Annotated in this window: 217 protein-coding genes, 1 tRNA gene, 2 pseudogenes and 1 riboswitch (2 of these 221 running past the window's edge); of the genes and pseudogenes, 127 read left to right on the top strand and 93 right to left on the bottom strand. The window is 64.0% G+C overall.

Annotated elements, in window-relative coordinates:
* The 12 genes from PSEMAI1_RS0109610 to PSEMAI1_RS0109555 form a co-directional block, all read left to right on the top strand.
* On the top strand, positions 1 to 111 hold the final stretch of the coding sequence (locus PSEMAI1_RS0109610; protein ID WP_024302669.1) for a sodium:calcium antiporter. It extends 942 nt beyond the left edge of the window; 111 of the gene's 1,053 nt are visible here — the last part of the coding sequence; its start codon lies off the left edge, out of view; its stop codon occupies positions 109 to 111.
* A gap of 172 nt (positions 112 to 283) precedes the next feature.
* The gene (locus PSEMAI1_RS0109605) at positions 284 to 655 is read left to right on the top strand and encodes a helix-turn-helix transcriptional regulator (RefSeq protein WP_024302668.1); all 372 of its coding nucleotides are present in this window, start codon (positions 284 to 286) and stop codon (positions 653 to 655) included.
* A gap of 4 nt (positions 656 to 659) precedes the next feature.
* On the top strand, positions 660 to 1,157 hold the full coding sequence (locus PSEMAI1_RS0109600) for an arsenate reductase ArsC (RefSeq protein WP_024302667.1): 498 nt from the start codon (positions 660 to 662) through the stop codon (positions 1,155 to 1,157).
* Between the two features lie 3 nt (positions 1,158 to 1,160).
* Positions 1,161 to 1,883, top strand: a complete 723-nt coding sequence (locus tag PSEMAI1_RS0109595) for an MIP/aquaporin family protein (RefSeq protein ID WP_024302666.1) — start codon at positions 1,161 to 1,163, stop codon at positions 1,881 to 1,883.
* A 236-nt stretch (positions 1,884 to 2,119) separates the two neighbouring features.
* Positions 2,120 to 2,383, top strand: a complete 264-nt coding sequence (locus PSEMAI1_RS0109590) for a thioredoxin family protein (RefSeq protein ID WP_024302665.1) — start codon at positions 2,120 to 2,122, stop codon at positions 2,381 to 2,383.
* Between the two features lie 10 nt (positions 2,384 to 2,393).
* On the top strand, positions 2,394 to 2,816 hold the full coding sequence (locus PSEMAI1_RS0109585; RefSeq protein ID WP_024302664.1) for a heavy metal-responsive transcriptional regulator: 423 nt from the start codon (positions 2,394 to 2,396) through the stop codon (positions 2,814 to 2,816).
* Positions 2,813 to 3,082, top strand: a complete 270-nt coding sequence (locus tag PSEMAI1_RS0109580; RefSeq protein WP_024302663.1) for a thioredoxin family protein — start codon at positions 2,813 to 2,815, stop codon at positions 3,080 to 3,082. Before PSEMAI1_RS0109585 ends, PSEMAI1_RS0109580 begins: the two co-directional genes overlap by 4 nt.
* Entirely contained in the window at positions 3,072 to 3,779 is a 708-nt protein-coding gene (locus PSEMAI1_RS0109575) for a cytochrome c biogenesis CcdA family protein (RefSeq protein WP_024302662.1), read from the top strand. The genes PSEMAI1_RS0109580 and PSEMAI1_RS0109575 overlap by 11 nt, the downstream gene beginning before the upstream one ends.
* Positions 3,780 to 3,956: 177 nt before the next feature.
* Positions 3,957 to 4,181, top strand: coding sequence for a heavy-metal-associated domain-containing protein (locus tag PSEMAI1_RS21215; protein ID WP_024302661.1), 225 nt, complete (start codon positions 3,957 to 3,959; stop codon positions 4,179 to 4,181).
* Positions 4,182 to 4,508: 327 nt separating this feature from the next.
* Positions 4,509 to 4,778, top strand: coding sequence for a CopG family ribbon-helix-helix protein (locus PSEMAI1_RS0109565; protein ID WP_024302660.1), 270 nt, complete (start codon positions 4,509 to 4,511; stop codon positions 4,776 to 4,778).
* The gene (locus PSEMAI1_RS0109560) at positions 4,778 to 5,056 is read left to right on the top strand and encodes a type II toxin-antitoxin system RelE/ParE family toxin (protein WP_024302659.1); all 279 of its coding nucleotides are present in this window, start codon (positions 4,778 to 4,780) and stop codon (positions 5,054 to 5,056) included. The genes PSEMAI1_RS0109565 and PSEMAI1_RS0109560 overlap by 1 nt, the downstream gene beginning before the upstream one ends.
* Before the next feature lie 31 nt (positions 5,057 to 5,087).
* Complete coding sequence (locus tag PSEMAI1_RS0109555) at positions 5,088 to 5,294, top strand: hypothetical protein (RefSeq protein ID WP_024302658.1); 207 nt, start codon at positions 5,088 to 5,090, stop codon at positions 5,292 to 5,294.
* Positions 5,295 to 5,391: 97 nt separating this feature from the next.
* Here PSEMAI1_RS0109555 and PSEMAI1_RS0109550 read toward each other — a convergent pair whose 3' ends face one another.
* Positions 5,392 to 6,504 carry a substrate-binding domain-containing protein gene (locus PSEMAI1_RS0109550; protein ID WP_029770600.1) on the bottom strand — a complete coding sequence of 371 codons (1,113 nt, stop codon included), beginning with the start codon at positions 6,502 to 6,504 and terminating at the stop codon, positions 5,392 to 5,394.
* Positions 6,505 to 6,779: 275 nt separating this feature from the next.
* On the opposite strand from PSEMAI1_RS0109550, the gene PSEMAI1_RS0109545 reads away from it, so the two are divergent.
* Genes PSEMAI1_RS0109545 through PSEMAI1_RS0109525 form a run of 5 tightly spaced genes read left to right on the top strand, consistent with a single transcriptional unit; the run spans position 6,780 to position 12,767 of the window.
* Positions 6,780 to 7,259 (top strand): formate dehydrogenase subunit gamma, encoded by a 480-nt coding sequence (locus PSEMAI1_RS0109545; protein WP_024302656.1) that lies wholly within the window; start codon positions 6,780 to 6,782, stop codon positions 7,257 to 7,259.
* Positions 7,256 to 8,809 (top strand): NADH-quinone oxidoreductase subunit NuoF, encoded by a 1,554-nt coding sequence (locus PSEMAI1_RS0109540; protein WP_024302655.1) that lies wholly within the window; start codon positions 7,256 to 7,258, stop codon positions 8,807 to 8,809. Before PSEMAI1_RS0109545 ends, PSEMAI1_RS0109540 begins: the two co-directional genes overlap by 4 nt.
* 11 nt (positions 8,810 to 8,820) lie before the next feature.
* A complete protein-coding gene (fdhF, locus tag PSEMAI1_RS0109535; protein ID WP_024302654.1) occupies positions 8,821 to 11,673 on the top strand; it encodes a formate dehydrogenase subunit alpha in 2,853 nt (950 codons plus the stop codon).
* Positions 11,670 to 12,527: a formate dehydrogenase accessory sulfurtransferase FdhD gene (gene fdhD, locus PSEMAI1_RS0109530; protein ID WP_024302653.1), complete on the top strand. Its 858-nt coding sequence runs from the start codon at positions 11,670 to 11,672 to the stop codon at positions 12,525 to 12,527. The genes fdhF and fdhD overlap by 4 nt, the downstream gene beginning before the upstream one ends.
* Before the next feature lie 15 nt (positions 12,528 to 12,542).
* A complete protein-coding gene (locus PSEMAI1_RS0109525) occupies positions 12,543 to 12,767 on the top strand; it encodes a formate dehydrogenase subunit delta (protein WP_024302652.1) in 225 nt (74 codons plus the stop codon).
* Between the two features lie 49 nt (positions 12,768 to 12,816).
* Here PSEMAI1_RS0109525 and PSEMAI1_RS0109520 read toward each other — a convergent pair whose 3' ends face one another.
* From PSEMAI1_RS0109520 to PSEMAI1_RS20880, 5 genes are read right to left on the bottom strand one after another with little or no spacing between them, the layout of a single operon-like run.
* The gene (locus PSEMAI1_RS0109520; protein ID WP_024302651.1) at positions 12,817 to 13,413 is read right to left on the bottom strand and encodes a phosphatase PAP2 family protein; all 597 of its coding nucleotides are present in this window, start codon (positions 13,411 to 13,413) and stop codon (positions 12,817 to 12,819) included.
* Positions 13,414 to 13,431: 18 nt separating this feature from the next.
* Positions 13,432 to 15,234 carry a TRAP transporter large permease subunit gene (locus PSEMAI1_RS0109515; protein WP_084612656.1) on the bottom strand — a complete coding sequence of 601 codons (1,803 nt, stop codon included), beginning with the start codon at positions 15,232 to 15,234 and terminating at the stop codon, positions 13,432 to 13,434.
* Between the two features lie 10 nt (positions 15,235 to 15,244).
* Complete coding sequence (gene dctP, locus PSEMAI1_RS0109510; protein WP_024302649.1) at positions 15,245 to 16,264, bottom strand: TRAP transporter substrate-binding protein DctP; 1,020 nt, start codon at positions 16,262 to 16,264, stop codon at positions 15,245 to 15,247.
* A gap of 19 nt (positions 16,265 to 16,283) precedes the next feature.
* Positions 16,284 to 17,192 (bottom strand): TRAP transporter TatT component family protein, encoded by a 909-nt coding sequence (locus tag PSEMAI1_RS0109505; RefSeq protein WP_024302648.1) that lies wholly within the window; start codon positions 17,190 to 17,192, stop codon positions 16,284 to 16,286.
* A 27-nt stretch (positions 17,193 to 17,219) separates the two neighbouring features.
* Positions 17,220 to 18,323 (bottom strand): SGNH/GDSL hydrolase family protein, encoded by a 1,104-nt coding sequence (locus PSEMAI1_RS20880; RefSeq protein WP_024302647.1) that lies wholly within the window; start codon positions 18,321 to 18,323, stop codon positions 17,220 to 17,222.
* Between the two features lie 285 nt (positions 18,324 to 18,608).
* Here PSEMAI1_RS20880 and PSEMAI1_RS20875 point away from each other — a divergent pair, with 285 nt between their 5' ends.
* Both PSEMAI1_RS20875 and PSEMAI1_RS0109490 read left to right on the top strand, forming a co-directional pair.
* Entirely contained in the window at positions 18,609 to 20,327 is a 1,719-nt protein-coding gene (locus tag PSEMAI1_RS20875) for a serine/threonine-protein kinase (RefSeq protein ID WP_024302646.1), read from the top strand.
* A 20-nt stretch (positions 20,328 to 20,347) separates the two neighbouring features.
* Complete coding sequence (locus PSEMAI1_RS0109490; protein WP_024302645.1) at positions 20,348 to 20,959, top strand: hypothetical protein; 612 nt, start codon at positions 20,348 to 20,350, stop codon at positions 20,957 to 20,959.
* Here the strand turns inward: PSEMAI1_RS0109490 and PSEMAI1_RS0109485 are convergent.
* Both PSEMAI1_RS0109485 and PSEMAI1_RS0109480 read right to left on the bottom strand, forming a co-directional pair.
* On the bottom strand, positions 20,956 to 24,114 hold the full coding sequence (locus PSEMAI1_RS0109485) for a BTAD domain-containing putative transcriptional regulator (protein ID WP_024302644.1): 3,159 nt from the start codon (positions 24,112 to 24,114) through the stop codon (positions 20,956 to 20,958). The genes PSEMAI1_RS0109490 and PSEMAI1_RS0109485 overlap by 4 nt on opposite strands.
* A 109-nt stretch (positions 24,115 to 24,223) precedes the next feature.
* The gene (locus PSEMAI1_RS0109480; RefSeq protein WP_024302643.1) at positions 24,224 to 25,156 is read right to left on the bottom strand and encodes a LysR substrate-binding domain-containing protein; all 933 of its coding nucleotides are present in this window, start codon (positions 25,154 to 25,156) and stop codon (positions 24,224 to 24,226) included.
* A 105-nt stretch (positions 25,157 to 25,261) separates the two neighbouring features.
* Here PSEMAI1_RS0109480 and betC point away from each other — a divergent pair, with 105 nt between their 5' ends.
* Genes betC through PSEMAI1_RS0109465 form a run of 3 tightly spaced genes read left to right on the top strand, consistent with a single transcriptional unit; the run spans position 25,262 to position 29,443 of the window.
* Entirely contained in the window at positions 25,262 to 26,791 is a 1,530-nt protein-coding gene (gene betC, locus PSEMAI1_RS0109475; RefSeq protein ID WP_024302642.1) for a choline-sulfatase, read from the top strand.
* 30 nt (positions 26,792 to 26,821) lie between these two features.
* A complete protein-coding gene (choX, locus tag PSEMAI1_RS0109470) occupies positions 26,822 to 27,772 on the top strand; it encodes a choline ABC transporter substrate-binding protein (RefSeq protein ID WP_024302641.1) in 951 nt (316 codons plus the stop codon).
* A gap of 6 nt (positions 27,773 to 27,778) precedes the next feature.
* Positions 27,779 to 29,443 carry a ClcB-like voltage-gated chloride channel protein gene (locus tag PSEMAI1_RS0109465; protein ID WP_024302640.1) on the top strand — a complete coding sequence of 555 codons (1,665 nt, stop codon included), beginning with the start codon at positions 27,779 to 27,781 and terminating at the stop codon, positions 29,441 to 29,443.
* A 20-nt stretch (positions 29,444 to 29,463) separates the two neighbouring features.
* Here PSEMAI1_RS0109465 and murI read toward each other — a convergent pair whose 3' ends face one another.
* From murI to PSEMAI1_RS0109450, 3 genes are read right to left on the bottom strand one after another with little or no spacing between them, the layout of a single operon-like run.
* A complete protein-coding gene (gene murI, locus PSEMAI1_RS0109460) occupies positions 29,464 to 30,252 on the bottom strand; it encodes a glutamate racemase (protein WP_232219879.1) in 789 nt (262 codons plus the stop codon).
* A 5-nt stretch (positions 30,253 to 30,257) separates the two neighbouring features.
* Positions 30,258 to 30,464, bottom strand: a complete 207-nt coding sequence (locus PSEMAI1_RS0109455) for a hypothetical protein (RefSeq protein ID WP_024302638.1) — start codon at positions 30,462 to 30,464, stop codon at positions 30,258 to 30,260.
* A gap of 30 nt (positions 30,465 to 30,494) precedes the next feature.
* Entirely contained in the window at positions 30,495 to 31,529 is a 1,035-nt protein-coding gene (locus PSEMAI1_RS0109450; RefSeq protein WP_024302637.1) for a Glu/Leu/Phe/Val dehydrogenase, read from the bottom strand.
* Between the two features lie 342 nt (positions 31,530 to 31,871).
* On the opposite strand from PSEMAI1_RS0109450, the gene PSEMAI1_RS0109445 reads away from it, so the two are divergent.
* From PSEMAI1_RS0109445 to PSEMAI1_RS0109435, 3 genes are all read left to right on the top strand, one after another.
* On the top strand, positions 31,872 to 32,999 hold the full coding sequence (locus tag PSEMAI1_RS0109445) for a patatin-like phospholipase family protein (RefSeq protein WP_024302636.1): 1,128 nt from the start codon (positions 31,872 to 31,874) through the stop codon (positions 32,997 to 32,999).
* Between the two features lie 173 nt (positions 33,000 to 33,172).
* Positions 33,173 to 34,846, top strand: a complete 1,674-nt coding sequence (locus PSEMAI1_RS0109440; RefSeq protein ID WP_024302635.1) for a methyl-accepting chemotaxis protein — start codon at positions 33,173 to 33,175, stop codon at positions 34,844 to 34,846.
* A 145-nt stretch (positions 34,847 to 34,991) separates the two neighbouring features.
* Positions 34,992 to 36,407: an FAD-binding oxidoreductase gene (locus tag PSEMAI1_RS0109435; RefSeq protein ID WP_198019599.1), complete on the top strand. Its 1,416-nt coding sequence runs from the start codon at positions 34,992 to 34,994 to the stop codon at positions 36,405 to 36,407.
* A gap of 136 nt (positions 36,408 to 36,543) precedes the next feature.
* On the opposite strand, the gene PSEMAI1_RS0109425 is transcribed toward PSEMAI1_RS0109435, so the two are convergent.
* Positions 36,544 to 37,575 carry a histone deacetylase family protein gene (locus tag PSEMAI1_RS0109425; RefSeq protein ID WP_024302634.1) on the bottom strand — a complete coding sequence of 344 codons (1,032 nt, stop codon included), beginning with the start codon at positions 37,573 to 37,575 and terminating at the stop codon, positions 36,544 to 36,546.
* Positions 37,576 to 37,700: 125 nt separating this feature from the next.
* On the opposite strand from PSEMAI1_RS0109425, the gene PSEMAI1_RS0109420 reads away from it, so the two are divergent.
* A complete protein-coding gene (locus tag PSEMAI1_RS0109420; protein ID WP_024302633.1) occupies positions 37,701 to 38,186 on the top strand; it encodes an Lrp/AsnC family transcriptional regulator in 486 nt (161 codons plus the stop codon).
* A gap of 141 nt (positions 38,187 to 38,327) precedes the next feature.
* Here PSEMAI1_RS0109420 and PSEMAI1_RS0109415 read toward each other — a convergent pair whose 3' ends face one another.
* Together PSEMAI1_RS0109415 and PSEMAI1_RS0109410 are read right to left on the bottom strand one after the other, a co-directional pair.
* A complete protein-coding gene (locus PSEMAI1_RS0109415) occupies positions 38,328 to 39,410 on the bottom strand; it encodes an alkene reductase (RefSeq protein WP_024302632.1) in 1,083 nt (360 codons plus the stop codon).
* Positions 39,411 to 39,469: 59 nt separating this feature from the next.
* Positions 39,470 to 40,441, bottom strand: coding sequence for a zinc-binding dehydrogenase (locus PSEMAI1_RS0109410; RefSeq protein ID WP_029770592.1), 972 nt, complete (start codon positions 40,439 to 40,441; stop codon positions 39,470 to 39,472).
* Between the two features lie 135 nt (positions 40,442 to 40,576).
* Here PSEMAI1_RS0109410 and PSEMAI1_RS0109405 point away from each other — a divergent pair, with 135 nt between their 5' ends.
* Positions 40,577 to 41,482, top strand: coding sequence for a LysR family transcriptional regulator (locus tag PSEMAI1_RS0109405; protein ID WP_024302630.1), 906 nt, complete (start codon positions 40,577 to 40,579; stop codon positions 41,480 to 41,482).
* Between the two features lie 70 nt (positions 41,483 to 41,552).
* On the opposite strand, the gene PSEMAI1_RS0109400 is transcribed toward PSEMAI1_RS0109405, so the two are convergent.
* The 3 genes from PSEMAI1_RS0109400 to PSEMAI1_RS0109390 are packed head-to-tail and all read right to left on the bottom strand — an operon-like array spanning position 41,553 to position 43,346.
* A complete protein-coding gene (locus tag PSEMAI1_RS0109400) occupies positions 41,553 to 41,873 on the bottom strand; it encodes an AzlD domain-containing protein (RefSeq protein ID WP_198019598.1) in 321 nt (106 codons plus the stop codon).
* Positions 41,863 to 42,609 carry an AzlC family ABC transporter permease gene (locus PSEMAI1_RS0109395; RefSeq protein WP_198019597.1) on the bottom strand — a complete coding sequence of 249 codons (747 nt, stop codon included), beginning with the start codon at positions 42,607 to 42,609 and terminating at the stop codon, positions 41,863 to 41,865. Before PSEMAI1_RS0109395 ends, PSEMAI1_RS0109400 begins: the two co-directional genes overlap by 11 nt.
* Entirely contained in the window at positions 42,606 to 43,346 is a 741-nt protein-coding gene (locus PSEMAI1_RS0109390) for a GntR family transcriptional regulator (protein ID WP_024302627.1), read from the bottom strand. Before PSEMAI1_RS0109390 ends, PSEMAI1_RS0109395 begins: the two co-directional genes overlap by 4 nt.
* A gap of 232 nt (positions 43,347 to 43,578) precedes the next feature.
* Between PSEMAI1_RS0109390 and PSEMAI1_RS0109385 the strand changes: the two genes are divergently transcribed.
* From PSEMAI1_RS0109385 to PSEMAI1_RS22490, 11 genes are all read left to right on the top strand, one after another.
* Positions 43,579 to 44,427, top strand: coding sequence for an ABC transporter substrate-binding protein (locus PSEMAI1_RS0109385; protein WP_024302626.1), 849 nt, complete (start codon positions 43,579 to 43,581; stop codon positions 44,425 to 44,427).
* A gap of 68 nt (positions 44,428 to 44,495) precedes the next feature.
* Positions 44,496 to 45,347, top strand: coding sequence for an amino acid ABC transporter ATP-binding protein (locus PSEMAI1_RS0109380; RefSeq protein WP_024302625.1), 852 nt, complete (start codon positions 44,496 to 44,498; stop codon positions 45,345 to 45,347).
* Between the two features lie 18 nt (positions 45,348 to 45,365).
* On the top strand, positions 45,366 to 46,034 hold the full coding sequence (locus tag PSEMAI1_RS0109375) for an amino acid ABC transporter permease (protein WP_024302624.1): 669 nt from the start codon (positions 45,366 to 45,368) through the stop codon (positions 46,032 to 46,034).
* Positions 46,035 to 46,047: 13 nt separating this feature from the next.
* A complete protein-coding gene (locus PSEMAI1_RS0109370; RefSeq protein ID WP_024302623.1) occupies positions 46,048 to 46,713 on the top strand; it encodes an amino acid ABC transporter permease in 666 nt (221 codons plus the stop codon).
* 60 nt (positions 46,714 to 46,773) lie between these two features.
* Complete coding sequence (gene dapA, locus PSEMAI1_RS0109365; protein WP_024302622.1) at positions 46,774 to 47,649, top strand: 4-hydroxy-tetrahydrodipicolinate synthase; 876 nt, start codon at positions 46,774 to 46,776, stop codon at positions 47,647 to 47,649.
* A gap of 163 nt (positions 47,650 to 47,812) precedes the next feature.
* The gene (locus tag PSEMAI1_RS0109360) at positions 47,813 to 49,051 is read left to right on the top strand and encodes an FAD-binding oxidoreductase (protein WP_024302621.1); all 1,239 of its coding nucleotides are present in this window, start codon (positions 47,813 to 47,815) and stop codon (positions 49,049 to 49,051) included.
* 19 nt (positions 49,052 to 49,070) lie between these two features.
* On the top strand, positions 49,071 to 49,802 hold the full coding sequence (locus PSEMAI1_RS0109355) for an SDR family oxidoreductase (protein ID WP_024302620.1): 732 nt from the start codon (positions 49,071 to 49,073) through the stop codon (positions 49,800 to 49,802).
* A 37-nt stretch (positions 49,803 to 49,839) separates the two neighbouring features.
* The gene (locus PSEMAI1_RS0109350) at positions 49,840 to 51,330 is read left to right on the top strand and encodes an aldehyde dehydrogenase family protein (RefSeq protein WP_024302619.1); all 1,491 of its coding nucleotides are present in this window, start codon (positions 49,840 to 49,842) and stop codon (positions 51,328 to 51,330) included.
* Positions 51,327 to 52,376 (top strand): proline racemase family protein, encoded by a 1,050-nt coding sequence (locus PSEMAI1_RS0109345; RefSeq protein ID WP_024302618.1) that lies wholly within the window; start codon positions 51,327 to 51,329, stop codon positions 52,374 to 52,376. Before PSEMAI1_RS0109350 ends, PSEMAI1_RS0109345 begins: the two co-directional genes overlap by 4 nt.
* 168 nt (positions 52,377 to 52,544) lie before the next feature.
* Complete coding sequence (locus PSEMAI1_RS0109340) at positions 52,545 to 54,155, top strand: methyl-accepting chemotaxis protein (RefSeq protein ID WP_024302617.1); 1,611 nt, start codon at positions 52,545 to 52,547, stop codon at positions 54,153 to 54,155.
* Between the two features lie 87 nt (positions 54,156 to 54,242).
* Positions 54,243 to 54,428: a DUF1289 domain-containing protein gene (locus PSEMAI1_RS22490; RefSeq protein WP_084612653.1), complete on the top strand. Its 186-nt coding sequence runs from the start codon at positions 54,243 to 54,245 to the stop codon at positions 54,426 to 54,428.
* A gap of 117 nt (positions 54,429 to 54,545) precedes the next feature.
* Here the strand turns inward: PSEMAI1_RS22490 and PSEMAI1_RS0109335 are convergent, their stop codons facing one another.
* Together PSEMAI1_RS0109335 and PSEMAI1_RS0109330 are read right to left on the bottom strand one after the other, a co-directional pair.
* A complete protein-coding gene (locus tag PSEMAI1_RS0109335; RefSeq protein ID WP_024302616.1) occupies positions 54,546 to 55,157 on the bottom strand; it encodes an NAD(P)-dependent oxidoreductase in 612 nt (203 codons plus the stop codon).
* 151 nt (positions 55,158 to 55,308) lie between these two features.
* Entirely contained in the window at positions 55,309 to 56,016 is a 708-nt protein-coding gene (locus PSEMAI1_RS0109330) for a DsbA family protein (protein ID WP_024302615.1), read from the bottom strand.
* 107 nt (positions 56,017 to 56,123) lie between these two features.
* Between PSEMAI1_RS0109330 and PSEMAI1_RS0109325 the strand changes: the two genes are divergently transcribed.
* Entirely contained in the window at positions 56,124 to 57,026 is a 903-nt protein-coding gene (locus PSEMAI1_RS0109325) for a LysR family transcriptional regulator (protein ID WP_024302614.1), read from the top strand.
* Positions 57,027 to 57,049: 23 nt separating this feature from the next.
* Here PSEMAI1_RS0109325 and PSEMAI1_RS0109320 read toward each other — a convergent pair whose 3' ends face one another.
* Together PSEMAI1_RS0109320 and PSEMAI1_RS0109315 are read right to left on the bottom strand one after the other, a co-directional pair.
* On the bottom strand, positions 57,050 to 59,137 hold the full coding sequence (locus tag PSEMAI1_RS0109320) for an EAL domain-containing protein (protein ID WP_024302613.1): 2,088 nt from the start codon (positions 59,135 to 59,137) through the stop codon (positions 57,050 to 57,052).
* Positions 59,138 to 59,219: 82 nt separating this feature from the next.
* Positions 59,220 to 61,364, bottom strand: a complete 2,145-nt coding sequence (locus PSEMAI1_RS0109315; protein WP_232219878.1) for an HDOD domain-containing protein — start codon at positions 61,362 to 61,364, stop codon at positions 59,220 to 59,222.
* 470 nt (positions 61,365 to 61,834) lie between these two features.
* On the opposite strand from PSEMAI1_RS0109315, the gene PSEMAI1_RS0109310 reads away from it, so the two are divergent.
* Positions 61,835 to 63,067: an FAD-binding oxidoreductase gene (locus PSEMAI1_RS0109310; protein ID WP_024302611.1), complete on the top strand. Its 1,233-nt coding sequence runs from the start codon at positions 61,835 to 61,837 to the stop codon at positions 63,065 to 63,067.
* Positions 63,068 to 63,164: 97 nt separating this feature from the next.
* Here PSEMAI1_RS0109310 and PSEMAI1_RS0109305 read toward each other — a convergent pair whose 3' ends face one another.
* The 11 genes from PSEMAI1_RS0109305 to PSEMAI1_RS0109255 form a co-directional block, all read right to left on the bottom strand.
* Positions 63,165 to 64,469 (bottom strand): type II toxin-antitoxin system HipA family toxin, encoded by a 1,305-nt coding sequence (locus tag PSEMAI1_RS0109305; protein WP_024302610.1) that lies wholly within the window; start codon positions 64,467 to 64,469, stop codon positions 63,165 to 63,167.
* On the bottom strand, positions 64,466 to 64,756 hold the full coding sequence (locus tag PSEMAI1_RS0109300; RefSeq protein WP_024302609.1) for a helix-turn-helix domain-containing protein: 291 nt from the start codon (positions 64,754 to 64,756) through the stop codon (positions 64,466 to 64,468). Before PSEMAI1_RS0109300 ends, PSEMAI1_RS0109305 begins: the two co-directional genes overlap by 4 nt.
* A 240-nt stretch (positions 64,757 to 64,996) precedes the next feature.
* A complete protein-coding gene (locus PSEMAI1_RS0109295; RefSeq protein ID WP_024302608.1) occupies positions 64,997 to 65,581 on the bottom strand; it encodes a HupE/UreJ family protein in 585 nt (194 codons plus the stop codon).
* Entirely contained in the window at positions 65,574 to 66,209 is a 636-nt protein-coding gene (gene ureG / locus PSEMAI1_RS0109290) for an urease accessory protein UreG (protein WP_024302607.1), read from the bottom strand. Before ureG ends, PSEMAI1_RS0109295 begins: the two co-directional genes overlap by 8 nt.
* Before the next feature lie 85 nt (positions 66,210 to 66,294).
* The gene (locus PSEMAI1_RS0109285; protein ID WP_232219877.1) at positions 66,295 to 66,966 is read right to left on the bottom strand and encodes an urease accessory protein UreF; all 672 of its coding nucleotides are present in this window, start codon (positions 66,964 to 66,966) and stop codon (positions 66,295 to 66,297) included.
* An 8-nt stretch (positions 66,967 to 66,974) separates the two neighbouring features.
* Complete coding sequence (ureE, locus tag PSEMAI1_RS0109280) at positions 66,975 to 67,472, bottom strand: urease accessory protein UreE (RefSeq protein WP_024302605.1); 498 nt, start codon at positions 67,470 to 67,472, stop codon at positions 66,975 to 66,977.
* A 17-nt stretch (positions 67,473 to 67,489) separates the two neighbouring features.
* Positions 67,490 to 69,190 carry an urease subunit alpha gene (gene ureC, locus PSEMAI1_RS0109275; protein WP_024302604.1) on the bottom strand — a complete coding sequence of 567 codons (1,701 nt, stop codon included), beginning with the start codon at positions 69,188 to 69,190 and terminating at the stop codon, positions 67,490 to 67,492.
* Positions 69,187 to 69,492: an urease subunit beta gene (locus PSEMAI1_RS0109270; RefSeq protein ID WP_024302603.1), complete on the bottom strand. Its 306-nt coding sequence runs from the start codon at positions 69,490 to 69,492 to the stop codon at positions 69,187 to 69,189. The genes ureC and PSEMAI1_RS0109270 overlap by 4 nt, the downstream gene beginning before the upstream one ends.
* Positions 69,489 to 70,019, bottom strand: a complete 531-nt coding sequence (locus PSEMAI1_RS0109265; protein ID WP_024302602.1) for a GNAT family N-acetyltransferase — start codon at positions 70,017 to 70,019, stop codon at positions 69,489 to 69,491. Before PSEMAI1_RS0109265 ends, PSEMAI1_RS0109270 begins: the two co-directional genes overlap by 4 nt.
* A 7-nt stretch (positions 70,020 to 70,026) precedes the next feature.
* Positions 70,027 to 70,329, bottom strand: coding sequence for an urease subunit gamma (gene ureA, locus PSEMAI1_RS0109260; RefSeq protein WP_024302601.1), 303 nt, complete (start codon positions 70,327 to 70,329; stop codon positions 70,027 to 70,029).
* An 18-nt stretch (positions 70,330 to 70,347) separates the two neighbouring features.
* Positions 70,348 to 71,208 (bottom strand): urease accessory protein UreD, encoded by an 861-nt coding sequence (locus tag PSEMAI1_RS0109255; protein WP_051460206.1) that lies wholly within the window; start codon positions 71,206 to 71,208, stop codon positions 70,348 to 70,350.
* A gap of 297 nt (positions 71,209 to 71,505) precedes the next feature.
* On the opposite strand from PSEMAI1_RS0109255, the gene PSEMAI1_RS0109245 reads away from it, so the two are divergent.
* Positions 71,506 to 72,546 carry an IS630 family transposase gene (locus tag PSEMAI1_RS0109245; RefSeq protein ID WP_024301107.1) on the top strand — a complete coding sequence of 347 codons (1,041 nt, stop codon included), beginning with the start codon at positions 71,506 to 71,508 and terminating at the stop codon, positions 72,544 to 72,546.
* An 18-nt stretch (positions 72,547 to 72,564) separates the two neighbouring features.
* Here PSEMAI1_RS0109245 and urtE read toward each other — a convergent pair whose 3' ends face one another.
* From urtE to PSEMAI1_RS0109210, 7 genes are all read right to left on the bottom strand, one after another.
* Positions 72,565 to 73,266, bottom strand: a complete 702-nt coding sequence (gene urtE / locus PSEMAI1_RS0109240; RefSeq protein WP_024302599.1) for an urea ABC transporter ATP-binding subunit UrtE — start codon at positions 73,264 to 73,266, stop codon at positions 72,565 to 72,567.
* 3 nt (positions 73,267 to 73,269) lie between these two features.
* A complete protein-coding gene (gene urtD / locus PSEMAI1_RS0109235; protein WP_051460205.1) occupies positions 73,270 to 74,115 on the bottom strand; it encodes an urea ABC transporter ATP-binding protein UrtD in 846 nt (281 codons plus the stop codon).
* Positions 74,115 to 75,215: an urea ABC transporter permease subunit UrtC gene (gene urtC / locus PSEMAI1_RS0109230; protein ID WP_024302597.1), complete on the bottom strand. Its 1,101-nt coding sequence runs from the start codon at positions 75,213 to 75,215 to the stop codon at positions 74,115 to 74,117. Before urtC ends, urtD begins: the two co-directional genes overlap by 1 nt.
* 118 nt (positions 75,216 to 75,333) lie before the next feature.
* Entirely contained in the window at positions 75,334 to 76,920 is a 1,587-nt protein-coding gene (gene urtB / locus PSEMAI1_RS0109225) for an urea ABC transporter permease subunit UrtB (RefSeq protein ID WP_024302596.1), read from the bottom strand.
* A 145-nt stretch (positions 76,921 to 77,065) separates the two neighbouring features.
* Positions 77,066 to 78,340, bottom strand: a complete 1,275-nt coding sequence (urtA, locus tag PSEMAI1_RS0109220) for an urea ABC transporter substrate-binding protein (RefSeq protein WP_024302595.1) — start codon at positions 78,338 to 78,340, stop codon at positions 77,066 to 77,068.
* A gap of 208 nt (positions 78,341 to 78,548) precedes the next feature.
* Positions 78,549 to 79,952, bottom strand: a complete 1,404-nt coding sequence (locus tag PSEMAI1_RS0109215) for an aspartate aminotransferase family protein (RefSeq protein ID WP_024302594.1) — start codon at positions 79,950 to 79,952, stop codon at positions 78,549 to 78,551.
* Positions 79,953 to 79,977: 25 nt separating this feature from the next.
* On the bottom strand, positions 79,978 to 81,450 hold the full coding sequence (locus PSEMAI1_RS0109210; protein WP_024302593.1) for an NAD-dependent succinate-semialdehyde dehydrogenase: 1,473 nt from the start codon (positions 81,448 to 81,450) through the stop codon (positions 79,978 to 79,980).
* Between the two features lie 138 nt (positions 81,451 to 81,588).
* On the opposite strand from PSEMAI1_RS0109210, the gene PSEMAI1_RS0109205 reads away from it, so the two are divergent.
* A complete protein-coding gene (locus tag PSEMAI1_RS0109205; RefSeq protein WP_024302592.1) occupies positions 81,589 to 82,062 on the top strand; it encodes an Lrp/AsnC family transcriptional regulator in 474 nt (157 codons plus the stop codon).
* 72 nt (positions 82,063 to 82,134) lie between these two features.
* Here the strand turns inward: PSEMAI1_RS0109205 and ehuA are convergent, their stop codons facing one another.
* The 4 genes from ehuA to ehuB all read right to left on the bottom strand — a co-directional run bounded on the left by ehuA (position 82,135) and on the right by ehuB (position 85,226).
* Positions 82,135 to 82,911, bottom strand: a complete 777-nt coding sequence (gene ehuA / locus PSEMAI1_RS0109200; RefSeq protein ID WP_024302591.1) for an ectoine/hydroxyectoine ABC transporter ATP-binding protein EhuA — start codon at positions 82,909 to 82,911, stop codon at positions 82,135 to 82,137.
* 59 nt (positions 82,912 to 82,970) lie between these two features.
* The gene (gene ehuD / locus PSEMAI1_RS0109195; RefSeq protein WP_024302590.1) at positions 82,971 to 83,630 is read right to left on the bottom strand and encodes an ectoine/hydroxyectoine ABC transporter permease subunit EhuD; all 660 of its coding nucleotides are present in this window, start codon (positions 83,628 to 83,630) and stop codon (positions 82,971 to 82,973) included.
* The gene (gene ehuC / locus PSEMAI1_RS0109190; RefSeq protein WP_024302589.1) at positions 83,627 to 84,286 is read right to left on the bottom strand and encodes an ectoine/hydroxyectoine ABC transporter permease subunit EhuC; all 660 of its coding nucleotides are present in this window, start codon (positions 84,284 to 84,286) and stop codon (positions 83,627 to 83,629) included. Before ehuC ends, ehuD begins: the two co-directional genes overlap by 4 nt.
* 76 nt (positions 84,287 to 84,362) lie before the next feature.
* On the bottom strand, positions 84,363 to 85,226 hold the full coding sequence (gene ehuB / locus PSEMAI1_RS0109185; protein ID WP_024302588.1) for an ectoine/hydroxyectoine ABC transporter substrate-binding protein EhuB: 864 nt from the start codon (positions 85,224 to 85,226) through the stop codon (positions 84,363 to 84,365).
* 414 nt (positions 85,227 to 85,640) lie between these two features.
* Between ehuB and PSEMAI1_RS0109180 the strand changes: the two genes are divergently transcribed.
* From PSEMAI1_RS0109180 to doeB, 5 genes are all read left to right on the top strand, one after another.
* A complete protein-coding gene (locus PSEMAI1_RS0109180) occupies positions 85,641 to 87,032 on the top strand; it encodes a PLP-dependent aminotransferase family protein (protein WP_024302587.1) in 1,392 nt (463 codons plus the stop codon).
* Positions 87,033 to 87,288: 256 nt separating this feature from the next.
* Positions 87,289 to 88,263 carry a hydroxyectoine utilization dehydratase EutB gene (gene eutB, locus PSEMAI1_RS0109175; protein ID WP_024302586.1) on the top strand — a complete coding sequence of 325 codons (975 nt, stop codon included), beginning with the start codon at positions 87,289 to 87,291 and terminating at the stop codon, positions 88,261 to 88,263.
* Positions 88,264 to 88,282: 19 nt separating this feature from the next.
* Entirely contained in the window at positions 88,283 to 89,272 is a 990-nt protein-coding gene (locus PSEMAI1_RS0109170) for a cyclodeaminase (protein ID WP_024302585.1), read from the top strand.
* A 19-nt stretch (positions 89,273 to 89,291) separates the two neighbouring features.
* Positions 89,292 to 90,479 (top strand): ectoine hydrolase DoeA, encoded by a 1,188-nt coding sequence (gene doeA, locus PSEMAI1_RS0109165; protein WP_024302584.1) that lies wholly within the window; start codon positions 89,292 to 89,294, stop codon positions 90,477 to 90,479.
* Positions 90,480 to 90,482: 3 nt separating this feature from the next.
* Positions 90,483 to 91,478, top strand: coding sequence for a N(2)-acetyl-L-2,4-diaminobutanoate deacetylase DoeB (gene doeB / locus PSEMAI1_RS0109160; RefSeq protein WP_024302583.1), 996 nt, complete (start codon positions 90,483 to 90,485; stop codon positions 91,476 to 91,478).
* A gap of 18 nt (positions 91,479 to 91,496) precedes the next feature.
* Here the strand turns inward: doeB and PSEMAI1_RS0109155 are convergent, their stop codons facing one another.
* On the bottom strand, positions 91,497 to 92,423 hold the full coding sequence (locus tag PSEMAI1_RS0109155) for a response regulator transcription factor (protein ID WP_024302582.1): 927 nt from the start codon (positions 92,421 to 92,423) through the stop codon (positions 91,497 to 91,499).
* Positions 92,407 to 95,811 carry an ATP-binding protein gene (locus tag PSEMAI1_RS0109150; protein WP_024302581.1) on the bottom strand — a complete coding sequence of 1,135 codons (3,405 nt, stop codon included), beginning with the start codon at positions 95,809 to 95,811 and terminating at the stop codon, positions 92,407 to 92,409. Before PSEMAI1_RS0109150 ends, PSEMAI1_RS0109155 begins: the two co-directional genes overlap by 17 nt.
* 338 nt (positions 95,812 to 96,149) lie before the next feature.
* Here PSEMAI1_RS0109150 and PSEMAI1_RS0109145 point away from each other — a divergent pair, with 338 nt between their 5' ends.
* From PSEMAI1_RS0109145 to PSEMAI1_RS0109100, 9 genes are all read left to right on the top strand, one after another.
* Positions 96,150 to 96,509, top strand: coding sequence for a hypothetical protein (locus tag PSEMAI1_RS0109145; protein WP_024302580.1), 360 nt, complete (start codon positions 96,150 to 96,152; stop codon positions 96,507 to 96,509).
* Between the two features lie 38 nt (positions 96,510 to 96,547).
* Positions 96,548 to 97,078, top strand: coding sequence for a sigma-70 family RNA polymerase sigma factor (locus PSEMAI1_RS0109140; RefSeq protein ID WP_024302579.1), 531 nt, complete (start codon positions 96,548 to 96,550; stop codon positions 97,076 to 97,078).
* Positions 97,075 to 97,854, top strand: a complete 780-nt coding sequence (locus PSEMAI1_RS0109135) for an anti-sigma factor (RefSeq protein WP_024302578.1) — start codon at positions 97,075 to 97,077, stop codon at positions 97,852 to 97,854. Before PSEMAI1_RS0109140 ends, PSEMAI1_RS0109135 begins: the two co-directional genes overlap by 4 nt.
* A 30-nt stretch (positions 97,855 to 97,884) precedes the next feature.
* Entirely contained in the window at positions 97,885 to 98,025 is a 141-nt protein-coding gene (locus tag PSEMAI1_RS21740) for a hypothetical protein (RefSeq protein WP_156943108.1), read from the top strand.
* Between the two features lie 36 nt (positions 98,026 to 98,061).
* A complete protein-coding gene (locus tag PSEMAI1_RS0109125; RefSeq protein WP_024302577.1) occupies positions 98,062 to 98,481 on the top strand; it encodes a hypothetical protein in 420 nt (139 codons plus the stop codon).
* 3 nt (positions 98,482 to 98,484) lie between these two features.
* Positions 98,485 to 99,117 carry a hypothetical protein gene (locus PSEMAI1_RS0109120; RefSeq protein WP_024302576.1) on the top strand — a complete coding sequence of 211 codons (633 nt, stop codon included), beginning with the start codon at positions 98,485 to 98,487 and terminating at the stop codon, positions 99,115 to 99,117.
* Between the two features lie 74 nt (positions 99,118 to 99,191).
* Positions 99,192 to 99,650: an SRPBCC family protein gene (locus PSEMAI1_RS0109115; RefSeq protein WP_232219876.1), complete on the top strand. Its 459-nt coding sequence runs from the start codon at positions 99,192 to 99,194 to the stop codon at positions 99,648 to 99,650.
* 97 nt (positions 99,651 to 99,747) lie between these two features.
* Positions 99,748 to 101,394 carry a DUF3300 domain-containing protein gene (locus tag PSEMAI1_RS0109110; RefSeq protein WP_024302574.1) on the top strand — a complete coding sequence of 549 codons (1,647 nt, stop codon included), beginning with the start codon at positions 99,748 to 99,750 and terminating at the stop codon, positions 101,392 to 101,394.
* Between the two features lie 290 nt (positions 101,395 to 101,684).
* Positions 101,685 to 102,074, top strand: coding sequence for a hypothetical protein (locus tag PSEMAI1_RS0109100; RefSeq protein WP_024302573.1), 390 nt, complete (start codon positions 101,685 to 101,687; stop codon positions 102,072 to 102,074).
* A gap of 193 nt (positions 102,075 to 102,267) precedes the next feature.
* On the opposite strand, the gene PSEMAI1_RS0109095 is transcribed toward PSEMAI1_RS0109100, so the two are convergent.
* On the bottom strand, positions 102,268 to 102,471 hold the full coding sequence (locus PSEMAI1_RS0109095; RefSeq protein ID WP_024302572.1) for a hypothetical protein: 204 nt from the start codon (positions 102,469 to 102,471) through the stop codon (positions 102,268 to 102,270).
* A 208-nt stretch (positions 102,472 to 102,679) separates the two neighbouring features.
* Positions 102,680 to 103,585 carry a LysR family transcriptional regulator gene (locus PSEMAI1_RS0109090; RefSeq protein WP_024302571.1) on the bottom strand — a complete coding sequence of 302 codons (906 nt, stop codon included), beginning with the start codon at positions 103,583 to 103,585 and terminating at the stop codon, positions 102,680 to 102,682.
* A 129-nt stretch (positions 103,586 to 103,714) separates the two neighbouring features.
* Here PSEMAI1_RS0109090 and PSEMAI1_RS0109085 point away from each other — a divergent pair, with 129 nt between their 5' ends.
* From PSEMAI1_RS0109085 to PSEMAI1_RS0109065, 5 genes are all read left to right on the top strand, one after another.
* Positions 103,715 to 104,473 (top strand): SDR family NAD(P)-dependent oxidoreductase, encoded by a 759-nt coding sequence (locus PSEMAI1_RS0109085; RefSeq protein ID WP_024302570.1) that lies wholly within the window; start codon positions 103,715 to 103,717, stop codon positions 104,471 to 104,473.
* 119 nt (positions 104,474 to 104,592) lie between these two features.
* Positions 104,593 to 105,243 carry a HugZ family protein gene (locus PSEMAI1_RS0109080; protein WP_024302569.1) on the top strand — a complete coding sequence of 217 codons (651 nt, stop codon included), beginning with the start codon at positions 104,593 to 104,595 and terminating at the stop codon, positions 105,241 to 105,243.
* Between the two features lie 220 nt (positions 105,244 to 105,463).
* On the top strand, positions 105,464 to 105,709 hold the full coding sequence (locus PSEMAI1_RS0109075) for a type II toxin-antitoxin system Phd/YefM family antitoxin (RefSeq protein ID WP_024302568.1): 246 nt from the start codon (positions 105,464 to 105,466) through the stop codon (positions 105,707 to 105,709).
* On the top strand, positions 105,699 to 105,986 hold the full coding sequence (locus tag PSEMAI1_RS0109070) for a type II toxin-antitoxin system RelE/ParE family toxin (RefSeq protein WP_024302567.1): 288 nt from the start codon (positions 105,699 to 105,701) through the stop codon (positions 105,984 to 105,986). The genes PSEMAI1_RS0109075 and PSEMAI1_RS0109070 overlap by 11 nt, the downstream gene beginning before the upstream one ends.
* Before the next feature lie 147 nt (positions 105,987 to 106,133).
* Positions 106,134 to 106,478, top strand: a complete 345-nt coding sequence (locus PSEMAI1_RS0109065; protein WP_024302566.1) for a cupin domain-containing protein — start codon at positions 106,134 to 106,136, stop codon at positions 106,476 to 106,478.
* 212 nt (positions 106,479 to 106,690) lie between these two features.
* On the opposite strand, the gene PSEMAI1_RS22485 is transcribed toward PSEMAI1_RS0109065, so the two are convergent.
* A complete protein-coding gene (locus tag PSEMAI1_RS22485) occupies positions 106,691 to 106,933 on the bottom strand; it encodes a YdaS family helix-turn-helix protein (protein WP_369793195.1) in 243 nt (80 codons plus the stop codon).
* A 74-nt stretch (positions 106,934 to 107,007) separates the two neighbouring features.
* On the opposite strand from PSEMAI1_RS22485, the gene PSEMAI1_RS0109055 reads away from it, so the two are divergent.
* The 3 genes from PSEMAI1_RS0109055 (at position 107,008) to PSEMAI1_RS0109050 (ending at position 110,255) form a co-directional block, all read left to right on the top strand.
* A complete protein-coding gene (locus tag PSEMAI1_RS0109055) occupies positions 107,008 to 107,697 on the top strand; it encodes a LexA family transcriptional regulator (protein ID WP_198019596.1) in 690 nt (229 codons plus the stop codon).
* 177 nt (positions 107,698 to 107,874) lie between these two features.
* Entirely contained in the window at positions 107,875 to 108,009 is a 135-nt protein-coding gene (locus PSEMAI1_RS22305; protein ID WP_255327048.1) for a hypothetical protein, read from the top strand.
* 560 nt (positions 108,010 to 108,569) lie between these two features.
* Positions 108,570 to 110,255, top strand: coding sequence for an IS1634 family transposase (locus PSEMAI1_RS0109050; protein WP_024301533.1), 1,686 nt, complete (start codon positions 108,570 to 108,572; stop codon positions 110,253 to 110,255).
* Between the two features lie 82 nt (positions 110,256 to 110,337).
* Here the strand turns inward: PSEMAI1_RS0109050 and PSEMAI1_RS0109045 are convergent, their stop codons facing one another.
* Positions 110,338 to 110,529, bottom strand: a complete 192-nt coding sequence (locus tag PSEMAI1_RS0109045) for a hypothetical protein (protein WP_024302563.1) — start codon at positions 110,527 to 110,529, stop codon at positions 110,338 to 110,340.
* 42 nt (positions 110,530 to 110,571) lie between these two features.
* Positions 110,572 to 110,673 (bottom strand): Rha family transcriptional regulator, encoded by a 102-nt coding sequence (locus PSEMAI1_RS22175; protein WP_232219874.1) that lies wholly within the window; start codon positions 110,671 to 110,673, stop codon positions 110,572 to 110,574.
* A gap of 122 nt (positions 110,674 to 110,795) precedes the next feature.
* On the opposite strand from PSEMAI1_RS22175, the gene PSEMAI1_RS0109035 reads away from it, so the two are divergent.
* Both PSEMAI1_RS0109035 and PSEMAI1_RS0109030 read left to right on the top strand, forming a co-directional pair.
* Entirely contained in the window at positions 110,796 to 111,293 is a 498-nt protein-coding gene (locus tag PSEMAI1_RS0109035) for a DUF488 family protein (protein WP_024302562.1), read from the top strand.
* A complete protein-coding gene (locus PSEMAI1_RS0109030) occupies positions 111,268 to 112,035 on the top strand; it encodes a hypothetical protein (protein ID WP_156943106.1) in 768 nt (255 codons plus the stop codon). Before PSEMAI1_RS0109035 ends, PSEMAI1_RS0109030 begins: the two co-directional genes overlap by 26 nt.
* A gap of 66 nt (positions 112,036 to 112,101) precedes the next feature.
* Here the strand turns inward: PSEMAI1_RS0109030 and PSEMAI1_RS0109025 are convergent, their stop codons facing one another.
* Positions 112,102 to 112,356 carry a RebB family R body protein gene (locus PSEMAI1_RS0109025; protein ID WP_024302560.1) on the bottom strand — a complete coding sequence of 85 codons (255 nt, stop codon included), beginning with the start codon at positions 112,354 to 112,356 and terminating at the stop codon, positions 112,102 to 112,104.
* A gap of 183 nt (positions 112,357 to 112,539) precedes the next feature.
* Here PSEMAI1_RS0109025 and PSEMAI1_RS22300 point away from each other — a divergent pair, with 183 nt between their 5' ends.
* From PSEMAI1_RS22300 to prmB, 5 genes are all read left to right on the top strand, one after another.
* Complete coding sequence (locus PSEMAI1_RS22300) at positions 112,540 to 112,668, top strand: hypothetical protein (RefSeq protein ID WP_255327047.1); 129 nt, start codon at positions 112,540 to 112,542, stop codon at positions 112,666 to 112,668.
* A gap of 47 nt (positions 112,669 to 112,715) precedes the next feature.
* Positions 112,716 to 113,285 carry an aminodeoxychorismate/anthranilate synthase component II gene (locus tag PSEMAI1_RS0109015; protein WP_024302559.1) on the top strand — a complete coding sequence of 190 codons (570 nt, stop codon included), beginning with the start codon at positions 112,716 to 112,718 and terminating at the stop codon, positions 113,283 to 113,285.
* Positions 113,285 to 114,313 carry an anthranilate phosphoribosyltransferase gene (gene trpD / locus PSEMAI1_RS0109010; RefSeq protein WP_024302558.1) on the top strand — a complete coding sequence of 343 codons (1,029 nt, stop codon included), beginning with the start codon at positions 113,285 to 113,287 and terminating at the stop codon, positions 114,311 to 114,313. The genes PSEMAI1_RS0109015 and trpD overlap by 1 nt, the downstream gene beginning before the upstream one ends.
* Positions 114,314 to 114,377: 64 nt before the next feature.
* Positions 114,378 to 115,754 (top strand): phosphomannomutase/phosphoglucomutase, encoded by a 1,377-nt coding sequence (locus tag PSEMAI1_RS0109005; RefSeq protein ID WP_024302557.1) that lies wholly within the window; start codon positions 114,378 to 114,380, stop codon positions 115,752 to 115,754.
* Between the two features lie 127 nt (positions 115,755 to 115,881).
* Complete coding sequence (gene prmB / locus PSEMAI1_RS0109000) at positions 115,882 to 116,784, top strand: 50S ribosomal protein L3 N(5)-glutamine methyltransferase (protein ID WP_024302556.1); 903 nt, start codon at positions 115,882 to 115,884, stop codon at positions 116,782 to 116,784.
* 83 nt (positions 116,785 to 116,867) lie between these two features.
* Here prmB and PSEMAI1_RS0108995 read toward each other — a convergent pair whose 3' ends face one another.
* Both PSEMAI1_RS0108995 and PSEMAI1_RS0108990 read right to left on the bottom strand, forming a co-directional pair.
* A complete protein-coding gene (locus PSEMAI1_RS0108995) occupies positions 116,868 to 117,494 on the bottom strand; it encodes a LysE/ArgO family amino acid transporter (RefSeq protein WP_024302555.1) in 627 nt (208 codons plus the stop codon).
* Between the two features lie 70 nt (positions 117,495 to 117,564).
* Entirely contained in the window at positions 117,565 to 119,946 is a 2,382-nt protein-coding gene (locus tag PSEMAI1_RS0108990; protein WP_024302554.1) for an EAL domain-containing protein, read from the bottom strand.
* A 172-nt stretch (positions 119,947 to 120,118) separates the two neighbouring features.
* On the opposite strand from PSEMAI1_RS0108990, the gene PSEMAI1_RS0108985 reads away from it, so the two are divergent.
* Positions 120,119 to 121,030, top strand: coding sequence for a LysR family transcriptional regulator ArgP (locus PSEMAI1_RS0108985; RefSeq protein ID WP_024302553.1), 912 nt, complete (start codon positions 120,119 to 120,121; stop codon positions 121,028 to 121,030).
* A 59-nt stretch (positions 121,031 to 121,089) separates the two neighbouring features.
* On the opposite strand, the gene purL is transcribed toward PSEMAI1_RS0108985, so the two are convergent.
* A complete protein-coding gene (gene purL / locus PSEMAI1_RS0108980) occupies positions 121,090 to 125,046 on the bottom strand; it encodes a phosphoribosylformylglycinamidine synthase (RefSeq protein ID WP_024302552.1) in 3,957 nt (1,318 codons plus the stop codon).
* A 143-nt stretch (positions 125,047 to 125,189) separates the two neighbouring features.
* Between purL and PSEMAI1_RS0108975 the strand changes: the two genes are divergently transcribed.
* From PSEMAI1_RS0108975 to pgaD, 4 genes are all read left to right on the top strand, one after another.
* A complete protein-coding gene (locus PSEMAI1_RS0108975; RefSeq protein WP_024302551.1) occupies positions 125,190 to 125,528 on the top strand; it encodes a P-II family nitrogen regulator in 339 nt (112 codons plus the stop codon).
* A gap of 296 nt (positions 125,529 to 125,824) precedes the next feature.
* Entirely contained in the window at positions 125,825 to 127,795 is a 1,971-nt protein-coding gene (gene pgaB, locus PSEMAI1_RS0108970; RefSeq protein WP_024302550.1) for a poly-beta-1,6-N-acetyl-D-glucosamine N-deacetylase PgaB, read from the top strand.
* A gap of 8 nt (positions 127,796 to 127,803) precedes the next feature.
* On the top strand, positions 127,804 to 129,072 hold the full coding sequence (gene pgaC, locus PSEMAI1_RS0108965; protein WP_029770582.1) for a poly-beta-1,6-N-acetyl-D-glucosamine synthase: 1,269 nt from the start codon (positions 127,804 to 127,806) through the stop codon (positions 129,070 to 129,072).
* 18 nt (positions 129,073 to 129,090) lie between these two features.
* A complete protein-coding gene (gene pgaD, locus PSEMAI1_RS0108960; protein ID WP_024302548.1) occupies positions 129,091 to 129,525 on the top strand; it encodes a poly-beta-1,6-N-acetyl-D-glucosamine biosynthesis protein PgaD in 435 nt (144 codons plus the stop codon).
* Between the two features lie 76 nt (positions 129,526 to 129,601).
* Here pgaD and PSEMAI1_RS0108955 read toward each other — a convergent pair whose 3' ends face one another.
* Entirely contained in the window at positions 129,602 to 130,393 is a 792-nt protein-coding gene (locus PSEMAI1_RS0108955) for an outer membrane protein assembly factor BamD (protein ID WP_024302547.1), read from the bottom strand.
* Between PSEMAI1_RS0108955 and rluD the strand changes: the two genes are divergently transcribed.
* The 5 genes from rluD (at position 130,392) to PSEMAI1_RS0108930 (ending at position 137,698) form a co-directional block, all read left to right on the top strand.
* Complete coding sequence (gene rluD, locus PSEMAI1_RS0108950; protein WP_024302546.1) at positions 130,392 to 131,480, top strand: 23S rRNA pseudouridine(1911/1915/1917) synthase RluD; 1,089 nt, start codon at positions 130,392 to 130,394, stop codon at positions 131,478 to 131,480. The two genes, PSEMAI1_RS0108955 and rluD, sit on opposite strands and share 2 nt — an antisense overlap.
* Complete coding sequence (gene pgeF, locus PSEMAI1_RS0108945; RefSeq protein WP_024302545.1) at positions 131,467 to 132,213, top strand: peptidoglycan editing factor PgeF; 747 nt, start codon at positions 131,467 to 131,469, stop codon at positions 132,211 to 132,213. The genes rluD and pgeF overlap by 14 nt, the downstream gene beginning before the upstream one ends.
* 401 nt (positions 132,214 to 132,614) lie before the next feature.
* A complete protein-coding gene (locus PSEMAI1_RS0108940) occupies positions 132,615 to 135,464 on the top strand; it encodes a ribonucleoside-diphosphate reductase subunit alpha (RefSeq protein ID WP_024302544.1) in 2,850 nt (949 codons plus the stop codon).
* 322 nt (positions 135,465 to 135,786) lie between these two features.
* A complete protein-coding gene (locus PSEMAI1_RS0108935; protein WP_024302543.1) occupies positions 135,787 to 136,359 on the top strand; it encodes a hypothetical protein in 573 nt (190 codons plus the stop codon).
* A 307-nt stretch (positions 136,360 to 136,666) separates the two neighbouring features.
* Entirely contained in the window at positions 136,667 to 137,698 is a 1,032-nt protein-coding gene (locus PSEMAI1_RS0108930; RefSeq protein WP_232219971.1) for a ribonucleotide-diphosphate reductase subunit beta, read from the top strand.
* A 744-nt stretch (positions 137,699 to 138,442) separates the two neighbouring features.
* On the opposite strand, the gene PSEMAI1_RS0108925 is transcribed toward PSEMAI1_RS0108930, so the two are convergent.
* From PSEMAI1_RS0108925 to fae, 8 genes are all read right to left on the bottom strand, one after another.
* Positions 138,443 to 139,603 (bottom strand): MFS transporter, encoded by a 1,161-nt coding sequence (locus tag PSEMAI1_RS0108925; RefSeq protein WP_024302541.1) that lies wholly within the window; start codon positions 139,601 to 139,603, stop codon positions 138,443 to 138,445.
* 64 nt (positions 139,604 to 139,667) lie between these two features.
* A complete protein-coding gene (locus PSEMAI1_RS0108920) occupies positions 139,668 to 140,003 on the bottom strand; it encodes a hypothetical protein (RefSeq protein ID WP_024302540.1) in 336 nt (111 codons plus the stop codon).
* Between the two features lie 207 nt (positions 140,004 to 140,210).
* Entirely contained in the window at positions 140,211 to 141,035 is an 825-nt protein-coding gene (locus tag PSEMAI1_RS0108915) for a glycine betaine/L-proline ABC transporter ATP-binding protein (protein WP_024302539.1), read from the bottom strand.
* Between the two features lie 6 nt (positions 141,036 to 141,041).
* A complete protein-coding gene (locus PSEMAI1_RS0108910) occupies positions 141,042 to 141,923 on the bottom strand; it encodes a proline/glycine betaine ABC transporter permease (RefSeq protein ID WP_024302538.1) in 882 nt (293 codons plus the stop codon).
* A 66-nt stretch (positions 141,924 to 141,989) separates the two neighbouring features.
* On the bottom strand, positions 141,990 to 143,012 hold the full coding sequence (locus PSEMAI1_RS0108905; RefSeq protein ID WP_024302537.1) for an ABC transporter substrate-binding protein: 1,023 nt from the start codon (positions 143,010 to 143,012) through the stop codon (positions 141,990 to 141,992).
* Positions 143,013 to 143,056: 44 nt separating this feature from the next.
* Positions 143,057 to 144,517: an NAD-dependent succinate-semialdehyde dehydrogenase gene (locus PSEMAI1_RS0108900; RefSeq protein WP_024302536.1), complete on the bottom strand. Its 1,461-nt coding sequence runs from the start codon at positions 144,515 to 144,517 to the stop codon at positions 143,057 to 143,059.
* Between the two features lie 9 nt (positions 144,518 to 144,526).
* A complete protein-coding gene (locus tag PSEMAI1_RS0108895) occupies positions 144,527 to 145,522 on the bottom strand; it encodes an aldo/keto reductase (RefSeq protein WP_024302535.1) in 996 nt (331 codons plus the stop codon).
* Positions 145,523 to 145,532: 10 nt separating this feature from the next.
* A complete protein-coding gene (gene fae, locus PSEMAI1_RS0108890) occupies positions 145,533 to 146,030 on the bottom strand; it encodes a formaldehyde-activating enzyme (protein ID WP_029770579.1) in 498 nt (165 codons plus the stop codon).
* Positions 146,031 to 146,495: 465 nt separating this feature from the next.
* Between fae and PSEMAI1_RS0108885 the strand changes: the two genes are divergently transcribed.
* Entirely contained in the window at positions 146,496 to 147,917 is a 1,422-nt protein-coding gene (locus PSEMAI1_RS0108885; protein ID WP_024302533.1) for a PLP-dependent aminotransferase family protein, read from the top strand.
* A gap of 197 nt (positions 147,918 to 148,114) precedes the next feature.
* A pseudogene (locus PSEMAI1_RS0108880) lies at positions 148,115 to 148,783 on the top strand (IS5 family transposase); the annotation flags it as partial.
* Between the two features lie 230 nt (positions 148,784 to 149,013).
* Here the strand turns inward: PSEMAI1_RS0108880 and PSEMAI1_RS0108875 are convergent.
* The 5 genes from PSEMAI1_RS0108875 to PSEMAI1_RS0108855 all read right to left on the bottom strand — a co-directional run bounded on the left by PSEMAI1_RS0108875 (position 149,014) and on the right by PSEMAI1_RS0108855 (position 155,980).
* Positions 149,014 to 150,657, bottom strand: coding sequence for a GMC family oxidoreductase (locus PSEMAI1_RS0108875; protein ID WP_024302531.1), 1,644 nt, complete (start codon positions 150,655 to 150,657; stop codon positions 149,014 to 149,016).
* Complete coding sequence (locus PSEMAI1_RS0108870; RefSeq protein ID WP_024302530.1) at positions 150,654 to 151,901, bottom strand: mandelate racemase/muconate lactonizing enzyme family protein; 1,248 nt, start codon at positions 151,899 to 151,901, stop codon at positions 150,654 to 150,656. The genes PSEMAI1_RS0108875 and PSEMAI1_RS0108870 overlap by 4 nt, the downstream gene beginning before the upstream one ends.
* A complete protein-coding gene (locus PSEMAI1_RS0108865) occupies positions 151,901 to 153,196 on the bottom strand; it encodes a nitrate/nitrite transporter (RefSeq protein WP_024302529.1) in 1,296 nt (431 codons plus the stop codon). Before PSEMAI1_RS0108865 ends, PSEMAI1_RS0108870 begins: the two co-directional genes overlap by 1 nt.
* Positions 153,197 to 153,291: 95 nt before the next feature.
* Positions 153,292 to 154,749, bottom strand: a complete 1,458-nt coding sequence (gene aldA / locus PSEMAI1_RS0108860) for an aldehyde dehydrogenase (protein WP_198019595.1) — start codon at positions 154,747 to 154,749, stop codon at positions 153,292 to 153,294.
* 313 nt (positions 154,750 to 155,062) lie between these two features.
* The gene (locus tag PSEMAI1_RS0108855) at positions 155,063 to 155,980 is read right to left on the bottom strand and encodes an ABC transporter substrate-binding protein (protein ID WP_024302527.1); all 918 of its coding nucleotides are present in this window, start codon (positions 155,978 to 155,980) and stop codon (positions 155,063 to 155,065) included.
* A 317-nt stretch (positions 155,981 to 156,297) separates the two neighbouring features.
* Here PSEMAI1_RS0108855 and PSEMAI1_RS0108850 point away from each other — a divergent pair, with 317 nt between their 5' ends.
* Positions 156,298 to 156,633: a hypothetical protein gene (locus tag PSEMAI1_RS0108850; RefSeq protein WP_024302526.1), complete on the top strand. Its 336-nt coding sequence runs from the start codon at positions 156,298 to 156,300 to the stop codon at positions 156,631 to 156,633.
* Between the two features lie 23 nt (positions 156,634 to 156,656).
* Entirely contained in the window at positions 156,657 to 157,730 is a 1,074-nt protein-coding gene (locus PSEMAI1_RS0108845) for an RNA methyltransferase (RefSeq protein WP_024302525.1), read from the top strand.
* Positions 157,731 to 157,833: 103 nt separating this feature from the next.
* Here the strand turns inward: PSEMAI1_RS0108845 and PSEMAI1_RS0108840 are convergent, their stop codons facing one another.
* Positions 157,834 to 158,454: a hypothetical protein gene (locus tag PSEMAI1_RS0108840; RefSeq protein WP_024302524.1), complete on the bottom strand. Its 621-nt coding sequence runs from the start codon at positions 158,452 to 158,454 to the stop codon at positions 157,834 to 157,836.
* A 392-nt stretch (positions 158,455 to 158,846) separates the two neighbouring features.
* On the opposite strand from PSEMAI1_RS0108840, the gene PSEMAI1_RS0108835 reads away from it, so the two are divergent.
* Positions 158,847 to 159,647: an ABC transporter substrate-binding protein gene (locus PSEMAI1_RS0108835; RefSeq protein ID WP_024302523.1), complete on the top strand. Its 801-nt coding sequence runs from the start codon at positions 158,847 to 158,849 to the stop codon at positions 159,645 to 159,647.
* Between the two features lie 75 nt (positions 159,648 to 159,722).
* Here the strand turns inward: PSEMAI1_RS0108835 and PSEMAI1_RS0108830 are convergent, their stop codons facing one another.
* Complete coding sequence (locus tag PSEMAI1_RS0108830) at positions 159,723 to 161,357, bottom strand: APC family permease (RefSeq protein WP_029770574.1); 1,635 nt, start codon at positions 161,355 to 161,357, stop codon at positions 159,723 to 159,725.
* Between the two features lie 657 nt (positions 161,358 to 162,014).
* Between PSEMAI1_RS0108830 and nosP the strand changes: the two genes are divergently transcribed.
* The 6 genes from nosP (at position 162,015) to PSEMAI1_RS0108800 (ending at position 168,211) form a co-directional block, all read left to right on the top strand.
* Complete coding sequence (nosP, locus tag PSEMAI1_RS0108825; protein WP_369793187.1) at positions 162,015 to 163,232, top strand: nitric oxide-sensing protein NosP; 1,218 nt, start codon at positions 162,015 to 162,017, stop codon at positions 163,230 to 163,232.
* Between the two features lie 109 nt (positions 163,233 to 163,341).
* A complete protein-coding gene (locus PSEMAI1_RS0108820; RefSeq protein ID WP_232219872.1) occupies positions 163,342 to 164,349 on the top strand; it encodes a sensor histidine kinase in 1,008 nt (335 codons plus the stop codon).
* 267 nt (positions 164,350 to 164,616) lie between these two features.
* Complete coding sequence (locus PSEMAI1_RS0108815) at positions 164,617 to 165,156, top strand: hypothetical protein (protein ID WP_036986249.1); 540 nt, start codon at positions 164,617 to 164,619, stop codon at positions 165,154 to 165,156.
* Between the two features lie 57 nt (positions 165,157 to 165,213).
* Positions 165,214 to 165,747 carry an HPF/RaiA family ribosome-associated protein gene (locus PSEMAI1_RS0108810; protein WP_232219871.1) on the top strand — a complete coding sequence of 178 codons (534 nt, stop codon included), beginning with the start codon at positions 165,214 to 165,216 and terminating at the stop codon, positions 165,745 to 165,747.
* 13 nt (positions 165,748 to 165,760) lie between these two features.
* Positions 165,761 to 167,482 carry a DNA polymerase/3'-5' exonuclease PolX gene (polX, locus tag PSEMAI1_RS0108805; RefSeq protein ID WP_024302517.1) on the top strand — a complete coding sequence of 574 codons (1,722 nt, stop codon included), beginning with the start codon at positions 165,761 to 165,763 and terminating at the stop codon, positions 167,480 to 167,482.
* A 390-nt stretch (positions 167,483 to 167,872) separates the two neighbouring features.
* Complete coding sequence (locus PSEMAI1_RS0108800; protein ID WP_024302516.1) at positions 167,873 to 168,211, top strand: Lpp/OprI family alanine-zipper lipoprotein; 339 nt, start codon at positions 167,873 to 167,875, stop codon at positions 168,209 to 168,211.
* 28 nt (positions 168,212 to 168,239) lie between these two features.
* On the opposite strand, the gene PSEMAI1_RS0108795 is transcribed toward PSEMAI1_RS0108800, so the two are convergent.
* Entirely contained in the window at positions 168,240 to 168,797 is a 558-nt protein-coding gene (locus tag PSEMAI1_RS0108795; RefSeq protein ID WP_024302515.1) for a L,D-transpeptidase, read from the bottom strand.
* Here PSEMAI1_RS0108795 and PSEMAI1_RS0108790 point away from each other — a divergent pair.
* A complete protein-coding gene (locus tag PSEMAI1_RS0108790; protein WP_024302514.1) occupies positions 168,792 to 169,853 on the top strand; it encodes a L,D-transpeptidase family protein in 1,062 nt (353 codons plus the stop codon). The two genes, PSEMAI1_RS0108795 and PSEMAI1_RS0108790, sit on opposite strands and share 6 nt — an antisense overlap.
* A 44-nt stretch (positions 169,854 to 169,897) precedes the next feature.
* Here the strand turns inward: PSEMAI1_RS0108790 and PSEMAI1_RS0108785 are convergent, their stop codons facing one another.
* The 8 genes and pseudogenes from PSEMAI1_RS0108785 to PSEMAI1_RS0108755 form a co-directional block, all read right to left on the bottom strand.
* Entirely contained in the window at positions 169,898 to 171,286 is a 1,389-nt protein-coding gene (locus tag PSEMAI1_RS0108785) for a sodium-dependent transporter (protein ID WP_024302513.1), read from the bottom strand.
* A gap of 225 nt (positions 171,287 to 171,511) precedes the next feature.
* Positions 171,512 to 172,009 (bottom strand): TPM domain-containing protein, encoded by a 498-nt coding sequence (locus PSEMAI1_RS0108780; RefSeq protein WP_024302512.1) that lies wholly within the window; start codon positions 172,007 to 172,009, stop codon positions 171,512 to 171,514.
* Between the two features lie 2 nt (positions 172,010 to 172,011).
* On the bottom strand, positions 172,012 to 172,875 hold the full coding sequence (locus PSEMAI1_RS0108775; protein ID WP_024302511.1) for a YgcG family protein: 864 nt from the start codon (positions 172,873 to 172,875) through the stop codon (positions 172,012 to 172,014).
* A complete protein-coding gene (locus PSEMAI1_RS0108770; RefSeq protein WP_024302510.1) occupies positions 172,875 to 173,501 on the bottom strand; it encodes a LemA family protein in 627 nt (208 codons plus the stop codon). The genes PSEMAI1_RS0108775 and PSEMAI1_RS0108770 overlap by 1 nt, the downstream gene beginning before the upstream one ends.
* Positions 173,502 to 173,652: 151 nt before the next feature.
* A pseudogene (locus tag PSEMAI1_RS22480) lies at positions 173,653 to 173,796 on the bottom strand (isoprenylcysteine carboxylmethyltransferase family protein); the annotation flags it as partial.
* Positions 173,793 to 174,038, bottom strand: a complete 246-nt coding sequence (locus tag PSEMAI1_RS0108765) for a DUF2933 domain-containing protein (protein ID WP_024302509.1) — start codon at positions 174,036 to 174,038, stop codon at positions 173,793 to 173,795. The gene PSEMAI1_RS0108765 and the pseudogene PSEMAI1_RS22480, both read right to left, overlap by 4 nt.
* Before the next feature lie 22 nt (positions 174,039 to 174,060).
* Positions 174,061 to 174,279, bottom strand: a complete 219-nt coding sequence (locus PSEMAI1_RS0108760; RefSeq protein WP_036986246.1) for a hypothetical protein — start codon at positions 174,277 to 174,279, stop codon at positions 174,061 to 174,063.
* A gap of 15 nt (positions 174,280 to 174,294) precedes the next feature.
* A complete protein-coding gene (locus PSEMAI1_RS0108755) occupies positions 174,295 to 174,504 on the bottom strand; it encodes a hypothetical protein (RefSeq protein ID WP_024302507.1) in 210 nt (69 codons plus the stop codon).
* A gap of 225 nt (positions 174,505 to 174,729) precedes the next feature.
* On the opposite strand from PSEMAI1_RS0108755, the gene PSEMAI1_RS0108750 reads away from it, so the two are divergent.
* On the top strand, positions 174,730 to 175,047 hold the full coding sequence (locus PSEMAI1_RS0108750) for a zf-TFIIB domain-containing protein (protein WP_024302506.1): 318 nt from the start codon (positions 174,730 to 174,732) through the stop codon (positions 175,045 to 175,047).
* An 85-nt stretch (positions 175,048 to 175,132) separates the two neighbouring features.
* Here the strand turns inward: PSEMAI1_RS0108750 and PSEMAI1_RS0108745 are convergent, their stop codons facing one another.
* A complete protein-coding gene (locus PSEMAI1_RS0108745; RefSeq protein WP_024302505.1) occupies positions 175,133 to 175,729 on the bottom strand; it encodes a YSC84-related protein in 597 nt (198 codons plus the stop codon).
* A 226-nt stretch (positions 175,730 to 175,955) separates the two neighbouring features.
* Between PSEMAI1_RS0108745 and PSEMAI1_RS0108740 the strand changes: the two genes are divergently transcribed.
* Positions 175,956 to 176,040: transfer RNA gene (locus PSEMAI1_RS0108740), tRNA-Tyr, on the top strand.
* Between the two features lie 41 nt (positions 176,041 to 176,081).
* On the opposite strand, the gene PSEMAI1_RS0108735 is transcribed toward PSEMAI1_RS0108740, so the two are convergent.
* From PSEMAI1_RS0108735 to PSEMAI1_RS0108725, 3 genes are read right to left on the bottom strand one after another with little or no spacing between them, the layout of a single operon-like run.
* Positions 176,082 to 177,290 carry an efflux RND transporter periplasmic adaptor subunit gene (locus PSEMAI1_RS0108735; RefSeq protein ID WP_024302504.1) on the bottom strand — a complete coding sequence of 403 codons (1,209 nt, stop codon included), beginning with the start codon at positions 177,288 to 177,290 and terminating at the stop codon, positions 176,082 to 176,084.
* 19 nt (positions 177,291 to 177,309) lie between these two features.
* On the bottom strand, positions 177,310 to 179,679 hold the full coding sequence (locus tag PSEMAI1_RS0108730) for an ABC transporter permease (protein WP_024302503.1): 2,370 nt from the start codon (positions 179,677 to 179,679) through the stop codon (positions 177,310 to 177,312).
* A gap of 59 nt (positions 179,680 to 179,738) precedes the next feature.
* Positions 179,739 to 180,455 carry an ABC transporter ATP-binding protein gene (locus PSEMAI1_RS0108725; protein ID WP_029770573.1) on the bottom strand — a complete coding sequence of 239 codons (717 nt, stop codon included), beginning with the start codon at positions 180,453 to 180,455 and terminating at the stop codon, positions 179,739 to 179,741.
* A 146-nt stretch (positions 180,456 to 180,601) separates the two neighbouring features.
* Here PSEMAI1_RS0108725 and PSEMAI1_RS0108720 point away from each other — a divergent pair, with 146 nt between their 5' ends.
* The 4 genes from PSEMAI1_RS0108720 to PSEMAI1_RS0108705 all read left to right on the top strand — a co-directional run bounded on the left by PSEMAI1_RS0108720 (position 180,602) and on the right by PSEMAI1_RS0108705 (position 183,671).
* Positions 180,602 to 181,255 (top strand): MarR family winged helix-turn-helix transcriptional regulator, encoded by a 654-nt coding sequence (locus PSEMAI1_RS0108720; protein ID WP_024302501.1) that lies wholly within the window; start codon positions 180,602 to 180,604, stop codon positions 181,253 to 181,255.
* 128 nt (positions 181,256 to 181,383) lie between these two features.
* On the top strand, positions 181,384 to 182,136 hold the full coding sequence (locus PSEMAI1_RS0108715; protein ID WP_024302500.1) for a hypothetical protein: 753 nt from the start codon (positions 181,384 to 181,386) through the stop codon (positions 182,134 to 182,136).
* A gap of 153 nt (positions 182,137 to 182,289) precedes the next feature.
* Positions 182,290 to 182,991 carry a glutamine amidotransferase gene (locus tag PSEMAI1_RS0108710; RefSeq protein WP_024302499.1) on the top strand — a complete coding sequence of 234 codons (702 nt, stop codon included), beginning with the start codon at positions 182,290 to 182,292 and terminating at the stop codon, positions 182,989 to 182,991.
* Entirely contained in the window at positions 182,988 to 183,671 is a 684-nt protein-coding gene (locus PSEMAI1_RS0108705) for an MOSC domain-containing protein (protein ID WP_024302498.1), read from the top strand. Before PSEMAI1_RS0108710 ends, PSEMAI1_RS0108705 begins: the two co-directional genes overlap by 4 nt.
* Positions 183,672 to 183,741: 70 nt before the next feature.
* On the opposite strand, the gene PSEMAI1_RS0108700 is transcribed toward PSEMAI1_RS0108705, so the two are convergent.
* The gene (locus PSEMAI1_RS0108700) at positions 183,742 to 185,400 is read right to left on the bottom strand and encodes a thiamine pyrophosphate-binding protein (RefSeq protein WP_024302497.1); all 1,659 of its coding nucleotides are present in this window, start codon (positions 185,398 to 185,400) and stop codon (positions 183,742 to 183,744) included.
* Between the two features lie 259 nt (positions 185,401 to 185,659).
* Between PSEMAI1_RS0108700 and PSEMAI1_RS0108695 the strand changes: the two genes are divergently transcribed.
* Positions 185,660 to 186,391, top strand: coding sequence for an SDR family NAD(P)-dependent oxidoreductase (locus PSEMAI1_RS0108695; RefSeq protein WP_024302496.1), 732 nt, complete (start codon positions 185,660 to 185,662; stop codon positions 186,389 to 186,391).
* A gap of 277 nt (positions 186,392 to 186,668) precedes the next feature.
* Here the strand turns inward: PSEMAI1_RS0108695 and PSEMAI1_RS0108690 are convergent, their stop codons facing one another.
* A complete protein-coding gene (locus tag PSEMAI1_RS0108690; protein ID WP_024302495.1) occupies positions 186,669 to 186,881 on the bottom strand; it encodes a DUF3460 family protein in 213 nt (70 codons plus the stop codon).
* 256 nt (positions 186,882 to 187,137) lie between these two features.
* Between PSEMAI1_RS0108690 and PSEMAI1_RS0108685 the strand changes: the two genes are divergently transcribed.
* Positions 187,138 to 187,650, top strand: coding sequence for a hypothetical protein (locus PSEMAI1_RS0108685; RefSeq protein ID WP_232219870.1), 513 nt, complete (start codon positions 187,138 to 187,140; stop codon positions 187,648 to 187,650).
* Positions 187,651 to 187,728: 78 nt separating this feature from the next.
* Here PSEMAI1_RS0108685 and PSEMAI1_RS0108680 read toward each other — a convergent pair whose 3' ends face one another.
* Positions 187,729 to 189,201: a cobyric acid synthase gene (locus PSEMAI1_RS0108680; RefSeq protein ID WP_024302493.1), complete on the bottom strand. Its 1,473-nt coding sequence runs from the start codon at positions 189,199 to 189,201 to the stop codon at positions 187,729 to 187,731.
* A 135-nt stretch (positions 189,202 to 189,336) separates the two neighbouring features.
* Here PSEMAI1_RS0108680 and cbiB point away from each other — a divergent pair, with 135 nt between their 5' ends.
* The 21 genes from cbiB (at position 189,337) to PSEMAI1_RS0108570 (ending at position 214,071) form a co-directional block, all read left to right on the top strand.
* A complete protein-coding gene (cbiB, locus tag PSEMAI1_RS0108675) occupies positions 189,337 to 190,275 on the top strand; it encodes an adenosylcobinamide-phosphate synthase CbiB (protein ID WP_024302492.1) in 939 nt (312 codons plus the stop codon).
* A complete protein-coding gene (cobD, locus tag PSEMAI1_RS0108670; RefSeq protein ID WP_024302491.1) occupies positions 190,268 to 191,257 on the top strand; it encodes a threonine-phosphate decarboxylase CobD in 990 nt (329 codons plus the stop codon). Before cbiB ends, cobD begins: the two co-directional genes overlap by 8 nt.
* Positions 191,258 to 191,273: 16 nt before the next feature.
* Positions 191,274 to 192,539 (top strand): MFS transporter, encoded by a 1,266-nt coding sequence (locus tag PSEMAI1_RS0108665; protein WP_024302490.1) that lies wholly within the window; start codon positions 191,274 to 191,276, stop codon positions 192,537 to 192,539.
* A gap of 84 nt (positions 192,540 to 192,623) precedes the next feature.
* On the top strand, positions 192,624 to 193,505 hold the full coding sequence (locus PSEMAI1_RS0108660) for an ABC transporter substrate-binding protein (protein WP_024302489.1): 882 nt from the start codon (positions 192,624 to 192,626) through the stop codon (positions 193,503 to 193,505).
* Between the two features lie 317 nt (positions 193,506 to 193,822).
* Positions 193,823 to 193,989, top strand: a riboswitch (cobalamin riboswitch).
* Between the two features lie 195 nt (positions 193,990 to 194,184).
* On the top strand, positions 194,185 to 194,514 hold the full coding sequence (locus PSEMAI1_RS0108655; protein WP_024302488.1) for a ferredoxin: 330 nt from the start codon (positions 194,185 to 194,187) through the stop codon (positions 194,512 to 194,514).
* Positions 194,511 to 198,701: a cobaltochelatase subunit CobN gene (locus PSEMAI1_RS0108650; RefSeq protein ID WP_024302487.1), complete on the top strand. Its 4,191-nt coding sequence runs from the start codon at positions 194,511 to 194,513 to the stop codon at positions 198,699 to 198,701. Before PSEMAI1_RS0108655 ends, PSEMAI1_RS0108650 begins: the two co-directional genes overlap by 4 nt.
* Positions 198,698 to 200,659, top strand: a complete 1,962-nt coding sequence (locus tag PSEMAI1_RS0108645) for a putative cobaltochelatase (RefSeq protein ID WP_024302486.1) — start codon at positions 198,698 to 198,700, stop codon at positions 200,657 to 200,659. The genes PSEMAI1_RS0108650 and PSEMAI1_RS0108645 overlap by 4 nt, the downstream gene beginning before the upstream one ends.
* Before the next feature lie 7 nt (positions 200,660 to 200,666).
* Positions 200,667 to 201,392, top strand: coding sequence for a cobalt-precorrin-7 (C(5))-methyltransferase (locus PSEMAI1_RS0108640; RefSeq protein ID WP_369793194.1), 726 nt, complete (start codon positions 200,667 to 200,669; stop codon positions 201,390 to 201,392).
* Complete coding sequence (locus tag PSEMAI1_RS0108635; protein WP_024302484.1) at positions 201,389 to 202,960, top strand: precorrin-8X methylmutase; 1,572 nt, start codon at positions 201,389 to 201,391, stop codon at positions 202,958 to 202,960. Before PSEMAI1_RS0108640 ends, PSEMAI1_RS0108635 begins: the two co-directional genes overlap by 4 nt.
* 2 nt (positions 202,961 to 202,962) lie before the next feature.
* Positions 202,963 to 204,117 (top strand): cobalt-precorrin-5B (C(1))-methyltransferase CbiD, encoded by a 1,155-nt coding sequence (gene cbiD / locus PSEMAI1_RS0108630; protein WP_024302483.1) that lies wholly within the window; start codon positions 202,963 to 202,965, stop codon positions 204,115 to 204,117.
* Positions 204,114 to 204,845: a precorrin-2 C(20)-methyltransferase gene (gene cobI, locus PSEMAI1_RS0108625; protein WP_024302482.1), complete on the top strand. Its 732-nt coding sequence runs from the start codon at positions 204,114 to 204,116 to the stop codon at positions 204,843 to 204,845. The genes cbiD and cobI overlap by 4 nt, the downstream gene beginning before the upstream one ends.
* Complete coding sequence (gene cobM / locus PSEMAI1_RS0108620) at positions 204,842 to 205,648, top strand: precorrin-4 C(11)-methyltransferase (protein ID WP_024302481.1); 807 nt, start codon at positions 204,842 to 204,844, stop codon at positions 205,646 to 205,648. Before cobI ends, cobM begins: the two co-directional genes overlap by 4 nt.
* Complete coding sequence (locus PSEMAI1_RS0108615; protein ID WP_024302480.1) at positions 205,645 to 206,418, top strand: cobalamin biosynthesis protein; 774 nt, start codon at positions 205,645 to 205,647, stop codon at positions 206,416 to 206,418. The genes cobM and PSEMAI1_RS0108615 overlap by 4 nt, the downstream gene beginning before the upstream one ends.
* 25 nt (positions 206,419 to 206,443) lie before the next feature.
* Positions 206,444 to 207,997 (top strand): precorrin-3B C(17)-methyltransferase, encoded by a 1,554-nt coding sequence (gene cobJ, locus PSEMAI1_RS0108610; protein ID WP_024302479.1) that lies wholly within the window; start codon positions 206,444 to 206,446, stop codon positions 207,995 to 207,997.
* Complete coding sequence (locus PSEMAI1_RS0108605; protein WP_024302478.1) at positions 207,994 to 209,121, top strand: GTP-binding protein; 1,128 nt, start codon at positions 207,994 to 207,996, stop codon at positions 209,119 to 209,121. Before cobJ ends, PSEMAI1_RS0108605 begins: the two co-directional genes overlap by 4 nt.
* A 31-nt stretch (positions 209,122 to 209,152) precedes the next feature.
* Positions 209,153 to 209,755 (top strand): cob(I)yrinic acid a,c-diamide adenosyltransferase, encoded by a 603-nt coding sequence (gene cobO, locus PSEMAI1_RS0108600; RefSeq protein WP_024302477.1) that lies wholly within the window; start codon positions 209,153 to 209,155, stop codon positions 209,753 to 209,755.
* A 3-nt stretch (positions 209,756 to 209,758) separates the two neighbouring features.
* Positions 209,759 to 211,063 carry a cobyrinate a,c-diamide synthase gene (locus PSEMAI1_RS0108595; protein WP_024302476.1) on the top strand — a complete coding sequence of 435 codons (1,305 nt, stop codon included), beginning with the start codon at positions 209,759 to 209,761 and terminating at the stop codon, positions 211,061 to 211,063.
* Positions 211,060 to 211,743, top strand: coding sequence for a 5,6-dimethylbenzimidazole synthase (gene bluB / locus PSEMAI1_RS0108590; protein ID WP_024302475.1), 684 nt, complete (start codon positions 211,060 to 211,062; stop codon positions 211,741 to 211,743). The genes PSEMAI1_RS0108595 and bluB overlap by 4 nt, the downstream gene beginning before the upstream one ends.
* 144 nt (positions 211,744 to 211,887) lie before the next feature.
* Positions 211,888 to 213,053 (top strand): IS3 family transposase gene (locus PSEMAI1_RS21200; RefSeq protein ID WP_156943104.1). Its coding sequence is split into 2 segments (ribosomal slippage): positions 211,888 to 212,152 and positions 212,152 to 213,053, totalling 1,167 coding nucleotides; the frame shifts between segments, so codons are not numbered across the junction.
* 148 nt (positions 213,054 to 213,201) lie between these two features.
* Entirely contained in the window at positions 213,202 to 213,609 is a 408-nt protein-coding gene (locus PSEMAI1_RS0108575; protein ID WP_024302473.1) for a hypothetical protein, read from the top strand.
* Between the two features lie 48 nt (positions 213,610 to 213,657).
* Positions 213,658 to 214,071: a PaaI family thioesterase gene (locus PSEMAI1_RS0108570; RefSeq protein ID WP_024302472.1), complete on the top strand. Its 414-nt coding sequence runs from the start codon at positions 213,658 to 213,660 to the stop codon at positions 214,069 to 214,071.
* Between the two features lie 27 nt (positions 214,072 to 214,098).
* On the opposite strand, the gene PSEMAI1_RS0108565 is transcribed toward PSEMAI1_RS0108570, so the two are convergent.
* Together PSEMAI1_RS0108565 and PSEMAI1_RS0108560 are read right to left on the bottom strand one after the other, a co-directional pair.
* Positions 214,099 to 214,782, bottom strand: a complete 684-nt coding sequence (locus PSEMAI1_RS0108565) for a ceramidase domain-containing protein (RefSeq protein WP_024302471.1) — start codon at positions 214,780 to 214,782, stop codon at positions 214,099 to 214,101.
* A 105-nt stretch (positions 214,783 to 214,887) separates the two neighbouring features.
* The gene (locus PSEMAI1_RS0108560) at positions 214,888 to 215,526 is read right to left on the bottom strand and encodes a cysteine hydrolase family protein (protein ID WP_024302470.1); all 639 of its coding nucleotides are present in this window, start codon (positions 215,524 to 215,526) and stop codon (positions 214,888 to 214,890) included.
* Between the two features lie 147 nt (positions 215,527 to 215,673).
* On the opposite strand from PSEMAI1_RS0108560, the gene PSEMAI1_RS0108555 reads away from it, so the two are divergent.
* Positions 215,674 to 216,633, top strand: a complete 960-nt coding sequence (locus PSEMAI1_RS0108555; protein ID WP_024302469.1) for a helix-turn-helix domain-containing protein — start codon at positions 215,674 to 215,676, stop codon at positions 216,631 to 216,633.
* On the opposite strand, the gene PSEMAI1_RS0108550 is transcribed toward PSEMAI1_RS0108555, so the two are convergent.
* A complete protein-coding gene (locus PSEMAI1_RS0108550; RefSeq protein WP_024302468.1) occupies positions 216,559 to 217,509 on the bottom strand; it encodes an AraC family transcriptional regulator in 951 nt (316 codons plus the stop codon). The genes PSEMAI1_RS0108555 and PSEMAI1_RS0108550 overlap by 75 nt on opposite strands.
* A 141-nt stretch (positions 217,510 to 217,650) precedes the next feature.
* On the opposite strand from PSEMAI1_RS0108550, the gene PSEMAI1_RS0108545 reads away from it, so the two are divergent.
* Positions 217,651 to 218,556, top strand: a complete 906-nt coding sequence (locus tag PSEMAI1_RS0108545; protein ID WP_024302467.1) for a DMT family transporter — start codon at positions 217,651 to 217,653, stop codon at positions 218,554 to 218,556.
* A gap of 45 nt (positions 218,557 to 218,601) precedes the next feature.
* On the opposite strand, the gene PSEMAI1_RS0108540 is transcribed toward PSEMAI1_RS0108545, so the two are convergent.
* From PSEMAI1_RS0108540 to PSEMAI1_RS0108530, 3 genes are all read right to left on the bottom strand, one after another.
* Positions 218,602 to 218,964 carry a PA2779 family protein gene (locus PSEMAI1_RS0108540; RefSeq protein WP_024302466.1) on the bottom strand — a complete coding sequence of 121 codons (363 nt, stop codon included), beginning with the start codon at positions 218,962 to 218,964 and terminating at the stop codon, positions 218,602 to 218,604.
* A 335-nt stretch (positions 218,965 to 219,299) separates the two neighbouring features.
* The gene (gene fucP / locus PSEMAI1_RS0108535; RefSeq protein ID WP_024302465.1) at positions 219,300 to 220,607 is read right to left on the bottom strand and encodes an L-fucose:H+ symporter permease; all 1,308 of its coding nucleotides are present in this window, start codon (positions 220,605 to 220,607) and stop codon (positions 219,300 to 219,302) included.
* A gap of 406 nt (positions 220,608 to 221,013) precedes the next feature.
* Complete coding sequence (locus PSEMAI1_RS0108530) at positions 221,014 to 221,325, bottom strand: pyrimidine/purine nucleoside phosphorylase (RefSeq protein ID WP_024302464.1); 312 nt, start codon at positions 221,323 to 221,325, stop codon at positions 221,014 to 221,016.
* A 216-nt stretch (positions 221,326 to 221,541) separates the two neighbouring features.
* Here PSEMAI1_RS0108530 and PSEMAI1_RS0108525 point away from each other — a divergent pair, with 216 nt between their 5' ends.
* Positions 221,542 to 221,823 (top strand): DUF1003 domain-containing protein, encoded by a 282-nt coding sequence (locus tag PSEMAI1_RS0108525; RefSeq protein WP_024302463.1) that lies wholly within the window; start codon positions 221,542 to 221,544, stop codon positions 221,821 to 221,823.
* 34 nt (positions 221,824 to 221,857) lie between these two features.
* Here PSEMAI1_RS0108525 and PSEMAI1_RS0108515 read toward each other — a convergent pair whose 3' ends face one another.
* Positions 221,858 to 222,112, bottom strand: a complete 255-nt coding sequence (locus PSEMAI1_RS0108515) for a hypothetical protein (protein ID WP_029770569.1) — start codon at positions 222,110 to 222,112, stop codon at positions 221,858 to 221,860.
* Between the two features lie 288 nt (positions 222,113 to 222,400).
* Between PSEMAI1_RS0108515 and PSEMAI1_RS0108510 the strand changes: the two genes are divergently transcribed.
* Positions 222,401 to 224,215 carry an alpha/beta hydrolase gene (locus tag PSEMAI1_RS0108510; protein ID WP_024302461.1) on the top strand — a complete coding sequence of 605 codons (1,815 nt, stop codon included), beginning with the start codon at positions 222,401 to 222,403 and terminating at the stop codon, positions 224,213 to 224,215.
* 75 nt (positions 224,216 to 224,290) lie between these two features.
* Positions 224,291 to 224,374: the beginning of a substrate-binding periplasmic protein gene (locus PSEMAI1_RS20550; RefSeq protein WP_369793186.1), read on the top strand. It continues 795 nt past the right edge of the window; only the first 84 of its 879 coding nucleotides appear in the window; its start codon is at positions 224,291 to 224,293; the stop codon falls past the right edge of the window.

Raw genomic sequence — 224,374 nt, 5'->3', positions numbered from 1 at the left:
CGGGCTCAATCCCGGCTTAAAGGGGTGATCGGCTGGGTGAGCCTTGTTCTTATCGCCATTTACCTGGCCAACACGTTCCTACTGTCCCAAGTGGATCAAGCAAGCCATTAAATCAAACCGGCATGCAGGCTAACGGGCTGTGATTCGGGTTTGTTGAGATTGCCACCATCTACCAATGCGCCAGTCCGGCATTAATGCGTCGGTTATGATTTGTTCGGGAGGCCGACTTCACCGCAGTTGGCCAAGGTAGACAACACTTCAACGATTCTTGTATTGTTGAATTATGGAAAAGCACACCGCCACCCAACTCTTCGAATCGCTGTCTTCGGGCAGCCGGCTCGACATCTATCGCCTGCTGGTCAAGCTCGGCCTGGACGGGATGGTGGCCGGCGAGATCGCCGCCACCCTCGACATGCCCGCCAATGCCGCGTCCTTTCACCTGAAGGACATGACCCATGCCGGCTTGCTGACCGTTCAGAAGGAAGGCCGCTTCCAGCGCTACCGCGCCAACCTGCCGTTGATGCTGGAACTGATCGCCTACCTGACCGAAGAATGCTGCGCCGGCCACCCGGAACAGTGCGGCGACCTGCTGAGCGCCTCATGCTGCCCTGATGCCGCCCGGCCCCCGTTCTCCACCACACAAACCGAAAATTGAAACGATGAATGTCCTGTTCCTGTGCACCGGCAACTCCTGCCGCTCCATTCTGGGCGAAGCCACCTTCAACCACCTGGCCCCGGAGGGCTGGCACGCGATGAGCGCCGGCAGCAAGCCGACCGGCCAGGTCCACCCGCGTTCGTTGGCGCTGCTGGCTCGTGAAGGGATATCGACCGAGGGTTACTACAGCAAGTCTTGGGACAACCTGCCGGCCACGCCCGACATCGTGATCACCGTCTGCGCCAGCGCCGCCGGCGAAACCTGCCCGGCCTACCTCGGCCCGGTACTGCGTACCCACTGGGGTGTGGAAGACCCGGCCCATGCCACCGGCACCGACGAAGAAATCGATGCCGCATTCATGACGGCCTACCGCATCCTGCGTGCCCGTATCGAGGCGTTCCTGGCCCTGCCGTTGGACACCCTGCGGCACGACAAGGCCGCGTTGAAGGCCGCGATGGACAAGATCGCCACCCTGAACGACGCAAACAGGGGGGAGAAGTAAGTCATGGATCTACAACGTCGTTTAGTGGCCGAGTGGCTGGGAACTGCCTTGCTGCTGGCCACCGTGGTCGGCTCCGGCATCATGGCCGAGCGCCTGGCGGGCGGGAATGTCGGCGTCGCCTTGCTGGCCAACGCCCTCGCCACCGGAGGCGGCCTGGTCGCGCTGATCCTGACCTTCGGCGGCATCTCGGGCGCCCACTTCAACCCGGTCGTGTCGCTCGCGGCGGCGCTACGCCGTGAGCTGTCCGGCCGTGAAGCGGGGCTGTACATGCTGGCGCAAATCCTGGGCGCGTTCTGCGGCGTGGCGGCGGCCCACGGCATGTTCGGCGAGCCGCTGTTCTTCGCCTCGCAGCATATCCGCACCGGCCCGTCGCAATGGTGGAGCGAGTTCGTCGCGACCTTCGGTCTGCTGGCGGTGATCTTCGGCTGTTCGCGCAGCCGGCCGGATGCGGTGCCCTACGCGGTGGCCTCCTACATCGTCGGCGCCTACTGGTTTACCTCGTCCACCTCGTTCGCCAATCCGGCCGTCACGCTGGCGCGTGCTGCCACCAACACGTTCTCCGGCATCCGCCCGGCCGATGCGCCGGGTTTCATCGTGGCGCAACTGGCCGGCGCAGTGGTGGCCACCGTGTTCTTCGGCTGGCTGCTGCGCGACAAGGCACCACTGGCGCTGGACCTGATGGCCAACGCCGGCGAGGACCGCGCGGTCAAGCCGCTGCACGACTGACCATTCCTGAATAGGACGGGGTGTATTACCCAAAGCACCCCTGCACGACTGAAAAAGTAGTGGGCTCAACGCGGTGCGGCCAACTCCGGAAACGCCTCGTCCACGGTCAGAATGGACAAGGAAAATCCGCAGCAAAAATCCACTTGACCCTGGCGTTTACTCCAGGGTTTATCCTTCAAGCGTGGGGAACGTGGCATCTCCGCGTGGCCCTGCCCCATGATTGAAGGAGCCTGAAAATGTCGATGAAACACAGGGTGGAAGTGTTCAGCGCCGGTTGCCCGGCCTGCACGGATGTCGTGTCTCTGGTGCAGGGGCTGGCCTGCCCGTCGTGTGAGGTCGATGTGCTCGACATGCACGACATGGAAGTGGCCAAGCGCGCCAAGTCACTCGGCGTACGCTCGGTGCCGGCCGTGGCGATTAATGGTCAACTGGCCAGCTGTTGCGCCGGACGCGGCATAGACGAAGCGAGTCTGCGCGCTGCCGGTCTGGGTCAGTCTTGAGCGCTGCGTTATGTTGACCATTGGCAAGCTGGCCCAGGCGGGCGACATCAGCGTGGACGCACTGCGCTACTACGAGCGCGAGGGGTTGATCGCTCCCACCGCCAAGACCGACAGCGGGTACCGACTGTATGGGGAGGACGCGGTGCGCCGCGTCCGCTTCATCCAGCACGCCCAGGCCTGCGGTTTTACGCTGGCGGAAATCCGCGAGTTGCTGCATCTACGCCAGAGCGACAGTGCCTGTTGCAACGATGTGCGGCAGCGCGCCATCGAGAAGAAGCTTCAACTTTCAGCCAAGATTCGCGCCATGCAGGTGATGTCAGCCGCGCTCGACCGGCTGCTCGCCGAATGTGCCGACGGCGAGCAGTCAGTCGATGACTGCCCGATCCTGGCCGCCTTGGAGCAGGTCGATGACGACAGGGAGCGTGCATCGTGAAAGTCGAACTGTTCTATGCGCCGGGTTGCACCAAGTGCACCGCCGCGAAGGCCGATCTCCAGGCTGCCGCCGATATGGCCGAGACAGGCGTGGAGTGGTGTGAAATCAACGTGCTCGACTCGATCGACCGCGCGGTCGAACTGGGAGTGCTGACGCTGCCGGCACTCGCCATCGACGGCCAACTGGTGTTCACCACACTGCCCACTCCCACACAGCTCGCAACCGAATTACGGCGTCGCCGGGGAGCGCATGGTCATGGAGCTTGAAGCCCTGCGGCAGGCCGTGGCACAGGGCGTCTGGGGCGCAAGCGGCGTCAGCCTGCTGGCGGGCCTGTTCTTCAGTCTCAACCCCTTGGTGCTCGCGGCGCTTCCGGTGCCGCTCGCCTATGTGATCCGTGCCAGGTCACCGAAGGATGCTGCCCGCTACGGCCTGATGTTCCTCGCCGGCATGATCGGCGCGCACACGCTGCTCGGTCTGCTGGCCGGTTTTGGCGGTCAGTGGGTGCAGACGCTGGTGGGCCGTTACTGGGGGCTCGTTCTCGGACCGTGGCTGATCGGGCTGGGTCTGCTGTGGACCGGATGGATCAAGCTTTCCCTGCCTGCCTTCGGATTCAAAGCCGTGCGTGCCAAAACGGCATGGGGAGCGTTCGCCTTGGGTGTGCCGTTCTCGGTTGCCGTCTGCCCAGCGTGCACGCCGGCGCTGGTCGTGCTGTTGGGCGCTTCGGCCGCTGGGGGCTCACCCGTTCTGGGGATGGCAATGCTGGCGAGCTTTGCCGTGGGCCGCGCCATTCCGCTTGCGCTCGCGGCCTCGGCGGTGGGATGGGTGGAACAGCTGAAACCGCTGGGGCGTTTCCGGCGAGCTTTCGAGCTGGCAGGGGGCGTCCTGCTGATGTTTACCGGCCTCTACTTGCTCAACGCCTATTTTGTTCTTGTGCCGGCGCTGGCGGGATGGAGCGGATCATGAAATCTGGCCGGGCGCACGCATCCAGCTCCTCCTCCTCCTCCTCCTCCTCCTCGGAATCCACTGCGCGGGGCACGACGCTGCACTGGTTTGCGCTGCTGTTGTCGTCGGGAACATTGGTCTGCTGTGCACTGCCGATCCTGCTGGTTTCCATCGGGCTCGGCCACGCCGATACAGGTCGTGGACATCGACGTGCAGGGCCTGACCTGCCCGTTCTGTGTTTACGGCTTGTCAAAGAACCTCGGTAAGACGGCGGGGGTCGCCAAGGCGGAGGTCAGTCTCGATGCACACCGCGCCCGGATCGAACTCAACCCCGGCCAGCAGCCCGACATCGAGCAGTACAAGAAGATCATCCGCGAGGCCGGCTTTACGCCAGGCGACGCTCGCGTGCACGGTGACGAATGACACACCGCTTGACCGATTCAATCTTAATCACTACGATTAAGTTAAAATCGGATCGCCTAGAAAGAGCTTCTGATAGACATCTTTCGCCCGCCCGTCACAAACGACCGCTGCTTCACCTCAATGAATGTGGTGCCATCATCACGATGAACGGCTGCTACCCGCATCAGCTTAGCGTACGATTTTTCCGTTTAGTGAGCTGACCCCATCTATGACGGGGAAGACCGCTATTTTGTATTGACCGACATTGACTACGTGCTCCCTGGCCTTATTGGGGTTTCGTCGGTCCAGTCGCAATCCCCGCCGCCTAACCAGGAAGGAAAACTGAATATGGCTCAGACCGAAACCAAAGTCATCACGGCCCATGTGCCGCTCCCGCTGGCCGAAAAGGTCGATCAGATCGCCAACCGGCTGGAACGGTCGCGCGGCTGGATCATTAAGCAGGCGCTGTCGGCCTGGATTGACCAGGAAGAGGAGCGCAACCGCCTGACCCGCGAGGCCCTGGCTGATGTGGATGCCGGCAGTGTGATCGATCACCAGGCCGTGCAGGCCTGGGCGGATAGCCTCGGCACCGACAACCCGTTGCCGGTGCCGCGCTGATGGAATTGAGGTGGACCAGCAAAGCGCTTTCCGACCTGGTGCGGTTGTACGAATTTCTTGCGCCAGTGAATAAGCAAGCTGCCGCCCGTACCGTACAAGCGCTGACGACAGCACCGAATGATACCCTGCTGAGAAATCCGCGCTTGGGTGAGCAGCTGTTCGAGTTCGATCCGCGCGAGGTGCGCCGCATTCTCGTGGGGCAGTACGAAATGCGCTATGAGATTCAGGGTGAGACCATTTACGTGTTACGCCTATGGCACACTCGGGAAGAGCGGTAATGGTTTTTTTTATTTGGACGGGAGTTGCCAAATGGGGGAAGCAAAGCGGCGTGGCTCTACCGCAGAACGAGCAAAACAAGCCAGACAGCGCAGGGAGATTCCGGTCGCCAACCTGATCCAGGAACTGGGCTTGCCGCCGGACAGTAAGTATATGGGCTACGTCATCCACAACCCGGATCAGGACGACTACTCGCTCATCTCCGGGTTGAACACTGCGCCACCAGCTGTGGTCGGCTGACACCAATGTCGGCACCGCGCGCTGGTTCTTGCGTGGATAGGGTCCGTATGCGGCACCGTAGCCGGGAGAACACCTGACTGTGCCCCGCTTCGTGCGGCTACGGCACATGGCCGGGGAGAGAGCCGAACGCCTCCCCCACCATCAAGATCTGACCTGACTGTGCCGCATCATAGCCCGGCAGCTTGCCGATCTCGGCGCGGAATTCGGCCGAACCCAACGTCGCAATCATCGCCTGAACCGCCGGATGCTCCAGCGTAGCGCGGCGCACCAGGAAGAAATAGCGCTCGGTCTGCTGTGGTAGGAAATCCAGGTCGAAGCGGCGCGCCGCCGTCTCGATGCCCAGGCCCACGTCCGCCATGCCGCTGGCGATGTAGGCCGCCACCGCGGCGTGGGTCAGTTCCGCCTGCTCGTAGCCATGGACCTGGGCCGGCGTCACTCCGGCCTTCTGCAGCAGCTTGTCGAGCAAGAGCCGCGTCCCCGAGCCGGGTTGACGGTTGACGAAGCGCACCTCGGGGCGGGCCAGGTCGGCAATCTCGTAGATCTTGCGCGGATTGCCGCGCACCACCATCAGCCCCTGGCGGCGTGTCACGATATGGATGACACGGTGCTCCTGGCGGTCGAAATGCTCGGCGTAGCTTGCCGTGATCGTGTTCTGGAACTCGCCCAGCGGCACGTGGAAGCCGGCCACGTCGCACTCGCCCGCGTGCAGCGCCGCCACCGCGTCCTGGCTGCTGCGGTACTTGAGATCGATCGCCATGCCCGCCTCGCTCAGGGTCTTCACCAGCATCTCCACCGCGAAACCGTGACTGGCATGCAGCCGCAGCGGCGCGCTGGCCGCCTGCAAGGCGTGGCGCAACTCGGTTTCGATCTCCGAGGCCAGCGTCTCCAGCAGCGGGCCGATACGTGCCCGGATACGGCGGTTGGCCCACACCAGTTTTTCCGCCAGCGGCGTCAGCTTCGCCCCTTTGCCGCGTGCCATCTCGAGCAGCGGCACGCCGAGCGCATCCTGTGCCTGCTGCACTAGCCCCCAGGCGTGCCGGTACGAGGTGTCGCTGGCCTTGGCGGCGGTCAGCAGGCTGCCATGCGTCTGCACCGCGGTCAGCAGTTCGATCAGCCGGAACGGGATCTCGTCCCCGTCATCGGCGGCCAGCCCCCACACCAACTGGCTTTGCACGCGTAGTCGTGGTGTCGATTTATGTTTTTGTTGCATATGTATCCGGCAATTCGGTTCATATTGAAAAGCTCCCAATAACCTAGCACACTGCGGCCAATCGCGGCTTTCATTATGTTTTTGGAAGCATATGAGGCGGTGTGTTCTCAACTATTTATGGTCGGATTAAGACAGATTGGCGGTGCCGGGCTGTCCGACAATAGACCCGCAGGCCGGGCTGCCAAGCCCAATACCCGCACGATCGGATCGTGTCGGGCTTGGCAGCCCCACCTCCATGAATGCTTGAGGACAGGCTCTCGACAGGGGATTAAGCAATGACGACTCAGCAAGACCTGGAGCGCACGCAGCTCCAAGGCATTCTTCAAGCGCACCACGACCAGCCCGGTGCCCTGCTGCCCATCCTGCACGACGTACAGGACGCGCTGGGCTTCATTCCCGATTGGGCGGTGGCCGACATCGCCAAGGCGCTCAACCAGTCGCGCGCCGAAGTGCACGGCGTGATCACCTTCTACCACCATTTCCGCACCACGCCGCCGGCCAGGCACACCCTGCAGATTTGCCAGGCCGAGGCCTGTCAGTCGCGCGGCAGCCGTGAGCTGACCGCGCACGCCAAACAGGTATTGGGCTGTAGCCTGCACGGCCGCAGCGCCGATCAACGCATCGGGCTCGAGCCGGTGTACTGCCTGGGCCTGTGCTCCACCGGCCCGAACATCCAGTTGAACGACAAGATGGTCTCGCGCGTCGACGCCGCCAAGCTCGACCGCCTCCTGGCCAGCGTGAAGGAGGCCCAATGAGCATCCGCCTGTTTGTCCCGAGAGACTCCGCCGCCCTCGCTCTGGGCGCTGACGACACCGCCGTCGCCCTCCTCGCCGAGGCTGCGCGTCGCGGCGTCGACATCGAACTGATCCGCAACGGCTCGCGCGGGCTGTTCTGGCTCGAGCCGCTGGTCGAGGTGCAGACCGAGCGTGGCCGCGTGGCCTACGGCCCGGTCGAGGCCGACGACGTGGCGGAGCTGTTCGACGCGCTGATCCAGGGCGCGTACCATCCGCTCGGCCACGGCCTGACCGAGGAAATCCCCTATCTGAAGAACCAGGAACGCCTGACCTTCGCCCGTGTCGGCATCACCGACCCGCTGTCGCTGGCCGACTACCAGGCGTACGAGGGCTTCGACGGCCTCAAGCGCGCCCTGGCCATGAGTGGCGCCGAGATCGTGCAGGAAGTGCTCGACTCCGGCCTGCGCGGACGCGGCGGCGCGGCCTTCCCTGCCGGCATCAAGTGGCGCACCGTGGCGCAGGCGCAAGCCAGCCAGAAATACGTTGTGTGCAATGCCGACGAGGGCGACTCCGGGACCTATTCGGACCGGATGGTGATGGAAGACGACCCCTTCATGCTGATCGAGGGCATGACCATCGCCGGTATCGCGGTGGGTGCGACGCAGGGCTACATCTACGTGCGCTCCGAGTACCCGCACGCCTTCGACGTTCTGAACGAGGCGATCCGCCTCGCCGAAGACGCCGGCTTCCTCGGTGACGACATCCTGGGTTCCGGCAAGACCTTCCGCCTCGAAGTGCGCAAGGCCGCCGGCGCCTACGTCTGCGGCGAAGAAACCGCAATGCTGGAGAGCATCGAAGGCAAGCGCGGCGTGGTCCGTGCCAAGCCGCCGCTGCCGGCGCTGTCCGGCCTGTTCGGTCAACCCACCGTGATCAACAACGTGATCTCGCTCGCCAGCGTACCGGTGGTCCTGGCGCGCGGTGCCCAGTACTATGCCAACTACGGCATGGGCCGCTCCAAAGGGACGCTGCCGTTCCAGCTGGCCGGCAACCTGAAGTACGGCGGGTTGGTGGAAAAAGCCTTCGGCCTGACCCTGCGTGAACTGCTGCACGATTTCGGCGGCGGCAGCGCTTCTGGTCGTCCGATCCGTGCGGTGCAGGTCGGCGGGCCGCTCGGCGCCTACCTGCCCGAGTCGCAGTTCGACACCCCGCTGGATTACGAAGCCTTTGCGGCGCTCGGTGCTGTGGTCGGTCACGGCGGCATCGTGGCGTTCGACGACACCGTCGACATGGCCGAGCAGGCACGCTACGCCATGGAATTCTGCGCCATCGAATCCTGTGGCAAGTGCACGCCCTGTCGCATCGGCTCGACGCGCGGCGTCGAGGTGATCGAGCGCATCCAGAAAGATGAAAACCGCCCGCAGCAGATCGCCCTGCTGCGCGACCTGTGCGACACCATGCTGCACGGCTCGCTGTGCGCGATGGGGGGTATGACGCCCTACCCGGTGTTGTCCGCGCTCAATCATTTCCCGGAAGATTTCGACGCCATCGGCGCTGCGGACCAGACGGCTTGAGGACACTCACGATGAATACCCAGATCCACGACACCGACTTCGGCACCCCGGCCCGCGTTTCCGACAAGCTGGTCACGCTGGAAATCGACGGCCAGGAGATCACCGTGCCGGAAGGCACCTCGATCATGCGCGCCGCCGCCGAAATGGGCTCGATGGTGCCCAAGCTGTGCGCCACCGACAGCCTCGAGCCGTTCGGCTCATGCCGCCTGTGCCTGGTCGAGATCGAAGGCCGGCGCGGTTTCCCGGCCTCCTGTACCACCCCGGTCGAAGCCGGCATGAAGGTGCGCACCCAGAGCGACAAGCTGCAAGACCTGCGCCGTGGCGTGATGGAACTCTACATCTCCGACCACCCGCTCGATTGCCTGACCTGCTCCGCCAACGGCAACTGCGAGCTGCAGACGCAAGCCGGCGTGGTCGGCCTGCGCGAGGTGCGCTACGGTTTTGCCGGCGAAAACCACCTCGACAGCCAGAAGGACGAGTCCAACCCCTACTTCAGCTACGACCCGTCCAAGTGCATCGTCTGCAACCGCTGCGTGCGCGCCTGTGAAGAGACTCAGGGCACCTTCGCGCTGACCATCTCCGGCCGCGGCTTCGAATCCCGCGTCTCGCCGGGCCAGAGCGAAGCCTTCATGGACTCCGAATGCGTCTCCTGCGGCGCCTGCGTCGAGGCCTGCCCGACCGCCACCCTGCAGGAAAAGTCGGTCATCCAGTTCGGTCAGCCCGAGCACAGCAAGATCACCACCTGCGCCTACTGCGGCGTCGGCTGCGGCTTCAAGGCCGAGATGAAGGGCAACCAGGTCATCCGCATGACGCCGTGGAAGGACGGCAAGGCCAACGAAGGCCACGCCTGCGTCAAGGGCCGCTTCGCCTGGGGCTACGCCACCCACCCGGACCGCATCACCAAGCCGATGATCCGCAAGCGCATCACCGACCCGTGGCGCGAAGTGAGCTGGGAAGAAGCCATCGCCTACGCGGCCGGCGAGTTCAAGCGCCTCCAGGCCAAGTACGGCAAGGATTCGGTCGGCGGCATCACCTCCAGCCGCTGCACCAACGAAGAAACCTATCTGGTGCAGAAGCTGATCCGCGCCGGTTTCGGCAACAACAACGTCGACACCTGCGCCCGCGTCTGCCACTCGCCCACCGGCTACGGCCTGGGCCAGACCTACGGCACCTCCGCAGGCACCCAGACCTTCAAGTCAGTGGAGCAATCCGACGTGATCATGGTGATCGGCGCCAACCCGACCGACGGCCACCCGGTGTTCGCCTCGCGCATGAAAAAGCGCCTGCGCGAGGGCGCCAAGCTGATCGTGGTCGACCCGCGCAAGATCGACCTGGTCGATAGCCCGCACATCAAGGCCGACTACCACCTGCCGCTCAAGCCCGGCACCAACGTGGCGATGATCACCGCGCTGGCGCACGTCATCGTCACCGAGGGCCTGCTGGCCGACGACTTCATCGCCGAGCGCTGCGAAGAGAAATCCTTCCACGACTGGAAGTCCTTCGTCGCCAAGCCGGAAAACTCGCCGGAAGCCACCGCCGACATCACCGGCGTGCCGGCCGAACTGGTGCGTGGCGCTGCCCGCCTCTACGCCACCGGCGGCAACGCGGCGATCTACTACGGTCTCGGCGTCACCGAGCACAGCCAGGGCTCGACCATGGTGATGGGCATCGCCAACCTCGCCATGGCCACCGGCAACATCGGCCGCGAAGGCGTCGGCGTCAACCCGCTGCGCGGCCAGAACAACGTGCAGGGCTCTTGCGACATGGGTTCGTTCCCGCACGAACTGCCGGGCTACCGCCACATCTCCGACGCGGCGGTGCGCAGCCTGTTCGAAGCCGACTGGGGCGTCAAGCTCTCGCCGGAGCCGGGCCTGCGCATCCCCAACATGTTCGATGCCGCCCTGTCCGGCAGCTTCAAGGGCCTCTATTGCCAGGGCGAGGACATCGTGCAGTCCGACCCCAACACCCAGCACGTCACCGCCGCCCTCTCGGCGATGGAATGCATCGTGGTGCAGGACATCTTCCTCAACGAAACCGCCAAATACGCGCACGTGTTCCTGCCTGGCTCCTCGTTCCTCGAGAAGGACGGCACCTTTACCAACGCCGAGCGCCGCATCTCGCGCGTGCGCCAGGTGATGAAGCCGCTGGCGGGCTATGCCGACTGGCAGGTGACGCTGATGCTGGCCGATGCGCTCGGCCTGAAGATGAGCTACAAGCATCCGGCCGAGATCATGGACGAGATCGCCCGTTTGACCCCGAGCTTCGCCGGCGTCAGCTACGACAAGATCGAGCGCCTGGGCAGCGTGCAGTGGCCGTGCAACGATGAGGCGCCGGAAGGCACGCCGACCATGCACATCGACGGCTTCGTGCGCGGCAAGGGCAAGTTCTTCGTGACCCAGTACGTCGCCACCGACGAAAAGGTCACACGGCGCTTCCCTCTGATCCTGACCACCGGCCGTATCCTGTCGCAGTACAACGTCGGGGCGCAGACGCGCCGTACCGCCAACAGCCTGTGGCACGAGGAAGACCGGCTGGAAATCCACCCGCACGATGCCGAAGAGCGCGGCATCAAGGACGGCGACTGGGTCGGCATCCAGAGCCGCGCCGGCGAGACCGTACTGCGCGCCGAAATCAGCGAGCGGATGCAGCCGGGCGTGGTGTACACCACCTTCCACTTCCCGGAATCCGGCGCCAACGTCATCACCACCGACAATTCCGACTGGGCCACCAACTGTCCGGAATACAAGGTCACGGCGGTGCAGGTGCTGCCGGTGACGCAACCGTCGGAATGGCAGCAGAACTACCGGCGCTTCAACGAAACCCAGCTCGAACTGCTCGAGCAGGCCGGCCGCGGCGAAGCATGATGGGCGCCCCCGAGTCCCCGCCCTGCCCGAGCGGTGGCGCCTCGACCCGCCGGGTGCAAACCTGGCAGGACGGAGCCGCCGCCGACGGCCTCGACACCCTGGCCGAAGAGGTGCCGGTGGCGCTGGAATTCAATGGCATCTCGCACGCGGTGATGCTGGCCACCCCGCTTGACCTGGAAGACTTCGCGCTCGGCTTCGCCCTCAGCGAAGGCATCGTCGACACGCCGAAAGAAGTGTTCGACATCCAGGTCGAAACCGGCTGCAACGGCATCACGGTCAGGCTCGAGATCGCGGCGGGCTGCTTCGCCCGGCTCAAGGAAATGCGCCGCAATCTCACCGGCCGCACCGGCTGCGGCCTGTGCGGTACCGAGAGCCTGGCGCACGCCATCCGCCCCCTGCGCCCGTTGGCGCAACCCTGCCCGCTGCAGGCCGACGCCATCGGGCGGGCCCTGGCCGGGCTGCGGCAGCACCAGCTGCTGCAGCAGGCGACCGGCGCGACCCACGCCGCTGCCTGGTGCAGCGACGACGGCACGCTACGGCTGCTGCGCGAAGACGTCGGCCGCCACAACGCGCTCGACAAGCTGATCGGCGCCGCACTGGCCTCCCGCCCGACGGAGCTCGACGGCTTCGTCGTGGTCACCAGCCGCGCCAGCATGGAAATGGTGCAGAAGACCGTCACCGCCGGCTTCTCCAGCTTGGTGGCGATCTCCGCCCCGACCCGGCTGGCGGTCGATCTGGCCGAACAGGCCGGGCTCTGTCTGGTAGGATTCGCCCGTCCCGAACGCTGGGTCGCCTACAGCCACGCCGAGCGCATCGACCGCCCGGCCGGCAACCCTACTCCGAACCCCGATTGAACCCGAGAACGAATCATGGATACACATCACCTCGCCCGCATGGCCAACCAGATCGGCGGCTTCTTCGAGGCCATGCCGGACCGTGAAGAGGCGCTGGCCGGCATCGTGCAGCACATCAAACGCTACTGGGAGCCGCGCATGCGCCGCGAGCTGCAGCTATGCCTGCAACAAGGCGGCGAGGCGGAACTGAAGGAGATCGTCACCGAAGCGCTGGCCAAGGACGAGGGCTGGAAGGTCTGACTTGTGTATTGAGTAGCAGATGCCGAGCCTGCCTGCCCAGGGTTCAGGCTCAGCCGGCAAGCAAGTGGGCGTAGAGCGCATAGGAAAACCAGCCAAGGGCGGCGCCAGCCGGGATGTCCACCAGGTAATGCTGCTTGGTGAACAGGCAGCTCAATCCGATCAGCGCCGGGAAAGCGAAGGCCGTCAGGCCGAGTTCGGGCACGAGATGCAGCGCGGTCAACATCGCCACCGAGGTGTGCATGCTCGGAAAACTGTTGCTCTCCGCGTCGTAGCGTTGAACCAGCGCGAGGAAGCGCTCGGACCAAGAGCCGGCCGCGTTCGCCATCCGCCAATGCGGCGGCGTGCGCACCGGCAGCAGGACGAAGAACGTCATCTGCAGCGCCAAGAGCGCCAGATAGCTGAAGGCGACCCGGGTAAACTGCTCGGCGGACTGCAGCACGACGTTCACGTAGAGGATCGCCGGGTAATAGAGCAGACTGTAGATCCAGACCCACTGCGGCAGGTATGGAATCCGCTCGTCGAGCGGCGAAGCAAGCTGGCGCGGTTCGAACAGCGGATTGCGCTGGCACCAGAAATAGAACTGGTAGGCACCGACGATCAACACGCCGCTGAGGATCAGGTGGATGGTGAGGGTCGAGAGGTTCATGACAGTCTCCATGGATGATCAGCGCAAGAGGCCTGGCAGCGCGAGCGACAGCCACGGCAGGTAGGTGATTGCGACGAGGCCGGCAAGCAGGAGCGGCAAGAGCGAGACGACCGAGCGGTGCACCTCGAACAGAGGCTTGCCGAAGCGCGACGAGGCGAAGAACAGGTTGATACCGACCGGCGGCGTCAGATAGCCGATTTCCAGATTGGCCAGGAAGACGACGCCGAGATGTACGGGATCGAGGCCGAAGGCGTGGCCGATCGGCACCAGGAGCGGCGCCAGCACGACCGTCGCCGAGAAGATGTCGACGAGGCAGCCGGCGACGAGCAACACGACGTTCAGCGCGAGCAGGAAGGCCAGCGGGCCGCCGACCGTTGCCTGGATCCAGGTGGCGAGCCGTTCGGGAATGCCGGCGTCGACGAGGTAGCCGGTCAGCCCGAGGGCGACGCCGAGTATCAGCAAAAGACCGCCGACCAACAGACCGCATTCGCTAAAGACGCGCGGCAGATCGGTGAGGCGCAGGTCGCGGTGGATTACCACCTCGACGACGAAGGCATAGACGGCGGTGATCGCCGCCGCCTCGACCGGCGTCGCCAAACCGGAAAACAGCGGTCCGATGGCGATGAGCGGCAACGCCAGTTCCCATTTGGCGCCGACGAGTGCGGCGCGCAGCGGCACCGGCTCGCATGCGACCGCCGGCAACGAGCGCTGCCGCGCTCCCCACACGAGCGTCAGCGCCGCCATCAGCAAAGCCGGCAGCAAGGTGCCGAGAAACATCTCGCGGATGTCGACCTCGGCGACGATCGCATACAGGATGACCGGCAGGCTCGGCGCGAACAGCACGCCGGGTAGTCCGGCCGCGGTGACGAGCCCCAGCGCACCGCGCTCGGGAAAACCGGAACGGAGCAAGAGCGGCAGCAGCAAGCCGCCGAGCGCCAATATCGTCACCCCTGACGCACCGGTCAGACAGGTCATCAGGCTGCTGGCGGTGATGGCAGCCAGTGCCGGGCCGTAACGAAAGCCGCCGAGGCAGGCACTGCAGGCCGTCAGCAGCCGCTCAGGTGCGCGGCTTTCGGCAAGCAGGTACCCCGCCAGCGTGAACAGCGGCAGCGCCGGTAGCGTCGGATTCACGACCGTCCGGTAATGATCGATGGCCAGGCTGGCGAGTGGTTCGCCGGCCTGCCAGAAGAGCAACAGTGCCACACCACCGACGACGGCAAACAGCGGGGCGCCGAGGAGCGCGGCAACAGCGATTCCCGTTGCGGTGACGGCAAAAGCCGCCCTTGGCAACACTCCGTTGAAGCTGGCGATGACGGCGAGCAGCCCGCCGCAGGCCAACGCCACGACACGGCTGCCGGTGCCAGGAGCCGCGGCGCCGATGAGGCGCCAGCCGATCCAGGCGAAGCCCGCCGGCATGGCCAGTTCGATGACCCAGACCGGCACACCGTAGGCGAGCGTCTTGGCGGCAAGACGTTCGGCAAAGACGAACTCGGCGCCAGCGACGGCGAGGACGGTACAGACGGCAGCGGCCACGAGCCCGGCAAAACGATGTGCGCCGGCCTGCAGGCGGGGCGGCAACAGGAAGAGCAGCGTGCTCGCGGCGAGTAACTGCCCCTGCCGCGCCGCGACAGCGCCGCCGAGCATGCCGACGACGAGGCCGAGGTGCTGGGTGATCGCCGCCACCCCGAAAACACCGGTATCGAACGTAGCGCGCAACAGCAGCTCGGCGGCCGGCAGCAGCGCCATCATGCCGAGAACCAAGGCGAGCATCCAGTCTTCCGGATGCCGGCCCGCGGAGGGTGAAGCAAAAGAGGTATGCATCGCTCTCACCTCACGGGCGAGCACCGCCACGCCGGTATTCGGCAATGCGGCGCAAGGCTTCGTCGAACATCGGCGCCGGCACGGTGCGCCCACGGATCAACGGGTAGGCCTGCTCGGCAAGCCGCTGCCAGGCGGCCTCCTCAGCCGGTGTTGGCCGCTGTACATGCAGGCCGCGTCGAACCATGGCCGCCACCGCCTCGGCGTCGGCCCGGTCCGTCTGGCTGACGAGCTCGCCTCGTGCCGCCTCGGCGGCACGGCGCAGCGCTGTGCGCGCGGCGGGTTGCATCCCCTCCCAGGCGCTTCGCGTGACGACCAGGGCGCCGACGATCGGAGCCCATTTGACATCGATCATGTACGGTGCCTGGCGATCGACCTGGGTAGCCAGCGCCCACACCGGCATCACCGGCACGGTGTCGATCAGTCCGGTCTGCAGCCCCGGGATGATGTCGGCGGTTTCGAGCACGACGGGTCGATAGCCGAGACCCTTCATCATCTCGACCTGATCGGCATCGCCGGCCCAGGCGAAAATCCGCCGTGCCTTCAGCGCCTCAGGCGAGGCGCCGGGCTGACGCGAGAAGAAGCGCACCCAGCCGATCTCGGCCCACATCAGCGCGATGAAACCCTGCTCGGCGAAACGCCGCTCGATCTCCGGACGCAGTGCCCGCCCGACGTAACCGACCTCATCGACCGAGCGGAACAGCATGGGGATTTTCTGCAGGGCCGCCGCCGAGGCATCGATTTCGGTCAGCCCGACGACCGACAGCATCGCCGCGTTGAGCTGGCCGACGCGCATGCGCCGAACAATGTCGGCCTCGCCACCCTGGATACCATCCGCATAGACGACAAAGGCGGAGCCGCTACCTTCGGCGGCACGGAAAGCGTCCCCGATCCGCAGCGACAGACGGTGGAAGATGGAGCCCTTCGGGGCAAGCATGGCGAGCTTGAGGCGCACCGGCTCGGCAATGGCTGCCGGCGGCAGTACGACCAGCCAGGCAAGCAGAATGAGCAGGAAGAAACGCAAACGGCGCATGGTCGGGTTCCTTATCGGGTCAATCGGGGAAAAACTGCTCGGCCTGACCGAGCAGCCAGCGGGCTCGGCGCTGGAAGACGGCGTTGGCGAGCCGAACGTCGGGGGCCGCCGCCACGTCGACACGCAGCGCCGCGTCGAGCAGCCGGGTAAATTCGTCGCGCCGGCCGGCTGGCAGCGCGACGCTTTCGGCGTAGACGACGAAAGGCGCCGCCTGCCGGTTTCCTGCCAGCTCCATGGCGCGCTCGAAGTGTCTCCGCGCGGCAGCGGCACGCTGCCCGGCGGCACCCGGCCTGACCATGGCCAGGCCGCCGGCGAGTACTTGCAGCGCCCCCTCCCCCCACGCTTCATCCAGTACCAGCGCTCGATCGACAAGCCGCTCGACCTGCGGCAATCCGGCTAACAACACCGGATCGTCGCGACCGAGCGCGATCGCTGCGGCCCAGGCGGCGGCAGTCCAGTAGAGCAATGCCACGTCGGCGCGATCGAACTCATCCAGCGCCGCTTCCGGCTCGTCGGCAAAGTGGACGAAGCCCGGGTGTGTCACCGCCAGCCCCCGCAGGCCGTAATCGCGGGCGCGCAGATAGAGGCGGCGCGCCCGCTGCCGGGCGGTGTCGGCGGCGGCGCCATCGTGCGCTTCGGCTTCGTCGGCGGGCAGTTCGACGTAGGCATAGGCGTACTGCGTGAAGCCGCGCGCAGCGGCGAGCAGCAGGCCGCGATGACCGGGCGATTCGACCAGCAGGCTCTCGGTCAGCTTGAGTGCGAACGGTGTCGCGGCACCGACCAGTTCGACGTCGTCGTCACGGCCATAGGCGGTGCCGCCGGCAGCGAGCGCATCGCCGACTCTGTCGACGGCCAGGCGCTGCAGCGAACAGCCGGACAGCAATGCGACGGCGGTGAGCCAGGCGAGTGGCAGTGAATAGGGTTTCATTGGCGTACTCCACGGGCGAAGGGAACATCACGGCGATTGGTTGCGGGAGCAGAAGCGGCTGAAGGTGAGAATGTCTGGGTCCGTCGACGCGGCATCGGCGAGGTAGCCGCCGGTGCCGACGCGGCAGGCGGCCGCGGCCCGGGCCAGCAGGCTATGCAGTGCCGTCGTCGGGTGCAGATCGTCGGAGTACAGCGAGACGCGGCAATCGGCGCCGGGTGATCCGGCGAAGCCGGCCAGGCATGGCACCGTCGTGTTGGTGAGGCCGAAGGCTTGGCCGCCATGGCGGGTGGCGTCCGCATGGACCGCATCGAGCAGGCCGTACAGGTCCAGGCGCAGCAACTGCACGCCCTTGTCGGCTTCGAGACGCGCCAGCAGTGGTGTCAGCGCGGTGTTGAAGGAATGCGTCGCGTCCGATGCAGCGGCGGCATTGTGGCGGACGAAGAGCGCCTCGGGTGTCTTGCCGAGGTCGCTGGCGTTGGCGACGAGGATCGTCCTCGCCCCTCCGTCGATCAGCCGGGCGATGGCGTCGCGGTAGGCTGTGGCCGCGTTGATGGCCACCGCGTCACGCAGTGCCTTATCAGGCATGAGCGCCGCGTCGCGGATGTTGTTGCCACCGGCGACGACAACGTAGAGCGCATTGCCATCCGGCACGGTGCCGCCGTTCTGGCCGAGGAACAGTCCGACCTGGGTCTGCAGGCCGGTCGGCACCGGCAGGCCGAAAGACTCGAACAGGCCGGACGTGCCGGTACGGGCAGCGGCCACGGCGAAGTTGCGGCCACCTGCGACCGGTACGAAATGATCGCCGAACAACGGGCCGAGCGACGCTCCCGACGCGCTTGCATCGAAGCCGAGACGCTCGGCAAGCTGCTCGATCCACACCGGGCCGTTCGAGAAGCGCCCCTGGACGTACGGCGGGTCGGGCGGGTATGGCGTCGGGAAGACGCCGAGGGAGGTCAGTCGGCTGGTCAATGCAAGCAGGTTGCCGGTATCGGACAGGCTGTCGCCGAAGACCACCAGCCCGGAAAACTGGCCGCTCTGCGCCGGTGCCGGCAGCCAGGCCACGGCGGTGGCGAGCAGCGCGGTACAGAACCATCGCTGCAGCAAGCGGCGGAGGGATACGAGGGTCGGCATGATCGTTCTCCTTTCATGGTTAAAGGCTCGGCACCGGTGCCGCTACGTCAGGAAGCAGACTGTGCCGAGAGTCCGAAGTGGAAACCCTGTGGTTTCCACGCATGTATCCAGATGCTGTCGTTGTAGTGCCGGCCTGACCTGGCGGGGAGTGACGGATCGCTTACAGATGTGTGACGGCGGAGTTTGTGATCGACCCGGCGATGAGGCTATAAAAACAGCATAGGGATGCCCGGAGCGGACAAGGGCAAGGGAAAAGCGGCGCAGCTCGAGCCCTGGCGGAGAACAATGACAGACAGCGCTTATCCTGATGCACTGCCGGCCAGGTACCGCTTGCACTGGTATGTGCTGGAACGGGTACTCGGTCAGGGCGGCTTCGGCATCACCTACCTGATGCACGACACCAACCTCGACCGGCTAGTGGCGATCAAGGAATACCTCCCCTCCGAGATCGCGCAACGCGGAGCCGGCGCCACGGTGCGGCCCCGGAGCGAAGCCTTGGCCGAACGATATGCAGAAGGGCTCAAGCGCTTCATTGCCGAAGCGCGCACGCTGGTGCGCTTCGATCATCCGAACATCGTCCGCGTTTATTCGGTGTTCGAGGCCAACGGCACCGCCTACATGGTCATGCGTTTCGAGGAAGGCGAAGACCTGGCGCATCGGCTCACCCGTTGCGACCGGCTCGCCGAGGACGAGCTGCGGCGTATCCTGCTGCCGATTCTCGACGGACTCGAACGGGTTCATGCCGCCGGCTTCATCCATCGCGACATCAAGCCCGAAAACATCCATTTGCGTGACGACGGCAGCCCGGTCCTGCTCGATTTCGGCTCTGCGCGCCAGGCGCTCGGACACTCGCGGACGGTGACGATACTCGTCGCACCGGGCTACGCACCGCTAGAGCAGTACTACAATGACGCGGGCGTGCAAGGACCGTGGACCGACATCTACGGACTTGCCGCAACCTGTTACCGCGCTATCGCCGGCCACGCGCCGGTCGATGCGATTGTCCGGGCCAAAGGCGTGCTCGGCAGCACGCAGGAAGTGCTCGAACCGGCGGCGGTCGTTGGTCGTGGCCGCTACGCCGATAGCCTGCTCACGGCCATCGATCACGGTCTCGAACTCGCCGAAAAGGATCGGCCGCAGACCCTCGCCGCGTGGCGAGCCGAGCTGGTCGGAGAAGCCCCGGTCAACGTGCGGCCAGCCGGGACGAACCGGCCGCGCACTACCTCGGCGATTAAGCGCGTGCGCCGTGCCCGTATCCTGTGGGCCACCGGCGGTGCCGCCGTCGCGGCGGTCGCCATCACGCTGTTCATCGGGCTGCAGAGCCTCAACACCACCGCGCCGAAGCTGGCCGACAAGAGCCATCAGATCGCCACCGAACGTGAGGCGATCGCGGCAGAGCGCCGCCGCTGGGAAACACTCCAGCACGAGGAGCGGCAGCAGGAACAGCAACTACAGCAAGCCGCGCAGCCGGCAGCGGCTCCACCGGAAGAGCCGCCCCCGCCTGCCCGGCCGCTCCCTCCGACCAAGGCTACCGTGTCACCACCCCGCCAAGCGCTGGCAAAAGCTCTTCCATCCCGGAAGGATCCCGCCAAGAGCGAAGCGGTGCAGGCCGAGCCGCCCAAGAGCGAGCCCACAAAAAGCGAACCGGCCAGGATCGAGGCCACGGCCAAGCCGACGCCGGACGATAGTCTTGGCAATGCCGAGCGGGCCATGGCTCGCGGCGACTACGGTGCGGCGCTGGCGCTCGTCAAGCCTCTCGCCTACGGCGGGCAGCCGCGCGCCCAGGAACTGCTCGGCCGGTTATACGAGGAGGGACGCGGTGTCCGGCAAAGCCATAACGAGGCCTACATGTGGTACAGCCTTGCCGCCCAGCACGGCAGCAGTGTGGCCCAACTGATGCGGGAGCGCGTCGCGGCGCGCCTGCAGCCGGCCGAAATCCGCCAGGCCGACCGCTTGGTCGAGGCCTGGCGGCCGTTGCCGGGCAACGACGCTGAGGTGCGCTAGCAGAAGAGAGAGAGGATGTCATGACAAGACGGCACGCCCAGGGGTGGAGGGCGGCACTCGCGACGGCACTGGTCGTCACCGTTACCGGCTGCGCCAGCGACCGGGAGCGGATCGAGGCGATCCGCGCCGTCAATGGCACGTTCCGTGCCGAGTACGAGGCCATCCTCGCCGAGCACGGCAGCAAGACGTTCAAGCTGAGCCGCCACGATGCCTTCGTCGCGATGCGCGTGACGCTGGCCGGGCTTGGGCTGCACACCGAGGCCCAGGATGTCGCGCTCGGTTATCTCGTTGTCGCCGGCCCTGCACCGCTGCCGCTCTCCGCCGATGAATGGTCGCGCGTGGCCACGGCCGACCTGCCTTTGCTGCGCAGGCTTGCCGAGCCGCACGTCGGCTTTGCCTCGCACTTCGTCCGCTTCGAACCGCAAGGGCTGGACGTCGTCATCAGCGCAAGCTTCGTCGAAACGACAGCCGGCACCGAGATCGCGCTCACCGTTCGCCTGCGTGAGACGGTACCGCCGCGCTCGCAATGGCCGCGCCGCGAATACCTGTCGCCAAGCGCCGTCCGTGCCGGCCTCGACAAGATCTGGGCGGCGTTTGCCGACGAGCTGCGCGCCGGTCCGCAGCACTTCTAGGAGAGGGGAGGGCCCTGCCCCGCCAAGCTCGCATAAACCGCCTCCGTCTCTGGCGACGGCGTGCTCTTCAGCCGGGCTGCGAGGACCGTGCGTAGGTGCTGATAGATGGCCAACGCTTCAACTCGATCACCGTGGCGCTGGTAGCAAAGCATCAACTGGCGGTAGAAGGCCTCGCCGAGTTCATCGGCGGCGATGCAGCGCAAGTAACTGGCGGCGAGCTCCTCGATACGGCCAGCCCCCTCCCGGTGTCGCGTGAGCCCGTTCAATACCCGCAGCAGACGGGCGCGGAGCTGTTCACGGCAGGCAACGTAGATGGCTTGATCGGTCTCGTCGGCGAGGAACGGCCCCGCGTAGAGGGTGAGACACTCGTCGAAAAGCGCCTGCAAGGCCACATCGGTCGCCGGGCCGCCATCATTCACTTGGGCGTCGAGGTTGGCGAGGCAGCGATCGAGGACCCACAGGTCGATCCGGAAACGCGCAGGGTTGAGGCTCAGCCGACCGTCGCGCAGGATCAGCGCCTCGTCGTCGTCCAGGATGCGACGCAGCCGATGCAGCGTCGCGGTGAACGATTTGTGCGCATAGTCGGCATCGATGTGCGGCCATAGCGCATCGGCGAGGTGGTCGGCGCGGACATTCCGGCCGCCGAGAGCGACCAGCACTTTCAACAGCTCGACCGGCCGGCCCGGTCCCTTCGCCGAGAATTCGACGGCTTCGCCGTCGCGGCGTAATGCGAAGCCGCCGAGTGTGACGATCTCGAACGGCCAGGGCCAGGCGGCGAGGCGCAGCGCGGCGGGGGGAGGTGCGAGACGGCTGGCACGCACCAGCGAGCGGGTGAATTCAGTCTCGACACCGTGGGTCAGTGCCGTCGCACACAATTCGGCAACGAGTCTTCTCTGGATGCCGACAATGTGTTGCAAACCATGTTCGCGGGCGAGTGTGAGCGCCGCGCGCAACGGCACCAGTACTGCCACACCCCCTCCCTCCAGCTCGACAGCGGCCTCCGCAAATAACGTCGGCACGCGCAATAACGGACTGGCCAGCCGCTCGGCAAGAGCGGCGGCGGCCCGCACCTGAGCCGCCGCCCCGTGTCGGTCACCGGTGGCGCAGATGAACTGCGCGACGGCCAGACGAGCGAGACATTCGACCCATGGCAGACCGGCCTCGACGGCCAGAAGCAGTGCGCTCTTCGCTTCGCGCTCGGCATGCACCCGCTCTCCGTCGGCATCGGCCAGCCAGCTACGCAGGTAATGAGCGATGGCCCGGTCGCCACGGCGCCGAGCCATCGTGTCGAGCGCGGTGATGGCGCAACGCGCACCACCTCGGTCACCAGCGCCGAGGGCCGCCGCTCCATCGAGCATCGTCAGCCAGATGTCACAGGTATGAATCGCCTCGGCATCACCGACGACGCGACCGGCACGTGCCGCCGAACCCGCGCCGATGTAATCGCCATCGAGGAAATGACGCAGGGCGGCGGAGAGGGCGGCGCCGATCCGCATCGCCGGGTCGGCGGCGGCGATGCTGTTGGTAATCGTTGCGGCGCCCGCGAAATCACCCCGAAGCATGGCGGCCATCGACCGCACCAGAGCCTCATCCGGCAGAGCGCGGCCGCTCGCGGAGCCGCCGAGCCAGGCGGTCAATGCCGGGTGAGTCGGGTCACGCAGCAACAGAGCCCGACCCAATGTTGCGGCAATAGCGGTGCCTGCTGCCGGGCTGCATGCGATCAATTCGACAAGCCAAGGGTCGAGCGAGGCGAGGTCGTCGAATTCGGCGACGATGGCGTCGATGATGCCGGCACAGCTTTTGGCGAGGCCGTCGGCGTCACCGGCACGTTGGCAGCCGGCAAAGGCCCGCTCGAACTGCTGTCGGGCTGTCCGTGGGCTGGCATGCAAGCGGCAGGCGGCCGAAGCGAGCAGAAGCCGGGGGTGTTCGTCGAGTAGTTCAGGCGGCAGCAGATCGAGCCAGCCGGCCAACGTGTCCCACCTCCCCTGCGTGAGCATCGTCTCCGCGAGTTCACTGGCCAGGTCGGCCAACCCTGGCCAGTCGTGGCTCTCAACGAACAATGCGACGGCCTCCTCGAACTGGCCGGCGGCGTGCAGCAGCTGTGCCGCTCGGCGCAGTGCCGGCGCAGCGACCGCCTCGGGCAGTTCGACGGTGGCACGGCTGTGCAGAAAGTCGCGCAATAGCGGATGGATATGGAAAATGCGACCGGTATCGCCGATGACTTCGCGGACGAAGTAGTCGTTGTGCGCGAGATTGAGCAGCAAGCGGCCGGCCTTTTCTTCGCCGGACAGCGCGGCGGCGACGTCGGCCGTCGTGCGCGTCAGGCAAGCGATGCGCAGCAGGAAGCGCTGCGTCTCAACCGGAAAACGTTCAAAGATCTCGCCGGCGAGATAGTCGAAGACAACCTGTGGCGGTGTGTCGTCGGATAACTCGGCGAGGTGGCCGACGATTTTGGCGTGTTCGAGCATCAACACCACGCCGGCAGCCCAGCCCTGGGTACGCTGGTGCACACGCAGAGCCGTCTCAGCACCGAGAGGCTTGCCACGGAGGGAGGCAACGGCGGCGAGCTCGTCAGACGTCAGGCGCAGTTCGTCGGCTCCGACGTAGACCAGCTCGCCGCTGACCCGTCGCCGAGCCAAACTGGCAGGTGGTTCGCTACGGCTTGTGATGACCACGCAGCAGTGTCGCGGCACCTCCCCCAGGCCGGCCTCGAGAGCGATGCGCAAGGCCCCGTCGGTCGGTAGCGGCGGCAATCCGTCGAGGACCAGCGCCGACGGGGCGGAGAGCCGAGCGAACAACTGGCGAAAGAAATGCCGAGAGAAGCTGGCGAGGTTGTCGCCGTAGCGAGTGTCGAAAGCCGGCAAGGGGCCGGTGGCTAGCCGTCGTGTGGCATGGCCGAGATAATGGAAGAAGGTTGCAATGTCGACGTCCCCGGGATCGACCTGATACCACGCCGACTGGTAGGCTCGCGCATCGACATAGCTCGCCGCCAGAGTGCTTTTTCCCGCCCCGGCCGGCCCCGAGATCCACACGGCGATACGCCCCGGCAACCCGTCGAGACGGGAGAACAGTGCTTCACGACGGAGGATGCCGCCGATTTCCGGCCGCGTCGTCCTGGCAAAGGTCGTGTTCGCTGCACCTGCTTCATCGTGCATGCCCCACACTCCTTCCGCACAGTCACCCTTTCCTGTTCACTGTAGCAGTTCGCATGGCAGGCAGTGGTTGGGAGGTCAGGCCACGGAATGGTATGCTCTCTGCCGGAGGCTACCCCTGCCGTCCTCGTACCTCCGTCGCATTCGCGCACACCTCCTGCGCCCAGCGGCGGAAACGTCCGATCATCCCGGTCAGCCGGGTCGACTCCCTCAGCACCAGAAAATAGCCGCGCTCCGTGGTGACCGGCGCATCCGCCAGGCTGACCAATTGGCCACCTGCCAGCAGATCCTGCACCAGAGGCAGCCAGCCCAAGGCCACGCCCTGCCCGCTCACCGCCGCCTGAATCACCAAGGGATAGTTGTTGAAGGTCAGATCGTGGCCGGGATGATGCTCGGGCAACTGGTGCATCTGGAACCAGTCCGGCCAATCCATCCAGCGCGCCGGGGCGGGCCGTTCCAGGTGTAATAGCGGCACCTCGGCCCAGGGAATCGTCTCCCGCTGCCAACCCGAGGCGGCCAGAAAGGCCGGGCTGCACACCGGCACGACGCGTTCCGGCAACAGTTTCTCGGCCACGCATCCCGGCCAGTGCCCCTCGCCGAAGGCAATGGCGATATCGATGACTTCGTCGCGCAGGTCGATCGCCTGCTGCGAGGTGATGATCCGCACCTCCAGCTCGGGCATTTCCTCTCTCAAGGCATTGAGTCTCGGCATCAGCCAATAGGCGGCAAAGCCGAAGTCGGTCGCCAGGGTCAGCAGGGGCTGACGCCGGCGGGCAAGAATCTCGCCCATGACTTCGCCGATCAGGCCCAGCCCCTGGTGTACCGCCTCGAAGAGACGCGCCCCGTCCGCCGTCAGGCTCACTCCGCGATGACGCCGCGTGAACAGGGGGACGCCAAGCTCGCTCTCCAGTTGCCCCACCCGCAAGCTGACGGCGGGCTGGGTGCTGCCCAACTCGGCCGCGGCGGCGGTGAAGTTGAGGTGGCGTGCAGCCGCCTCGAAATAGACCAGGGTGTGCAAGGCTGGGAGGCCGGATGGTTTTGCCATATCGTTTTCTTATGCCTTCATATCATTTTGCAGCGTTCACATGCTCATTCTCAGACGCTACATTGTTTTCAAGCATAAGCCAACCCAATGACTAGGGAGCGAGTCATGAGCAAGAAGCCCAACATCCTGATCCTGATGGCCGACCAGTTGACGCCCGGTGCGCTGGCCGCCTACGGCAACACCGTCTGCAAAACGCCGAACATCGACAAACTGGCCAGCCAGGGGGTGGTTTTCGATTCGGCCTATACCAACAGCCCGTTGTGCGCGCCGGCACGCTATGTGTTCATGTCCGGCAAGCTGCCCTCGCGCATTCGCGGCTACGACAATGCGTCGGAACTGCCGTCGGAGGTCCTCACCTTCGGTCACTACCTGCGCCATGCCGGCTACCACACCATCCTCTCCGGAAAAATGCACTTTTGCGGGGCCGATCAGATGCATGGCTTCGAAGAGCGCCTGACCACCGACATCTACCCCGCCGACTTCGGCTGGACCCCCGACTGGGCCCAACCCGAAGTGCGGCCCAGCTGGTATCACAATATGGGTTCGGTGATCGATGCGGGTGTCTGCGTGCGGACCAACCAACTGGATTTCGACGAAGAAGTGGTCTTTGCCTCACGGCAGAAGCTGTTCGACCTGGCCCGCGACGATGACGGGCGCCCGTTCTGCATGGTGGTTTCGCTGACCCACCCGCACGACCCCTATGCCATCCCGCAGCGCTACTGGGACCGCTACCTCCACGCCGAGATCGACATGCCCAAGCTCGCCGCCGCTGACGTGGCCGCCGATCCGCACACCCTGCGGCTGCGTCACGTCAGCGATATGGACGGCACCCCGGTCACCGACGAGCAGATCCGCAATGCCCGTCATGCCTACTACGGCGCGGTCTCCTTCGTCGACGACCAGATCGGTGAGATCCTCGATGCCTTGCAGCAGTCCGGCCAGTCCGACGACACCGTCATCCTGCTGCTGGCGGACCATGGCGACATGCTGGGAGAGCGCGGCCTCTGGTACAAGATGAATTTCTTCGAGGGTGCCGCCCGCGTGCCGCTGATCGTCAGCGCCCCCTCCCGCTTCGCTGCCGGCCGTGTCGGCACCTCCGTCTCGCTGGCCGACATCCTGCCGACGCTGGTAGACCTGGCGCACGACGGCAACAGTCCTGCCCACCCGGAAACCCTCGACGGCCGCAGCCTGTGGCCCCATCTCACCGGACAAGACGGGCACGACGAAGTCATCGGCGAATACCTGGGCGAAGGCGCCATCGCCCCCTTGCTGATGATCCGCCGCGGCAACTTCAAGTTCATCCACAGTCCGGTCGATCCGGACCAGTTGTACGACCTGCGCGCCGATCCACTGGAGCGCAACAATCTGGCCGACGACCCGAGCCAGGCGGACCGGGTGCATGCCCTGCGCCGGGAAGTGGCCGAGCGCTGGGATCTGCAGACGCTTCATAGCGATGTGCTGGCCAGTCAGCAACGCCGGCGTTTCCACTACGAAGCGCAAACGATGGGGCAGCGCAAATCCTGGGATTTTCAGCCCTTCCAGGATGCCAGCCAGAAATACATGCGCAACCATATCGAGCTCGATACGCTCGAAGCCATGGCGCGCTTTCCGAAGGTTCATGGACACGGTGGCTGAATCCATCGCCCAAACAAAGGAGCAGGTATCATGCGTCACTCACACACGTTCACCCTGTCGTTCGCTCTGTTCTCGTTGGCCGCCGGCCATGCCGCCTGGGCTGCCGATCCCGAGTCCTGCACGACCATCCGCATGCCCGAACCCGGCTGGGCGGATATCTCGGCCACCAACGCCATGGCCGGCATCGTGCTGGAGGCACTGGGATACCATCAGAAGGTCGACACGCTGTCGGTCCCCATCATCTATCGCGGTTTGCAGATGGGGCAGGCCGACGTGTTTCTCGGCAACTGGATGCCGGCGCAGAAGCCGATGGTGGAAGGACCTATCCAGGACGGTTCGATCGTGGCGCTGCAAACGAACCTCGATCAGGCGAAATTCACCCTGGCCGTGCCCTCTTACGTCGCCGCAGCGGGCGTGAAGAGTTTTGCCGATCTGCAGAAACACGCCGACCGGTTCGGGCGCAAGATCTATGGCATTGAAGCGGGGGCTCCGGCCAACCGCAACATCCAGAACATGATCAAGGCCAAGGACTTCAACCTGGGTGATTGGCAGCTGGTGGAATCCAGCGAAGCCGGCATGCTGAGCCAGGTCACCCGCAAGGTGGCGGCCAAGGACTTCGTGGTGTTCCTCGCCTGGGAACCGCATGCCATGAACACCAAGTTCAAGCTGAACTACCTGGCCGGTGGCGACGTCTATTTCGGTCCCAACTACGGCAGCGCCAGCGTGCATACCGTCACCCGCAAGGGCTTTGCCAGCCAGTGCCCGAATGCCGGCAAGCTGTTTTCCCAGATGAAATTCAACGTCGATCTGGAAAACCGCATCATCACCGACATCCTGGACAAGAAGCAGGACCCCAAGGTGGCCGCCAGAGCCGCGCTGAAGCAATCGCCCCAGCTGTTGACGCGCTGGCTGGCCGGCGTTCAGACCACGCGGGGCGGCGACGGCCTGGCGGCGGTCAAGCAGGCCTTGCAACTCAAGTAAGCCGGCATGAGCACGTATCGTCCCGCCGGCTTGAGGCTGCCGCTGCTGCTGGCGGCGGCCGCCATTACCGGCTGCCTGGGGGCCTTGGCCACCCACGGCTTCCGCCTGCTGCTCGATGGCATGAGCCGCTGGCTGTTCGGCGAAGCCGGCGGGCCGGTCCAGGTGGCCGGAGGGCTGCCCCCGGAGCTGCGGGTGCTGACGCCGGTCATCGGCGGCATCGTGGCGGGATGGCTGCTGCAGCGACTGCCGCCTGCCCGACAGCATAGTGCCGACTACATGGAAAGCATCGCCCTGGGCAATGGCCACCTGTCCTGGCGCGCAACCTTGCTGCGCGCGGCATCCTCGGCCTCGTCCATCGTCTCGGGCAGCTCGATCGGGCGGGAAGGCTCGATGATCCAGCTCGCCGCCCTGGCCGGCAGCCTGTCGGGCCAACTGGCCCGGCTGACCGCGCCCCAGCGTCGCCTGTTGCTGGCGTGCGGCGCGGCCGCCGGCGTCAGCGCGGCCTACAACACGCCCATTGCCGGCGCCCTGTTCGTCGGTGAAATCATCGTCCGCTCCGTCGCCATCGAAACGCTGGGCCCCTTGCTGCTGGCCGCCGCCTGCGCTCAACTGGTCGGCGCCGGCCTGTTCGGCGATGCCGCCATCTACCAGTTGCCTTCCCTGGCCTTGCATGGCGGTACAGACTGGCTGTGGTTCGGGGCGCTGGGCGTGGTCGCCGGCCTCGTCATGCCGGGTTTCCAGCGGCTGCTGCAACTGAGCAAATCCTTGTTCGGCCGGCTACCCTGCCCGCTTTGGCTCAAACTGGGAATCGGCGGCGCCATCGTCGGCGGCTTGTCCCTGCTCACGCCGCACGTCTGGGGCAATGGCTACAGCACCATCGATCACATGCTGCACAGCGCATGGCCGGTTGGTCTGCTGCTGGGCGTACTGATTTGCAAGATACTGGCCACGGCTGCCGCGACCGGCTCAGGGGCGGTTGGCGGCATCTTCACCCCGACCCTGTTCGTCGGCGCGGTATTGGGAGCGATTTTCGGCCATGCGGTGCAGGCGCTGACCGGGCAGCCGGCGGGCCCATTGTGGGTGGTCGCCGGCATGGGGGCCTTGCTGGCCGGGGCGACCCAGGCACCGCTGATGACCATCATCATGCTGATCGAGATGACCCGCGCGCCGCTGATGGCCGTGCCGCTGATGCTGGCGGTGGCCACCGCTCACCTGACCGTGCGCATGCTGGGCTGCCGCTCGATCTATGCGCATGCCTTGCCCGATGAGGAGAATGTCCGCCAGTCTGTCCTCGACGTCATGTACAAGGACACGCCGCAGCTAAGCTATCCGGTCAGCTTGCGGCAACTGGCCGACACCTTCGCCACCTGGCGCTGGCAGCATGTGTACATCACCCACCCCCGGCAAGGCTTCATGGGCGCAGTGCCGATCCACGATTTCCATCATTTCCAGCGCCAGGAAAGCGACCCCGACAGGCCGATTCCCGATGCACTGATCCGCCGCGACTTTCCGCGGGTCAGCGCCGGCATGAGCCTGTCCGAAAGCCTGGAGTTGATGATCGCCCATCACGGCGAGCGCCTGCCGGTCGTCGGGGATGACGGCCGGCTGCTGGGGCATTTGAGAAAGAGCGACCTGTTGAAACGGCTGGGAAGCCGTTGGCGGTACTTATAGCTTCTGACCGGATCGCCACATCAATCGGCAACGGAATCCACGTCCACCACACTGACCTCGCCCTGGTGATCCAGCACCCGGCGCAGGAAATCGCTCATGCTGCCCGCGTCGGCGGTGGTCACGAAACGATGGGTAGGGGCATGGCTCGATGTCGTGGCGAGGCCATGCCGGTGCAGCAGGCGCTCGGCCTGCTGGCTCACCGCCCGCGCCGGATCGACGAGCTTCACGCCGGCGGGCAGCGCCGCTTCGATCAGGTGTGACAGGAAGGGGTAATGGGTGCAGCCCAGCACCACCTGGTCGACGGCGTGTGCCTGTAAGGGCTGCAGCTGGCGCCGGACTACCTGGTGCGCCTCGTCACTGCCGAGATCCCCGTTTTCCACCAGCTCGACGAAGCCGTCGCCCGGCAACGGCAGGATGTCGACGCTGTCGTCGTATTGCGCTTTCAGATCCAGGAACTTGTCGCCCTTCAGCGTGGCCCGGGTCGCCAACACGGCGATCTGCCCACTGCGCGAGTGCAAGGCGGCAGGTTTCACCGCCGGTTCCATGCCAACGATGGGCAACTCGGGATAACGCCGGCGCAGCTCGCGCGCGGCGGCGCTGGTGGCGGTATTGCAGGCGATGACGATCAGCTTGGCACCCTGGCCGATCAGATAGCGGGTGATCGCTTCGGAGCGTGCCAGGATATCCTCGGCGCTGCGTCCGCCATAGGGGCAATAGGCCCGGTCCGCCAGATAGATGACCGGTTCCTGCGGCAGCAGCCGGGTCAGCTCGCGCCACACCGACAATCCGCCCAGCCCGGAATCGAACATGCCTATCATCGCGGCCCCGCGTCGTTAACGTTGTCGATATGGCTCATGCTCATGATGGCTGTGTAAACCTGTTTTCCAATCTGCATCTCTCCCCGGCCGCATTCGAGCTTGCTCAGGAAAATGGAGCCGGGCATCGTCATTCCAAGAGGCAAGGCATCGAAAAACGCCGCCTCCCTCATGGAAAGCGGCGTTCTCGTTTCGCCGGCCAGCATGCCGCCGACCGGCCTCCCGGAGCATCCCCCTCAGGAGAAGCGCGCCCGTGCCAGGGTGTCGGCCGCCCGGCTGGTGGCGATGCCGTCGCGCTCGGCCATCTGGAACACTTCGTCCAATGTCTGGGCGATGGCGCGCACGCGCCCTTCCACGCTGTCGGCCGGCTCGCGCAGGTACTCGGCACACACCTTGATGATGCCGCCGGCGTTGATGACGTAGTCCGGTGCGTACAGGATGCCGGCGTCGCGTAGCATCTCGCCGATGTCGTCGGTGGCCAGCTGGTTGTTGGCCGCCCCGGCGACGACGGAGCATTTGAGTCGCGGCAAGCTCTGCCGGTTCAGCACCGCACCCAAAGCGCATGGCGCGAACACGTCGGCCTGGGCGTCGACGATCTCGTCCGGAGCCACCACCCGGGCACCGAATTCGGCCGCAGCGCGTTCCACGTTGGCGCGGTCGATGTCCGCCACCACCAGTCGGGCGCCTGCCTCATTCAGGCGTCGGGCCAGATCATAGCCGACATGCCCCAGCCCCTGCACCGCCACCGTCAGATCCTTGACCGAATCGACGCCGAGGCGATGGCGCACCGCGGCCTCGATGCCGACGAACACCCCCAGCGCGGTGGCGGGGGACGGATCGCCGGTGCCGCCCAGCTCACCCGCCAGGCCGGCAACGTAGCGTGTCGTCTCGCGCACGTAAGTCATGTCAGTCGGGCTGGTGCCGACGTCTTCCGCCGTGATGTAACGCCCGCCCAGTTGATCGATCGCCCGGCCCAGCGCGCGGAACAGTTCGGGAGACTTGCTGGTGCGGGAGTCGCCGATGATCACCGCCTTGCCACCACCGATGGGGAGCCCTGCCATGGCGTTCTTGTAAGTCATGCCGCGTGCCAGGCGCAAGGCGTCGGTTGCGGCGGCGGTGCTGTCGGGGTAAGCCCACATGCGACAGCCACCCATGGCCGGGCCGCGGCGCGTGTTGTGGATGGCGATGATGGCTTTCAGGCCGGACTGGGAATCGGAGGCGAAAACGACTTGCTCATGCCCGTCGAAATCGGGCAATTCGAAAAGACTCACGGTGTCTGCTCCATAACGTGTGGTTATTGGGCACCCTTGTTGCCTTACGGAGGGTGCGGTCCGTCAGCCTGGCGATTGTGTCACCGGGCCGTAACAGGATACCTCAATGATAGAGCGCCTGTGTACCGTGATCTTGGTAGCGAGCCTGGGTACATCGAAACCTGAATCGCACGAGGCCGTCGCCTCTCGGATTGCCCTGCAATGCCTTTGGCAATGCGACCATGTCAAACAATTAAAATGTGATGCCGCATTGCGTCAAGAACGCGACAATCGGTAATAATTCATTCGGCAATGATATATGTCATTGACTATGATATTCGGATGTCAATTTGGAGAAGGACCATGGCAGAAAAGGCAACGACGAAGAAACACAAGAAAGCCCTGCTGATCGGCGGCGGCGCCCCCAACTCCACCCTGATGGCGGGCGCCCTGGTGGCCTTCCTGGAGCGCGGCGTGGAGTTCGACGTGATCTCCACCTCGGGCGCCGGCGCGCTGATGGGGCTGCTCTATGCTGCCCCCAAGGAAGGCGATCCGGCGGAGGCTCTGCGCCAGTGGGCACAGATCGGCGTCGCCGACCCCATCTACGGCCTGCTGCCGGTCAACTACAAGGTGTTCATGAAGCCAGGGCCTCAGGCCGCGGCGTATCGTGACTGGCTCGCCCGCAACCCGTTCACCGCGCCGTTCTTCGACCCTGACTCCCCATTCGGCAGCGGGCTGTTTTCCGATTGGGTCAAACTCGGGCTCGCCACCTTGTCGCCCAGCAACCTGTCCCCCTCCAGCCTCGGCATGTGCGCCCACCTGCCGTTTGCCGAACAGGTGATCGACTTCGACGCCATTTCGTCCATCGAGCCGGAGTTCTACATCAACGCCTACAACATGAACCGCGAGAAGATGGTGATCTGGGGCAAGAACGAGATCACGCCGGAGCATCTGAAAGCCGCCTTCGCCTTCCCGCTGATCTACCCGCCCTACACCCTGGACGGCGAGGACTACATCGAAGGCGCCTCCATCGACACGCTCAACTTCAAGGCGCTGGTGAACGACGATCCGGCCACGCCGGGCAAGCACTGCGACATCGACACCCTGGTGGTGTTCGACATCCTCGGCGCGGACAAGCTGATCCGCAAGCCGCGCAGCCTGTACGACGCCTGGGTACACTCGATCATCACCCCGCTGGTGGAAATCGCCAAGGACGATATCCGTCTGTTCGAGTACAAGTACAACATCGACCCTGCCTCCGGCCAGCCCAAGCGCCGGCTGCTCAAGGTGGACCTGATGGGCGGTATCCCGGACGACCACTGGCCGCAGGTGATGGACTGGTCGAACTCGAACTTGGAGCTGCTGTTCGACGTCGGCTACCGTGCCGGCCAAGCTTTCTGCCGCGATCACGCCGAGCAGCTGGATCTTGGCGAGCCTCCCCGCCGGCGCGCTAAAGCCACCGCGACGGAAGGCGACACCGAGCTCGCCTGACCATACACGGTGACAAGGGACCAAAAGTAGTCAAGAGTTGCCGACAGAATTCCATGGTGTCGTCGTCCTCCCCGGCCGTCTTCCGCGCAAGATTGGCGGCGGGATGTTTGGCACCGGGGTCTGTTGGCGCCTCTTAAAACAACAAAAGAACGATAAAAGGGAAAACAATACATATGAAGCGCATTTTCATTGGGGTGGTGTTGAGCCAGTTGGTCGTGGCGGTATTCGGCAGCCTGCTGCTGGCTTATCAGGGGGCCACCACGGCTGCCATAGGTTTCGCGCTGGCGGCGGTGCTGGTGCTGGTCGCCAGTGCCAGCTGGCTGGCGAGCCAGGTATTCCGGCCGCTCAGCCGTTTCGAAGGGGCCATCCATCACGTGCAGCAGAAGCATGCGCGTAACCTCACCTACCAGTACCCCCCTGTCGGAGGCGCACTGCGTATGGCGGTGGAGTCGGCCAACAAATACCGTGGCACCGTCTGCGACACCTTGGTGGGGGTCCGGCACAACAATATCGTGCTGTCGATCAAGGCGGCCCAGATCGGCAAGCAGATCAAGGACGCCGACAACAAGGCGCGCGAACAAGAAACCCTGGCCGAGGGCATCTTCTCCAGAACCGAGCGCAGCAGTGCCGAGATGGAGAACGTCAGTACCAGCGTCAACGTGATTTCCGGCGTGGCCAACGAGCTGACCCAGGGAGCCGAAAGCACCAGCCAGGAAATGGCCGTGGCGAACCAGAACGCGCGCGAGGCAGCCCAGATCATGACCGGTTTCACCCAAAGCATCGACAAGCTGCTGGAAGACACCGAGGCGATCATCTCCAGCGTGGCGCAGATTCGCGGCATTTCCGACCAGACCAACCTGCTGGCGCTCAACGCCGCCATCGAGGCGGCCCGTGCCGGCGAAGCCGGGCGCGGTTTCGCGGTGGTGGCGGATGAAGTGCACCAGCTCGCCGAGCGCACCAATACCCTCGCCTCCAGCGTCACCGGCAAGGTACAGGAAATCCACGAGCAATCGAGGCAGACGGCGGGGGCGGCGCAGTCGATCGCCGAGAGCATCCTCAAGGCAAGCAGCGTGCTGGACACCGCGACGAACCAGCTCAACCAGTTCGTTGCGGGTAGCCAGCAGGTCAACCGCGAGATCGGCGCCATCCAGGGCGCCATGGCCACCCTCAGCGAGAACAATCGCGACATCCACGGCAACGTCGGACGGATGCGCCAGCTCTCGGAGCAGATGTCCACCCTCATGAAAGCCAGCTTGGGCCCCTCCCAGGAGCTGATCGGCTCGGCCGAACAGGTGATGGCCAACCTTGGCCTGTTCCAGGTGGCCAACGCTTCGTTCGACCGTATCACCGCCCAGTTGCGTCAGAGCAAGGTGGAATGCGAAGCCATGCTCGACCAGCTCGCCGCTCAGGGTCTCGACCTGTTCGACAAGGCCTTCCAGCCGATTCCCGGCACCAACCCGCAGCAGTACCACACCAGTTACGACAAGGCTTACGAACAGCTCTTCCGCCCCTATTTCGACCGGCTGGCGTCCAGCATACCCGGCTGCGACCTGGCGGTGATCTGCGTCGGCGACGAGGCTTACCCGCCCACCCACGTCAGCAAATACTGCCAGCCGCAGACCGACGACGTGGCGCGCAACATGCTGGTGAGCCGCGACAAGCGCTTCCACAAGGGCAACCCGATGCTGCACCGGACCAGCACCGACAAGAGCGAGTTCCTGTTCCAGGCCTACGTGCGCGACGTCGGCGACATCTTTGCGCTGGTCTCGGTGCCGATCTACCATCAGGGCCGGCACTGGGGCGGCCTGATGTTCGGCCTGCAGCATGAGGCCTTGCTGCAGAGCTGAGATAAGCTGCCCCGCCGAAAACCAGCGGTGCCCTGCTCCATCTGAACCTGCCTTGTAAGCGATCTGTTAGCCATCTGTGAGCCGTGTCTGAGCGTGGCTTGCCTACGCTATTTCCATCGACAAGTTGTTTTGGGAGATGGACGCCATGGCACGGGACGAGGCTGATGCAACAGGCTGGGTGAACGATATCCACTCGGGGCTCAACCCGACCCCAGTCAGGGACGTCATCGCGGTGCGCTCGCAGCGGGACATCGAGGCGGCGATCGCACGGGCGCACCGCTTGCGGTTGCCCCTGGCCATCGCCGGCGGCCGCCATGCCATGAGCGGCCAGCAATTCGCCCGGAACGCTCTGCTGCTCGACATGCGCGGGCTCGACCAGGTGCGGTCATTCGACCGGGTCAACGGCTTGATCGAGGTCGAGGCCGGCATCCAGTGGCCCACCCTGTTTGCCTGGCTGCAGCGCATCCAGCAACGCGACGCGCGGGCGTGGGCCGTGGCGCAGAAGCAGACCGGGGCGGACGGCTTTACCCTCGGCGGCAGTCTTGCCGCCAATATCCACGGACGCGGGCTCGCGATGCGGCCGATCATCGCTGATGTCGAGTCCTTCACATTGCTGGACGCGAATGGCGACGGCTTGCATTGCAGCCGCACCGACCACCCGCAGCTGTTCCGGCTGGCGATCGGAGGTTACGGCCTGTTCGGCGTGATCGCCAGCGTCACGCTGCGTCTCGCGCCACGGCGCAAGCTGAGGCGGGTGGTGGAGATCACTGACATCGGCGACGTGACGGCCAGCCTCGAGCAGCGAGTGGCGGAGGGCTACCTCTACGGCGACTTCCAGTTCGCGATCGACGAGCGCAAGTCGACCTTCCTGCGCCGTGGGGTGTTGTCGTGCTACCACCCGGTCGCGGACGACACCCCGATGCCCGCCCAGCAGCTGGCCTTGTCGGAGCGGGACTGGTCGGAGCTGGTACGGCTGGCGCATACCGACAAGCAGGCCGCCTTCGACCGCTACTCGCAGTTTTATCTGGCCACCTCGGGCCAGTTGTATCACTCGGACACCCATCAGCTGAGCGTGTATCTGAACGGCTACCACGGGGCGTTGGACGAGCGCCTGGGTCACACCGGTTCCGAAGTGATCACCGAGCTGTATGTGCCCAGAGAACAACTGGTTGACTTCATGACGGCCGCCGCCGAAGGGTTCCGCCGCCACGCTGTCGACCTGATCTACGGCACGGTGCGGCTGATCCGGCGTGACGACGAAAGCTTCCTGGCCTGGGCGCGGCAGGACTACGCCTGCGTGGTGTTCAACCTACACATACGGCACAGCGCCGCCGGCGCCACCCAGTCGGCGGTCGCCTTCCGGCACCTCATCGACCTCGTCATCGGCTACGGCGGCAGCTTCTACCTGACATATCACCGGCACGCCACGGCGCGCCAGCTTGAGACCTGCTATCCCCAGTTTCGCGAGTTCTTGGCCTGGAAACTTGCCTACGACCCGCAAGAGCGGTTCCAGAGCGACTGGTATCGCCATTACCGCAGGCTATTCGTCACGCTCGATTGAAGCGTGCCGCCAGGCGTTACGAGCTCAGGGGCGTCATGCGACAGCAGGAACCGCTCGAAGCCTTTCTCCATATCCGCGATCAGATCCTCCGGTGCTTCCTGGCCGATATGCAGCCGTATCAGGTGGCTCGGCACGCTCAGCGCGCCCCCTCATACCCCCGCAGCACATTCACCGCGTTGACGCCGATGTCGTCGACCATGTAGCCCCCTTCCATCACGAACAGCGTCGGCCGGCCGATCTTGGCGATGGTTTCGCCGATGCGCAGGAAGTCCTCGTTATCGAGCTGGAAGTGGCTGATCGGGTCGTCCTTGAAGGTATCCACCCCCAGCGATACCACGACGGCGTCCGGCACATAGGCAGCGATGGTGCGGCAGGCGTGGAGGAGCGCTGTGCCATAGCCGCTCCAGTCGGTGCCGTGCGGCAGCGGGTAGTTGTGATTGAAGCCAAGCCCGGCGCCGGCGCCCTGCTCGTCCTTGTGCCCCAGGAAATAGGGATAGGACTGTTTCGGGTCGCCGTGCAGGGACACGAACAAGGCGTCGGCGCGCTGGTAGAAGATGCTCTGGGTGCCGTTGCCGTGGTGGTAATCGACGTCGAGCACCGCTACGCGTTTGGCTCCGCCGTCGAGGCAGGCCTGGGCGGCGATGGCGGCATTGTTCAGGTAGCAATAACCACCCATGTATTCGGCGGCAGCGTGATGGCCGGGCGGACGACACAGGGCGAAGGCGCTGTATTCGCCCTCTTCCAGTGCGGCCATGCCGGTCAGGGCCAGGTTGGCGCTGGTGCGCACCGCTTCCCAGGTGCCGGCGGTGATCGCCACGCCGGCGTCCATGGCGTAAAAGCCCAGCTTGCCATCGATGTACTCGGGCTCGATGTCGCTGCGCAGATCGCGCACCGGCCAGATCAGCGGCAAGGCATCGTGGGTGCGGCCCAGTGCGCTCCACTCGGTCCAGGCGTTTTCGAGGAACCGGACATAGCGCTCGCTATGCACGCGGGCATAGCGCGAGGTGTCGTAGTCGCGCGGGGCGATCACCTCACCCAAGCCGACCGCTTGCACCCGGGACAGGATGGTATCGGCCCGGCTGGGCATTTCGAAGCACGGCTTGATCAAGCCATCTTTTAGTTCGGTGGCGTGGTGCAGCCGGTGGGCTGGGCTGTAGACGGTCAGCATGGTGGGGGTAATCCGGGGAAGAAGATGACGGGAATAAGTATGTGATCTTCCAGCGGGATTTGTTTTGCTTTATCGACTCTCGAACGGCTAGTATTTGAGAAAGATATACTCAGCAAACAGGAAAAATGAGCGTAAACAAACTAAAGAACGGGCTGGACAGCACGGATCGGACTATTCTGCGTCTGTTGCAGCAGGATGGCGCCCTGTCCAACCCCAAGCTGGCGGAGCAGCTGTCGCTAAGCGTGACGCCGTGCTGGCGCCGGCTCAAACGACTGGAAGACGAGGGGTATATCAAGGACTGCCAGGCCAACCTCGATCGCCGCAAGCTGGGCTACGACGTGCTGGCCTTCGTCAATGTGAGCTTCGCCGTACATGGAGACGAGGCGCCCAATCGCTTCGAGGAAGTGATACAGGGCCACCCCGAGGTCCTGTCCTGTCACAAGATCACGGGGGCGGCCGATTACCTGCTGCAGGTGGTGGCGGAAAATCTGGATGGCTACAGCGATTTCGTCGAGAACGTGCTACGCAAGATTCCTGGCATCCACTCGATCCAATCGAGCCTCGCGCTGCGGGAGGTCAAATCTTCCAGCCGCCTGCCGGTGCCGGATTGAACCTGTCACGCTGAAGTGCTGGACCGGGTCGGCCCCAGCGAAGAGGGCCAGCACTCACTGATGTCGATTGGCTTTGGGCGATGCAAAACAGCGCGGACAAGGACGCATTTGCGATGCAATACCTTGTCCGCGCACGGCCAATCAGGACTGGATATAAGGCGGGAAGTCCGTGTAGCCACGGTCATCTCCGCCGTAAAAGACGGCGTGCTCCGCAACCGCCAATGGCCAGCCGTTGCGGAAGCGCTCCACAAGATCCGGGTTCGCGATATAGGGCCGCCCGAAGGCCACCAGATCTACGACTCCGGATTCAATGGCTTTTTGAGCTTTTTCCTGCGTGTACTCGCCGGCGATCATCAATGTACCGCGATAGACGCGGCGGATACCCGCCAGCAGCTCGGAGCTGACGCCCATGTCATTGATATGAAGGTAGGCGAGGCTCCGTTTCGACAGCTCCTCGGCCAAGGTCAGGAAGGTCTCACGCTCGCTCGGATAGGCGGGGCCATCGTGGATGCGCGCCTCGGGCGAAATGCGAATGGCAACCCGCTTGCTGCCGATGGCCTGGGACACGGCATCCACCGTTTCCAGCACGAAGCGCAGGCGGTTCTGGATGCTTTCTCCGCCATACTCGTCATCGCGGGTATTGATGCCGCCATTGATGAACTGGTCCAGCAGATAGGCTCCGGCCGAATGCAATTCGATGCCGTCGAAACCAGCGGCCATGGCATTGCTGGCGGCGCGGACGAAATCTTCCGTGATGCGGTGGATCTCCTCCACGCTCAGCCGCCTGGCCGGACTGGCAGGGACCTGGCCGGGATTGCCCGCCTCATCATAAGCGAAAACAGGCCAGTTCACCACCTGCGTGTCGACAGACGAGACCGGCGCTTGCCCGTTCTCCTGCAAGGTGACATGAGACATTCGGCCGGTGTGCCAGAGCTGGACGAAAATCCTGCCGCCAGCCTGATGGACCGCATCCGTCACCTTGCGCCAGCCATCCAGCTGCTCTTGCGTGTAGATGCCGGGAGTCCAGAGATATCCCCGTCCTTGAAGTGAAATCGGCGCGCCTTCGGCGATGATGAGACCAGCGGAAGCGCGTTGTGCGTAATAGGTCGCCGTGCTCTCGTTCGGCGCATGGTTCTGGGACCGCGAGCGGGTCATCGGGGCCATGACGACCCGGTTCGGCAGGGTGAGGTCGGCAAGCTGGTAGGGTTCAAGCAGAGTGGTCATGTTGTGTCCTGTCGTAATCTTTGGTTAGCCGCCGGAAGACGGCATCTTCATGCGAATGGTTAGAGATGAAGAATCACCGAGCCGACCGCCTGCCTTGAGGTCAGTCGGCTGTATCCCCGTTCGAAGTCCTCGATGGCATAGGCGCTGTCGATAACCGGCTTCAGCAGCCCCTTCGCAGTGAGGGCGGCGAGCTCGTCTAGGGCCGATGCCAAGTCTTCATCCGAGTCGAAATTCACACTGAAGCCGACCGCGGATTTCTCGTGGACGACGACATTCACGAGATCGATCTGGGCTTCTTTCCCGGCGGTGAAACCGATGGAAACCAAGCGTCCCCGGTGCGCCAATGCGCGCAGCATCTGCCCGGCAAGCCGGCCGCCGACGGGATCCATGGCAATGTCCGCTCCCCGGCCGTCGGTGAGCCGCTGCACCGCCTCGACCAGATTCTCCGCGGACAGATCGATCACCGATTCGGCTCCGGCCTCTTTTGCCCGCAGCGCCTTTTCGGGCGAAGACACCAGCGCAATGGGATGGCCGCCGAGGGCCTGCGTCGCCTCCATGAGCGCATGCCCGACCCCCCCTGTGGCGCCGGATACCAGAACCGTCTGACCGCTCTGCAATTTCGCTGATCTCTTGAGGGCCCCGAGAGCGGTGAGGTAATTCACCGTCAGGGCCGCACCCTCGTCCCAATCGAGCGTATCGGGGAGTTCCACAAGCCTCTTGTCCTCGACCAGGGCCCATTGCTGAAAAAGGCCATCTTGCGTAACGCCAAGTGTACCGCCGCCGAAGATGGCGACCCGCGTACCCGACTTGAATCGGCCACTTTCCTCAACCATACCCGAGCCTTCGTTGCCCAGGACGAGCGGAGCCTGCGCAGTACCCAGTTCGCCCCGACGCAAGAAGTTGGAGAATGGATTGATTGTTGCGGAGTGCATCCGAACCAGGGAGAAACCCTTTTTGAATGTGGGTTTGGGGCGCTCCTCGACGGTCATCTCCGGAGGATTTCCGAATGTCTTTGTCACAACTGCTTTCATGCTGATTGCTCCGTTTGTCGGTTCAGCAGATTTTGCAGTGCGACAACACGAAGAAAAAGCCGACAAATTTGCCAACTTTATCCATCAATATGGATAATTGTATGGGCGTGTTCTTGCAGGGAAAGGTGGCCAGCGGTGAACCAGCTTTTGGCGATGCGGGCTTTCGTACGTGTTGTAGAGACAGAATCGTTCAGCCGAGCTGCAGACCAGCTGGCGCTGCCGCGCTCGACAGTGAGCAAGTTGGTCACCGATCTCGAAGCCCACCTCGGCATCAAGCTGATGCATCGGACCACGCGCACGGTCACCACAACGGCGGAAGGGTCGGAATACTACAGCCACGCAGTGCGCCTAGTGGCAGAAGTCGACATGGCGGACAATGCAGTACGCGGTAAAAAGCTCAAGCCGCGCGGACACCTGAGGGTCGACGCGCCGGCATTATTCGCCAATCGCCTGCTCATACCGGCATTGCCGGATTTTCATCGCGAGTATCCCGACGTGACCTTGGCTTTGGGGATCAGCGATCGGACCGTAAATATCGTCGGCGAGGGAGTGGACTGTGCTATCCGTGCCGGTGAGCTGCGCGATTCGACGATGATCGCACGCCGAGTCTTCGAACTTCCGTATGTGACGTGCGCCTCGCCATCTTATCTGGAGCGAATGGGCGCCCCTGCCTCCCCTGCGGATCTGAGGGCGAACCACGTTCAGGTCGGCTATTTCTTTGCCGCGACAGGCAAGCTGGAGCCTTTGATTTTCGATAAAGGAGTGGACCGTTTCGAGATCGACGAGTGCGAGTTCTCGGCCAACGAGGGTAACGGCCACATCGAAATGATGCTCGCTGGCCTGGGCGTCGGGCAGACCCTGCGGCGTTTTGTCCAGCCATACCTGGACTCTGGCGAACTTGTGGCTGTTCTGGATGACTGGACCCGGCCGGCAATTCCGTTTCACATTGTCTATCCGCCCAATCGGCATCAAAGCGCGAGGTTGAAGGTATTTGTCGACTGGATACTTGGCAGATTTGAAGAGGAGCGGTTGCAAGCGTAACCGCCCCGGGAAGTCCAGTGCTGCCGGGGGTGGTGCCACACAGCATCGAGCATGTCGGTGAGACGACAGGCTAAAGCCATCTCGCCGCAGCCAGGATGCCCATGCCGCTGATGAACGGTAGCCAGGGGTTTCTGAAGAAAAGGATAGTGCCGACGGCGGCTACCGCGGCGAAGAACTTCGGATTCAGTGCGTGGAAGCTGCCCTCAACCGTCAGAACGTCCGGTGTCACCAAGGCCGCCAAAGCGGCGGCCGGGGCGTAACGCAGGGCTTGCTGCAGCTTGGGCGGTAGCTGCAGGCGGTGGCCGGCGACGATAAAGCTGCTGCGCGGCAGAAACGTGGCGGCGCCCACCAGAACGAACGTCACCCACAGAAGCAGTTTGTCACTTATCATCGTCAACCTTTTGTGTTTGCCAGCGCTCAGCCAACACGCCGGCGGCCATCCCGGCCAGAATCGCGGCAAAAATCCCCATGCGCAATGGCAATCCGCGCAGTGCGATGGCGACGACGCCCCCCGTCAACGCCGCCAGCAGCATGGGCTTCTGCCGGACCATGGAGATGAGAAGCGCCAACAGCGCGATGGTGGCCATGAACGCCAAAGGCCAGTTCTGCGGGACGGCGTTCGCGGCGAAAATGCCTATCAGGGTACTTACCTGCCATACACCCCAGTTCCAGAGCGATGGCCCCAGGTAGTAGCCCAAACGCCGTTGGGGGTTGTCTTCCGTCAACAGCCGGCTGGCACAAGCGGCAACGACACCGTCACTCAACAGATAGCCGGACAACCAGCGCTGCCACCGCCCTACCCCCTTGAAAGCCGGGGCCAGGGTGGCGCTGAAGATCAGGAACCGTAAATTCAGCACCAATGCGGTCACAACGATAAGCCATGAAGGTGCCCCGCTGACAATAAGGGGCAAGGTGCCTAGCTGGGCGGTAGCCCCGTATACAATGACACTCATGCCCATGGCTTCGATAGGGGAAAAGCCCGCACCTAGCATCGCAATGCCGGTCGCCAAGCCCCAGGGAACGAGGCCGGGGGAGAAGGGAAAATAATGCCCAAACCCTTCTTTGAGCCCCTGCCGGAATCGTTCATTCATGCGTGGCAAATGTGGAATCGCCAATTCGAATTTCATACAAACATGGACTCTGCCGATCGCTCCACGGCGAGGCTCATGTCGTTCGTATAGTTTTCCTTCATGAACTGGATGAAGTTGTCCCTGAACTGTCTGGTGTGCTGAAGCGCCAGTTGGTCGGCCAGTTCCACATCCTGCACACGGATCGCTTCCAGCATCTGGTTGTGCTCGTCAGTCAGCAGATACCCATCGTTCGTACGTTCCAGGTACTCGAAGTGCATGTGAAGCATGCGGCGACCCTGGTCCAGAAGCTTCTCATAGAAGGCGGCCAAGTACGGATTCCGCCCGGCATCGGCAATCGCCATGTGGAAGCCTTTGTTGGTTTCCGACATGGCCAGGTGATCCCCAGTGGCCACAGCGGCTTCGAACTCGCGCTGTCGCTGCGCGATGATGGCGAGATCGAAATCGGTTCTCAGCTCTGCCGCGAGACGCGTATTGATGCGTTGGGCCACACTCAGCGCCTCGACGTATTTGGGAAAAGCGGAGATTTCGATCGGCGCGACGATGGTGCTTCGATTCGGCAACGTCACGACTAGGCCATCGGCAGACAGCCTGATCAACGCTTCGCGAACGGGGGAGCGTGACATGTCGAACCGTTCGGCCAGTGTCGTTTCATCCAGCATCTGGCCTGGGCTCAGCTTCAGTTCGAGTATTTCGGTTCGAAGGGTGTCGTAGACATTTTTCGAACTCGATCCTTTGGTGCGTTTCGTATCGGCTTCCACACTAGCCTTCTTCATATTTCGTCCTTCCTGCCAACGAGGCCATGCCGGGGGCCCGACTGTCTTGCTTCTATAGTACCAAAACCCAATCTTGTCGACACTGTGTATTTTCGTGTTGACACCCCAGGGGTGGCAGTGTACAAAAACACTGTCGCCACAATGTCGACAAAGACAACAAGCACAAACTGGTGGATCACCCCAGTTACGCCATCGGGCGTACATCTACATAACGATGTCAGGAGAAACTCTTATGTATCAGAACGTTGCAAGTAAATTTCTGAAGCGTGCTTCGGCCATTGCCGTGGCAGCCGTAGCGTTGTCGGTGACCACTTCCGGCTTTGCCAACGCCGAAGATGCCGAGCCCCTGTGGGCGAACGTGAAGAAGGAGGGAGTCCTGCGCTGTGGGGCGGCCGTCGCCCCGCCGTACGTGATGCGCGATCCCAAGACCGGTGCCTATAGCGGCTTCTTTGCCGATCTGTGCCGTGACTTCGGCCAGAACGTTCTGAAGGTCAAGGTTCAGTTTGTCGACACGACCTGGGACAACATCGTCGCCGGTCTCCAGGCCAACAAGTGGGATTTGTCGATGGCGCTCAACAACACCCCTGAGCGCGCCAAGGCGATCAGCTTCTCGACAGGCGCCTCGAATTACGAGATTTCCTTCGTCTACAACAAATCCAACCCGAGGATTCCAAAAAACCTGGTCACCATCGGCGATCTCGACAAGCCAGGCCTGACGCTGGCGGTGATGTCGGGTACCGCCCAAGACAAAGCGGTGTCGGCTGTCATCAAGCAAGCCCAGATCATGCGCCTGCCGGGCATGGATGAAACCCGCCTCGCCGTGGCCTCCAAGCGTGCCGATGTGCTGGTCGACGCCTCCGATAGCAACTGGCTCTTCATCGAATCCCACCCGGACTGGGCCAAGGCTTTCACCCCCAAACCTGCACTGGCTCAGCAGGAAGTGGCCTTTGGCCTGCGCAAGAACACTCGCCAAGAAGACATTGCCGAGCTCAACACCTACCTCAAACAGAAAGTCTCCAGCGGTGCTGTGAATGCCCTGATCAAGAAGGCGGTACGCCAGACCCTTGACTCGGGCAAGTAATGCCAGCCGGGTCAATGCCATGGCTCGCCAAGGCATTGACCCTGATGTTTCGCAGCAGAGAGGTAGCCATGACCATGAACAAGACCATGAGCAATATTTTCAGCGAGAAGTCGTTGAGCTCCATCCAAAACACACACAAAACATCGATCGTTTCGGGCAATGATCAAGCACTCGTGAAGATCAGCAATCTTCACAAGAGCTACAGCCCCACCATACAGGTATTGAAGGGCCTCGACCTCAATATGGCCGCCGGTGAGCGCCTGGTGGTCATCGGCCCGAGCGGCGGGGGTAAAAGCACCCTGCTCCGGGTCATGATGGGCCTGGAGGAAATCGACAGCGGTTCCATCACCTTTGCCGGCCAGCCCTACATCACCGCCAACGGCGGCAAGGCGAAGACCAAGATCAACCTGGCCGTACGTCAGCAGATCGGCATGGTGTTCCAGCATTACACCTTGTTCCCGCATCTGAGTATTTTGCAGAACTTGACGCTCGCTCCCCGCAAAGTGAGAGGCGAAAGCAAAGCCTCGGCAGAAGAGCGTGCCATGACGCTGCTGACCCGTTTCGGGCTCGCGGCCAAGGCAGGGGCTTACCCCAATCAGCTTTCCGGCGGCCAGAAGCAGCGTGTCGCCATCGCTCGCGCCTTGATGCTCGATCCCAAACTGATGCTGTTCGACGAAGTGACGTCGGCGCTGGACCCCGAACTCGTCGCTGAAGTGGAACAGGTCGTCCTGAGCCTCGCCGAGCAAGGCATGCCCATGATGATCGTGACGCACGACATGTGGTTCGCCAAGAACATTGCTTCCCGCGTGGTGTTCTGCGCCGGCGGAGTGGTCGTCGAAGACGGCCCGCCCGAGCAGGTTTTCAATGCCCCGAAGCACGAGAGAACCCAGGAGTTTCTGAATCGGGTTTTCCATATTTAGACGCAATGGGTGATTGATATGTCTTACAGCTTTGATTTCACCGGTCTGCAACAAGGGTACGACAGCCTGCTGGAGGGCCTTAAGGTCACGGTGCAGCTCACCCTGGCCGCCAATCTGATGGGTATCACCCTCGGATTCGTTGTCGCCCTCCTGGTCATGAGCCGGATAAAAATCATTCGGACTCCGGTCATGCTGTTCATCGAGTTCTTTCGATGTACGCCAGCCATTATCCAGATCGTCTGGTTTTTCTATTGCGTGCCGATTCTGTTCGATGTCTATCTGGATTCGATCACGATGGGCGTTCTGGCTCTGGGCTTGAACCTGACGGCATTCAATGCGGAAGCGTATCGCGCCGCAATTCAATCGGTGCCCAAGGAACAGCACGACGCGGGTATTGCACTCGGCCTCAGTCCTTTCCAACGCATCATTTATATCGTCTTGCCGCATGCCTTACGCGCTTCCCTGCCCGTCTTGATTACCAACGGCATCGGGATTTTCCAGCAGACGGCATTGGTGGCGATCGTGGCGATTCAGGATCTGATGTACCAGGGCAAATCCCTGGCTACGACGACCTACCGTCCGATTGAGACCTTTACGCTGATCGCGGTGATTTATTTTGCGGTGTCCTTCCCTATCGCCCAGCTCGTGCAATTCATCGAGCGGCGACGCGAAGTGGCAAGCCGTTGAAGGAGCAAATGCCATGACTTACGACTTTGCTGTGGTATTGGGCTATTGGGAGGCTCTTTTGCAGGGGCTGGAGGTGACGGTAAAGCTGACCTTGCTTTGCGCCGCCCTGGGAAGTGCGCTTGGTTTCGTAACCAGCCTCGCGCGCGTGTCGCCTGTAAGGGTTTTGCGCTGGGCCAGTACCGTGTATGTCGAATTCTTTCGCGGCACGCCGGTATTGATTCAATTGTTCTGGTTCTTCTTTTGCCTGCCGATTGTGCTGGGGACGGATATTTCGAATTTTACCGCCGCCACCGTGACACTGACTTTATATACCGGAGCCATTACCAGCGAGACCTTCCGGGCATCGTTAAAGTCGATCCGGAGGGAGGAAATCGATGCCTGCATCGCCCTGGGGCTGCCTCGGATAACGCAGATCATCTATATCGTGCTGCCACAGGCTTTGCTGCGGGCCGTACCGACGCTGCTCTCCAATTTTGTGAGCCTGTTCAAGGAAAGCGCCCTGGTTTCCGCAGTGGGTATGGCTGACCTGATGTTTATTGGCCAGAACATCTCCAGCAATATTGCCAAGCCGGTGGAAGTACTGACGGTTGTTGCCGTGATTTATTTCGTTGTCGCTTTTCCGCTTACCCGAGCCGTCACGGTCATCGAGCGGAAAATGCTGGCGAAACTCGCAATCTAAAAAACCTTGAATGGTCAAGGTGGATTTGCTTCATTACTTATACATCAGGAGTTAAATAGAATGGAACTGAAAGGCATCATCCCGGCTCTCGTTACGCCGTTCGACGCAAAGGGCAATATTGACTTCAAAACTTTCGAGAAACTGCTTGAGTTTCAGCTTGCTCGTGGTGTTAGTGGCTTTGTGCCATTGGGCACCACCGGCGAGTACTACGCCATGTCCGACGCTGAGCGAGCAGATGTGCTCCGTTGTGTGAAAGAGGTCGTGGGTAACCGGGCACTCTTGATCGCTGGCACCAACTCCAGCTGCACGCGTAATGTGATCGCGCACACCGAAACGGCCAAGAAACTGGGCTACGACACGGTGCTGCTCGCCCCACCTTACTACGCCCTGCCGAGCCAGGAAGAACTGATCGCGCATTACCAGGCGGTGCTCGATGCGGTCGATGTCGAAATCGTGCTTTACAACTACCCGGTGCGTGCCGGTGTGGAAGTGGGTTTCGAAACGATGGATGCGTTTGCCGACAATCCTCGCGTCATCGGTATCAAGGAGAGCAGCGGCAACCTGCTGCGCGCTATTGAAATCAACAAGCGCTATGGCGACAAATACCAGTTGTCTTGCGGCAGCGACGACCAGGCGCTGGACTTCTTCATGTGGGGCGCCAAGAGCTGGATTTGCGGTCCGGCCAACTTCATGATCGATCCGGTCATCCGCTTCTACAACAAGTTCAATGCGGGCGACCTGGTGGGTGCACAGGAAGAAATGCGCAAGATGTTCCCGGTCATGGCCAATCTTGAGTCGGGCAAGTTCGTCCAGAAAGTGAAGTACGGCTGCGAATTGGCTGGCGTGCCTGTCGGCGATACTCGCCTGCCGCTGCTTCCTCTTACCGAGGGTGAAAAGCTCAGTCTGGCGGATGCCTTTGCCGGCATCTCCGCCTGATCTCTTGTGGTGGGCGGCCCATCTCGGGCCGCCTTTTTCATAAAGATCGCGGGTAGCACTCCATGACACGCCATACTTTTTTCTGTATCGATGGCCATACAGCAGGCATGCCCGTGCGCATGGTCATCGGTGGAGCTCCCTATTTGAGAAGGACAATCAGCTGATGAATCGGACAGTGGTTGTCGGGGCGGGCATTGTCGGCGCCGCCATCGCTTTCGAATTGCAGCGCCGGGGACGCTCCGTCGTGCTCGTCGACCGGGATCAGCCGGGACGTGGCGCATCCTTTGGCAATATGGCGAGCATCGCCGTGACCGAATTCATGCCGATCTCGCGCCCCACGACATGGCTCAAAATCCCGGGCTGGCTGGCGGACCCGGAGGGCCCGATTCGGCTGCGCCCCGGCTACCTGCCCAAATTGACGCCGTGGCTGCTGCGGTTTCTGGCGGCCGGCCGTCCATCCCGTGTGGCCAAGCTGGAGCAAGCAGGGGCGGCGCTGTGCCGTCGGGTCTACGACGATCTGTTGCCTATGCTTGAGGCCGCCGGCGTGCCGGACGTCTTGAGCGAGGAAGGCTGCCTCAGCCTTTACGCCAGCGATGCCGAGTTCGAGAGCGACCGTGAGCATATCGACATTATCGAGAAGTTCGGATTTCACTGTCCGGCACTCTCCCGGGATGAGTTGCAGGAACGAGAACCGGCGATCGCGCCCATCATCAAGAAGGCGATTCTGTTTCCGCAGAACAAATCCATCCGCGATCCCTACCGCCTGGTCCTGACCTTGGTGGAGCGCTTCCGTGAAATGGGCGGAGTCGTCGAAACGGGCGAGGTGGCGGCCATCGATTGCCAGGATGGCGCGGTGAAAAGCATCGCCTTCTCTGACGGTCGCCGTATTGCCTGCCAGGAGGCCATTCTGGCGGCGGGCGCCTACACCGGCAGATTGTCTCGCCTGATTGGCGAGAACATTCCGCTGGAGACCGAGCGGGGTTATCACACCCAGATCATGGCGCCGAGCATTTCTTTGCGCCATTCGCTGATCTGGCCGGCCAAAGCCTTCATGGTCACGCCAACCGCAGGGGGAATCCGGATCGGTGGGACGGTCGAAATGGCCGGCCTGGATGCTGCGCCAGATTATCGCCGCGCACGTGTGCTGGTGGGTCGAGCCAAGCAGGCCCTTCCCTCTTTGCAAGTCGAGCAAACCTCGGAATGGATGGGGCATCGCCCTGCTCTCCCGGATACCGTCCCCATCATCAGCTGCTCGGCCAAGGTGCAGGGGGTCTTTTATGCGACGGGCCATGGTCATCTCGGGCTGACTTATTCGGCAACCACCGCCAGGCTGATTGCCGACCTGGTGACGGGACAGACTCCGCCGCTCGATCTGACACCCTATCGCGTTGATCGTTTTTAAAAAATCAGGAGGAAAAACCATGACGGCTATTTCGGACAAAGCCGACACCGCCCAGGCCCCGGTCGCGGTGATTACCGGTGGAGGCCGCGGCATGGGGGAAGCCATCGCCAGGGAGCTGCATGCCCGCGGCTATCGCCTTGCCCTGATGTCGCCGTCGGGCAGCGCGGAGCAGCTCGCCGCCGAGCTGAATGGTCTGGGCCTGCGCGGGTCGGCCGGCAATGAACAGGATCTGGAAAACCTGGTGAACCGTACCGTCGAGGCGTATGGCCGCATCGATGCCGTGGTCAACCATACGGGCCATCCTCCCAAAGGCGATCTGCTCTCCCTCTCGGATGAAGAGTGGCTCGCGGGCCACGAGCTGATGATGTTGAGCGTGGTGCGGATGGCTCGTCTGGTGACGCCCCTGATGGAAGCTCAGGGCAAGGGTGCCTGGGTCAACATCACCACCTTCGCCGCCTACGAGCCGACGCTGAAATTTCCGATTTCCTGCGCTTATCGATCTGCGGTGGGGGCCTACACCAAGCTCTATGCCGATCGCTATGCCGACAAGAACATCCGGATGAACGCCCTGCTGCCTGGCTATATCGACAGCCTGGATCACAAACCGGAAACCGCCGAGACAATCCCGATGCGGCGCATCGGTTCCGTGATCGAGATCGCCAAAACAGCGGCGTTCCTCCTGTCCGACGATGCCGGCTATATCACGGGTCAGAACATCCGTGTCGATGGCGGCATTACCCGGCATGTTTAATCAATTCAATTATTTCAAAGACTTTACGGAGAAAACGATGAGAAACAAGCTGTTCATCAACAAACTGTATATCAACGGTGTCTGGAAATACCCCGTTCACGGCGGCACCTTCGACGTGATCAACCCGGCAACCGAAGAGGTCATTCACCAGGCACCTGCCGCCTCGGAGGAGGATGTGGACGAGGCCGTGCGGGCTGCCCGCAACGCCTTCGATCAGGGGCCCTGGCCTCAGATGTCCGGCCGTGAACGCGCCTATTACCTGCGTGCCATAGCCAATGGCATCCGGGCGAAACTGAGCGAGCTCGCCCGTATCGAAGTCATCGACAACGGCAAGCCGCTGCCCGAGGCCGAGTGGGATATCGGCGATGCGGCAGGCTGCTTCGATTACTATGCGTCGCTGGCGGAAGAGCTCGACGAGAACCCAGTCGAGCCGATCGCCTTGGCCGATGGCCGTTTCACGTCCAAGGCGGTGCGGGAACCGCTGGGCGTGGCTGGCGCCATCATCCCGTGGAACTACCCGCTGCTGATGGCGGCCTGGAAAGTGGCACCGGCGCTGGCCGCAGGCTGCACCGTGGTACTCAAGCCCGCCGCACTGACTTCCCTGACCGCACTCGAACTTGCCGCGATTGCCGACGAGGCCCGCCTGCCCCCTGGCGTTCTGAACGTGGTGACGGGCTCTGGTGCAAAGGCAGGCCAGGCCCTGATCGATCATCCCGGCGTGGACAAACTGGCCTTTACCGGCTCGGGCCCCGTCGGTTCCACGGTCATGGCCGCTGCGGCTCGCGATATCAAGAGGGTCAGCCTCGAACTAGGCGGCAAATCGCCTTTCATCGTCTTTGCCGACAGCGATATCGAGAAGGCGGTCGAGTGGATCATGTTCGGGATTTTCTGGAACCAGGGCCAAGTCTGCTCGGCCACCTCGCGTGTGCTGGTCCAGGAAGCATTGTATCAGCCGCTGTTGGATCGTCTCGCCGAGGAGAGTCGCAAGATCAAGATCGGCAACGGTCTGGAAGAAGGCGTTCTGCTGGGCCCCCTGGTTTCTCAAGGCCAGCTAACCCAGGTATTGGCGGGTATCGACGAGGCCCGCCGTGACGGTGCCAAGGTTGTCACTGGCGGCAACAAACCGGCCGGTTTCGACAAAGGTTACTTCCTCGAACCCACAGTCCTGGCCGACGTCCCGCTGGATAGCCGCGCCTGGACCGAGGAGTTCTTCGGGCCGGTGGTGTGCATCAAGCCGTTTACCGACGAGGTCGAAGCCATCCGCTTGGCCAACGATAGCCGCTTCGGCCTGGCTGCCGCCGTGATGTCGGCCGATGACGAGCGCTGCGAGCGCGTCGCGGCCAAGCTGCGGGCGGGGATCGTCTGGATCAACTGCTCCCAGCCCACGTTCACGGAAGCGCCGTGGGGCGGCTACAAGCAGTCCGGTATCGGTCGCGAGCTCGGCCGCTGGGGGCTCGATAACTATCTCGAAACCAAGCAGATTACCCGCTACACCAGCGACGAACCGTGGGGGTGGTACCTGAAATGAGCCAATTCGATCTCAACTGGGAAGGCGCTCTGGACCTGATCGAGGTGCACTGCCAGGGCGAAATCGGCAAGGTCATCGTCGGCGGCGCGCCAGAGATTCCCGGCACGACGATGCTGGAGAAGATGAACCACATCAACCGGGTCGATGACAGTTTGCGACGTTTCGTGACGTTCGAACCGCGCGCCTCGGTGCAGATGTCGGTGAACCTGCTGCTCCCGCCATGCCATCCCGACGCCGATGCCGGCTTCATCGTGCTGCAGGCCGACCGGGCTCACCCGATGTCCGGCAGCAACTGCATCTGCGTGGTGACGGCCTTGCTCGAGACCGGGCGGGTGGCGATGGTCGAGCCGGAAACCATCGTGACGCTGGATACGCCCGCCGGCCTGATCAAGGCACGCGCCCAGTGCCAGGACGGCCGTTGCATGTCGGTCAGCCTCGACAATGTGCCCTGCTTTGTCGAGGCCCTGGACAAGCCGATCGCGACGCCCCTCTGGGGCGAGGTGCGGGCCGATATTGCGTTCGGCGGGGTGTTCTACGCCATCGTCGATGCCGAGCAAGTCGGCCTGACGATCGAGCCGTCGCGAGCACGGGAGTTGATGGAAGCCGGCATGGCGCTCAAGTCGCTGATTAACGAGCAGGTACCGGTGAGCCATCCCGAGCTTCCGGGTCTCGACGAGGTCGCCTACGTCATGTTCCGGGGCTGGGAGACCGATGGCGCGGTACGGACCTGCACCACGCTCAAGCCGGGCCGCGTGGATCGCTCGCCCTGCGGAACCGGCAGCTCGGCCAATCTCGCCACGATGCACGCCCGCGGCCTCATCGATGTTGGTGGCAAGCAGCAGTCGCGCTCCATCATCGGAGGGGAGTTCACGGCTGAAGTGCTGGGGGTGACGGAAGTGGCGGGCCGCCCGGCCATTCTGCCTCGCATCACCGGTAGGGGGTGGATTTATGGCAGAGAGCAGCTTCGCATCGATAGCCATGACCCCTTCCTGAACGGCTTTGCGCTGTCGGATACCTGGGGGCCTTTGGTCGATCAATTGGGTTAACCGCCTAGTAACCGGAAGCCATCCCTCCCCGAGTTTCGCTCAGGGGGATGGCTATTTTCACCGGTTCATCAGCAATACCCCATCAACTCTAGAGTGGAAGTTTGCGCAGAGGCAAGGCTTACATCTTGGCCAGGTTCGGTCTTGGTATAACAATGTACAGGGGGAATAATGACAATAGCCAAGCGTTTGATGATCCTGGTTGCTGGAGCACTGATCGGCTGTTTGTTTATTGGTGGCGTCGCCATCATCCAGACGGCCAGTGTCAATAACTCCTCTCTCAGGATAAGTGAAGACACCATCCCCAGCATCGTGACCATCAACAAAATATCACGAGAGTTCGATTCGATCAGGGGGCTGACCTATCGGCATATCATCCAGGCGGACCCAAGCAAGAACCCTATCATTGAAGAAAAAATTGCCAGCACCAGAGAAGAACTGAATGGCGCAGTCAAGGCTTACTCCCGATTTGTCCATGACGCCAGAGACAATAGCCTGTTTCTGGTGACAAAGGCACAGATCGGAGACTACCTGGCCGAGATGGATAAAGCGCTCGACTATTCCAGGAACAACAAGATTCTGGAAGCCGGGGCGAGTGCGGAGAAGTTGGCGACCCTCGGCGACAAGGCCGTTGCCGCCATCAAGTCGAATGTGGATTACAACCTCCAGCTTGCCGCGGCCAACAGAGCCTCGATGAGCTCGGCCGCCACCAGGGCATGGTGGATCATAGGTGCGGCCATCGCGCTGATGGTGCTTGTACTGACCCTGTCGGGCATGCTGATTTACCGGCAGATTTGCGGCAGTTTGCACAATGCTCAAAAAGCCATAAAGGCCATCGAGTCCTCCCTTGATTTTACTATTCGCACGGAAGCCAAAGAGCATGATGAAATCAGCCAGACTCTGGCCGTCTTCAACCTGTTGATTGAACGCCTGCAGTCCAATCTGCTTGCCTTGAAAGAGGGCGTGAAGGAGGTGTCGCTCACATCGGCAAGCTTGCTCGGCGCGTCACAGCAGGTAGCGCAGAGCTCTAGCCAGCAAAGTGCATCCTCCTCTCATATATCTGTCTCGGTAGAGCAAATGACAGCCAGTATCAGCCATGTCGCGACGCGGGCAAACGAGGCAAGCGAGCTGTCCAGTCGGGCTGGCCGTAATGCTCAGAATGGGCAGAAAATCATCGATGTGACGGTGGGCAATATCCATTCGATTGCCACTGCCGTGGAGGCAGCGGCGAGTGATATCCAGGAGCTTGGGGCCAAAAGCAAGGACATTACCACCATCGTCAATGTCATCAGCGATGTCGCGGAGCAAACCAATTTGCTCGCCTTGAATGCGGCGATCGAAGCGGCCAGGGCCGGCGAGTCTGGGAGAGGCTTTGCGGTTGTGGCCGACGAGGTGCGAAAATTGGCGGAGCGAACCGCGGCCTCGACACAAGAAATCAGCCATATCATTCAATCTATCCTGCGCGCGTCCGAAAGTGCGGCTGACCGGATGGAGAATGCGGTGAATCAGGTCGAACAGGGAGTGAAGGGAGCGAGCTCGGCACAGCAGTCGATGGCGCTTATTTACGATTCGTCGAGCCAAAGCCAGAAAGTAGCAACCGAAATATCCGATGTATTGGGAGAGCAAAGGCTTGCTGCAAGCAATATCGCGTTGCAAGTGGAGAAATTTGCCGGCATGACGAATGAAAACAGCAGCGCTGCGGGCCAGGCAGCGTCGATTGCCGAAAAACTTGAAAAGGTGTCTGGCAAGATGAGAGGAATTGTGGACGCCTACCGCCTCTAAGCAGGAAATGTTCGTAGAACATCACTGGATTGATACGATGCGTTTTTCATCGCATCAACCCAGCGGGAAAGCTCACATAATAAAGCTATGGCTATCAAATCACCTTGCATCGATCTCTGTAAGTTTGACGGTAAAACTGGGTTTTGCCATGGATGTCTGCGGACTCGTGAAGAGTGCCGGGAGTGGCGAAAGATGAAAGACTATCGCCGCCACCAGATCCTGCAAGATATGGAGCGGCGAAAGGATAAGTTATCAAAAAAGGTTAAGCCATAACCGAATCAGGACGTGTCATGCGCTCTCGATCGGCATTAGGATTTCAGCGATGGCCGTCGTTAGGGTAGTCAGGCAAATATCATCCCTGATAGTGATGTATACGTCAGCCCTACCGCCTCAATAGCCGACGGTAAAGCGACGGCGCGGGCGCTGCGGCGTTTCCAGTTCGTCGACCAGGGCGATGGCGTAGTCTTCCATCGAGATGTGGCTCTTGCCGGCAGCATCGATCAAGAGTTCATCGGCACCGATGCGGAACTGGCCGGTGCGCTCGCCCGGCTCGAACAGTGCGGACGGTGACAGGAAGGTCCAGTCCAGCATCGACTCGCCACGTAGGGCATTCAGGAAGTCGCGGCCGGCGCTCGCCTCGGCCTTGTAGATCGCGGGAAATTCCGGGGTGTCGATCAGTTGCACGCCCGGGGCGACTTCCAGACTGCCGGCGCCGCCGACCACCAGCAGACGCGGCACGCCGGCGTCCTTGACCGCCGAGATCAGGCTGGCGGCATTGCTCGACAGGAACATCGAAGCGCTGATCACGGCATCGTGGCCGGCCAAAAGCGGGGCCAGGGCTGTCGGGTCGGTGGCGTCGGCCTGCTTCAGGGTCACGCCGGCACGGGGCTCCACCTTGCCGATATCGCGGGCGATGCCGGTCACCTTATGGCCGCGTTGCAGCAGTTCGTTGGCCAGCCGCGAGCCGACGCGACCGCTGATTCCGATGATGACGACGTTCATGGTGTTCTCCTTGAGGGAAAGGGTGCCGTGCCACTATGGGCACGGCGGAAAGTGGGATAAACAACGGAAATGTTCCGGCTTGCGGGCTCGATGGGTTGCGCTGCGCTCCACCCATCCTACGGCTCGCCGGTGACTGATCGTGAAAGCTCGCTCAAATGGCACAGCTACCGTTGGCACAGCCTTCCTGGGCTGCCGATTCCGAGTCCTCGGCCTGCGCCGGCTGCCCGTGCTGTTCGAGGAAGGCACGCCAGGCAGCGGGTTGACCCAGGAAACGGCCGGCATCGAGCACCGTCAGCGTTTCGCCCAGTTGCAACGCGAAGGTCGGGAAGCCCCGTCCGCCGACGCGACTCAGCAAGTGACGGCTTGCCGTGATGTGAGCTTGGGTGGCCGCGCCATCCTGACGGGCGAACTCGGCGGCAAAGGCCGCCGGGTCGAGACCGATGCCGGCCGCCAACTGGCCCAGCACCTCGGTATCGGCGATGCGCCGGCCTTCGACGTAGTGGGCTATCTGAATGCGTTTGAGCAGGTCGGCGCCACGTCCACCGAGGGCTTCGGCGGCGAGGATGGCCGTGGTCGGCGGCGCCGAGTCGAACACCGCGCCGCTGTCGCGCAACAGGCCGTCGAAGTAGTCGGCGCCGAACGCTTGCCCGGTCAGGGCGGCGATGCGGTGGTCGTGCGGCATCACGTAGTTGCGCAGCGCCTCGCTGGCCGGCTGACGATTGGCGCCGGCCATCATGCCGCCGCCGTGCAGCTCCACGCGCAGCCCCGGGATAGCGCGGGCAGCCTCGATCAGCGGCGCGGCGCCGTAGCACCAGCCGCACAGCGGGTCGTAGAGGTAATGCAGTACGGCCGTGGTCATTTCTGTGTCCTTGCAGTGGGTTACGGGATGAGCAGCATATTAGTTGTTCGAAACGATGCAAAAAACCGCATAATGGCGATTAGTTTGTTGCATGGATCGAGCAAATCATGGATCGATTGAAAGCCATGCGCGTGTTCGTGGAGGTGGCGGAGCGCGGCAGCCTGTCCCACGCCGCCGACAGCCTGGACATGTCGCGCGCCATGGTGTCGCGTTATCTGGCCGAGTTGGAGGAATGGGTCGGCGCCCGCTTGTTGCACCGGACCACGCGCAAGCTGAGCCTGACCTCGGCCGGCAGCGAGATGCTGCCGCGTTGCCGCCAGATGCTGGAGATGGAAGACGAGATGCAGGCCGCCGTCACCGCTCCCGAAGCCGCGCCGCGCGGCATCCTGCGCCTGACCTGCAGCGTGTGGCTGGGGCAGTCTTACATCGCCCGGGCGGTGGCGGACTACGTCAAGCGCTACCCGGCCACCGCCGTCGATATGCAGTTGCTGAATCGGGCGGTGAACCTGGTGGAAGAAGGCATTGATCTGGCCATCCGCATCACCAACGACCTCGACCCCAACCTGATCGCACGCAAGCTGGGGCTGTGCCGCTCGGTGGTGTGCGCTTCTCCCGGCTATCTGCGTCAACACGGCACGCCGCAGCGCGCCGAGCAACTGGCGTTGCACAACTGCCTGACCTATTCCTACTTCGGCAAGAGCTTGTGGGAGTTTTCCCGCGACGGGCAGCCGGTCTCGGTGCCGGTGGGCGGCAACGTCACCGCCAACGAAACCGCCGCCTTGCTGGAGGCGGCCTGCCAGGGTGTCGGCATCACCATGCAGCCGCTGCAGGCGGCGGCGCCCCTGCTTGCTTCCGGCCAACTGGTGGCCGTGCTCGACAGCTACCGTCCCCGCGACATGGGCATCTACGCGGTCTATGCCTCGCGCCGGCACATGCCGGCGACGCTGCGCACCATGCTGGATTTCCTGGCGGAGTCGTTTGCCGACGACGCGATGTGGCAGGAGGGTTAAACGAGGGAGGCCAAAGCGCTCACCTAGACCGACAAAACCGCAGCCTCACCGCACAACAGCCGGCTGAAATCCGACGAAGGCATGGGCTTGCCGAACAGATAGCCCTGCATCTCCACCGCCCCCAGGCTGCCCAGATAGTCCGCCTGAATATCGGTTTCCACCCCTTCGGCGACCAGGCTCAGGTTGAGCCCGGTGGCGATGGCGACAATGGCGCGGACGATGGGGGAGTCCTCCTTACCCGCTTCGATCTCGCGCACGAAGGACTGATCGATCTTGAGCGTCGTCACCGGCAGGTGGCGCAGGTAGCTCAGCGACGAATATTGTGTGCCGAAATCGTCGATGGCCACGCGAATCCCCTGTTCGGCCAACCCGGCCAGTTTCAGTGACATGGCTTGCTGGTCGGCGATGAACGCATTTTCGGTGATCTCGATCTCGAAACTCTGACGATGGATGCCGTAGCGGTCGACTGTGGCGATCAAATACTCGTAGAAATCGTCATCGGCCAGGACCTCGGGCGGCACGTTGACCGACATGCGCGACAGATCGAGTCCGGCGCGTTTCCATTCGCACAAGGTGTGGCAGGCGCGCTCGATCACCCAGTAGGTGAGCGGCTTCATCAGCCCGATCTCCTCGATCACCCCCAGAAACGCCCCCGCCGGCACCAGCCCCCGGCTAGGGTGCTGCCAGCGGATCAAGGCTTCGCAGCCGATGATGCGGCGGCTGTCGAACTCCACCTGCGGCTGATAGTGCAGCTCGAACTGCTCCAGCTCCAAGGCCCGTCGCACCTCGTTTTCAAGACGCAGCCGACGGCTGGCGGTGTCGTCCATCACCGGCAGGAAGAAGCTGAAACCATTCTTGCCCTGGGCCTTGATCTGGTACATGGCGATATCGGCATGGCGAAGCAGGGTCTCGATGTCGTCGCCATCGCTGGGGAATACCGCGATGCCGATGCTGACGGTCAGAAACACATCGTTGCCGTCGATGCTGAACGGAGCGGCGATCGCCTTGACCAGGCTTGCCGCGATGGCGGCGGCATCCTCCTTGCTGCTCAGATCCGGCAGCAGGAGGGTGAACTCGTCGCCGCCCAAGCGGGCCAGCGTGTCGCTCTCGCGCAAGACGCCTTGCAGCCGCTGGCCCACTTGCTTGAGCAGTTCGTCGCCCTTGATATGGCCGAAGGTATCGTTGGCGAGCTTGAAGCGGTCCAGATCGACAAACAGCACTGCCACCTGGCTACCCTTGCGCTTGGCCTGCATGATCGCCAGGCCGAGCCGGTCACGAAACAGGGCGCGGTTGGGCAGCCCGGTGAGCAAGTCGTGGTAGGCCAGATAGGCCAGGCGGTGTTCTGCATCCTTTTTGTCGGTCACGTCCCGAGCGACGCCATACAGGCGGCTCGACAGCTGCGGCAAATCCAGCTCCACCGGCACCAGGCTAGCTTCGAAATGCCGCTCGGTGATCTCTGCACCCTTGCAGGCGATACGAAACTCGATGGTCCGCTGCCCCGCCCGATGGTCGAGCACGTAACGGACTCTTTCGGCATCCACCGGCAAGATCAGGTCCAACAGCGATAGCCCCAGCAGTTCCTGCGGGGAATAGCCGATCAAGTTGTGCGTGCGCTCGTTGACAAACGTGAAGCGAAAGCGCTCGTCCAGCGTAAAGATGAGATCGGGCGAAGCCTCCACCAGTGAGCGGTGCATGCGTTCTGAGGTATGCAGCTGCTGTGCCATGCACAGGTTGGCATGCATCAAGCTCCGGCGCTGCAGGGCCAATTCGACGCGGTGCATGAGTTCCTCTACGGCATAGGGCTTGCACACATAATCGCTTGCCCCGCTGCGCAGCGCGCACACGGCCGAATCGAAAGCGGTATCGCCGCTGACCACCAGCACCTCGGTGTCGATGCCGGCACGCCGGATCATCCCGAGCAGGTCGAGCCCGTTCATGTCGCCCAGGTGGAGATCCAGCAGCATCAGATCCACGCCGCCCGCCATGAGCTCTTCCAGGGCCGACTGGCCGTCCTGGCAGCCGCGCACGTCGTAATTCCGGCCCTGCAACAGGGTGCACAGGCTTTCCCGCATGCGCGGCTCGTCATCCACGACCAATAGTTTCGCGGTCATTCCGAAGTGATTCGCTGCCACTTTATCCCCCCTTGCCTACCCTCACCGCATTGACGCGGTTTGAAAGCAGTCCTGCGCGGCTTCACTGCCGGTCGAGCGGCAGCAATACCTGGAAACGCGTTCCCTGCTGGTCCGAGCGGCAGTTGATCAAGCCGTTGAGATCACGCACCAGTTGCCCCACGATGGCCAGCCCAAGTCCTTGATGAGTACCGGGCTTCTGGCTGGTTACCGGCTGATAGAGCTGGCCGAGCACCTCTTTGGGGATGCCGGGGCCGTTGTCTTCGACCCTGATTTCGACATGGGACGCGCCCGCTTCGCCCAGGCCCCAAGCCGCCGTCGAAATGGTTACCTGCCCACCTTGCGGCATGGCTTCGACCGCGTTCTTGATCAAATTCACCAACAACTGCTTGAGCCGGTCACGGTCAGACATGATGTCCGGCAATGCCTCGGCCAGATCGAGGTGGATGTCAACCGATCCGCCAAGCGGAATCGACCCGCGGAATAAGGCGGCCAGATCTTCCACGATGCGGTTGAGCCTGACCGGCCCCTTCGCGGGTGTCGTCTCGGCCTGTTGTTCCCGCGTGGCGCGCAGCATCTGCGCGACCCGGTCGATCTCCTCGCGCACGATGGCGAGCTCAGGTTGCGGTGCCCCCTTGCCGGCGCTGGCTGATTCGAGGATGGAGACATAGTTCCGGATGATCGCCAGCGGGTTGTTGAGCTCGTGCACCAGCCGGTTGAGCCGGCTATCCACGCCGGCCTGTACCTCGGCATGACCGAGCCGGCGCTGCGCGGCGATGCGTTCCGCGCTCATGCGCCCAAAGACAGCGAGGCAGGGCAGTCTGGCGGTCAGGGTGGCGCCCCGCTCCGCGCTATCGACAGCGGCCACCAGCACCCCAAGACGGGCAGACGGCGTACGCAAGGGCAACAGCAGCATGCCCTCTCCGCCAAGACTACGCAGCACTTGGTCGTCGAGCACGGGCAATTGTCCACCGCGCATGACCAGCTGCGGCTCCCCATCCAGTGCGCGCGCCAGTATAGAGGTGCTGCTGCCGCGCACGAATTCCAGTTGCGCCAGCTTGGCAGAATGGCTGACTAGGGGTTTGGCGCGGAACCGCTCGTGCTCCCCGTCGACCGCTTCGAAGCACAGCACCGCGTCCAGATCGAACAGTATCTTGAGCGCCTGCACGGCCGTTTGCATGGCCGAGCCGTTGCCGTCGGCAGCGCCGGGCGACTGGCTCAGGGCCTGATTGACCAACAGCATGTCCTGAAGGCGCGTGGCGAGCTCGACATCGGCCTGCCGGGCCGGTTCGCTCGCCTTGGCATCGGAAAGGCGTATGCCCAGTTGTTCGGCGATGCCCAGCAGGTCACGCTCGACGGCGGCGAGCAGGGTGGCCGGATCGTCGAGCGGCGCGCCGCATAGTGCCATGACTCCGGCATCGCCCTGCGGGTGGTCGGTATCGTGCAAGCCCGCCAGGTATTCCGCCAGCAAGACGATGCGAACCAGCGGTGGGGCCGACACCATGCGCTCGAACGGTTCATGGTGATACAGCACGCTGTCGCCCAGAAACGAATCCAGTTGCCACTTTTCCACCAGCCAGGCGCCCACTTCGACGTGGGTCAGCCCAAAGGCGGAATGCTCGGCGGCACACAATGCTTCGCCATCCCGGCATTCGCGGAAAATGCTTTGGTAAACCTCGGGGACCGTCGCCAGCAAGGCCAGGCGGCCAATGTCATGGACCAAACCAGCCAGGTAGGCTTCGTCCTGATTGGGGTAATGCATCCGGCGGGCCAGTTCGCGGGCGATCAGCGCGGTGCGCAGGGAATGCGCCCAGAACTCGCCCAGATCCACTTCCTGCCAATCCACCAGGCGATTGAACACCTGCATGACCGACCCGTTGATGACGAGCGTCTTGATGGCATTCATGCCCAGCAGGGAAAGGCATTGATCGAGCGTGGCGGGACGGGTACGCCCATGGAATGCCGCCGAGGTGGACAGCGCGAAGACCTGGGCCGCCATGCCGGCATCACGGCTGATCAACGTCGATAGATCGGACAGGTTCAGATCATCGCGCTGGCACAAATCCAATAGCTGAACCAGGATGGGTGACATCGCGGGCAAGCGCGCCAGCATGAGCTTGCCGCGGATGTCACGCCGCACCGGGCCGGCTGCGGCCGGGCCTCCCCCCTTGGCGGCGAGCAGTCTATCCATTGTCGTCACGACCTCCATTGGCCGCAGCCCAACCCGCAGCTGCTCACAGACTCGAACACGCACCAGGCTTCGAATTACATTCGTGTCTTATTTGTCATAATTCGCGACTTCAAGCCCAGTCGCACGAGAACAGCATAGTCGATTGTTATATTTATACACATCGCAAATTGACTTGCATGGGTTTTGATCGAATCCATTCGAATGCTTGAGTTTCACATGGCAGCATTACCAACAAAAACCGAAAGGACGTATTGCGCGATGAGGGCGAAGCCTAAGCGCAAGCCGGCTTCGGGGCGATTGCGGTTCAAGGCGAGCGACCGCGTCGTCAGGAATTTCCTCTCATCCTCCTGACGCTGCCTGCTTCCGCACAGTTTTTCGTCCTTGTAAACTCAAATAGCGTCTTTCGGCTTCTTCGTGCAGCCGCCGAGCGTGTCATCCGGCCGACCTCAAGGATAGCGACGGGAAAGATCATGAGCAGTAGTCCCCCAATGAAGTTCGATACCCTGGTACTAGGTGGCGGCATTGTCGGCGTATCCGTCGCCGTGCACTTGCAGCAACGCGGCCTGTCCGTCGCGCTGGTGGACCGCAAACCACCCGGCAACGAGACCTCGTTCGGCAATGCCGGTCTGATCCAGCGTGAAGGCGTCTACCCGTATGCGTTCCCGCGTGACTTAGGCAAGCTGCTCGATTATGCGCGCAACCGTTCACTCGACGTGCGCTATCACCCCACGGCGATGCCGAGCCTGGCGCCGTTTCTTTACCGCTACTGGTATCATTCGCGTCCGGACCGTCACGCGACGATTGCGCGCTCTTACGCCACCCTGATCGAACATTGCGTGAGCGAGCATCGCGCCCTCGTCGAGGTGGCCGGCGCGGGCGCATTGCTGCGTTCGGGAGGCTGGCTCAAGGTGTTCCGCACCGCCAGGAAGCTGGATGAAGAGACTCGGGCCGCCGAGCGCAGTCATGCAGAGTACGGTGTGACGTTCGAAACGCTCGACGCTGTTCAACTGCGCGCGGCCGAGCCATTCCTGAGCCATGCGCTGCTGGGCGCGCTGCGTTATACGGGGTCCGACTCGGTGAGCGACCCCAATGCGCTCGTGATGGCCTATGCCCGGCTTTTCGAGCGGCTTGGCGGGCACATTCTGATTGGCGACGCCGAGACACTCGAACCGCAGTGGGCCGTCCACGCGCAGAGCGGCCGGGTCGAGGCGCGTTCGGTGGTGGTGGCGATGGGGCCCTGGTCGGACACGATCACGGCCAGGCTTGGCTATCGGCTACCGCTCGCCGTCAAGCGCGGCTACCACATGCATTACGCCGCAGAACCGGGCGCACGGCTGAATCAGCCGGTGCTCGATGTGGAGAGCGGCTTTCTCATCGCGCCGATGGTGCGCGGCATCCGCCTGACCACCGGGGTCGAACTGGGGCTTCGCGACACGGCGGCGACGCCGGTGCAGTTGGAGGCCGTCGAGCCCATCGCGCGCCAACTGTTTCCCCTTGCCTCGCGCCTCGACGCTACGCCATGGCTGGGGCGACGACCCTGTACTCCCGACATGATGCCCATCATCGGGCCGGCTCCGCATCACAAGGACCTCTGGTTCGCTTTCGGGCATGCTCACCACGGGCTGACGCTCGGCCCGATTACGGGGCGGCTCATTGCGGAAATGATCACCGGCGAGCAGACCATCGTCGATCCCTATCCATTTCGGGTTGATAGATTTTGATAAACCGCCGTCATGTTGCAGAAAGGGCCGATGGCGACGAGTGGCGGTAGAGCAATCGTCAGGCAGGCCACTCCCTCCAGCTCGCGCAGCCCGACAATCAATCGAAATCCTGCCCCAGCGTTTTCGCGTAGCGCTCGGTTTCGTCGGCCGGCATGCCGGCCTCCACCAGGTACTCCCGCCACCGGCCCCGCACCAGCGCGCGCATTTCTTCGAACGTGGTTTCCGCCTCGGGCGATTCATAGCCATAGTGCAGCGTCGCGGCCAGAAGCAGGTCTACCCGACTGGAGGCGGTGACGAGCCGGCGCTGCGCAAGCTTTCTGCCCCGCCGGGGTTCTTCGAACAGATAGCCCATGGCATGGCCCGGCACGATGCCGGCGGAGCGCTGCGCCACCATGTCGAAGGCCGGGGACAGGGACCATTGATGCGGCTCCATGCTGCCGCATAGCAGGCCGTGGTTGCGCGGGTGGTCGTCGGTGTTGCGGATCAGGGAGTTGAATACGATCCTCCGCCAAAGTTCGCGAAGGTTGGCGCGGTAGCGCTCGGTGCCGCCACACCAGCGCATCATGTGGTTGGCCAGCGCCACGTAGCTTCGCGCATACATGGTGGGGGTAAAGCCTTGGGTGGCCAATAGGGCCTGGTCTTCCCTCTTCTCCTGATGCTGATCCAGGCGAGCAACCGACCAGGCGCTGACATACCCGGTGCGGGCAAATCCCGCTCCCAGTGCGTGGCGGTCGAAGCGTTTGACCAGCAGCGCATAACGATGCGGCGTCGGCTCGATCACTTCCGCCTTGCAGGCATCGATGCCGCAGTCGCGCGCCATGCGCAGCATGGCCAGTTCCAGTTGGGGCAGGAAGGGATCATCGCCGCGCTCGGGAAACTTGGCGATGTATTGCACGCCGTCCCGCTCCAGGGTCAGTTTCGGTTTGGCGCCGCCCAGACTGGTGCCCTGGAACACGGACTGCATGACGCGCTCCCGATGCCGCTGGCTGGCGGGGTCCTGCGCGTCCGGCAGGTCCGCCAGCACGGCCTCGAACGCTTCGAGCGACATCGTCTCGAAGCGTTCCGGCGTCAGGTGACCGAGCACGATGTTGCCTGCTCCATCGGCCGGCCCCAGGGTCAGGGCGTCGAGGCGCGATACTTCTCTTTCCAGGCGGCGTTCGAGCAGCATGTGCCCCCAATCGTCGGGCCCCGTGTCGAGCATGATCGGAAAAATCGGGTCCTTGCCGGCGATCTTGTGGGAGACCTTGCTGACCGGCATGTCAGGCGCCAGCGAGGGGCAGCCTTGCTCGCGGTAGCCGTCGTCGTAGTGAAACCGAGAGACCTTGGCATCCAGCGTGAACGTTCCTGCCAACGTGGAGGCGGCCTGATCCGGCAACCAGATATGAACCGGCGCGTCGCTCATGACCTCCCCCGCTCCAACGCGAGGACACCGTCTTCCGGCACCGGCAGGAAGGTGCCGGGCACGTCCAACAGCCAGACCGCCCGGGCGTAGTGCCCGATCTGCGCCGAATCGCGGCCGTGCTCGATGGAGACGTAGGTGGTCTTGGAGATGCCGAGCATCTCGGCGACTTCCCGCTGCGAGAGACGGCGTTCCTTTCGGGCACGGGTGATGCGCTCGCCCAGGGCTTCCAGAGCGAACTGGGCCTCTATCGGTAACGGACTCAGCTTGAGCAGGTTACGTTTTGGCATGGAGTTCAACCTATTGGTCCAATTGACCCATTATGGACTAATAGGTTGGTCTTTTCCATGTATGGCGACGATACGGCACCACATCCGGCCATTGATTGGAAGAGCCTTACCCGGAAAACACGTGGATCAATCTATTGTCCCAGATTGCCGCGGTTGGGCCAATAGTTTGTTCCTCAGGCCATCAACAGGCGTAAAAAACGCCCCACGAAGGGGCGTTCTGTCGCATCGGATGATGTGGACTCAGACCCAACCGCCCAGCAGGGCCACACCGGTGGCCGAGATCGCTACGCCGGCACCGCGCACCAAGAGGCGGCTGGCACGTACGCGGGCTTGGCCCGCACCCAGCAGCAGACCGGCAGCGTGCAGCAGGCCGGAGGCCAGCACGAAGCCGGCGGCGTAAGTCAGACCCGAGGCATTGCCCGGCATTTCCAGGCCGTGCGCCATGCCGTGCAGCACGGCGAAGGCGCCGATCACGGCGAGCGCGGCGAGGCGGCCGGGCTGCATGGCGAAGGCGATCAGCATGCCGGTGGCCACCACCGAGGCGGCGATGCCGGTTTCCAGACCCGGCACGGCAAAGCCGGCCCAGCTCAGCGCACCGCCCACGGCCAGCATCAGCATGAAGGTCAGCGGGCCTTGCCAGCGTGCGGAGCCGCCCATCTGCCACGACCAGAGACCGACGGCCAGCATCGTCAGCAGGTGGTCCAGGCCCGAGAACGGGTGGACGAGGCCGCTTTCCAGGCCGCTGACGCCGTGACCGGGGTGAGCCTGGGCGGCGGCGCTCAGGGCCAGCAGCAGCGCTGCCGGGATCAGGGTGTGTTTACGCATGGGTGATTCCTTCCTTGTTAAGTGTCAACATGCCTTTGTCTTCGATGAAGCGGATGATGTCCTGCAGTCCCTGCCCGCTCTTGAGATTGGAAAACACGAACGGCCGCTCGCCGCGCATCTTCTTGGCGTCCCGGTCCATCACGTCGAGCGAGGCGCCGACCAGCGGCGCCAGGTCGATCTTGTTGATCACCAAGAGATCTGACTTGCAGATGCCCGGCCCGCCCTTGCGCGGAATCTTGTCGCCGGCCGAGACGTCGATGACGTAGATCGTCAGGTCGGACAGTTCCGGGCTGAAGGTGGCGGCCAGGTTGTCGCCGCCGCTTTCGATGAAGATCACGTCTAGGCCGGGGTGGCGGGCATTGAGCCGCGCCACGGCTTCGAGGTTGATCGAGGCGTCTTCGCGGATCGCAGTGTGCGGGCAGCCGCCGGTTTCCACGCCGATGATGCGGTCGGGTGACAGCGCTTCATTCTTGACCAGGAATTGCGCGTCTTCCTGGGTGTAGATGTCATTGGTGACGGCGGCGACATTATAGATATCGCGTAGCGCCTTGCACAGCGCCCAGGTGAGATGGGTCTTGCCGGAACCGACCGGTCCGCCGATCCCGACGCGCAGCGGGGCTTTTTGCATGATGCTCTCCTCAGGGTTTATCCAACTGTTCAGCGATGGGTTTCGCTGCGCTTCACCCATCCTACGTTCATGACTAGGCAGGTTCTCAAGACCGGAACAGCCGGCTGTATTGCGTTTCGTGTTTCATCGCCACCCAGGCCAAGCCCGGGGCGAAGTTGCTCAGTTCGTCTTCGGGCAAGCCACGCGCGGTGTCGACAGCGATGGCGAGTTCGGGCAACAGGGCCGATAGCAGCTGCTGGCCAGCGGTCTGTCCCATCGGCATCGCCTTGAGCAGCACCATGACCTGGTTTTCCAGCCAGCCCCACAGGTAACCGCTCACAGCCGCCTCTTCGGTGAGATCCAGCGCGCGTGCCGCCACCGCCCAGGCCACCGGCACCGCCACGGGGGCGTTGCCCAGGCTGGCAGGCCACGGATGGCGGCGGCTTTCCGGCAACGCGGCGAGCAGCTGGCGCAGCGAGTAGCCCATCTGCTCGGCTTCCTGCCGTAGTTCGCGGCTGTCGCGGCTCGCCAACAGACGCTGGTTGATGGCGACAAGCCGTGCCTCGTCGCCGGCAGCCAGCGCACGGCAGGCTTGCGCCAACAGTGCTGCCTCGAAGCGGCTGAGCGGCCCGTGCAGCACGTCGTGGAGCCACTGGCGGGCGCTAGTGGCATCCGTCACGAGCCCGAGGTCAAGCGCGCTTTCCAGGCCCTGTGAGTAGCTGTAGGCACCGATCGGCAGCCCGGGGCTCGCCAGGCGCAGGAGCTGCAGCTGTGCCATGCCGCCGTTCATGCGCCGGACCCGTACTGGTGCAGCTTGGGGGCGTACTGGAAGGCGGCCTCCTTGCCGTGCGAGTGGTGATGGCCGCCACCGTAGGCACCGTGCTCGGGGTTGAACGGCGCCGAGAGGCGTTCGACCTGAGCGCCCAGTTGCAGCAGCATTTGCGCCAGCACCTCGTCGTCCAGCAGGCGCAGCCAGCCCTCGCCCACTTCGAGGTGGACGTGGCGGTTGCCGAGATGATAAGCGGCGCGGCACAGTTCTCGCGGGTTGGCGCAGCTGACGTGCAGCAATGCTTCTGGGGCGGCGGCGACGCGCACGCGGCGGCCGTCTTCGGCCTGCAGCACTTCGCCGTGGCGCAGCGGCTGGCCGGCTTCCAGGAACAGGCCGACGTCCTCGCCGCTGCTCGCGGTGGTGCGCAGCCGGCTCTTGCTGCGCAGTTCGAAGGTCATGACGAGCTCGGCATCCCAGTGGCTGGGGTCGTCGGCTCGTCGGGTAATCACCAGCATGATCAGTCTCTCTTCTATCAGAACAGGAAGTAGCGCTGCGCCATCGGCAGCACGTCGGCCGGCTCGCACCACAGCAACTGGCCGTCGGCCTTGACTTGGTAGTTCTGCGGGTCGACCTCGATCTTGGGCAGGTAGTTGTTGTGGATCAGGTCGGTCTTCTTGACGTTGCGACAGCCCTTGACCGCCACCAGCCGCTTCTGGAGCCCCAGTTCCTCGCCCACGCCGGCCTCCAGTGCCGCCTGAGAAACGAAGGTGACGCTGCCTGCGGCAATGGCTCCGCCGTAGCTGCCGAACATCGGCCGGGAGTGCACCGGCTGCGGCGTCGGGATGCTGGCGTTGGCGTCACCCATCGCGGCGGCGGCGATGATGCCGCCCTTGAGGATCAGGCTCGGTTTCACACCGAAGAACATCGGCTTCCACAGCACCAGATCGGCCAGTTTGCCGACTTCGATGCTGCCGACTTCGTGGGCGATGCCGTGGGTGATGGCCGGGTTGATGGTGTACTTGGCGAGGTAGCGCTTGATGCGGGCGTTGTCGTTACCCGAAGCATCGCCGTCCAGCGGGCCGCGCTGGCGCTTCATCTTGTCGGCGGTCTGCCAGCAGCGCAGGATGGTTTCGCCGACGCGGCCCATGGCCTGAGAATCCGACGACATCATGGCGAAGGCGCCCAGGTCGTGCAGGATGTCTTCGGCGGCGATGGTCTCGCGGCGGATGCGGCTCTCGGCGAAGGCCACGTCCTCGGCGATGGCGGGGTCAAGGTGATGGCACACCATCAGCATGTCGAGGTGCTCGTCGATGGTGTTGACGGTGTACGGCCGCGTCGGGTTGGTCGAACTCGGCAGTACGTTGAGTTCGCCGCAGGCCTTGATGATGTCCGGCGCGTGACCGCCGCCGGCGCCCTCGGTGTGATAGGTGTGGATGGTACGGCCCTTGAATGCCGCCAGCGTGGCTTCGACGAAGCCGGATTCGTTGAGCGTGTCGGTGTGGATCGCCACCTGCACGTCCATTTCGTCAGCGACACTCAGGCAGTTGTCGATCGCCGCCGGGGTGGTGCCCCAGTCTTCGTGCAGCTTGAGGCCGATGGCGCCGGCACGCACCTGTTCGCGCAGCGGTTCCGGCAGGCTGGCGTTGCCCTTGCCGGTGAAGCCCAGGTTCATCGGGAAGGCCTCGGCGGCCTTGAGCATCTGCGCCATGTGCCACGGCCCCGGCGTGCAGGTGGTAGCGTTGGTGCCGGTGGCCGGGCCGGTGCCGCCGCCGATCATGGTGGTGACGCCGGACATCAGCGCTTCTTCGATCTGCTGGGGGCAGATGAAGTGGATGTGGGTGTCGATGCCGCCGGCGGTGACGATCATGCCTTCACCGGCGATGATCTCGGTAGCGGCACCGATGACGATGTCGACGCCGGGCTGGATATCCGGGTTGCCGGCCTTGCCGATGGCGGCAATGCGGCCGTTCTTCAGCGCGAGGTCGGCCTTGACGATACCCCAGTGGTCGAGGATCAGGGCGTTGGTGATGACGGTGTCGGCCACCTCGGCGGCGAGCTTCTGGCCCTGCCCCATGCCGTCGCGGATCACCTTGCCGCCACCGAACTTCACTTCTTCGCCGTAGACGGTGTAGTCGCGTTCGACTTCGACGAACAGCTCGGTGTCGGCCAGGCGCACCTTGTCGCCGACGGTGGGGCCGAACATTTCGGCGTAGGCTTGTCGTGTAATTTTCATAGTCTCCCCATCACCTTGCCCTGGAAGCCGTACACCTCGCGCTCGCCGGCCAGCCCCACCAGCTCGACGGTGCGCGTCTGGCCCGGCTCGAAGCGCACCGCGGTGCCGGCCGGGATGTTGAGGCGAAAGCCGCGTGCAGCTTCTCGGTCGAAGGCGAGCGCGTCGTTGGTTTCGGCGAAGTGGTAGTGCGAGCCGACCTGGATCGGGCGGTCGCCGGTGTTGGCCACGGTCAGCGTGAGCGTGCGGCGGCCGACGTTGAGCTCGATCTCGCCGGGGGCGGCGAGGAGTTGTCCGGGAATCATGCGGCTCCCCTGTTGAATAAAGTCTTGTAGTAGATCGCGTTGGGGCGGTAGTGGCCGGCGGGCCCACAGGCGTAATCGGGCAAGCCGCCGGCGTAGTGATAGCCCAGTGCGCGGTAGAAATCCTCGGCCGGCGAACCCGCCTCGGTGTCGAGGTACAACAGCCCCCGTTCCAGTTCCCGCGCCCGTGTCTCCAGCGTGCTCATCAGCTGGCGGGCGATGCCGCCGCGCCGGGCATCGTTCAGCACCAGCAGTTTTTGCACTTCGGCCCGATTGCGGCCGTTTTCCCGCAGGCACAGTTCGAGCTGGACGGAGCCGACCAGGTGCCCGTCCCGCAGGGCCACCCAGAGGAGTCGCGCGCCCTCGTCGATCGATGCTCGCAAGCCATCGACATAAGCTCCGGCCGTCGCTTCGTCCAGAGGCCAGAGAAAGCCGACTGAAGCGCCGTGCTGCACGGCATCGCCCAGTAGCGTCACCAGCCCGTCCCGGTGCTTGTCGAAGCCGGCGGAGTCGAGTAGCAAGATGTCCATGGCGACCTCACACGATGGGTTGATGGACGGTAACGAGCTTGGTGCCGTCGGGAAAGGTCGCCTCGACCTGGATTTCGCCGATCATCTCCGGCACGCCTTCCATCACCTCGTCGCGGCGGAGCAAGGTGGTACCGTAGTGCATCAGCTCGGCCACGGTCTTGCCGTCGCGCGCGCCTTCCATGATGGCGGCGCTGATGAAGGCCACCGCCTCCGGGTAGTTGAGCTTGAGGCCGCGCGCGCGGCGCCGCTCGGCCAGCAGGCCGGCGGTGAAGATCAGCAGCTTGTCCTTCTCGCGGGGGGTCAGTTCCATGTTGTTTTCCGTTTCGGTTCAGGTCGCCCAGATGCGCGGGGATTGCGCCTGGCGGCCGTGGGTGAAGGGGTGGAGCAAGGCGCGCAGCTGGCGTAGCCAGTGGTGGGCCGCCTCGGCCGAGTCGCCGATGAAGCGTGCCAGCCAGACTTCGGGCAGTTGTGTGGCGGCGGCGCGGCCCGTGGTGGCGACCTCCAGCGCGGCTTGGTGCAGTTCGTCGGGCAAGGCCGGGCCGGCCCAGACCAGGGTGGCGACCACGCTGTGACCGGCGAGCCCCACCGGCGAGGCGAGCAAGGGGCTGGCGCCGGGCAGCACGGCGTGCTCGCACCAGATCAGCCGGCCATCGCGCTCGATCTCGGCGAGCTGACGCCATTGACCGCGGTCGAAGCGCTCGCCGCAGGCAGGGCGGCCGAGGCAGACCACGTCGCCGTACAGCAGGCAGGCATCGCCCGCGAGCCGGATGCGGCTTTCCAGCCGCACGTCCGCACCGGCGTAGAGGATGGTTTCCAGTGGCAGCCATTCCAGCCGGGCACCGTTGGCCAAGGTGAGCGTGACCGACTGGTTGGCGGGTCGACCGAAGCCGTCGTACCACTTGGCCGCGCCGGGGCTGGTGATCAGCACGTCGGCCCCCTCTTCCAGCGTGACGTCGATGTGCAGCTTATCGCCGCCGGCGATGCCGCCGGGCGGATGCACGATGATGTGCTGGCAAACGCCTGAGGCATCGATGAAGTGCTTTTGCACTCTTAACGGGCCGACATGACGGCGATGCACCGGAATCGTGCAGCCGTGATCCACGGCATAACCCAATTCCAGTGCCGCATGCCAGCCGGCCGACAGGCTGGCGGGCAATAGCGATGACAAGGCAGCAGGGGCTCGTTCCATATTCATTTCAATCAAGCAGCGTTCAAACTGGTAAGACCAGTAAGACCACAGACGCAATTTTCATGCCGATGCACTGAAAAATTTCTTGGTCTGGTTACACGAACTAGCCGTGCAGCGTGCGCCGCCTGCGGCGGCGGCTCGGGACATGTCTGCACTGCCAGATGACATAGTGCTCTATACCGCCAAGCACGAGGGCCGCAACCGGGTGTGCCTGCTTGAACCGCTGACCGAGTCCATCAGCTAGCAGTCGTACTATTAACCCGGCCCTTAAATTGGCTGTCATGGTATCATGTTTGCATGGACAAGATCGATGCACGCAAGCTGGGTTCCGAGGGACGCGAAACGTTGCGCAAGATGGTGCTGCGTTTGCGCACGCAATCGGGTATGAACGGTGTTGAACTGGCGAAGATCGCCGGGGTGCATGTACGTACCGTACAGAAATGGTTGAGAGTGGCGCGTGCAGAAGGGGCCGGGGCGCTGGTCGAGAAACCGCGTGGGCGCCCCCATGGCGCCTGCCGCAAATTGACGATGGCACAGGAGGTCTGGGTGCGCCAGCGCATCGTCGGCGCCGTTCCCGAGCAACTGAGCCTGCCCTTTGCACTGTGGACCCGGCGTGCGATCCAGGCTTTGGTGGAAATTCAGTTCGGCCTGCAATTATCCGATCGCCTCGTCGGCAAATATCTGCAGCGCTGGGGCTATACCGCACAGAGGCCAGTAAAGAAAGCGATTGAACAACGAAGCGAGTTGGTCCAGGCTTGGCTGCGCGAGCAGTATCCCGCCATCGCTGCGCGCGCCAAGGTGGAAGGGGCGCTGATCTACTGGGCCGATGAGACGGCGGTCAAGGAAGACACGAACTGGGTGCGCGGCTTTGCCCCAGCCGGACGCACGCCGGTGTTGGAGGCGTCGGCGCGCTGGCCCAAGCTGTCGATGATCTCGGCCATCACCAACCGGGGTGAGATTGCGTTCCAGATCGTCGAAGGTACGATCAATGCGGAACGCTTTATCGAGTTTCTCGCGCGACTGATCGACGGCGCCCCCGGCAAGGTGTTCCTGATTGTCGATAACTTGCGGGTCCATCACGCCAAGCTTGTCCGTGCTTGGGTCGAACCGAGGAAGGACAAGATCGAGCTGTTCTACCTGCCGCCTTATGCACCGGAGTCCAATCCGGACGAATACCTGAATCATGACTTCAAGACATCGCTGCGCCTGGAACCAGCCAGTCGTAACGACTTGGATCTCATGGAAAAGGCGATGCGGATCATGAATCGCATCGCCCAATTGCCGGAACGCATCCGGTCATACTTTCGGCACCCACATGCAACTTACGCGGCAATATAAGTGTATTTAAGGGCCGGGTTAATAGATCGCCAGCAGTTCGCGCACACCGTCGGCCGGCATATCCGCACCGCGTCCCGCCTTGACTACCTCACCCCGCGCCATCACGACGTAACGGTCCGCCAGGGCCTCGGCGAAGTCGTAGTACTGCTCCACCAGCAGGATCGCCATGTCGCCCCGTGCTGCCAGCCTTTTGATGACTTCTCCAATCTGTTTGATGATAGACGGCTGGATGCCCTCGGTCGGTTCGTCGAGGATCAACAGCGAGGGCTGACTGACCAGAGCGCGGCCGATGGCCAGTTGCTGTTGCTGACCGCCAGACAGGTCGCCGCCACGGCGATGCCTCATCTCGCGCAGCACCGGGAACATTTCGTACACGCTGTCCGGTATCTCGCGCCCGGCGCGGCCGGCGAAGCGCGCCAGCCCCATCTTCAGGTTTTCTTCCACGGTCAGACGGGCGAAGATTTCGCGTCCCTGCGGCACGTAGGCGATGCCACGCTGCACGCGCTGGTGCGGCGCCCGCCGCGTGATATCTTCGCCCTGCCAGCTGATCTGCCCGCTCTTGGCCGGAATCTGGCCCATCAGGCATTTGAGCAGGGTCGATTTGCCGACGCCGTTGCGGCCCAGCACGCAGGTGACTTCGCCAATGGGGGCATCAAAGCTGACTTCGCGCAGGATGTGGCTGCCGCCGTAGAACTGGTTGAGTTTGTCGACTTTCAGCATGGTTCAGCGCCCCAGATAGACTTCGATTACCCGCTCGTCGGCCTGGACTTCGGCGAGCGAGCCTTCCGCCAGCACGCTGCCTTCGGCCAGCACCGTCACGTGTTCGGCGATGCTGCCGACGAAGGCCATGTCGTGCTCCACCACCATCAGCGAGTGCTTGCCCTTCAGGGTCAGCAGCAGTTCGGCAGTCTTCTCGGTTTCGGCATCGGTCATACCGGCCACCGGTTCGTCGAGCAGCAACAGCCGGGGATCCTGCGCCAGCAGCATGCCGATCTCCAGCCACTGTTTCTGGCCGTGCGACAACAGTCCGGCCGGACGCTGGCGTTCGTTGCCGAGGCGGATCAGCGCCAGGAGTTCGTCGATACGATCGCGCTGCGCCCCGGTGAGGCGAGCCTTCAGACTGGCCCAGACCGATTTGTCGCCAGAGAGCGCGAGCTCGAGGTTCTCGGCCACGCTCATCGCTTCGAACACGGTCGGCTTCTGGAACTTGCGGCCGATGCCGAGCTGGGCGATTTCCGGCTCGCTGTGGCGGGTCAGGTCGATGGTCTGGCCGAAGAACGCCGTGCCGGAGTCGGGCCGGGTTTTGCCGGTGATGACGTCCATCATGGTGGTCTTGCCGGCACCGTTGGGACCGATGATGCAGCGCAGTTCGCCCACGCCGATCGACAGCGTCAGCTTGTTGAGCGCCCGAAAACCGTCGAAGCTCACGGTGATGTCGTCGAGATACAGGATCTGGCCGTGCGTGGTATCGACTCCTGCGCCCACCGGGCGCGCCAGGCCGCTGGCTTCGCCCGCCCAGTTGGGGCGCGCCGGCGATGCGTCGGTTGCTGTCGGAACAGGTGTGGCCATCAGCGGCTCTCCTTATTGCGTTGCATGAGCCCCATCACCCCACGCGGCAGGAACAGCGTTACGGCGATGAACAGGAAGCCCAGGAAAAACAGCCAGTATTCGGGAAAGGCCACGGTGAACCAGCTCTTGGCGCCGTTGATCAGCGCCGCGCCCAGCACCGGCCCGATCAGCGTGCCGCGCCCTCCCACCGCCACCCAGATGGCGATTTCGATGGAGTTGGCCGGCGACATCTCGCCTGGGTTGATGATGCCGACCTGCGGCACGTAGAGCGCCCCGGCCAGTCCGCACAGCACGGCCGAGATCACCCAGATGGCGAGCTTGTAGTAGAGCGGGTTGTAGCCGCAGAACATCAGGCGCGATTCGGCGTCGCGAATCGCCGTGAGCAGCCGTCCGAAGCGGCTTTTCACCAGCCAGAAGCTGCCCGCCAGCGCACCGGTGAGCAGCAGCACCGTCAGCGTGAACAGCACGGCGCGTGTTCCCGGCTCGGCGATGCCGTAGCCCAGGATGCGCTTGAAGTCGGTGAAGCCGTTGTTGCCGCCGAAGCCGGTTTCGTTGCGGAAGAACAGCAGCATGGCGGCGAAGGTCAGCGCCTGGGTCATGATCGAGAAGTACACGCCCTTGATGCGCGAGCGGAAGGCGAGCCAGCCGAACGCCAGCGCCAAGAGGCCCGGCACGGCCACCACCAGCAGCAGAGCCCACAGGAAGTGCTCGCTGCCCTGCCAGAACCACGGCAGCGCCTTCCAGTCGAGAAACACCATGAAGTCCGGCAGGTCGCTCTGGTAGTTGCCGTCGCGGCCGATGGCGCGCATCAAATACATGCCCATGCCGTAGCCGCCCAGGGCGAAGAACAGTCCGTGCCCCAGGCTCAGCAGGCCGGTGTAGCCCCAGACCAGGTCGAGTGCCAACGCGACGATGGCGTAGCAGAGGATCTTGCCGACGAGGGTCAACGTGTAGGCCGAGACGTGCAGCGCGCTGCCTTCCGCCGCCCACAGGTGCAGTGCCGGCAGGGCCAGCAAGACTACCAGCAGCGCGCCGCCGACCAGCTTGCCTAGCGACGGCCCGAGTGCGGCGCCCAGTCGTAATGAAATCGGTTGATGCATGTCGTGCTTCCTTATCAAGAGCCGCTCACACATCCTTGCCTGCTAGGCGCGCTGCCGCAGACAGTACAAACAGTACGGCAAGGCAGAGCAACAACGCAGGCGAGGGTTTGTGAGTGGCTCAGTCGATCACCCGGCCCTTTAGGGCGAACAAGCCCTGCGGACGCTTCTGGATGAACAGGATGATGAAGGCGAGGATCAGGATCTTGCCCAGCACCGCGCCCAGCGACGGCTCCAGAATCTTGTTGACGATGCCGAGCCCCATGGCGCCCAGCACCGTGCCGGCCAGCTGCCCCACCCCACCCAGCACCACCACCATGAAACTGTCGACGATGTAGCTCTGGCCCAAGTCCGGGCCGACGTTGCCGATCTGGCTCAGTGCTACTCCGCCGAGACCGGCGATGCCGGAACCCAGGCCGAAGGCCAGCATGTCGACGCGGCCGGTCGGAACGCCGACGCTGTCGGCCATGCGGCGGTTCTGCGTCACGGCACGCACGAACAGCCCGAGCCGGGTTTTGTTGAGCAGCAGCCAGGTCAACAGCAGCACACCGCCGACGAAGGCGATGATGGCGATGCGGTTGTAGGGCAGCGTCAGCGCCGGCGTGAGCTGCCAGCCGCCCGAGAGCCAGCTCGGGTTGGCCACTTCGACGTTCTGCGCGCCGAACAACACGCGCACCGCCTGGATCAGCACCAGGCTGATGCCCCAGGTGGCGAGCAGCGTCTCCAGCGGGCGGCCGTAAAGGTGGCGGATCACCAGCCGCTCAAGTGCCATGCCGACCACGAAGGTCACGCCGAAGGCTACCGGCAGCGCCGCCAGCAGGTAGCCGTCGAAGGCTTCCGGCCAGTACGTCTTGAACAGGTTCTGCACCACGTAGGTGGCGTAGGCGCCCAGCATCAGCATCTCGCCATGCGCCATGTTGATGACGCCGAGCAGGCCGTAGGTGATGGCGAGCCCCAAGGCCGCGAGCAGCAGCACCGAGCCCAGACTCAGGCCGCTGAAGGCGTGGCCGAGCAAGTTGTAGGTGAACTGGCTGGACTGGATCGAGGCGATGGCCTCGCGGGCGGCGGCACGCACTGCGGCATCGGCCTCGCCGGCGGGTTCGGTGAGCGGTGTGAGCAGCGTCACCAGCGCCGGATCGCGGCTGTCGGCCAGGGTGTTGGCGGCGGCGAGCCGGGTGGCGGCGTCCGGGCTCGCCAGTTGCAAGGTGGCGCGCGCGGTGTCGAGCGCCGCCTGCACGCCGGCATCGCCTTCCTGTTGGCGGCGCGCTTCGAGCAAGGGCAGCAGCGCCGGGTTGGCGGCTTCCTGGATCGCCTTGATCGCAGCCAGGCGTTGCTCGGTGTTGCCTTCGGCCAGCCTGGTGGCGGCGTGGTAGGTCTCGAGCGCCACGCGCAGCCGGTTGTTGACCGGGATGGCATCCACGCCTTCGGGCACCGGGCTCACAGCACGACCACTTTCGGCATCCTTCAGCGTGTCGCCGTTCTGCACATAGAAATGCGTGCCCTCGGCGTCGGCAAGCAGGCGGCCTTCTTCCAGCGCAGAGATGGCGGCGTTGCGCTCGGGGTTCGGCGTGGCGGCCCAGCTTTCGATCAGCTCGGCGCGCCCGGCCGGGTCGGCCTGGGCGAGTTCGCTGGCCGGCGTCAGCGCCCAGCACGAGGCGCTGGCGGCCAGGGCGAATGCCGCCAGCAGACGGGTAGTCGGGTGTGTCATGACGGTTTCCTTGCGCACGCAGCAGTAGGGCGGATGCCCGGCAAGGCCGGGCGATCCGCCGATCAGGTGATACTCGATCCAGAGGCGGCGGAACACCTTTCAGGCTTCCGCCCTACGGCTGTACGAAAATCGATCAGAACCGGGCTCAGGACTTGGTCTTGACCGGGGAGTCGGTCTTGGCGCTGTTGCCGGGGATGAACGGGCTCCACGGCTGGGCCTTGATCGGCGCCTTGGTCTTCCACACCACCGAGAACTGGCCGTTGGGCTGCACTTCGCCGATCATCACCGGCTTGTGCAGGTGGTGGTTCTTGGCGTCCATCTGCAAGGTGAAGCCGGACGGCGCCTTGAAGTTCATGCCGGCCATGGCCTTGCTGACGGCGGCGACATCGGTGGTGCCGGCCTTCTTGACCGCCTCGGCCCACATGTTGATGCCGACGTAGGTGGCTTCCATCGGGTCGTTGGTGACGATCTTGTCGGCCCCCGCCAAGCCCTTCTTCTTGGCCCAGGCCTGGTAGTCGGCGATCCACTTGCTGTTGACCGGATTCTTCACGCTCATGAAGTAGTTCCAGGCGGCGAGGTGGCCCAGCAGCGGCTTGGTGTCGATGCCCTTGAGCTCCTCCTCACCCACCGAGAACGCCACCACCGGCACGTCGGTGGCCTTCAGGCCCTGGTTGCCCAGTTCCTTGTAGAACGGCACGTTGGAGTCGCCGTTGATGGTGGAGATCACCGCGGTCTTGCCGCCGGCGGAGAATTTCTTGATGTTGCCGACGATGGTCTGGTAGTCGCTATGACCGAACGGTGTGTACACCTCCTGGATGTCAGCCTCTTTCACGCCCTTGGATTTGAGGAAGGCGCGCAGGATCTTGTTGGTGGTGCGCGGGTAGACGTAGTCGGTGCCGAGCAGGAAGAAGCGCTTGGCGCCGCCGCCTTCCTTGCTCATCAGGTATTCCACCGCCGGGATCGCCTGCTGGTTGGGCGCGGCGCCGGTGTAGAACACGTTGGGCGACAGTTCCTCACCCTCGTACTGCACCGGGTAGAACAGCAGCCCGTTGAGTTCCTCGTACACCGGCAGCACCGATTTGCGTGACACCGAGGTCCAGCAGCCGAAGGTCACGGCCACCTTGTCCTTGGTCAGCAGTTGGCGCGCCTTTTCGGCGAACAACGGCCAGTTGGAGGCCGGATCGACCACCACCGGTTCGAGCTTCTTGCCCAGCACCCCGCCCTTGGCGTTGATTTCGTCGATGGCGAACAGCGCCATGTCCTTGAGCGAGGTCTCGGAAATGGCCATGGTGCCGGACAGCGAATGCAGCACCCCGACCTTGATGGTGTCGGCGGCGAAGGCCGGCAGCGAGGCGAGGCCGGCGGCGGCGAGCGAAACGGTCAGGACAGCGGATTTCAGAACATGACGGCGAGTAGGCATGACGGGCTCCCTGGTAGCTGATAGTGGTTTTGTTGCGTTGCGGGATCAGCTTAGGTTGCCGGGTATTTAGCCGGAATACGTCATCTTACGTAGCTTCGCCCCGATGGGCGCAGGCCGGCCCCAGTTGAGCGGGATGAAAAAAAGCCAGCCCGGAGGGGCTGGCAAGTGTGGACAATCGCTAGGGTCGATGGTCGCAGGAGGAAACAGCTCAGATCGCGCCTTCTGCATTGAGCTGGTCGATCACGCTCAGGACTGCCTTGTGTGCGATGCCGACGATCTCGTCGACTTCCTTCTCGGTGGTCACCAGCGGCGGCGCGAAGCCGAGGATGTCGCCGTGCGGCATGGCGCGGGCGATCAGGTTGCGGTCGCGCGCGGCCTTGGAGACGCGGGCGCCGACCTTAAGCGCCGGGTCGAAGCGCTTCTTGGTGGCCGGGTCGGCGACGAACTCCAGTGCCGCCATCAGGCCCACGCCGCGTACCTCGCCCACGATAGGCAGCCCGGAGAAGGTTTCCTGCAGGCTCTTCTGGAAGTAGGCACCGACACGGCCGGCATGGCCGGGGATGTCGTCGCGCTCGACGATGTCGAGCACCGCGTTGGCCGCCGCCACGCCGATGGGATGGCCCGAGTAGGTGTAGCCGTGCGAGAACGAGCCGACGCGATCAGCGCCATCTTCCAGCACCTTGTACACCTTTTCGCCGACGATGGCGGCCGACAGCGGCGCGTAGGCCGAGGTCAGGCCCTTGGCCACGGTGATCAGGTCGGGCTCGATGCCGTACTTCTCGCAGCCGAACATGGCGCCGGTGCGGCCGAAGCCGGTGATCACCTCGTCGGCGATGAGCAGGATGTCGTATTTCTTCAGTACCGGCTGGATTGCTTCCCAGTAACCCTTGGGCGGCGGGGTGATGCCGCCCGTACCCAGCACCGGCTCGGCGATGAAGGCGCCGATGGTGTCCGGGTTCTCGCGCAGGATCATTTCTTCCAGCTCGCGGGCACGGCGCGCCGAGAACTGCTCTTCGGTCTCGCCCGGTTCGGCGCCCCAGTAGTGGTGCGGTGCGCCGGTGCGCAGGATGCCGGACACCGGCAGGTCCATGTGGTCGTGGTAGAAGCTCATGCCGGTCATCGAGCCCGATACCACCGAGCAGCCGTGGTAGCCGCGATCGCGCGCGATGATCTTTTTCTTCTTCGGCAGGCCGCGCAGGTTGTTGTAGTACCACACGAGCTTGGCCTGGGTTTCGTTGGCATCGGAACCGGACAGGCCGTAGAACACCTTGCTCATCTTGCCTGGGGCCATTTTCACCAGGCGGTCGGACAGGCGCGCCAGTTCCTCGGTGGTATGCGCGGCGTAGCTATGGTAGTAGGCCAGCTTGTAGGCCTGGCGGGCGATCGCCTCGGCCACTTCGGTGCGGCCATAGCCCACATTCATGCAGTACAGGCCGGCGAAGCCGTCGATGTACTCGCGCCCGGTAGAGTCGGTGATGCGGATGCCCTTGCCGGTTTCGACGATGGTCGGGTCGCCGGCGTTGCCGCTGGCGAAGTCCTTGAGCTGGGTGAACGGGTGCAGCACCGAGGCGCGGTCGAGGGCGGCGATCTGGTCGTGGGTATGCTTGTCCATGATGTTCTCCTGGGATATCGGGTCGTTACAGGTTGCCGAAGCAGACGTATTTGAGCTCCATATACTCGGCGATGCCGTGCTTGGCGCCCTCCCGGCCGAGGCCGGATTGCTTCCAGCCGCCGAAGGGAATCGGCGCGCCGGTGAATTTCGGGGTGTTGAGCGCGACCATGCCGTACTCGAGGCGATCCGAGAGGCGCATGGCGCGGCGCAGGTCGTTGGTATAGACGTAGGCCGCGAGCCCGTACTCTGAGGCGTTGGCACGCTGGAGTACTTCGTCTTCGCTGTCGAACGGCAGGATCGCCGCCACCGGACCGAAGGTCTCTTCGTGGGCGATGTCCATGTCGTCAGTCACGTCAGCCAGCACGGTCGGAGTGACGAAATTGCCGCCCAGTGCGCAATCCATGCCGCCTGTTACGATACGGGCGCCGCAAGAAACGGCGTTGCCGATGTGATCGCGGCTCTTGGCGGCGACCGAGGCGCGCGTCATCGGGCCGATGTCGATGCCCTCCTCCAGCCCGTGACCGACCTTGAGCCTGGCAGTGGCCTCGGCGAAGGCGGCGACGAAGGGCTCGTAGAGGGCGCGCTGTACGTAGATGCGGTTGGCGGCCAGGCAATCCTGCCCGGAGGTGGCGAACTTGGCGCCGATGCAACCGGCCACCGCCTCCTCGAACGAGGCGTCGTCGAACACGATGAACGGCGCATGACCACCCAGTTCCAGCGAAACCTTTTTCACGGTTTCGGCAGATTGCTTGAGCAGCAGGCGGCCTACTTCGGTGGAGCCGGTGAAGCTGAAGGCGCGCACCTCGCTACGCTGGAGCAGACGCTCCGACAGCTTGGGCGCATCGCCCGTCACCACCTGGAACACACCGGCCGGCACGCCTGCCTCCTCAGCCAGTTTGGCCAGGGCCAGGGCCGACAGCGGCGTTTCCGGCGCCGGCTTGATCACCATGGTGCAGCCTGCGGCCAGCGCGGCACCGGCCTTGCGCGTGATCATGGCGCTGGGGAAGTTCCACGGCGTGACGGCGGCGGACACACCGATGGGCTGCATGCGGGTGACGAGCTGGCTGCCCGCCAGGTGGCTCGGGATGCTCTCGCCGTAGCAGCGCTCGCCTTCGGCCGCAAACCAGTCGAGAAAGGCGGCGCCGTAGGCGATCTCGCCCAGCGCTTCCTTGAGCGGCTTGCCCTGCTCGGCGGTCATGATCACGGTGAGGTCATGGGCATGCTCGCGGGTGAGCGCGGCCCAGCGGCGCAGGATGGCGCCACGCTCGGCCGGCAGCCGTTCGCGCCAATCGGCAAAGGCTCGCGCAGCCGCGTCGACGGCAGTGTCGATCCAGTTCGCGTCGCAGTGCGCGACCCGGGCGATCGTTTCACCCGTAGCCGGGTCAAGCACCGGCAAACGCGCTTCGCCGTCGACCCAGCGGCCGTCGATATAGGCCCGGGTTTCACACAAATCAGGGCGCTGCAGCTTGGCCAGCGCGGCTTTGGCAATGAGTTTCATGGCAGGTGCCTCCAACGTCTGGTTGACAGGTTGATGGGCACAGTTTATGTGTGAGTGTGTATTGTGAATCGGCGTAAAAATATCTTGTTACGCCGTATTTCTGCTTTTTATAATCAATTAACGCAGGAAAACTGCACCATGGAACTCGACCGCATCGACGTGGGCATTCTCAATGCCGTACAACGCAATAACCGCCTGACTTCGGAGGAAATCGGCTCCCAGGTCGGGCTATCGCCCACTGCCTGCCAGCGCCGCCTGAAAACCCTGCGCAGCGCCGGCGTGATCGAGGGCGATGTCTCCATCGTCTCGCCTAAGGCGGTGGGACGGCACGTGTTCATGCTGGTGCTGGTTTCGCTGGAGCGCGAGCGGGCCGACATCATCGATCGCTTCAAGCAGGCCATCCGCACCACGCCGGAAGTAATGAACGGCTTCTACGTCACCGGCGATGCGGACTTCGTGCTGGTGATCACCGCCAAGAACATGGAAGACTACGAGCAGTTCACCCGCCGTTTCTTCTATGAAAATCGTGACATCAAGAGCTTCAAGACCCTGGTGGTGATGGACCGGGTCAAGGCCGGCTTCGTGATCCCGATCGAGCCGACGGAAAGCTGATCCGGCAAGCAAAGAAAACGGGCGGAACACTCTCCGCCCGTTCAGGGATAGCTATCATTTGATGACGAGGGTTCAGGCCGCCTCCATCACCGCACTGAGGAAAGCCTGGGTGCGTTCGTTACGCGGCTTGCTGAACATCACCTCCGGCGTGCCCTGCTCGGCGATGCGCCCCTGGTAGAAGAAACACACCCGGTCGGCGAATTCGCGGGCAAAACCCATCTGGTGCGTCACCATCAGCATGGTCAGGCTGTGCTCGTCGCCGAGCCGGCGGATGACGTTGAGCACCTCCCCGCACAGTTCCGGGTCGAGCGCCGAGGTTACCTCGTCGAACAGCATCACCTTGGGTCGCATCGCCAGGGCGCGTGCCATGGCCACGCGCTGCTGCTGACCGCCGGACAGTTGCGACGGATAGTGATCCTTCTTGCTCCCCAGTCCCACCATCTCCAGCAGTTCCGCAGCGCGTTCCACCGCCTCCTTCTTGTTCAGGCCGAGCACGCGGATCGGCGCCTCGATCACGTTCTGCAAGGCGGTCATGTGCGGGAACAGGTTGAAGTTCTGGAACACCATGCCGATCTTGCTGCGCACCTGGCGGATGTGGCGCTCGCTGGCCGGCACCAGCACGCCGTTGCGCTCGACGTGGGTCAGCGATTCGCCATCGACGATGATCTGGCCCGAATCGATAGGCTCCAGCGTCATCAACACCCGCAGCAGGGTGGATTTGCCCGAGCCGCTGGGCCCGATAATGGCCACCTTCTCGTTGGGGGCGATATCCAGGTCCAGGTGATCGAGCACGGTCAGCGAACCGTAGCGCTTGGTCACCCCTTTGAAGCTCACCATGGGAGTCGTCATGTCAATTCTCCTCCACGGCATCGGGACACGGCGTTGCCGCCCCGGCCGTTTATGTCACGTTAGCGCAGGGCGAGCCTGGCTTCGATTTTCTTTACCAGCGCGGCCGCAGCCAGGCTGAGCACCAGGAAAAACACCCCGACCATGGTGATCGGCTCCAGGTACTGGAAGTATTCCGAGCCCAGATCCTTGGCCTTCTGCATGATTTCCACCACCGTGATCGCCGACAGCACCGGCGTGTCCTTGAACATCGCCACAAGGTAGTTGCCGAGCGACGGCAGGATCGGGCGGATCGCCTGCGGCAGAATGATGTCGCGATAAGCGTCCCAGCGGCTCAGGTTCAGCGCTGTCACGGCTTCCCACTGCCCGCGCGGCACCGAATTGAGGCCGGCACGATACACCTCGGCGGTATAGCAGGCGTAGTGCACCGCGATGCCGATGGTGCCGGCGGTGAGTGCGGTCAACGTGATGCCGTAGGACGGCAGCACGTAGAACAGGAAATACACCTGGATCAGCAGCGGCGTGCTGCGCACGAATTCGATGAACAGCCCCGTCGGCCAGGAGATCCAGCGCAGGTGGCTGCGTCGCAGCATGGCCAGCACCAGCCCCAGCACCACGGCGACGGCGAAACCGACCAGAGTGATGCCGATGGTGTAGAGCGCCGCCTGCAGCAGAGTGGGCAGGATGTTCCAGGCAAACTGCCAGTCGAAGAAGGTTTTCATTTCAGACTCCCGCGCAGCAGTCCGCGATGGAAATGGCGCTCCAGCATACGCATCGACAACGCAATAGCCTGAGCCAGCACGAAGTACATCAGCAGCGTGAGCGAGAAGATAGCCAGGGTGCGGAAGGTCGCCTGGTCAAGCTGGCGGGCCCGGAAAGTCAGGTCCGACAGGGTGATCAGCGATACCAGCGATGTGCCTTTCAGCAACTCGATCAACAGGTTGGTCCCCGGCGGAATCGCACTGATCAGTGCCTGCGGCAGGATGATGCGGCGAAAACGCAGCATCGGCGACATATTGAGTGCCGTGGCGGCCTCGTACTGGCCCTTCGGCACTGACTTGATCGCGCCGCGCATTACTTCCGCGCCATAGGCCCCGATGTGCAGCCCGAGCCCGATCACCGCCACGGTGTAGGGACTGAGCTCCAGGTTGAACGGCGGCAGCGGTAGCACGAAAAACAGCCAGAACAATTGCACCAGCAGCGAAGTGCCGCGGAAAATCTCGACATAGGTGCCGGCAAGCCACTTGAGCGGGCGCCACGTCGACATTTTCCCCAGTGCGGCGGCTAGGGCCAGCGCCACCGCCAGCAGCGAGGCCAACAGCGTGATCTGGACCGTCACGTACGCGCCCTGAAGCAACAGGGGAAGTAATTCGCCCATGGGTTTCTCCTGAGATTCGGTAAGCCAAGGCGCCGCCGAAACCGCCTGGGCGGCTAGGGCAGCACCCTGCGCCGTCTTAGCCCTTGCAGAGTTCGGCGGCCGTTTTCTTGGTCACGTTGGAGTTGTCGAAACCGAACGGAGCGACCGTCTTCAGATGATCCTTGCTGCCGAGCCAGCCTTGCAGATGCTTGTTCACGGCATCACGCAAAGCCTGATCGTCCGGGCGGAACGCCAGGGCGCCGTAGCCCATGTGTTTCGGATCGTCGCTGAAACGGGCGATGGCTTCCACGTCGGCGCCGCCCTTGGCAGCCAGCCCCTTCATGGTGAGCTGCGTGCCGATCGCGGCATCGGCACGCTTGGTACGCACCGCCTGCAACTGGGCGGTGGTGTCGGGAACCTGCAGAATCTGCTCATCCTTGAGACCGGCTTCGCGGGCGTACTTCAGTTCGACGGTGCCGGACATGATGGCAAGCTTGAGCGAGGGGTCCTTGGCCACGTCGGCGTAGCTGCCCAGCTTCTTGGGATTGCCCTTGCTCACCAGCAGGGTATCCCCCAACTGATAGTGCGGGTCGGTGAACACCACTTGCTTGCAGCGCTCCGGGGTGATGTACATGCCGGCGGCGATGACGTCGAAGCGGCCGGCGCGCAAGCCCGGGATCAACGCACCCCACTCCGTCAGCACGGGCTCGATCTTCTTGACCCCCATCTTGGCGAAGATGGATTTGACTACCTCGGGCGACTCCCCGGTGACCTTGCCGTCCGGCGTGGTGAAGGCGAATGGTGCTTCGTTGGCATAGCCGATGCGAACCACGCCGGTACGCTGGATGCGCTCCAGGGTGTTTTCCGCCTTGGCCGGTAAGGAGGCCATCGCGGCCATGACCGCCACGCTCGCGGTCAGGAGGGATACGGGCAGGCGCTGTTGGGTCGATACAAGCTTCATCTAGTTTCTCCTTTGTAGGGCTGCTGAATCTGAGCAGGGCCGCAGTGTCCGGTTGATCGGCAAGATGCTCTTGTCTGGTGGGCGTCCTTTGCATTCGTGCCGGACCACTGCGTCGAACACAGCATAAAAGCCGCTTTTCATGGTTTGGATTGAACTAGGACAATAATTTGCAATGTGCTCGGCCGGGTAAGCTTCGTACAAGCGGAAACGATGTTTCCGAGATCGGAACGCTGCCCCGAAAGCATCGCCACCCGCTGGAAATCCATACATTCATTATTATAAAACAGTGGGTTGCGATTAATTTCATTGTCAAGCATTGTCCTGAGGCAGGCCCACTCGCGATGCGGACGCCCGGCACGACAGATGAGGCATTGGCAGCCTCCCTTATTCAGTAGAGGAAAGCAGGTACGGCAAATGAAACAATGGCGCCATGCCTTGGACGCGGTCCAAGGCTCCGAATCGAAATATAAGGTGCTGGTACAGGCCATCGCCACCGATATCGAGAGCGATGTGTTGAAGGATGGCACGCGTCTGCCGCCTCAGCGCGACGTGGCGTCGGAGCTGGGCATCAGCGTCCAGACCGTGACCAATGCCTACAAGGAACTGGAGCGGCAAGGGCTGATCCGCTGCGAGGTGGGGCGAGGCAGCTTCGTGTCGCGGCGCATGACCGAGCGCATGGCGAGCTACATGCTCGATCGCCCGGAACGATCGCTGGTGGACTTTTCCATCTCGCGCATCATCCATACCCCGGAGCATGACCGGGCGTGGCGGCAGGTATGCACTTCGCTGGCGGAACAGGAGGACGCGCCATGGATACGCAATTTCCGTCCCATCGCCGGCCTGGAAAGCCACCGCGAGGCGGCGGCGTTGTGGCTGGCTCGGCTTGGCATGATGCCGGAACTCGATACGCTGCTGATCACCAACGGCGCCGCGCACGGCATTTTCCTGGCCCTGGCCTCGCTGGCCGGGCCGGACGATATCGTGCTGACCGAAAGCCTGACCGACCACGGCGTGATAGGCTCATCCAATGTACTAGGATTCACCCTCAAAGGATTGGAAATCGATGAATTCGGCATCCATCCTGACCACTTCGAGGACATGTGCGCCAATGAGCGGGTCAAAGCCCTGGTGTGCACGCCCAACCTGAACAATCCGACGGTGGCGCTGATGCCGGAATCTCGCCGCCGTGCGATCGCCAAGATCGCCGCACAGTACGGGGTCTACGTGATCGAGGACGACGTGCACGGCCCCCTGCTGGAAAAACGGCTACCGCCAATCGCCAGCCTGATCCCTGATCTGGGTTTTTATTGCACCAGTTTTACCAAGTCGGTGCTCACCGGCCTGCGCATCGGCTATCTCGCCATGCCGCGCCGCCTGGCGCTGCGCGCCGAAAGCATTCTGCGCGTCACCACCTGGATGGCCGCCCCCCTGCTGGCCGAGATCGCCACGCGCTGGATTCACGATGGCACCGCCGAGCACCTTGCCGCCATCCAGCGCTCGAGGCTGGCGGTGCGCCAGACCATGGTGCGCGATGTGCTGGGTGACTACCTGCTCGGCCATCACCCAACGGCCCTGAGCGCCTGGCTCGGCATTCCCGATCACTGGCCACTCGACAGCCTGCTCAAGGAACTACGCCGACGGCTGGTGATGGTTACCGCGCCCGACCCCTTCCTGGTGCGCGGGGCGAAGCGGCCCAATGCGGTGCGTCTGTGCGTCGGTGCCGAAATCGATGATGCAGGGGTGCTCGACGCGTTGAAGATCGTCCGTGAGGTATTCGAGCAGTACCCGACCGTGCACGATTTCTGACCCCGTCCCAAGCGCCGGCGCCTTGCCCGGCGTGGCATTTCTCCCGGGCCGCTGCGGCGGCCCGCGCCTCATCCCGCCAGCCTTCCCGCCCGAATCGTCCCTTGGCCTCCTGCCCCGCCACAGGGCAAAAAGCCGCCTCTCGGGCCGGAATATCCCACCCCGTCGACGCCAATGCACTAGGACATTAAGCGCGGCAAATCAGCGCATTACACTGGCTCGCATGGATTATCACCCCTGACAAGCGAGCAAGATCACCATGAGCGCCGTTCTGCTGGACGACATTTTTCAGGCCCGCCGTACCCTGCAAGGCAAGGTACTGCGCACGCCGCTGGTTCCCTCTCCCACCTTGAGCGCGCACTGCGGCCAGCCGGTGTATCTCAAGCTCGAGTCGCAGCAGCTGACCGGCAGCTTCAAGCTGCGCGGTGCCACCAACGCCATCGCCCGGCTCTCCGCCGCCGACAAGGCGCGCGGCGTGGTGGCGGCCTCCACCGGCAACCACGGCCGGGCGCTGGCCCATGCCGCCGCGGCCGAGGGCGTGCGCGCGGTGATTTGCATGTCGGAGCTGGTGCCCGCCAACAAGGTGGAGGCCATCCGCGCCCTCGGCGCCGAGATCCGCATCGTCGGCCGAAGCCAGGACGACGCCCAGCTCGAAGCCGAACGCCTGTGCCGGGAAGAAGGACTGGCCATGATTCCACCGTTCGACGACGCGGCGGTCATCGCCGGCCAGGGCACCATCGCGCTGGAAATTCTCGAAGACCTGCCCGAGGTCGACACCGTTCTCGTACCGCTGTCGGGCGGCGGTCTGTTCGCCGGCATCGCCCGCGGCATCAAGTCCGCCAACCCCGACATCGCCATGATCGGTGTGACCATGGAACGGGGCTGCGCCATGCACGCGAGCCTCGCCGCCGGCCACCCGGTACAGGTGGAAGAACTGCCGACCCTGGCCGATTCGTTGGGCGGCGGCATCGGCCTCGACAACCGCTACACCTTCGCCATGGCCAGTGAGCTGGCCGACAGCACGCTACTGGTCTCGGAAGAGGACATCGCCGACGCCATCGGCCACGCCTACTGGCGCGAGGGCCAGGTAGTGGAAGGCGCGGCGGCGGTGGGCATCGCCGCCCTGCTGAAGAGCCTGGTCCGGCCACAAGGCCCGACCGTGGTGGTGCTCAGCGGCCGCAACATCGATCTGGCGGCGCATCACCGCATCGTCGGCGACGCCCGCCCCCAATAAGACACAAGGAGACCACACCATGCCAACCGTCACCCTGCTCAACGAAGCCGATCTGCGCGCCGCGGTGCCGCTCGATCTGGAGGCCATCAACGCCGTGGAGCACGCCTTCCGTCTGCTCGCGACCGAGAAGGTGGCCATGCCGCCGATCCTGCGCCTCGACATCGAACAAAATAACGGCGAGGTCGACGTCAAGACCGCCTTCCTGCCTGGTCTCGACAGCTTCGCGATCAAGGTCAGCCCCGGCTTTTTCGACAACCCCAAGCTGGGCCTGCCGAGCCTCAACGGCATGATGATGCTGTTGTCCGCCCGCACCGGCCTGCTCGAAGCGCTGCTGCTGGACAACGGCTACCTGACCGACGTGCGCACCGCCGCCGCAGGCGCCGTGGCGGCGCGCTGGCTGTCCCGTCCCGATGCCCGCCACGTCGCCGTGATCGGCGCCGGACTGCAGGCTCGCCTGCAGCTCAAGGCCCTGAAACAGGTACGCGCCATCGAGTCGGTCACCGTGTGGGCACGCGACCCGGCCAAGGCCATGCAGTTTGCCGAAGAAGCCGGACGCGAGCTCGAGCTGCCGATCACCCCGTGCGAAACCGTCAGTGCCGCGCTGGCCGATGCCGACATCGCCATCACCACCACGCCGAGCCGCACCCCGCTGATCGAGGCACGCCACCTGCGCCCCGGCCTGCATATCACCGCCATGGGCTCGGACGCCGAGCACAAGAACGAGATCGCGCCGGAGGTGTTCTCGGCGGCGAGCTACGTGTGCGACCGCCTGAGCCAGGTCCGGGTGCTGGGTGAACTGCATCACGCCATCGCCGCCGGCCGCGTCGCCGCCGACGCCGTCTTCCCCGAGCTCGGGCAGATCATCGCCGGGCAGCAGCCGGGACGCACCGGGCGCGACCAGATCACGCTGTGCGACCTGACCGGCACCGGCGCCCAGGACACCGCCATCGCCACTCTCGCCTTCGCCCGCGCTCGCCAAGCAGGCCGCGGTTTTCCGTTCCAATCCTGATTACCCGCAGAGGATCATCATGCCAGCCGATACCCGACTCCCCTTCTCGCGCCAAGAGTACGCCGAGCGCATCGCCAAGACCCGCCAGGCCATGGCCGAGCGCGGCATCGAACTCTTGATCGTCACCGACCCGTCCAACATGGCCTGGCTCACCGGCTACGACGGCTGGTCATTCTACGTGCATCAGTGCGTGCTGCTCGCCCACGAGGGCGACCCGGTATGGTTCGGGCGCGGCCAGGACGCCAACGGCGCCAAGCGCACCGTGTTCATGGACAACGACGACATCGTCGGCTACCCCGACCACTACGTGCAGACGCCGCTGCGCCACCCGATGGACTACCTCTCGCAGGAAGTCATCGCCGCGCGCGGCTGGCAAGGCAAGCGCATCGGCGTGGAGATGGACAACTACTATTTCAGCGCCGCCGCCTTCGCCTCGCTGCAGAAGCACCTGCCGGATGCCCGCTTCGTCGATGCCACCGCGTTGGTGAACTGGCAGCGCGCCATCAAGTCGCCGCAGGAAATCGCCTACATGCGCACTGCCGCGCGCATCGTCGAGCGCATGCATGCCCAGATCGTGGAAAAGATCGAACCCGGCATGAAGAAGAACGAACTGGTGGCCGAGATCTACGCCACCGGCATCCTCGGCGTGGAAGGCCACGGCGGCGACTACCCGGCCATCGTGCCCTTGCTGCCCACCGGCGCCGACGCTGCCGCGCCGCACCTGACCTGGGACGACACCCCGTTCCAGAAGGGCGCGGGCACCTTCTTCGAAATCGCCGGCTGCTACAAGCGCTACCACTGCCCGCAGTCGCGCACGGTGTTCCTGGGCACCCCGCCCCAGCATTTCCTCGAGGGCGAGAAGGCCGTGGTGGAAGGCATCGCCGCCGGACTGGAAGCGGCCAAGCCGGGCAACACCTGCGAGGACATCGCCAACGCCTTCTTCGCAGTGCTGAAGAAATACGGCATCCACAAGGACAGCCGCTGCGGCTACCCGATCGGCGTTTCCTACCCGCCTGACTGGGGCGAGCGCACCATGAGCCTGCGTCCGGGCGACAAGACCGTATTGCAGCCGGGCATGACCTTCCACTTCATGCCGGGGCTGTGGCTGGACGACTGGGGGCTCGAGATCACCGAGAGCATCCTGATCACCGACACCGGCGTCGAGACCTTCTGCAACACGCCGCGCCAACTGTTCGTGAAGGATTAAACGATGAAACCTTCTCCGATCAAGCCTACCATCGATTTCGAGCGCGACGGGGTGCAGCACGGTTTCCTGCGCCTGCCCTACTCGCGCGACGACTCGGCCTGGGGCGCCATCATGATACCGGTCACCGTGGTCAAGAACGGCCACGGCCCCACCGCGCTCCTGACCGGCGCCAACCACGGCGACGAATACGAAGGGCCGGTGGCGCTGGCCAAGCTCGCCCATACCCTGCGCGCCGAGGAAGTGCGCGGGCGCGTGATCATCGTGCCTTTCCTCAACTACCCGGCCTTCCGTGCCGCGAGCCGCACCTCGCCGATCGACAAGGGTAACCTGAACCGCACCTTTCCCGGCAAGCCGGACGGCACGGTGACCGAGAAGATCGCCGATTACGTCGAGCGCCACCTGGTGCCGCTCGCCGACTACGTGCTCGACATCCACGCCGGCGGCAAGACGCTCGATTTCGTGCCGTTCGCCGCCGTGCACATCCTGCCCGACAAAGGGCAGCAGGAACGCTGCGAGGCGGCGATGCGCGCCTTCGGCGCCCCCTACAGCATGAAGATGCTGGAGATCGACAGCGTCGGCATGCTCGATACCGCGGTGGAAGAAGCCGGCAAGGTCTTCGTGACCACCGAGCTCGGCGGCGGCGGCTCGTCCAGCGCCGCCAGCGTGGCCATCGCCGAGCGCGGCGTGCGCAACTTCCTGGTCCACGCCGACATCCTCAAGGGGGAAGTCGCTCCGCAGCCGAGCATCATGCTCGACATGCCGGACGACGATTGCTTCGTCACCAGCCTGCACGACGGCCTGTTGGAGATGTGCGTCGATCTGGGCAGGGAAGTGGCGGCCGGCGAGGTGATCGCGCGCATCTACGACACCACCCGCACCGGAGTGGTGCCGGTCGAGTATCGTGCCAAACGTGCCGGCATCCTGGCATCGCGCCACTTCCCCGGGCTGGTACAGCGCGGCGACACCCTCGCCGTGGTCGCGGTGGTGGTGAAAGACTGAAACGCCCCCGGCATCCGCTCAGCCGCCGCGCACCCTGGTCACCGCCAACGCCGCCGCCGCGGTGCGCGTCTCCACCCCGAGCTTCTCGAAAATGTGCTCCAGATGCTTGTTGACGGTGCGTGGGCTGGTGCCCAGGATGTCGCCGATGTCGCGATTGGTCTTGCCCAGCATCAGCCAATGCAACACCTCCGCCTCGCGGTGGGTCAGGCGGAACGACGACATCAGCGTGCCAATCAGGGCGGCATTGTTCTCCTCGCGCAGCACCACCAGCCACTCGCCGTCGCCGGTCTGATCGTGAAACGAAGCGCGCAGCCGGCGGCCTTCGTTGGCTTCCAGCAACGCCGGCACCTCCCTTCCCTCGCGGGTGGCCAGTTCGGCCTTGCGCGTCCAGTCCATCAACTTCACCGGCGCGAACAGGCAGCCCGAACCGAAATACGTTTCCAGCAGTTGGCGCGCCAGCGGCGTCTGCCAGGTGATGCGGCCGTTGGCGGCAATCGACAGCGAGGCCTGGCCGAAGGCGTCGAGCGCACTGCTCGCCTGCTGGATCTGGCGCGCACTATTGACGTGGGCGGCGATGCGCGCCAGCACCTCCATCGGCCGCAGCGGCTTGGTCACGTAGTCGATGCCGCCCGCTGCGAACGCAGCCACGACGTGCTCGGTCTCGGTCAGGCCGGTCATGAACACGATGGGGATGGGCTGGGTCGCGGCGTCGGCCTTGAGCCTACGCGCCACCTCGAAACCGTCCATGCCCGGCATCACGGCGTCGAGCAGGATCACGTCGGGCAGGCTCATGCGGGCACGCTGCAGCGCATCCTCGCCGTTGGTAGCCACCAGTACGGTGTGGCCGGCTTCATCCAGCGCGTCGTGCAGCATCATCAGGTTGTCCGGCACGTCGTCGACGACAAGCACGAGATTGTGGCTGGAGGCCTCAGGAGTCGGCGTCATGGGCATGGGAGTCTTTCCGCTCTTGGCTTATCAGGGTTTTCAGTTCGTCGAAGCTCAGCTGGCTGGCCAGTTCACGCGCCGTGGCCACGAAACCGGCATAGAGGGGGTCGAGCACAGCGATCTTGTCCAACTCAGTGCGGATGCCGCGCACGTAGCCTAGCTCCAGTGCCCGGAATAGTTCGGTCAGCGTACTGGCCGGCGGCAGCGCGTCAGCGGCGCGTCCTCCCGGCATCAGGCCGACAGGAGGATGAGCCAAGGCCTCCGGCTCGCGTGTCATCCACTCCAGTTGCAAGGCGCGGCCGATCCAGTCCAGCAGTTCCTCGACCTTGATCGGCTTGAGGATGAAGTCTTCATAGGCGATGCCGGCGTCGTTGTCCTGCCCCTTGTCGAAGGCGTTGGCCGAGATCACCGCGAGCTTGGCGTCGCTCAGGCGCTGGCGGTGGATGCGGCGCAGCGTCTCCCACCCGTCGATACCCGGCATCGCCAGGTCCATGAACACGAGATGCGGCTGGAAACCAGGCAGCTTGTCCAGGCACTCCTGGCCGGACGCCGCCTGCTCCACCTCGAAGCCGAGCGGCTGCAACACAGCGGCCAGCATCTCGCGATCCATCGTTTCATTATCGACCAGCAAGATACGCCGGCGCGGGCCGTGGTAGCCGATGCGCTGGCGGCGCGGTAGGGCTTTTTCAGCCTGGGCGCCGTGTACCTGCGGCAGGAACAACCGCACGGTGAATGTGCTGCCCTGCCCCGGCGCACTCGCCACGGTCAGCTCGCCGCCCATCAGGTCGGCCAGCATCTTGCTGATGGTGAGGCCGAGCCCGCTGCCGCCGCCGGCCGTGCTGCCGCGCTCGAAGGGTTCGAACACGCGCTGGAGTTCTTCCGGACTCATCCCCGGCCCGCTGTCGGCGATTTCGAACACCGCCATATCGTACTGATAGCGCAAGGCGAAACGCACCTGGCCGCGCGCCGTGAACTTGACGGCGTTACCGAGCAGGTTGATCAGGATCTGGCGCAGTCGCTTCTCGTCGGCACGCACCACGGCCGGCAATTCGCCGACCGGCTGGTAATGAAATTCCAACCCCTTGTTGCGCGCCTGCAGCTCGAACATGGCCACGATCTGGCCGATGAAGCCAGCGAAATCCAGCGGCTTGATATCCAGCGTCAGCTTGCCGCTCTCGATGCGGGCGATGTCCATGCTGCCCTCGATCACCGACAACAAATGGTCGCCGCTGCGGCGGATCACCCGCAGCGCCTGGCGGTGCGCCGGCGCGATGCTGTCGTCGCCATCGAGGATCTGCGCGTAGCCGAGGATGCTGTTGAGCGGGGTACGTAATTCGTGACTGATCGCCGACACGTAACGGCTCTTGGCCTGGTTGGCCTGCTCGGCAGCCTCACGTGCCTGCTGCAGCTTGGCGTCGGTGCGGCGGTGCGAGTCGATCTCCTGCATCAGCCGCCGCGTCTGGCGGTTGGACTCCTCCTGCGCCACCTGCCGGCTCTTGTGCGTCAGCACCATCCACCAGGCAATCACGCCGCTGGCCAACAGCAAGGCGGCGAACAGGCGCAGGAACAGCTCGGGCAGACTCACCACGGCGGCGGCATCCTGCTCGACGTAGTACAGCAAGCCCAATAGCAAGGCGAGGCAACAGGCAATGCCGCCCATCAGCAGCAGGTAATGGCCGAGACCACGCTCGAGATACGGCAGCAACGCACGCGGCAACAGCTGTTGCAACAGCCGCGACCACTGCTCGGCCAGCCGGGCGTGCGGCTTGCACAGGTCGTCGCAGCGTGCGTCCAGCGTGCAGCACAGCGAACAGATCTGGCCCTGGTAGGCCGGGCAATGCGCCATATCCTCGGCCTCGTAATCGCGCTCGCATACCACGCAACGGCTGTGCCCAGCTAGAACGGGGTCGGCCCGGCGCGCCAGGTAGTAGCGCCCGCCCGTCCCCCAGGCGATCAGCGGGGCGGCCATCAACGCCACGCCCATAGCCACGAACGGAGCCAAGGGCTGCAGCACCTCGCCCAACAGGCCGACGTGCGCCGACACCGACAGCAGCGAGGCCAGCCCCATCGCCCCGACGCCGACCGGATTGATGTCGTAGAGGTAGCTGCGCTTGAACTCGATGCCATTGGGGCTCAGGCCCAGCGGCTTGTTGATCACCAGATCGGCCACCACCGCCATGATCCAAGAGATGGCGATGTTCGAGTACAGCCCCAGCACCTGCCCCAGTGCCTGGAATACCTCCAGTTCCATCAACATCAGCGCGATCAGCGTATTGAACACCACCCACACCACCCGGCCGGGATGACTGTGCGTAAGCCGGGAAAAGAAGTTGGACCACGCCAGCGAACCGGCGTAGGCGTTGGTGACGTTGATCTTGAGCTGCGACACGATGACGAACAGCGTGGTCGCCGCGATCGCCAGCACGGTGTTGTCGAACACGTGCGAGAAGCCGACCAGGTACATCTGGTTCGGGTCCACCGCCTTCTCCACCGGCACCGCGTTGCGCAACGCGAGCCAGGCCAACAGCGCCCCGCCCAGCATCTTGGCCACCCCCGGTAGTACCCAGCCCGGCCCGCCGACGATGCAGGCCAGCAGCCAGCGCCCGTTGTTGGCGGGCGTGCGCGGCGGCATGAAACGCAGGTAGTCGGCCTGCTCCCCCATCTGAGTGATCAACGCCACGCCTACCGTCAGCGCGGCACCGAAACGGCGCATGTCGAAGTGCATGCCACCCGCATCGGCCCCGCCGTAGTGCCACAAGCCGGACAGCGCGGCGGGCTCGTGCCACAGCACGAACACGTAGGGCAAGACCAGCAGCGTGAGCCACAAGGGCTGGGTCCAGGTCTGCAGGCGGCTGATCACCGTCACGCCGTGCGTGACCAGCGGCAGCACCACCAGCGCACACAACAAATAACCCCACACCGGCGGAATGCCGAAGCCCAGCTCCAGCGCGTAGGCCATCACCGCCGCTTCCAGTGCGAAGAAGATGAAGGTGAACGAGGCGTAGATCAGCGAGGTGATGGTCGAACCGATGTAGCCAAAGCCGGCGCCGCGCGTCAGCAGGTCCATGTCCACGCCGTAGCGCGCGGCGTAGAGGCTGACCGGCAGACCGGCGAGGAAGATGATCAGCCCCGTCACCAGGATCGCCCAGAAGGCGTTGAGAAAGCCGGCCTCCACCATCATGGTGGCGCCGACCGCCTCCAGCACCAGGAACGACGCCGCGCCGAAGGCGGTATTGGCCACGCGCCACGCCGACCACTGGCGAAAGCGCCGCGGCGTGAAGCGCAGCGCGTAATCCTCCAGCGTCTCGCGCGCCACCCAGCCGTTGTAGTCGCGGCGGACCTTGACGATGTGCTGCAGCGGAGCGGGACGATTGGGAGGAGCGGTCACAGGGCATTCCTGACGAGAGATCGCTCAGGAAAATGCAAGAAGCCTGCCAGAGCCACCGCCACCCCACTCCAGCGATGCCTTGCGCACCGCCCAACCGCGGAGCGACCGCTTGTGCCCGGTGTGCACACGGGCGACTCAACCGTTCTGCTCGACTACGCTTAACCAAGAACGTCGCGTTTTCGTATCACCCGTGACCGTCCCACGGGAATAAACCGCGCCGCCCAAACGTTTAGTTTTCAGGAATGCGGCGGCTGCCAGCGCCCCTTCACACAGGACGAATTGCTGACAGCCATGGTGGAGCCAAGCGGCTCCCGACTTCCCTTTCGAGGAGCAAGAACATGAAACAAGCACTGATCCTGCTGGCGCTCGGCGGCACCCTGGCGCTGCCGGCACTGGCCGAACCACCCAAGATGATGAACGGCATGGCAGTCGATGAGCACGGCATGACGTTGTACATGTTCGACAAGGATAGCGAAGGCACCAGCGTGTGCACCGGGGGCTGTACCGAGAACTGGCCGCCGGCACTCGCCGACTCGTACGACAAGGCGATGGGCGACTGGGGCATGATCACGCGCGACGACGGCAAAAAGCAGTGGACCTACAAAGGTCACCCGCTGTACCGCTGGTCGAAGGACAAGAAACCGGGCGACAAGATGGGCGACGGCTTCAAGGGCATGTGGCACACGGTCAAGCCCTGAGCGGGTGACCCGCCCGGCGGGATGCCCAGGCCCATGCCATGAGTTTCGAATCCGATCTCCTGGTCTGGCTGCCGCACCTGCGGCGTTACGCCCGCGCGCTGACCCGTGACCCGGCTTGGGCCGACGATCTGGTGCAGGACACCCTGGAACGAGCCCTGCGCAAATGGCATTGGGGGCGGAGCGGCAACCTGCGCGCGTGGCTGCTGACCCTGCTGCGTCACCGTTTCATCGACCAGCTGCGCTCCCGCCGCGAGGTCGCGGTCGACGACGAAACGGCGCCGTGGCAGCAGACGCCGGCCCCGAACAGCGAAATCGACGGCTTGCTGCTGCGCGACGTGGAGCGGGCGCTCTACCGGCTGCCGCTGGAGCAGCGCGAAGTGCTGCTGCTGGTGGCGGTGGAAGAGCTCAGCTACCAGGAGGCCGCCAAGGTTTTGCAGGTGCCGGTCGGCACCGTGATGTCGCGCCTCGCGCGCGGGAGGGAGCGCATGCGCGCCCTATTGACCGAACCGATGACCGGGGACGCGACGTCGACGCGGACTCCATTGAAAGTAGTAAAGCACGCACCATGAACCCGACTCGCGACACCGCCAGCCCCCCGGAAAACGACGACGTTCGCCGGCTGTGCGCGCTGGTCGACGGCGAATTGTCCGGCGCCGAGCGCGCGGAGCTGCTGGAGCAGTTGGCGCACGACCCGGCAGCGATGGCGCGAGTCGAACACTACCGCAGCCAGAATGCCGCCCTCCGGCAACTGTTTCCTCTGCCGAGCGAAGGGGCGAGTCTGTTCGTGCAGCGTCGCACCCCCTGGTGGTATCTCGGCGCGGCCGCGGTCGGCGGTCTGGTGCTCGGCCTTCTGGCGGGTGCCATGCAGCCGGAACGGATCTTCCCGGCTGAGATGGTGCAGCCCGCCTTCGCCCGGCGCGCGGACCTGGCCTACGCCGTCTACGCGCCGGAACAGCGGCATCCGGTCGAGGTCACCGTTGCCGATCAGGCGCATCTGCTGGCGTGGCTGTCCAAGCGGCTGATGCGCCCGGTGGCGGCTCCACCGCTTGCCGAATACGGCTACGCACTGGTAGGGGGGCGGCTGCTGCCCGGCGAAGCCGGCCCCGCCGCGCAATTCATGTATCAGAACGCGGCAGGCACCCGCCTGACGCTGTACATCTCCCCTTACCCCCAGCGTGAGATCGGCCTGCGGCCCCTGCCCGACGGCGAACGCCGCACCATCTACTGGGCCAGCCGGGGTCTGGGCTATGCCCTGTCCGGCCCAAGCCACGAAACCCGATTGCGGGCGATCGCGGTCGACGCCTGCAACGCGCTCGGCGGCGACGCCGGCTCCTGGTCCGGTTAACCACCGTTCACCATGACGAAGGAAAACACCATGAATGGAAAACACTGGCTGCGTGCCGGCCTCTTGGCACTGCTCCTGGCCGTCACCGGCTGCACCATGATGGGCGACCACATGAGCCGGCCGGCGCCGACACAAGACGGCAGCAAGGGCGGCGGTGGCAGCGGCTACTGATGCCTGCGTGCCATCGAACGAGAAACAGGAGCCGCCATGCACAGATTCAGACTCACCCCGTCCGGGATGGCGCTGGCACTCGGCCTGCTCGCCACCTCCCTCATCGCGCGTGCCGCCGAAGAGCCCTACCGCGTTCCCGTTGCCAGCGATGGCGTCCAGCGTGTGGCCATCGTTGGCGGCAGCTACTTCTTCAAGCCCGATCACCTCGTGGTCAAGGCGGGTATCCCGGTGGAGCTATCGGTCCGCGTCGAAGCGGGGCTGATCCCGCACAGCTTCGTGCTCAAGCTGCCGCCCGACCAGGTCGCCATCGACAGCCGGCTCGTCCAGGAGGCGCGTACCTTCCGCTTCACCCCGACCGTGGCCGGCCGCTACCCGTTCCAGTGCCCGAACAAGCTATTGTTCTTCAAGAGCCACCGCGAGAAAGGCATGGCAGGGGTGCTGGAGGTAGTGGAGTAGCCCATGCTCTGGCCACTGCTCGCCACCGCCCTGCTCGCCCCGGCTGGCGCCAGCCCGTCGGACCCGGTCGCGGCCGCCCGGCAGCAATTCGACCAACTCGACAGCTACCGGGTCACCCTCCATTCGTCCGCGCCACACAGCAAACCCCAGGTCATCCGTTACACCTGGCGCAAGCCCGGCTTCGTGCGCATGGAGTTCGTCGCACCGTATCCGGGAGCACTGCTGATCTATAACCCGCACAGCGGCAAGGTACGATTGTGGCCTTTTGGCCCGCGTGGGCCGGCACTGACGCTGGCCCCGGACAATCCCCTCATCCACGGCCCGCACGGCCGCCGTGTCGATCGCTCCGACGTCGGCGTCCTGTTGCGCACGGTCCAGGCCCTGCAGCAGGGAGGCGACACCGCGCCGCTCGGCCCGGAGACCGTCGGTGTGTGGCAGACACAACGCTGGGCCGTCACCGGTGCGCCGGGCAAAGCCATGGATGGTGTGCACCGCTTCCAGCTCTGGCTGGCCGAGCGCACGCTGTTTCCGGTCAAGGTCGTCAGTTTCGGTCTCGACGACAAGGAGCTGGAAACAGTGTTGATGGACGACGTGGAAATTGACGTTCCGCTCCCTGCGGATTTTTTCCAACCCTGAACCGTCAAACACAGGGAACCCGAACAGCGATGGCCGAATACCGGTTTTCCACCCTGTGGTACCTGGAGGCGCCCATGGAAGCGGTATGGGACGCCATCTACCACTCGAACCGCTGGCCCAGCTGGTGGCGCGGTGTCGAACAGGTACTGGATCTGGAAACCGGCGACGACAACGGGCTGGGTGCCGTGCAACGCTACACTTGGAAAAGCGTGCTGCCGTACCGGCTGACCTTCGACATACGCATCACCCGCATCGAACCGCTGGTCTGCCTGGAAGGCATGGCGAGCGGAGAAGTCGAAGGCTGCGGCTGCTGGACTTTCTCGCGCGAAGGCACGCTCACCGTCGTCCGCTACGATTGGGAAGTGCGCACCACCAAGCGCTGGATGAACCTGCTCGCACCGGTCGCCCACCCGCTGTTCAAGTGGAACCATAACGCCGTGATGAATGCCGGCGGACAGGGCTTGGCCCATCTGCTTGGTACCCGGCTGATAGCCATGGCCCATCGACACCCGGCAGGGTCTAGGAGGGCTTAGGCGGGCGCCAGGACGCTGCCCGCTAACCCGAGTCGTCCGGCAAACGCCCACGGCGCTGTCTGTCCGGCTCGCCTCTGCAAGCAAGGGAGGCCCCACCATGTACATACGCACCCGATCTTTTCTGATCCGGTTTCTGATCCTGATTTTCTCCGTTGCGATGAGTCTGGCCGTGGCTCCCCCGGCCGCCGCCGAAGAAGACCTGTACACGCAGGCGGAACTGGACCAGATGCTCGCTCCCATCGCGCTCTACCCCGACTCGCTACTGTCGCAGGTATTGATGGCGTCGACCTACCCGCTCGAGGTGGTCGAGGCGGCACGCTGGTCACGCGCCCACCCCAACCTGAAGGGTGAGCAGGCAGTACGGTCCGCCGACTACAACGACTGGGACCCCAGCGTGCTGTCGCTGGTCGCCTTTCCCCAGGTACTGCAGATGATGGACGACCACCTGGAATGGACCGAAGAACTGGGCAACGCCTTCCTCGCCCAGGAGGACCAGGTCATGGACACGATACAGCGCCTGCGGGAGAAAGCATGGGAGCAAGGCTATCTGCGTTCCAACCGCTACGTCCGCGTTGCCAGCCACGAACCGGTCATCGTGCTCGAACCCTACGACCCGCTCGTCGTCTACGTACCCTACTACGACCCGTGGGTGGTGTACGGCCCCTGGTGGTGGCCGGCCTATCCGCCGTTCTACTGGGTCTGGCCCGGCTACTACGTCGGGCCGAGCGTGGGTATCTACTGGGGTGTCGGCTTCTCGGTGAGCGTGGGCTTCTTCTTCGGCAGCTTCGACTGGCCGCGCCGCCACGTCACGATCATCAACATCAACAACTTCTACTACCAGCCGCGCATTACGCACCGGGAATGGATCGGGCGCAAAGGCCCGTTCCGCTGGGAGCATGACCCGGAGCACCGCCGCAACGTCCCCTATCAGGGATTCACGCCGCGGCAGGCCGAACGGATGGCCCCCCCCGGCGGCCGTCAGCGCGACCGACAACAACCGTTGCTGTCGCGGCCTGAAGCTCAGGACCGTGCCGGCTCGCGCCGCGACATGCCCGCCATCATCAACCCGTCCCGGCGCCCCGAGATGGATCGCCGTTTCGATCGGCGGCCGGATTGGTCGCGTGGCGACAACGAGAAACGCGACAGGGGCTTCTTCCCGCCCGGCCGTCTGGGCAACCAGGGTGAACGCAAGATCGACATCCCGCGCACGCCTCGTCCGCAGGAGTCGCCCTTCATCATCCGCCCCGAGCAAGGCCGCTCGCGCGCGCCGGACGTCGGCAGCGCCGAACGCCGCGGAGAAGAACGCCGCTTCGAACGGCGCCGGCAGGATGTCGATATTCCGCGCACTCCGCGTTCACAGGAGATGCCCACCATCATCCGGCCCGAGCAGGCACGACCGGACGTCGGCAACGCCGAGCGCCGAGGCGGCGACAACCGTCGCTTCGAACGACGCCAGCAGGACGCCGACATTCCACGCGCACCGCGCCCGCAGGAGATGCCCACCATCATCCGGCCCGAGCAGGCTCGGCCGCCCCGGCCTGACGTCGGCAGCATGGAGCGGCGTGGAGAGGTCCGCCAGTTCGAACGGCATCAGGTCGAACCTCGCCAAGTCCAACCTTCCGGCAGGCCATCCTTCCAGCAACGCCCGGAGGGTGGGCAGCGTGGCGGCTCGTCACAACAGCGCCCCTTCATCATCGAAGACACCCCCGGCCGCGGGCATGGCGGGGGCGATCGCGGACGCTAGCACCAGCCCGGGTGCGCGTGGCCACACCGCGCCCGGGCTTTACCGGCTCCCGCTGAGCCTCCCCGCATCCTGCCCCCGGCATCACCCAAACCAAGGTCTACCCCCGCCCGGCCATGCCGCTTGGAGACATCACCAAGTCGCTTCGAGAACGGATGGCCTCCCTGCCCTACGCCACCATGGATGTCATTCAGCACGATGATGTTCGTCCTGGCATCGTCAATGACGGCGCTCGCGCGTGGCGGGCAACCGACGATCTTTGCGCCAGTGACTATTGATGAAAGGACTGCTGCATGAGCACAACTTACGCCGGCCGCACGCTGGCCGACATCAAGGAAGCGGCAGAGGCCGCCGACCCCTGCGCAGCACGGGAGGTCCTGGCAAGCTCCGACATCGTGTTGGCCATGGTGGCGAGGATCGAGGAGTTGGAGCGCGAGCACCACACGGCTCGTCTCGAAGGTTTCCACACGGCGCGGCTCATGGCCGCGCGGCAATGCGACAGCGTGGCGGCAGAGTTCTACAGTGCGGCCGCCAACCGCTGTGCAAGCGGCATCCGTGCCATGCAGCCGCCGGCGGAATGGAGCGGCGTCACCGATGTCGAGAGCTCCCGCCCTGTGACCAGCCCCACCGAGGCCGACTGGCCCCACCCCGATGGCTTCCCCGCCATCGCCGGCATGCCCTGAGCCTTCGTCACGGAAAGGAACTTAGGTAAGGTGGCTGATTCTAGAAAGTAAACCCCTATAGACGCTGGTGCCGGCCTGGCGCCAGCGAACCCTCGACTCGCCACGCCATCGGCGAAAAGCGCGCCCGAGTCGGCCACGGTGACAGACCCCGGCCGCCCAGAACGCGCTCACCGTCCAAAAACAGCCGTCGGACTCAAGCGCCCGACACCGCCGTGGCCGCCTTGTACACCTCTTCCGCACTACGCAGGCAGACATCTTTCTGGTACTGGCTCATATTGTCGCAATCGAGCTTGGCGGCAATATAACGCTCAGCCGCCGGCTGAGTCCCGCCACCGGCAAAGGCCGGACCAGCCAACATCGCACCAGCGATCAACATCAACGATACGTTCCGGGTCATGATTTTGCTCCTTATTGATTGACCTGCTCCGTACCGACGCATCCCCTGCTCACCTCATGAAACAGTCTTGGCGAGGATGAAAATGCCGCCATGCGGCTTGGCATCGTCGGTCAGTGATGTATAAAGACTAGTTTCAGTGAGTTGGTACGACTAGACGGCCAAAATCGGAAATATTGTTCTACTGACAGAACAGTGGACGTCACCACACCTACGACACCAGAAACGGCCGCATCACCTCCTCGACCCAGTCCATGAACACCCGCACCCGGCGCGGGAGATGGTGGCGGTTGGCGTAGAGCAGCGACACCGGCATCGGCGCCGCGCGGTAGTCCGGCAACACCTCGACCAACTCCCCCTTGACCAGCAGCTCGCGCACCCCGGGCTCCGGCACCTGGATCAAGCCCAGCCCGGCAAGACAGGCAGCAAGATACGCCTCCGAGTTGTTGACGGTGAGCACCCCCGCCATCGGCACAAAACGCACCTCGCCGACACTATCGACGTATTCCAAGCCCGGCGATTTGCCCCCCAGCGTCGGTACGTAGTGCACCAGACGGTGCGCGGCCAGCTCTTCCAGCGTATGCGGCGTGCCAAAGGCGGCTAGATAAGCGGGACTGACGCAGTTGAGCAGCCGGAACTGCCCCAAGGGCCGCGCAATCAGGCTGGAATCGGCCAGTCGCCCTACCCGCAGCACACAGTCGAACCCTTCCTGCACCAAGTCCACACGGCGATCAGTACTGCTGAGCTCCACCTCGATCCTGGGGTGGGCCTGCAGAAACTCCGGCAAGCGCGGCACCACGATGTTACGGGCGATGCCGATCGACATGTCCACGCGCAGCCGCCCCTCCAAGGCTGCCGGTGCACGCTGAAACAGGGTCTGCAACTCGTCCATATCCGCCAGCAACGCCTTGCAGCGCTCATAGAACACCTGCCCATCCTGCGTCATCTGCACCTTGCGCGTAGTCCGGTGTAGCAGGCGTGTGCCCAGGAGGCTCTCCAGGCGCTGCACGGCGGTAGAGACGCTGGCCTTGGGCAGGCCGGCGCTTTGCGCAGCGCGTGTAAAGCTGGCCAGCTCGGCAACGCGCACAAAGATCTGCATGGCTTCCAGTTGATTCATGGCGTCTCACACTATTCGTTTCATACGAACAGTCTAATCAAATTTACGCCGTTTATCTGAATCGTGACGACCAATACACTTCAATCATGTTACCGCCCCGGGTAACCCCGACAACGGAAGGAATGCACCATGAACCAGCACATCGCCCTCATCACCGGCGGCAGCCGCGGCCTCGGCAAGAACACCGCCCTGCATCTGGCCGCCAAAGGCGTCGACATCATCCTCACCTACCGCAGCCAGCAGGCGGAAGCCGAAAGCGTGGTAGCCGAAATCGAGCACCTCGGCGCGCGTGCCGTCGCCCTGCCGCTGGACACGGCCGACAGCGCCAGCTTCGCGGCCTTCGCCGAACAGGTACAAACGGTGCTGCAAAGCCACTGGCAGCGCGACCGCTTCGACTTCCTGGTCAACAACGCCGGCATCGGCATCCACGCCCCGTTTGCCGAAACCACCGAAGCACAGTTCGACCAGTTGATGAACATCCACCTCAAGGGCGTGTTCTTCCTGACCCTGGCGCTGCTGCCGCTGATCGCCGACGGCGGCCGCATCGTCAACCTCTCCTCCGGCCTCACCCGCTTCGCCCTGCCCGGCTACGCCGCCTACGCGGCGATGAAGGGCGCGGTCGAAGTGCTGACGCGCTACCTCGCCAAGGAACTGGGGCCACGCGGCATCGCGGTCAACGTGGTGGCGCCGGGCGCGATCGAAACCGACTTCGGCGGCGGCCAAGTGCGCGACAATGCCGACATCAACGCCTTCATCGCCTCGCAAACCGCACTCGGCCGCGTCGGCCTGCCGGATGACATCGGCGGCGTGATCGCCTCGCTGCTGTCGGAAGACAACCGCTGGATCAATGCGCAGCGGATCGAAGCTTCGGGAGGGATGTTCTTGTAATCTGACCAGGCCCTGTTCGACACAGGGCCTGTTTTTGAACGACTCACGCTTTCCTGGCAACGGGGCGGGCAAATGACTATCTTCACGGGGATACTCAACTCGAACCCCTGGCCTGCCCCGTGAAAATCCCGATCGAATCCGCCCTTACCCTTCTGCACGAATCGACATTCGGCACCTTGGCCACCCATTCCACCCAACTGCCGGGTTACCCCTACGCCACCGTGGTGCCCTATGTCCTCGACGAGAGCCACAGCCCCGTCATCTGCATCAGCGCCTTGGCCGAGCACACCAAGAACCTGCTCGCTGACCCAAGGGTGAGCCTCTCCGTCGTGCAAGCAGGGGCGACGGACGTTCAGGCAACCGCCCGAGCAACCCTCGTTGCCGACGCAGAACGTATTGAAGCAATACCGACACTGCTGGGGAGATACCTGCGTTACGAGCCGGGTGCAGAACAACTCCTCTCCCTCGACTTCATGCTGTTCCGCCTGAAACCTCAGCGCATCCGCTTCATCGGCGGCATCGGTCGCATGGGCTGGATGGAAGAAAAGGAGTGGGGTGAGCTATGCCGCCTGCCGGCAGCAACCGAGGCCGATCTCGTCCAGGAAGTGCTCCCCGTGGTACAACCGGGCATTCGCGTGCTCGGCCTCGACTGCTATGGCATCGACTACGAGGTCAACGGCCGGCGGCAACGGCAGCCGTTCCCGGATGGGCCGCTGCGCGTAGAGACCCTACGGGAAACCGCATTAAACCTTGCGACACGCCTCGCGTGACGGAGCTGGCGCCGAGCGGCTCATGATGGCCGACTCCGGCAAACCTGACCTGTAGCAGGCAGACACAGGCTCGATCAGCAACGCAGCAAATAACCGTAAACTTTGCCTCTGCCCTCTACTTGGTCAACTCCGGCGCAAGTGATATATTTGATGTTGAATTTGATGCCAAATTCCACAGCGCAAGCGCGCTGCCGCTTTTCAACCTCGCAGGAGCGACATCATGGACCTGGTACTCGCTAACGTGGCGGTCAGCGTCACCGAACTCAAGCGTAATTTTGCCGGCGTTCTCCGTGAAGCAGGTGATGCGCCGGTGGCTGTGCTCAACCATAACCGACCGGAAGCCTACCTGCTGTCGGCCAAACAGTATGAGCGGCTGATGAATTACCTTGAGGATCTGGAAGACGCCGAGCTGATCCGCCAACGCCAAAACGAGCCATCGATTTCGGTGAATCTGGATGAGCTATAAGCTCGAATTCAAGGCTTCCGCCAAGAAAGAATGGGACAAGCTGGATAACAGCATCCGCCAACAGTTCAAGGCCAAACTGGCCGAACGCCTTGCCAACCCTCGCATCCCGACGGCCAAGCTGCACAATATGCCTGACTGCTACAAGATCAAACTGCGGCAGTCGGGCTACCGGCTGATCTACCAAGTGGAAGACGAACGTATCACCATCATCGTGCTGGCTGTCGGTAGACGAGACAAAAGCGAAGCCTACGAAAAGGCAAAGTCTCGGCTTGCCTGACCTGATCCCATCCCCGCGAGGGGGTGTTGCGCGTTACGGCCTTTCTACCGATGCGTTTACAGGCATCTCGTGGTCGAAACCAGAGCACTCCCCGCATGGCATTGGAGCTATGGTGATGGACCTTTCATCAGATCGTTTGGAGCTGACATGTCCGATTTCATCACCGTCTTGCGCGAAACCTGCCCCACTCCGGTCGTTGACGCCACCAAGTGGAAGCGCATCGGCGGCGACCCGCACACCGTGAACCTCAACGCCTACCTTTCCAAGGACGGCAGCAAGATCATGGGCACCTGGATCTGCACCCCGGGCAAGTTCGAGGTGAACTACGAGAAATGGGAATACTGCCACTTCCTCGACGGCTACTGCATCATCACGCCGGAAGGCGAGGAGCCGGTGCACCTGAAGGCCGGCGATGTGTTCGTGATCGAACCCGGCATGAAGGGCACCTGGGAAGTGGTGGAGACGGTGCGCAAGTACTTCGTCTTCGCCTGAGCCTTCAAGTCAGCAGGTTGGGCTGAGCCAAGCGAGGCCCAACGGCTGCCCCCTCGATTGACGGGGGAGAATTCGCGAATCGAATGGGCACCCATGCCAGCATCAACCGCCCTCCTCCAGCCTTCTCCCAGAGGGAAGGTGAGCACTCCGTGCGAGCCTTGGCCTCGCACCCTTCACCGAGCACAAGGCCGGGCAAAACAAACCGAATCCACTCATTCCGGCGCGGCTTGATCGGGCAAGCCCACCCTGAACCGCCATGCCACACAGATAGCCCAGCCCACCTCCGGGCACATCTCCTCGTAGCGCCAACGACCAGCAGTTAGCCGTTTCAGCGTCGGGCAATGCTCTACCGCTATGCGCTCACACAAGACCCAGTTGCCCACGGCAGCGGCAGACACCTGACAGACCTGCAACACCACGGCCCGTCCACCCTCGTCAGCAAGCACTTTGAGCATCCGCTCGGTATTCATACGCCAAATGGATTCATAACAACACATAAAGTGTTATCCTAACGGGATAAATGGCCACCATGGAAAAGCAGCCAATGCTGACGCTAGGCAAACACATCAAAGCCCTGCGAGAAGAGCCGCACCTCAGCCAAGTCGAACTTACCAAACGCTGCGGGGGGGCACAAAGCCGCAGCGACAACTACGAACAGGAAACCCGCGAGCCCAAGCTGGCCAATCTGGAGCTCATCGCCAAGGCGTTCGGCATGACATTGAGCGAACTGATGTTCGGCAACGACGGCAGCGCAGCCTCCCCCATGGGGCGCGTGGTGCAGTGGGACGATCAGGAAGAACTAGCGGAAGACGGCTACGTTTTCATCCAGCGCTACGACCTCAACCTCTCGACCGGCTGCAGTTCCATCGCCTGGGTGGTGCACGAAAAAGACCCCCTCGCCTTCCGCGCCCGTTACATGCAGGCCAAGGGCTTCAACCCGGACAACCTCAAGGCCCTCTACGAGAAGGGCGACAGCATGGAGCCGTACCTGATGGACGGCGACACCGTGATGGTCAACATCGAGGACACACAACCCAAAGACGGCCAGGTCTACGCCGTCTGCTTCGACGACGAGTGGTACATCAAGCGGCTGTTCAAGGTTCCCGGTGGCGGGCTGATGCTGCAGTCGGACAACCAAAGGTATCGGGATATCGAGGCAGCGCCGGAGCGGGCGGAGCTGGTAAGGGTATTTGGGTGGATGGTGTGGAGGGGCGGATAAGGTCCCTGTGCTATATAGCAAGCTAACCCCCATAAGGGAAAGATAGAATTTGGAAGGGGCAGCTTAACGGCCAGCTGTTCTCTAACACCAACTCCTAAAATAGATCGCCTGCAACATAGATTAACGCACCAAAAGCGGGATTATTGACTAAGAGTCAATTAAAACGGGCAAATAGCCATGAATACCAAAGAAAAAATTCAAGCCATTTACGAACGTTATGGATTTTGTTTAATCGACGACCTTGAAGATGATCATGTCTTTGTTTTCAGCATTAGCAATGGCTACTTTGAAAACTTAGAAATTGTACCGTAAACGCGTAAGTCATTGATTCTTCTGTGGTGAAGTTTAAAACACTCCACTACAGAAGAGGCTAGGAAAGGTATTTTTGAGAATTAATGCATATAGCATGCACGCTTTATAAAAAAAAGCTTCACCCCATACTATCTGAGCTGTGCCAACAGTCAACATAAGTGCCTTTTTCATGCAGCATGCCATTGCACGAGTTTTGGTGAGAGCCACGCTGGAACCAGCATGGTTATTAGATATGAGGGGTCAAAATAGACCGATTTTGAACGCGAACTGCCGAACTCGGGTTGCCATCGTCCAGTTCTTCCGGAGATGTGGTTCATCACAAAACAGCGATTTTTCCGCGCTTTACACGGCACTGACAATAGCGCAGTAAGTGTCTGGCCATTCGACAACCATGTATCCCCGAGTTCGACAGTTCGCGCCCAAAATCGGCCTATTTTGACTCCTCATATCTAATAACCATGCGGGTTTCAGCGCTGGTTTCACCAAAACTCTTGTGGTGGCACGTTATTGGCTAGAGCTGCCATATTTGACAGTGTATTCATGCATGTTACAGTGGCGGCATGTTCGTCAAAGTCACCAAGTCCGGCAGCCGCCGTTACGTTCAACTGGTCGAGTCCTATCGGGATGAAGATGGGCGCGTCAAAAAGCGCACCGTCGCCACCCTCGGACGGCTCGACCAGATCGGCTCGGAGCTTGAATCCGTCATTTCAGGCTTGCTGCGCCTGACCGGCCGTTCCGTACCTGACCATGTCGCACCGACCTTCGAATCGGCCCGTGCACTGGGTGACGTTTGGGCGCTGACCGAGCTCTGGGAGGAACTGGGCTTTAGTCAACTACGCCAAGCCTTCCGCCGCACCCGCCACAGCATCGACGTCGAAGCACTGCTGCGGGTGATGGTGCTCAACCGGCTGTGCGATCCCGACTCCAAACTCGGCGTGCTGCGCTGGCTGGAGACCGTCAGCCTGCCTGGCATCGTCGCCGAAGAGATCGAGCACCAGCACCTGCTGCGCGCAATGGATGCGTTGATCGAGCATCAAGACGCGGTCGACCAGGTCGTGTCTGCGTTGCTACGCCCGTTGCTCGATCAGGAGCTGGCCGTGGTGTTCTACGACATGACCACGATCCGTGCCGAAGGCCTGTCGCAGCAGGATGGCGACGTGCGCCAGTTTGGCATGGCCAAGGAAGGGCTGATCGCCCGCCAGTTCATGCTCGGTGTGGTGCAGACCGCCGATGGCATCCCGCTTTACCACGAAGTGTTCGACGGTAATACCGCCGAAGTCACCACGCTCAAGCCAACCATCGAGAAGGTGATCCAGCGCTTCCCGATCCGGCGCGTGATCGCGGTGGCTGACCGTGGGCTGCTGTCCACTGACAACCTGACCGAATTGCAGGCGATCACGTTGCCCAGCGGCAAGCCGCTCGAGTTCATCCTGGCGGTGCCGGGACGGCGCTACAGCGAATTCGCCGAACTGCTGGCGCCGTTTCAACAGGCGCACTGTCAGAACGCCAGCCAAGAAGTGGCCGGCGAACTCAAGTGGGATGGGCTGCGCCTGATCGTTGCGCATAACCCGGAAACGGCCGCCGACCAAGGCTCCCAGCGTGACCGTACGATCGCCGAGTTGGAGCGCAAAGCCGCTGAATGGACCGGTAAGCTCGACGCGCAGGACGCCGGCCAGCGCCGTCGCGGGCGCAAACTATCCGACGGTGGCGCGCGTGCCCGGTTCTACCACGAGGTGTGCGAAGCGCATCTGGCGCGCATCATCCGGGTTGACCTCAAGAGCGAACTGTTCAATTACAGCATCGACGAACAGGCGCTCGCTCATGCGAGGCTGATGGATGGCAAGCTGCTGTTGGTCACCAACACCGCCGATCTGACGCCCGGGCAGGTGATCGAGCGCTACAAGTCGCTGGCCGACATCGAACGCGGCTTTCGCGTGCTCAAGTCGGAAATCGAGATTGGGCCGGTCTATCACCGCTTGCCGGAGCGCATCCGTGCCCACGCCACGATCTGCTTCATGGCGTTGATCCTGTATCGGGTGATGCGCCAGCGCCTTGCCGCCAGCCAAAGCGGCCTGTCGCCCGAACGGGCGCTGTCGCTGTTACGGCGGATTCAGCATCACCGCGTGACCTTGAATAACACCCAACCGATCTCGGGGATCTCATCGATCAGCCAGGAACAAACCGACATCCTGTCCGCCTTGCGGGTCAAAAAGCCGACTGCCAGCAAGCAGTTGCCCCTTCTGTAGGGTAGCGTTTCAAGCTTACCCATAGAAGAATCAATAACTTACGATTTTTACTGTCGAACTCGGGTGTATCCGTCGCCATACCTCAGACCAACGCCAGCACGTGAGCGCAGGTGTAAAGCGTCGCTCCCTCCGGCGCGCCCAACACACTGAGCAGGCTATGCAGGCGGTACGCCTTCCAATCCAGCAGGTACAGCCGAAGTTGTTCGAGACGGGCCTTGCTGATCGCTACATGCCCGAGCGGCAACGAGCCATCCCCGTGCAGTTGGGCCTCCATCGCGTTGTACGCCTCGATGTAGCGGAGCTTCCACAGTAGCGCCTACTTGCCGGTGAACCCCATCGCCAGCAGCATGAAGCCGTCGCGGGTGATTTGCTTGCTATCCAGAGTCTTGCGGCGGACGTCCCAGAAAAGCTCAAGCATGCCCTACCGCACCATTGAATAACACGACTCGTGTTTTATGCTAAATTTCGATTGTCAGGATGACAAATCGATTACTCCGAGCCAGTCGCTTAAGGTACACTGCGGCCAGGAGTTTGCGAAGAATGAAAAAGATTTTCACTATCGGGTACGAAGGCGCCAATGTGGGCGACTTCATCGAGACCCTCAAAGAAGCCGAGGTGGATGTGCTGCTGGACATCCGTGAGATGCCATTGTCGCGTAAAGCCGGCTTTTCTAAAACCGCCCTGTCCATGCTGGTGACATGCGCCGGCCTTGAATACCGCCATATCCGCGCCCTGGGCGCGCCCAAGGATGTACGAAACAACCTCAAGGCAACAGGGGACTGGGTGCAATATTTCAAAGACTTTGATGCATATCTAGTATCACAACAGGATATTATGATTCAATTGTCATCCGAGATTAACGGGAACATCGCCCTGATGTGCTACGAGCGCGACCCCAAGCAGTGCCACCGGTCATCGGTGGCCAGGGAGCTTGGAGTGCTCACCGGTTCGCGCCCGGTGCATCTTGGTGTAAGACGATATGCACAATCGGACAAAACGCAAAATCTGCATCTTGGTCAAGGCGCATCCCCAGCCTAGCAAGACCTATAACGAAACCGTCTGCTGCGCCGGCGTCTGCATGGAGTCCGGCGCTTTTCTTCGCCTTTACCCCATCCCCTACCGCCAGCTCAAGCGTGAGCAGCGCTTCAACCGCTTCGACATTATCGAAGCCACCTGTTGGAAAAGCGAAGACCCTCGGCCAGAAAGCCACAAGCTTGACCCCGACTCCATTCGGGTGATGAAGCAGCCTGGTTCAAAAGCCAAGGCCGAGTCCTCACCCCGCTTGTGGTTGCCCCATGTATCGGATTCGCTGGAGACGTTGCGGCAACAGAACGTCGACGAGAGCCGCAGCCTAGGCATCATCAAACCCGATGCCGGATCCGTGGAGTTCATCGTAAGCAAACTGTCAGAGGCCAAGATCGAGGAGCAGGAAGCCGCCTTGAGCGTCCATCAACAGTCTTTGCTGTTCAACGACAACGCCACTGCGCCGCTGCCTCCCCCGGAGTACGTTTTCAAGTTCCGGTTCACGTCCAATGGCAAACAATCCGAGATGAAGCTGCACGACTGGGAAGTCCAAGCGGCTTACTGGAATTTCCGAAAGATGTATGGCGAAAGTGAGGGGCTGAACCAGCTTCGCTACAAGTATCAGGAAGAGATTCCGCAGCAGAACCTACACCTGATTCTGGGCACCATGCTGGCCCACCCGAGGCAGTTCATTACCATCGGCTTGCTGAGGTCATCGAAACTGGAGATAGTGGAGGCGCAAGGGGCGTTGTTTTAGACGAACAAAATCGAGGGCGACAACAAGACCACCCTCCTCAAGGACTCCGGCCTTTAACTCGCCGACTTAGCTCTCATCCTGCTCAGGCACGCCACCATCCGCGTCATAAATCGAATCTACCATCTGAGATGCCACTTCTTCGCCTTCCGAGCTCAGCTCTTGCTGACTCTCGACGGCGCTCTCCATCAGTATGCCTTCCGAGTGAGCGAGGCTCTGGTAGATCGTCCCTGCGGCCATGGCCGGGGCCTCCCCTATCACTTTGACGTTTGACTGAGTCACGGCATCGGTGATCTGGCCGTTAAGCGGGGTTGGGAATGCCATTGCTTTCTCCTTGTGAAGAGCCACGGTGGAGTGGCGGGTGTGTACGGGCTGTTCGCCAGTCCACGCGTCATTATGGGAAATGACTATACGCCTAGCCATGTAAATTCCGTACACATCCCAATCTGTTGCTGCAGGCAATCACTCACGAGGCCGCTACAGGCCGCCCCACTGGAGGATCGCGCCATGCACCTCGAGGCCTTCAACCCGGCTAAAGCAAGCATCATGATATTCGGCATGTTATCCTGTGTGCTGTTCCGCAGCATTCCGCTCAACACCGCTGCGGCACAGGATAAAATACCGGACAAGATTTGATGTTTGCGGCACTTGAAGCCGCGCAGAATAAGGCTTTGAGTACCATCATGTTACTGATGATCGACAACTACGACAGCTTCACCTATAACCTGGTGCAGTACTTTGGCGAGTTGAAGCAGGACGTACGCGTGTTCCGCAACGACGAGATCACGCTGCAGGAAATCGAAGAACTGGCGCCGAAATACCTGGTGGTATCCCCCGGCCCCTGCACCCCGAACGAAGCCGGCGTATCCGTCCCCGCCATCAAACACTTTGCCGGCAAGCTACCCATCCTCGGCGTCTGCCTCGGGCACCAGAGCATCGGCCAGGCTTTCGGCGGCAACATCATCCACGCCAAGCAACTGATGCACGGCAAGGTATCGCCGGTCACCCACTTGGACAAAGGCGTGTTCCGCGGCCTTCCCTCTCCTGTAACCTGCACCCGCTATCATTCGCTGGTGATCGAGCGCGAAACGCTGCCGGATTGCCTGGAGATCACCGCCTGGACCGACGACGGCGAGATCATGGGCGTGCGCCACAAGACGCTGCCGATCGAGGGCGTGCAGTTCCATCCGGAATCCATCCTGACCCAGCACGGCCACCAGATGCTCGACAACTTCCTCAAGGAGTTTGCCTGATGATTACCCCGCAGGCCGCGCTGAACCGTCTGATCGACGGTAACGAGCTGTTCTACGACGAGATGCTCGACCTGATGCGCCAGATCATGCGCGGCGAGGTCTCGCCGGCGCAGCTGGCCGCCATTCTGGTCGGCCTGCGCGTCAAGGTGGAAAGCGTGCTGGAAATCGCCGCCGCCGCCACCGTGATGCGCGAATTCGCTACCCATGTCCCGGTGACGCACCGCGAACACCTGGTCGACACCTGCGGCACCGGTGGCGACAAGTCGCACACCTTCAACATCTCCACCACCTCCGCCTTCGTCGCCGCCGCGGCCGGCGCGCGTGTCGCCAAGCACGGCGGGCGTTCGGTCTCGTCGAGTTCGGGCAGCGCCGACGTGCTGGAAGCGCTGGGCGTGAACCTGGCGCTGACGGCGGAACAAGTGGGTCGTTGCATCGACGAGATCGGCGTTGGCTTCATGTTCGCCCCCAACCACCACAGCGCGATGAAGTACGTGGCGCCGGTGCGCAAGGAACTGGGCGTACGCACTATCTTCAACATCCTGGGCCCGCTGACCAACCCGGCCGGCGCCGACAACCAACTGATGGGCGTGTTCCACCCCGATCTGGTCGGCATCCAGGCACGCGTGCTCAAGCAGCTCGGCAGCCGCCACGTGATGATCGTGCACGGCAGCGACGGGCTGGATGAACTCACCCTGTCCGGCCCCAGCATGGTGGCCGAACTGAAGGATGGCGACATCCGCGAATACCAGCTCGACCCGCGCGATTTCGGCCTGGAGTTGAGCGAACTCAACGCCCTGCGCGCCGAATCAGCACAAGCTTCCAAGGACATGCTGCTGGCCGTACTGGCCGGCCAGCCCGGCCCGGCACGCGACATCGTGCTGCTGAACGCCGGTGCCGCCATCTACACCGCCGACGTGACCGGCACCCTGGCCGACGGCATCGCCAAGGCGCGCGAAATGATCGACAGCGGCGCCGCGCGCGCCAAGCTCGATCAGCTGGTGGCACTCAGCCAGTCTTTCTCAGCCTGAACATTGGGCGGCCGGTTTCCCCGGCCGCTTTACCCTTTTTGTCTCCCGGGAACAATAAAAGCACATGAGCGCACCGTCCAAAGACATCTTCAAGGCTTACGATATCCGCGGCATCGTCGGCAAGACCCTGACCAACAAGACGGCCTACCAAATCGGCCGCGCCATTGGTTCCGAAGCCCGAGACCGCAAGGTCAAGGCCATCGTGGTCGGCCGTGACGGCCGCCTGTCCGGCCCCGAGCTGTGCGAAGCACTGGCCGAAGGCATCGTGACCGCTGGCGTCAACGTCATCGACGTCGGCCGCGTCGCCACGCCGATGCTGTACTTTGCCGCCTACGAACTGGGCACGCTGTCCGGCGTGATGGTCACCGGCAGCCACAACCCGCCGGACTACAACGGTTTCAAGATGATGCTGGCCGGCGACACACTGGCCGGTGACGACATCCAGAAACTGTACCAGCGCATCGTCGACGAGGATTTCGCCGAGGGCAATGGCCAGTACCAGACCCACGACATCGTAGAAGCCTACCTTGATCGCATCACCAGCGACATCAAGCTGGAGCGCCCGCTGAGCATCGTGGTCGATTGCGGCAACGGCGTGCCGGGTGCCTTCGCCCCGGTGCTGTACCGCCGCCTGGGCTGCCGCGTGCGTCAGCTGTTCTGCGACGTGGACGGCACCTTCCCCAACCATCACCCGGACCCGGCCAAGCCGGAAAACCTGCAGGACGTGATCGACGCACTCGCCAAGACCGACGCCGAGATCGGGCTGGCCTTCGACGGCGACGGCGACCGCCTCGGCGTGGTCACCAAGGAAGGCAACATCATCTGGCCGGACCGCCAGCTGATGCTGTTCGCCGCCGACGTGCTAGAGCGCAACCCCGGCGCCAAGGTGATCTACGACGTCAAGTCCACCCGACTGCTTGGGCCCTGGATTCGTGACAACGGCGGCGAGCCGGTGATGGCGCGCACCGGTCACAGCTTCATCAAGGCCAAGATCAAGGAAACCGGCGCGCTGCTGGCCGGCGAGATGAGCGGCCACGTGTTCTTCAAGGAACGCTGGTACGGCTTCGACGACGGCATGTACGCCGGCGCCCGGCTGCTGGAGGTGCTGTCGCGCGTCGAGGACCCGAACGCGCTGCTCAACGCGCTCCCCAACGCCGTGTCCACGCCGGAACTCAACCTCAAGATGGAACACGAGGGCGAGAACCACGCGCTGATCGAGAAGCTGCAGCAGACCGCGCGCTTCGACAACGCCGAATCGGTGATCACCATCGACGGCCTGCGTGTGGAATACGCCGACGGCTTCGGCCTGATGCGTGCCTCCAATACCACGCCGGTGATCGTGTTGCGCTTTGAAGCCGACAACGAGGCGGCGCTGGAACGCATCAAGAACGATTTCCGCCAGGTGTTGAGCGCGGCCACGTCGGCCCCGCTGCCATTTTGATCCACCCACAATCACTTGAGAGATAGGGCCTGGCCCAGTAGGTGAGCGAGCCAAAGCCGCCACCTAATGAACCAGGTCCATGACGGGGACAGGTTGCTGCCTGTCCCTTGCCTTTGAAAGGACCCGCATGTACGCCCAAGCTGCTACCGTCATGACCACGGTGCGTGACCTGCTGCGCTTCGCCGTCTCCCGCTTCAACGATGCCGGCCTGAGCTACGGCCACGGCACCGACAACGCCTACGACGAGGCCGCCTACCTGGTACTCTCCACCCTCAAGCTGCCGCTGGACCAGCTGGAACCGTTCCTCGACGCCAAGCTGCTGCCGACCGAAATCCAGGACGTGATCGACATCATCGAGCGCCGCGCCGAGGAACGCATCCCGGCCGCCTACCTCACCCACGAGGCCTGGCAGGGCGAATTCAGCTTCTACGTCGACGAGCGGGTGATCGTGCCGCGCTCCTTCATCTTCGAACTGCTGGGCGAGCCGCTGGCGCCGTGGATCGAGCACCCGGAGCTGGTGCACCGCGCGCTCGACCTGTGCACCGGCTCGGGCTGCCTGGCGATCCAGCTGGCGCACCACTACCCGGATGCCGAGATCGACGCCGTCGACATCTCGCTTGACGCGCTGGAAGTGGCCTCGATCAACGTCCAGCGCTATGGCCTGGAAGACCGCATCCAGCTGATCCACACCGACCTGTTCCAGGGCTTGGAAGAGAAATACGACTTGATCATCTCCAACCCGCCCTACGTGGACGAGGAATCGGTCGACGAACTGCCGCCGGAATACCTGCACGAGCCGGAACTGGCGCTGGGCTCGGGCCGCGACGGCCTGGACGCCACGCGCGAGATCCTGCGCCGCGCACCGGAGTTCCTCACCGAGCACGGCGTGCTGCTGGTCGAAATCGGCCACAATCGCGACGTGCTGGAAGCCGCCTTTCCGCAGCTGCCGTTCATGTGGATGGAAACCAGCGGCGGCGACGGCTTCGTGTTCCTGCTGACCCACGACGACCTGGTCAACAACCCGATCTGACCCCTCTCTACAAACGCTTCGGCCAACCCCGCAAGGTTGGCCGAAGTGCTGTCCACAAGCCTCGTTTCCAAGGCGCATGGCGATTACAGGTACTTGAGTCCATGCTGCTGGATCAACGAGGCGGCGGTCATCACCATCAAACTTCCCACCACCACATCCAGCACGCGCCAGCTGCGCTCCTGACGGAACAGCGGCGCCAGCTTCATGCTGAACACCCCGATGGCGACGAACCACAGCACCGACGCCGTGGTGCTGCCGGCCAGGAACGACAATTTTGCCTCACTGCCGTACGCCGCCGACAGGCTGCCGATCAGAATCACGGTATCGAGCCAGACGTAAGGGTTGAGCAAGGTCACCGCCAGCAAGGTGCGGATCACCTGGCTGCGGTCGCGCACGCTGTCGCCCTCGGCCCGCAAAGTGGCCGGCGAGCAGGCCGAGCGGAACGCCTTGATGCCGAGCCACAGGATGAACGCCGCGCCGGCCCACGTCACCAGGGGCAGGAAACCGGGGATGGCCTGCACCAGGCTGCCCATGCCGAACACGCCGGCGGCGATCAGCAGCAGATCGCAGGCGATGCAGATCAGCACGATGGGCAGGACATGGCTGTGGCCGATGCCCTGGCGGATGACGAAGGCGTTTTGCGGGCCGATACCGACGATCTGGCCGAGCGACAAGGAAAAAGCGGCGAGGGCCACCTGAGTGTTGAACATGGCAAGCTCCGGAAAAGCAATCTTTCCGGGAGCATAGCCTCGCGCTAAAAATAAATAAAACTAATAAAAATTATGCAATATAAGAAATATTAATGTTCGAGCCGGCTTGCTGCCACAGCACCCACTCGATCAGTGCCTCCGCCGGCACCGGGCGGGAAATCGCGTAACCCTGCCCCAGGGTACAGCCCAGTTCCAGCAGCCGCTCCCAGATGGCCTTGCTTTCCACTCCTTCGACCACCAGCTGCCTGCCGGTATAGCGGGCAAAAGCGACCATGCTGTGGATGATCGCCTCGTTGCCCGGCGCCTCCAGCAGCACCCGGACGAAGCTCTGGTCGATCTTGATCGTGTCGAACGGCAACTGCTGCAGATGCACCAGCGAAGAGGCTCCGGTGCCAAAATCGTCGAGCGCGATCGAGATGTTGAGCCGACGACAACGCTCCAGCTTGTGCACCACCTGCTCCGCCTCCTTCTGGGAGACGCTCTCCAGCACTTCCAGCTCGAGCAAGCCGGCGGCAGCGGGGTAACTGGCCAGCAACAGTTCGATCCCGGCCAGGAAACCCTCCTGTTTGAGCGTCATGGCCGACAGGTTGACGCTGACCTTGATGACATGACCCGCCGCCCTCCAGGCGGTGATCTGCTTCAAAGCCTGGCGCAGCACCCACCAGTCCAGCTCGCGCATCAGGTCGGTATGCTCGATCGCCGGAAAGAACTCGCCGGGTGACACGAATTGGCCCTGACGCTTCCAGCGCACCAGCGCCTCCACCCCCTGCAGCATCTCGCTGCGCAGGTCGATCTTGGGCTGATAAAACAGCTCCAGCGCATTGTTCGCCAGGGCGTCGGCAAAGGCGGTCCGCAGGCTGTGGATGCGCTGGATCTCCTCGTCCATGCGCTGGTCGTAATGGCGGTACTGGTTGCCCCCGGCCTCCTTGGCGCGCGCCAGGGCGAGTTCGGCACGCCGCAGCAGCGTCGCCGCATCGCAGTCCTCACGGCCCCCTACCACCACCCCGCAACTAGAGCGCACGTCCACCCACTGGCCAAGACATTCCGCCGGTTCGCGCATCACCTGCAGCAGCCGGTCCAGCAAGCCCTCCAGCCGGTCGATGAACGAGGTGGCGATGACGAAACGGGCGGCGCCGACACGGCCGACCCGCCCCGTGTCGGCCAGGCACTGCTCCAGGCGTCGGGCCGCCTCGCACAGTATCAGGTCCCCACCCTCATGCCCCAGCCGGGCGTTGATCTGATGGAAGCCGTCGATGGCCAGGGCGATCACCGCCACCGGTTCGCCGTCGTCGCCCTGCTCGATCCGCCCCTGGATCAGCGCCTGCATGTTCTGCCGGTTGGGCAAGCCGGTCAGCGGATCGTGGTCCGACAAGTAGCGGACCCGGGCCTCCGCCCGAGAGCTGCGATCCAGCGCGTCCTGCCGCTCCAGAGCGTGGCCGATTTCGCTGGCCATGGTCTGCACCAGGCTTACCTTGTCGATATCGAAGAAATCCAGCGTGCGGGAATGCAGCGTCAGCGTGCCGACCACCTTGCCCTGCATGAACAGCGGCACCGCCAACAGGCTCTTGATGCCCTCGCGCTCGAACATGGCACGCCAGGGGGCCATTGCCGGCTCGGTTTCGCAGCAATTGACCACCTGCGGCATCATGGTCAGCACCGCCTGACCGGTCGGGCCGCGGCTGTAGGGGCTATCGGGGTCGAGCGACAGGGCGCGCGACAACTGACGGATGAAGTCGGTGGATTGCGGCCCGGCGAAGACCTTGTATTCGAGGCGGTTGGTCGCGGTATCGATCCAGCTGATGCCGGCGTAGGTCGCCCCACCTTTTTCGACGCAGGTTGAACAGATGGAGTGAAACAGTTCTTCTCTGCTGCGGGCATGAATCAGCGCCAGACTCACCCCGCTCAGGGTGGCGTACATCCTCGACATGTCGAGCATATGCCGGTGCTGCAGCTCGGCCTCGGCCTGGATGGACTGCTGGAAGCCCTGCAATTGCAGCAGCATGTCGAGCAGGATGCGTTTGCGTATCGCCCGGGTCAGGGGGCGCCGGACTTCGTCCGGATAGTGCGCGTCGTTGAGGCGCCCCAGCATGTGCGACAGGTAGCGCTCGTAGGCACCCGCCACCCATACCATGCTGACGCCCAGGCGGTGATGCATCTGGCCGAGAGCGACAACCTTTTCGGCCTGCATCGGCGTGAGCGGCTCCGAGACCACGCCCTCGAAATAGTCCATCTGCTGGCTGATCAGGCGATCCAGGTCCCGCCCCTCCATGGCCGGCAGCAAGGCCGACGTTTCCGGATTCTTCAGCAGGTACCAGTAGAATTCCTTCCCCAGCACGTCGCGGCGCAGTAAAAGCTTGTCTTGATGCAGCCGTATGGTGTTGCTGTCTTCCGGGCGGAAGCCGAGCAGGCGGCTGAGCGAACGCAATGGCTCCTCACCATGGCTAGTCTGCATAGTGTCCCCAGTCTCCCCAACCTTGGCCGAAGCCGGTCGTGTGCTTTATTATGATCTGATCATGTATTGATCAGGCGGCTTGTGCCGTTCGTGCTAGAGCCTAGCAGATTTGCTTTGACCCTACCAACAACATTGCCATATCAAGCCTCCTCCCAAGCTGGAACCCGGAAACATGCTCGATCCCAAGCTGCTGCAGGCACTCGCTACCGTCGTCGAAAACGGCGGGTTTGACAAGGCTGCCAAAGTACTATTCCTGACCCAGTCCGCCGTCTCCCAGCGGATCAAGCAGTTGGAAGAACGTCTGGGGCAGCCGGTGGTAACGCGCACCAGCCCCGTCGACGCCACGCCGCATGGCCGCCGCCTGATCCAGCACTTCCGCCAGCTCACGCTGATGGAGGCCGAACTGATGGAGACGCTGCAGGCCGGCGACGGGCTCGCGGGGTTTTCCACGCTGGCGGTCGCAGTCAACGCCGACAGCCTCGCCACCTGGTTCCTCGACGCCGCCCGGCCGGCACTGGAAACGGCCCGGCTGCTGCTCGACATCCGCGTCGACGACCAGGAACACACGCATGAGCTGCTGCGCAGCGGCCACGTCAGCGGCTGTGTCAGCAGCCGCAGCCAGACCATCCAGGGCGGCGAGAGTCATTACCTCGGCTCGATGCGCTACCTCTGCCTGGCCGCGCCGGGCTTCATTGCCCGCTATTTTGCCGACGGCGTCGGCCCTGCCGCACTGAACGCCGCGCCGGCCCTGCTGTACGACCGCAAGGACAGCTTGCATCAGGCGTTTCTGCAGCGGCAATTGGGATATTCCCTCGACTTCCCGGCCCTGACCCTGCCGTCGGTGCAAGGCTTCCTCGATTACACCCTGGCCGGCATCGCCTACAGTCTGATTCCGGAAGGCATGGCCGCACCGGCGCTGGCCGACGGACGGCTGATCGACCTCGCCCCGGGCAAATACCTCGACGTGCCGCTCTACTGGCACCACTGGCAGATGGAGGCCTCGCTGGCGCGCCGGCTGACCGCCACCGTCATCGAACAAGGGCGGCGCGCGCTGCGCCAATGCCCCGACAACCGACTCGCATGAAAAAACGGACGCCGAAGCGTCCGTTTTTGATTGTTGCCTCTAGTTCCTGCGGGAGCGGCTCAACCCACCCACTTGCGCGCCGAGGCGAACATGCGGAACCAGGCGCCGTTCTCGCCCCAGTCGGCCGGATGCCACGAGTTCAGCACGGTGCGGAATACGCGCTCCGGGTGCGGCATCATGATGGTGAAGCGGCCGTCGGCGGTGGTGACGCCGGTGATACCGGCCGGCGAACCGTTCGGGTTCAGCGGGTAGGTCTCGGTCGGCTGGCCGGCGAAGTCGATATAGCGCAGCGCCGTGATCACCTGTTCCTGATTGCCCGGCGCGAACACCGCGCGGCCTTCACCGTGGCTCACCACCACCGGCAGCTGGCTGCCCGCCATGTCGGCCAGGAAGATCGACGGCGACGCCGGCACCTCGACCATGGCGAAACGCGCCTCGAACTGTTCGGAAGCGTTGCGGTGGAACTTCGGCCAGTGCTGGGCCCCCGGAATGATGCCGGACAGGTTGGACATCATCTGGCAGCCGTTGCACACACCCAGCGCGAAGGTATCGGCGCGCTGGAAGAAGCCTTCGAACTCGTCGCGGGCCCGGGCGTTGAACAGGATGCTCTTGGCCCAGCCCTCGCCGGCACCCAGCACGTCGCCGTAGCTGAAGCCGCCGCAGGCCGCCAGACCCTTGAAGTCGGCCAGCGACACGCGCCCGCCGATGATGTCGCTCATGTGCACGTCGACTGCGTCGAAGCCGGCACGGGTGAACGCCGCCGCCATTTCGATCTGGCCGTTGACGCCCTGCTCGCGCAGGATGGCGATGCGCGGGCGCGAACCGGTGGCGATGTACGGAGCGGCCGGATTGGCGTTGACGTCGAACGACAGCTTGGCGAACAGACCGCTCGAGGCGGTATCGTCGAGTTGAGCGTATTCGCTGTCGGCGCAGGCCGGGTTGTCGCGCAGGCGCTGCATGCGGTAGCTGGTTTCCGACCAGGCGCGCTGCAGTTCGAGACGGCTCTCGTCGAGCAGGGTCTCATCCTGGTGCTGGATCACCAGGCGCTCGTCGCCGTTGACCGAGCCCAGCACGAACAGCGCGCGCTCCAGGCCCGCCTTGACGAAGCGGGAGATCACCTCGGCGGTGTGCTGCTTCGCCACCTGGATGACGGCGCCCAGCTCCTCGTTGAACAGCACGCGCATCACGCGGCCGTGCGCGGCCGCTTCCGGCGTCGGCGGCACGAAATCGTCCAGGAAGGCCTGGGTGTTCTTGCGCTCGATCAGCAGTTCCTGCAGGTCGACGGTCACGCCGACGCGGCCGGCGAACATCATCTCGGCCAGGGTGGCGAACAGGCCGCCATCGGCGCGGTCGTGATAGGCCAGTACCAGTTGGTCGGCCAGCAGCGACTGCATGGTGTTGAAGAAGCCCTTCAGCTCGGCCGGGCTCTCCACGTCCGGCGCCTGGCCGTCCATCGCCTTCCACACCTGCGCCAGCGCCGAACCGCCCAGGCGGCAGCGGCCGTGACCCAGGTCGATCAGGATCAGGTCGGTCTCGGTATCGTTCTTCAGTTCCGGCGTCACGGTCTTGCGCACGTCGGACACCGGCGCGAAGGCCGACACGATCAGCGACAGCGGCGCCGTCACCGCCTTCTTCTCGCCCCCCTCTTCCCACACCGTCTTCATCGACAGCGAATCCTTGCCCACCGGCACGCTCACGCCGATGTCCTGGCACAGGCCGGACAACGCTTCCACGGTCTGGTACAGCTTGGCATCTTCACCCGGGTGGCCGGCGGCGGCCATCCAGTTGGCCGACAGCTTGACGTTGCCGAGATCGCCGACGTTGGCCGAGGCCAGGTTGGTCAGCGCCTCGCCCACCGCCATGCGGCCGGAAGCCGGTGCCGAGAACAGCGCCAGCGGCGTGCGCTCGCCCATCGCCATGGCTTCGCCGCGGTAGGTGTTGAAGCCCATGGTCGTGACGGCGGCATCCGCCACCGGCACCTGCCAGCGGCCCACCATCTGGTCGCGCGCGGTCATGCCGCCCACGGTCCGGTCGCCGATGGTGATCAGGAACGACTTGTCGGCCACCGACGGCAGGCGCAGCACGCGATAAGCGGATTCACGCAGATCGAACACCGACGCGTTGAACGGGCGCTGCGGCACTTCCACGCTCTTCACGTCGCGGGTCATGCGCGGCGGCTTGCCCAGCAACACGTTCAGCGGCATGTCGACCGGCTTGTTGTCGAAGATGTCGTCGCGCACCTGCAGGTGACCGTCGTCGGTCGCCACGCCCAGCACCGCGAACGGGCAGCGCTCGCGCTCGCAGATGGCGGTGAAGACGTCGAGGTCCTCCGGCAGGATGGCCAGCACGTAGCGCTCCTGCGACTCGTTCGACCAGATCTGCATCGGCGTCATGCCCTTCTCTTCGAGGTGCACCTTGCGCAGCTCGAAGATGGCGCCACGGCCGGCATCGTTCACCAGCTCAGGGAAGGCGTTGGACAAGCCGCCCGCGCCGACGTCGTGAATCGACACGATCGGGTTCTTGTCGCCACGCTGCCAGCAGCGGTCGATGACTTCCTGGCAACGGCGCTCGATTTCCGGGTTGCCGCGCTGTACCGAATCGAAATCCAGGTCTTCGCTGTTGGCGCCGGTGTCCATCGAGGACGCCGCACCGCCGCCCAGGCCGATCAGCAGGCTCGGGCCGCCCAGCTGGATCAGCAGGGCGCCTTCCGGGATGATGTTCTTGCGGATCTGCTGGTGCTGGATGTTGCCCAGACCGCCGGCGATCATGATCGGCTTGTGATAGCCGCGCATTTCGCCCTCGAACAGCTCTTCGAAGGTACGGAAGTAACCGGTCAGGTTCGGTCGGCCAAATTCATTGTTGAAGGCGGCGCCGCCGATCGGCCCGTCCAGCATGATCTGCAGCGCCGAGGCGATGCGGCCCGGACGGCCGTACTCGGCCTGGCTCTCGCCGTACACTTCCCACGGCTGCTTAAAGCCCGGGATGTTCAGGTTGGAAACGGTGAAGCCGGTCAGGCCGGCCTTCGGACGCGAGCCGCGGCCGGTCGCGCCTTCGTCACGGATCTCGCCGCCGTTGCCGGTCGAGGCGCCGGGGAACGGCGAGATCGCGGTCGGGTGGTTGTGCGTTTCCACCTTCATCAGGATGTGCGTCGGCTCGGAGCGGAATGCGTACTGATGGTCGTCCGGATTCGGGTAGAAGCGCTCGATCTCGGCGCCCTCAATCACCGAGGCGTTGTCGTTGTACGCCACCAGGGTGCCCTGCGGGTGCGCCTCGTGGGTATCGCGGATCATGCGGAACAGCGATTTCTGCTTTTCTTCGCCGTCGACGATGAACTGCGCATTGAAGATCTTGTGGCGGCAGTGTTCCGAGTTGGCCTGGGCGAACATCATCAGTTCGACGTCGGTCGGATTGCGCCCCATGCGGGTGAAGTTCTCGACCAGGTAGTCGATCTCATCCGGCGACAGCGCCAGGCCCAGGTTGCCGTTGGCGGTCACCAGCGCCTCCCGACCCCCGCCGAGAATATCCACCGTGGTCAGCGGCTGCGGATCGACGTGGGTGAACAAGCGGTCGGCCTCGTCGAGCGAACCCAGCACGGTTTCGGTCATGCGGTCGTGCAGCAGGCCGGCCAGCACGCGGCGCTGCTCGTCGGAAAGCGGGGAGGACGACTGCACATGGAAGGCCGTGCCGCGCTCGATGCGGTGAATGCCCTCCAGCCCGCAATGCTGGGCAATATCGGTAGCCTTGGAAGCCCAGGGCGAGAGCGTTCCCAGGCGCGGGGTAACAAGGAACAGTTCGCCCGTGGGAGCGGTGGCAAGCGGCGGCTCGCCGTAGGTCATCAGCTTGGCCAGAACCGATTGCTCTTCTTCGGAGAGCGCCCGATCGCTTTCGACAAAATGCCAGAACTCGGCATCGAGCGTGAGCGGAGGCAAACCGGCCTCGCGCGCAGCGGTCAGGAGTTTGTCCAAACGGAACTGGGACAGGGCAACACCGCCCCGCAGCTTGAGAATGTGCGACATTCAACACCCGCGACAATTATCAGGAAAGCGCGTAATAATACAGCAAAAACCCTTGGAATTTAAGGTCGGCCGCCATTTTGCCGGGCAAAATTCCCTAACCCGCCCCACAATACACACACGTGCCAGCGAAGGAGCACCCCCAGATGAAAAAGATCGAGGCCATTATCAAACCGTTCAAGCTGGACGAAGTCCGCGAGGCCCTGTCGGAAATCGGCGTCACCGGGTTGACCGTCACCGAAGTCAAGGGTTTCGGACGCCAGAAAGGCCATACCGAGCTCTACCGAGGCGCCGAGTACGTGGTCGACTTCCTGCCCAAGGTCAAGCTCGAGGTCGTGCTCGCCGACGATCTCGTCGACCGCGCCATCGAGGTCGTCATCAATGCCGCCCGCACCGGCAAGATCGGCGACGGCAAGATCTTCGTCACCCCGGTCGAGCAGGTCATCCGCATCCGCACCGGCGAGACCAACGAAGACGCAGTGTAAGCGCAACACGGCGCGGGGCGTTGCCCCGCCCTGTTTTCATTTTCATTCAACGACTTGAACCCGCCGCCGCGCCGCACAAAAAGATTACGGCGGGCTTAAGACCATGGTGGCGTTTCCTTCCCGCCACATCCGCTCTGTTGCTCTGTCGCATCAACACATTTTCCCTTCGCAATCCAGCCACACCTGATAGAATAGCGCGCCTTCCGGGACTCCCTCCCGACCCCTGCCGCCATCCGGCGCAGAGGTTAGCGGCACCGTTATCGCTGACCCGACTTAAACCGACCATATAAAAACAGATGATCACTCGATTGATGCCCTTGTTGTGGGGACTCTTGCTGTGCCTGTTCAGCACCGTCGGCCTGGCTGCCACGCCAGTCAACAAGCTGACCATTCTCACCTATCACGAAATCGCCGATAAGAAAGACGCGCTGGAACCCGCCTTCACCGTCACCCCGACCAATTTCGTGCGCCAGATGGACTGGCTCAAGAACAACGGCTACCACTTCGTCAGCATCGACGACGTACTGGCTGACCGTGCCGGCAAGAAGCCGCTGCCGGAGAAGGCCGTGCTGCTGACTTTCGATGACGGCTATCGCTCGATCTACACCAATGCCTTCCCGATTCTGAAGATGTTCAAGGCGCCGGCGGTGATCGCCCTGATCGGCAGCTGGCTGAATACCGCCGGCGGCACGGTGCTCTTCGAAGGCAAGCCCGTCCCGCGCACCGACATGCTGATGTGGGACGACATCCGCGAGATGACCCGCAACGGCCTGGTGGAAGTGGCCAGCCACACCTACGACATGCACGGCGGCATCCTGGCCAACCCGCAAGGCAACCAGCAGCCGGCGGTCACGGCACGCCGCTACCTGCCCGAGCAAAAACGCTATGAAGACGAAGCCAGCTACCGCCAGCGCATCCTGGCGGACCTGAAGCGGAACACCGAGCTGTTGCGCAAGCAGACCGGCAAGGCCCCGCGCGTCATGGTCTGGCCCTATGGGCGCTACAACAGCACGGCCAGCGAACTCGCCCGTCAACTCGGCATGCCGATCGGCCTGACCCTGGACGACGGCGCCTATAACGACCAGACCCCGCTCAACGCCCTGCCCCGCGTGCTGATCGAAGGCAACATCTCGCTGGACGTCTTCCGCAGGGAGCTGGCCATTCGCGAGGCCGACGCGTCCGACAACGACCGTCCGGCCAAGATCATGCACGTCGACCTGGACTACATCTACGACCCGGACCCGGCCAGCCAGGAACACAACCTGGGCCGCCTGCTCGACCGTATCGTCGCCATGGGGGTGAACACGGTCTACCTGCAGGCCTTTGCCGACCCCGACGGCAACGGTGCGGCCGACGCCGTCTACTTCCCCAACCGCCACCTGCCGATGCGCGCCGACCTGTTCAACCGCGCCGCCTGGCAGATCCGCACCCGTACGCCGGTCAAGCGCCTCTACGCCTGGATGCCGATGCTGGCCTTCGAACTCCCGAAGAGCGAGCCGGCCGCCGGCGACAAGGTCGTGACCCAGCCCAACAAGGCCAATCACGTGGCCATGGGCTACCCGCGCCTGTCGCCGTTCTCGCCACGTGCGCGTCAGGTCATTCGTGACATCTATCAGGACCTGGCCCGCTCGACCCCGTTCGAAGGCCTGCTGTTCCACGACGACGTGACGCTGTCCGACTACGAAGACGCCAGCCCCTGGGCGCTGAAAGCCTACAAGGAATGGGGCCTGCCCGCCTCGCTGGCCGACATCCGCAACAACGACGACCTGCTCGGCCGCTGGACCATCCTCAAGATCAACGAGCTGGACAACTTCGCCATGGAGCTGGCCGCTGTGGTGCGCCAGGAGCAGCCCCGCCTGAAAACGGCGCGCAACCTCTACGCCAGCGTGGCGCTGAACCCGCGCTCCGAAGTGTGGTACGCCCAATCGCTGGACAACTCGCTGGCCAATTACGATTTCACCGCCATCATGGCCATGCCGTACATGGAAAATGCCGCCGACCCGATCGCCTTCCTGCGCGAAATCGCCGACAAGGTGAAAGAGCAGCCGGGCGGCATGAATAAGGTGGTGTTTGAACTGCAAGCCACCGACTGGCGCAACAACCAGCAGATTCCCAGCAAGGAATTGGCGGACACCATCCGAACGCTGTATGGTTGGGGGGTGCGTCATGTCGGTTACTATCCGGACAACCTGCATCGTGATCACCCGGACCCGGCCGTGCTCAAGCCGGTTCTGGATAGCAAGCCGAACGCACCGGATATCCACTAGGCCGACCGATGGTTATCGCATTACTCAAAACACTGTGGCAGGGGCTGCTGGGCTTCGTGTTCTACTACCCGCTGTTCATGTCCTACCTGTGGATGATCGGCGCCGCGCTGTTCTACTGGCGGCACGAACGCAAGGATGGCCCCTACTATCTGCCAAACGCCCTGCCCGATACGCCGCCGGTCAGCATCCTGATCCCCTGTTTCAACGAAGGGGACAACGCGGAAGAGACCATCAGCCACGCGCTGGCGACCGATTACCCCGACTTCGAGGTCATCGCCATCAACGACGGCAGCAAGGACAACACGGCAGAAGTCCTGGACCGGCTGGCTGCCAAATACGACCGCCTGCGCGTGGTGCACCTGGCGCAGAACCAGGGCAAGGCCATGGCACTGCAGGCCGGCAGCCTGCTGGCCAAGAACGAAATCCTGATCTGTATCGACGGCGACGCCCTGCTCGACAAGCACGCCGCCCACTGGATGGTGCGCCATTTCGTGCAGGACCCGGAAGTCGCCGCCGTCACCGGCAACCCGCGTATCCGCAACCGCTCCACCCTGCTGGGACGCGTGCAGGTCGGCGAGTTTTCCTCCATCGTCGGCATGATCAAGCGCGCCCAGCGCAGCTTCGGCCGTCTGTTCACCGTCTCCGGCGTGATCACCGCCTTCCGCAAATCGGCGGTGCACCAGGTCGGCTACTGGAGCGCAGACATGCTGACTGAGGACATCGATATCACCTGGAAACTGCAGCGCGACGGCTGGGACGTGCGCTTCGAGCCCAACGCCCTGGTGTGGATACTGATGCCGGAAACGCTCAAGGGCCTGTGGAAGCAGCGCTTGCGCTGGGCCATGGGCGGCGCGCAGGTGCTGCTCAAGAACCTCGACGTGATCCGCCACCCGAGCCAGAACCACCTGTGGCCGCTGATGCTGGAGCTGTGCCTGAGCCTGTTCTGGTCTTACGTGATGCTGCTGCTGGTGATCATCTGGCTGGGCGGCCTGCTGCTGCCGGCAGGCTGGCTGCCCGTCGTCGGCTCGCCGCTGATCCCGCAGTGGAGCGGCGTGATTCTCGGCGCCACCTGTCTGTTGCAATTTGCCGTCAGTAAGTGGCTCGACAGCCACTACGACAAGGGGCTGGGACGCAATTACTACTGGATGATCTGGTATCCTTTAGTGTTTTGGGTCATCAACATCGGCTCAACCATTGTCGCCTTCCCCAAGGTGCTGTTGCGTGGTGAAGGCAAGCGTGCCCGCTGGGTCAGCCCAGACCGGGGAATTCGCGCCTGATCGCGATAGAGGAATTCCATGCCTGACAACCTGATCATCAACGCACGTCACCACCTGCCCTGGCATCAGCGCCTGCTGTCCAACGCCAGCACGGCGGCAGCCTGGGCCGGCTGGCTGTACCTGTGGCGCCCTATCGTCAACGGTGCCAACTGGCTCACCAGCTGGGGAGCGAGCTACCACCAGCTGCTGGCCAAGACCCTGGCCACCGGGACGTCGGGTTCGCTGGAGAATTCTGTGGTCGCCCTGCTTGGCACTTCCGGCACCCTGCTGCTGTGGTCGCGGCTGCCGGCCCGCAAGCCGACCACCACCCCGCACCATCAGGAAACGCTGGCGAGCTACGCCCGCCATTTCGGCATGGACGAGCAGCAGATCCTGGCCGGCCGTGCCGCCTCGGTGTGCGTGGTGCACCACGACGCCCACGGCAAGATCATCGGCATCGAACCGCGAGCCTGATCGGCTGGCCGCAAAACAGAACGGGTCGCCTTGGCGACCCGTTTTCGTTTTTACCTCAAGACTGGCCGAAGCCGGCTTACTTCCAGAACTTCCACCACGGCATCTCTTCCGTCCGCCAACCCTTCACCAGGTACGGGCTCTTCGGATAGTTGAGTTCCAGCACGCGGCGCGCGTCGTCGCGCAGCTGCGGCATGCCGAGCTTGTCGTAGGCTGCCACCGTCAGCGCCAGCGCCTCTTCCAGATAGCCGGTGTTGGCGTATTCCTTCACCACGTTCTGCGCCCGACTGGCCGCGGCGAGGTAGGCACCGCGCTTCATGTAATAGCGCGCCACGTGCATTTCGTGCCCGCCCAGCGCGCCAACCAGCTTTTGCATCTTCTGGGTGGCGTCAGCCGAGTACTGGCTGTCGGGGAAGCGGGAGGTGAGTTCGCGGAACGCCAGGAAAGCCTCGCGGGTGGCGCGCGGGTCACGCTCGCTCATGTCCTGGCCGGCCCACTTGGCCAGCAGGCCGGAGTCGTCGTTGTAGTACACCAGGCCCTTGAGGTAGAACATGTAGTCGAGGTTGGGGTGGGTCGGGTGCAGCTTGATGAAGCGATCGGCGGCGGCAATGGCCAGTTCCGGCTCATTATCCTTGTAATGGGTGTAAGCCAGGTCCATTTGCGCTTGCTGGGCATAGCGTCCATACGGGAAACGTGCCTCAAGCGTTTCGTAGAGTTTGACAGCACGGGTATAATTACCACTGTTCAACTCGTCCCTTGCCTCGGCGTAGAGCTTTTCAACGGTCCAACTGCGCGTTTCATCATACGGCTCATTGGAAGCACAACCGGCGAGGCTAAGCGCCACCAACATTGCTGCAACGTATCTTTTCATGACCGATCCTTACTTTGATTCCGAGGATTATAGCGATATCTCCGACAACGAGGTATCCGCGACGCAACAGTTCGAGGTCCCGCTTTCCCTGGCGGGAGAACGGCTCGACGCGGCGCTCGCCAAGCTCCTCCCGGATTACTCCCGTAGCCGCCTGACCCAGTGGGTCAAGGACGGCCACGTCCTGCTGGACGGCAAACCCGCCGTCCCCAAAACCAAGCTCCTGGGTGGCGAGCGTATCGACGTCGCCATCCAGCAGACCGAAGAACAGCTCGCCTACCACCCGGAGGCGATGGATCTGCCCATCATCTACGAAGACGAGCACATCCTCGTCATCGACAAGCCCGCCGGCATGGTGGTCCATCCCGCCGCCGGCAACTGGACCGGCACCCTGCTCAACGGCCTGCTCTACCACTACCCTGCCCTGACCCACGTGCCGCGAGCCGGCATCGTGCACCGGCTGGACAAGGAGACCAGCGGCCTGATGGTGGTGGCCAAGACCATCCCGGCGCAGACCGAGCTGGTGCGCCAGATGCAGGCGCGCAGCGTCAAGCGCATCTACCGCGCCATCGCCGACGGCGTGGTGCCGTTCGACGGCAAGATCGAGACCCTGATCGGACGCGATCCGCACAACCGCATGCGCATGGCCGTGGTCAAGTTCGGCGGCAAGCAGGCCATCACCCACGTGCGCGTGCTGGCCACCTTCGCCAGCCACTCCTATATCGAGTGCCGCCTGGAAACCGGTCGCACCCACCAGATCCGCGTGCACATGCGCGAGGCGCGCCATCCGCTGGCCGGCGACCCACTGTACGGCAACCCGCGCCACTCGATGCCCGAAGAGGTCGAGGAAGCCGTCAAGGCGCTGGGGCGCCAGGCGCTGCATGCCTTCAGCCTGACGCTGACCCACCCCGCCACCGGCCAGGAAATGAGCTGGAAGGCCCGCCTGCCGGACGACATGAAACACCTGCTGGCGGTGCTGGGCGGCGAAGGCAGTCCGCTGGAGTCGGAAAACCCGGACTACGTCGAGGACGATGACGAGGATTGGGACGACGAGGACTACGACGTCGAGGTGCACTATGTACGCGACTGACAACCCCGACTGGCTGACGGCCGACTGGCCGGCCCCGACCAAGGTCAGGACGCTGATCACCACGCGCAAGGGCGGCGTCAGCGAGCCCCCTTACGACAGCTTCAACCTCGGCACCCACGTCGGCGACCTGCCGGAGCATGTCTCGCTGAACCGCGAGACGCTGCGCCGCTACGTGCCGGAAGAACCGGCCTGGCTCAGCCAGGTGCACGGCACCCGCGTGGTGGACGCCGCCGAGGTATCGGAAACCCCGCCCGAGGCCGACGCCAGCTTCAGCCGCACGCCGGATGCGGTGTGCGTGATCATGACCGCCGACTGCCTGCCGGTGCTGCTCGCCAACCGCGACGGCAGCGTGGTCGGCGCCGCCCATGCCGGCTGGCGCGGGCTGTGCGACGGCGTGATCGAGGCCGCCGTGGCCGCGATGAACGAGCCCGCGGCCAATCTCATGGCCTGGCTCGGCCCGGCCATCGGCCCGGACGCTTTCGAAGTCGGCGCCGAGGTACGCGCCGCCTTCATGGCGCACGACCCGGCGGCAGCGCAGGCCTTCACCGACATCGGCGAGGGCAAGTACCTGGCCGACATCTACGCGCTGGCGCGGCAACGGCTGACGGCGCTCGGCATCACCGAGGTCTACGGCGGCGACTTCTGCACCGTGATCGACCGCGAGCGCTTTTTCTCCTACCGACGTGACCGCACCACCGGGCGCATGGCCAGCCTGATCTGGATCGAACCCTGAAATCAGGGTTTCCCGCCTCTCGAAACCGCCCGCGTGGCGGTTTTTTTGATGCCAGGAACGTAGCATCGCCGCCACACGCCATGCCTACAACATCTGGTGTTGTTTTGTTGCCAGCAATCCGTTCCTTGTAATCCGGGGCTTGTAGCCTGTCGCACCGCAATAGCACCCAAAGCACCGAAAACGGGAAGTAGCCCGCAAAGCCAATAACCACGCGGATTTCCGTTTTCCAGCCCGATGTCAAGACTTGTTCTGCCGCTCACTCACCACTAGAATTTGGGCCTGTTTCGCAGTACAACAATACATATAGTGTTTGCCCACAGCTAACACACAGCTTTTCAACAGACTTGTCCACAGCCGCGTTCATGCTGCTGACAACCCACCACCCAAAGCAAGAGGGCCTCATGCAACTGACCACCTTTGAAGGGCAAACTGCCGCCGAGCTCGGCCGATCCGCCGCACCGCAAGCCGACTTCAGTCAGTACAAGACCATCCGCCGCAACGGCGCCGTCGTACCGTTCGAACCGGTCAAGATCTCCATCGCCATGACCAAGGCCTTCCTGGCGATCATGGGGCACCAGGGCGCCACCTCCGCCAGCATCCGCGACAAGGTGGCCCAGCTGACCGAAATGGTGGTGAGCGCGCTGATGCGCCGTAAGCCCGAAGGTGGCGCCATTCACATCGAAGACATCCAGGACCAGGTCGAACTGTCGCTGATGCGTGCCGGCGAGCACGACGTGGCCCGCTCCTACGTGCTGTACCGCGAAGAACGCTCGCGCGAGCGCGCCGCCCGTGGCGAAGCGCTGATCCAGATTACCATCAACGTGGTGCGCAAGAACGGCGCCAAGCTGCCGCTCGACATCGCCAAGCTGCGCGCCACCATCGAATCGGCCTGCGTGGGCCTTGCCGAAACCGACGTCGACGCCATCCTCACAGAAACGCTGAAGAACATCTACGACGGCGTCAGCGAAGAAGAAGTCAACAAGTCCGCCATCCTGGCCGCGCGCGCCATGATCGAGCAAGACCCAGCCTACGACTACGTCACCGCCCGCCTGCTGCTCAACAACATCCGCCTGGAAATCCTCGGCGAAGCCGTGAGCCAGGAAGAAATGGGCCAGTGCTACGCCGACTACTTCCCGCAGGCCATCAAGAAGGGCATCGCCGCCGAGCTGCTGGACGAGCGCCTGGGCGAGTTCGACCTGAAAAAGCTGGGCGCCGCGCTCGACGCCAAGCGCGACCTGCAATTCGGCTACCTCGGCCTGCAGACCCTGTACGACCGCTACTTCCTGCACGTGGACGGCACCCGCATCGAGATGCCGCAGGCGTTCTACATGCGCGTCGCCATGGGCCTGGCGCTCAACGAAGTGGACCGTGAAGCGCGCGCCATCGAGTTCTACAACGTGCTGTCGAGCTTCGACTTCATGTCGTCCACCCCGACGCTGTTCAACTCCGGCACCCGCCGCAGCCAGCTCTCCAGCTGCTACCTGACCACCATCGCCGATGACCTCGACGGCATCTACGAAGGCATCAAGGAAAACGCACTGCTCTCCAAGTTCGCCGGTGGCCTGGGCAACGACTGGACCCCGGTGCGCGCCATGGGCTCGCACATCAAGGGCACCAACGGCAAGTCGCAAGGCGTGGTGCCGTTCCTGAAGGTGGTCAACGACACCGCCGTGGCGGTCAACCAGGGCGGCAAGCGCAAGGGCGCGGTGTGCGCCTACCTGGAAACCTGGCACCTCGACATCGAGGAATTCCTCGAGCTGCGCAAGAACACCGGTGACGACCGCCGCCGCACCCACGACATGAACACCGCCAACTGGATTCCGGACCTGTTCATGAAGCGCGTGATGGACGGTGCCGAATGGACGCTGTTCTCGCCGTCCGAGTGCCCGGACCTGCACGACCTGGTCGGCTCCGCCTTCGAGAAGCGCTACCAGCAATACGAAGCCATGGCCGCCCGTGGCGAGATCAAGGTGTTCAAGCGCATCCCGGCCCTGAGCCTGTGGCGCAAGATGCTGACCATGCTGTTCGAAACCGGCCACCCGTGGATCACCTTCAAGGACCCGTGCAACATCCGCAGCCCGCAAGGCCACATGGGCGTGGTTCACAGCTCCAACCTGTGCACCGAGATCACGCTGAACACCAACGACGACGAAATCGCCGTGTGCAACCTGGGCTCGGTCAACCTGGCCGCGCACATGCAGGCCGACGGCACGCTCGACGCCGCCAAGCTGCAGCGCACCATCCGCATCGCCATGCGCATGCTGGACAACGTCATCGACATCAACTTCTACCCGGTGAAGAAGGCGCGCAACTCCAACCTGAAGCACCGTCCGGTCGGCATGGGTATCATGGGCTTCCAGGACTGCCTGCACATGAAGCGCATCCCGTACGCCTCGCAAGAAGCCGTGGAGTTTGCCGACGAGTCGATGGAACTGGTGGCCTACTACGCCTACTCCGCCTCGAACGAACTGGCGCAGGAACGCGGCCGCTACCCGTCGTACAAGGGCAGCCTGTGGGATCGCGGCGTGCTGCCGCACGACAGCATCAACCTGCTGGCGGCCGAGCGCGGCGGCTACCTCGACGTGGACCGCACCGAGCGCCTGGACTGGAACAAGCTGCGCGAGCGCATCAAGGAACACGGCATGCGCAACTCGAACTGCCTGGCCATCGCCCCGACCGCGACCATCGCCAACATCATCGGCGTGTCCGCCTCGATCGAGCCGACCTACCAGAACCTGTTCGTGAAATCCAACCTGTCGGGCGAATTCACCGTCACCAACGAACACCTGGTGCGCGACCTGAAGAAGCTCGGCCTGTGGGACGAAGTGATGGTCTCCGACCTGAAATACTTCGACGGCAGCCTGGGCCGCATCGACCGCATCCCGGCCGAGCTGAAGGCGATCTACGCCACAGCCTTCGAGATCGACCCGAAATGGCTGGTGGACGCCGCCAGCCGTCGCCAGAAGTGGATCGACCAAGCACAGTCGCTGAACCTGTACATGGCCGGCGCCTCGGGCAAGAAGCTGGACGAGCTGTACAAGTACGCCTGGGTACGTGGCCTGAAAACCACCTACTACCTGCGCACCCTGGCCGCCACCAGCGCCGAGAAATCGACCGGCCGCGGCGGCGAGCTGAACGCGGTATCGGCCACCACCCCGGCCGTGGCTGCCGCGCCGGAAGTGGACAACACCCCGGCCACCGACGCCAAGTTCTGCTCGATTGACAACCCGGATTGCGAAGCTTGCCAATAAGGCAAGCGCAGCAAGCCGAGGTTGATGCGAAGCAACAACCCGGATGCGATTCGCCGCCTTGTGCGGTGAATCGCCAAGCCCGCAGGGCGTGTGAAGCTTGCCAATAAGGCGATGACGTAGGGTGGGTTAGCCTGGAACAGGCGTAACCCACCGAAATTAGTCATAGAAGGATGGGTGGAGCGTAGCGAAACCCATCAATAACTCGACCTACAAGCCTCATCCCCAAGCCGGTTCCTCCGAGCCGGCTTCAGGATGAGCCGAACCCGGCCCCAGCCCGGCCAGTCAAACCCCCATGCGACATCACGTCGCCGAGGAGATTGCCATGCGCCGTTTACTGCTGCTGAGTACCATCGCCCTGCTCGCCGGCTGCACCACCATGGCCGACCAGCTTCACGGCTCGTTGAAGCCGCCGCCGACCCAGGGCTATGCGATCTTTTCGATGACCGTGCGCACCTTCAGCCCGGACAGCGCCTCAGCCAGCCTCAACTGGCGCGGCGTCGACAACGGGCGGCACGGCACGGTGACGGTCAGCTTCAACACCGACAGCGTATTCGGCGAAGAAGGCATGAGCCCGGTGGAAGGCAAGCTGCAGCTCGTGGCGCTACCGCCCGGCCGCTACCAGTTGGCCGATGCCTACGGCCACTGGGGCGACGGCTACAGCTGGTGGCCCTATCGCCGCATCGCCCACTTCGTGCTGAACAAGCCGTTCGAAGTGCGCGCCGGCGAAGCGGTTTACCTCGGCGAGGTTCGGTTCAACCTCGACAACCTGCCGGATGTCGACCTGCTCGACGCCAGGCGCCGCGACTTCGGCCACATGCGCCGGGTATGGAAGGTGAATGATCTGTCGTCGATCGCCATCCGCCCGCTCACCGGCCGGGTCGGTGGCGGCTACTGAAACAGAACGACCCGAGGCCGTAGGATGGGTGAAGCGCAGCGCAACCCATCACACAACTCGATAACGATGGGTTACGGCACTGACTGAGCGAGGCAAGCGTAGCGTCGCGAAGGAATGATGCCTCCACCCATCCTACACAAGCCGACTCCACCGAGCCGGCTTCGGAATGGCATTTGAACATCCGTCTTCGGCCGGCCCGCACAGCTTGGATGAAGACCCGAGAAACACTTTAGAAAGAAAAACCAGGAGTTAGCGCATGCTGAGCTTTGAAGACCCGATCGCCCCCGTTGCCCCGGCCCACAACTCGATGGACGCCCACGGCACCGGCCGCGTCAATGTGGTGGACAAGAAGGTGATCAACGGCACCACCGACGTGAACCAGCTGGTTCCGTTCAAGCACAAGTGGGCCTGGGAAAAATACCTGGCTCAATGCGCCAACCACTGGATGCCGCAAGAAGTGAACATGCAGCGCGACATCGAACAGTGGAAGACCGGCCAACTCACCGAAGACGAAATGCGCATCGTCAAGCGCAACCTCGGCTTCTTCGTCACCGCCGACAGCCTCGCCGCCAACAACATCGTGCTCGGCACCTACCGCCAGATCACCAGCCCGGAATGCCGCCAGTTCCTGCTGCGCCAGGCCTTCGACGAAGCCATCCACACCCACGCCTACCAATACATCGTCGAATCGCTCGGCCTGGACGAAGGCGAAGTGTTCAACGCCTACCACGAGGTCAAATCCATCCGTGACAAGGACGAATTCCTGATCCCGTTCATCGACGTGCTGTGCAACCCGGAATTCAAGACCGGCACCCTCGAAAACGACCAGAAGCTGCTCAAGTCCCTGATCGTGTTCGCCTGCATCATGGAAGGCCTGTTCTTCTACGTCGGCTTCGTGCAGATCCTCGCGCTGGGCCGCCAGAACAAGATGACCGGCGCCGCCGAACAGTACCAGTACATCCTGCGCGACGAGTCCATGCACTGCAACTTCGGCATCGACCTGATCAACACCATCAAGCTGGAACAGCCGGAAATCTGGACAGAGCCGTTCAAGGCCGAAGTCACCGAACTGTTCAAGCACGCGGTGGAACTGGAATACGCCTACGCCGAAGACACCATGCCGCGCGGCGTGCTCGGCCTCAACGCCGCCATGTTCAAGGAATACCTGCGCTTCATCGCCAACCGCCGCATGCAGCAGATCGGCCTGGAGCCGATGTTCCCCGGTGTGACCAACCCGTTCCCGTGGATGTCTGAGATGATCGATCTGAAGAAGGAGAAGAACTTCTTCGAGACGCGGGTGACCGAGTACCAGACTGGCGGGGCGCTGAGCTGGGATTGATTTGGTGTCAGAAATCGGAAAGCTTGAAATTTTGTAGCCAAAGTTTGAAATTTCCGATAGCCAAAGCATGAAATTTTGCTTGGCAGCATGAGAAAGGCCCTGCGATGCAGGGCCTTTCTCATGGCGTGATGGACTAACTAGCCTTGTTATAAGTTATCGCGGTTTCTGCGAGGGCCCACTTCTTGGCGATTCTGTTGAAAAACTAATTCGGATCACCGTAGCAGGCTGATTTGACCGAATTCTTGCCTATTTTTTGATCTAAACATCAAGTTTTTGCTCATTTTTTGGCGAAGATGGCCAAATTTTGTATGGTTTGCTTTGTTCTGCTGAAGCTGCAGGAATTTTTCAACACAATCCGGCCTAAGCGGACATTGGCCTGTTGTATTGAACTGACCACAATCAACTGATTAGCTGCCAGCTGCGGAGTAGCTACTACTTTCTGGGTAACTCAGGGGCGTTCGGCAGCTTTTAGCCAATCTGTTATGCCATTGACTCCAAGCGAAAGTAGTGTGTCTTGTAGGCCTTCTGATGCTCGAAATAGGCCGGATCGCCGGCTTGGACGGGGATCCGGGCAAAAAATGAAGTGACGCGCCCCCAAAAAGCAACAGGTCGTTCGGGAAGTTGCGCCAAATGTGGTCGCGGCAATCATGCTGCGGCTGGGTTCACTGAAAATTCGGGTTATTAGCGGTGCCCTAAAGTGCAATAAACTCGGAGTCATAACTAGAATGGCCCCACCAATTGGGTTTACGTCGCAGCCTCTGAGAGCAAAGCATGCACTGTCAGCACAGCTAGCATAGACATGACGCCGGAAGCGAAGAGAAAAAAACCGCTCGGACCAAGGGAAGCGATGGCGAGTGAACTCAATGTCGGACCAAAACTGCCGCCGATCGAAAAGAGCAACAGTAGGCCGGCGCTGGCCGTGACCCGCTGCTCCGGTGCGATCAGGTCGTTGACGTGCGAGATCACCACGCCGTACAGGGTGAACGCCAGCCCGACGTACAGTAGCACCATCGGCACCAGCCACCCTTCCCCACCCTGCACGAGGGCCAGACTGGTGGCGGCCGACAGCAGCGCCACACTCAGGATCACCCTGCGCCGGTCCACGCTGTCCGACAGCCGGGCAATCGGCCACTGCAGCAGCAGCGCCGCCAGCATTGACGCGCTCATGAAGTAGGACACGCCCTGCACGTTGAAACCGGCGCTTTTCATGAACACCGGCCCCATCGCATAGAATGAGCTGTTGACCATACCCGCGGCCAGACAGCCCCACACGCCGAGCGGCGCCGAGCGATACACCTTGCCAACCCAGGCAATCCGAGCAGCCAGATCCGGTTTTTCACACGTGCGCGACAGTGGTGGCGCATGCTGGCCGAGCACCGTAATCGGCAACAGCGACAGCGCATACAAACCAGCCGCCAGGCTGAACAACTCAAAGCCGTACGGGTTGGCTAGACCGACCAGCAGTTGCCCCAGCCCGGCGAACAGATAAGCCGTGATCAGGTAGCACGCGAACACCCGGCCACGCAGCGAGTTGTCGGCCGAAGCGTTCAGCCAGCTTTCCAATACGGTGAACACCCCCATCAGGCAGAAGCCGCCCGCCAGCCGCAAGACAGCCCAGACCAACGGGTTTTTGCTTACGGCAAAGCCGAGCGCGGTGCAGCTTGCCAGTGCGGCGAACGCGGCGAACGCGCGGTGATGGCCGATGCGGCCGATCAAGGAGCCTACGCCAAACGCGCCGAGCATGAAGCCGCCGTAATAGGCCGACTGCACCAACCCGGCCTGTAATGGCGAAAAGTGCGCATGTACCAACTGCAGCGACACCAAGGTGCCGAACAGGCTGTTGCCACACATCAGCAATGCGAAACTGGCCAGAAAGATGGCGATGCTCGAGAGGGGGATAGTCATCGTGGTGTCGGGCGCAAGAACGGTTACGGCCAGCGCCACGGATAACGGCGTCGGCCCGGATGGTTCACATCAGAAGGAGTGTTTCAGGCCCACCAGAAGACGGTTGCCATAGCCGGCAGTGGCCACGTTGCTGGCGTTGCCATCGGTCACGCGCCCGTGCAGGAACTCGGCGTAGGCCTTGGTTTGCTTGCTCAGGGCCGTAGTTGCTGTACAGGATCGAGGTGCCGCCCTTGGCGCTCTGGACGGCGTCGCCGCCGAGCGGCTTGAAGTAGGTGTTACCCACGTCGTTGGTCACTTGCACGCCAGCGCGCATGTAGCCGGAAATGGTGACGTCAACGTCGTCGGCAAAGGCCGACACGCTGATTGTCCCCATTACCGCCAGCACGATTATTTTTTTCACTCCCCTATTCTCCTTGGTGTTATGAGGCCTTCCACCAGCTCGGGAGGCTGACGGTCGGCGTAAGTCCGCGGCAAGGGTGAGCCCCTGCCGCCTGCGCCAAAACCACGGCGCACGCTCCGCCTGGCCCGGCTGCAAGCAGGCGGGGGCCAAGTCAAAAGAGGGGATGCGGGATGGTGGCCCGGAACCGCACAGCCCCGGGCATGACGGTTAGGCGGGCTCGGCCATGCAGCTACGCTTCTCCACGAATTTCTTCACGTAGCCGTCGGCCGGCCGGTTGAGAATGTCGGCCGGACTCCCCACCTGCACCAACTGCCCGTCGCGCAGGATGGCGATACGGTTTCCGATGCGCAGCGCTTCGTCCAGATCGTGGGTAATGAACACGATGGTTTTCTTGAGGCAGGCCTGCAGTTCCAGCAGCTGGTCCTGCATCTCGTTGCGGATCAGCGGATCGAGCGCGGAGAATGCTTCGTCCATCAGCAGGATGTCGGTATCGGCCGCCAGCGCGCGCGCCAGGCCCACGCGCTGGCGCATGCCGCCGGACAGCTCGTCCGGATACTTGCTCTCGTAGCCGGCGAGGCCCACCTTGGCCAGCCAGTTGCGTGCCGTGTCTTGCGCCTCGGCCCGCTTCACGCCGCGCGTGGTCAGCGCATACGCGGCGTTGTCCAGCACGGTGGCGTGCGGCAGCAGGCCGAAACCCTGAAACACCATGCTGATCTTGTGGCGGCGCAGCTCACGCAGCGCTTTTTCGTCGTATTTGAGGATATCCTCGCCATCGATCAGGATCTCGCCGGCGGTAGGTTCGATCAGCCGATTGAAATGGCGCACCAGCGTGGATTTGCCGGAACCGGACAACCCCATAATCACGAAAATTTCACCTTCGGAGATCGACAGGCTGACGTTGACCAGCCCGACGTTGGCCGAGGTCTGCTTCAGCACCTCGGCTTTACTCAGCCCTTGCTGCAGCAGCGGCATCACCTTGTCGGCCTGGTTGCCGAACACTTTGTAGATGTTTTTGACTTCAATCTTGCTCATAGCGGCTTACCTCGTAGCGGCTTTGCTGCGGCGACGCATGGCTTTCATGCGGCCGTCCTGGCCATAGGCCTGGCTGATGCGGTCGATCACGATGGCCAGGATCACGATGGCGATGCCGGCCTGCATCCCCTTGCCCATGTCCATGTTGTTGATGCCGGCCAGTACGTCTTCACCAAGCCCGCGCGAACCGATCATCGAGGCGATCACAACCATCGCCAGCGCCATCATCACCGACTGGTTGATGCCGGCCATGATGCTGGGGCGGGCCAGCGGCAACTGCACGCCGAATAGCAACTGCCAGTAGGTGGTGCCGAACGAGCAGGCCGCCTCCTGCACTTCCCCGTCTACCTGACGGATGCCGAGATCGGTCAGGCGCACCAGCGGCGGCAAGGCATAGATCACCGTAGCGAAAATAGCCGGCACCTTACCCAGACCAAACAACATCAGCACCGGAATCAGATAGACGAAGGTGGGCAGCGTTTGCATCACGTCCAGCACCGGTGCCAGCGCCAGGCGCAGGCCCTTGCTACGCGACATCCAGATGCCAAGTGGCACGCCGAGCAGCACGGTGAGCAGCGTGGACACCATCATCAGCGCCAGCGTCTGCATCAGCTTGTCCCACAAGCCAAGGCAGCCGATCAGGTACAACGCCACCACCAGCAGCGCGCTGATGCCGAGGCGACGCGTGGCGTGGTAGCTGAGCCCCGCCACCCCGGCCAATACCAGGGCCGGTGGCAGCGCGATCAGGCCCCGTTCCAGCGGCACCAGCAAGTAGCTGAGCAACAGCTCGGTGATGTGATGGAACGAGTCGCCGTAGTCCTGCACGAGCCAGGTCACGAATTGGTTGATCGTGTCGGCGAAAGAAAAACTGAAAAATATGTCAGCCATGAGCCTTCTCACTTTCGGCGCAATGCGGGCTGAGCGCACCCAGCCCGCATTGCTGGATCACACCACTCAGAGCCCTTTTTGCACCTTGGCGGCGACGTCGGCGCTCACCCAGCTTTTCCAGAGGTCCGGGTGCTGCTTGAGGAACTCCTTGGCCACCACCTCCGGGCTGGCCTTGCGTTCCTGCATTTGCGCGATGGTGCGGTTGAGCAGTTCCGGCGGCAGCTTCATCTTCTCGATGAACGAGATCACCGCCGGCTCGGCCTGATGGAACGCGCTGGAAACGCCGACCTGCAGCTTGGTGGCGGGGGTGGCTGATGGGCACGGCGTTTCGCCCTTGTTCGCCTGCAGCGTCTGCCAGCACTGCGCGTTGTAGGCCGGCTCCTTGAGCTGGATGAACTTGTAGCGGCCCATCAATGTGGCTGGCGCCCAGTAATAGAACAGCACCGGCTTGCCGCGGGTGTAGGCCGACGAGATGGCGGCGTCCATGGCCGAGCCGGTGCCGGCGCGGAAGTTGGTGTAGCTGTCGGAAAGTTTGTAGGCCTTGAGCTTCTGGGTATTGATGCGTTCGCAGTCCCAGCCGGTTGGGCAGTTGAGGAAGCGGCCCTTACCCGGGTCTTCCTCGTCCTTGAACAGGTCCTTGTACTTGGGCAGGTCGGACACCGAATGCAGGCCGGGCGCCAGCGGCTTGATGCCACGCTTGGCGTCGCCCTTGATTACATAGTCCGGCACGAAGAAGCCCTCGTAGGCGCCGCCTTGCAGCAGGTCGCCCACCAGCTTGATCTTGCCGGCCTCCACGCCCTTCTTGATGGTGTCGGTGCGGTTCCACTGCTCGGTCCACAGCTGCAGATCGCCCGCCACCAACGCGGTTTCGGTGGCGGCGGTGCTGCCGGTGACCACTTCGGTCTGGCAGCCGAAGCCTTTTTGTACCACCTGGCGAATCACCTCGGTGTAGAACTGGCCGGATTCCCAAGTGATGCCGGCAAACTTCACCGGCTTGCCGGCACCGCACCAGTTGCCGGCCAGCGCCGGAGTGGCCGAAGCCGCGAACAGGGCAAAGCAAGCAAGTGATTTAACGGTAAGACGTTGCATAGTTTTCTCCTCTAGCTCTGTGCGATTTGCTTTGTTTTACTGGCTCAGGCCGACAGGCCGCCAAAGCACAGATATTTGATTTCCTGGTATTCCTCGATGCCGTAGCGCGAACCTTCACGACCGAGGCCGGACTGCTTGATGCCGCCGAACGGTCCTACTTCGTTCGAGATCAGGCCGGTGTTGATGCCGACCATGCCGCTTTCCAATTGCTCCGCCACCTGCCAGATGCGTGCCATGTCGTGGCTGTAAAAATAGGCAGCGAGCCCAAACTCGGTGTCGTTGGCCTGGGCGATCACTTCTTCCGTGCTCTCGAAGCGGAACAGCGGCGCCAGCGGGCCGAAGGTTTCGTCCTTGGCGAACAGCATGTCCGGCTTGGCGTCGGCCAGTACGGTCGGCTCGAAGAAGCTTCCGCCGAGTTTGTGGCGCTTGCCGCCCGTGAGCAGGCGCGCTCCATTGGCCAGTGCGTCGGCGATGTGCGCCTCGACCTTCTCCACCGCCTTCATGTCAATCAGCGGCCCTTGCCCCACGCCGGGCTCTAGTCCGTTGCCGACCTTGAGCGCCTCGACCGCGCGCACCAGCTTCTCGGCGAACGCGTCATACACCGAGGCGTGCACGTACAGCCGGTTGGCGCATACGCAGGTCTGGCCGGAGTTGCGGAACTTGGAGGCTATGGCGCCCTCCACCGCCGCGTCCAGGTCGGCATCCTCGAACACGATGAACGGCGCGTTGCCGCCCAGTTCCAGCGACAGCTTCTTGATGGTGTCGGCCGACTGCGCCATCAGCTTGCGGCCCACTTCAGTGGAACCGGTGAAGCTGAGCTTGCGCACCACCGGGCTCGCGGTCATCACGCCGCCGATCACACTGGCCGAGCCAGTGAGCACGCTGAACAGGCCGCCCGGCACGCCGGCGCGCTCAGCCAGCACCGCCAGCGCCAGCGCCGACAGCGGTGTCTGGCTAGCCGGTTTGAGCACCATCGCGCAGCCGGCAGCCAGAGCCGGCGCCACCTTGCGCGTGATCATGGCGGCCGGGAAGTTCCACGGCGTGATCGCGGCGGTAACGCCAATCGGCTCCTTCAGCACCACGATGCGCTTGTCGTTTTGCGGACTCGGCATCACATCGCCATAGCTGCGCTTGGCCTCATCGGCGAACCAGTCGATAAAGCTGGCGGCGTAGGCGATCTCGCCGCGTGATTCAGTCAATGATTTGCCCTGCTCCAGCGTCATCAGCACCGCCAGGTCTTCCTGGTTGGCCATGACCAGCTCGAACCAGCGCCGCAGCACAGCCGCACGCGCCCTGCCCGGCTGCTGGCGCCAAGCGCGCTGCGCCACCTCGGCGGCAGCGATGGCGCGCTCGGTTTCGGCGGCACCCATGGCTGGCACAGTGCCAATCAGCTCGCCGGTGGCCGGGTTGGCTACTGGCAGGGTTTCGCCGTTATCGGCACCTACCCAAGCCCCGTCGATGTACGCCTGCTGGCGCAACAGTTGTGGGTCTTTCAAAGGGGGCATGACGGCTCCTCAGCGTGGCGTGCGCGGAATGCGACACTCGTTGTGGTGGTCGTTGATCACGTCGCACGGGGTGTAGTGGCGGTCGATTTCGAATTGCTCATCGGCACTCAATTTCAACTCGAGCGAAGCCATGGCCTGGTCGAGATGGCCGACGCTATCCGCCCCCACCAGCATCGAGGTGACGCCGGGGCGGTTCAGTACCCACGACTGCGCCACTTGTGCCGGATGCACGCCACGCTCAGCGGCCACGCGCTCCACCGCCTTGCCGATGGCGTAGGAGACGTCATCGTTGTAAAACTCCTGGGTGAAGTTGTCGGTCTTGTTGCGCAGTGAATCGGCCGCGCCGGACAGCAGGCCGCGCGCCAGCGGGCTGAACGGCGTCACCGCGATGCGCTGGTCGATGCAGTACGGGATCATCTCGCGCTCTTCCTCGCGGTAGGCGGCGTTGAGTTGGCACTGCATCGAGACGAAGCGGGTCCAGCCGTTCAGATCTGCCGCGTGCTGCATCTTGGCGAACTGCCAGGCATACATGGTGGAGGCGCCGATATAGCGCGCCTTGCCGCTTTTGACGATGTCGTGCAGTGCTTCCATCGTCTCTTCGATCGGGGTGTCCGGGTCGAAGCCGTGCACGATATAGAGGTCTAGGTAATCGGTGCCGATGCGCTGGAGCGAGGCGTCGATCGCGTCCATCAGGTGCTTGCGCGACAGACCGGCATCGTTCGGGCCGGGGCCCATCGCATAGAACGCCTTGCTCGCCAGCACCAGCTGCTCGCGGCTGACCTTGGACAGCAGGGCACGCCCCACCACCTCCTCGCCAACGCCGAGCGAGTAGAAGTCGGCCATATCGAAGAAGTTGATGCCGAGGTCGAGCGCCCGGTGCAGCACGGGGCGGCTTTCCGGCTCGTCCAGCACCCACGGGCGCCACTGTGACGTGCCGAACGACATGGTGCCCATGCACAGGCGCGACACCTTGAGACCGCTGTTGCCGAGATTCACGTATTGCATATTGGGTTCCTTACTGGGCCGAGTAGAACGGGTTGCTCGGGGCGCGGCTGGCCGAAGCGGCGGTGTCGAGGTCCGGCAGGTTGTTCATGGCGCGCGCGATGGCTTCCTTGGTGGCGCGGTAGTTGTTAGCGAACACTTCTTCGGCGTCATTGGCGCTCCAGTTCACCCACACCGCGGCCACCACCGCCCAGTCGTTTTCTGCTTCCTGCGGCAGTACGCCTTCCAGCAGGCTCTCCTGCACCCCCTTGGCCACGCCGGCCTGCGCTGGGCCCCAGGTCATGTTTTCGTGTGTTTCGCCGCGCAGATCGGCCTTGGCCACAAACAGGGTGGCCGGCTTCACCGGCACGTTCGGCTGCAGGCAAGTCATGAATGGGATGTAGCCCATGCGCGGCGCGGCCAGGCTATTGGCCAGTGCCTGGCCAACCGGGCCGCTGCGCGGGCCGACCAGCATGTTGATATGGGCAGCATTGGGGCCGCTACCGACAAACGATTCTCCGATGTGCATCATGGTTCTCCGCAAAAGCAGGGTTGCTTTCAAAAAGTTGTATTGCATGGGCCGGCGCTGGTTTCGGAGTGCACGCGCCCCTGAGAACGGTGTCTCATCAGGATTGCTGCTTTGGAAGGCCCGCGCCGGAGGGTTAGGAAAACTTAGCGGTGTAGTGTTGCCATCCGAGCATGCTCAGGCTCAAGGCCCGCGCCACGGTAAGGCAAACGATCGCGACAAAGCGTGGGGGCAAAGGGGCCGCGGCAAGTGCCGGCCAGCGGCGGGGTATAGGCGAGTCGCTTCATGTCTCTTCTCCTAAGCTGTTCTTTCGGCAGGCTTATTGCCGGCCGCTTGTTGTTGTGGGCTCAGAATAAGGGCTGGTGCTGAAGCAAGACAATGCGGTCAATTTGAGTAATTGAACGCATGCCATTTCTGGAAATTGATCATTACAATCAGCCTCACCACCATCACTGTCGCAACATGCACGCTATGGATCTCGTTCAACAGATCAGAAGCTGGGTTCCCGATCTTGCACACAGCACTCTGCCGCGCTACCAGGTGATTGCGCAGGCCATCGCTGAGGCCATCAACGGGGGGCAAATCGTCACCGGCGAGAAGCTGCCGCCGCACCGCACCCTGGCCAGTGCGCTTAATGTCACCGTCGGCACCATCAGCCGCGCCTATAGCCAGCTCGAGCAGGAAGGCAAGGTGATCCCGCGCATCGGTGATGGCACCTATGTGCAGGCGCGTTTTCTGCCTCAATCGATGCCGGCGACAGAAAGCGTGCAGCGCAATACCGATAGCGATCTGATCGATCTTGGCCAGAACGTGATCCTCGCTCTCGGCCAGGAAGCCGCGCTGGCCAAGACCCTGCAGGACATCAGCCAGGACGACATCGCACGCCAGCGCGTGCTCGACTACCAGCCGGAAAGCGGTCACTCCCTGCACCGCGCGCTGGCCGGGCGCTGGCTGACGCAGTTTCACCTGAGCGGCGAGGCGGACCGAGTTGCGATCACCAATGGGGCGCAGCACGCGCTCGCTTGCCTGTGCCGCATCCTCACCTCGCCCGGCGATACCATCCTGTGCGAAGCGCTCAGCTACCCCGGCATTGTGGCGCTGGCGCACCAGATGCGCCTACAGCTGATCAGCGTCGAGATCGACAGCGAAGGCATCGTCCCCGAAGCGCTGGAGCAGGCCTGCAAATCGTTCCACTCGCGCCTGCTGTTTTGCGTGCCCACCCTACACAACCCCACCACCGCCACCATGAGAGAGACCCGGCGCCGCCAGATCTGTGATATCGCTAGGCGCCACCACCTCAACATCATCGAAGACGCAGTGCCGGCGCCGCTGCTGCGCGAACAGCCATCGTCCCTGGCCTCGCTGCTGCCAGAGCAGGTGTTTTTCGTCACCGGTTTTTCCAAGTCGGTAGCGGCCGGCCTGCGCGTGGGCTTCATACAGGCGCCACAGGCCTGGTCCGGCAAGCTGGCGGCGGTGTTGCGGGCCAACTGCTGGATGGCCACCCCGCTGGCGGCCGAAGTGGTCTGCCGCTGGATCGAAGATGGCACCATGCATGCGCTGCTGGATCAGCAGCGCCAGGCAGTCGCCGAGCGGCAGCAATTGGTGGAGCGGATTTTCGAAGGCCTAAGCTACGCTACGCACCCGGAAGGCAACCACATCTGGCTCAACCTGCCGGCGCCGTGGCGCACCAGTGAATTCACCACCATGCTGCGCAAGAAAGGCGTGGTGGTGAAACCGTCAGACGCGTTCGCGGTAGGCCGCACCCCCGCGCCGCACGCGGTACGCATCTGCTTGAGCGGAGAGCCGCAATTGGACAAGCTGGCGCATGGGCTGAGAACTATCGCCCTGACTCTCAAGGAGGGACCAGGGGCGTATTGGATGGCAACGGCTTGATGTTAGGAAACCATGAGCAAAGTGACGGACGAACTGCTGCGGCCGACCTTAAACGGACTTTGCGGTTGCCTGAAAGCAGCATTCACGACTGGGTGCAACGGCCAAGAAGAACTGAGGAGTTTGGTAGTTAGAGCAACCATGGACCGAGATGAACTATGCTGAGTACGTCGAATTACTTCCTGCTCCCGTTGTAGGGTGAGCACTTCAGCGTCGATGGCACACTGATCGACGCCTGGGCGTCACACAAAAGCTTTGTGCGCAAGGACGATGACAGCCCGCCGCCGGGCGATGGCAGCCGCAATCCCAATGTCGACTTCCACGGCGACAAGCGCAGCAACAAAACCCACCAGTCGCGCACCGACCCCGAAGCCAAATTGATGCGCAAGAGTTCCGGCGATGTCAGTCGGCTGTGCCACATGGCGCACATCCTGATGGAGAACCGCAACGGTCTGATCGTGGACGTTGCCGTCTCCGAAGCCAACTGCACCGCCGAACGCCAGGAAGCCCTCCGAATGCTTGCGCGCAACGCCAAGCGCGGCAGCACTGTCGGTGCTGACAAGGGCTACGACACGCGCGACTTCGTGCGCGGCTGCCGCAAACTGGGTATCACGCCGCATGTGGCGAGCAAGAAAAGTGGCAGCGCCATCGATAGTCGGACCACGCGCCATCCGGGCTACCAGGTCAGCCAGCGCGTTCGCAAACGGATCGAGGAAGGCTTTGGCTGGCTGAAAACCGTGGCTGGCTTGCGCAAGACCAAGCTGATTGGACGCGCCAAGCTGGCTGGGCAGACGCTGTTGGCGTTTACCACCTACAACCTGATCCGTATGGGCAGTCTGTCCGGTGCCTGGGGTAGATCGCATGTATAGGGCGAATTGCGCCCAGAACCGCCGGAAATCCGGCGTGAAACACAGCAATCCCGGCAAATAGCCGCCAAATCGGGCTTCTGGCCGTTCGATTCGACCCACTTTGTTCAAAACGAAGCGGGTTGGGGAAGAAATAAGCGACTATTTCAACGGTCTGTTAAAGCCGAGGGCATGTACGACAAGATTGTGGCCACACACAGCAAGTGACTCAAGCCTGTAGCCACGATCACGCGTTACTTTACCGAGCCACTGCTAGATAACTCCCCCAACTCCGCCAGAATCATCGCAGCGCCCTTCTCTGCAACCATCATGGTCGGCGCGTTGGTGTTGCCCGAGGTGATGTTAGGGAAGATCGACGCATCAATCACACGCAGGCCCTGCACGCCATGTACCTTCAGCTCGCTCGACACCACGGCGTTTTCAGCGTCCTGCCCCATCGCGCAGGTACCGCACAGGTGATAGATCGAGCCGGACTGCTCGCGGAAGAAGCGCAGCATGCTCGCCTCGTCGGTCACGCTCGCCGCCGGGCTCACCTCCTCCAGCGTGATGCTCCGCAGCGCCGGCGCCTGCATCAGCTTGCGGATGAACACGCTGCCCTGGATCGCCTCGTCGATGTCCTTCTGCGTGCTCAGGTAGTTGGGCTGAATGCGGGCCGGCACCGCCGCGTCGGCCGACACGATTTCGACCACGCCGCGGCTGGTGGGTCGGCACGGGTTGAACGCGATCAGGAAGCCCGAGTACGGCTCCGGCTTGAGCGCGGCATTCGGGTCTTTTGGGATCGTGTACGACAAAGGGTTGAAGTACAGCTGCAGGTTCGGCTGCGCTTCCCTTTCGCTGCCCTTGAAGAAGCCGCCGGCCTGGTTCACGCTCAGCGCCAGCGGCCCGGAGCGGTTTAGCGCGTACTGCAGACCGGCCTTGGCCTGGCCGATCAGCGAGCCAAGCTCGTCATTGAGCGTCTTGCGGTTGGCGCGGAAGTAGAACGACACGCACAGGTGGTCCTGCAGGTTGCGCCCTACCGCCGGCAGGTGCTGTACCAGCGGAATCTGGTGCACGGCCAGCAGCGCCCGGTCGGCCACACCGGACAGTTGTAGCAGCTTGGGACTGTCCACCGCGCCGGCGGCCACGATCACCTCGCGTCGGGCGGCAAACTCACGGCGTACACCGTTTTGCCGAACCAGCACGCCAGTAGCGCGCTTGTTGGCGTCGAACAGAATGCGCTCGGCGTGGGCGTTCAGTTCCACCTTCAAGTTGGGGCGATCGAGCGCCGGGTCGAGATACGCTACACTGCTTGAATCGCGCTGACCGTTGCGGATATTGGCCTCGTACACGCCGGCGCCCTCGAAGCGCTCGCCATTGAAGTCGTCGGTGAGCGGCAGGCCGAGCTCGGCGCAGCCGTCCAGGTAATGTTGGCAGATCGGGTGCGCGCTGGGCTTCATCGGCGTGATGCCGATCGGCCCCTGACCGCCGCGGTAGGCGCTGTCGCCCTGCGGGTGCGTCTCCAGCTTCTTGAAGTACGGCAGCACGTCGCGGTAGCCCCAGCCCGGGTTGCCGGCCGCTTCCCAGTCGTCGAAGTCCTGGCTCTGGCCGCGCACATAGATCATGGCGTTGATCGAGCCCGAGCCACCCTTGATCTTGCCGCGCGGCGCATACAGCCGGCGCCCGGCCAATTCCGGCTCGGGCTCGGTGTAGTACATCCAGTTGTATTTCGGGTTGTAATACGATTTGACGTAGCCCACCGGCAGCTTGAACCAAAACGAGCTGTCCTTGCCACCTGCCTCCAGTAGTAGCACCGAAAACTTGCCCGATTCGCTCAGGCGGTTGGCCAGGATGCAGCCGGCCGAACCGGCGCCGATGATCACAAAATCATAGCTGCTCATAGGACCTCACAACTGTTCCAGCGCTGCTTCCAGGCTTCGGACGACTGACCCTTCACGTCGAACGGCTTCGGATCCATGAACAGGTGCAGGCGCTCGCCGGTATACGGCGAATTGGCCTTGACCACCTCCATGTTCAACTCCACGCCCAGGCCCGGTGCCTTGGACGGAATGATGAAGCCGTCTTCCCACTGGATCGGCTGCTTCAGCACCTCAGAATGGAAGCCGTCCCAAGTCATCATGCTTTCCTGGATCAGGAAGTTGGGCGTGGCGGCAGCCAATTGGATGCTGGCGGCGGCGCCGACCGGGCCGTTATACAAGTGCGGCGCAATCTGCGCGTAGTGCGCTTCGGCCATGCCGGCGATCTTCTTTCCTTCCAGAATACCGCCGACCCGGCCCAGATTCATCTGCAGAATCGAGGCGGCACCCTTACTCAACAGCTCATGGAACTCGAATTTGGTGGTCAGCCGTTCGCCGGCCGCAATCGGAATGCTGGTCTTCTTCGCCACCTCGGCCATCGCGTCCGCCTGCCCCGGTGGCACCGGCTCTTCGAACCACAGCGGGTCGTACTTTTCCAGGCGCTTGGCCAGGCGCACCGCCGAGGCCGGCGTCATCTGGCCGTGAGTGCCGAATAGCAGGTCGCACTTATTGCCCACCGCATCGCGGATCTTCCGGCAGAAGGTTTCGCTCTGCTCCATGATGTCGAGCGACACGTGGTGGCCCGAGTACACGCTGTACGGGCCGGCCGGGTCGAACTTGAGCGCAGTGAAGCCCTTTTTCATGAATTCGACCGCGCATTCGGCCGCCAAATCCGGGTCGTCGTAGTCGTATTCGCCGCGGCTGTTCTTAGGGTACAGATAGGTGTAGGAGCGCAGCCGTTCGTGCACCTGGCCGCCAATCAGCTCGTACACCGGCTTGCCGGCGGCCTTACCGATGATGTCCCAGCACGCCATTTCCAGGCCGCTGACGATGCCCATCATGGTCAGGTCCGGACGCTGGGTGAAGCCGCTCGAATACGCCTCGCGGAAGAAGCGTTCGATGTGGTGCGGGTCGTGTCCCTGCAGGTAGCGCTCGAACACGTCGTTGATGGCCGGCACCATCACCTTGGGGTGGAAGGTGGCGGCGTACACTTCGCCCACGCCTTCGATGCCGCAGTCGGTCTTCAGCGTGACGAAGATCCAGTACATGCCGCCTACATGGGGAGGCGGTACCGCAACTACATGGGTTTCCTGGGATTGGATTTTCATCACTTATTCTCCAACTTACGTACCGATTGCTTGAAATGGAAGGCCACCGCCGCGCCCAGCAGACCGCAGGCAGCGATGTAACCGAAGTAGATTTGGGTGCCGAGCACGCCCGGGAAATGCTGGGCGATCCCGGCGTTGATCATGGGCAGGAAGATGTCCGGCAGGTAGCCGATCATCGAGATGATGCCGATGGCCAGACCCGTAACCCGCGCCGGCACCCGGCAATCGTCCAGGATCGACCAGTACAGGCCGCGGATCGCGTAGGTCAACACACCGATCAGCAGCACCAGACCCAACAGCAGATACAGGCTGCTACTGGACGGGAACAGCGCCAACGCGAGCAGACTGCACGAGGCGAACAGCAAGCTTGCCGCCAGCACCGTCTCCTTCGAAAACCGATCGCCCAGAAAGCCCGCACCTACCCCACCCACCGGGCGCATCCACAATTTGGTGACGGTGATGACGCCGGCGGCCACTGCGGTCATGCCGAAGTTGTCCTGCAGGTAGGCCGAGAACGAGTAGGTGGCCCAGAACAGCTGGTAACCACAGAAGATGATCAGCGCCATCAGCCAGATCTGCGGAATCGCCAGCAGAATCTTGAGGTCCTGCCACAGGCTAGAGCCGTGCTGCTCTCCGGAGTGCGCCTCTTGTGTGCCGTTGCCGCCGTCGAGCAGCAGGAACGCCAGCACGCCGATGGCGATGCAGCTGAACGAATACATATAGATCACGCGCTGCAGGGCCAGCGCCGGCGCGGCGCCGCTTTGCAGCAGCCAGGCGAACAGGCTGATGGCGCAAGTGGCCAGCACCGCCTCCACCAGACCACGCCCGCCGTCGAGGATGCCAAAGAAGCGGCCCTGCTCGTCGTGCGCGGCCAGCATCTTCACGCCCTTGATCAGCGAGGCCCAGAACGTCAGCCCGGCCGCCAGCCCCCAGCCGATGAATATCACTTGCAGCGCGCCATGCGAAGGAAAAGTGGAAAACCACAACCCCAGCGCGCCGACCGCGGCCAGCGAAAACGCGATCAACAGACGTGGCGACACCCGGTCCGCCAGCCAGCCGCTGGGCAGGTAGGTCACCGCGTAGACCACGCCCAGCGTCGAATAGAACATGCCGAGCTCGCCGCTGGTCAGGCTGAACGCCTTGAGAATGGTGGTTTCGAAATTCTGGCGCAGGTACAGCAGCGGGTAGATCGCACCGGCCGCCACCAGCAGCAGGGCAAATTGCAGATAGCGCTTTAAATTGGCAGCCTTGTGCGTGCCGTTTATCGGCAGCGACTGCTCCACGGTGTTCGACATTGTTCGTCCTCTTGCATGGTGTGCACTTTTGCATGCTTTTATTTTGTTGCCCGGGGCGGCGATCGGCGCCGATCCGGCGTTGCCGTCGCTGTGGTTCAGTACTTCATCACCACCAGCCGGGTCTGGGTGAACTCCAGCATACCGTGCTTGCCATCATCGCCCCCCAGGCCGGAACGCTTCCAGCCAGCGTGGTAGCCTTGGTACGGGTCGGCCGGGGTGCGGTTGATGTACAGCTCACCCGCTTCGATGTTGTTAGCCACCGTCATGGCGGTGCGGTAGTTCTCGGTGTACAGCACCGACGACAGGCCAAACTGGTGATCATTGGCAAACTGCAGGGCCTGTTCGAGTGAGGCGTACTTCAATACGCACAGCACCGGGCCGAACACCTCCTCCTGCACGATCTCCATGTCCTGGCGGCAGCCGGTCAGCATGGTCGGCGGATAGAAGAAGCCTTTGCTCTCCGGCATCACGCCCCCAAGCTCCAGCTTTGCGCCCTCGACCACCGCACGCAGCACCATCTGATGGATATGCTCGCGTGCCGACGCGCTGATCAACGGGCCCATGCGCTCCGGATGCTCGGCGCGGTTGCCGTATTGGCGTGCGCCCATGTTCTGTTTCAGCAGCTGCACGAATTGGTCGTACACGCTCTCGTGCACGTACACGCGCTCCACCGACGTACACAGCTGGCCACAGTTGGTTACCTTGGATCCGATGATGTCGTTGGCGGCCTGCGCCAGGTTGGCGTCCGGCTCGATGATGGCCGGGGTCTTGCCACCCAGCTCTAGTGAGGATTTGGCGATATTGGCCTTGGTGTACTCGAGCACCTTGCGCCCGGCGCTCACGCTGCCGGTGAGCGTGATCATGCCCACCTTGGGATGGGTGCACAGCGCTTCGGCGGTGGCGTGGCTCATGGCCAGGATGTTGATCACGCCGGCTGGCACGCCGACTTCCTGCACAGCTTTGGCGATTTCGAACGCGGACAGCGGCGTGTTGTTGCTGGGGCGCACTACCACGGTGTTGCCGGTGATCAGCGCCGGCGCGATTTTGCGCAGCAGCGTGTAAACCGGATAGTTGAAGGGAATCAGGCAGGCCACCACGCCGATCGGTTCGCGGTGCAGCATCAGGTTTTCCGACGGGTTGTCGCTGGGAATGATTTCGCCTTCGATGCGGCGCGCCCATTCGGCGTGGTAACGCAGGATTTCCGCCGCGTAGATGGCCTCGCTGGTGGCGTCGGCCAGGCTCTTGCCCGATTCGATGGCCAGGACCTGACCGATCTCCCCGGCGCGTGCCACCAGTGTGTCTGCCAGTTTACGCAGGTACTTGCCGCGCTCGATCGCCGGCAGCTTGCGCCAGCTTTGCTGGGCCTCCGCCGCAACGTCAACCGCATGCAGCGCCTCCCGGGCAGTGGCGGCCGCCACCTGGCCAACCAGCGTTTCGGTGGCCGGGTCGTACACCGGGATCGATATATCGCCTTGCGCCGCAACGAACTCGTTGCCGATGAAGTTTTGGTACTCCCGCACCCGCATGGCGGCGAGCTGTGCTGTGCTATCCATCTGTAACCTTCTCCGCTGGTCAATCAAACATTGACTATCTGAGCGCAGGGTAAGGCCACACATAATATGAATACAATGCAGTCAATTTGAGTTATTGAATGCATTCAAGCTGGTGATCAGCAGCTTATGGATCACTATAACGGCCCCCGCCCCAAGCTAACGCGCGCCGACGACTTGGGGCGCAACTGCGCCAGCCCGTGGCCCAGCCATTGCACGCTAGTCCTGAGCACCCGCTCTTATGACTCCCACTCCTACTCCAGTGTCTTTACTCTTGGGTAGTTCTGCTGCTTTGAGCACAAGCATCTGGTTGGCGCTACCAATCAGCATGCTCTTTTGCCTGCTTGCCTTTACCCATTCCTGGCGAGCGTGTGGCGGGATGCGTTGCTTCGGGCTTGAACCAGAGCGCGGCTCGATTCAGTGGCAGGCTCCCGTCTCCCAACAGGGGGTTCGAAAGCTCAATGACACGTCGCCTCTGGAGTTGAGCGCGCTCGATGAATGGGCCGAGTCGAGACTGGAATAGCCTTTCAAAACTACCGTCAAAAATTGCCTTTTCCAAGCCATTCTGCAGATCTTTGGCCAACTGCGGCCGGCGTGGAGAAACAAAGAAGTAGGCCGCTGCGGGATAGTGGATGACAATATCGTGGTCCACTGCCAAGGGGCTACCCAAGTGATTGTCGAGGTCGTTCCATACCTCCATGATCGAACGAGGGAAAAAATCGCATCGCTTGGCCTGCAGCATGGAGAACAAAGTGTCGTAGCTACTGGACGTGATTACGTTCAACCCATTGAACCGCAAAATCGTCGTGTCCGGCCAGTCATGGCCCTGGCAGGCAGACAAGGGGCGCAAATCAGCAAGGTCTTTAATTCCATCCAGGGCGTGTGCTCGGTCTGTTCGCGTCAGGACCACGCGCCAGCCTAGTAACCCCTTGTCGATAGGAATACGAATCGGTAGTAATTTGGCTTCGCGCTCGCTGGTGGTCATTGACCACAATACGTCGATCAGGCCATCTGGCTTCCGCGCCTCCAGTATGGCCCGGCTTTGCAGCATCTCAGGCTTTGTGGCCACTAGCCGGTAAGGTTTGCCGCTTTTCTGGAGCCCTAGTTGCAGTATCGCCTGGATGTATTTCTCGTTGGGGTCTTTCCCGGATGGCAGGGTTGGATAGCGGACAATTTCTTCTGCCCAGCAAAAAAGGCTCCAGACCAATAGTAAAACACCAACACCCCCCCGCATGACTTCTCCATCCAGGTCTTATGAAATTATTGGGTTCGGCCTGCATCACTGCTGCAGGATAGCGCTGAGCTTGTCGCCGATTTCCGGGCGGCCTTGCCCGTTCGATCATATCAACGAGCTGGCAGATTGTCTCGGACCGCTTGCCCGGCGTAACCAAGCCATCTGCCATGTTGCACATCATAAAATATGACACTACATCCGCGCGTCTCTGGCGAATAGCACGTATTATTGACGCGGGTTAGCGCCGGACTTCGCCGCCTCAGCCCAGCCTGTTGCTGTGCTATAGTGGCGCCCCACCACCACGAACGATTTGCCCGATGAACGCCCTCTTCCGCCTGGCCTGTTGGCTGCTGCCGCCCCTGCTGTGCGCCTGCCAGCAGGAGCCGCTGCACGGCCGTTTTCGTTGCCCCGACCAAACGGCCTTCCGCTACAACCGCCAGACGCAGACAGTGGAGCTGAGCCGGGCCGGCGCCACCTACCAGGGCTTCATGGATGAGAAGCGCCAGATCGTGTGGCCGAAGAACGAGGGCGAGCGCAGCCTGCCCGACACCTTTGCGCTGTCCCGCAAGGTGGCCGGGCAACTGATGCTGTACGGCGGCTTTGCCGGCAAGGGCTTGGCCTGCCAGAGCGAGGCCGGCAAGGCCGCGCAGTAACCGCAACGTTTTAGAAGCTCCCCATGCGTATTCAGGATCTCCACCACTCCCTCGCCGCCATCGGTGCCCGCCCCTGCCATATCGGCCGCATCAACCGTGCCTGGCTCAAGGGCTTGCCGCTGGATGCCGGCACCCGTCACCAGAAGAGCGAGGATTATTTTCCGCTGTCGGTGCGCAACGGCTTGCCGCCGATCGCGGCGCAGGTGGATGGACTGGCGCGCATTCACTCGCAGCACACGGCGGCGGATGGGTCGTTGCGGCTGCTGGTGGCGCTGAACGACGGGCAGATGGTGGAGAGCGTGCTGTTGCCACGCGACGGGTTGTGCGTGTCCAGCCAGGTGGGCTGTGCGGTGGGCTGTACTTTCTGCATGACCGGCAAGAGCGGCCTGCTGCGCCAGCTCGGCAGCGCCGAGATCGGGGCGCAGGTGGCGCTGGCGCGGCGCATTCGGCCGGTGAAGAAGGTGGTGTTCATGGGCATGGGTGAGCCGGCGCACAATCTGGACAATGTGCTGGACGCGATCGACCTCTTAGGCAGCGACGGCAATATCGGCCACAAGAATCTGGTGTTGTCCACCGTGGGCGATCCACGCGTGTTCGAGCGGCTGCCGCAGCAGCGCATCAAGCCGGCGCTGGCCCTGTCGCTGCACACCACCCGCGCCGAGCTGCGCGCCCAATTGCTGCCACGTGCGCCGCGCTATGACCCGGCCGAGCTGGTGGAGCTGGGCGAGGCCTATGCCCGGCGCGTCGGCTACCCGATCCAGTACCAGTGGACGCTGCTGGCCGGGATCAACGACAGCCAGGAAGAGATGGACGCTGCGGTGCGTCTGCTCAAGGGCAAGTACGGCGTGCTCAACATCATCCCGTACAACAGTGTGGAGGGCGACCACTACCAGCGCCCGTCCGCCGAGCGCATCGAGACGATGAAGCGCTACCTGCACAACAACGGCGTGCTGACCAAGGTGCGCGATTCGGCCGGACAGGACATCGACGGCGGGTGCGGCCAGCTGCGCGCGCGGGCGGCCGACTTCATCGACCACAGCCGCTTGTTGCGTCGCGCCGGCGCCGGCAAAGCCAACCCGCCAGCCGCGCCAGTTTGAGCATTCGGCACGAATCCGGACGGCGACGCCCGCGATTGCCGGCCGACAAGCTGGCGGAATGAGAAGAAGCACGACGTTCAAGTGCGTTCGGGAACGGCTGGTATCATGCGTGCGGCTTGGCTCCGAAACCGGTGCTTGTCGGCAATAGGCCGGTATCTTGGGGGTTGTCGAGAAAATCGGTCAGTGCGTGCTCCAATTCTGGCAGCTCCTGGAGATAGCAGAATACCCGGAGGTGTTTCGCGGCATAGTAGTTGGCGACCAGCTCGCCCTGTTGCTCCATGTTGAATTGGGACAGGGTTTTGCCTTTGTCCTGGCCTTTCAGGTCGTAAAAGTAAGCGGGCGCTCCCGCGCTATAGCCGCCTTTTGCCGCGATCTTGAGGGCATTCCAGACCAGGCGGTACCCCAGCTGGTATTGCCAGACGTGGGTCATTTCGTGAATGAACCAGATTTTGATGACGGGGGGTTCTTGTGAAAAATCCTCCCGATAGTCGCAATCCGGGAAATGAATGTCTCCTCTCGGGGACATCGCATTCCCGAAGCAGTTCGGCAGGCCGCAGAGCCCACCCCGATGGATCTTTACCCTGGCGTAGTCGATGGCGTCCTTGAACACCGTGCGGGCCATGGCGACTTCGCCGGCAGTCATGCCTCGCGTCCTGGAGGTGGCGGGCAGGATGTGGTTGGCACCAGCGCGGCCGACGGCGGTGCGGTTGGACTCGATGCCCATGACAAAACCATCCCCTCAGCAGCAAGGTCACATGCTAATTTTGGCAGCAAAGCCTGGATAACGCTCTGCCGCCTTCGGCCCCACGCTGGTGGCACCACTCGTCAACCCCGCCACCTTGCGGCAAGCTCGCTGCTTTGCCTTTAGCGTATTCCGCCATGACCCCACCCCTGTACCGAGACCCCGCCTTTTTTCATCGGCTCGCCGGCAGTTGCCTATCGCCAGTGGCGTGATATATGAGGGGCAGGCTTGTCCATGCAAATGGTTTGCTATAGATTACAAAAACTATCAAATATTGCCATAAATTATAAGCAAACATAAGGATTTATATGGCTTCTAGCGATTGCCGACAATATTGGATAGTTCGCGCTGCCTTATTCCTACTGGCGCTAGGCATGGCCGCGCAATGCGCGGCCGCACAACAGCTGCGCTACTTTCCGGTAGGGCCGATCTACGAATATCGTTGGAAATTGCTGAAACTGGCGCTGGACCATACCCAGGCAGCCGAGCAGACGGTCTTGCAGCCGTTTCCGGACGAGGTGTCCCAGGACCGGGGCGTGGCCTTGCTGCAGTCGGGCAAAATCGACGTCATCGCCCTGGGAACCAATCAGGAGCGCGAGGACAAGATGTTGCCCATCAAGATCGACATTTCGCGCGGGATAGTCGGTTTCCGGGTTCTCATCATTCGTGCGGCGGATCAGGCCCGGATCAAGAGCATGGATGATCGATCGTTGCGCAATCTGACTTTCGGCTTGAACGATCAGTGGGCCGACGTGCCGGTGATGAGGGCCAATGGCCTGAAGATAGAAACGTCCATGGGTTATGAGAACTTGTTCTCGATGCTGGCGGCTAAACGCTTCGATGCCTTCCCGCGGGGCTTGAACGAGGCCAAGCGTGAGCTCGAGCAGCGCAAGGCGACGTATCCGCAACTCGCGCTGGAGCTGACCAAGGCACTCTATTTTCCTTTTCCCATTTACTTTTGGGTCAACAAAAACAATACGGGCCTGGCGCGGCGAATTGAGCGTGGCCTCAAGCTTGCCTTGGCCGACGGTTCATTCCGCCGCTTGTTTGAAAGTTATTACGCCGCAGAGATTGCCTCGCTGAAATCCAACCCCCGCCATGTCATTCACCTGAAAAACCCGATACTGCCTGCCGGCAACCAGCCGCCCGATACCAGCTGGTGGTGGCGCCAGTGACTATTGTGGCCTGCCCTGGTTTCCCAGGCACGCCACGCCGCCGATCACCCGGTTCTGACGCCACCCCCGGCCCGGCTAGCCGATGACAGCCAGCTCGTTGGAAATCCAGACCACAGCCACCGCCAGCAGCAGCGTGAGGTAGGGCAAGACGCCCGCGCGGGCGTGCGGCAGCTCCATGTCCTTGCGCATCGATTCCGGAAAGCGGCCCTTGTCCTGCCAGTAATGGCGGTAGATGAACACCGGCACGATCAGGAAGGTGGCGATCAGCCCGTTGCGCAGCGTGTTCTCGCCCTGGAAGTTGGCGCCGGCGCCGACGAATACCAGGTCGAGGAAGCCGCACAGCGCGCCCAGCGCCAGCAGCCAGTTGGCACACTTGTACGGGCGTGGCCAGTCAGCGCGGTCGAGACGGTGGATCCAGCCCGACTGCAGGTTCAGGAACACGAAGATCATGTAGCAGACGTTCGAGATCGACAGCACCGCCATGTAGTTCGACATCAGCAGCAGGAACAGGTTGAAGATCAGGTCGGTCCACATCGCGCGCGTCGGTGCGCCGTGCTCGTTGACGTGCGACAGGTACTTGGGCAGCCAGCCGTCGACCGAGGCCTGGTAGAGCGTGCGCGACGAGCCCATCATCGAGGTCATCACGATCAGCAGGATCGACAGCACCAGCATCACGACGATGACGTTGAACACCACCACGCCGCCGCCGACGAACTTCGCCATCGCCGCACCGACGCCGGAGCCGTCGACGATGCTGGGGGCCAGCATACCGGAAAGGCCCAGTTCACCCTGGAAGGCCAGCGGTACGGCGATGAACATGAACAGGCACAAGAGACCGGACGAGACGATCGCCCGGAAGGTATCCCGCTGCGGGTTCTTGAACTCGCGGGTGTAGCACACGGCGGTCTCGAAGCCGAAAGTGGACCAACAGGCGAGGAACATCGCCCCCATCGCGGCACTGATGCCGGCCGCGTTCCAGCTGCCCATCACCGCCGCGCCCGAGGCGTCGTGCATCAGCGGCAACAGCGGCAGGAAATTCGTCGACGGCATGTCGCCGGTGAAGAGCGGCACCAGCGCGATCACCACCAGGGGGGCCAGCGAGGCGATGCCCAGGATGCGCTGGGTGCGGGCGGCCGCCGCGGCGCCGCTGTGCTGCAGCTTGAAGGTAATCAGCAGGAAAAGGGTGCCAAGGATGAAGGTCGAGTTGATCCTGAGCGTCAGCCCCTTGCTGATGAAGCCCAGGTCGAACAGCGTCAGCTGCCAGGTGTTGATGACCGCGTCGGGCGGAAACAGGCAGCTCAGCATGTAGCCCGCGGCGAGGCTGGTACCCAGCGCCAGCATCGGCGACCAGGCGATCCAGTTGCACCACACCGATACCGGGGCGACGAACTTGCTGTAGCGCACCCAGCCGAGCGCGCCGTACACCGAGGCGCCGCCCGACTTGTGGGGATAGAGGCCGGAGATTTCGGCATAGGTGAAACATTGCACAAAGCCGACCAGAATGGCCATAATCCAGATGATCCACGCCGGTTGGCCGATCGTGGCGGAGACGCCGCCGATGGTGAACAGCACACCGGCGGGGACGCCGCTGGTGACCCAGAAGGCATCCTTCCAGGTCAGGTTGCGATGCAGCTCTTGGTGTTGCCCGGCCGCGGGCGCACGGGCACCACCGGCTGCGGGGCAAGGCAGCACTTCTTCTTGCAAACTCACAGACTCCTCCTTACGGGTACTGCACCCGCGATGCGCAGGCGCAACCCTCGCTGCCTGTATGGCAGTCCTTTTTTATGCAGGGAAATTCAGCTGGCTACCCTCATCAATCGACAGCCAACTCGCGTCAAGGCAAACCACGCCGCTGGCCACTTGGACTCGGCTGCAGAGGCACAATGCGATCCGCTCCGTGTCGGCAGGACACTGGTTTGCACCGCTATCTTTGTAAGCCCTGCGACAAAACCCTTCTTGTCCTTACCGGTACCTTACTGGCCAAATTGCGTCATCGCGGGCAGTGCCACCCTGCTTCCTTGATTAAGGAAGCTGTCGTGAAAGGCCGAGCAGGCCAAGACGCAGCCTAACTCAGCCAAGGGGGCGGCTCAAACGCCATCTCGTCTCGACGCTTGGCGAGCCCGCCGCCGCGCCCCGCCATTGGGCCGGGCATTCGTCGACCCGCTCTCCCTGCTCTTCCGGGGAAGAAAATTGCGACTCATACTCAGCTGAGAGCTACAATTCTCTTGACAGTGCGACGCTCTTATTTGAGTTTCAAGCATAAGAAGAATATGGGAGTGTTCCCTCGTGCGCGGTGATCGCCAGTCGCCTGGCTGAACGCTTTGCTATGGGTAGGACGTCCCCGATCGCCAAGCGCGGGCTCTTGTCGTGCCCTGCCATCCCGGCGAGCGCGGCCCGAGCCGACGTGACTTAACAAAGGGCAAGTGTGTGAGTACTCAAAGCACCATCCGCACCGCACAATCGTGTGAAGCGGAAGCTCGTGCCGCAGCGAGAGAGTTCTACGCTGGGGTGTGCCAGCCCAAGATGGCTTTTGTCGTCTTTTTCTGCTCCAGCGATTACGACCTCGATGCGCTGGCGGATGAAATGACGAAGCTGTTTCAAGGCGTGACGGTGGTGGGATGCACCTCTGCCGGGGAGATCGGCCCCCTTGGCTACTACGATCTGGGGCTGACCGGCGCCAGCTTTCCCGCCGATACCTGCACGGCGGTGGCTGGCCGTATCGGTGATCTGCAGCATTTCAAGATCAGTGAAGGTGAAGCGTTCGTGCAGGCGCTTCTGCAGCAACTGGAAGAGCGCGTGCCGACCGCCGGGCCGGACAACAGCTTCTCGTTCCTGCTCATCGACGGCTTGTCGCGCCGCGAGGAACCGGTGGCGCGCGCCCTGCAGGATTCACTGGGCAATATCACGCTTTTCGGCGGGTCAGCCGGCGACAACCTCAAGCTGACGCGCACCTGGGTATTTCACGACGGGGCCTTTCATCCGGACAGCGCGGTCCTGTTGCTGGTCAGCACCAGCCTGCCATTCAAAATATTCAAGACCCAGCACTTCGTCAGCGAGGAAGAGCGGCTGGTCGTGACCGAAGCCGACGCAAGCCGGCGCATCGTCAAGGAAATCAACGGTCTACCGGCCGCCGAGGAGTACGCCCGGGTCGTCGGTGCAGACGTGGGGGATCTTAACCCGATGCGGTTTGCCGCCTCGCCGGTGGTGGTAACCATCGACGGCACCGACTACGTCCGCTCGATCCAGCGGGCCAACCCGGATGGCAGCCTGACGTTTTTCTGCGCCATCGACGAAGGCCTGGTCTTGCGTGTCGTGCGCGGTGTCGACCTGCTAGGCAATCTCGAACGTACCTTCGACACGATCCGTACCGAAATCGGCCCGTTCCAGTTGGCCATCGCCTGTGATTGCATCCTGCGCAATCTGGAGATGACCCAAAGCGGGGCGAAGGAAGCGGTGGCGGAACTCCTGCGCAAGAGCCGGGTGGTCGGCTTCAGTACCTATGGCGAGCAGTATCACGGGGTGCACGTCAACCAAACGCTGACCGGCATCGCCCTGGGTTACCCTCGAGAAGGTTATGGCATCTGACACATCTCCCCGAGATCCCCGGGATCTAAGCGACGAAAATGCGCTCCGGGCGGAAATCACCCGCCTCAACAAGGTCGTCACGGCCCTGATGAACCGGGCGGAACGGGGAATGAGCACCCAGGGCTCCGATTTCGGCCTGTTCCAGACGGCCGTGATGCTCGAGGACCAGGTGCACGATCGCACCAAGGAACTGGAGGCGGCACTGCGCGAGAACGAGAAGATCAACCGAGCCCTGCACCGCGCCCAGGAACAGATGCAGCGCGAGATCGAGCAACGCAAGAAGGCGTACGAAGCGCTGGAGCATGAAAAGGAAGAGCAGAAGATCCTCATCGCCAAACTGGAACAGGCGATGAATCAACTGGTCCAGACCGAAAAACTGGCCTCGCTCGGCAGCCTGGTAGCCGGTGTCGCCCACGAGCTGAACACGCCGCTGGGCATTGCGGTGACGGTATCGTCATCGCTCAAGGCGATGGTCGACAACCTCCTGGCGCAAGTCGATACCGGCACACTGCGCAAGCAGACGCTGCTCGATGTTCTCGCCCAGTGCCGCGAAGCGGGTATCTTGCTGGATAAAAACCTGCAGCGCGCCGCCAACCTGATCGGCACGTTCAAGCAGGTGGCTGTGGACCAGACCAGCGTGCAGCGCCGCCGCTTCGATCTGCGCCAAGCCATCGACGAGGTGCTGACCACCCTGCATCCCAAGCTCAAGCACACCGCGCATCGTCTGGAAGTGGCGGTGGCGCCCGGCATCATGCTCGACAGCTACCCGGGGCCGATCGAGCAGATCATTACCAACTTCATCACCAACTCGTTGCTGCATGGCTTCGAAGGCATTGACTCGGGAACGATCCGTATCGAGGCAAAAACCAACGCCGATCACGCCACCCTCAGCTATTCGGACAACGGCCAAGGGATGAGTGAGGCCGTTGCCAAGCGCGCTTTCGATCCCTTTTTCACCACCAAGCTTGGCAAAGGCAGCAGCGGGCTTGGCTTGTATATCGTCTACAACATGGCCACCTCCGTGCTGGGCGGCAGCATCAGCTTGTCGAGCACTCCGGGACAGGGTACGCGCTTCGATCTCTCGTTGCCGCTGACCGCCCCTTTGGCATCGCATTGAAGTGAGCGCCAGGCCGGGCTGGTGGCGGCCGAGATGAACCGGTGTCCGCCGGCCCGGACAGACAGCCGCACTCGTCGAACCGTCCTGCTCGCTCTCTCACATTTGAAAGCTAAACTAAAAATAGAGTTAAACACTACAGAATGGCGCGGGGGCCAGGCCAGCAAGGCCGAGCCCCCCTGCCGGCAGCACCCCAGGCGCCGGCAAAGCCATCGTCCAGGACGGCCGTCGGGCGACGGCCGAAGAGGAGCGGAGAAGCGAGGTAATGGGATGAAACTGAACGAACCTCAGACCTATCTTGCGTTTTCCCCCAAGGGGCGGGGGCTGCTGTGCGCCATGGTCTATGCGACATCGGAAAGAGACGTCTTCGGCTGGTGGACGGGAGCGAGGGGCGAGCATTTCCATACCGCTTTCTTCATGCTGGAAGATTTCTTCACGGCTCAGCCCCAGCGTTTCCTGGCCACCAAGGGTGGCGATCTCTACGGCGGCTGGGTGTATGACTACGCTCATGCGCATCCCAAGCTGCAAGAAGCCATTTCCATCGATGACGAGGTTTGCCGCGCGCTGGAGGCCATGCAATCCAACTTTGCCGAAGAGTGGCTGTTTTACCTGGAAACGCCAGGCCACGAAGAAGACATCCAATACTACCGTGACCAGGGTTTGCCGGTACGCGGCGTCAACATCAAGCACAAGCGCCTGAACCGGCTCGATAGCGCCGGCCATCCCTGGGAGCATATTTCTCCCAACGCCGACATGAACATTCTTGACTACGTGCAAGAGTACTGGCCGCTGGATTACCGGCTGCCTTGATCAATCGCCCTGTGTGGCTCCACACGACACCGGAGGTGAGCAACCATGCGATGCCTGTTGCAAATCAAATATGAAAACCTTCCCGAATCGGAAGCCCTGTCCACCCACATTCACCAGAAAGCCGAGAAGCTGGAACAGTTTTTCCCGCGCCTGATCAGTTGCACGGTCACCGTCGGCTTGCCCCATCGCCACTCGAACCAAGGAGAGCATTACTTCGTACAAATCGACGTGACCGCGCCCGGCACCGAGGTCGTCAGCAACCGGCAGAACCACGAGGATGTCTACGTCGCCTTGCGCGACGCCTTCGACGCCGCCAAGCGCATTCTGGAGGACCACACCCACATCCGTCGCGGTCAGACCAAACAGCATGCCGAGCCCACGCGCGGCACGGTGGCGCGCCTGCTCGATGGCTTCGGCTTCATCGAGGGCGATGACGGCAACGACTACTATTTTTCTTCCGAAAACCTGGTCGATCTGTCGTTCGACAGGCTGACCGAGGGCATGCAAGTGAAGTTTCTTGCCGAGGCGGCGCAGGAGGGATGGCAGGCCAAGCGGGTCAGCACGGGCAAGCAGCGCAACCACCTTGGCTGAGGGATGACGCGCCATGCCGCTGCACAACGTCCAGCTCAGCGAGGTATTTCAGGAAATCGCCGATCTCCTCGAAGTAGAAGACGAGAACCCGTTCCGTATCCGAGCCTACCGCAACGCGGCCCGCACCTTGGGCGAATACGGGCAGGAACTGGCCGAGCTGGTCGAACAGGGACGCCCTTTGCCCAAACTGCCCGGCATCGGCGAGGATCTGCAGGCCAAAATCGTGGAGATTGCCCACACCGGCACGTGCCCCCTGCTGACCCGGCTTCGCGGCGAGGTATCGCCAGCGCTCACCTATCTGCTGGCGATACCTGGCCTTGGCCCGAAGCGGGTGCGCACCTTGTACCACGAACTGGCGATCTCCTCTCCCGCCGACCTCCAGCGCGCCGCGGAACAGGGGCTGGTCCGCAACTTGCCGGGCTTCGGCCCCAAACTGGAGAAGGAGATCCTGCAGGCACTGTCCCGCCACCTGGACCGCAACGCCCGCCAGGCGCGCGCCGGTGTGCGTCCTTCGGTCGATAGCCTGCTCGATTATCTGCGCCGCGTGCCGGGGGCGCGGCGGGTGGAGGTGGCGGGGAGCTACCGGCGCCGCCGCGACACGGTGGGCGATATCGACATACTGGTGGTGGCGGCGCCGGGATACGAGGTGCCTTTTGCCTTCACCGCCTACGAAGACGTCGACGAGGTGTTGGCACAAGGGACGACCAAGGCCAGCGTGCGCCTGCGCAGTGGCTTGCAAGTGGATTTGCGCGTGGTGCCGGAAGAAAGCTTTGGCGCGGCCCTGCTCTACTTCACCGGCAGCAAGGCGCACAATATCGTGTTGCGCCAGATGGCCCAGTCGCGTGGGCTCAAAATCAACGAATATGGGGTCTATCGTAACGACGAACGCATCGCGGGCGAAACCGAGGCCTCGGTCTACGCCACGCTCCAGTTGCCCTTCATCGCCCCGGAATTGCGCGAGGCACGCGGGGAAATCGAAGCCGCACGCGACGACCAGCTACCGATACTGCTGACCCGACAAGACCTGCGTGGCGATCTGCATGTCCATACCAAGGCCGGCGACGGCCAGAACAGCATCGAGGAAATGGCTCGCGCGGCCCGCGCACTGGGACTGGACTATCTGGCCATCACCGATCATTCGCGGTCTTTGCACACCGCCAAGGGGCTGGACGAGGACCGCCTGCTGGCACAACTGGATGAGATCGACCGGCTCCAGGCCGACGGCAGCCTGGGCGTGACCTTGCTCAAGGGAGTGGAGGTCGACATTCAGGAAGACGGGCAGCTCGACCTTCCCGCCTCGCTGCTGGACCGACTCGACATCGTCGTGGCCGCCGTCCACGAGCATTTCGCCCTCCCCCCGGCCAGGCAGACGACCCGGCTGCTGCGCGCGCTCGACCAGCGCGTGCATGTGCTGGCGCACCCAACCGGCCGGCTGATCGGCCAGCGCCCCCCGCTTGAGTTCGATTTCGCCAAGGTGCTGCGCCATGCCCGCGAATGTGGCTGTGCGCTGGAACTCGACGCCCAGCCGCTCCGGCTGGACCTTGACGACCTGCATTGCCGGGAAGCCAGGGAGGCCGGGGTGCTGATCTGTGTCGACTCCGATGCCTACAGTGCGACAGAGCTGCACTACCTGGACTACGGCGTGGATCAGGCAAGGCGCGGCTGGCTGGAGCGGCGCGATGTGCTCAACACGCGTTCATTGGCCGAGCTGAAAGCTTTTCTTCGGCACCGCTAGCACCTGGGCACGGCCAGGGGTCCCAACCGGCCGACCATGACCCCGATTGGCTGCAGAGTGGCCGGCATACCAGAACATCCCCAAGCCGCGCTCCGAGCCGGCCGCTTCTCCCAGAATACGCAGCCTCCCGCACTGAACTAACCTGAATTACACGCCCTCTTAGCAATTAAGGGGCCAGCTCGTGGGGGTTCTTGATGGCTGTCGGCATGTCTTGGCCGGGAAGATACGGCAAGGCAGCCCAGCAGACGAAGTGAGAGGGGTGGCAATCCCGGCGGACTGGCCAGCAGTGGGGCGTTCTCGCCCCTGAGGGTGCCTTGACGCCCAGAAGCGGTCGTTCCCCGTGGCGGACGGTGCACCGTTGATCCTGATCTGAAGTGAAGGAGAAAAACCATGTCCCGATTGCATCCCGTTCGTGCTTCCCTGTTGGCCTCTTTACTGGGCGCCTCGCTGCTCGTGCTGGGCGGCTGTGCCAGCTCAGGCGATGTCGACAAACTGCGTGCCGACGTGACCCGCGCCCAGCAGACCGCCGATCAGGCGATGAAGGCTGCCGCGGCCGCCCAGGCGACAGCTGACCAAGCCAACCAGAAAGCCGACAAGGCGATGGCGGCGACGACCGAAGCCACCCAGAAGGCCGACCAGGCCAACCAGACGGCCAATCAGGCGAACCAGACCGCCAACGATGCCAACCAGCGGCTGGATCGCATGTTCAAGAAGACCATGATGAAGTAGAGGCGTGCGAGCGGGTGGGCGTTCGCGCTCAGCGGATGACCACCCGCATGCCCACCCTAACCCACTGCGCGAATTGGCGCAGTTGCGCGTTGCTGAGCGCCACGCAGCCGTTAGTCCAGTTGAAGTCGCGATGAATACGATAACTCCCCTGCCCGATGCCATGAATCCCGATACCGCCGCCAAGCGCGGTGTGCTGCGGTGGCATCCGCCCCGCCTGGGCCGCCAACAGAATCTCGTCCCGCGTGGCCGCGTCGATGCGGCCGTCGGAGAAGGCTTGCTCGGCGTGCTCGGGCAGCGGGAAGTCGAGTTCGTAGAAGCTGCTGAATACGTGCGGTGTGCGGATGCGCATGATGCGGTAGCTGCCCAGCGGGGTGCTGCCGTCGCCATGGTAGTGGATGGGAGCGACGCCGCCGCGCCCGACCGAGATGTTGTCGAAGCGCTGGAGCGGCCGGTCGCCCTCGAAGACGGTCAGGGTGCGCGCCGCGGTATCGACCTCGACCCAGCGCTCGGCATCGGCGTAGGCCGGCACACACAGCGCCAGCCACAGCAACATCAGTGCCCGTCGGATCAACCCAAGCCTATGCATCGTTTCCTCAACACCCTGTTTGCCCGCCTGGCCCTGGGCCTGGCGCTCGCCGCCACCGGCGCGGCTCCCGTAGCCGCCGCCACCTTCGCGCTGCCTACGGACGGCTCGACCGTGGTCGGCCAGGTGCGGATCGTCGACCCGTCGTCCACCGCCAACACCCTCCCCGACATCGCACGCCGCTACGACGTCGGCTACGAGGAAATCGTGCGTGCCAATCCCGGGGTCTCGGTGTGGACGCCGCGCGGTCCGGTGGTGGTGCCTGGCCAGTTCATCCTGCCGCCCAAGCCGTGGCAGGGCATCGTGTTGAACATCCCGCAACGACGGCTGTATTACTTCCCCGAGGCGGGCAAGGGGCAGCCGCCGAAAGAGGTCATCACCTACCCAATCAGTATAGCTCGCGAGGGCTGGTCGACCCCGCTCGGCGCCACCCGCATCACCGGCAAGTACAAGGACCCGGCCTGGTTCGTGCCCAAGAGCATACGCGAGGAGCACTTGCGGGAAGAAGGCGTCGAGCTGCCCGAGTATTTCCCCCCCGGCCCCGACAACCCGATGGGCATGCTGGCGATGCGGACCGGCTTCCCGGGCATCTTCATCCATGCCACCAACCGGCCATGGGGGGTGGGCTTGCGCACCAGCCACGGTTGCCTGCACCTGTACCCGGAGGATGCGGCACAGATCTTTCCGCGCCTGAAGGTGGGAACGCCGGTACGGGTGATCGACGAGCCGGCGCTGGTCGGCAACGATCGCGGGCGCTGGGTGATGGCGACGTTCGAGCCGGTGGGCGAATACCCCGACAAGAGTCCGCTATCCGTGCGCACCAGCCAGGCGCTCGCCGCCGTGCCGCTGCCGGCAGACGCGATCGACCAGGCACGGGTAAAACGGCTGGGCGAGACGCCGCAACCGGTGCCCGTGGCGTTGTCGCCAAGCGAGCCGGACCTCACGGCCTGGCTGCGCACGCTGCCGGTCGAGCGCTACGATTTCGAGCCGTACGGCATCGACGCCAACAACGCCCTGCTGCCGCGCCTCCCCGCCAGCGAGGATATCGAGTTGCCCTAGCCGGCGAAGACGCCCCTAAGCAGCACGGCGCGTCCGGCCGGGACTCAGATCAAGCCCAGGCCCTTCAGCATCACCAGCAGGATCAGTACCGGGGTGACCAGTTTCAGCAACCCGTACAGCCCGCTCACCACCTTGCCGTTATCCAGCACTCCCTGATTGCTCAGCGCTTCCGCCATGTTGCGTTTGCCCCAGACCCAGGACACGAACAGGCAGATGAAGATGCCGCCCAACGGCAGCAGGATGTTGGAGGTCAGGTAATCGAACAGATCGAAAAAGGTCATGCCGAACAGCTTGACGTCGGCGAGCACGCTGTTGGAGAGCGCGCAGGTGGAGCCGATCAGCGCCAGGAGCAGCAGGTTGAACAACGTCGCGCGCGTGCGGCTGATGCCGAAGCGCCCGGCCATCACCGAAACCGGCACTTCCAGCAACGACAGCATGGCGCCGGTGGCGGCCACCGCCGCGAGCACGAAGAACAGCACCATGAACACATGGCCGAACGGCATGCCGGCGAACACCGCCGGGATGGTGATGAACAGCAGCGCGGGGCCGGCACCGGGCTGGAAGCCGAAGCTGAATACCGCCGGGAAGATGGCGATGCCGGCCAGCATCGACACGAACAGGTCGGCACTCATCACGCGCAGCGTGGTGGCCGGCACGTTCTGATCGTCACGGAAGTAGCTGCCGTAGGTGATCATGGTGCCCATACCGATCGACAGCTTGAAGAAGGCCAGGCCCATGGCGACCAGCACCACTTCGCCGGTGATCTTCGACCAGTCCGGGGTGAACAGGAAGGACAGGCCCTGCGTTGCCCCCGGCAAGGTCAGGCTGCGCGCACCGATGACCAGCAGCAGCACGAACAGCAGCGGCATCAGTTTCTTGGTGACGGCCTCGATGCCCTTGGCGACGCCGAGCAGCAGGATGCCGCCGATCAGCAACAGCACACCCCATTGCCAAAGCAGCGACTGCACCGGGTCGGCAATCAGCGACTTGAACGCGGCGGAGGTGACGGCCGGGTCACTGGAGAGGATGTCGCCGCGCAGCGCCTTGAACACGTAGGCGAACACCCACGCCGCCACCTCGGTATAGAACGCCATGATCAGGAAGGCCGCAAGCACGCCGAAGGCGCCGATCAGCCACCATGGCTGCCCCGCTGGCGCCAGCGTACGCAAAGCGGTCACCGCATCCGACTTGGCCTTACGGCCCAGCATGATCTCGGAGATCATCACCGGCAGCCCGACCAGCAGCGTGGCCAACAGGTAGATCACCAGGAAGCCGGCGCCGCCGTTGGCGCCGGTCACGTAAGGGAATTTCCAGATATTGCCCAGTCCCACTGCCGAGCCGAGGGTGGCGGCCAGCACGCCGAAACTGGAGGAGAACGCATCGCGGGTTTTGCCCGCTGCCTCGGTAGGCGCGTGTCGAGTCTGATTTTTCATTGAAAAGCCTGCCTGAACCAAATGACAAGCCCGTCCCGCTTGTGGCGGGGACGGGCGCTCGGGCGAGAGTGTACGGAGTTTTGCTGGGGCCGGCTATCGGCCAAAAGGCGGCCTTGGTAATAAATGGAAGCTAAGCCTGAGGCACTAAGCACACCACAAGGCGGGTGCCCGTGTTCAGGATGGGAAAACGAGCCGTGGGCAAGAAGATGGGGGGCAGCCCCTCCCTCACAGCACCACGGGCCTATCCGGCAGCTCGTTGACGCGCGGGCCTCCCGCCGGGAAATGCTCCGCCAGCAGGCGGGTCACGGCGCGGATGCCCTCCAGTGCGCCCTCCTCGTAACGGCCCTGGCGGAAGGCCGCCTCCATGACGCGGCAGATGCTCTCCCACGCCTGGGCGCCGACCCTGGCGTGGATGCCCCTGTCGGCCACGATCTCGACGTCGTGGTCCGCCAGCAGCAGGTAGATGAGCACGCCGTTGTTGAGCTCGGTGTCCCACACGCGCAGCAAGGAGAACACCTCGATGGCCTGTTCCCGGGCGGAGACGTCCCGGAACAGCGCCGAGGTGTGCAGGGCGCCCTCCACCGCGAAGCGGACCTGTCCGGCGTGGCTCTGCTCGCCCTCCTTGATGGCGGCCTCGATGGCGTGCAGGGTATGTGGGCTAAACAGCCGGCGGACTTGCCAGTCGGTCATGCCCAGATGCCGAAGGATGCGTTTGAGTTTCATGGTCACCACCTGCCCGAGGCTCCGCCGCCGCCAAAACCGCCGCCGCCACCGCTGAATCCGCCGCTGCCGAAGCCACCGCCTCCCCTGCCACCGGACCAGCCGCCGCCGCTGTGCCAGCCGCCACGGCCTCCCATGCCACCGACCAAGGTGAAGAAAAAGGCCATCAGACCGGCAAGCATCGCCACTGTCAGGGCGCCCAGCAGCACCCAGGCGAGCACGGCGACGCCGCTGCCGGTCAGGACCGCCGCCGGCAGCCGGCCCAGCAGCAGCCGCAAGAGGCCGCCGACCACGAACACCAGCACGAAAATGACCGGCACGAACTGCGAGAGGCCGCTCCAGCCGGAACTCGTGGAACGCTTGGGCGGCGGTAGCGGCTCCCCATTGATGACCCCGATGATGCGCTCGACGCCGGCCGAGATGCCGCCGTAGAAATCGCCCTGCCGGAAACGGGGGACGATGATTTCGCTGATGATGCGCTTACTCGTCGCGTCGGTCAGGGCGCCCTCCAGGCCGTAACCGACCTCGATACGCAAGGTGCGGTCATCCTTGGCCACCAGCAGCAGCGCCCCGTCGTCCACGTTCTTGCGTCCCAGCTTCCACTGCTCGACGACGCGCAGACCGTATTGCTCGATGGTTTCTTCTCCGGTCGTCGGGACGATCAGCACGGCCAGCTGGCTGCCCTTGCTGGCCTCGAAAGCCTGCAGCGTCTGTTCCAGCGTCGCCGTCTGCTCGCGGCTCAAGGTCGCGGTCTGGTCGACGATGTGGGCGCTCAGGGGCGGCACCGCCACCGGTTCGGCGGCGGCGGACAGGCTCCACCCCAGAGCAACGGTCAGCAGCGCGCCCCGAATCGCACGCCACGCCGCCATCAGGAGCCCCCGCTGGCGGAAGCGGCCGGCGCGGGCGAACTGCCGAAATCGACCCGTGGCGGGGTGGAGATCGCCTGTTCGTTCTCCACGGCGAAATTGGGCTTCACCTTGAAACCGAAGACGATGGCGGTGAGGTTGGAGGGGAAGCTGCGCACGGTGACGTTGTACTCCTGCACCGCCTTGATGTAGCGGTTGCGCGCGACGGTGATCCGGTTCTCGGTCCCTTCCAGCTGGGCCTGCAGGTCGCGAAAGCCGGCATCGGCCTTCAGCTGCGGGTAGTTTTCCGATACCACCAGGAGCCGCGACAGCGCCCCGCTCAACTGGGCCTGGGCCGCCTGGAACTTGGCGAACGCCTCCGGATCGTTGAGCAGCTCCGGCGTGGCCTGGATGCTGCCGACGCGCGAGCGCGCCTCGGTCACTTGCGCCAGCACGGCTTTTTCGTGCGCGGCATAGCCCTTGACGGTATTCACCAGGTTGGGCACCAGATCGGCGCGCCGCTGATACTGGTTCAGCACCTCGGACCAGCTCGCCTTGATTTGTTCGTCATTGGACTGCAAGGTGTTGTAGCCGCAGCCCGACAGACTCAGCACGGCCAGCGTGAGCAGCATCATCCATAGCTTGCGCATGTACTCCCCCCTCGACTCGATTGACTAAATGTGACGTTGGTGACCCCACGCCGGTAGAAAGGCGGGAGTCTGGCTTTGGTAGTGCCGGTAAGCCTCCCCGAACTGCCGCTCCATATCCTGCTCCTCGCGCCGGGCAAGCCGCCCGTATATCGACGATGAAGGCGGAGAACATGCCCTGAGAGCGCCAGTCGCGGGCTGTCTTGGGCTTGGTGAAGCTGAACGCGAAGATGATAAAGACCAGCGAGTTGATCACCACCAGGGACCACAGGCCATAGGCCGAAGGCTCGTGATTCATCCCTTGCCTCCGTGATGCTGGCGGTCCGAATCGTCACCGGACCGTTGGCCCGAATCGTGGTGATGTCCATGGCCGTGGTGCATGAAGATATGCATCAGCGGGCAGGCCAACAGGAGCAGATAGGGAAGCACCCCCAGGACGTGGGCCCGGTGTTCGGTAAACAAAAAGAAGCCCGCGACCAGGACGAAACCGATGAACACCCAGCGGGCTCTCCCCTTGCCCTGGTTTTCGTGATCAGGCATGTCATTCTCCTAAAAATGGGCGTCATTGCCCGTCGTGACGGGAGTGGCGGCGCATCGACTCATCGATGTCGGCCTCGCTGCGTTGAGCCAGGTAGAAGGTGAGCCACACCACGAGCACCGGGCAGATCAGCAGCACGAGCGCGATGGCCAGCGTCCTGAGCGAGAAGCCGTAGAAGTAAAACACCCCACCCGCCAAGGCCACGGAAACCATGGCGCAGCCCCAGTATGCCATTCGCTTCATTTCGTCATCCTACCGTCAGGGACCGACACGCGCCCGCTTGAGCAGCGCCGAGTTGCCGATCACCGACAGCGAACTGAGCGCCATGGCCGCTGCCGCTAGGATCGGGAGCATGAAACCCAGGGCGGCGACGGGAATCCCGACGCTGTTGTAGATAAAGGCCCACACCATGAGAACAATGAGGAGAAAGATCACCGTCCGGGCCGCGAACGGCGTGGGCGAGACCACCCGCCAAAGTCCAGTCTTGAAGCTAATTCATCTTACGATAGGCCAGCCATGGCTGCTGGAAGTTGACCGATGTCAATCAGCGGGGCCGCGTCAGCCTATCAGCAGGAAAGTCCGGCCATTGGCATATTCGCTTCCCAGATTGAGGAACCAAGCCGTGCTCCTGCCGGTCTTTTATGGACCGGCACCACGGAGGCCGCCGGCAACCACCGCCAAGGGAGAAGAACCATGTATTGTCCCGTGTGCAAGGACACGACGCTGGTGATGAGCGAGCGTCAGGGAATCGAAATAGACTATTGCCCGCAATGCCGTGGCGTATGGCTCGATCGCGGCGAGTTGGACAAGATCATCCAGCATTCGCTGCGCGACCTCGGTGCCGGCCAGCCTGCCGCCATGACCCCGCCGCCGCGCCAGGAACAAGCTCATACCGCGGCGCGCCATGAACAGTACGGCTATTCGCCCCGTACCGAGGGCGATCGTCACCACTACGACGAGCGCCGTCATTACAAACGGAAGAAGAGCTTCTGGGAAGAATTGTTCGACTGAGCGTCGAGAAAACCCTTTCTCAAACGGAACGAAGCCCGGCAATCGCGATGACCGCCGGGCTTCGGTTTTCATGACCGTAATGGCGCTACAGATTCAGCTTGGAGACCTTGGTGCCTTCCAGCGTCAGGTTCGCCATCAACCCGCTATTGGTCAGGGCGAAGCCGATGACAGGCTGCCGCGCCGTGTTCAAGTCGATTTCACCGTTGGCGCCGATTTTCAGCAGCGCCACCGAGGCGTCGGCCCCCACCGTCCAGCCCGAGCCGGAGCGGAATTTGTCGAGCGAGTCCTGGGTCATGAAAAGGAAGATGATGGCCTTGGACTGGGCTCCGATCTGCCAGCCGAACGAGGCGCTCGCCGTCTGGTAGTAGCCTTCCGTCTTGCCACCGACCCTCAGCGCGCCCTTGCCGTATTCCCCGCCCACGACCAGGCCGGCCGCGATGACGGAAGGAAAGATCAGCACACCCTGGGCTTTCGCCACCAGGGGCCGTGCGCTGGGGGAATTACGATAGAGACGCTCCAGCGTGGCGTCGTAACCGGCGTCGATCTCGCGCTTCTCGCTGGCCGCGCTGGCCGAGGGCTGGGCCGTGGAGGCCTTGCCCATCTTGTCTGTCGTTGTGGTGCAGCCACTGGCCAGCACCGATAATGCTGCGACTAATCCAATGCATAACTGTTTGGTTTGCATATCGTCCTCCTGATGGTCTTGAGGAAGTACCGGCGAACCGTATTCCACCGGCGAGAGGCAGTCGGAAGTCGGGGTTCAGGTGAGTCCGGCCCCGCCTGCCGCGACCGTGGACGACACAGCCGCCCACGGATGACCTTGAGCAGTACGGCAACGATGGTGGATGGAAAAATTCAAGTGCAACGCATTGACGCCGGGAACGGGAGCCTTTATCATTCGCGCCTCTTCTGGAGGGATTCCCGAGCGGTCAAAGGGATCAGACTGTAAATCTGACGGCTCTGCCTTCGAAGGTTCGAATCCTTCTCCCTCCACCAAGATTCGATAAAAAGCCCGGACGTTTGTTCCGGGCTTTTTTTCATTCCGCCGTTGTAGTGGCGGGCTTGACCCTCACCCCATCATCGATCTTGTCGTCCGGATGGCTGATGACTTGCTCGCCCACCGCCAGCCCGGAGGTGATCTGCACGGCGAGGCCGGCGCGCTGGCCGACCTGCACCGTCTTGAGCCGGGCGCGGCCGTCCCGTACGACGAACACGGCCCAGCCGCTGCCTTGGCGGAACAGCGCGCTGGCCGGAATCTGCATGACGTCCGAGCCCTCCCACACCACGAAACGCGCCTCGACGCGATAGCCGTCGCCAAGCCGCCGCCATTCCTCGCGCGGGGAAGTGAAATCCACGATCACGCGCACGCGCTGTTCTTCGACACCGAGCGCGGACACCTTGGTGAAGCCGGCCGGCTCGATCACGCGCACCGCGCCTTGCAGCGTGGTGCCGCCGCCCCAGCGGCTGAACAGCACCTTGGTAGTCGGGGCGATGCTCACCGCCTGGGTGGACAATACTTCCACCTCGACTTCCAGCCGTTCCGGATCGCCGATCTCGATCAGCGTCTGGCCGGCCTGCACCGGCCCTTCGCTCTCGTGCGTCACCTTGAGGACGCGCGCCGGCTGTGGAGCGAGCACTCGTATCGTTTCACCCTGGGCTCCGGCCTGCAGGCGACCGGCCTCTGCCAATGCCGCTCGCGCCACGTCCAGATCGAAGCGCGCCACCCTGACGGCATGCTCGGCCGCGAGCAGCACCGCTTCGGAGCGGCTGACTTCGGCGCGCGCCTGGTCCAGCGCCTGCTCGGAGATGAAATTCGACTTGCGCAGGGATTGGGCCCGCGTCAGTTCCTGGCGCGCCAGTTGCGCCTGGGCACGGGCGGCCTGGGCGTTTTCTTGCGCCACGCCCTGAGCCGCCTCTGCTGCCCGCACCCGGGCGGCGGCCTGGGCACGGCTGCGCGGGTCGAGCGCCTCGGAACGGGCGGGCTCGATCACGGCCAGCACCTGGCCCTGTCTCACCGCATCCCCCACGCGCAGGTCGATGCGGCGGACGTAGCCGGTCACCGGGGCCGACACGACGTAACGGTCGATCACCCGTGTCTTGCCCTCTTCCTCCACCGTGACGGCCAGCGGCCCCCGGCCGACCGCGACCGTGTCCACAGTCACCGCTTGCGGAAAAAATCCCAGCGCCAGCCCGCCGGCGACGGCGAGAGCCAGGAGGACGATGCCGATACGCGCACGTGGTCGCATGAGGCTTCCTGAATCGTTTCTATTCTCGAGTTTTGAGTACCGCCACCAGGTCGAGCCGTCCAAGCTTGCGCCAGATCAGCAGACCGGAAATCAGGGCCGAGGCGATGGCCACGGCGGCCCCCAGGGCGTAGTTGGCCGGCGCCAGCACCAGCGGCAGGCGGTACAGGTCGTTCTTGAACGCCTGCACCAGGATGGCGACCAGTCCCACGCCCACCAGCATTCCCACCGGGATGGCGGCGAGCGTCAGCACGGTGAACTCTCCCAGCAGGATATAGGCGATCTCACCGTGGGTGAAACCCAGCACGCGCAGGCTGGCGAGGTCACGCCCCCGTTCCGACAAGGCGATGCGTGCGCTGTTGTAGACGACGCCAAAGCCGATGGCGCCGGCCAGCAACGTAGCCACCATGTTGTAGAACAACACGAACTCGCCGATGGTGGCGTAGAAACTGCGAATGGCCGCGGCGTTGGCCACCATGCCCAGCACGCGCGGCCGGCCCTGCAGCCTGGCGTAGACGTCCTGCTCCGCCCCAGGCTCGATTTCCAGGTACGCCCCCGACAGGACGTTGCCTTCGCGCAGCAGTGCATTCAGCGACTCTTGCTGCATGTAGGCTGACACCCCCAGGAACTGCCGGGTAATGCCCAGCACCGGCACCTGGAAGACCTGGCGCTTGCCCTCCAGCGTTTCGATGGTCAGCATGTCACCGGGCTTGACGTGCAGGATGTTGTTGGCAAGGTGGTCGGTGAGCACCACGCCGCCCGCCGGCACCTGTATCGGAGCGAGCTGGCGATCGAGCGCGCGGTGCAACTGGCCCGCCGGCTGGATGCCGTAGATGGCGGAGCGGTAGCGGTAGTTGCGAAAGCGGAGTATCGCCGCCACGTCGCGGAAGCCCTCGACGTAGCTCACCCCCGGCAGCGCCGCCAACTCGTGCAGCGCCTTGCCCGAGGTGGGTTCGATGAAGGTGATGGCGAGGTCTTCGCGCGCCGCCTGGCGAAACTGGATGTCGACCATGAAGTCGATGGCGCCCTTCTGGTAATTGCCCACCATCATCAGACCACAGGCGCAGGCGATGCCCAGCACGGTGAACAAGGATTTGATCGGCCGCCGCTCGATATTGCGCAGGATCATGCGCGAGGGCATGGCCAACCAGCGCTGCAGCCCGATGCGTTCGAGGATGGTGACCCGGTAGACGGCCGGCGTTTCCGGGCGCATGCCTTCCGCGGGCGCCAGCCGGACGGCGCGAAACACCGAGAACAGCGTACCGCTCACGGCGGCCAGCGCGCTGACGGCCAGCGCGATGAGCACGGTGCCGGGGCTCAGTTGATAGTCGAGATAGGGAAAGCGGAAGGTGGTCTCCATGTAGACATCGGAGAGCCCCTTGCCAAACCAGGCCCCCAGCGCCGTCCCGGCCGCCACGCCGAGCACGACGACCAGCGCCACGAACTTCACGTAGTGCCAGCCGATGGCGCCATGTTCATAGCCGAAAGCCTTGAGAATGGCGATCTCTTCCCGCTGCAGGGCAATCAGCCGGCTCAGCACCACGTTCAGCAGAAATGCCGCCACGCCGAGGAAGATGGCGGGAAAGATGGTGGCGGTGGTGCGCAATTGCTTGAGCTCTTCGGACAGGAAGCGGTTGGAGAACTGGTCCTTGCGCGCATAGGCGCCCCTGCCGCCATAGACGCCCAGAATCGCATCAAGGCGGTCGATGACGTCCTGCACGTGGGCGCCGCGCGCCAGCGTCACCGAGACGTTGTTGAAGGCGCCTTCCATGTCGTAGGCGGCGGCGAGCGCATGGCGCCCCATCCATACCACGCCATAGCGCTTGAAGTCCGGGAACATGGCGCCGGGCGCGATCTGGTAGACATATTCCGGCGACACCGCCACGCCGACGACGCTGAGCGCCTTGCGATTGCCGTTGATGATGGCCGCGAGCTTGTCGCCGGGTTCCAGGCGGTGGGCGTCGGCGAAGGTGTCGGAGAGCACCACCTCGTCCGCGCTGAAAGGCTCCACCATGCGCCCGCGCTTGAGGTGCAGTCCATTGAGCCGCGGCTCGCCGCTGTCCGGCACCGACAGCAGCAGGCCGGTGATGGGGTCGGAGAAGCCGCGCACCTCCAGCTTCACTCCCGCGACGACGCGCGTTTCCAGCCGATCCACACCGGGTATGTCGCGCAAGCGTTCGGCCACTGGTCCCGGCGCGCGCTTGAGATTGACGAACACTTCCGCGAAACGGTAGTCGCGGTAAAAAAGATCGCGGGTGAGCGCCAGCGAATCATAGGTCGACAGCGACATCACCAGCGTGGCCACGCCGCCCATGATCACCGCCACGATGGCCACCACCTGGCCTCGCATGTGCCAGAAGTCCCGGAAAAGCTTGCGGTCGAGGGCGCGCATCGCGAGGCCTCAGCTCACTTCCGCCGCGTCCGCCGGGCAGGCATATGACAGCGGCGGCCTCACCAGCTCAACTCCCGGGCCGAACATTTCGACGGGTTGATGCGGATGTTGGCGATATGCCCATCGGACAGGCGAATGACCCGGTCGGCCATGGCGGCGATCCCCATGTTGTGGGTGATCAGCACGGTCAGGGTGCCGAGTTCGCGGTTCACCTTCTCCAGCGCTTCGAGCACCACCACGCCGGTGGCGGAGTCGAGCGCGCCGGTCGGCTCGTCGCACAGCAGCACCGCGGGGTTCTTGGCGATGGCACGGGCGATGGCGACCCGCTGTTGCTCGCCGCCGGAGAGCTGGGCCGGGAAGTGGTCCAGTCGCTCGCCCAGCCCAACCAGCCGTAAGGCGTCTTCCGGCGGCATCGGGGACACGGAGATTTCCGTCACCGCCGCGACGTTCTCGCGCGCGGTGAGACTGGGTATCAGGTTATAAAACTGAAACACAAAGCCGACGTGTTCCCGGCGAAAGCGCGTGAGGTCGGTTTCGGTGGCGCCGGTAAGCTTGTGGTCGAGGTAATAGACCTCGCCGCTGGTGGGGGCGTCGAGGCCGCCCAGGATGTTGAGCAGGGTGGATTTGCCGCTGCCGGAGGGGCCCAGCAGCACTACCAGCTCGCCGGCGTAGAGTTCGAGGTCGATGCCACGCAGGGCCGGCACTTCGACCTCGCCCATGCGATAGATCTTGGTGAGGCCGGTGGCATGGAAAACACATTCCTTGTGATCTGTCATAACGGCGCGCATGCCAAGGGGCTGTACTCGGAGAGTAGTCGATAACCACGCCCGCTGCCGGGCAAGGCCGCTCCGTCCGACAGCCTGCCCGATGCAAATCATTAGGAGTCCTTGACAAAATGCGTGGCACTGACAATAGTGGCGTCATGGATACGTCTTCTGCGTGGACCAGCACGCCCCCTACCAGCGAGCGCATCGTGAGCGCCATCTCGCGTATCGCCGCCGTGCTGCGCGCGGGCACGTGGCAGTTCGCCACGTCCGAGGGGCTGAATCCGACCCAGGTCGAGATCGTGGAGATGCTGGCGGCGCGCCAGGAAGGCGTGCGCGTGTCGTGGATCGCCCAGCAACTGGGGGTGACGGTGGCGAGCGCCAGTGACTCCATCGCCGCGCTGACGGCGAAGGGCCTGGTCGAGAAAGGGCGAGCGCCCGATGACGGCCGTGCCGTGGCCTTGCGCCTGACTGCCCCTGGCCGGGAACTGGCGGACCGCATCGCCGGCGCACTGGGCTTCGCCTACGAAGCGGTGGACGGCCTGCCGGGTGCGACGCAGGAGGCTTTGTACGGCTCGCTGCTAGCGCTGATCGGCAGGCTCCAGCAGGCTCACCGTTTCCCGGAGATCCGCGCTTGCCTGACGTGCAAGCATTTCGTGGCGCACGTCCATCAGGATACGGAGGCGCCACACCACTGCCAGCTGGTGAACGCTCCCCTGCCCGCGGCCTTGCTGCGCCTGGATTGCCCGGAGCACGTGCCTGCCGACCCCGGTGCCGCCAACCGTAACTGGAGACAGATCGAAGAGCCCTGAGAGTAGTTCTTTTTTTGAATTTAATAGTTAGGACTCCTATTTTTATTGCCCTAAACCGGCCGCCATGGCAAGGCATCGCCTGGGCCGGCAGGACAGTTCATCGTCCCAACCACTACAAAGGAAAGAAGATGAAGCACGCACTTTCACCCCTAGCCATTGCCGTGGCGCTGGCCACGGCCGTTCCAGCCTCCCTGGCCCAGGCCCAGAACGATGCCGGCGGCATCCCGAGCAAACCGCACAAGGCCGTCGCGGCACCGTTCGACATCGTCCGCACCACGCTCTCCACCGAGGGCAATACGGCCATCTTCCGCATCACCGTTTCGGGCAAGGCCGGCATCAGCAGGCCCTCCAAGACAGGCAAGCTCGCCGGCAGCCAAGTGTTTTCCTACGTGTGGCCGACCACGATGGACCCGTCGGCAGTCGGTTTCGAGCCCAAGAGCGGCACCCTGGCCTTTGCCGTGACGGCCCATCCGGATTTCGACGATACGCCGTGGTTCGACGAGAACGGCGACGGCAACCCCAGGAACGACGGCAACGTCTGGCATTCGCACTGGGTCGTGCTGCAGCCGGACGCGGTCTGCGGCCAGGATGCCCTCAAAGTGGTGGACATTGCCGAGGGCAGCAAGCCGCGCTTACCGAAGACCTGGCCTGGCTTGCCTATCCTGATCGACAGTCCGGGCTGGCACCCTTCATTCAAACGACATAACCTAGAGGTTCGCGTGCCGTTCGACGATATCGGCGTGGTGAATGCCGCCGGTTTCGACGGCGTCGCCGCCGCCTTGCGCGTGAACGCGAGCATGCACAACCCCTTGTTGTGCGTAGCGAAGGTGTTCAAGGTGGCTTCGGGCGATCTGTCGCTGCCGGGCAAGGTGAACCGATAAGACAAGCGGCGGGGCATGGCAAGGACCGCGCCGTGCCCCGGCCATGCCATGGCCTACCGGGCGGCCGGGCACATGCCTGGGCCGGGCTGCCGGTCGACGGTGGGAATGACACGAAAACAACCGATTTGTGCTTTATCAAAGGGAGGTATCTGCATGAAATGCTTGGCTTTGCGCCACCTGGCATTCGAGGATCTGGGCATCTTCGACACCGTATTGAAACAGCACGGGTACGGGATCGAGTACCGGCAGGCGGGTATCGACCGCATGACCGACGACGATTGGCTGGCCAGCGATCTGGTGGTAGTGCTGGGCGGCCCGATCGGCGTCTACGAACGAGCCGATTATCCCTGGTTGGACGAGGAGATCGAGGGCGTGGCGAGACGCCTGGCGCTGGGGCTGCCCACGCTGGGCCTCTGCCTGGGCGCACAGATCATGGCCACGGCGCTCGGGGCCAGGGTCTATCCGGGCAAGGCCAAGGAAATCGGCTGGAGCGCGGTGACGCTGACCCCCGCCGGCACACGCTCCTGCCTGTCGGCCTTGCAGGGGGCGCCGGTGCTGCACTGGCATGGTGACACTTTCGATTTGCCGGCAGGCGCCGAATGGCTGGCATCCACCGAGCTGACACCGCATCAGGCTTTCGCCTCCGGCAATCACGCCTTGGCTCTCCAGTTCCACCCCGAGGTCGACGGCCGCCGGATCGAAACGTGGCTGATCGGGCATAGCGGCGAGTTGCACCAGACAGGTTTGTCGGTTGCCGAATTACGCGCCGCCAGCCACCGCTTAGCTGACGAAGCGGCTCGGGCCGGCAGCGAGATGCTGAACGCCTGGCTGCAACAACTGAAGGTGGCGAGATGAGGGTGAAGCTGGAGGCAGTGCTGGTCGGCCAGGCTGCACCGTTGGCGGAGACGCCTCATCTGAGCGGCATCCACAAGACGCCGGTCGCCACGCCGCTGTGGCTGTCGACCGAGGGCTTGGCGGGGGACGAGCAGGCGGACCGGCGGGTACATGGCGGTCCTGAGAAGGCCGTTCACCACTACCCGCGAGAGCATTACCGCCACTGGCGCGAGTATCTCGGCCCCCTGCCCTTGCTGGACTCGCCCGGCGCTTTCGGCGAGAACCTGTCGACCACCGGCCTGACCGAGGAGCACGTCTGCGTGGGCGACGTGTTCGAGCTGGGCGAGGCGGTGGTGCAGGTGTCGCAGGGGCGCCAGCCGTGCTGGAAGCTGAATGCGCGCCTGGGGCACAAGGGAGCGGCGCGGCTGATGCAGGACATGGGCAAGACCGGCTGGTATTACCGCGTGCTGAAGCCCGGTTTCGTGACCGGGGGCGATGAGCTGGTCCTCGTCGACCGGCCCGAGCCGGACTGGCCCTTGAGCCGGGTGATGGGCTTGTTGTTCCGGCGCGATCCGGGTCTCGCCGCTGCGTGGGCGGCGGCGGCGGAGCTGGCGCCGCTGGCCGAGAGCTGGAAGCGCACCTTCCGGCGCCGTATCGAGACCGGGGCCGTGGAGGATTGGTCGAAGCGGCTGGAGGGCTGATGGCCAGGGCGATGCCGGCTTGCTACCCGGCATCGCCCCAAGCCCCTCTCCGGCGACGAATCGAATCCGATCAGGCCAGCCGTGCCTGCGGCGTGATCTGGCGCGGGTCGACCTTGAGCTCGATCAGTGCGGGTCGACCGGCCTGGGTCGCTCGGGCGAATGCCGCCGGGAAGTCTTCGCTGCGTTCCACCAGTTCGGCATGGGCGCCGCAGGCGTGCGCCAGCGCGACGAAGTCCGGGTTGAGCAGATCGGTGGCGAAGGGCCGTGCCGGGTATTCGCGTTCCTGGTGCATGCGGATGGTGCCGTACATGCCGTTGTTGACCACGATCACCACCACCGCCGCGCCGAACTGCCGCGCCGTGGCGAGTTCCTGCGGATACATCATGAAGCAGCCGTCGCCGGCGAAGCACACCACCTGGCGCTCGGGGTAGCGCAGCTTGGCGGCGATCGCCGCCGGCAGGCCGTAGCCCATGGCGCCGTTGGTCGGCGCGAGTTCGGTGGCGGGCCGGCGGTAGCGGTAGAAGCGGTGTACCCAGACGGCGTAGTTGCCGGCGCCGTTGCTGACGATGGCGTCTTCCGGCAACACTTCGCGCAGATGCGTCATCACCTTGCCCATGTCGACACCAGCGTGCTCCGGGGAGGCGGCCGGCGGGGTGCTGAAGGCGAGGTATTCGGCGTGGGCGTCGTGCGTCCATTGCCGCCACGATGTGCCGTCGACGGGTGCCAGTTCGGCAAGCGCCGTGGCAAAGGCCCGCATGCCGGCGTTGATCGGCAGATGCGCATGGTAGACGCGGCCCAGTTCTTCGGGGGAGGCGTGGACGTGGATCAGGGTCTGGGCCGGCTGCGGGTTGGCGATCAGGGTGTAGCCGTTGCTGGAGACTTCGCCCAGCCGGGTGCCGATGGCGAGGATCAGGTCGGCGCCGCGCACCCGCTCGGCCAGTTGCGGCGACAGGCCGAAGCCGAGGTGGCCGGCGTAGTGCGGGTCGGCGTTGTCGAACAGGTCCTGGCGGCGGAAGGCGGTGGCCACCGGCAGCGCATTGGCGGTGGCGAAACGACTCAGCGCCTGGCAGGCGTCGGCATCCCAACCGCTGCCGCCGACGATCAGCAAGGGACGCTGGGCAGCGGCCAGTAGGCGGCGCAGTTCGGCCATGTCGGATGGCGCCGGGGCGGCCTGCACCGGTTGCGCCGCCACGGCCGGCCCGGCCACGCCCTGGCCGAACAGGATGTCATCCGGCAGCGCTACCACCACCGGGCCGGGACGGCCGGACATGGCCACGCTGAAGGCGCGCGCCACCACTTCGGGGATGCGTTCGAGGCTGTCGATCTGCGTCGCCCACTTGGCGAGCCCGCCGAACATCTTGACGTAATCGACTTCCTGGAAGGCTTCACGGCCGAGAAAGCCGCGCTCGACCTGGCCGATGAACAGGATCATCGGCGTGGAATCCTGCATGGCGGTGTGTACGCCGTTGCTGGCGTGGGTGGCACCCGGTCCGCGGGTGACGAAGCAGATGCCGGGACGACCGGTGAGCTTGCCGTAGGCATCGGCCATGTACGACGCCGCACCCTCGTGGCGGGTGACGATGGTATGCACCGTCGGCTCGTCGCGCAGCGCGTCGAGCACCGGCAGGTAGCTCTCTCCGGGGACGCAATACACGGCGTCCACACCGTTCTTGACCAGTGACTCGACCAGAATCCGTCCGCCGTTGCGCGGCGCCTTGATGTCCTGCATGACAACCCTCTCCAATCTTCTATGAAACGCCTCCCGGCCACGGCATCGATGTCGCGGCCGGTTCTCGTTCGCCGGGGTGGAATGGTGTGAGCGAGCGAACCCGGTGCTCAGTCTCTGCCTTCCCGGTGGAGTGCTCAAGCGATGCATTTTGCTTATCTCATTCCGAAAACTCATCAACTCGGCAGCCGCGCAGCAAGATCCAAGGGAGGTTCTAAGATTCAGGTTCTAAGATGAAAGCAGCGACTGGCAGGAGTGCACCATGGATACTGGCAAGATTGCGGTTATCGTCGGCGTCGGGCCCGGACTCGGCTGCGCGCTGGCACAACGTTTCGCGCATGCGGAGATGCACGTCGCCCTGGTGGCGCGTGACGTGAAGAAGCTGGAGGGACTGGCGGCCGATTGCACCGGCGTGCACCACGCCGGCCGGGCCTACGCCTGCGACGCCACCGACGAGGCGGCGGTCGAGGCGCTGTTCCAGAACATCCGCAGCGATCTGGGCGAGCCGGACGTGGTGGTGTACAACGCCGGGCGTTTCGCGCCGGCAGGCCTTCTCGAAACCAGCCGCGAGGAGTTCGAGCGCTGCTGGCGGGTGGGTTGTCTCGGCGGCTTTCTGGTGGGCCGCGCTGCCGCGCGCGGCATGCTGGGGCGCATCGAGCAGGGCGGCCCCGGCGGCACCATCCTGTTCACGGGTGCGACGGCCAGCCTGCGCGGCAGCGCGGGCTTCCATAACCTGGCGGTGGGCAAGTTCGGCCTGCGCGCGCTGGCGCAGAGCATGGCGCGCGAATTGCAGCCCAAGGGCATCCACGTCGCGCACGTGGTGCTCGACGGCCACATCCGACCACAGTCACCGGGGGAGCTCGGCACGCCGCCGCACCCCGACGACATGCTCGACCCGGCAGCCATCGCCGAGGCTTACTACCAGTTGTTCCGCCAGCCGCGCAGTGCCTGGACGCACGAACTGGACTTGCGGCCCTGGACGGAGCCGTTCTAAAACGGGATCACCACCTTGCTCGTGTCGCGGTGCGAAGAGTGAATGCCCGGAAAGACCGGGCACCAGCAGTGCGCAGGCAGGTATGGCCGTGGAACCGCCAAGGCCATATCTTCCATCCGGCATGTGACCAATTGTCGTGACAGCACATTGGTTGAAACTATTGCAAACGCGTTCTGACCACTAGAATGAAAAAGGCGCATCCCCCGCCTCGAAGGGTGACCGTGTCGCCGTGCGTGCAACTCGGCACCGCCACCCGAGCGGGGGACGCGCTTGGAACTTAGAAATAGTCGTACCCTTTGACCGGCACGCTATCCTTGCTGCTTTCTTTCATTTCCTCGAAGTCGGCCTTGTGGTCCCAGAACAGATACCAGCCACGACGCTGGTCCTCGACCACTTCCGGGTGCTCGGCCAGGAAGCTGTCCATGAACTCGGTGAACGGCGACACATAGCCGGAATGGCCCACCCGGTATTTTTCCCGTGGGGCGATCATCGCTTCACCTCCCTTCTCGAACTTCCATTGGCGTGAGAAAACCGCCATAAACTTAGAGAGCGGTCTTGTCGGGCTTGTTCCCGACAAAATAGCGCGAAGGCGCCGACATATCCACCACAACCTTTTGTTCTACAATAAAAAAACTCTGAAAAGGGGCTTAGGAATCGCACTTTCCCGTCACCGCAGGGTCTAATCAATGGCGCGGAGTGCGTCCCTTTCGACAAAGCGCTGAAAGGAGTTGATGATGGATCTTCACATGCATTCGCATCAGCTGACACATCGGCTGCCCGACTGGCGTGCCGCGGCGATAGCCGGGGTGCTAGCGGGGGTGGTGTTCCTGCTTCTTGATATGCTGGCCGCAGTAATGATGGGGGGTAGCGCGTGGGCGCCGACACACATGATCGCCGCTATTGTCATGGGTAGTTCGGCACTAGGATCGCCTGAGATGTTCGATATCGGCATCGTGGTGGTCGCCTTGATCGTGCACTTTGCGCTAGCTATCGGCATGGGGTTGATCTTGGGTCTGATCATGGCGCCGTTCCACTTCGACTCGAGCTGGGGCATGGCCTCGGTAGTCGGAGCCGTGTACGGTCTCGTGGTCTACTTCGTCGATTTTTACGGCATGACCCAGTTCTTCCCGTGGTTCGCCGAGGCTCGCGGGTGGACGACACTGCTCGCCCATGTGATCTTCGGTATCGTGGCAGCGGATGCCTATCTGAAGCTGGAGCGTAGAGAACCCGACAAAGACATGTCGGAAATGGCCCGCTGAGGGCATAAACACCAAGCCCGGGGCGACCCGGGCTTTCTCATGTCCGCTTCTTCGACCAAGACCGGGCGTAAGAGCGAATTAGCGTTGCAGCACCGGCAGCCATACCGCCAGGCGATCGAGGCGCAAGTGCTGCTCCAGCGAATCGGCCAGGCGGTCGATGTGCTGCTCGCGCAGGGCGCGGTAATCGAGCGGCGCCGGTTCTTCCAGCCCGGCCCAGGCCAGTAGCGCACGACAGGCGTCGGCATGGTCGAACAGGCCGTGCAGATAGGTGCCGAGAATCTGGCCGTCGTCCGACAGCGCACCGTCGTTGCCTTCGGCCAGTTTTACCGCCGGCCGGGCCAGCGCCGGGCCGCTGGTGACGCCCATGTGGATCTCGTAGCCGCTGACCGCAGCGTCGGCCACACTGAGCCTCCCTTCCACCCGTTCCAGCCGTTTGTGTTCCATCAGCGTGGTTTCCATGTCGAAGAGATTGAGCCCCGGGGTGCTGCCGGCCTCGCTTTCCAGCCCGAGCGGGTCGTGCAATTCGCGTCCCAACATCTGAAATCCGCCGCAAATGCCGATCAGCTTGCCACCCAGGCGCAGGTGGCGGCGGATTACCGCCTCCCAGCCGTTGGCGCGCAACCAGGCGAGATCGTTGCGAGTGTTCTTGCTGCCGGGCAGCACGATCAGGTCGGCAGGCGGAATCGGTTGACCGGCCCCGACCAGGGTCAGTTCGACCTGCGGATGCAGCCGCAGCGGGTCGAAATCGGTGTGGTTGCTCAGGCGCGGAAACACCGGCGCCACCACGCGCAGGCGTTCGGCGGCGTGCGAGCCACCCGTGGCGTTCTGGCGGGTGAGGCTGTCTTCGGCTTCGATGTGCAGGCCGGAGAGATATGGCAACACCCCCAGCACCGGCTTGCCGGTGTACTGTTCGAGCCAGTCGAGTCCCGGCTGCAGCAGCGCGACGTCGCCGCGGAAACGGTTGATGACGAAGCCGACCACGCGGCGTTGTTCCGAGGGCGATAGCAGCGCCAGCGTGCCGACCAGGTGCGCGAACACGCCGCCGCGGTCGATGTCGGCCACCAGAATCACCGGGCAGTCCACCGCTTCGGCAAAGCCCATGTTGGCGATGTCGCCCTCGCGCAGGTTGATTTCCGCCGGGCTGCCCGCCCCTTCCACCACGATGCAGTCGTACTGTTCGGAAAGGCGCCGGTGCGATTGCAGCACCGCCTTCATCGCCTCGGGCTTGTAGCGGTGGTAGACGCTGGCCTCCATGTTGCCGATCGCCCGGCCCTGCACGATGACCTGGGAACCGACGTTGCTGTTGGGCTTGAGCAGGATCGGGTTCATGTCGGTGTAAGGCTCGACGCCGCAGGCTTGCGCCTGCACCGCCTGCGAGCGGCCGATCTCGCCGCCGTCGACGGTGACGGCACTGTTGAGCGCCATGTTCTGCGGCTTGAAGGGGGCGGTGCGCACGCCGCGGCGCGCCAGCAGGCGGCACAGCCCGGTGGCCAGCGTGCTCTTGCCGGCGTCCGAGGTGGTGCCCTGGATCATGATGGTGTTGGCTGGCATGGTTTGACTCCGGGCGCGCATTTTTCCGGCGACGGCCCTAGAATGACGGCTTTCTTATTGGTTGTGGTCGATGTCTCGCCTGTATCAGCGCGGCGTCATCGACTGGCAAAGTCGGTCATTATATAGGCGCATGTCGTGATATCCCCCGTTTTTCTGCTGCTCGCTGTCCTGCTCGACAAACTCTTCGGCGAACCGCCGCGCTGGCACCCGTTAGTTGGCTTCGGCAAGCTGGTGCGCTGGCTTGAACGCCGGCTCTACCCTGCCGCCCCGGAACAAGAAACCGTGCAGCGCATGCGTCTGCGCGGCGCGATCGGCATCGCGTTGCTCCTGATTCCGTTTGCCCTGCTCGCGGCCCTGCTGGAGTGGCTGCCCTTCATCGGCGTGTTCTATAGCGTGGTACTGCTCTACCTCGCCATCGGCGCCAAGAGCCTGACCCAGCACGCCGAGGCGGTGGTCGAGGCGCTGGAGCGGCACGACCTGCCGCTGGCACGCCAGCGCGTCGGCATGATCGTGAGCCGCGACACGTCCCAGCTTTCCGAGCAGGACGTGGCCCGCGCCACCATCGAATCGGTGCTGGAGAACGGCAGCGACGCGATCTTCGCCGCGCTGTTCTGGTTCCTGCTGTTCGGCGCGCCCGGTGCCGTGCTGTACCGGCTCGCCAACACGCTGGACGCGATGTGGGGCTACAAGAACGAGCGCTACCTGCATTTCGGCTGGGCGGCGGCGCGTTTCGACGACGTGCTGAACTTCATCCCGGCACGGCTGACCGCATTGACCTACATCGCACTGGGCGACCGCCGTGCCGGCTGGGCGTGCTGGCGCGCGCAGGCGCCGACCTGGTACAGCCCCAACGCCGGCCCGGTGATGGCGGCCGGCGCCGGGGCGCTGGGCGTGGCGCTGGGCGGCGCGGCCCGCTATCACGGCGAGCTCAAGGAGCGCCCGGCGCTGGGCCTGGAGCGTGCTCCGGACAGCACCGACATCCGCCGCGCCATCCGCCTGGTGAACCGCGGCGTGTGGCTGTGGGTCGGCATCGGCCTCATGCTGGCGCTGGTGACGGGAGGCTTTAATGCTTGATCACGGCGGCGGCATCCTGGCGGCGGCGCGGCGCTACGGCATTCCGGTACAGGACTGGCTCGACCTGTCCACCGGGCTCAACCCGCACGGCTGGCCGGTGCCGGAGATTCCGGCGCGCGCCTGGCAGCGGCTGCCGGAGACGGCGGATGGATTGGAAGCTGCCGCGGCCGAGTATTACGGCTGCGATGCCCTGCTGCCGGTAGCGGGCTCTCAGCCGGCGATCCAGGCGCTGCCGCTGTTGCGCCCGGCTTGTCAGGTCGGCATGCTGGCGGCCACTTATGCCGAGCATCCACACGCCTGGGCGCGGCACGGCCATCAGGTGGAGCGCCTGGCGCCGGAACGGATAGACGAGGCGCTCGACACACTCGACGTGCTCTTGGTCTGCAATCCCAACAACCCGACCGGCTGGCAGGCCACACCGGAACAACTGGACGCCTGGCGCGCCCGGCTGGCAGTGCGCGGCGGCTGGCTGGTGGTGGACGAGGCTTTCATGGACTGCACGCCGGCGCAGAGCATGTTGCCCCGCATCGGCACGCCGGGGCTGGTGGTGCTGCGCTCGATCGGCAAGTTCTTCGGCCTGGCCGGCGCACGTGCCGGTTTCGTGTTCGCCTGGCCCGAATTGCTGGCGCGGCTGCGGGAGGAACTCGGGCCGTGGACGGTGAGCGGCCCGGCGCGTGTGGCGGTGCGACTGGCCTTGCAGGACCGGGGCTGGCAGGCGCACATGCGCGAGCGGCTGGCCGCCGACAGCTCGCGTCTCGCCCAGCTGCTGGACGCACACGGGCTTACCCCCAGCGGCGGTAGCGCGCTGTTCCAGTGGCTGGCCCACCCTGCCGCCACGGCCCTGTACGATTTCCTGGCCCGCCACAGCATCCTGATCCGTCATTTCCCCGAGAGCGGCAGCGTCCGCTTCGGCTTGCCGGCCAGCGAGACCGACTGGCAACGCCTCGAAGCGGCATTGAGTGCATGGTGTATACCTCGATAGGAGGTATACCCACAGAGTGGACACCCTACCCGGCTCCAAAACGCTGCCCCACGAGATCCGGCTCGGCCTGAGGGCAAACCTCGCCCAATTCAGCCTGCTGGTCGTGGTCAATGCCTTCGTCGGCGCCATGGTGGGCATGGAGCGTTCCATCCTGCCCGCCATCGCCGAGCGGGAATTCCACTTGGCGGCGCATACCGCCATCCTCGCCTTCATCGTGGTGTTCGGCGTTTCCAAGGCGCTCACCAACTATCTCGCCGGCCGCTATGCCGACGTGTACGGCCGCAAGACGATACTCGTCGCCGGCTGGCTGATCGCCACGCCGGTACCGTTTCTGCTGATGTGGGCGCCGTCGTGGAACTGGGTGCTGCTGGCCAACCTGTTCCTCGGCATCAGCCAGGGCCTGACCTGGTCCACCACGGTCATCATGAAGATCGACCTGGCCGGTCCGCGCAACCGGGGCCTGGCGATGGGCCTCAACGAGTTCGCCGGCTATTTCGCCGTCGGCGCGGCGGCGTTGGCGACCGGCTGGGTTTCCGCCCGCTACGGGCTGCGTCCGCAGCCGTTCTACCTGGGGGTGGTCTTTGTGCTGGCAGGCCTCCTGCTGTCCGTCCTGGCGGTGCGCGAGACGCAGGCGCATGCCCGGCATGAGGCCTCGTTGCAGCAGACGGGCGAGACCAGCGAGCTGCCGTCGCCACGCACGGTTTTTGGGCAAACCAGCTGGCACGACCGTAACCTGTCCTCCATCAGCCAGGCCGGTCTCGTCAACAACCTCAACGACGGCATGGCCTGGGGCTTGTTCCCCCTGGTCTTTGCCGCCGCCGGCATGAGCCTGACGCAGATCGGCTGGCTGGCCGCCATCTACCCCGCCGTGTGGGGCGTCTGCCAGCTCGCTACCGGCATCTTGTCGGACCGCATCGGCCGCAAGGGGCTGATCGTTGCCGGCATGTGGTTGCAAGCGGCAGGCATCGCGCTGACCACTGTCGGTACGCGATTTTCCGGCTTTCTCGTCGGGGCGGTCCTGCTCGGCATCGGCACGGCGATGGTCTACCCGACCCTGCTGGCAGCCATCGGCGACGTGGCGCATCCGGGCTGGCGGGCCTCGGCGGTGGGGGTGTACCGCCTGTGGCGCGACCTGGGCTACGCCATCGGCGCGCTGCTGTCCGGGGTGGTGGCCGATCTGTTCGGCGTGGCCAGCGCGATGTGGCTGGTGGCCGGGCTGACGTTTTTGTCCGGGGCGATCGCGGCGGTGCGCATGCGGGAAACACGGGCGAAGTCCGCCTGAGAGCGGCCTCGGATGCTGACCTCCGCTTGCCTGCCCTCACCTCATCGGCTTAGCTGTAACTATTACTAGCCCAGGAGTCCGTCGATGGTCCTGCCTGTCGTGCTCGCCTCGCTCTGCCTGATCGGCGCCAGCGCACTCGCGCAGGCCGAGGTGATCGTCTATCCCCGGCCAGAGGCGGTCGGCGATGCGCGCGCCGACTATCCCCTCACCCTGCTGCGGCTGGCTTTCGCCAAGGCCGGCGCGAAGCATCAGCTACGCGCGTCGGAGGAATGGATGCAGCAGGGCCGCGCCCTGAACGAGCTCGGCCGCGGCAGCACCGTGCGCGTGGCCTGGAGCATGACCTCCATCGAGCGCGAGGCAGCGTTGCGGCCGATCCGCATCCCCATCAACAAGGGGCTGATCGGATGGCGCCTGCCGCTGGTGCGTGCAGACCGGGCCGATCTGCTCGCCGGCGTGCGTACCGTCCAGGACTTGCGCCACTTCATCGCCGGCCAGGGGCACGACTGGCCCGATACCGAGATCTTGCGCGGCAACGGCCTGAAGGTGGTCGGCGTTCCCCAGTACGAGAATCTGTTCCGCATGCTGGTGCTGAAGCGGTTCGATTACTTCCCCCGCTCCCTCATCGAGATCCGGGCCGAAGCCGAGCGCCATCGCGCCGATGGCATCGTGATCGATCAGCACTTGGTGATCCGCTACCCCACGGCGTTCTATTTTTTCGTCAACCGGCGCGACACCGCGCTCGCCGCGACGATCGAGCGCGGGCTGGAACGCGCCATCGCCGACGGCAGCTTCGACCGGCTGTTCTGCCGGCACTACGCCGGGTTCATCGAACAGGCCCGGCTCGAGCAACGTACCGTCATCGAGCTGAACAATCCGATACTGCCGCCGCAAACCCCGCTCGCCCGCAAGGAGCTGTGGTTCAAGCCAGGCCAATGCCCGGCGGCATCCTCTCCGCGCGGCAAATAGCCGGATGGTATCGCCGCGTTTGTTCACAAGCCCGCCGCCCTCACGTATCATCCTGCCCCGAAGAGCCTGTTCAAGGTCTTTTTTCGACTGCGCTGACCCGGCAAATGGCCAGATGCTAGGCGGACGATGCAGACCTTAGTCATTCTAAGGTCAAGTCGTCCAACACCGCAGCTGGTCGTTTGCCGGGCCAGCCCTCCGGGGCCGGGTACTGCCGGCGCATCGCGTTGTCGTTCGTCCCTGGCAGTGAATGCACTGCGGCGGGACTCTCTTCTAGCGCTGCATCCGGCAGTACCTGGCCGCAGCCGTAAAAAGACCTTGAACAGGCTCTAAGTGACGGTGACGGGAACGTGGTGCGATACCGCGGCTGCCCCCGCAACTGTAAGCGACGAGTCGGCGCCCGAGGCCACTGGAAAAACATTCCGGGAAGGCGGCGCCAGGCGATGACGCGCAAGCCAGGAGACCGGCCGTCCCTTTTGTCGTCGCAAGCAGAAACCGGGCGGGGTGCACCGGGGGATCGCGCGAGTGCCCCCGATGGCGGCCGCTCATGCCCTCGCTCGCGGCGATGCGTATTCACCGAGGGCATTACCATGGCGTCGCCGCTACCACGAATTCAGAACCACCGCGCTGCCCGTCAGCGCGTTTTTCCTACCGCCGCCACGCTCCTGGCGAGGATGCCGGCATGAGAACCCACTACAAGCACGTGTTGATGTGCACCGGTCCGCGCTGCACCGAGAACGGCGTCGAGGCCGAAGCCATGTTCAAGGTGCTGGGTCAGGCCATCGACGCCTGCGAGGGCCTGCGCGTCAAGCGTACCCGGTCCCATTGCTTCGCCGTGTGCAAGGAAGGGCCTATCCTCGCGGTCTACCCCGAAGGCGTGTGGTATCGCAAGGTCGACGCGGCGGCGATCCAGCGCATCGTCCATGAACACCTGGCGGGCGACTGCCCGGTCGAAGAGCTGATTTTCCACCGCCTGGGCATCGGCGACGTCGAACAAGGAGAGCAGCCATGAGCGCCCTGTCCCACGGCGGCATCGTGCTGCTGACCCACGCCGGCACCGACCTGACCGCACTGCATCGCGCCGAATCCGAATTACCGGGGGGCTTCGTGTCGGTGGCCGGCGTCAACCTGCAGACGGTGGACAGCGCCGAGCGCATGGCCGCGCTGCTGGCGGGCCCGGTCGCCACCGCACGCATCGTGGTGGTGCGGGTGCTGGGCCGCGCCCAGACCATCCCCGGCTTCGAGGAGCTGGTGAAGGACGCCAAGGCCCACGAGCGCGCGCTGATCGTGGTCAGCGGTACCGGCGAGCCGGACCCGGAGCTTGCGGCCCTATCGTCGGTGCCGCCGGCGCTGCAGCACGAGGTCACCGCCTACCTGCAGGCGGGCGGCAGCGGCAATATGGAGCAACTACTGCGCTGCCTGTCCGACCGGCTGCTGATGAGCGGCTTTGGCTACCAGCCGCCCACCCCGCTGCCCGAACACGGCATCTACCATCCGGAGCTGTCGGGGCTCGCCACGCTCGACGACTGGGCGGCGATCCGCCACCCGGACTGGCCGACGGTCGGCATCACCTTCTACCGCGCGCACTGGATGAGCGGCAACACCCGCTTCATCGACATGCTGGTCGACATGCTGGCCGAGCGGCAGCTCAACGCGCTGCCGGTGTACACCGCGTCGCTGCGCACGCTCGACGAGACGGGTATGCCGGCCGCGCTGCAGTTCTTCTGCGACGCCGGGCAGATTGATACGTTGATCAACACTACGTCCTTCGCCATGGGCGACGTCAACGCCGACGGCCCCACCGCCGCCGGTTGGTCGGTGGCGGCCTTCGAGCGGCTCGACATCCCGGTGATCCAGGCCATCACCAGCAGCATGACGCAGCAGCAGTGGGAGACCTCCGAGCGTGGGCTGAACCCGCTCGACACCGCGATGAACGTGGCGCTGCCGGAGTTCGACGGCCGCATCGTCAGCGTGCCGATGTCGTTCAAGCACGAGCAGGACGAGACCCACTACGCGCCGCTGGCCGACCGGGTGCGCCGTGTCGCCGGCATCGCCGCGCGCCAGGTGGCGTTGCGCCGCATTCCGGCCGAGAAGAAGCGCATCGCCTTCATCTTCACCAATTCCAACAGCAAGGCTTCGCAGATCGGCAACGCCGTGGGGCTGGATTCGCCGGCCTCGCTGTTCGCGCTCTTGCACGCCATGCGCGAGCAGGGCTACCACCTGCCCGACCTACCGGAATCGAGTGACGCGCTGATCCACGAACTGATCGACCGTGGCGCCTACGACGAGGACTACCTGACGGCGGATCAATTAAGCAAAGCCATCGCCAGCGTGCCGGCGGCGCGCTACGCCGAGTGGTTCGGCCAGTTGCCCGATCTGCTGCGGCAGAAGATGCTGGAACGCTGGGGCGAGGCGCCGGGCAGCGCCTACGTGCACGAGGGCAAACTGGTGTTCGCCGGGCTGGAGTTCGGCAACGCCTTCGTCGCGCTGCAGCCGCCGCGCGGCTACGGCATGGACCCGGACGCGATCTACCACACCCCGGACCTGCCGCCGACCCACCACTACTACGCGCTCTATTGCTGGCTGCGCGACGACTGGAAAGCCGACGCCATCGTCCACGTCGGCAAGCACGGCACGCTGGAATGGCTGCCGGGCAAGGGCGTGGGCGTCTCGGAAAACTGCTTCCCGGATGCGCTGCTGGGCGATCTGCCGATGTTCTACCCGTTCATCCTCAACGACCCGGGCGAAGGCTCGCAGGCCAAGCGCCGCGCGCATTCGGTGATCATCGACCACCTCACCCCGCCGATGACCACCGCCGACACCTATGGGCCCTTGGCGCAGCTGACGCAGTTGGTGGACGAGTACTACCAGGTCGAGATGCTGGACCCGGCCAAGCTGCCGCTGTTGCAGCAACAGATCTGGGACCTGATCAAGGAAGCCAAGCTCGATACCGATCTGGCGGCGATGCTGGGCCACGCCCACGATCATGATCACGAACATCACCATGATCATGAGCACGAGGAAGAACACACGCATCACCATCACGGCCATGGACATCACCACCATGGCGAGCACGGCCATGGTCACGAGTCTGGCAGCACTGTAGCCGGCAAGTACCGCCTGCAACCGGCCAAGCCCGCCATGAAGCAGGCCGGCGCTACAGCGAACGTCGGTAGCAAGTACCGTCCGAGCGTCGCCAAGCCGCACAGCCATGGACATGGACACGGGCACGATCACCACCACGGTCATGACCATCATCACCATGGCCATCATGACCACGATCATCACGGCCATGGGCACCACCACCACGATCACGACCATGATCACCACCACGAGTGGGACGCCACGCTGAACGAGGACGGCGTGCCACTGACCCTGGCCAAGATGGAAGGCGTCGACGTCGCCCACCTGATCGAGGACATCGACGGCTACCTGTGCGAGTTGGGCGCGGCGCAGATCCGCGACGGCCTGCACATCCTCGGCAAGGTGCCGCAAGACGCGGCTCTAGTGGACATGGTGTGCGCGATGGTGCGCCTGCCCAACCTGGCAATTCCAAGCCTGCCCGCGAGCGTGGCCGAAGCGCTGGACGTGGACTGGAATGGACTGCAGGACGACAAGGGCAAGCGGCTCGCCGCCGTGCCGCCGCGTCTGCAAGCGCTGGCCGACAAACCGCTGGTGACGCGCGCCGATGCGCTCGACGAAATTGCCGCGCTGGGCCGTGCGCTGGTCGCCGCCTTGGCCGAGCACGGCTTCGATGCCGCGGCCATCGACGGCGCGCTGGCACAGGCGCTGCCGGGCAGCGAAGCCCCCGAAAGCCTGCGCCGCACCCTGGCCTACGTCTGCCGCGAGCTGGTACCCAACCTCGCCCGCACCTCGGAAGAGATCGACAACCTGCTGCACGGTCTCGCCGGCGGCTACGTGCCGGCGGGCCCGAGCGGCGCGCCGACACGCGGCATGGCACACGTGCTGCCGACCGGGCGCAACTTCTACTCGGTCGACCCGCGCAGCCTGCCCTCGCAGGCCGCCTGGCGCATCGGCACCGAACTGGCAAACGAAGTCCTGGCGCGCCACCGCAAGGAAACCGGGCATCTCCCCGAGACCGTCAGCATCAGCGTCTGGGGCACCAGCGCGATGCGCACCCACGGCGACGACATCGCCGAAATCCTGGCGCTGCTCGGCGTGCGTCCCAAGTGGCAGGTCGAGAGCCGTCGAGTGGCCGGCATCGAGGTGATCCCGCTTGAAGATCTTGGCCGCCCGCGCATCGACGTCACGGTACGCATCAGTGGCTTCTTCCGCGACGCCTTCCCGCACCTGATCCACCTGGTCGACGAGGCGGTGCACACCGTGGCGCGGCTGGATGAGCCGGTCGAGCAGAACTTCGTGCGCAAGCACTACCTGGCCGACCTGACTCACGACCTGTTCCGGGGCCTGCCGTCCGACAGCGCAAGCCAGCGCGCGCTCTACCGCGTGTTCGGCTCCAAGCCCGGCACCTACGGCGCCGGCATCCTGCCGCTCATCAACGAGCAGAACTGGGAAACCGACGCCGATTTCGCCACCGCCTACATCAACTGGGGCGGCTACGCCTACGGCCAGCGCGACAACGGCACCGACGCGCGCGCCGATTTCCGGCATCGGCTGTCCGGCGTCGAGGTGGCGCTGCACAACCAGGACAACCGCGAACACGACATCTTCGACAGCGACGACTACCTGCAGTACCACGGCGGCATGATCGCCACCATCCGCAGCCTCACCGGACGCCAGCCGCGCCACTACTTCGGCGACAGCCACAACCCGGACAACCCGGCGGTGCGCGGGTTGAAGGAGGAGGTGCTGCGCGTGTTCCGCTCGCGCGTGGCCAACCCCAAGTGGATCGCCAGCATCCAAAAACACGGTTATAAAGGCGGGCTGGAACTGACAGCCACGGTCGACTACCTGTTCGGCTACGACGCCACCGCCCACGTGGTGGACGATTGGGTGTACGAGCAGTTGGCCGAAACCTACGCGCTCGACGCCCAGATGCAGGAATTCTTCGCCGAGAGCAACCCGTGGGCGCTCAACGCCATCACCGAGCGCCTCTTAGAAGCGGCCCAGCGCCGGTTGTGGGAAGAGCCGAATCCGGACACCCTGGCCGCGCTGCGCGACCTGCACCTGCAAAGCGAAGCGATGCTGGAAGAACGCGGGGAGAACCCGAAACGATGAAACACCACTACCCCTTCGTCGCCATCGTCGGCCAGGAGCAGCTCAAGCGTGCGCTCCTGCTGTGCGCGGTCGACCCCAGCATGGGCGGCGTGCTGATCCGCGGCGACAAGGGCACCGCCAAGAGTACTGCCGCACGCGGCTTGGCCGAGGTGCTGCCGCCGATCGCACGCACCACCGGCTGCGGCTTCAACTGCGCGCCTGATGCGCCGCTGGCCGAATGCCCGACCTGCCAGGATCCTGAAACGTCGGCTGAAGCGGCGCCCGTGCCCTTTATCAATCTGCCGCTGGGCGCCACCGAAGACCGCGTGCTGGGCAGCCTGGATTTCGAGAAGGCGCTCAAGCACGGCCAGCAGGCATTCAAGCCAGGCCTGTTGGCGGCAGCGCATCGCGGCCTGCTCTACATCGACGAAATCAACCTGCTCGCCGACCACCTGGTCGACGTGCTGCTCGACGTGGCCGCCATGGGGGTCAACACCGTGCAGCGCGAAGGCCTGTCGGTGAGCCACCCGGCGCGCATCACGCTGCTTGGCACGATGAACCAGGAGGAAGGCGAGCTGCGTCCGCAGTTGCTTGACCGCTTCGGCATGATGGTGGAAGTAAGCGCGCCGCGCGACGCCGCCACCCGCGCCGAGGTGGTGCGCCGCCGCCTGGCGTTCGAGGCCGATCCGGCCGGCTTCACCCGGCGCTGGGCTGCGGACACGGTCGCGCTGCGCCAGACCCTGCATGCCGCACAGGCTGGCCTCGCCGCCGTGGTCATGCCCGATTCGCTGTTCGACTTCATCAGCCGACTGTGCTGCGAATTCGAGGTGGCCAGCCTGCGTGCCGACATCATGCTCAACAAGGCGGCGCGGGCGCTCGCCGCGCTCGACGGCCGGCGCGAGGTAACGGCGGAAGACGTACGCGACGCCGCCGAACTGGTGCTGCCGCACCGCCGCCGCAAGAAGCCGTTCGAACAATCCGGCCTCGACCGCGACAAGCTCGACGAGCTGACGCGGCAGGCCACCGAACCACCGCCCCCGCCACCCGCAGCTCAGCCGCCCTCGGGCCAGGACAGCGCAGGCAGCGACACTGGCGATACTCAGCCGAACGACGCCGAGCCAACGGACGGCGAGGCCGACGACAACGCCCAGCCGGGCAGCGCCGCCGAACAATTGTTCGCCGCCTCCGCCCCCGCCAGCGTCGGCCGCATCGAAGTGGCGGCGCTGCACGCCTCAGAGGCCAGCGGGCGCCGCAGCAGCAGCGAAGGCACGCGCCACGGCCACACCCTACGCGCCGTGCCGAGCGAGGCGCCGAGCCAGCTCGCGCTCGACGCCACCCTCAAGAGCGCACTGCTGCGCAACCCGAACGACTTCACCGTCACCCGCGCCGACCTGCACGACAAGGTACGCGTCGGCAAACAGGCCAACCTGATCCTGCTGGTGGTCGACGCCTCCGGCTCGATGGCGGCCAAGCGCCGCATGGAAGCGGTCAAGGGCTGCGTGCTGGGCCTGCTGCAAGACGCCTATCAGCGCCGCGATCAGGTGGCGGTGATCGCCTTCCGCGGCAGCGAGGCCGAACTGGTGCTGCCGCCGACGCGCCAGATCGAACAGGCGGAACGCGCCCTGTCCGAACTGCCGACCGGCGGGCGCACGCCGCTGGCGCACGCCTTGCAACTGACCGCCGAAACGCTGGCTCAACACACCCGCGCGGACAACCTGACGCCGCTGTTGGTGGTGCTCTCCGACGGGCGCGCCAACATCGCGCTCGACACCCGCCAGGACCCGTGGCGAGAGGCGCTGGCCTTGGCCGAGGCCCTGGCCGGGCAAGGTACGCCGGCGCTGGTGCTCGACACCGAGGAAGGCTACGTGCGCCTCGGCCGTGCGCGCGAACTGGCCAGCGCGCTGCAAGGCGAATACCTGCCGATGGACACGCTGTCGGCGGAAAGCCTGACGCTGACGATACGGCAGCGGCTGGGCTGAGAACGAGATACTGAATACCGAGGAAAACCACATGATTATCTGCATCGGCGCCGGCCCCGGCGACATCGGCTACCTGCCGCAACGCTCGGCGCAACTGATCCGCGAGGCCGACGTGGTCGCCGGCTTCAACGCCGTGGTCGACGTGGTGCGCCCGCTGATCCCGGACACCGCCGAGGTGATCCAGATGGGCTACCGCGACCAGGTCGCCCAGCTCGACGTGGTCGCCGAGCGCCATCACGCCGGCAAGAAATGCGTCGTCGTGTTCATGGGCGACATCCACTTCAGCGGTTTCCAATACCTGGAACGCGTCGAGCGCGCCTGCGGCCACCCGGTGGAAACCATCCCCGGCATCTCGTCGGCGCAGATCCTGGCCTCGCGCGCCAAGGTGTGCTTCGACGAAACCAGCTTCATCACCTTCCACCGCCGCGGCGACCTGACCCCGTTCAAGCGCCACCTGGTGCACGCGCTCGAAGACCAGCGCAACGCCATCGTCATCCCCTGCCCCTGGGACGAGGCGCGCTCCTTCATGCCCTGGCACATCGCCGCCTACCTGCTGGAAAACGGCATTCCGCCCGAACACCCGGTGGAAGTGTGGGAAAACCTCACCCGTGGCGACGCCGAATGGCACGGCACCCTGGCCGAATGCGTCGACCAGCGCTTCTCCGACATGAGCATCATGCTGATCCGCACCCTCGCCCCCATGGACAGCCAGATCGAGCCGAGCCACAAATGAGTGACAACGATTACGCCATCGTGCTGGCCGGCCACGGCAGCCGTGACCCGGACGGAGTCAACGAGTTCATGGCGCTGGTGGCGCTCTTGCGCGAGCGCGCCGGTGGACGCACCGTCAAGCACGGCTTTCTGGAATTCGCCACGCCGACCATCGACGAAGCCGTCGACGCGGTGATCGAAGCCGGCGCCAAGAAGGTGGTGATGGTGCCGGGCGTGCTGCTCGCCGCCACCCACGCCAAGAACGACATGCCGAGCGAGTTGTTGGCCTTGCAGCGTACCCACCCCGGCGTCGACTTCCATTTCGGCGCGGCGATGGACCTGCACCCCAAGCTCTTGCAGCTATGCCGCGAGCGCATCATCGAGGCCGAAGGCCGTTCGGCCCAGAGCATCTCGCGCGCCGACACCTGTCTGGTGGTGGTCGGGCGCGGCACCTCGGACCCGGACGCCAACTCCGAGATTTCCAAGCTCACGCGCATGCTGGAAGAAGGCATGGGCTTCGGCACCTCCTTCGTCTGCTATTCCGGCACTGCCAAACCGCTGGTGGCCGACGGCCTGCGGGCCGCCGCCTTGCTCGGTTACCAGCGCATCGTGGTGCTGCCCTACTTCCTGTTCGACGGCGTGCTGGTCAAGCGCATCTACGCCGCGGCGGACGATCTGGCCGCGCGCCATCCGGAGATCGAGGTGCTCAAGGCCGATTACCTCGGTGTGCATCCGCACGTGGCCGACGTGTTCCTCGAACGCGCTCAGGAAGGGGTCGAGGGCCGTGCCACGATGAACTGCGCGCTGTGCAAGTACCGCGTGCAGATCGTCGGCTTCGAGGAACAGGTCGGCACCCCGCAACAGGGCCACCACGGCTTGGTGCGCGGGCTCTTAGGCCGCACCGACGCCGCGCCAGCGCCGCTCGACAACTGGCCGCCCTACGTACCACACCCGATCGAAGCCGAGAGCATGCGCATCATCCAGGCCGGCTACGACTGGTCGACCATCCCGGCCGAGCTGCACACCGTGCTGCAACGCCTGGTGCACACCTCGGGCGATTTCAGCAGCGTGGATGATATGTATTTTTCGCCCGGCGCCACCGAGATCGGCCTGCGCGCGCTCTTGCGCTGCCGCCGCGTGGTGACCGACGTCACCATGGTGCAGACTGGCCTCAAGCGCGCGGTGCTAGATCAGCTGGGCGTCGAGACCTGGTGCGGCGTGCACGACGAAGAGACGCATCTGCTTGCCAAGACGCACGGCATCACCCGCTCCGCCGCCGGCATCCGCCGTGCCTGGCAGAAGTTCGGCAACGACGTGATCGTCGCCATCGGCGATGCGCCGACCGCAATCATGGAAGTGGTGCGGCTGGTGCGCGAGCACGGCTGGCGCCCGCAGCTGGTGGTCGGACTGCCGGTTGGCTTCGTCGGCACGCGCGAGTGCAAGGAAGAACTGGCCCGCCTGTTGCAAGTACCGCGCATCACCAACCGAGGCACGCGAGGCGGTTCGCCCTGGGCAGCCACCGTGGTCAACGCGCTGATGATCTCGGCCATCGAGCACGTCGGGCGCCAGAACCAGGAACAACGAGCGTAAGCATGAGCGCCCGCCGCCCCTACGACCTCGCCACGCCGGCCCCCAACGGCCTGCGCCGCGGCCGCACCACCGGCAGTTGCGCCACGGCGGCGGTCAAGGCGGCACTGACGCTGCTGCTGTGCGGCGAGGTGGTGCGCGAGGTCGAGGTCAGCCTGCCGGACCCGGATTACTACCTGGTGGTGCCGGTGGAAAAGGTGGAACGGCTGGACAGCGGCGCGGTGCGTGCCGAAGTGCTGAAGTACGGCGGTGATGACCCTGACAATACCGACGGGGCGACCATCTTTGCCGAGGTGTCGGTCAACGGCACGGGCGCGCTGCGTTTCATCGCCGCCGCCGGCGTCGGCACCGTCACCCAGCCGGGGCTGCGCATTCCGCCCGGAGAACCGGCGATCAACCCCGTGCCGCGCCAGATGATGCGCTGGGCAGTGGACGAGGTGCTCTCGGGCGAGTCCGACCCCGGCTTCGATCTGGCCATCGGCTGCGTCGACGGCGACAAGATCGCCAAGCGCACCTTCAACCCGATGCTCGGCATCGTCGGCGGCATCTCCATCCTCGGCACCAGCGGCATCGTCGAGCCGATGTCGCTCGCCGCGTGGATGGCCTCGATCGAGGTCTACATCCGCGTGGCGCTGGGCCATAGCCCTGCTGCCATCGCCTTCACTCCCGGCAAGATCGGGCGTGGCTATGCCGCCGACACGCTGGGGCTGGAAAAGAAGGAAGTGGTGCAGATCGCCAACTTCGTCGGCGTCTCGCTCGACTACGCCCAGCAAACGCTGGAAGAACAACAGGCCCGGCTTGGCACGCTGTGGGTGCTGGGCCACCCCGGCAAGATCGCCAAGCTGCTCGACGGCGTGTGGGACACCCATTCGAGCAAGAGCGGCATGGCGATGGGCTCCGTCGCCGCCGTGGCCGCCGAGCTCGGCTTCGCCGCCGAACTCGTGGAACAAATCGAGAAAGCCAATACCGTGGAAAATGTAGTGCAAATCGTGCGCAACGAAGCCGGCGCGCGCGCTTACTGGATGGAAATCGAGCGTCGCGTCGCCGCGCTGATGGCGCCCAAGGTGCCCAGCGTCGAGCGCGTGGCGGTGCGGCTGTTCAGCATGGACGGCACGCCGCTCGGCGAAGCCGCTTATGAAGCAACGGGAGAAGCCGCATGAGCGCGCTTGGTCATTTCACCGGCGTCGGCGTCGGACCGGGACCGGCCGGGCTGATCCCGGTGGCGGCGCTGGAAGCACTAAAGAACGCCGACCTGATCTACCTGCCGCGCGCGCGTGGCAGCGAAGTCTCCGTCGCGCGCCAGTGCCTGGCCGGGCTCGCCATCCCGGACGAAAAATTCCGCGAAATCGAATTCCAGATGGACCCGGACCGCAGCGTGCTCTCCAGCCACTACGGCGAGTTGGCCGCAGCGGTGGCCGCCGAGCTGACGGCCGGGCTCCACGTCGCCTACCTCACCATCGGCGACTCGATGACCTACTCCACCTACGGCTATTTGCTGGCGGCCTTGCGTGACAAGCTGCCCAGGCTCACGCACACCACCTTCCCCGGCGTCACCAGCTTCGCCGCCACCGCCTCGGCGCTGTCCTGGCCGCTGGGCGAAGGCAAGGAACGGATTTTGATCCTGCCCTGCCCGGACGACATGGCCGAGCTGCGCACCGACATCGAGAGCCACGACATCGTGGTGCTGATGAAGATCGGCGCGCGCCTGCCGGACGTGCTGAGTCTGTTGAACGATATGGACATCGCCCGCCACTGCGCCTTCGCACGCCGCATCGGCCTGCCCGGCGAAGTGCTGTGCGACGACGTCTCCACCCTGACCGCAGAGGCGAGTGGCTACCTCGCCACCATGCTGATCCGCAAAAACGCCCGCGAGAAACGCCACCCATGAAAGTCTATTTCATCGGCGCCGGCCCCGGCGCCGCCGACCTGATCACACTGCGCGGCAGCCGCCTGCTGGGCGCCGTGCCCATGGTGCTATACGCCGGCTCGCTGGTGCCGGCCGAGATGCTGCAACACTGCCGGCCCGACGCCGAAATCTTCGATACCGCCGAGCTCTCGCTCGACGAGCAGGAGGCGCTGTACCGCCGTGCCCAGGCCGAAGACAAGGACGTGGTGCGGCTGCACTCCGGCGACCCGGCGATCTACGGAGCCACCGCCGAGCAGATGCGCCGGCTGGAGGCGCTCGGCATCGGCTACGAGATCGTGCCCGGCGTGTCCTCGTTCACCGCTGCCGCCGCCGCGCTGGGCAGCGAGCTGACCCGCCCCGCCGTGTCGCAGTCGATCATCCTGACCCGCGTCTCCGGCCGCGCCTCGGCGGTGCCGGAGCTGGAATCGATCGCCCGCTTCGCCGAACACCAAGCGACGATGTGCATCTTCCTTTCCGGCCAGCGCCTGAAGCAGACCATCGCCGACCTCTTGCTGCACTACCCGGCCGACACCCCGGTGGCGCTGGTGCGGCGAGCGAGCTGGCCCGATCAGGCCATCCACCGCAGCACGCTCTCCAAGCTGATGTCCGAGGTCAAGCAGAAGGACTGGCTCTTGACCACGCTGCTCTTGGTCGGCCGCGCACTGTCGCAGGAAGGCGGCGTGGAGTCGAGCCTCTACGCGGCCGGCTTCACCCACATTTTCCGCGACGGTACCGACCGCAAGACGCCACGCCCGAGCAAGCGCAAGGCGAAGGACGCGGTGTGAGCGAGACCGCCATCTGGCTGGTGCGCGCGGACGCCTTGCCGCTCGGGCAACGTTTGGCCGAAGCGCTGGGCGCCACGCTGTACCAGCCCTGGCTCACCCCGGACGAGAGCCCGCGCGAGCAATTCCGCCGTGCCTTCCACCAGCACCGCCGCTGGGTGGCGGTGATGGCCTCCGGCATCGCCGTGCGCTATCTCGACGGCCTGCCCGCGAGCAAGTACTCCGACCCGGCCGTGGTGGTGCTGGACGAGGCGGCGCGCTTCGCCATCCCGCTGCTATCCGGCCACGAGGGCGGCGCCAACGCGCTGGCCTACGAGGTGGCGCGGCTGACGGGAGCGACCCCCGCCGTCACCACCGCCACCGAGGCGCTGAAACCGCTAACGCTCGGCATCGGCTGCCGGCGCGGCAAGTCTGCGGACGACATCGAACGCGCGGTGAACGCCGCACTGGCCGACCGCACTCTGGCCGACGTGCGCGAGGTCGCCACCATCGATATCAAGGCCGACGAAGAAGGCCTGCTGGCATTCTGTGCCCGCCACGGCCTGCCGCTGCGCGTGATTGCCCAATCCGACGTTGCCGCCCGCGCCTGGGTCGGCCAATCCTCGGATTGGGTACAACAAAACGTCGGCGTGGCCGGCGTGTGCGAGCCCTGCGCGCTGATCGCCAGCCCGCGCGGCCGGCTGATAGTGCCCAAGACCGCGCTCGATGGCGTCACCGTCGCCGTGGTCGAAGACCGCCCTACCAATTACCCGCATGACGCCACGGCGTCATGACCGAACAGACATACGGAAAGCATTGATGAACGGCAAACTCTACCTGGTCTCCGTCGGCCCCGGCACCGCCGAGCTGATCCCGCCGATGGTGAAGGACGCCCTCGCCGCGAGCGAGGTGATCGTGTCCTACGACCTCTACCTCACCTGGATTGCCCCGTGGATTTCCGGCAAGGACATCCGCACCCTGCCGCTGACGCAGGAGCGCGACCGCGCCCAGTTGGCGCTGGAACAGGCGCGCGCCGGCAAGACCGTGGCGCTGATCTCCAGCGGCGACATCGGCATCTACGCCATGGCCACGCTCGCCTACGAGGACATGCTTGAAACCGACACCTTCGACGTGCAGCTCATCCCCGGCATCACCTCGGCCAACGCCTGCGCCTCGCTCTTGGGTGCACCGCTGTCGCACGACTTCGCCACGCTGAGCCTCTCGGACCTGCTCTGCCCGTGGGAGTGGATCGAGAAGCGTGCGCGCCACATCGCCGAGGCCGACCTTGCCGCGGTGTTCTACAACGTGCAGAGCAAGCAGCGCCAGGAAGGCGTCTACCGCATCCTCGACATCATGCTCGAACACAAGCGCCCCGAGACGTTGTGCGGCATCGTGCACAACGCCTACCGCGAAGGCCAGACCGTCGAGGTCGTCACCCTGGCCGAGCTGCGCACGCGCCGCTTCAACATGCTGACCAGCCTCGTGATCGGCAACCGCTTCACCAAACGCAAGCGCAACTGGATCTTCTCGCCGCGCGGCTATGGCAACTGGGACGACACACCTGACACCGTCAAGGCCGCCGCGCTGCCGCACTCTGCGGTGTGGGTGTTCTCCGGCACCAGCGACGGCAACGCCCTGGCGCGCGAAATCGCCGCGACGGGCCGTGAAGTCATCGTGTCGAGCGCGACCGACTACGGCGCCGAGCTGGTCGAGCAGAACTGCCCCGGCCTCACCACGGTCGCTGGCCGTCTCGGCATCGAGCGCCGCCGCGAACTGCTGCGCGACAGCGGTGCGCAGGTAATCGTCGACGCCACCCACCCCTACGCTAGCGACATGTCGCAGCAGCTGATCGAGCTGGCACAGGAACTCGCGCTGCCCTACCTGCGCTACGAGCGCCCGAGCGCCGCCGACAGCCACCCCGCCGAACACGTGGCGACCATGGCCGAGGCCGCGCAGCTGGCGATGCAGCGCGGCCAGCGCATTTTCCTCGCCACCGGCTCCAAGGACCTAGCCGCCTTCGTCAAGGCCGAGGGCGCCAAAGAGCGCCAGTGGTTCGTGCGCCTGGCGCCGGACCTGCAGCATTTGCAGCGCGCCATCGACCTCGGTATCCCGCGCGCGCACCTCCTCGCCATGCAGGGCCCGTTCTCGCAGGCCGCCAACGAAACGCTGTGGCGCGACTGGGGCATTGACTGCGTGGTGACCAAGCAATCCGGCGATGCCGGTGGCTACGGCGCCAAGGCCGCCGCCGCCGCCGCGCTGAATATTCCCCTGATCGTGGTCGACCGCCCCGTGCTCGACTACCCGGCGATGGCGTCCGACTTTGCCGGCGTGCTGGCCGCGCTGCCCACCCAACAAGAGGGCCAACCGGCATGAGTCAAGCGCGTATCCCAGTCACCGTCGTCACCGGCTTTCTCGGCGCCGGCAAGACCACGCTGCTGTCGAACCTGATTCGTGACAGCAAACAGCGGCGTCTCGCTATCCTGGTCAACGAATTCGGAGAGGTGTCGATCGACGGCGCCCTATTGCGTGGCGAAGGCGGCGAAGGCGAACACGGCGACGTGGAAATCCACGACTTGTCCAACGGCCTGGTGGCCTACGACGACGACGAGGATTTCCTGCCGACCATGCTGGCGCTGTGGCAGCGCCGCAGCCTGATCGACCACGTGCTGATCGAAACCTCCGGCCTGGCCCTGCCCAGCGCGGTGATGGAACGGCTGCAGGGCGAGGCCCTGGCGCCCTACTTCGTGCTCGACGCCACGCTGGCCGTGGTCGACACCCCGCTGCTGCTGGACGGCGGCTTCGGCCAGGCCGGCGCACACGGCGAACAGGCCGTCGACGCCTCCATCGCCGAGCTGTTCGAAATGCAGCTCTCCAACGCCGACATCGTAGTGCTGAACAAGATTGACGAACTCGACGACGAGGCGCTGCTGGCGGCGGAAACCCGCGTGCGCGAGCTGGCGCCGTCGATCCGCTTCATCGAGCTTGCCTATGAGGCCAAGCTCGATACCCGGCTGACACTGGGCCTGCACCTGCACGAACCGGCCAACACCGCGCACCGCCACTACGGCCCGGTGTCGACCATGCCGGGGCTGACCATGCGCCCGCTCGCCGACCAGGGACTGCTCGACGGCCACAGCCACAGCGGCCTCGGCGCACACAGCCACGGCCTGACGACGCACAAGCACTTCCACGAACAGGATCCGGGCTGGCAATCGTTCATGATCCGCAGCAAGGAAGCGCAGGACGCCGAGACGCTTCGTGAGGCCGTCGCCGCGATCGCCCGCAGCGAGCCGCTGTTGCGCATCAAGGGCTTTGCCTCGCCGCTCGGCGGTGACGGCCGCCTGCTGGTGCAGGGCGTGCGCAGCCGCATCGAGCTGCGTCACGAATCCGAAGCGGCACCGGCAAAACAGGCGCAACTGGTGTTCATCGGCTACCACCCGAGCCGGCCGCGCATCGTGGAGCAGTTGTGTCAGCTGACCGGCACGGTGTGGCGCTGAAGCACGCAATTGATTTAGTGAGGAATCCATCATGAAAACCGACCCGACTTCCCACCAGCGCATGACCGAGCGGCGCAAGGCCGGCTTCGAGAAGAAGAAGGCCGCCGCCACCAAGGAAAAGGGGCTGTTGATCGTCAACACCGGTACCGGCAAGGGCAAGAGTTCGGCCGCCTTCGGCATGGGGCTGCGCGTGGTCGGCCACGGCATGCGCCTCGGCGTAGTGCAGTTCATCAAGGGCGCGCTGCACACCGCCGAGCGCGACCTGTTGGGCTGCTTCGACAACTGCGACTTCCTCACCATGGGCGAGGGCTACACCTGGAACACCCAGAACCGCGACGCCGACATCGCCACCGCGCGCAAGGGCTGGGACGAGGCGCGGCGCATGATCGAGAGTGGTGAATACGACATGGTGATCCTCGACGAGCTCAACGTGGTGCTGAAGTACGAGTACCTGCCTCTCGACGAAGTGCTGGCGGTGTTTGCCGCCCGCTCGCCCGACCTGCACGTGGTCGTCACCGGCCGCCACGCGCCCGAAGCGCTGATCGCGGCGGCGGACTTGGTCACCGAGATGAAGCTGGTCAAACACCCCTACCGCGAACAGGGCGTCAAGGCGCAGCAGGGCGTCGAGTTTTAAGCCATGCCCAACAAGCCGAAAGCCCGCTCCTGCCCGGCGCTGTTCCTCACCGCCCCGGCCTCGCACCAGGGCAAGACCACGCTCACCGCCGGCCTCGCGCGCCATCACCGCGATCAGGGCCGCAAGGTGCGGGTATTCAAGACCGGGCCGGACTTCCTCGACCCCTACATCCTCGAACAGGCATCGGGCCACCCGGTCTACTCGCTCGACCTGTGGATGACCGGCGAGACCGACTGCCGCCAGCGGCTGTACGACGCGGCAGCCGATGCCGACCTGATCCTGATCGAGGGCAGCATGGGCCTGTTCGACGGCACGCCGTCGAGCGCCGATCTGGCGCAGACCTTCGGCGTGCCGGTGCTGGCGGTGATCGACGCCACCGGCATGGCGCAGACCTTCGCCGCCGTCGCCCACGGTCTCGCGAGCTTCCGCCCCGGCCTGCCGTTCTACGGCGTACTGGCCAACCGCGTCGCCAGCGCGCGCCACGCCGAGATGCTGCGGCAAGCCCTACCACCCAACTTACGTTGCCTCGGCACCGTGATGCGCGAAGACGCCATGACCCTGCCGGAGCGCCACCTGGGGCTGGTACAAGCGCAGGAAATCGACGACCTGGAAGCGCGACTGCAGCAGGCCTCCGCGCAAATTGCCGCGACGGACCTCGCCGCACTGCCCCCCGCCGTCGCCTTCCAGCCCGCCTTGGCCACATCAGTGCCACCGCTGCTAACCGGCGTGAAGATCGCCATCGCCCGCGACAAGGCCTTCTCCTTCATCTACCCGGCCAATCTGGAACTGCTCGCAGCGCTGGGCGCCGAGCTCGCGTTCTTCTCGCCGCTGGCCGACGATGCGCTGCCGGAGGCAGACGCGGTCTACCTGCCGGGCGGCTATCCGGAACTGCATCTGGACGTGCTGGCCGCCAGCCAACGCACCGCAGCCAGCCTGCGTGCCCACGTTGCCGCCGGCAAGCCGCTTTACGCCGAGTGTGGCGGCATGCTCTACCTGCTCGACGCCCTCACCGACAAGGCTGGTAACACGAGCTCCCTGCTCGGGATCTTGCCTGGCCACGCCACGCTGGGCCGGCGCCTCGCCGGGCTCGGCCTGCAATCGGTGGAACTCGACGGCGAGACGCTGCGCGGCCACACCTTCCATTACACCAGCCTGCAAACCCCGCTCGCCCCGCTGACCCACGCCCGACGTGCCAGCGGCACGGCACCGGGCGAGGCGGTCTACCGCCACGGCAGCATCGTGGCGAGCTATCTACACGCCTATTTCCCGTCCAACCCCATCGCCACGGCACGCCTGTTCACACCATGAATCGATACAGCGACACCGACATCGCCGTCGTCTACCGCGCCATCCGCGAACGGCGCGACATGCGCCACTTCCGCCCCGACCCGGTCGACCCCGAACTGCTCGCCCGCCTGCTGCAGGCGGCGCATCTCGCGCCCAGCGTCGGCTTCATGCAGCCGTGGCGCTTCATCCGCATCAGCGATCCGGCACTGCGCCGACAGATGCATGCGTTGGTCGAAGCCGAACGGGTGCGCACAGCCGAAGCACTCGGCGAGCGCCAGGACGAATTCATGCGACTCAAGGTGGAAGGCATTCTCGACTGCGGCGAGGTGCTGGTGGCGGCATTGATGGACGGGCGCGAACGCCACGTGTTCGGCCGGCGCACACTGCCGGAAATGGACCTGGCCTCCGTCGCCTGCGCCATCCAGAACATGTGGCTCGCCGCCCGCGCCGAAGGCCTCGGCCTCGGGTGGGTGTCGCTGTTCGATCCGGCGGCGCTGGGCGAACTGCTGCAACTGCCGCCGGGCGCCAAGGCAATCGCCATCCTCTGCCTCGGCCATGTCGACGCCTTCTACGAAAAACCGATGCTGGAACAGGAACACTGGGCCCACCGCCGGCCGCTGGAAGAACTGGTTTTCGAAAACGGCTGGCGCCATGAGGCGCTAGCAGAACCCGACCGGCACGACGATGCCCCGGTCTGCTAAGAGCCGCTAACAAAAACCTCTTGGCGTTGTTGTGCGGCCTTGCCGTACTACTTGTACTGTCTGCGGCCGCACGCCTAGCCAAGTGGGGTAGCCTGATTCCCGCGGACAGTTCCGATTGTTACCATTGACAATCGGGAGTGTGAAATGAAGACCAGAAAGACATATCCAGTAGAGTTCCGTTCTGAGGCGGTAAAGCTGGTACTTGAGCAAGGGCTCAGCCTTGAAGGGGCGGCCAGGCGGCTGGGTATCCCCAAGGGTACATTGGCTAACTGGGTTGTAGCGGCGAGGTCTGGCGGTGACCAACCGGCGCCGGGGGCGCGCAGTGTCACGGAGCTGGAAGCAGAGAACGCCAAGCTGCGCAAGGAGTTGGCAGAGGCACGCCTGGAGCGAGACGTCATAAAAAAAGCTGCAGCGTACTTTGCTCAGGCATCACTGCCCGGTACGCGTGGATAGAAGAGCACCGAAACCTATTCCCGGTGGTGGTGGCCTGCCGGGTTCTAGCGGTGTCCCGTGCTGGGTACTATGGCTGGCGTGGACGTTCTCCATCTGAGCGAGAACAAGAGGACGAGCGGCTGAAAGTGGCGATCCGGGCGGCACATGCCAAAACACGGGAAACCTATGGCGTACGCCGTTTGCAGCCAGAACTGGCGGCGATGGGCTTTGAGGCCGGGCGTGATCGCATCGACCGTTTACGACGCCAGATAGGCATCCGGTGCCGGCAGAAGCGCAAGTTCAAGGCGACCACCAATTCGGCCCACTCGTTGCCGGTCGCGGAGAATGTCTTGGGTCAGGTGTTCGAGCCGCCCCGCCCGAATCAGGTCTGGACGGGTGATATAACGTACATCCCGACGGACGAGGGCTGGCTGTACCTAGCGGCACTGAAGGATGTGTTTAGCTGCGAGATCGTTGGCTATGCGATGGGCGCGCGGATGACGACCGAACTGGTCAGCAAGGCGCTGTTCCGGGCGGTCCAGCACCAGCGGCCGCCGGCCGGCTTGATCCACCATACGGATCGTGGCAGCCAATACTGCGCCAAGGCCTACGGGGATTTGCTGACGCAGTTCAGGATGCATAGCTCGATGTCACGCAAGGGGAACTGTTTCGACAATGCGCCGATAGAGAGCTTCTGGGGAACGTTGAAGAACGAGCTCGTCCACCATCGCCGTTACGCAACGCGGGCGGAGGCGGAGGCATCGATCAGGGAGTACATCGAAATCTTCTATAACCGCCAACGCCGTCACTCGCGGCTTGGCTACTTGGCGCCGGCTGAATTTACCCGGAAGTACTGGAATTCAGCCAAGGCCGCTTGAATCGGAGCTGTCCGCTCTTGCCAGGACACCCCAAAGATCGCTGTGCTGGGTTTTGTTAGCGACTCTAAAGAGGCCCCGCGACGGCCCTGCTGTGCCGTGCCGGGCAATGCACGTTAAAATGCGCCCCTCTCAACCAGAAAGTCAGCGCATGGCCGCCAAACCCAAGAAATCCACCACGGCCAAGCCCGGCCGCGACGCCAGGCTGGCGCAGGAAAAACGCCTGGCACGCGCCGAGCAAGCCTGCCAGGCGCTGATGGCGGCATTCACCGACCTGGAGAACGCCGGTGCGCTCGACGCCCACGACACCGCCCGCCAATACCTGCAAATGTGCCGGGTACACTACCGCAAGATCCGTAACGGCAAGGTGCTGGGCCCGGCCGACTTCAACGCCGCGGTAGACGTCTGCACCAGCGCACGCCGCGCCCTGCTGGCGCTCGACCCGGCGTTAAACTTCGACAATTTCACCACGGCCGACACCCTGCGCGACATCCTGCAACAGGCGGACGGCGTTTTGAGCGATTACCAGCAGCTGAAGACGGGCGGTGTCAAGCCCTGAGCTCGGCCAGTCTTCCCACCCACCGGATCAGAACGACAGGAACCACCCATGAGCGACTTCTTCGGCATCCACAGCCCCTTCATCGAGCATTGCAGCATCGTCGCCGTCGAACGCGAACCCGGCATCGCACGAGCGCGCGTCGAACTAACCCCGCCGCTGTTGAACGCCGCCGGCAACGGCCACGGTGGACTGCTGATGACGCTGTTCGACGTCACGCTGGCCGCCGCGGCCCGCGGCACGCACCCGAACTCGGCCGGGGTGGCGACGGTGGATTTGAACGTCAGCTTCCTGGAGCCCGCCAACGGCGTGCTGGAATGCGAAGGCCGGGTGCTGCGCGCCGGCTCCTCCCTGGTGTTCTGCGAAGGCGAAATCCGCAACGCGGCGGGCGAGCTGATCGCCAAGGCGATGGGCACCTTCAAGCTGATGGCCCCTCGCACGCCCGGGCAGATCGGCGGCGACTAGCGCCAGCCCAGCCCGCACACTGGCAGCCTACACGGTATCCTGCCGGCCGTACTCGACAATGCCGCTGCGGCCCGCCGCCGACGCCGACACCCCCAGCATCCACCCCCGCACCGCCAGTGCCAGCACCACGGCATTGAGAAAATGCCACAGGAAATGCGTGCCAACCGTGAAGCCGGGACAGACCACGTTATCGATCGACCGGAACATCAGCGACACGGCGAACGTAGCGGCGGCGGCAACCAAATACCCTCCTCCTGCAAGCCCGGCCCGTCGATGCCAGACGCCGATGCCGAGCAGCACCAGCAGCGCCGGCAGGTAGGACAACGAACCGTTCAGCCATTGCGGATAATTCCCGGCCTCAACCCCAGCCGCGACGAACCCCAGCAGAAACAGCCCCGTCGCCAGCGGCAGCCAGCCGGCAATGTCTCGGAAATAACGCCACAGGAACACCAGCTGGAACAACAGGATCGGCAGCACGTCGAGCCACTCCGCCCAGCCGGTGGCGAAGGCATGGAACGTGAAGCTGCCGGCGCCGATTAATGCCAGCAACCACGCCAGCCACCGTGCCCGACCCGCGCCGGCGCCCGCCATCGCAGCGTGGCGCCACACCCACCAGGCAGCGGCAAAAAACGCCAGATTGCTCAGCGTGTTGATCGGCTCGCCGAGCAAACCCGGCGCGATCCGCTCGCAGTAAAGGTCGACATAAGCCACGACTCAACCTCGGATAGTGCGATGAAACCCTGTACTCTAGCCATTCTTGATGAAAGCACCGTGACCGTGCCATGCCCACAGGGAACGCGACAGACCCTGCGTGCCTCAGGCCATGCGCGCTCTCATTTGCAGGGCGTGCTGGTTGGAAGCGTAGATCGACTCGCGCTCCGGCAAGGGCTGCCCCTCCAGCACCGCCAGCCAGGTCGCCGTTTCCAACACATTAGCGAACCGGGACTGTAACACCACCATGAAAGTGCGATGGATCATCTCCGCGCTGGCGAGGCCGGCCCGATTGGCATACGGGACCGAGCCGGTCGCATCGTCCAACACCTCCACGGCAAACCCGGCATGCAACGCCTGCTTCACCGTCGAATCCACGCAGTTGTGGGTCATGTAACCGACCACCGTCAGCGTGTCGATACCCTGCTCGCGCAGCCAGCTCTCCAGATCGGTGCCGGCAAAGGCACTGGGCAGGCTCTTTTCCACGTAATGATCGGCCGGGCGGCTGGTCACCACCGGGTGCAGCGCCCATCCGTCTGAACCACGGGCAAAGATCGGCGTGCCTGGCGGCGTGCTGTTCTGTACCACCACGATGGGTATTCCCGCCGCACGCGCGGCGTCCATGGCCTGGCCGATATGGCTCAGCGACAACTCCACCGCCGGGTATTCGATCCTCAAGTTGCCCGTGACGTATTCGTTTTGCACATCGATGACGATCAGCGCGCGTTTGATGGAAGCAGTCATGTCTCTCTCCGGTTCAAAAAGGAGGCGGAACGGAAGTCGTCCCGGCCATGGCGATCATTCTTGCTCCTCGGCTTCTTCGCCGACATTGGCCCAAATGACATAATTGGTTAGAATCGGGCCATTCTGCGGCACCGGACAGGAAACCCCGTGACATCCGACAAGCTGGCCATCGTCGCCTTCGACGGCATCAGTCTGTTCCACCTCTCCGTCCCAACCCTCATCTTCGGCGAAGACCGCGAGGCCTCGGGTGTGCCGCGCCATACTCTCCACGTCTGCGCCGAACGTCCCGGCCCACTGACGAGCTCGACTGGCCTGGTGATCGACATCCCGCACGGCCTGGAGCCGCTGGCCGACGCCGACGTCATCATCGTGCCATCGTGGAATCGCCCCGAACGGCCGGCACCGTCAGCGCTGACCGAAGCGCTGCGCCACGCCCATGCCCGCGGGGCCAAGCTGGTCGGGCTGTGCCTGGGTGCCTTCGTCCTGGCCGATACCGGCCTGCTCGACGGGCGTCGAGCGACCACCCACTGGGGATGGAATGACATGTTCGCCCGCCGTTTTCCCCAGGTACGGCTGGAACCGGACGTGCTGTATATCGACGAGGACGATGTGATGACCTCGGCCGGCACCGTCGCCGCGCTGGATGGCTGCCTGCACCTGCTGCGCCGCCGCTTGGGGGCCGACGTCGCCAACCGCGTGGCGCGTCGCCTGGTCATGCCGCCGCACCGCCAGGGTGGCCAAGCCCAGTACGTCGAACAACCGCTGCCGGCCCGGCCGCGCGACGAAAAACTGGCCGAAGTCCTCGACTGGGCCAGGGCAAGACTAGCCCTGCCCCTGTCGCTGGATACCCTGGCGAATGCCGCGCTGATGAGCCGCCGCACCTTCACCCGCCGCTTTCGCGAAGCAACCGGCATGACGGTTAGCCAGTGGCTGACCGCCGAACGTCTGGCGCTCGCCCAGCGCCTGCTGGAAAGCACCGACCTGCCGATCGAAAACGTGGCCGAGGCGGCCGGCTTCGGCTCCCCCCTGTCGCTACGCCAGCACTTCCGCACCCAGTTCGGCACCACGCCGGCCGGCTACCGGCGTACCTTCCGACATCTCGCCTGAAGCAGCCACGCCCGCCCAGCGCCGGAACTCCCCCGGCGTCACGCCGAGCGCGGCGCGGAAGCGGTTGGCGAGGTGGCTGGCACTGGCGAAGCCGCAGGCGGCCGCCACGTCGGCCAGCGCAAGGTCGCTGCCCGCCAGCACCTCGCGGGCGCGCGCCAGGCGACGCTGCAGGATCCAGGCATGCGGCGCCATGCCGAACGAGGCACGGAACATCCGCGCGAAGTGGTACTCGGACAGCGCCAGCTCGGCGGCCAGCTCGCCCACAGTCAAGGCCGTGTCGAGGCGCGACTCGATCAACTCCTGCACGCGGCGGCGCTGCACCGGCGCCAACCCGCCCTTCACCGCCACGGCACGGCGCCGCCCGGCCTGCGTCAGCATCAGATGGGCCAGCACCTCGTGGCCGAGCGCGTTGCCGGCAAGTCGGCCCTCGCTGCTATCCCAATCGAGCCGCGCCAGCTGCCGACAAGCGGCGACCAGCACCGGGTCGTCGATATAGGTCAGGTCCGGCAGCGGGCAATCGCGCGCGTCACGGTCGAGCAGCGTCAACGCCAGGGCGTCGTACTGCTCGGGCGAAAAATACAGGTGCAAAAAGCGGCTTTGCCCGTCGATACGCCAATCCGACTCGTGCTCGGCCGGCAGGATGCACAGCTTGTCCGGCGCGCCGTGCAGGCCGGGACAGTCGCGGCGCATGATGCGAAAGCCGCCCTCCAGGTAGAGCGACAGGGTGTGGTGGCCGGGGCGGCGGTAGACGGTGTCTTCCAGCTTCTTGCGCTGCCATAGCGCGGCCGACAGGCCATCACCGAGCGCGGCAAGGCGTTCCAGCTCGGCACTGGTCTGAATCAGGGTCTCGTAAACCGGGAGGGTGGCAATGGGCATGATGGTTTCCTCGATACCCGTAGTGTACGGCCCGGCGGCGGGCCCGGCACCAGACCGCGCCAAAAAAGCGCAAGAACGTGCAATCGTCCCGCGCCGAGGCAGGCGACACTGAAGGCCTGTTCCCCTCCCGGAGTCCGTATCATGAACGCCTTGCTCTACCTCTCCACCGTGCTGATCTGGGGCACCACCTGGATCGCCATCAAGGTACAGCTGGGCCCGGTGCCGATTCCGCTCTCCATCGCCTACCGCTTCTTCCTCGCCGCCGCCGTGCTGTTCGCCTTCCTCGCCTGGCGCGGCCAGTTGCGCCGGCCACGCGGCGAAGCCCTCGGGCTGGTCGCCGCCCAGGGGCTGACGCTGTTCTGCGGCAACTTCCTGTGCTTCTACTACGCCAGCCATTACCTGCCGAGCGGGCTGGTCGCGGTGGTGTTTTCCACCGCCACACTGTGGAACGCACTCAACGCACGCCTGTTTCTCAAGCGCCATATCTCCCCGCAAGTGATGGCGGGCGGTGCGCTGGGGCTCGCCGGTATCGTGACCTTGTTCTGGCCGCAACTGGCTGGCCACAACGCCGACAGCGGCATGCTGACAGGCTTGGGACTGTCGATCCTGGGCACGCTCTGCTTCTCCGCCGGCAACCTGCTCTCAGCGCGGCTGCAGGCCTTGGGCCAGACCCCACTCACCACCAACGCCTGGGCCATGCTGACCGGGGCCACCATCCTGCTCGCCGGCAGCCTTGCCGCCGGCCTGCCGCTTACCCTCGACAGCTCGCCGCGCTACCTCGGCGCTCTCGTCTACCTGGCGATTCCCGGCTCGGTGATCGGCTTCACCGCCTACCTGATGCTGGTGGGACGGCTGGGGCCCGAGCGCGCCGCCTACTGCACCGTGCTGTTCCCGGTGGTGGCACTCAATGTCTCGGTATGGCTGGAAGGCTATCGCTGGACGCCGCTGGCGCTGGCTGGGCTGGTCCTGGTGTTGGCCGGCAACGTACTGGTGTTCCGCCAGCCAGCACGGCGCACAGCGCTCCCCGCCGCCAGCCGGGCGGCCTGAGCCGCGCCCATGCTGGCGTTGCCCCCAAGTGGGATAAGACAGGAACTACACGATGATGGCAATGATCAGCACGATCAGCAGGATCACGACCAGATCGTAATTGCTGAGCCGGCCGCCAGCCGAGAGGGTATCGATGCGTTGCGCCAGCGTGGTGACTTCCTCGTCGGTCATCGAGTCGACGCGATCCTTGGCGAAGGCCGCCTGCACACCCAGGGCCTGCAGTTTGTCACGCACGGCGGCACGGTCGAGGAAGGCCTTTACCTTCTCGCGGTCGGCTTGGGCTTGCTGGGCCTGCTGTGCGGCGGCAGCCTGTTCGGCCGAGATCATCCCCCCCTGGGCCAGCGGGGCTACGGCTAGACACGATGTCAGCAGCACGGTACCGGCGTATTTGGCAACGGAAACGGTCATTTCACACCTCCTGAACAAGAGCTGTAAGCAGAGAGCGAGCCCCTTTCCCGCTTGTTTCAGTGTGGCACATGGCAGCGCAATGACAATCCGGCCGCATCACGTTTATGCCATAAGAATCACAAAGCATGGATACCGATCGACGGTCCGCACATGCCAGACCGGAAGGGAATGGCCAACACCAACGAGTCGGTGCGGCGCTAGGGCGGCCTGCGATGCCTGGCGTGCTCTCGCCCCTGATGGGTCAGCGTGCGCCTCTTTCCGATACGACAACGCCCGGCCCCGCAGAACGCGGGACCGGGCGTCGTCATTACCTCAAGCGAGCCTTGCCGCAGCGCTTAGCGCTTGGCAGCCGCCACCTTCTGTGCCGCAGTGAAGTCGGCGTAATGCCCCTTCAGACCGTAGAACACGATGTAGGCGTAGCACACCAGCGGGACGATGAAGGAATACAGGATGCCGATATGGTCGGCGAAGAAGGCCTGGACCAGCGGCACGATGGCGCCACCGACGATGGCCATGCACAGCACGCCAGACCCCTCACCGGTGAATTTGCCCAGACCCTCGATGGCGAGCGAGAAGATGGTCGGGAACATGATCGAGTTGAACAGGCCGATGGCGATCAGCCCCCACATCGCGGCCTGGCCGCCGGCGCTCATCGCCAGCGCGATCAGCAGCGCATTGACCAGGGCGTTGAAGGCCAGCACATAGCCCGGCTTGATCTTGCGCATCACCACGCCGCCGATGAAGCGACCGACCATGGCGCCGGTCCAGTACAGCGCCAGGTACTTGCCCGCCACCGCCTCGGACAGGCCGGCGATCTGCGGCTGGCCCATCAGGCTCACCAGGAAGCTGCCGATCGACACCTCGGCGCCGACGTAGGCGAAGATGCCGACCGCGCCCAGCACCAGGTGGCGGTAGCCCCAGACGCTATCGTGGGCATGGTAGACGGCGCCGCCGGCCGGCTGGTCGATCGGCGTATCGGCCTCTTTCACCTGCGGCAGCTTGAACAAGCCGATGATCACGGCCAGCGCGAACAGCAGCGCCGCCAGGATCAGGTACGGCGTCTGCACCGAGCTCGCCTCGGCCGCGCTATAGGCCGCCAGTTGTTCGGGCGACAGGCCGCTCAGCTCCGCCGCCGGCTTGACCGCCACCGCCAGGATCAGCACCGAACCCACCAGCGGGCCGACGGCGGTACCCAGCGAGTTGAACGCCTGCGTCAGGTTGAGCCGGCTGGACGCAGTTTCCGGCTTGCCCAGCAGGGTGACGTAAGGGTTAGCGGCCACCTGCAACAGCGTGATGCCGGACGCCAGGATGAACAGCGCGCCGAGGAAGAACGGGTAGGACCTGACACCGGCCGCCGGATAAAACAACAGACAGCCGAGGCCCGCCGTCGCCAGACCGATCATGATGCCGCGCTTGTAGCCGAGCTTCTCCACCAGGTAGCCGGACGGGAACGACATCACGAAGTAGGCGGTGAAGAAGCTGAACTGGATCAGCGCCGCCTGCAGGTAACTCAGGGTGAAGATCGCCTTCAAGTGCGGGATGAGGATGTCGTTGAGCGACGTGATCAAGCCCCACATGAAGAACAAGGAGGTGAGCACCGTCAGGGGGCGCGAGTAGTTGGTATTGCCAAGCTGAGAAGACATGTCAGTCGTTCCATCCATACTATTTTCTGCTGTTTACGGTCATCCGGCCTGACGCGGTGAGCGTCCGCATCACGGGCCGGCGGTTTTCTCGCCAGATTTGTAGCATTGCTACAGATATTTTGTTATACGACACCGCGACCCCCTGTGACAGGCCGATGTGCCAGAACCGGTAAAAAACGACAGCACCCGTTGAAATATCACGACAAAACAGGCATTAACCGCATATCAAAACCGGAATTTCACGTTCAGGACCGGCCAAACCCGGCCGAACCCAGAACACCCCCGGCGAAAAAACGTAGCAATACTACGCGTCAACTGTGTTGCTTGTAAATCTGAACGACACCCGCTGCGCCAAAAACAAAAAAGGCGACTCGCGTCGCCTTTTCATTGGGTGCTACTTTAGAGATCAGCCGAAATGGCAGACGTAGTGCACGGTGTCGACCACTTCGATATCGAATGCGCTGTTGCCCGGCACGTTGAACGACTCACCGCCCTTGTAAGTCTTGGACTCGGTCTCGCCGGCGAGCGTGACGCGGCATTCGCCGGCCAGGAGCTCCATGATCTCCGGCGCGCCGGTGTTGAACGTCAGCTTGGCCGGCAGGATAACGCCGACCGACTTCTTGGTGCCGTCGGCCAGGATCAGGTTGTGGCTGACGCACTTGCCGTCGAAATAGACGTTGGCTTTCTTGACGACGCTGACGTTGTCGAACTGTTCCATGCTTTGTCCTTATGTGTTCTGGTGAAAGGCTGAAAGTGTAACGCGCACCCGCGCCGGCGAACACTCCCAGCCGGGGCAAATACGCAGGAAACCGGCCACAGCGCTGTTACGAACGCTTACATTTCGCGCCAAGGCCTTATGGGAGAATTGCGCATCATCGATAGAGAGGTGCCGCGCGCCCCACACCCGACACCCACGCCACGGGAGAATCCCATCATGCAACAGGACAACCGTGACATCCGCTATCTGGCGGAACATCTGCTGCACACCGGCATGGGCGGCCTGGGTGAACGCGACCGCATGACGATGATCCGCGACTTCGAGGTCAACCTGAAATCCGAAGCGTCGATCGACGGCCTGCACAAGCGCATCGACCACCTGACCTGGCAGATACTGTCCGATCTCGAGCAGCTCAAGCGCCAGCAACGGGTGGCACAGGCCGGCCCGGCCGACGCAGGTGCGCCTGAGGCGGAGAAACACCAGGACGGCAACGCCTGACTGTCTCGACCGGCAGCCCCCTGCCGCCCCGCATTCAGGGCTGGAGCATCTCCGTAGTCACCACGAAGTCGTTGCCATGGCGCCGCACCAGCCGCTCCAGCGGTGCCGCGAAACGGTTCCAGTTGCTCTGCAGCAGGGCCAATGAATTGGCCACCCCCAGCGACGGCAAACTGAGCCACGCATCGATCGCCTCCGGGGCGACGTGAAAATGCGCCGGATAGCCGTCCAACCGGGCATTGATCAGGATATGGTCATTGCGGTCGACTCTCGCCGCCAACAGCATCAACATGCGCCCTTCCTCCCTCAAAGCGAGCGAGGCTAGGGCAAGCCCGGCGGCAACGCAAGAAATAAACCTTATCGTTTAAGCAGTATCAACCATCACCCCTTGAGCCGCGTACTATAAAACCAAAACCAGCATCGCCATCGTGTCTGCGGGCACTCGGCCCGGACACTCCCAGGGAGACGTTGCGACATGAACGAGATGATGCGGGGGGTGGATTTGACCGTTCCGCCCCACCCTGAGCCGACCGGCCCGGCCCGATATGAAACATGGCCCTGGCAATGGTGGTACGACAGCATGCAACATGGCTTCCGCTACTGGACAGCATGCTGCGGGCCGACCGAGTCGCCGCCCGACCACACGGCGGCAGAACTCCCCGCCGGACAGGAACCCGACGAGACCGACACCCCAAACCACCTTGACCGGCTGCTGCGCGCCCGGCTGGCACGCAGCACGCTGAGCATGGCACCCGCCAGCCTGATGCTGGCCGGCCTCGACTGGGCGATACACCTGGCCCTCTCCCCCGCCAAGTGCCACCAGCTAGGGGCAAAGGGGCTGCGCAACGCGATCCGTCTCGGCCGGCAGTTCCTCCGAAGCTCAGCCGATGGGCCCGCCTGGGACGGCCTCGAACCGCTGCAGCAAGACCCCCGTTTCTCCAGCCATGCCTGGCAACGCTGGCCCTTCAACCTGATTGCGCAAGGCTTTCAGCTCAATCAGCAATGGTGGCACAACGCCACCACCGGCATCGCTGGCGTCTCCCGGCGCCACGAACGGATGGTCGCGTTCACCGCCCGCCAGTGGCTCGATATGATGTCGCCGGTCAATTTCATCGCCACCAATCCCGAGGCCCTGCAAACCACCCTGCAGCAACGAGGACAGAACCTGCTGGGCGGCCTGAGCTGCCTCCTCGAAGACTGGGAACATGCTCTTGGCGGCAAACCGCCGCCGGGTGCCGAAGCCTTCCGCCCGGGCCACGAAGTGGCCCTCACGCCGGGCCGGGTGGTCTACCGCAACCGCCTGATCGAACTGCTTCAGTACACCCCACAGACCGAGCAGGTATATCCCGAGCCCATCCTGATCGTGCCGGCCTGGCTCATGAAGTACTACATCCTCGACCTGTTCCCGACCAACTCGCTGGTCAACTACCTGGTCGGACAGGGCCATACCGTATTCATGATCTCCTGGCATAACCCGGACAGCGGCGACCGGGATCTGGGGCTGGAAGACTACTTGCAGCTCGGCGTGCTGGACGCGCTCAACGCCATCCACGCCATCGTGCCGGACACCCCGGTGCATGCCACCGGCTACTGCCTGGGCGGCACCCTGCTGGCACTCGCCGCGGCGTACCTGGCCCGCGAGCACGACGCCAGCCTCGCCTCGGCCACGCTGCTGGCCGCCCAGACCGATTTCGCCGAAACAGGCGTACTGATGCAATTCATCGACGACAGCCAGCTCAGCTATCTGGAAGACCTCATGTGGGAACAGGGCTACCTCGACACGATGAACGGGGCGCTCCAGCTGCTGCGCTCCTGCGATCTGAATTGGTCGCGGCAGGTTCACCACTACCTGATGGGACGGCGTCAGCCGATGAACGAGCTGGTCGCCTGGAATGCCGATGCCACGCGCATGCCCTGTCGCATACACAGCGAATACCTGCGCCGCCTCTTTCTCGACAACGACCTGGCCGAGGGGCGCTACCCTATCGGCGGACGGCCGGTCGTGCTGCGCGACATCCGCCTGCCGCTGTTCGTCGTCGCCACCGAGACCGACCACGTCGCCCCGTGGCACTCGGTCTACCAGAGCCATCTGCTCACCCATGACGACGTGCACTTCCTGCTCGCCAGCGGCGGTCACAACACCGGCATCGTCAGCGAACCGGGTTCCGACGGCAGCCACTACCGGTCGACCCATGCCACAAACGACACCCCTTACCAAGCTCCGGAAACCTGGTTTGCCGCCACGGCACCGGTCGTGGGCTCGTGGTGGCCGGCATGGGCCGCCTGGCTGCAACAGCATTCCGGAGCATTGACGAAGCCGCCGGCACTGGGAGCGGCCGAGCGGAGCTACCCGCCGCTGGAGGCCGCCCCCGGCCGTTACGTCCTGGAATGCTGAGATGGACATAAGCGCTTTCTGCCAGCCAGTAGCGGGTTCCAGCGCCCGCCGCCGACAAAAATTCACGGCAAAGAAATGACAGGAATCCGGTTGCGCGTCGGGACAAGCCTGTTTACCCTGTGCAGGCTGAAAGCACATAACGACAATGACAATTTCATA

Origin of the sequence: Pseudogulbenkiania sp. MAI-1, assembly GCF_000527175.1 — a bacterium.
GTDB lineage: Bacteria > Pseudomonadota > Gammaproteobacteria > Burkholderiales > Chromobacteriaceae > Pseudogulbenkiania.
The sequence above is the reverse complement of the archived record's forward strand: the minus strand, read 5'-3'. Positions and strand labels throughout refer to the sequence as shown.

Coding starts and splice junctions, on each gene's coding strand:
- PSEMAI1_RS0109605 (WP_024302668.1), top strand. CDS start 284: ATGGAAAAGCACACCGCCACCCAACTCTTCGAATCGCTGTCTTCGGGC.
- PSEMAI1_RS0109600 (WP_024302667.1), top strand. CDS start 660: ATGAATGTCCTGTTCCTGTGCACCGGCAACTCCTGCCGCTCCATTCTG.
- PSEMAI1_RS0109595 (WP_024302666.1), top strand. CDS start 1,161: ATGGATCTACAACGTCGTTTAGTGGCCGAGTGGCTGGGAACTGCCTTG.
- PSEMAI1_RS0109590 (WP_024302665.1), top strand. CDS start 2,120: ATGTCGATGAAACACAGGGTGGAAGTGTTCAGCGCCGGTTGCCCGGCC.
- PSEMAI1_RS0109585 (WP_024302664.1), top strand. CDS start 2,394: ATGTTGACCATTGGCAAGCTGGCCCAGGCGGGCGACATCAGCGTGGAC.
- PSEMAI1_RS0109575 (WP_024302662.1), top strand. CDS start 3,072: ATGGAGCTTGAAGCCCTGCGGCAGGCCGTGGCACAGGGCGTCTGGGGC.
- PSEMAI1_RS0109565 (WP_024302660.1), top strand. CDS start 4,509: ATGGCTCAGACCGAAACCAAAGTCATCACGGCCCATGTGCCGCTCCCG.
- PSEMAI1_RS0109560 (WP_024302659.1), top strand. CDS start 4,778: ATGGAATTGAGGTGGACCAGCAAAGCGCTTTCCGACCTGGTGCGGTTG.
- PSEMAI1_RS0109555 (WP_024302658.1), top strand. CDS start 5,088: ATGGGGGAAGCAAAGCGGCGTGGCTCTACCGCAGAACGAGCAAAACAA.
- PSEMAI1_RS0109550 (WP_029770600.1), bottom strand. CDS start 6,504: ATGCAACAAAAACATAAATCGACACCACGACTACGCGTGCAAAGCCAG.
- PSEMAI1_RS0109545 (WP_024302656.1), top strand. CDS start 6,780: ATGACGACTCAGCAAGACCTGGAGCGCACGCAGCTCCAAGGCATTCTT.
- PSEMAI1_RS0109540 (WP_024302655.1), top strand. CDS start 7,256: ATGAGCATCCGCCTGTTTGTCCCGAGAGACTCCGCCGCCCTCGCTCTG.
- fdhF (WP_024302654.1), top strand. CDS start 8,821: ATGAATACCCAGATCCACGACACCGACTTCGGCACCCCGGCCCGCGTT.
- fdhD (WP_024302653.1), top strand. CDS start 11,670: ATGATGGGCGCCCCCGAGTCCCCGCCCTGCCCGAGCGGTGGCGCCTCG.
- PSEMAI1_RS0109525 (WP_024302652.1), top strand. CDS start 12,543: ATGGATACACATCACCTCGCCCGCATGGCCAACCAGATCGGCGGCTTC.
- PSEMAI1_RS0109520 (WP_024302651.1), bottom strand. CDS start 13,413: ATGAACCTCTCGACCCTCACCATCCACCTGATCCTCAGCGGCGTGTTG.
- PSEMAI1_RS0109515 (WP_084612656.1), bottom strand. CDS start 15,234: ATGCATACCTCTTTTGCTTCACCCTCCGCGGGCCGGCATCCGGAAGAC.
- dctP (WP_024302649.1), bottom strand. CDS start 16,264: ATGCGCCGTTTGCGTTTCTTCCTGCTCATTCTGCTTGCCTGGCTGGTC.
- PSEMAI1_RS0109505 (WP_024302648.1), bottom strand. CDS start 17,192: ATGAAACCCTATTCACTGCCACTCGCCTGGCTCACCGCCGTCGCATTG.
- PSEMAI1_RS20880 (WP_024302647.1), bottom strand. CDS start 18,323: ATGCCGACCCTCGTATCCCTCCGCCGCTTGCTGCAGCGATGGTTCTGT.
- PSEMAI1_RS20875 (WP_024302646.1), top strand. CDS start 18,609: ATGACAGACAGCGCTTATCCTGATGCACTGCCGGCCAGGTACCGCTTG.
- PSEMAI1_RS0109490 (WP_024302645.1), top strand. CDS start 20,348: ATGACAAGACGGCACGCCCAGGGGTGGAGGGCGGCACTCGCGACGGCA.
- PSEMAI1_RS0109485 (WP_024302644.1), bottom strand. CDS start 24,114: ATGCACGATGAAGCAGGTGCAGCGAACACGACCTTTGCCAGGACGACG.
- PSEMAI1_RS0109480 (WP_024302643.1), bottom strand. CDS start 25,156: ATGGCAAAACCATCCGGCCTCCCAGCCTTGCACACCCTGGTCTATTTC.
- betC (WP_024302642.1), top strand. CDS start 25,262: ATGAGCAAGAAGCCCAACATCCTGATCCTGATGGCCGACCAGTTGACG.
- choX (WP_024302641.1), top strand. CDS start 26,822: ATGCGTCACTCACACACGTTCACCCTGTCGTTCGCTCTGTTCTCGTTG.
- PSEMAI1_RS0109465 (WP_024302640.1), top strand. CDS start 27,779: ATGAGCACGTATCGTCCCGCCGGCTTGAGGCTGCCGCTGCTGCTGGCG.
- murI (WP_232219879.1), bottom strand. CDS start 30,252: ATGTTCGATTCCGGGCTGGGCGGATTGTCGGTGTGGCGCGAGCTGACC.
- PSEMAI1_RS0109455 (WP_024302638.1), bottom strand. CDS start 30,464: ATGCTGGCCGGCGAAACGAGAACGCCGCTTTCCATGAGGGAGGCGGCG.
- PSEMAI1_RS0109445 (WP_024302636.1), top strand. CDS start 31,872: ATGGCAGAAAAGGCAACGACGAAGAAACACAAGAAAGCCCTGCTGATC.
- PSEMAI1_RS0109440 (WP_024302635.1), top strand. CDS start 33,173: ATGAAGCGCATTTTCATTGGGGTGGTGTTGAGCCAGTTGGTCGTGGCG.
- PSEMAI1_RS0109435 (WP_198019599.1), top strand. CDS start 34,992: ATGGCACGGGACGAGGCTGATGCAACAGGCTGGGTGAACGATATCCAC.
- PSEMAI1_RS0109425 (WP_024302634.1), bottom strand. CDS start 37,575: ATGCTGACCGTCTACAGCCCAGCCCACCGGCTGCACCACGCCACCGAA.
- PSEMAI1_RS0109420 (WP_024302633.1), top strand. CDS start 37,701: ATGAGCGTAAACAAACTAAAGAACGGGCTGGACAGCACGGATCGGACT.
- PSEMAI1_RS0109415 (WP_024302632.1), bottom strand. CDS start 39,410: ATGACCACTCTGCTTGAACCCTACCAGCTTGCCGACCTCACCCTGCCG.
- PSEMAI1_RS0109410 (WP_029770592.1), bottom strand. CDS start 40,441: ATGAAAGCAGTTGTGACAAAGACATTCGGAAATCCTCCGGAGATGACC.
- PSEMAI1_RS0109400 (WP_198019598.1), bottom strand. CDS start 41,873: ATGATAAGTGACAAACTGCTTCTGTGGGTGACGTTCGTTCTGGTGGGC.
- PSEMAI1_RS0109395 (WP_198019597.1), bottom strand. CDS start 42,609: ATGAAATTCGAATTGGCGATTCCACATTTGCCACGCATGAATGAACGA.
- PSEMAI1_RS0109390 (WP_024302627.1), bottom strand. CDS start 43,346: ATGAAGAAGGCTAGTGTGGAAGCCGATACGAAACGCACCAAAGGATCG.
- PSEMAI1_RS0109385 (WP_024302626.1), top strand. CDS start 43,579: ATGTATCAGAACGTTGCAAGTAAATTTCTGAAGCGTGCTTCGGCCATT.
- PSEMAI1_RS0109380 (WP_024302625.1), top strand. CDS start 44,496: ATGACCATGAACAAGACCATGAGCAATATTTTCAGCGAGAAGTCGTTG.
- PSEMAI1_RS0109375 (WP_024302624.1), top strand. CDS start 45,366: ATGTCTTACAGCTTTGATTTCACCGGTCTGCAACAAGGGTACGACAGC.
- PSEMAI1_RS0109370 (WP_024302623.1), top strand. CDS start 46,048: ATGACTTACGACTTTGCTGTGGTATTGGGCTATTGGGAGGCTCTTTTG.
- dapA (WP_024302622.1), top strand. CDS start 46,774: ATGGAACTGAAAGGCATCATCCCGGCTCTCGTTACGCCGTTCGACGCA.
- PSEMAI1_RS0109360 (WP_024302621.1), top strand. CDS start 47,813: ATGAATCGGACAGTGGTTGTCGGGGCGGGCATTGTCGGCGCCGCCATC.
- PSEMAI1_RS0109355 (WP_024302620.1), top strand. CDS start 49,071: ATGACGGCTATTTCGGACAAAGCCGACACCGCCCAGGCCCCGGTCGCG.
- PSEMAI1_RS0109350 (WP_024302619.1), top strand. CDS start 49,840: ATGAGAAACAAGCTGTTCATCAACAAACTGTATATCAACGGTGTCTGG.
- PSEMAI1_RS0109345 (WP_024302618.1), top strand. CDS start 51,327: ATGAGCCAATTCGATCTCAACTGGGAAGGCGCTCTGGACCTGATCGAG.
- PSEMAI1_RS0109340 (WP_024302617.1), top strand. CDS start 52,545: ATGACAATAGCCAAGCGTTTGATGATCCTGGTTGCTGGAGCACTGATC.
- PSEMAI1_RS22490 (WP_084612653.1), top strand. CDS start 54,243: ATGGCTATCAAATCACCTTGCATCGATCTCTGTAAGTTTGACGGTAAA.
- PSEMAI1_RS0109335 (WP_024302616.1), bottom strand. CDS start 55,157: ATGAACGTCGTCATCATCGGAATCAGCGGTCGCGTCGGCTCGCGGCTG.
- PSEMAI1_RS0109330 (WP_024302615.1), bottom strand. CDS start 56,016: ATGACCACGGCCGTACTGCATTACCTCTACGACCCGCTGTGCGGCTGG.
- PSEMAI1_RS0109325 (WP_024302614.1), top strand. CDS start 56,124: ATGGATCGATTGAAAGCCATGCGCGTGTTCGTGGAGGTGGCGGAGCGC.
- PSEMAI1_RS0109320 (WP_024302613.1), bottom strand. CDS start 59,137: ATGACCGCGAAACTATTGGTCGTGGATGACGAGCCGCGCATGCGGGAA.
- PSEMAI1_RS0109315 (WP_232219878.1), bottom strand. CDS start 61,364: ATGGAGGTCGTGACGACAATGGATAGACTGCTCGCCGCCAAGGGGGGA.
- PSEMAI1_RS0109310 (WP_024302611.1), top strand. CDS start 61,835: ATGAAGTTCGATACCCTGGTACTAGGTGGCGGCATTGTCGGCGTATCC.
- PSEMAI1_RS0109305 (WP_024302610.1), bottom strand. CDS start 64,469: ATGAGCGACGCGCCGGTTCATATCTGGTTGCCGGATCAGGCCGCCTCC.
- PSEMAI1_RS0109300 (WP_024302609.1), bottom strand. CDS start 64,756: ATGCCAAAACGTAACCTGCTCAAGCTGAGTCCGTTACCGATAGAGGCC.
- PSEMAI1_RS0109295 (WP_024302608.1), bottom strand. CDS start 65,581: ATGCGTAAACACACCCTGATCCCGGCAGCGCTGCTGCTGGCCCTGAGC.
- ureG (WP_024302607.1), bottom strand. CDS start 66,209: ATGCAAAAAGCCCCGCTGCGCGTCGGGATCGGCGGACCGGTCGGTTCC.
- PSEMAI1_RS0109285 (WP_232219877.1), bottom strand. CDS start 66,966: ATGGCACAGCTGCAGCTCCTGCGCCTGGCGAGCCCCGGGCTGCCGATC.
- ureE (WP_024302605.1), bottom strand. CDS start 67,472: ATGCTGGTGATTACCCGACGAGCCGACGACCCCAGCCACTGGGATGCC.
- ureC (WP_024302604.1), bottom strand. CDS start 69,190: ATGAAAATTACACGACAAGCCTACGCCGAAATGTTCGGCCCCACCGTC.
- PSEMAI1_RS0109270 (WP_024302603.1), bottom strand. CDS start 69,492: ATGATTCCCGGACAACTCCTCGCCGCCCCCGGCGAGATCGAGCTCAAC.
- PSEMAI1_RS0109265 (WP_024302602.1), bottom strand. CDS start 70,019: ATGGACATCTTGCTACTCGACTCCGCCGGCTTCGACAAGCACCGGGAC.
- ureA (WP_024302601.1), bottom strand. CDS start 70,329: ATGGAACTGACCCCCCGCGAGAAGGACAAGCTGCTGATCTTCACCGCC.
- PSEMAI1_RS0109255 (WP_051460206.1), bottom strand. CDS start 71,208: ATGGAACGAGCCCCTGCTGCCTTGTCATCGCTATTGCCCGCCAGCCTG.
- PSEMAI1_RS0109245 (WP_024301107.1), top strand. CDS start 71,506: ATGGACAAGATCGATGCACGCAAGCTGGGTTCCGAGGGACGCGAAACG.
- urtE (WP_024302599.1), bottom strand. CDS start 73,266: ATGCTGAAAGTCGACAAACTCAACCAGTTCTACGGCGGCAGCCACATC.
- urtD (WP_051460205.1), bottom strand. CDS start 74,115: ATGGCCACACCTGTTCCGACAGCAACCGACGCATCGCCGGCGCGCCCC.
- urtC (WP_024302597.1), bottom strand. CDS start 75,215: ATGCATCAACCGATTTCATTACGACTGGGCGCCGCACTCGGGCCGTCG.
- urtB (WP_024302596.1), bottom strand. CDS start 76,920: ATGACACACCCGACTACCCGTCTGCTGGCGGCATTCGCCCTGGCCGCC.
- urtA (WP_024302595.1), bottom strand. CDS start 78,340: ATGCCTACTCGCCGTCATGTTCTGAAATCCGCTGTCCTGACCGTTTCG.
- PSEMAI1_RS0109215 (WP_024302594.1), bottom strand. CDS start 79,952: ATGGACAAGCATACCCACGACCAGATCGCCGCCCTCGACCGCGCCTCG.
- PSEMAI1_RS0109210 (WP_024302593.1), bottom strand. CDS start 81,450: ATGAAACTCATTGCCAAAGCCGCGCTGGCCAAGCTGCAGCGCCCTGAT.
- PSEMAI1_RS0109205 (WP_024302592.1), top strand. CDS start 81,589: ATGGAACTCGACCGCATCGACGTGGGCATTCTCAATGCCGTACAACGC.
- ehuA (WP_024302591.1), bottom strand. CDS start 82,911: ATGACGACTCCCATGGTGAGCTTCAAAGGGGTGACCAAGCGCTACGGT.
- ehuD (WP_024302590.1), bottom strand. CDS start 83,630: ATGAAAACCTTCTTCGACTGGCAGTTTGCCTGGAACATCCTGCCCACT.
- ehuC (WP_024302589.1), bottom strand. CDS start 84,286: ATGGGCGAATTACTTCCCCTGTTGCTTCAGGGCGCGTACGTGACGGTC.
- ehuB (WP_024302588.1), bottom strand. CDS start 85,226: ATGAAGCTTGTATCGACCCAACAGCGCCTGCCCGTATCCCTCCTGACC.
- PSEMAI1_RS0109180 (WP_024302587.1), top strand. CDS start 85,641: ATGAAACAATGGCGCCATGCCTTGGACGCGGTCCAAGGCTCCGAATCG.
- eutB (WP_024302586.1), top strand. CDS start 87,289: ATGAGCGCCGTTCTGCTGGACGACATTTTTCAGGCCCGCCGTACCCTG.
- PSEMAI1_RS0109170 (WP_024302585.1), top strand. CDS start 88,283: ATGCCAACCGTCACCCTGCTCAACGAAGCCGATCTGCGCGCCGCGGTG.
- doeA (WP_024302584.1), top strand. CDS start 89,292: ATGCCAGCCGATACCCGACTCCCCTTCTCGCGCCAAGAGTACGCCGAG.
- doeB (WP_024302583.1), top strand. CDS start 90,483: ATGAAACCTTCTCCGATCAAGCCTACCATCGATTTCGAGCGCGACGGG.
- PSEMAI1_RS0109155 (WP_024302582.1), bottom strand. CDS start 92,423: ATGACGCCGACTCCTGAGGCCTCCAGCCACAATCTCGTGCTTGTCGTC.
- PSEMAI1_RS0109145 (WP_024302580.1), top strand. CDS start 96,150: ATGAAACAAGCACTGATCCTGCTGGCGCTCGGCGGCACCCTGGCGCTG.
- PSEMAI1_RS0109140 (WP_024302579.1), top strand. CDS start 96,548: ATGAGTTTCGAATCCGATCTCCTGGTCTGGCTGCCGCACCTGCGGCGT.
- PSEMAI1_RS0109135 (WP_024302578.1), top strand. CDS start 97,075: ATGAACCCGACTCGCGACACCGCCAGCCCCCCGGAAAACGACGACGTT.
- PSEMAI1_RS21740 (WP_156943108.1), top strand. CDS start 97,885: ATGAATGGAAAACACTGGCTGCGTGCCGGCCTCTTGGCACTGCTCCTG.
- PSEMAI1_RS0109125 (WP_024302577.1), top strand. CDS start 98,062: ATGCACAGATTCAGACTCACCCCGTCCGGGATGGCGCTGGCACTCGGC.
- PSEMAI1_RS0109120 (WP_024302576.1), top strand. CDS start 98,485: ATGCTCTGGCCACTGCTCGCCACCGCCCTGCTCGCCCCGGCTGGCGCC.
- PSEMAI1_RS0109115 (WP_232219876.1), top strand. CDS start 99,192: ATGGAAGCGGTATGGGACGCCATCTACCACTCGAACCGCTGGCCCAGC.
- PSEMAI1_RS0109110 (WP_024302574.1), top strand. CDS start 99,748: ATGTACATACGCACCCGATCTTTTCTGATCCGGTTTCTGATCCTGATT.
- PSEMAI1_RS0109100 (WP_024302573.1), top strand. CDS start 101,685: ATGAGCACAACTTACGCCGGCCGCACGCTGGCCGACATCAAGGAAGCG.
- PSEMAI1_RS0109095 (WP_024302572.1), bottom strand. CDS start 102,471: ATGACCCGGAACGTATCGTTGATGTTGATCGCTGGTGCGATGTTGGCT.
- PSEMAI1_RS0109090 (WP_024302571.1), bottom strand. CDS start 103,585: ATGAATCAACTGGAAGCCATGCAGATCTTTGTGCGCGTTGCCGAGCTG.
- PSEMAI1_RS0109085 (WP_024302570.1), top strand. CDS start 103,715: ATGAACCAGCACATCGCCCTCATCACCGGCGGCAGCCGCGGCCTCGGC.
- PSEMAI1_RS0109075 (WP_024302568.1), top strand. CDS start 105,464: ATGGACCTGGTACTCGCTAACGTGGCGGTCAGCGTCACCGAACTCAAG.
- PSEMAI1_RS0109070 (WP_024302567.1), top strand. CDS start 105,699: ATGAGCTATAAGCTCGAATTCAAGGCTTCCGCCAAGAAAGAATGGGAC.
- PSEMAI1_RS0109065 (WP_024302566.1), top strand. CDS start 106,134: ATGTCCGATTTCATCACCGTCTTGCGCGAAACCTGCCCCACTCCGGTC.
- PSEMAI1_RS22485 (WP_369793195.1), bottom strand. CDS start 106,933: ATGCTCAAAGTGCTTGCTGACGAGGGTGGACGGGCCGTGGTGTTGCAG.
- PSEMAI1_RS0109055 (WP_198019596.1), top strand. CDS start 107,008: ATGGAAAAGCAGCCAATGCTGACGCTAGGCAAACACATCAAAGCCCTG.
- PSEMAI1_RS22305 (WP_255327048.1), top strand. CDS start 107,875: ATGAATACCAAAGAAAAAATTCAAGCCATTTACGAACGTTATGGATTT.
- PSEMAI1_RS0109050 (WP_024301533.1), top strand. CDS start 108,570: ATGTTCGTCAAAGTCACCAAGTCCGGCAGCCGCCGTTACGTTCAACTG.
- PSEMAI1_RS0109045 (WP_024302563.1), bottom strand. CDS start 110,529: ATGGAGGCCCAACTGCACGGGGATGGCTCGTTGCCGCTCGGGCATGTA.
- PSEMAI1_RS22175 (WP_232219874.1), bottom strand. CDS start 110,673: ATGCTTGAGCTTTTCTGGGACGTCCGCCGCAAGACTCTGGATAGCAAG.
- PSEMAI1_RS0109035 (WP_024302562.1), top strand. CDS start 110,796: ATGAAAAAGATTTTCACTATCGGGTACGAAGGCGCCAATGTGGGCGAC.
- PSEMAI1_RS0109025 (WP_024302560.1), bottom strand. CDS start 112,356: ATGGCATTCCCAACCCCGCTTAACGGCCAGATCACCGATGCCGTGACT.
- PSEMAI1_RS22300 (WP_255327047.1), top strand. CDS start 112,540: ATGCACCTCGAGGCCTTCAACCCGGCTAAAGCAAGCATCATGATATTC.
- PSEMAI1_RS0109015 (WP_024302559.1), top strand. CDS start 112,716: ATGTTACTGATGATCGACAACTACGACAGCTTCACCTATAACCTGGTG.
- trpD (WP_024302558.1), top strand. CDS start 113,285: ATGATTACCCCGCAGGCCGCGCTGAACCGTCTGATCGACGGTAACGAG.
- PSEMAI1_RS0109005 (WP_024302557.1), top strand. CDS start 114,378: ATGAGCGCACCGTCCAAAGACATCTTCAAGGCTTACGATATCCGCGGC.
- prmB (WP_024302556.1), top strand. CDS start 115,882: ATGTACGCCCAAGCTGCTACCGTCATGACCACGGTGCGTGACCTGCTG.
- PSEMAI1_RS0108995 (WP_024302555.1), bottom strand. CDS start 117,494: ATGTTCAACACTCAGGTGGCCCTCGCCGCTTTTTCCTTGTCGCTCGGC.
- PSEMAI1_RS0108990 (WP_024302554.1), bottom strand. CDS start 119,946: ATGCAGACTAGCCATGGTGAGGAGCCATTGCGTTCGCTCAGCCGCCTG.
- PSEMAI1_RS0108985 (WP_024302553.1), top strand. CDS start 120,119: ATGCTCGATCCCAAGCTGCTGCAGGCACTCGCTACCGTCGTCGAAAAC.
- purL (WP_024302552.1), bottom strand. CDS start 125,046: ATGTCGCACATTCTCAAGCTGCGGGGCGGTGTTGCCCTGTCCCAGTTC.
- PSEMAI1_RS0108975 (WP_024302551.1), top strand. CDS start 125,190: ATGAAAAAGATCGAGGCCATTATCAAACCGTTCAAGCTGGACGAAGTC.
- pgaB (WP_024302550.1), top strand. CDS start 125,825: ATGATCACTCGATTGATGCCCTTGTTGTGGGGACTCTTGCTGTGCCTG.
- pgaC (WP_029770582.1), top strand. CDS start 127,804: ATGGTTATCGCATTACTCAAAACACTGTGGCAGGGGCTGCTGGGCTTC.
- pgaD (WP_024302548.1), top strand. CDS start 129,091: ATGCCTGACAACCTGATCATCAACGCACGTCACCACCTGCCCTGGCAT.
- rluD (WP_024302546.1), top strand. CDS start 130,392: ATGACCGATCCTTACTTTGATTCCGAGGATTATAGCGATATCTCCGAC.
- PSEMAI1_RS0108955 (WP_024302547.1), bottom strand. CDS start 130,393: ATGAAAAGATACGTTGCAGCAATGTTGGTGGCGCTTAGCCTCGCCGGT.
- pgeF (WP_024302545.1), top strand. CDS start 131,467: ATGTACGCGACTGACAACCCCGACTGGCTGACGGCCGACTGGCCGGCC.
- PSEMAI1_RS0108940 (WP_024302544.1), top strand. CDS start 132,615: ATGCAACTGACCACCTTTGAAGGGCAAACTGCCGCCGAGCTCGGCCGA.
- PSEMAI1_RS0108935 (WP_024302543.1), top strand. CDS start 135,787: ATGCGCCGTTTACTGCTGCTGAGTACCATCGCCCTGCTCGCCGGCTGC.
- PSEMAI1_RS0108930 (WP_232219971.1), top strand. CDS start 136,667: ATGGACGCCCACGGCACCGGCCGCGTCAATGTGGTGGACAAGAAGGTG.
- PSEMAI1_RS0108925 (WP_024302541.1), bottom strand. CDS start 139,603: ATGACTATCCCCCTCTCGAGCATCGCCATCTTTCTGGCCAGTTTCGCA.
- PSEMAI1_RS0108915 (WP_024302539.1), bottom strand. CDS start 141,035: ATGAGCAAGATTGAAGTCAAAAACATCTACAAAGTGTTCGGCAACCAG.
- PSEMAI1_RS0108910 (WP_024302538.1), bottom strand. CDS start 141,923: ATGGCTGACATATTTTTCAGTTTTTCTTTCGCCGACACGATCAACCAA.
- PSEMAI1_RS0108905 (WP_024302537.1), bottom strand. CDS start 143,012: ATGCAACGTCTTACCGTTAAATCACTTGCTTGCTTTGCCCTGTTCGCG.
- PSEMAI1_RS0108900 (WP_024302536.1), bottom strand. CDS start 144,517: ATGCCCCCTTTGAAAGACCCACAACTGTTGCGCCAGCAGGCGTACATC.
- PSEMAI1_RS0108895 (WP_024302535.1), bottom strand. CDS start 145,522: ATGCAATACGTGAATCTCGGCAACAGCGGTCTCAAGGTGTCGCGCCTG.
- fae (WP_029770579.1), bottom strand. CDS start 146,030: ATGATGCACATCGGAGAATCGTTTGTCGGTAGCGGCCCCAATGCTGCC.
- PSEMAI1_RS0108885 (WP_024302533.1), top strand. CDS start 146,496: ATGGATCTCGTTCAACAGATCAGAAGCTGGGTTCCCGATCTTGCACAC.
- PSEMAI1_RS0108875 (WP_024302531.1), bottom strand. CDS start 150,657: ATGAGCAGCTATGATTTTGTGATCATCGGCGCCGGTTCGGCCGGCTGC.
- PSEMAI1_RS0108870 (WP_024302530.1), bottom strand. CDS start 151,901: ATGAAAATCCAATCCCAGGAAACCCATGTAGTTGCGGTACCGCCTCCC.
- PSEMAI1_RS0108865 (WP_024302529.1), bottom strand. CDS start 153,196: ATGTCGAACACCGTGGAGCAGTCGCTGCCGATAAACGGCACGCACAAG.
- aldA (WP_198019595.1), bottom strand. CDS start 154,749: ATGGATAGCACAGCACAGCTCGCCGCCATGCGGGTGCGGGAGTACCAA.
- PSEMAI1_RS0108855 (WP_024302527.1), bottom strand. CDS start 155,980: ATGCGGGGGGGTGTTGGTGTTTTACTATTGGTCTGGAGCCTTTTTTGC.
- PSEMAI1_RS0108850 (WP_024302526.1), top strand. CDS start 156,298: ATGAACGCCCTCTTCCGCCTGGCCTGTTGGCTGCTGCCGCCCCTGCTG.
- PSEMAI1_RS0108845 (WP_024302525.1), top strand. CDS start 156,657: ATGCGTATTCAGGATCTCCACCACTCCCTCGCCGCCATCGGTGCCCGC.
- PSEMAI1_RS0108840 (WP_024302524.1), bottom strand. CDS start 158,454: ATGGGCATCGAGTCCAACCGCACCGCCGTCGGCCGCGCTGGTGCCAAC.
- PSEMAI1_RS0108835 (WP_024302523.1), top strand. CDS start 158,847: ATGGCCGCGCAATGCGCGGCCGCACAACAGCTGCGCTACTTTCCGGTA.
- PSEMAI1_RS0108820 (WP_232219872.1), top strand. CDS start 163,342: ATGAGCACCCAGGGCTCCGATTTCGGCCTGTTCCAGACGGCCGTGATG.
- PSEMAI1_RS0108815 (WP_036986249.1), top strand. CDS start 164,617: ATGAAACTGAACGAACCTCAGACCTATCTTGCGTTTTCCCCCAAGGGG.
- polX (WP_024302517.1), top strand. CDS start 165,761: ATGCCGCTGCACAACGTCCAGCTCAGCGAGGTATTTCAGGAAATCGCC.
- PSEMAI1_RS0108800 (WP_024302516.1), top strand. CDS start 167,873: ATGTCCCGATTGCATCCCGTTCGTGCTTCCCTGTTGGCCTCTTTACTG.
- PSEMAI1_RS0108790 (WP_024302514.1), top strand. CDS start 168,792: ATGCATCGTTTCCTCAACACCCTGTTTGCCCGCCTGGCCCTGGGCCTG.
- PSEMAI1_RS0108795 (WP_024302515.1), bottom strand. CDS start 168,797: ATGCATAGGCTTGGGTTGATCCGACGGGCACTGATGTTGCTGTGGCTG.
- PSEMAI1_RS0108785 (WP_024302513.1), bottom strand. CDS start 171,286: ATGAAAAATCAGACTCGACACGCGCCTACCGAGGCAGCGGGCAAAACC.
- PSEMAI1_RS0108780 (WP_024302512.1), bottom strand. CDS start 172,009: ATGAAACTCAAACGCATCCTTCGGCATCTGGGCATGACCGACTGGCAA.
- PSEMAI1_RS0108775 (WP_024302511.1), bottom strand. CDS start 172,875: ATGGCGGCGTGGCGTGCGATTCGGGGCGCGCTGCTGACCGTTGCTCTG.
- PSEMAI1_RS0108770 (WP_024302510.1), bottom strand. CDS start 173,501: ATGCGCAAGCTATGGATGATGCTGCTCACGCTGGCCGTGCTGAGTCTG.
- PSEMAI1_RS0108765 (WP_024302509.1), bottom strand. CDS start 174,038: ATGCCTGATCACGAAAACCAGGGCAAGGGGAGAGCCCGCTGGGTGTTC.
- PSEMAI1_RS0108760 (WP_036986246.1), bottom strand. CDS start 174,279: ATGAAGCGAATGGCATACTGGGGCTGCGCCATGGTTTCCGTGGCCTTG.
- PSEMAI1_RS0108750 (WP_024302506.1), top strand. CDS start 174,730: ATGTATTGTCCCGTGTGCAAGGACACGACGCTGGTGATGAGCGAGCGT.
- PSEMAI1_RS0108745 (WP_024302505.1), bottom strand. CDS start 175,729: ATGCAAACCAAACAGTTATGCATTGGATTAGTCGCAGCATTATCGGTG.
- PSEMAI1_RS0108735 (WP_024302504.1), bottom strand. CDS start 177,290: ATGCGACCACGTGCGCGTATCGGCATCGTCCTCCTGGCTCTCGCCGTC.
- PSEMAI1_RS0108730 (WP_024302503.1), bottom strand. CDS start 179,679: ATGCGCGCCCTCGACCGCAAGCTTTTCCGGGACTTCTGGCACATGCGA.
- PSEMAI1_RS0108725 (WP_029770573.1), bottom strand. CDS start 180,455: ATGACAGATCACAAGGAATGTGTTTTCCATGCCACCGGCCTCACCAAG.
- PSEMAI1_RS0108720 (WP_024302501.1), top strand. CDS start 180,602: ATGGATACGTCTTCTGCGTGGACCAGCACGCCCCCTACCAGCGAGCGC.
- PSEMAI1_RS0108715 (WP_024302500.1), top strand. CDS start 181,384: ATGAAGCACGCACTTTCACCCCTAGCCATTGCCGTGGCGCTGGCCACG.
- PSEMAI1_RS0108710 (WP_024302499.1), top strand. CDS start 182,290: ATGAAATGCTTGGCTTTGCGCCACCTGGCATTCGAGGATCTGGGCATC.
- PSEMAI1_RS0108705 (WP_024302498.1), top strand. CDS start 182,988: ATGAGGGTGAAGCTGGAGGCAGTGCTGGTCGGCCAGGCTGCACCGTTG.
- PSEMAI1_RS0108700 (WP_024302497.1), bottom strand. CDS start 185,400: ATGCAGGACATCAAGGCGCCGCGCAACGGCGGACGGATTCTGGTCGAG.
- PSEMAI1_RS0108695 (WP_024302496.1), top strand. CDS start 185,660: ATGGATACTGGCAAGATTGCGGTTATCGTCGGCGTCGGGCCCGGACTC.
- PSEMAI1_RS0108690 (WP_024302495.1), bottom strand. CDS start 186,881: ATGATCGCCCCACGGGAAAAATACCGGGTGGGCCATTCCGGCTATGTG.
- PSEMAI1_RS0108685 (WP_232219870.1), top strand. CDS start 187,138: ATGCATTCGCATCAGCTGACACATCGGCTGCCCGACTGGCGTGCCGCG.
- PSEMAI1_RS0108680 (WP_024302493.1), bottom strand. CDS start 189,201: ATGCCAGCCAACACCATCATGATCCAGGGCACCACCTCGGACGCCGGC.
- cobD (WP_024302491.1), top strand. CDS start 190,268: ATGCTTGATCACGGCGGCGGCATCCTGGCGGCGGCGCGGCGCTACGGC.
- PSEMAI1_RS0108660 (WP_024302489.1), top strand. CDS start 192,624: ATGGTCCTGCCTGTCGTGCTCGCCTCGCTCTGCCTGATCGGCGCCAGC.
- PSEMAI1_RS0108655 (WP_024302488.1), top strand. CDS start 194,185: ATGAGAACCCACTACAAGCACGTGTTGATGTGCACCGGTCCGCGCTGC.
- PSEMAI1_RS0108650 (WP_024302487.1), top strand. CDS start 194,511: ATGAGCGCCCTGTCCCACGGCGGCATCGTGCTGCTGACCCACGCCGGC.
- PSEMAI1_RS0108645 (WP_024302486.1), top strand. CDS start 198,698: ATGAAACACCACTACCCCTTCGTCGCCATCGTCGGCCAGGAGCAGCTC.
- PSEMAI1_RS0108635 (WP_024302484.1), top strand. CDS start 201,389: ATGAGTGACAACGATTACGCCATCGTGCTGGCCGGCCACGGCAGCCGT.
- cbiD (WP_024302483.1), top strand. CDS start 202,963: ATGAGCGCCCGCCGCCCCTACGACCTCGCCACGCCGGCCCCCAACGGC.
- cobI (WP_024302482.1), top strand. CDS start 204,114: ATGAGCGCGCTTGGTCATTTCACCGGCGTCGGCGTCGGACCGGGACCG.
- cobM (WP_024302481.1), top strand. CDS start 204,842: ATGAAAGTCTATTTCATCGGCGCCGGCCCCGGCGCCGCCGACCTGATC.
- cobJ (WP_024302479.1), top strand. CDS start 206,444: ATGAACGGCAAACTCTACCTGGTCTCCGTCGGCCCCGGCACCGCCGAG.
- PSEMAI1_RS0108605 (WP_024302478.1), top strand. CDS start 207,994: ATGAGTCAAGCGCGTATCCCAGTCACCGTCGTCACCGGCTTTCTCGGC.
- cobO (WP_024302477.1), top strand. CDS start 209,153: ATGAAAACCGACCCGACTTCCCACCAGCGCATGACCGAGCGGCGCAAG.
- PSEMAI1_RS0108595 (WP_024302476.1), top strand. CDS start 209,759: ATGCCCAACAAGCCGAAAGCCCGCTCCTGCCCGGCGCTGTTCCTCACC.
- bluB (WP_024302475.1), top strand. CDS start 211,060: ATGAATCGATACAGCGACACCGACATCGCCGTCGTCTACCGCGCCATC.
- PSEMAI1_RS0108575 (WP_024302473.1), top strand. CDS start 213,202: ATGGCCGCCAAACCCAAGAAATCCACCACGGCCAAGCCCGGCCGCGAC.
- PSEMAI1_RS0108570 (WP_024302472.1), top strand. CDS start 213,658: ATGAGCGACTTCTTCGGCATCCACAGCCCCTTCATCGAGCATTGCAGC.
- PSEMAI1_RS0108560 (WP_024302470.1), bottom strand. CDS start 215,526: ATGACTGCTTCCATCAAACGCGCGCTGATCGTCATCGATGTGCAAAAC.
- PSEMAI1_RS0108550 (WP_024302468.1), bottom strand. CDS start 217,509: ATGCCCATTGCCACCCTCCCGGTTTACGAGACCCTGATTCAGACCAGT.
- PSEMAI1_RS0108545 (WP_024302467.1), top strand. CDS start 217,651: ATGAACGCCTTGCTCTACCTCTCCACCGTGCTGATCTGGGGCACCACC.
- PSEMAI1_RS0108540 (WP_024302466.1), bottom strand. CDS start 218,964: ATGACCGTTTCCGTTGCCAAATACGCCGGTACCGTGCTGCTGACATCG.
- fucP (WP_024302465.1), bottom strand. CDS start 220,607: ATGTCTTCTCAGCTTGGCAATACCAACTACTCGCGCCCCCTGACGGTG.
- PSEMAI1_RS0108530 (WP_024302464.1), bottom strand. CDS start 221,325: ATGGAACAGTTCGACAACGTCAGCGTCGTCAAGAAAGCCAACGTCTAT.
- PSEMAI1_RS0108525 (WP_024302463.1), top strand. CDS start 221,542: ATGCAACAGGACAACCGTGACATCCGCTATCTGGCGGAACATCTGCTG.
- PSEMAI1_RS0108515 (WP_029770569.1), bottom strand. CDS start 222,112: ATGTTGATGCTGTTGGCGGCGAGAGTCGACCGCAATGACCATATCCTG.
- PSEMAI1_RS0108510 (WP_024302461.1), top strand. CDS start 222,401: ATGCAACATGGCTTCCGCTACTGGACAGCATGCTGCGGGCCGACCGAG.